Genomic DNA, 222,336 nt, shown 5'->3' on the forward strand with positions numbered 1-222,336 from the left:
GAGTAGGCCACGTCGAAGTCCGGACACATGCTCTCGACGTGGCTCACCCAGACGGCGTTGCGGTTGATATCCTCAAGTGGGACAACGTAGGTCGTCAGGTCGTACTCCGCGACGGCCTTTGTGATCATCATGATCCGCTCACCGGCCGTAAAGGGGTCGTGTGTGGTATGTGAATCGTCGGCGCTTCCGATACCCAAAACGAGTTCGTCGACCTCCTCCGAGATCCGCTCAACCATCGAGTGATGGCCGTTGTGGTAGGGCTGGAAGCGACCGATGTAGAACCCACGCATATTCCTCAGTGGGTGTGGTGGTTTGATAAACCCGACGACGCGGTACTGCCGGAATACAGCCCCGCCCAATTCGGGCGCTGTACTGCGTTTTCAGGGGTGTTGCAACAACCGACACGGGGAGAAAGTATATCAGTCGACAGGCCTTCCGTGAGTATGTTAGCAACGTTTGTATGAGCGACAACACCGACACCGACGCGACTCCCGACCCTGATCGGGAGGCATCCGACGCTGGGGAGGAAGAGGCGTCGACTAACGGGGCCAAACAGGACCCCGACGAACCTGCCTCTGACCCCTCAGCCGACGAGCCATCCGACCCGTCCGAGGACCGATGGGGCGGCGAGGGAGAAACGTCCGAAACGACACTCGGAAGCGATGTCCAAGTTGACGGCGAGTCCGATCTGGAGGGAGACGAGGAGAACCTCCTCGGCGGTCTCGACATCGAGTCGACCGCCGACATCGAAGTCCCGGACCGACTCGTCGACCAGGTCATCGGGCAGGACCACGCCCGTGACGTGATCAAGAAGGCGGCCAAACAGCGCCGCCACGTGATGATGATCGGCTCCCCCGGGACGGGGAAGTCGATGCTGGCAAAGGCGATGTCCCAACTGCTTCCGCGGGAGGAACTGCAGGACGTTCTTGTCTACCACAATCCCGACGACGGCAACGAGCCGAAAGTTCGCACCGTCCCCGGCGGCAAAGGGGAACAGATCGTCGAGGCCCACAAGGAGGAGGCCCGCAAGCGCAATCAGATGCGGACCTTCCTCATGTGGATCATCATCGCTATCGTCATCGGCTACGCCCTGATCCTCGTCCAGCAAGTCCTGCTGGGGATTCTCGCGGCCGGTGTCATCTATCTCGCGTTCCGCTACGGCTCGCGTGGCAGCGACGCGATGATTCCGAACCTGCTGGTCAACAACGCCAACCAGAAGACCGCGCCCTTCGAGGACGCGACCGGTGCCCACGCTGGCGCACTGCTTGGCGACGTGCGTCACGACCCGTTCCAGTCCGGTGGGATGGAGACGCCGAGCCACGACCGCGTCGAACCCGGCGCGATCCACCAGGCCAACAAAGGCGTGCTGTTCGTCGACGAGATCAACACGCTCGACATCCGCAGCCAGCAGAAGCTGATGACGGCCATTCAGGAGGGCGAGTTCTCCATCACGGGCCAGTCCGAGCGCTCCTCTGGCGCGATGGTCCAGACCGAACCCGTTCCCTGTGACTTCATCATGATCGCCGCGGGGAACCTCGACGCGATGGAGAACATGCACCCCGCGCTTCGCTCCCGTATCAAGGGATACGGGTACGAAGTGTACATGGACGACACCATCGAGGACGACCCCGAAATGCGACGGAAGTACGCACGCTTCGTCGCCCAGGAGGTCGAAAACGACGGGCGGCTCCCGCACTTCACCGAGGAGGCCGTTCAGGAGGTCATTCTGGAGGCTCGGCGTCGTGCCGGCCGTAAAGGCCACCTCAGTCTGAAGTTCCGTGATCTGGGCGGACTGGTCCGCGTCGCCGGCGACATCGCCCGTGCCGAGGACCGCGAACGCACCGAGCGTGCCGATGTCCTGCAGGCCAAACGACGCTCCCGGTCCATCGAGCAACAGCTCGCGGACAACTACATCGAGCGCCGCAAGGACTACGAACTCACCGTCAACCAGGGCGACGTTGTCGGGCGCGTCAACGGACTCGCCGTCATGGGCGAGGACAGCGGTATCGTCCTCCCCGTGATGGCCGAGGTCAGCCCGTCACAGGGCCCCGGCCAGGTCATCGCCACCGGACAGCTCAAGGAGATGGCCGAAGAGGCCGTCCAGAACGTCTCCGCGATTATCAAGAAGTTCTCCGACGAGGACATCTCCGAAAAGGACGTTCACATCCAGTTCGTGCAGGCCGGTGAAGGCGGCGTCGACGGCGACTCCGCATCTATCACCGTCGCAACCGCGGTTATCTCCGCGATAGAGGACGTTCCGATCAAGCAGAACCTCGCCATGACCGGCTCGCTGTCGGTCCGGGGCGACGTGCTCCCGGTCGGCGGTGTCACGCACAAGATCGAGGCGGCCGCGAAGTCCGGCCTCGATACGGTCATCATCCCCGAGGCGAACACGCAGGACGTGATGATCGAAGACGAGTACGAGGACATGATCGAAATCATCCCCGTCTCGCACATCTCCGAAGTGCTGGAGGTCGCGCTGGCCGGCGAAGCGGAGAAGGACTCGCTGGTCGACCGCCTCAAGTCCATCACGGGCAAGGCCCTCGATCACGAGGTCGGCCGGCAGAGCGGCAGTCCAAGTCCCCAATAAATGCCCGAGTGGGCCGCGTTCGTCGGCCTGACGGGGTTTCTTTTAACCGCACTGCTCGGTCTCGCACGACTCTCACAGGGAGCCGTACGGCCCGACGGCGGCGTCTCGTCCACAGTCGACAGCGTTTCGATGCCCGACGGAGATCCGACCATCCCACGCTTCGAAACCCAGCGGGCCGCGGCCCAGCGGCGGCAGATGCGCGACACGCTCGCGCCGAGTGACCTCTCGACCGGGGCGTTGCTCGCCAACGTCGCATTCACGCAGGGGCTGTTCGGTGTCCTGCTAGTCGCCGGGGCGTTCTACTTCGAAATCCCGGCCAGTGCGTTCGGTATTACTGCGGACGCGCTCTCGACTGGACTGCCGGCGCTAGCTGTCGGTATCGGCGCGGGAGTCGGGTTCTGGATGGGCAACGAACTCGCCGCCGCGCTCGCCGACGGCTTCGGGGTCGCCTTCGACGAGTCGCTGCGAGAACTGCTCGCCCCGGACTCGGCCGGCGGCTGGATTGTACTGCTGGGCGGTGTCCTGCCGGTCATCGCTATCGTCGAGGAACTGCTGTTCCGGGCGGCGGCTATCGGCGTCCCCGTAGCCGGCCTCAACGCACCGGCGTGGGCGATGGCTATCGTCGCCTCCGTCGCCTTCGCGCTGGGCCACGGCGCACAGGGTCGTGTGGGAATCGTCGTCACCGGCACGCTGGGGCTGGGACTCGCCGGCCTGTTTATCGCGACAAACAGCTTCCTCGCAGTCGTCCTCGCCCACTATCTCGTCAATGCCCTCGAACTGATTGTCCACGAGGGGCTTGGCGTCGACCGGCTCTGGGTCTAGAGCCCCTCGATAGCGCGGAGCTTCTGCTCGACGGGCGGCGGCGCGGCACTCGGCCCGTCGCGAACCCGATGGTCCGGAATCAGCAGTGGCACGGGGTTCGCGGCCAGTGCCTCCCGTACCTGTGTGAGGTCGGCCTCGTCGTCAGCGTCCAGATCCGGTGTCATGCGAGCGACCTGTGCGACGGAGGCGTCCTCGCCGTAAGGAATCTCTCGAACGGCTTCGAGCACTGTGCGCTGGTCCGTCGGGACCGTGAGGCCGACGGTGACATCTGCGAAGTCGTCTTCGGTCCCCTGAAGATACTCGTCGATACGGTCGAGCAGGGCGTGGTCCTTGCCAGCGTCGGCCTCCGGCTGCGACGGAAACGACAGCGAGATGATCCGGTCACCGGCTTCTCCGAGCTGGACGTACCGGTCGAGATACGACGACTCGCGGGCGTAGATTCCTGCGTCCCCGGTCGGTGCTTCCATACTAGCGATGTCGGCCGGTCGCCTCTTCAACATTCGGCATCGGCGTTCGTCAGTCCTGAACCGAGAGCACGCTGGGGTAGTCAGAGATGAGCCCGTCCACGCCGGCCCGCACCAGCTCCCGGGCCTGATACCACGTACTAACTGTCCAGACGTTCAGGTCCCGGTCTTCGTCGGCAGCGATGTCGACGAGGTCGATGTCGCCTAAGTCGGATTCGATGTAGCTGTCGTCGTTGAAGGAAGGCGTGCCCTGAACCATGTTCCGGGGGACGTTCATCGCGTCGCAGTCGTAGCGGCGGGTGACCTCAAGCCCCTCCTCGATGCTATCCCAGAACAGGAAGGCGACGGGGACCGAGTCATCGTAGTCGCGGACAGTCGCAACTGCGGCCTCGTAAAACGACGAGACGAGGATATCGTTGTCGTACTCGCTGGCGAGGTCAAGCGCGCGCTCGGTGTAGGGTCGCCACAGCTCTTTCTGTGTCGACAGCGTCTGGTCCGGCAACGACTCGGCAAAGCGGAGGTCACTGCTGCCGGGGTTCTTGAACTCCAGATTGACGGCAACACTCGGCGGAATCGAGTCCATGACGGTTTCGAGCGTCGGAACCGTCTCCCCAGTGCCGAGAACGGTCGCGCTGGTCACGGTATCGGTGTCGGTCTCGAAGACGAGTCCCTCAGTGTCTGTCAGACCGCGTTCGCCGCCGTCGCGTTCGGCAAGCCCGTTGTCGTGGAAGGTGACCAGCGTGCCGTCGGCCGTCGGCACGACATCAACCTCAATCATGTCGGCGCGCCGGTGGGCCGTCTGCGTTCCCGGCCCGCCGAACGAGGCCGCCTCGACCGCCAGTTTCGTGTTCTCCGGGTAAACACCGGCAAACCCGCGGTGGGCGATGAGAGTCGGCTCGTCAGTCATCGCTTCGTGCTCGCTGTCGTCCGCGTCACTGGTGGCTGTTTCAGTACCATCCGATTCCTGAGACGTTGCGCTCCCCACGAGCCCCGCGCTTGCCAGTGTCGCTGCTGTCCCGCCGACAAACGTCCGCCGACCGATGTACTGTGACATGGTACGTACGGCTGGCGACCGGTCGTGAAAGACCGTTTATATGAGATATATATGTCTCTCAGTAGACGTATCCAGCGGCAATCAGGGCTGTAGCCGCCCCCGTCATAGCGATCACGCGTCCGTACTGTGGCGCTCACGGGCCGCGGCCACGACCAGTGGAAGTGTAATCGTCGCGTCAGCATACACCGAGACATTCCGGGCGTCCTTTTCAAGTTTCCCCCACGAGCGGGCCTCATCGAGCGTGGCACCGGAGAGACCGCCGGTGTTCGAGGGGTCCATCGTCAGCTGGACGGCGTAGTCGTAAGCGTCGGGCGAGACGAGCATCGTCTGGAGGACGTAGTTCTTCGGGACACCGCCGCCGACGACCATCGCGCCGGCACTGTCAGCCTCGTACGCGATATCCGTAATCTGTGTCATGTCCGCGAGTGCGTCGACCGTGAACTCGCTGGTCTGGGAGTACATCCACGCTTGCAGGCCCAGCACTGAGTCCTGAAACGCCGGACAGTACACCGGCACGTCGTTCTCGTAGGCCGCCGCCAGCACGCCAGCGTCCTCGGGCACGTCCTCGCGCTCGTTGACCGCGGCGTTTGCCCGGCCGAGCTCCTCGGTCATGTGCTGGATCGAAACCGCACCTTCGTCTTCCAGCGTCGAGAACACCTCGTCCCGGAGGTGATTCTCGAACAGGGCGAAATGCTCCTGTGGGAGGTAGACGTTGTAGATGCGGTCGACACCTTCGTCCCGGAGCGTCTCGTCGTGTTCGCGCTCAGTTCGGCCCTCAGGCGTGACCTCGCCGTGATGGTGCTTGCCGCCGATGGCCTCGATGGTGTCGTGGGTGCAGTTTGCGCCCGTCGTGACCAGCACGTCGATGTGCCCGTCGCGGATGAGTTCGCTGACGATGGCCCGCATTCCGGTGGGGACCATCGCGCCGGCCAGTCCGAAAAAGGTCGTCACATCATCGTTGAGCATCTCGCTGTAGATGTCGACGGCCTCGTGGATGTCGCTCGCGCCGATGCCGGCTTCGCCGTAGCTGTCAGCCAGTTCGCCGACGGTCATTCCGGCCCGGGCCTCTGCGTGCCCGATGGGGTCGTGATGGAACGTCTCTCGATCGTCGGTGTGGTCGCTCATTGCTGTGCAGTCGAGTGCGGGTGGGTTTCAACGTCGTGGTTCGTCACGGTTAGTGCGGATTATGTGTTGATTTGTCGTCACATGCCGCAGCTGAAACGGAGGGCTTAGACACCCCTGTGTTGGATAGCACGCTATGGATACTGCTGCGTTCAGGCGCGGTGTTCGGGATGTTGCGCCGCTTCTACTGGGTATTATTCCGTTTGGTCTCGTTGCCGGCATCGCGACGGTCAACGCCGGACTCGGACTGCCAGCCGCAGTCGGGCTGTCGGTGGTCGTCTTTGCCGGCGCATCACAGCTCGCGGCGCTTGAACTGCTGGGACAGAACGCGCCGCTGACGGTTGTTGTCGCGACGGCCGTCGTTATCAACCTCCGATTGCTGATGTACTCGGCATCCATCGCGCCGTACTTTCGCGATTTCACCAGCCGGTGGAAAGCGGTGCTCGCCTACGTGCTGACCGACCAGGCGTACGCGCTGTCGGTTGCCAGCTACCGGTCCGACAGGGAGACGGACCGGAAGTGGTACTACCTCGGCGTCGCCGTGACGCTCTGGGCCGTATGGCAAGTCACGACCATTGCGGGGGCGCTGCTCGGCACTGGCGTCCCCGACGCCTGGGGCCTCGAATTCGCCATCCCGCTTGTCTTCCTTGCGATACTGGTTCCGGCAATCGAAGACGCGGCGACCGGCATCGCCGCTGTCGTCGGTGGCGTCGTCGCCGTCGTAGGCGCTGGGCTCCCACTCAATCTCGGACTGCTCGTCGCGTCCGGCGTTGGTATCACTGCTGGCGTACTCACAGAATCCGTCACGGGAGGAACCGATGGCGACTAACTACGGCCCGGTTGAGATCGCTGGCGTAATCGCCGTCATCGGCGTACTGACGTACGCCTGTCGGCTCTCCTTTATCGCGCTGTTCGGTCGGCTCGACGAGATTCCGCCAGCCGTCGAGCGAGTGTTACGGTTCGTCCCCGCTGCCGTTCTCGCGGCACTTGTCCTCCCGTCGTTCGTGACCCTCGATGCCAGCAGTTTCGCCGCGGACAAGTTCGTCGCCGGCGCGCTCGCGGCCGGTGTCGCCTGGCAGACCGAGGACGTGTTCGCGACAATGGTGACCGGAATGGGCGTTCTCTGGGCCATCAGGTTCCTGCTGTAATCAGCCCAATTTCAGCGAGGCACCACAGCAGTCAGAGCGGTACTGCTGGCGTTGCTCGACAAGCTTGCAGTCTTGATAGCGGCGGGCGACGAGGCCGCCACACGCCCCGCAGGAGAGGACGTACTTCGGGTCGGTGAAGACTGGACAGTGGACATCAGCAGCAAGCCGGTCAGCGCGCTCTCGAAAGGCTCGGCCGTGGTCAGTCGTCCCGTCGCGCTGGTACTGCTCGACGTGGATGAGTTCGTGGCGCAGCGTCATCTCCCAGGTGTCCCTGTCAAAGGTCGAGAACGCGTCCCGGGTCAGCGACACCGTACACCGGAGCGGGCGGCCGTCGCTCCCGTCGATACTGCTCCAGTCGTATCGCTCGCCAACGACGGCGTCGTCTAGCTTTGGCCGCTTGACCGCAGCGGCTCGGCGCTTGGCCCGGTGTGACACCTCCCAGTCAACGAGGTCGAACCGAACGGAAACACCATACTCACTGCGGACTCGCTGACAGTACCCCCGTGACCAGGCGATAAGGTCCGAATCGGATTTGATACCTTCGTACGAAACAGTCTCGGCCATCGCCTCAGAGGCCAGTCGGGCAGTCGATATAGGTTGTCTCAAGCCCCCAGTCCTCGGCGACAGTCTGGAGCGACTGGACGCCGAACGTCTCCGTCGCGTAATGGCCGGCGAGAATGACGTGGATTCCCTGCTCGCGCGCCTCGTGGAAGGCCTTCTGTTTCCCCTCGCCAGTGATGAGCACGTCAGCGTCCGTCTCGACTGCCTCCTGCAGCCAGTCGACGCCGCTGCCGGTGACGATGGCGACATCCTCGACAGTCGACGGCCCGAAGTCCAGTACCTGCACTGATTGCCCGCCGGTATCGACATTTCCTTCGAGGGTTTCGGCGAGTTCGGAGATCGTCTGTGGTTCTTGCAGGGAGCCACGCTGGCCGATGTGCTCGCCGCCCATCGACCCGAACGGCGCGCGGTTGTCGAGGTCCAGCAGGTCCGCGACGCCGGCGGCGTTGCCGAGCGACTGATGGCCGTCCAGCGGGAGATGCGCGACGTACAGCGCGAGGTCGTTGTCGACCAGCGGTGCGACCCGGCGGTAGTTGGTGTCCGTCACGCGCTCCATCCCGCCCCAGACGATGCCGTGGTGGGTCACGAGCAGGTCAGCACCCGCGTCGGCGGCGCGGTCGATGGTCTCGACGGCCGCATCGACTGCGAAGGCGACGTGCTCGACCGGCTGGCTCGCCGGCCCGACCTGCAGGCCGTTCGGACTGGCGTCGATGTCGGCGTAAGCCTCGGTGTCGAGTCGGTCGTCGAGACGCGTCGCGATGTTGCCTGCGTTCATACCGCCGGCTTCGAGATGGCCGGTGGTATGCTTTTCTCTACCGGTGTCTGGCTATCCGTCCGATTCGACCAACCGGCCCTTGTCCTGCCCGATGAGGTCCCGGTCAACCGCGGCATCGATGATGGCGTCGAACTGCTCACCGTCGATGTCGTAGGCGTTGACCGCGACTTCTCGGATTTCCCCTCTGTCGACCGGCATCTCACGGTTCTGGAGGAGGCGCATCACCTTGTTGTACTCCAGTTTCGTCAGCGAGGGGCTGTCGTCGCTGTCCGCATCGCGATCAGTGTCTCTGGTTTCAGTGGTAGCCGGTGCGTCATCGGTCTCAGCCGACTCCGCCGTTTGCGTGTCCGTGGTGTTCGGCGCGACCGTGTCCGTCGCATCCGACTTCGTCGCCGTGTCCGCCGTCTCAGCCGACTGCGCCGACTGTTCCTGCCCTGCCGGACTCGCGCTGTCGGCACCCAGCAGCGAGCCGTCATCGGTCGGCTCGACCACGCCGTCAGTGGGCTTCGGTTCGTCGGTCGTCGGTGTTCCAGACTCGTCCAGCAGTCCCGGCTGCTCGTCGGTCCCAGCATCGCCAGCCGGTTCCGCTGTCTCGCGGGCATCTGCCTTCGCTGCCTCGACGGCCGGTTCGACGATAGTTGCGAGCTTCTCCCGGCAAGTCGAACAGAGAACGACAGTGCCCTGCTCCTCAGTGCCCGGGTCCAGCGATTTCGGGATAATCGGATATTCGGAGAGCGAAACGTCGAGGGCACCGCCACAGAAGTAACACGACGATAGCTGGTCCATGCTCGCAAAAGAGATGGCCTGTTTACTAAAAGACTCCTTGGTGTATCGACACCCGGGCTACTAGAGACGGGCATGACAATCGAAACAGGACTGGGGCTGAGTTGTTGTATACATTGTGCTATTTTGCATACTCTTGTCCATCGAAGAACGCGCGAACCAGTTCTGCGACTTCGGAACCGGGCTCCAGCCACGGCGTATGGCCGTGTCCTGGAAGTTCGTGGAACGCGGCGTTTGCCATCTTTTCGGCGACGGGGCGACCGACATCTGGCGCATAGAAGGCGTCCTCCGTTCCCCAGACGAACTGCGTCGGACGGTCTATTTGCACGATTTCGTTCCGGATGTCAAAGAGGGGGTGGGCGTGGCCGTACGACCCCTGTACAGTCGCCAGCGACCGCTGGCTTTCCTGACGCCCGGGTAGGTCTTGGCCGACGGCAAGCAGTTCGTAGAACACGCCCGGTATCGCTGCGGTGTCGACGACGTTGACTCGCTTCATCGACTGCCTCGCGTTTTCCACCGGGTCGCCGCGGGTAAGCAGCCACAGCAGGACTCTGTTGAGACCGCGAACCGTCAGCAGTCGAAACAGGAGCGGAAAGGCCCGCGAGACGCCGCCCGGTGCGCCGACCAACTGCAGGCGGTCCACGCGGTCGTGGTCGATAGCCAGCAGGAACGCCTGGAGGCCGCCGTGGGAGTTGCCGACTACGTGTGGTCGGTCGATAGCGAGCGCATCGAGCAGTTCCAGCAGGTACGCCACAAGAAACGACCGGAGGTTCCGGTTCCGGTAGCTCGGAGCGGCCGAAAGGCCGAGCCCGGGTCGGTCGGGAGCGTACACGCGGTACTCGTCAGTGAGCGAAGGGAACAGCGGCAGCCACGTCGCCGCCGGCGTTCCGACGCCGTGAAGGAGCAGCACGGAATCGCCGTCCGGGTCCCCGTCGACGAGATAGTGAACGCGACCCGCCGCCTCCGTCTCGGTTATTCTGGACTCGACGCCGAGGTCGTAGTGGTCGGCGAGGCGGGCCTGGGCGTCCGCGTAGCGTCGCTCGGCCGGATGAGGCCAGTCGTCTGGCGACAGCGCACGGCCCTCGGGAACTGTGGTACCACCACTCATACTCGAACTGTCCGGCGCCGTCCGCATCAGTCTACCGCGGCCAGTGCTACATGGCAAGATTGCGCCTCCATGAGACACATATAGCTCCGCCACTTCGCTATCGCATGGAGCGAATCGAAGGCACCATCCTTACCGGGCGGTCGTTCGAACCGGTCCACGGCAGCGTTGTCGTCGAAGAAGGCTACATAACAGCCGTCGAGGAGACGCCGGCCCGCGAAAGCGACCACGACCGAATTGTCCTGCCAGCATTCGTAAACGCCCACACCCACGTTGGCGACTCCGTTGCGAAAGAGGCAGCTGTCGGTCTTGGACTGGAGGAGGCAGTAGTACCGCCCGACAGCCTGAAACACCAGCAGATCGCAGCGGCCGACGACGAGACGCTGATTGCCGCGATGCACCGCACCCTTCGGTTCATGCAGCGAACCGGCAGCGCGGCGTTTCTCGACTTCCGGGAGTTCGGCGTCGACGGGGCACGTGCGCTCCGCAAGGCCGCCGAGGGACTCGATATCGAGCCGTTCATCTTCGGGAGCGACGACTCCGCGGTGCTGGATTTGGCCGACGGATTCGGTGCCAGTGGCGCGAACGACGACGATTTCACCGCTCACCGGGCTGCTGCTTCGGAGCGGTCAGTCCCGTTCGCGATCCACGCCGGCGAACCGGACGCGACCGATATCCACCCGGCGCTAGACCTAGAGCCGGACCTGCTGGTCCACATGGTCCATGCCGAGACGGAGCACCTCGAACGTGTGGCCGACCAGAGCGTCCCCATCGCGGTCTGTCCCCGTGCGAACCGCGTCCTCGGAGTCGGCCGACCCCCGATTGAGACGCTGCTTGAGTACACAGACGTTGCGCTCGGGACGGATAATGTGATGCTGAATGCCCCATCCATGTTCCGTGAGATGGAGTACACCGCGAAGACGTTCGACCTCCCCTCGCAGACGGTGCTCCGGATGGCGACGACCGCCGGAGCCGAAGCAGTCGGCCTCGACTGCGGTGTCATCGAACCCGGCCGCCGGGCCGCGCTACTGGTCCTCGATGGCGACTCGGACAATCTCTCGGCCGTCGCCGACCCAGTCGACGCAGTTGTCCGGCGGGCGTCTCCGCTAGATATCGACCGAGTTATCTGCTGAATGGACAGCGGGCATGGAGCCGGGTACACTCCGGGTTAGCGCTGGTCCGCGTGAGCAAACACGAACGCCCGAAGGAGTTTCGCGGCCAGCGTCGCTGTCTGGCCGTCGTCGCGGTCGTTGACCTCAACCACGTCGAAGCCGACGGCCTGCGGTGCGACGGCCCGGACCACGTCGTGCATCTCGCGTGGTTCGAGGCCGAACGGCTCCGGCGTCCCGGTTCCGGGTGCGAACCCGGGGTCGGCGGCGTCGATGTCGACGGAGAGATACACCCGCTCGTCGTCGAATGCAGGCGACCAGTTGGCCACGTCTTCCGGCGGCACCACGGTCACATCGTCTTCGTTCGCGCGCTCCCATTCGGCTTCCGAGCCAGTTCGTGCGCCCAGCACAATTGCCTCGTCGGCCACCGAGAGCGCGTGGCGGGTCACCGTCGCGTGGGAGTGCTCGTCACCGGCGTAGGACTCGCGCAGGTCCAGATGCGCATCCAGACAGACGAACACGTCCGGATCGAGCGCACGCACACCGGCGACTGAGACGGTGTGTTCGCCGCCGATGACGAGCGGGACGTCCCCCTCGCTGTCGAAATCCGAGAGGGTTCCCTGGAGGAAGGTGAGGTACTCGGCGATGTCGGCCGTGGGACCGATGTCGCCGTGGTCGTAGACGGAACAGTCAGTGAAGTGTTGGTCGGTGTGGTGGTCGTAATCGTCGAACCCCTGGCAGAACTGGCGGACGCGGCGCGGGCCGAAGCGCGCCCCGGGGCGAAACGAGGTCGAGGCGTCGAGCGGCGCACCCACGAGCGCGTAGTCGGCCGCCTCGCGGTCGGCCCCCGCACCGGGTAGCATCGTTACGAGCGTGTGATCTTGCGCTGCTCTTCGTACTGGAGGTACTCGATTTCGTCGTCAGGCTGGAGGTCGATGTCTTCGGGGACGCGCATCGTGAACGTGTCGTAGGTGTCGAGGTCCATTACCTGCGCGTCGTTGCCGTCAGTCGAGACGACCTGGCCCTGCTTCCGGTTGACAATTGGGACCCAGACCTTCGCGTCGACGGGCTGAGACAGCGAGCGCTTCTTGCCGTCGAAGACGCCCTTGGCGTCGATTCGGGCCTTTGCGCTGCCGTGCTTGCCCGGCTTGGCCGTGCTGTAGGAGTTGATCTTACACGGCGTGTCCTCGATCATTACGTAGCTTCCTTCGTCGAGCTCTCGAACTTCGGTCTGCTCTCTTGCCATACCGCCGGATTACCCCTGTTTCGGTATAAACGGTTTGGAATGGCGCAAGCCAGACCGTCGCGGCTTCCGCGCTAGCTGGGTTCGCGTATCGCGTAGGTCACGGCCGGCCAGAACCCCCCGACAGCAACACTACGTCCTGTGACCGTTTCCATCCGACCCCACCGTTCAAGTGAGCTTGCACTAACCACACAAGTGTGGCACTCTCGTTCGACCTGTTCGGGACACTCGTTACGGCAGACCGGCCGTCGGAGCCGTGGGACGCCGTCTCCGCGGCGCTCTCCGCCCGGTCGGTTCGGGTGCCGGACGACTGGGAGGCGGCCTACCGCTCGGCCCACCGCGAGTACGACCGCGGCCGGGAAGCGCCGCTTGACGAGCACGTTCGGCTGGCGCTTGCCAGCCGCGGAATCGAGGTCACCGAGGAGACGGCGACGGCGGCCGTCCTCGACGCGTTCGACAGCCCGGTGACGGTCCGCGACGGGGCCATCGAGGCGATGGCCGCCGCCGCCCAGCGCGGGCCGGTCGCCGTCTGCTCGAACTGCAGCGTCCCGGGGCTGGTCGAGCGAACGCTCGCGCGGGCAGACATCGAACCGCGGAGCGGGCACTCGTTCGATGCTGTCGTCACCAGCGTCGGCTGTGGGTGGCGGAAACCGCATCAGCGAATCTTCGAGGCGACGGCCGACGCGCTCGGCGTGACGCTCGCGGCCCTCGTCCACGTCGGCGACGACGCCCGGACGGACGGCGGCGCGGACCGTGCGGGCGCGGAGTCGGTGCTGCTGGACGAACATCCGCTGCCGGCGATAGCCGAGCAACTCCGGGAGGGAGAGCTGTGCTGAGCGCGCTGGCCGTGGCCGTCGCCGGCGGGCTGGAACTCGCAATCGGCGAGCCGCCGACCCGGGTCCACCCCGTCGCGTGGTTCGGACGGGTCGTCGGGACCGTCGACCGCGAGTGGAACCACCCGCTCGCGGTCGGGGGGCTGGCCGCGGCGCTGTTGCCGCTCGGAGCCGCCGCGGTCGTCGGCGCTGCCGTCGCGCTCGCCGCGAGCATCGGGCCGCTGGCAGCCGTCGCGCTCGCCGGCCTCGCGCTGTTTCTGACCACGAGCCTCTGCAATCTGCTTTCGACCGCGCGGGTGATCGTCGCCGACAGCGAGGCAGACCTCCCGACCGCCAGGGACGGCCTGCTCGCGCTCGCTGGCCGGGACGCTTCCGGCCTCTCCGCGGGCGAGGTCCGCAGCGCCGCCGTCGAGAGCGCGTCCGAGAACCTCGCCGACGGGCTCGTCGCGTCGCTTGCCGCGTTCGTCCTGGGCGGGTTCGTCGCCGCGGGCCTCAGCCTGCCGGCGCTCCCGGTCGCCGCCGGCGCGGCGGCGTGGGTCAAGGCCGTCAACACGATGGACTCGATGCTGGGTTACCGCTCGAAACGCGTCGGTACGCCCGCGGCGCGCCTCGACGACGCCGTGATGTGGCTGCCGGCGCGGCTGAGCGCTCTCTTGCTCGCCGTCGCCTGCGGGTCGCCCCGGTCGGTGGCCCGCGCCCGGGCCTGGCTGGACGGCGTCCCCTCGCCGAACTCCGGGTGGCCGATGGGGACGGCCGCCGCGGCGCTCGACGTTCGACTCGAAAAGCCGGGCGTGTACGTGCTGAACCCCGCGGGGAAGCTCCCCGACGCGGCGACGGCCCAGCGGAGCGTGACCCGGGTCGGCGTCGCCGGGGCGGCGGCGTACCTGCTTTCCGGGCTGGGGGTGTACGCGTGGTTCTGACCGCGGTCCGGGGGGCGCTGGGGTTCCTCTCGCGGCTCCCGGTCGGGCACAGCGAGCGGGCCTGGGAGGCCTTCGTTGGGACGCCGGCAGCGTTCCCGCTGGCCGGCTACGTCGTCGGCGGCCTCGTCGCCGTTCCCTTCCTCGCTGCGGGTCTGCTTCCGGCCCCGGTCGTCGCCGCGGCGTACCTCGGGAGCGTCGTCCTCGTCACCGGCGTCAACCACGCCGACGGGCTCGCGGACCTGGGGGACGCCGCCGTCGTCCACGGCGACCCCGCCGAGCGCCGCGACGTGATGCGGGACACGACCGTCGGCGTCGGGGCCGTCCTCGCGCTGGGGACGGTCCTCGTCGCGCTGGCGCTGGCCGCGCTGGCAGTCGCCGGGCTCCCGCCGCTGGTCGCCGTCGCGCTGGTCCTCGCCGCCGAAGTGGGGGCGAAGCTCTCGATGGCGACGCTGGCCTGCGTCGGCCGCCCGAGCCACGAGGGGTTCGGGTCGACGGTCATCGACGGGAACGGCTCACGCCACCTCGTCGGCTCACTCGCCGTCGCGGTGCCGGCCGCCGTCGTCGCCGCTCCGGCGACCGCGGTCACGGTCCTCGCCGGCCCGCTGCTGGCGCTTGGCCTCTCGGGGTGGGCCGACCGCCGGCTGGGCGGCGTCGGCGGCGACGCCTTCGGCGCGACTAACGAACTCACGCGCGCCGTGGCGCTCCACGCTGGCGTCGCCGTGTGGTCGCTGTTCGGAACGCCGCTCGGCGGCTGGGAGGTGTTCGCGTGGACGCTCTCGTGATGTGTGGCGGGCGCGGGACGCGGCTGGCCACCGACGCCGAGAAGCCGCTCTTCCGCGTCGGCGGCGTCCCGATGGTCGACCGGGTCGTCGGCGCGCTCCGGGACAGCGCCGTCGACCGTATCGTCGCCGCGCCGTCGCCGAACGCGCCGAACACGCGGTCCCATCTGGACGTGCCCTGCATCGAGACGCCGGGCGAAGGGTACGTCGCGGACCTCGACGCGGCGCTGGCCGACGACCGGCTCTCGCGGCCGGTCCTGACCGTCGCCGCCGACCTGCCGCTGCTCAACGGCGAGGTCGTTGACCGCGTGCTCGACTCACACGAGGGGGGCTCGCTGACGGTCCTGGTCCCGGCCTCACTGAAACGCGGACTCGGCGTGAGCGACGACACGACGTTCGAAGACGGCGGCCGAGTAGTCGCGCCGACGGGCGTCAACGTCGTCGGCGACGGCCCCGACGACGCCTGGCTCACGCGGGACCGGCGCGTCGCGGTCAACGTCAACACGATCGCCGATGCCCGCGTCGCGGAACAGTGGCTGTGAATGGCGGCGAGATGGGCCACCCGCGGCGTCGTGTTGGCAAGCAAATATGACGGCGGGGAACATTGTGTGTGGTGATGGCCGACAACATCCGTGTACTCCACGTCGACGACGCACAGGGGTTCGCAGAGATGACGGCCGAGTATCTCGAACGGATCGCCGACGACCTGACGGTCGTGACGGCAACGAGCCCCGACGACGGTCTGGACCGTCTTGACGGGGGCATCGACTGCGTCGTCAGCGATTACGAGATGCCCGGACAGAACGGCCTAGAGCTTTTTGACGCCGTCCGGGACCGCTATCCCGACCTCCCGTTCATTCTCTTCACCGGGAAAGGGAACGAGGCCGTCGCCAGCGAGGCCATCACGGCGGGTGTCACGGACTACCTGCAGAAAGACGGGGGCACGGACCAGTACACGATTCTGGCGAACCGCGTCCGGACCGCCGTCGAGCGCCGACGCGCCCGCCGGGAGCGCGAGCGGAGCGAACGGCGGTTCGAGGCGGTCTTCGAGGACCCGCAGACGCTGGTCGGCGTCCTCAACCCCGACGGGACGGTCCGCAAGGCCAACCAGACAGCCCTAGAGGCGGTCGGCGCACCGCTTGAAGAGGTCGTCGGACAGCCCTTCTGGGAGCTGTCGTGGTGGCCCGAGGGCCACGCGGCCGAAGTCGAGGAGTGGGTCGAGCGCGCCGCCGACGGCGAATACGTCGAGGTCGACATCGACCACACCACCGCCGGGTCGGCGCAGTTCAGCTACCACGGCTACATCCGACCGGTCAGAGACGACGACGGCGACATCGTCTCACTCATCGCGTCCGGCCACGACGTGACGGAGAAACGAGAGCGCGCCGAAACCCTCGAACGGACGCGCGACCTGCTCGCACAGACCGAACAACTCGCGTCCGTCGGCGGCTGGGAAATCGACGTCTCCGACGGTCCGCCCTACGAGGGGAACCCGACCGAGGGGTTCTACCGCCTCCACGGCCTCGACCCCGACGAACACGTCCCCGTCGAGCAGACGGGGGAGTTGCTCCACCCGGCGGACCGCGAGCGCGTCGAGGATTCCCTGTCGACGCTGTTGACGGAGGGCGAGCCGTTCGACCTCGAAGCCAGAATCGTCACGCCGGATGGCGAGACGCGGTGGGTTCGCTCCATCGGCGTCCCCGTCGAGGAGGACGGCGAGTTCGACAAGTGCCACGGCGCAATAGTCGACATCACCGACCTGAAACGACAGGAAGCGGAGCTCGAACGGAAGGCGGACCTGCTCCGGCACGCCCAGCAGATCGCGGACGTGGGCGGGTGGGAACTCGACATCGCGGAGCCGCCCTACGAGGCGACGTGGACCGACCAGCTCTTCGAGATATTCGGGATACCGCCCCGGGACGCCGTGACGCCGGACGAGGTGCTCAGTTTCGTCCACCCGGACGACCACGACCGCGTCGCCGCCGAGACGGAACGGCTCATCGAGGAGGGCGAGGGCCTTACACAGGAGTACCGCATCGTGACCGGGGAGGGCGAGGAGCGCTGGCTCCGCGTCATTTCGGAACAGCCCGACGACCGAGCGGACATCATCCGTGGGGCGACGCTGGACATCACCGAGCAGAAGCAGACGACGCAGGCGCTCAGAGAGCGGGAGCGAACGCTCAGTCAGTACAAGGAGTTCACCGACGACATCTTCGACGCCGTCGACGACGTGTTCTTCCTGCTGGACGAGCACGGCCGGGTCCGGCGCTGGAACGAGTCGCTCGAACGGGTGACCGGCCACGACGGCGACGACCTGGCCTCGATGGACGGCGTCGCGTTCTTCAGGCCCGAGGACCGCGAGACCGTCAGGGAAGCGTGCCGGGCGGGCGACACCACGATAGAGCTGCCGCTGGTGGCCGACGACGGGGAGCCGGTCCCCTACGAGTTCGTCTTCGATCGGGTCGAAACGCCCGAAGGGGAGCGACGGACGGCCGCCATCGGCCGGGACATCTCCGCCCGCAAGGAGCGCGAGGAGGCTCTGGCGAGGACGAACCGACAGCTCCAGACGATTCTGGAGACCACGACCGCGCTCGTGTTCCTGAAAGACAGCGACGGTCGGTACCAGCGGATAAACGACCGGTTCCGCGAGGTGCTCGTCGACGGGCCGATGGACGTGGTCGGGAAGACCGACGCGGAGCTGTTTCCGGACGAAATCGCCCAGCAGATACGCGCCGACGACCGGCAGGTAATCGAGACCGGTGAGTCTATCGAGCGGGAGGAGGAGGTCCCGACGCCCCACGGGACACGGACCTTCCTCACGCTCAAGAACCCGATATACGACGCCGAGGGGAACGTCGCCGGCATCTGTGGCGTCGCCACCGACATCACCGAACGCGCCGAGTACAAGGCCCACGTCGAGCGCCAGAAGGAGCGCCTCGACGAGTTCGCCAGCATCGTCTCCCACGACCTCCGGAACCCACTCGACGTGGCGCGGGGGCGGCTACAGCTCGCGGAGGCGGACCCGTCGGCAGAGCACCTTGCGGCCATCGAGCGGTCGCTGGACCGCATGCAGGAGCTTATCGACGACCTCCTGGCGCTGGCCCGGCAGGGCGAGGCCGTTACCGACATCCAACCGGTCGCCGTCGAGAACGCGGTCGAGCAGGCCTGGCGGAGCGTCCGGACCGGGGCGGCGACGCTCGAAACCGACATCGAGGGGACGGTCATGGCGGACCCGACCCGCCTCCAGCAACTGTTCGAGAACCTCGTCCGGAACAGTGTGGAGCATGGCTCTGCGAGCAGTCGGACAGAGTCCGACACCAGCGTCGAGCGCGGGTCGACGGCCCCGCCGCCGGAGCCGGGGGACGGCGACGTGACGCCGGACTCGAACGGATCGATGGTCTCCGACACCTCCCAAACCGCCGCGGGTGGGATCACTGTAACGGTCGGGGCGCTCGACGACGGGACGGGGTTCTATGTCGAAGACGACGGGGAGGGAATCCCCGACGACGAGCGGGAGAAGGTGTTCCGGAGCGGCTACTCGACCTCCGAGAGCGGGACCGGGTTCGGCCTCGCTATCGTCCGGGAGATCGCCGAGGCCCACGACTGGGCGGTCGCCGTGGCCGAAAGCGCGAGCGGGGGCGCGCGGTTCGAGTTCCGCGGCGTCGACGGCCCGGACTGACCGGGGTGGCACCGCGAAACTTTCTCCACACCGCCTGCCGTAACCTCTGTCAATGGACCCTGACTCGGTTGAGGGCGTGCGGACGAGTGGCGGGGACGGACCCGAGGATGCCATCGGTCCGGACGGGCGCGTGCCACACGGCAGCAGCGACGACCCGGACGTGCTGGATTTCAGCGCGAACACGAACCCCCAGGTCCCACCGGGCGCAGAGAAGGCGTACCTGGCGGCGTTCGAGACGGCCCGCTCGTACCCAGCTGACGGCTACCCGGAGTTTCGCGAGGCCGCGGCGGCGTTCGTCGGCTGCGAACCGTCGCAGGTGATACCGACGGCCGGCGGCCTTGAGGCTATTCGCCTATCGATCCAGACGACGATTCAGACGGACGATAGCGTCCTGCTCCCGTATCCGAGCTTCGGCGAGTACGCCCGGGAAGTGCGGCTCCAGGGCGGAACTCCGGAGTTCATCCCGCACGACCAACTGCTTGCCGCCGACCCGGCGGGCCACGCGCTCGTCGTCGTCTGCAATCCGAACAATCCGACCGGCGAGACCGCCGAACCCGGGGCGCTCCGGGACTTCGCCGACCGCTGTCGAGCGGCCGGGACGACGCTGCTCGTCGACGAGGCGTTCCTCGGATTCACCGGCGAGCCGTCGCTGGCCGGTCGCGAAGGCGTCATCGTCGCGCGGTCGCTGACGAAACTGTTCGGCCTGCCCGGGATTCGGATGGGCTACGCCGTCGGGACCGGACAGGAGCGCGACCGCCTCGCGACGGCCCGGCGCGCCTGGTCGATGAGCGCTGCGGCAGCCGCGGTCGGGGCACACTGCTACGGACAAACGGGGTTCGTCACGGAGACGAAAGCCCGCGTCGCTGAGGAGCGAGCGCGGATGCGGGAGCGGCTCGTGACGCGGTTCGACGTGTTCCGTTCTGATGCGCCGTTCCTGCTGCTGTCGGTCAGTGACGCCGACACGTCCGTCGATGGTATCCTTGCCTCGGCCCGTGAGGCTGGCATCGCACTCCGGGACGCCCGGACGTTTCGCGGGCTGGACTCGCACATTCGGGTCGCTGTCAGAGCGCCCGAAGAAAACGACCGGCTGCTGGATGCGCTGGATGTTTGAAACGACCGTTCGGGATGGCGTCTGTCAGATTCGCCGCAAGGGTGCCCGCTGGCTTTCGACAGCGTGGGACGGCGGCTACCGGACCGCAGACGCCGTCTACAACGTCACCGTCCCCGAGGGGTTCGAGCGAACCGACCTCGCCGCCTACCGCGCCGAGCGGCTGTCGGGGGCCGGCTTCGCCATCGGCCCGACACTGCTCACCGGCGTCCACATGGAGCACGCCCGCTGTGCCCGGAGCGGGCCGGTGTCGGTGCTGGCGACAGCGGGCCTCTCGAACCCCGCCGCGTTGCCGATGTCGGCAGCGGGGCCAGCGGACGGCTTCGACGGGCGCGCGTCCGATCCGGCGGACCGCCCCGACTGGCGGCCCGGGACGGTGAATCTCGTCATCGGGGTTGAGCGCGAACTGGACGATGGCGCGCTGGCGACGCTGCTTGCCAGCGCTGTCGAGGCGAAGGCCGCGACGCTGCTGGACGCGGCGGATGCGCCCGGAACCACCTCGGACGCGGCCATCGTCGGCTGTGTCCCGGGCGCTGAGCGTGCGTCGTTCGCCGGGAGTGCGACCGAAATCGGGGCCGCGGCCCGCGTCTGTGTCCGCGACGCTATCAGGGCGAGTCTGGCCGCCCGCTACGGGGGCGACGCCCTGCCGACCGTCGACGGCGCGGAGTACGGCGTCGTTACCGACCGGGGCACCGAGGTCTTCGAGCCGTGAAAGCGGAGTGTATCACACGACGGTCCTTCATTCCAAACGGCTAAACAGAATCCCGTCGAACAGGCAGGCATGACCGACAACACGGCCGGCCCGACCGCCGAACCAATCGAGCCGAGCGCGCCCGAGGAGTTCGGGCTGGTGCAGGTCTGGTGGGGCGACGGCAAGGGCAAGACGACAGCGGCGCTGGGGATGGCGACCCGCGCCGTCGGTCACGGCTACCGCGTCCACCTCCTGCAGTTCATGAAAGGCGGGACCAGCACCGTCGAGGACGTGCGCGGCGAGTACAACGCCATTGCCGCGCTGCCGGGCTTCTCATACGAGAACGCGGGGCACTACGGCTGGCACGGCTTCCTCGACGGCAGCGAGGACGACGAGCACGAGGCCCGGGCGAAAGGCGCACTCGACCGGGCACGGGACCTCGTTCAGGCCAGCGCCGACACCGACCTCTCGGAGCCGCTGGACGCCGACGGGCCGCCAGAAGAGGGCGTCAACATGCTCGTCCTCGACGAAATACTATACGCCGCGAACCGCGCCCTCGTCGACCCCGAAGACGTGATTGGGCTCATCGAAGCCAAGCCGGACGACCTCGAACTTGTCCTCACAGGCGGCCACGAGCGGCCGGAGTTCCTGTCTGACCACGCGGACCTCGTTACCGAAGTCAGCAAGGAGAAACACCCAATCGACGCCGGTCAGGGCGCGCGGAAGGGCACGGAGTTCTGAGTACGTTCTCCTCGGACGGAGTTACAGTTCGTCCAGCATGGTATCGACGATCTCGCGAGCCGCGTCGACGTGGTCGTCGGCAACGGCATCGGCAGTGCTCTCGACGTGTGACAGAATGTGGTCGACGGTTATCAGCCGCTCAGCTAGCACGTCTTCGGAGAGTTCACCCGCAGCGATGTCGGCGGCGACGGCCTCCGCCTCTCCGAGCCAGCGGCTGGCCGTGCGTTCGACCGGCCGCTCCCCGGTTTCCGCGAGGTGTCTATGCAGCGCCTGAAGGCGTTCGTCAGTCATAGATAGAACTCGGCGGGTCGGGACAAAGAACCCCTGCCGAATCACTGATGTTCGCGGCGGCCTCAGCACTGCCCGATGGCTCACACGCTGCTGGTCGCCGGGACGGCCAGCCACGTCGGCAAGTCGACCGTCGCGGCCGGACTCTGTCGCTATCTGGCCGACCGTGCTGTTTCGGTCGCGCCGTTCAAGGCCCAGAACATGAGCAACAACGCCCGGGCGACACCGGGCGGCGAAGTCGGCGTCTCCCAGTACGTTCAGGCCCGCGCGGCCGGCGTCGCGCCGTCGACTGACCACAATCCGGTACTCCTGAAACCGCGAGGGGACGGCGAATCCCAGCTCATTCTGGACGGCGAGGTGGTCGGGCATTTCGAGGCCCGTGGATACTACGACGAGCACTGGGAGGACGCGCTGGACACCGCCCGCGCGGCCCACGACCGACTCGCCCGGTCCCACGACGTGATTGTCGCCGAAGGGGCGGGGTCGATTGCCGAAATCAATCTGCACGACCGCGACCTGGCGAACGTCGAGACGGCGCGCTTCGCCGACGCCGATATCCTGCTCGTCGCCGACATTGAGCGCGGCGGCGTCTTCGCCTCGCTCGTCGGGACGCTCGAACTCGTCCCCGAGGACGTTCGCGAACGGGTGGCCGGCGCGGTCATCACGAAGTTCCGCGGCGACCGCTCGCTGCTCGACCCGGGCATCGAAGAGTTCGAGGACCGGACCGGCGTCCCCGTCCTCGGCGTGGTTCCCTACGACGACCCGGGCCTCCCCGAGGAAGACAGCGTCGCGCTGCCGCCGGTCGGCGAGCGAGCCGTCGTCGGTGACGGTGACGGCGTTGCCGACGACGAGAGCGTTACCGTCGCGGTCCCGCGGCTCCCGCGTATCTCGAATTTCACCGACCTCCAGCCGCTCGCCCGCGAACCCGGCGTCAGAGTCGCGTACGTGCCACCCGGTGCCACCCTCGACGACGCCGACGCGGTGGTCCTGCCGGGGAGTAAGAACACGGTCGATGATCTGCGAGCGCTTACCGACGCTGGATTCGGGGACCGACTACGGGCGTTCGACGGCCCTGTCGTCGGCCTCTGTGGCGGCTACCAGATGCTCGGTGAGGCGATCACGAACGCCGCGGTTGAGGGGACTGGCGACGCGGACCACATCGAGGGGCTTGGGTTGCTCCCGGTGACGACAGCATTCAGCGAGGCGAAGACGGTCGAACACGTCGAGCGGACACTCAATGGTGTCGGCCCGCTCTCCGGAGCGAGCGGGACCGTCGAGGGTTACGAGATTCATATGGGCGACTCAAAACTGACAGGCGGGGCCGCCCGTCCCTTCGACAGTGACGGGGCGGCGACCGACAGTGTTCTGGGAACATACCTCCACGACCTCTTCGTCAACGACACTGCCAGAGATGCCTTTGTGCGAAACACCTTCGAAAGCGCTGGTATCGCCCTGCCAGAGGCACCCGAACGAGCCGACAGCGACCCGTACGAACGAGCGGCTGGGCTCATCCGTGACCACGTTGACCTAGGACCGCTCGGACTACCCGACCGATGAGTGTTTGATACTGCGCTAACTTCCGGAAATTTATATACAGCTAGCTCGCAATATTCCCTTAATGGTCGAAGTGTTCGCGGTCGCCAGTGGGAAGGGCGGGACTGGCAAGACGACGAGCACCGTCGCCCTCGGGATGGCGCTGTCCGACCGCTACGACGTGACGGTGGTCGACGCCGACACAGGAATGGCGAATCTCCTCTTTCACGCCGGGCTCTCCGACGCCGAGACGACGCTGCACGACGTACTAGCTGCTGACGCGCCGGTCGAGGCAGCCACCTACAACCGGTTCGGGCTGACGGTCGTTCCCTGCGGCACGAGCCTCGACGGCTTCAGGGACGCCGACCCGGCCCGGCTTCGAGACGTGGTTGCGACACTCGCAGCAGACACAGACATCATCCTGCTGGACTCGCCGCCGGCACTCGACAGTCGAACCGCCGTCCTTCCAGTCGTGCTGGCCGACCGTATCGTGGTCGTCCTCCAGCCGACGATTCCCGCTATTTCGGACGGGCTAAAGGTCCAGGAGTACGCGACGACCTACGACACGGACGTAGCGGGGCTCCTGTTCAACAAGGTTCGTGAGTCCGAGTCTATCGAGCAGGTCTCGGAGAAGACTGAGCGGTACTTCGACGGGCCGACGCTCGCATCGGTTCCCGAAAGCGAGCGAGCCCGCGAAGCACGTCGCGCTGGACGGCCGCTCCTTGCACACGCTCCCGAGTGCGAGGCCGCAACGGCCTATCGAGCGGCCGCCGAGGCGCTCACAGTACAGAACGGGACAGCCGCCGACGCCGCCGACCGGTTCCAGAGCGCCGTCATCCCTGAGTCGCTATGAAACTCCCCTGCGGCCGACTCGACAAGTCCCGCGTCGTCACGGACCCGCGAGACACGCTCGCTGACGTGCTCAACCGCGAACTGACCGGCTACGCCGTCTTTGAATCTCAGGAGACACTCTTGCTTGACGGCAAGGGGCGGGGTGTCATCACGTTTACCGACGGTGTCCCCGTGCTGGTCTACCACACCGGGACAGACCGCGGTGGCCCGCCGGCGCTTGCTGACCTCGCTATCCCCGGGCCGTACCACGTCTCGTTATACGCACTCGACGCCGCCGACCTCGAATCGGCCCACGAGGCGGCCGACCTCCGAGTCCCACCCGGGATGCCCGCCGAACGGTTGGGCGGCGACCCGGCGCTGGCCGACAGTACCCGACGGGCGGCCCCCGACGAGCGACTGTCGGTAACGGACGACGATGCGACAGCAGTCGAGGACGAAGTCGCCGAGCAGAGTGCCGTCGAAGCGTTCCTTGACGATACCGAGAAAATCGAGGCGATCAAGCAGCAGGCACGTTCAGAGGCCCGCGAGCGCGCCCAACAATGGGATTTCTGACAGTCTCGCGTAAATAGGCTCGCTACAGCACCGGCGCTATCGGTCTGTATCATGACAGGTCTGCAGTACGTACGTCGCGACGCGGCCCCGGCGTCACTCCGAAACCGAACCGGTATGACGGTCCTTCCCTTTCGTAGCCGGTGCACCGGTGCGTGTCGACTCCGAGGCCGATACTGTCCGGCCACAACCGACACCAGTCGATATCAGTCTGCCCGAACCGGGATCCACCACACTCGCGACCGTCCCCCGACTTTCTTGCTCGTGATATCCGTCTCTGATTCGAGGTCGTGGAGTTTGTTCAGTGCTGTCCGGCGCGAACAGCCGAGTCTGTCCGCTACCTCTGACGCCGTGAGTGGCTCCGCGTAATCGTTTCGGTGTTTGAACACCTCGATAACGTCCGATTCAGTGTACTGGATTTCCCGTCCAGGCGGAGACATATTTCTGTCAACGATTGCCACACACTTATACTGTCGGCTATTATTTCATTCTGCGTGAAAATATAGAAACGCAGGCGGTCGTTGTCGCAAAACGGTCCCGGGCGCCGGATCAGAACGGCATGAGCTTTCTCGGGTGTTACATACCCTGTAACATGTATTGGGTCCCAAAACAGTTACAGCGAATAAGTATAGACACCTACCGACCAAACTCTGTGTCGGGGGATATGCTATCCCGCCCTCCAGTGAGTGCTGGAACGCCGACCAGTGCTCCCTTCGGCCCTCATACAGCCCGTCACGGATTGTTTTCCTGTACAGGCAGGACTGCTGCGAGCGGCTGTGATCGCTCTTTATACTGGTCGAACACCGTCTCGGCCCAGCAATACACCGCTGTCGCGTCGGACTCCGCTATCGCCCGGACGTTGTTCCGGTCGTCGTAGGCCGCCAGACAGACTCGCGACCGGTCCAGCGCGAGGCCGATATCAAGCGCGGTGTCGTGGACATACGTGTTGATGTTCTCGTGTTCGAGGCCGCGCTCTAGTGCGTCTGAGAAATCGGACACGGACCGTTCGAGCACGCTGTGGTCGATGATGAACTCGATATGTGTCCCTGTTTCGAGGAGTTCCACTGCGGCGTCGTTGAACACTGACGTTACGATCGGTGAGATGGCCCGAACGTCACCCTCGACTTCGTGCATCCAGTCTGTGAACCGGTTGATAGCGGCGAGGGGGTTCTGCTCTGAGGTCGTCGTGAGACAGGCTGGGTCCAGCAGATCCGCCGGGAGTTCACCGGCGATGGAGCCGAGGTGTGCGGCCAGCGGCCCGGCCGCCCGCGCCCGCTCAACCTCGTCGACGAGCGCCCTGTACCGGTCGAACACCCGCTGTCCTGTCACAGTAAGTCGATACTCACCGTCCCGTTTGACGACCCATTGGCGCTCGGAGAAGCCCGCGAGTATCCGCTGAATCGTAGTCCGCGTCGCATCCACCGAGTCACACAGGTCAGTGGGCCGTGCCGGACGCTCCCGGAGCTGGGACAGCACCGCGAACCGCTGTGGTGACCCAGTAAGGTACCTGCAATCCTCGAAGACGGTGTCAGCCGGACCTTCCGCCATTGGCCATGTCTGAGTGGGCGACCATCTTAGCCTCTTTGGCCTTTGGCAACACTGGACAGGTCTGTAACCTATTCGTCACCGAACGAGTCGAGGCTTGTCTGGGTCCCGTCGTTTCCGGTGCCGTTCGATGCATCCGTTCCGTGTTCGGCGGCGATACGTGCAGCGGCCTCGCGGCCCCCGGAGAACGATGCGCGGCGTGCGATAGTCGAGTCGCTCAGGGCATCGGCCGCATCGGCACGTACTGCCTCGTATCGCCTTTGGAACGCCTGTCGGGCCGCGTCGTAGTCGACGACCGGGTGTGGGTAGTCCTCGCCGATATCGACGCCACAGGACGCCTGCACGTGGACCGGCGTTTGCTCGGGCCGGTCGAGATACTCGTCGGGGAGCGCGTCGAGTTCGGGCACCCACCGACGGATGAACTCGCCGTCCGGGTCCTGGTCGCGGACCTGCTTGCGCGGGTTATACAGCCGGAGGGCCGGCTTGCCAACCAGTCCGCACTGGGACTGCCACTGGGTGTAGTTGATGGCCGCCGAGGCGTCGACGAGATGGTGGTAGAACCAGTCCGCGCCGAGCCGCCAGGGCTGCTGGAGCAGATGGTAATACACCGATACACACATTGCCCGCATCCGGAAGTTGAGCCAGCCCGTCTGTTTGAGACACCGCATCGACGCGTCGACCATCGGGAACCCGGTCTGGCCGTGCTTCCAGGCGGCAACCAGCTCGGGATCGTACCGCTCCGCGTTGAACCCCACCAACACCGGATTCACCGCCGCATCGAGCCAGCCGGGCCAGTCTTCGAGCTTCTGCTCGTAGTGTTTGTTCCAGAACAGCCGCGAAATGAACATCTCTTTCCCGCGGCCGTCGGGCGCGTGTTCGTCGACGCACTGGAAGACCTGCCGCACGGAGAGACAGCCAAACGCGAGATACGGCGAGAGTCCGCTGGTCCCGTTTCGTGCGTCTGTCGGCGCAGAGATGTTCCCCGGATAGTCGTCGATCCGCTCGACGAACGCCGACAGCCGCTCACGCGCCGGGCCGGTCCCACCGCGAGGCACGTCGGATTTCGACGGTGTGACTGCGTAGTGTTCTTCGACCGCGTCGATGTCGATACCGCTGTCGAAGCTCCGTGAGGTGACCGTGCTCGGGTCCCAGTTGTACTGGTCGGCGGAGAACCACGCCGATACGTCGTCCTGCCATCCATCGCGAGTCTCCGCTCGGTCACGGACCAAGCCGTCGCCGTCAATGCATGTTACATCACACTGTTCCTGCACGCGGCGGTCCCGTTCCCGACCGTAGCGTCCGGTCGGAACGGCCATCGTCACGATGTCCCAGCCGGCCCCGCGGAACCGCCCCAGCACGTCCACCGGGTCCCCGTGGGCGTAGGTGAGTCCGCGACCAGTCGCGGTGTGGTACTGGTCCGAGAGGTCGGCCAGGCAGTCGTGCAGGAACCGAACCCGGCTGTCACAGGCGAGGCCGTCCGCACCGTAGAACGCCGGGTCGAACACGAACAGCGGGAGCACGTACTCGGACGTCCCAGCCCTCGCGACTGCAGCCTGGTCACGGATCCGAAGGTGTTCACGATGCCAGACGACTGTCCCTGATTCGTCGTCGGCGAGCGTCGGAATCGCGTCCCGCTCCGGCGTGTCCCCTGAGTCCAGTCTTGGCATCCCGTCGTTGGGTCATCGTTGGCCCGCAGCTACCACTGTCTTTCGACTCTCGAAGCTCCGGCCGAACCAGGAGTCCCCGGTGGCCGAGTGGTGTCCGCAGTCGTATCAGAAGGGTTACCCCTCGAGACCCGCGCTAGCCGACAATGGAATTCGAGTCCACGCGCCGCCGCTTCATGCAACTCGCCGGAACGAGCGCGACAGTCTCCCTCGCTGGCTGTAACGCCCTCCAGGGAGGCACCAGCGACGGAATGAACACGGGGACAGAGCCGCAAAACCAGAGCGCGGGCGGGGAGCCTGCAACGGTAACGGTCGGAGTCGAACCTGACCAGACGCAGTTGCGGGACCGACAGCAGGAGATCCAGTCGGAGCTTCAGGCGGGGAACCTCACACAGAGCGAGGCACAGGCAGAGTACCGCACCGCACAGGAGAACCTTGCAGAAGGCGCAATCAGTTCCTTCGAGGAGCGTGCCACATCTGAGCTTGGCCTCACTATCGACGATTCCGTTTCACAGGCGGGTGCGCTGCTGGTCACTGGCCCGCCGACCGGCCTCATCGCTACCCTCTCAGTCGACAGTGTTACTGGACTCTTCCCGCAATCGACGTTCGAACAGATCCGGTCGCAGGTTCGAACTGAAACGCCGGGCGCAGCGGAGTAACTCACACGCCACTGGCCGACTGCCGGCTCGCGCCGAGCGACGGTGTGTGATTTGCACTCACCGGGAGGACTTCCCACTGGTTTCCAGGACCACGGTGACGGTGGTTTCGCCACGCTCGGTTGTTGTCGTCACATCGAAGCTGACGGCGAGAACATGTGTGCGACCCACGCGGTCCTGCCCGACGACGCCGCGGTCGGCGGTACAGTCCCCGAACTGGCGGGCCGGTCCCGACGGACAGTTTTCGGCTTTCCACTGCTGTGCGGCAGTACCGTTGTAGGTTATATTGTAATGGACACCGTCCTCAATGCGGGATGTCTGGAGGCGGTCAAGCCGAGGACCCAGTCCGGTTCGAACGGCTGTCACCGCCGACTCGTTCGCGGTCCAGGCGTATTGGCTCGGGATGGACGTGCTCTCAGTTGCCACGGCTCGCTCAAGGACTCGAAGCGCGTCAGCAGACGGGTCGTCATCGTAGTCGGCCGTCGCCCGAACGTCATCGTGATAGCTCAGTTGGAGCGAGGCGAGCACAATTGGGACGAGCGCTACGGCGATGACCGTGGCCGCAACGAGCACGAGCTGTCCGCGCCGGGTCACGCGTACCACACGGTGATCCGGACACTCCCGTGTCCCGTCGGCACAGTTGCAGTCCCGGTGCTGACGCCCTGAGGCGTCGGTGTTCCGACCGCACCGTGCGGTGTTTCGACCCGGAAGAGGACGTTGTCGGGCAGGATGCGTGTGACCCGGTTCGAAAGCGCGCTCCGTTCGCGGTCGAACGCAGTCGGACTAGACACGACCTCCTGCAGTCGCGTCGCACCGCCGTGTCGCGGCGGGTCAGTAGCAAGAATGGCCGCCGTGTCCGAAGCGTAGGCATCAAGTTGCGGCCCCTGTCGGTCCGGCGCTGGCGTCCCCAGGGCGAACCCGAGCGCGACGCTGAGAATCAACACTGTGCCGAGGGCAACTTCCACGAGCGACAGCGGCAGTTGCGCTCTAGACATCGACGGTCACCACCAGCGTCTCTTTCGTCGACCGCGGGGCGTCGTACTCTATGGTCACGTTGCCTGGTTCGAGCTGGCCGGCCCGCTGGAAGCGCAGCGCCGTCGTCTCGTAGGGCACCAGCGGGACCGCGTAGCTGCCGTCCAGCCCGCTCCGGTTGTGCAGGACGACCCGGTCGTTAGCGCGGACCGTCCAGACAGTCGTGCCCGCCGGCGGGTCGATAGTTACGGTGGCCTGTGCGCTCCGGCGAGGGAGCGTCACCGCGTCGGTCGTCGCCAAGTCGGGTGAGAGTGTCCGTGGTTCCCGAGACTCGACCACGACGAGACGGGTGATTTGTGTCCCGCTGTAAACTGTGCCACTGCGTGCGATTTCCTCGTCAGCCAACTCGACGCTGACCGCATACTCACTGGCCGGCGGTGCGCTCCGCTCCAGCGCCGCCTGGTCGAAGTCGTCTACCCGAGATTGATTGAGGACGTTGCTCCGGGCGGCCAGCGGCCCGTCCACCGCGACGAGTCGGTCAGCAATTGCGGCAGCGACCCGTCGCTCGTCGGGGGTCCTATCCGCACCGGTAATCGCGGTATCGGCCATCGCGACACCCAGACCAGTGACAACAGTCAGGAGCACGAGCGCGATACCAAGCGCTGGGAGCGACGTCTGGGCACGCATGGTGGCGTCAGAACGATGGTTCGACACGGTCATCGCTCCGCCTCCAGTGTCACCGTCACGCTCCCCGTGGTTCCAGAGACAACGACCACAGTCGGACTGCCCGCCTGCCATTCACCTTCGAGGGTATCGACTCTGTCGGGCAACACCGGCTGTGCTCGGCCGCCGATTTCGGGGTTAGGATGGTCGAGGACGAGAGTATCTCCATCAGTCCGAATACTGTATCCTGCCCCATCGATAGTCTTCGGGAGCGATACCCGAACAGTCGCCGAGACGGCCCGGGCCTCCGGCGGAATGGCCTGCTCGACGCGGGCCGTCGCTTCGGCGAGCGTTCGATCGCCGAGTTCCGCCCCGACGGCGGATTGATACGCCGGGACAGTGCCGCCGTACAGCGTGGTCGTCACTACTCCGATGTACAGCAGCACAATCCCCATGCTCAGCAGTTTCTCGACGACCGTGCTGAGCGCGCGATTATCCATGGCTCACCTCCGTCCGCATATCGTGACGGACAAGATACAGCGTCCGGCGGCCTGGGAACGTCGCTACGACGCTCTGGACGCCATCGCCGTCGATGTCCCTGACTCGCGTGGTTGCACCGACACGCTGGAAGTAGTCGGTGAACGGCCGTGGAGTCGCCGTCTCGATAGCCACGCTGTAGTTGTCAGGCGGGAGTTGTTCGCGTTCGTGGCTGACGTTCTGGCGGATACCAGCGGACACACCGCCGGTGCCAGACACCGTGCCACCGCTGGCGTTGACAATCGGTGCGCCGACGATGACCGCTGTGTCGTCCCGCGTCGCCGTCACCGGCGGGTCCGTTTCGAGCCACGCGTTCCCCGCGGTCCCGCGAACAACACTCCCGGCGAGAAAACGGACACGGTCGTCGCCGGAATCGTAGATCACTGCGTCGACGGGGACCGTTCGCTGGACGCCGGAGTCGTTGCGGACTCGGAGCTCTCGTTCGACTGTAGTCAGCCGCCCTTCAGTAAACCGAACACGGGCCGTCTGGTGGCCCGTCTGCTCCACTGGTCGGAACGACGTTTCGAACATGTTAGCGACGCGGGCCTCGTTGGCGGTTGCGGTGTGGCCGTCGACGACAGTCCCGACGACGGCCGTCAGCCCACCGAGCGCGACGACGGTCAGCCCCAGCAGCAACACCACGCCGACAACGTGTGACTGGGCGTCGGTATCGCGCTTCAAATCAGACCAGCCCCCGCGAAGACAACGTATGCGACGAGAACCAGCCCCGAGGAGTGCAACAGCGCTTCGTAGGCGCCGCGGCTCGCCGTGCCGGCGAACCAACCACAGGCCAGCATCGTCGCCTGCGTGACGACGTAGAACCGGTGTTGCTCCCGGACGGGTTTGATCGCGCTCGGGTCGAAGGCGATGTTCGCACCGCCAGAGACCGACGACAGTTGTGCGAAGCTATCGAGGACGTAGACGTTGACAGCGACGGTAATGCCGATGACGAGCAGCGCCGTCGTCCAACCGACCGCAACGTAGACAAGCAGGGCTGATCGGATGGATTTCCGCAGATGGTAGAGTTGACCGATCTCTGTCTGGAGCGTCTCGAACACGTCCTCCGCATCGCTCCCCGTATCCAGCGCGCCGACCACAAGCCCGATGGTCTGTTCGGCCATCGGCGTACCGACGCGATCGACGAAGTGGTCCAGCGCCGCGGCCCGGCGGTCGGCCGCGGCGTCGCCGGGGCTATCACCCAGCGACAGTGTGAACGCGAGCGACTGGACATCGCTGGCGAGCGCGCCGAGTTCCACGTCGTCGGCGACACGTCGGACCGCCTCTGGGAACGGGCGGCCCAGCGCGACGTGGCCGGCGACGGCGTGAACAAAGTCCTGTATCTCCCGGTCCTTCGCGTCGTCCGCTCTGGCCCGACGGGCCGTTACCAAACCGACGGGGACGCCGACGGTGGTATACGAAAGGAGCGCGACGTTGACCGGACGGTAGCCCAGTGACCAGAGACCCGCGGCGACGACCACGCCCAACGGCACGCAGGCGAGGAGTGCACTTGCTGGGTTCGAGGGAATCGTCATGAGGATTGCGACAGGGCCATCCGGCAGGCCATAGCTCGGAGCGGCCGTGTTCCGCGGACGGAGCGTCGTAACGACAAACGCCGCCAGCAACCCGGCAGCCATCACGAACGCCGCGCTCCCGTAGACGACGATCGCGCGAACGGTCGTTTCGCCCAGCGGCGTCGCAACAGGCTCGGAGAGGCCGGGCGCGAGAATACCCATCACAGTGACGATGAGCACCACGAGCGCAGGCAACACCAGCAACACTACGAACAGTTCCGCGAGCAGTTCGAGATAACCAGTCGCCCGCTCGTGTTGTCGACTCTGCTCGTGCGAGAGCAAGCGCCCCTCCATCTCCAGATATCCCTCCAGCGCCTCGGCGCTCTGATTCGCATGTTCGCGGAATTTGAGCAGAAACGGGGCCAGCAGGTCTCGCGAAGGTGTCTCGCTGGCGACCCGCTCAATACCAGTGTCGAGACTCCCGGTGAGGATGCCTTGGTTAAGCGCACGTCGGAAGGCGACCGCTGTCTCGCCGTAGGCGTCCTGTTCGGCAACGGCGCGGAGCATCTCTCGCCGGTCGTGGGTTCCGGACGCGAGGACTCTGAGGTATCGGACGGCGCCGGGGAGCGTGGCTGCGATGTCCGCACGCCGCGCGTTTGCGACCCACGAGAGATACCGGTTGCCGGCGACGAACACGCCCCGTTTGAGCGTGAGGCCAGCGACCGCTCCGAGGATAGTGGCCACGAGAAGCCGAGGGACTTCTGGTAGCGCCAGCCGGTTGATGACCGGGAGGCTCTGCTGGAGCACCGCGACGAACGAATCGAAAGTCCCCGGCGGCACGAGCATCGCTACCGTGGCGGTGCCGATAACGCCCACAACGAGTGCCAGCCACGAGAGTCCGTACACCCTGGCAACGTAGACGCCGAAGCCAGCACTTGGATAGGCGGCCCGGTAGCGGTCACGCGTGCTTGCGTGGCTGTCATCCTCGGCGTGGTGGGCGAACAGGGCGTACAGACCCCGGTCGAGCAAACCGAGTGTCTCGCCGCCCTCAGTCGTCACCCGTACCGACCTCCAGGTGCGGATTGTTTGGGGTACCAGTCTGTCGCCGCAGTCGCTCGACGGTCGCTGCCTCGTTCGTCTCTAGGTCGGCTAGCACGCTGAACAGGTCGTCGAAGTCAGTCAGGCCCTCCTGAACGAGGTACTGGACGTACCGGTGACGACGGTGAAACGCGTCCTCGACGGCTGAGACCGGTTTGTCACGGAGGTCCGAGAGCCGGTCGAAGATACCAGTGTCGACCTGCCGCCGGTCATCGCCGAATTGCGGGTGGTCATAGCCGAATTCGAAGGTCCCGTCGGGCCGCCGCCAGCAGACGCTGTTCCAGTGGATTGTCGTCCCGTCCTTGTGTATCGTCCCACTCCGGTCGTTCCCACCTTCGGCGACGGACGGGTCGTCAACGAACTCGACGACGTCACCGACGTAGCGCTCCCCATCGACGTGCCGAGGGAATACGACGAGATCTATCTCTTCGAGCAGATAGGTCGGCACGCCCTTCTCGATAACGCGGTTGACCAGCGACTCAATGTCGTCAGCGTGGGTCGTCCCGATAACGCCGTGACCTGTGTTGAGCGTCTCAGCGAAGGTCTCGAACGACGCGGCCGTGTTGATTTCGGCGATGACCTCGACATCTGGGTTCAGATAATTGCACTGTGTCATCAGATCGGCCATCGTCACGCGGCGGTGGTCCCGCTCGTGGTCCCGAGTGGTGAGCGAAACGCCTGTCTCGTGGGGAATCCGGACCTCACGCGACCCTTCGTCGATACTGATGGGGCGGTCCCGATACGGGATAAAGGGCATATGGGCGTTCATGAGGGTCGTTTTGCCGGCCCCGGTTGGCCCCGAGAAGAGGACGACGCCGTGGGATTCATACAGGAGCCACAGCAGCGCGACCAGTTCCGTCGGCAGCGAATCACGCTGGACCAGATCGACCGGTGTCATCGCATCGCTCGACTGTTTTCGAATAGAGATGTGGGGCCCGCCTTCGCTGATAGTCGGTAGAGCAACGGCACAGCGGATGGTGTCGTCGGTGTCGTGGAGACCGTCCCCATCAGGGTCGATATTGACTTTCGCGCTCGGATTCGAGGCGTTGAGTTCAACACCGTCATCAGCGGCCAACTGCGTGACGACGTTGACGAAGGCCGCCTCGGAGTCGAAGGCGAGATTGGTCGGTACCCGGCCGTCGTGGCCGAGATCGGCGCGTGGGAGGACCTTCACGCGCTCGTCGACCCGGTTCGCCTCAATGTCTTCGAGCGTGTGGTCCCGAATCGGGACAGTGAGTTTCCCGTAGCCGACTAGATCCCGAAGTACGTAGTACAGCAGGTCGTCGAGGCGGTCGTCGGCGAACCGGTGGTCAACCGGCGGGACAGCCAGATCGAGTTCGGCCAGCGCCGACCGGAGTCGGTAGCGGGCGGCGTCGACCCACTCGGTCGTGTTACGGACGGTTAGCTGCCGAGCCAGTAACGAGCGAGCGCGTTCTCGGACGAACTCGACGCGGTCTTCGACGACGCCGTTGACGCCGGTCTCCCAGACACGCTCCTTGCATACCTCGATGAGTTGTTCGTCGCCGGGGAGCAGGTCCGGCTCTCGAACCGCGTACTTCGTCGTGAACGGGTCGGCACCGAGGAGATGCTCGCGGTAGACGACGACCGGAATCTCGAACCCCTGAAACCGGACAGTGTGGCGCTCGACACGCTCGCTCGCGAACCGATTGAGATACGCCGGGTCCGCTCCGAGGTCGGTCTCGGCCGGGGCGTAATCATCGGTATGGACGACGACACCGTCGTCAGTCACGTCAGCGACGTCGATACGGGAATCCAGCGCGTACGGAGTCAGCTCGTCGAAACACGCCAGCGACGAGAGCGCGTGGTACTCGATTCGGCGGCGGCTCGCCGGCGACGCGTCGATCAATCGGTCGATGACCCGGCGGTGTTTCGCATCGAACCCCCCGTTCATTCGCTCCACCGCCCCCTCACGCGTCCGTGGCCGCTCGATATTCGCACCTGCGAAGTGCGCCTCGACAGTCGACAGTGCGTTAGCTTCTGACGCTGAGAGCACGGGATCACGGACATCGTACCGGAACCTATTTGCACCTCGTCGAACGGTCACGACGACGCCCGGATACACCTCGTCTTGCTCACGAACGTCCGGCGCGTACCAGGCGTCGGCGTCATCCGGTGGCGTCGGTGCGGGGACCTCCGGCGCGGTCTCCGCGGCAGCCTGTGCGGTCATACGCAGTTTTAGCCCAGCTATTGTACTTAAACTTGTAGACTTGCTTTTTCGGAATTTAATTAAAATATAAAGGCTAGAAAAGAGTATATGAGGGGTAGCGGAGATCCGAGGAGAGTGGTTTCTCAACATTACATAATCTCGACAGGGTAGGGCCGTCTGATACTGTCGAATAATCGTTGGTGTTGGGTGATAGACGCAGTCTTGCAGGCGTGCTGTCGATTTGAATGTGTATTTTCGTGATATGCACCAGAATTATCATAACCGTGCCCACGGATCAGGTCATTTGTATGAAACAAACGCAGCCGGCACCGAACGGTGAGAGCACAGAGTCGACAACCGCCACACGACGACGGATACTCAAAGGCACACTTGGTGCGGGGGCGACCGCAGCAGCGGTTCCGAGCCTGAGCGGCGTCGCGGCGGCCCATTTTCCGGTCGAGATCGCAATCGAGATTCAGCCCGAGAACGCGGAGAGCTTCATCGACCTATCGGACCACGAAACCGTCACCGTCGCGGTCAAGCAGTCGGAGTTTATCAACAGCGATGGAGACAGTGAGACGTTCGATCCCACTGAGCGGGCTGTGCGCTATCGGTTCGGCTCGCGTCTCGCACTGGAAGACGGCGGGGGTGCTCGACCCATCGATGATGGCGAGATCACGGAACCAGAAGACGAGGCTACGGACGACCAGTCGTCGCTCGTTCTCACGTTCCCGGTCGATGAGATGGGGCTCGACGGCGGAGAGGAGACAGCGTGGTTGTACTGGGAGCGGGACGAATCCGGGCACCACGGCTACGCCGGCTTCGATTCCGTGCGGGTATACCGCGGATACTCCAGGGGCAGCGGCCTGATCGAACAGCTACGACAGTTGCTGGGAGGTGAGGCGGCATCCAGTTCTGACTGAGGGCCTGTGAACCCGGAGCAGTGCTGGCAGCGCGTGCCTGTACTCGCGATGCTGGCGACTATATACGTCGAATCCGATGGGACGCTATGGCTATCGTTGCTGAAATCCTCCTCGCCGACGAAACCCTTCCGCTGGTCGGCGTGGCGGACTCGGTTCCGAGCGGCGAACTTTCGATTTCGAACGCCGTCGGCCTCGAAGACGGAAAGCTGCTGCTGACGGTTAGCGTCGACGCTGACTCCCGCGACGCGTTTGAACGAGAACTGGACGCCCAGCCACAGATCACTGATGCGGCGGAGATTGGACAGACGGCCAACGGCTGGTTCTACAAGATTGTCGTCGACAACGCGTCGAGTCTTGTTGCATCTCACGACCCGGCGGAGTTCGAGGGCGTTGCGATGGACGCGACGGTCACCGGCGAGGGGATACGTGAACAGAAGGTGTTCTCCGACTACGACGCGTTCAGTGCGCTACAGGACCGGTGTGCGGTCAACGACATCCCGCTCGAACTGCTGAACATCGCTTCAGACCCCGAGAACCCCGGCGAGCGCGACCAGTTTGGACTCACTGACAGGCAGTATCGAGCGATATCCGTCGCCCTCTCTGCGGGGTATTACGATTCGCCACGTCGGTGCTCGACGGCGGAACTCGCCGACAAACTCGATGTGTCAGCCGCCGCGGCGTCTGATCTCTTGCGCCGAGCCGAAAAACAGCTCATCAGTTCGACGGTCGGCCCCGACCAGTTCCGGAACGCGCTCGCGCAGTAGCCGTTCCCCTGTTCGACCGCACCGTCCCTGTCGTCACATAAACGGGCTTATCAGTAAGCGAAGCACGCTCGTGGCCGTCGCACCTACGGGACGACGATGACAGATAAATCTGAGACAGACGACGACCAGAACACACAGCGACTTGCAGGCGACGTTGCGATTGTAACGGGCGCATCATCGGGAATCGGTGAGGCAACCGCCGAAGCGCTCGCTGATGCGGGCGCAAGTGTCACACTCGCAGCTCGGCGCGCTGACGAACTGGAAGCGCTCGCGGACCGGATCGAGTCATCTGGTGGGGAGGCGCTTGTTGTACCGACGGACGTTACCGAGGAAGACGACATCGACTCGCTGGTCGAGGCGACGACCGACGAGTACGGTCGCATCGACATCCTCGTCAACAACGCCGGCGTGATGCTGCTCGAACCGCTGGAACGGGCAGACCGGTCGAACCTCAGGCAGATGGTCGAGGTGAACCTGCTCGGGCTGATGAACCTCACCCACGCGGTGCTCCCGGTCATGCAAGAGCAGGAAAGCGGCCACATCGTCAACGTCTCCTCCGTCGCGGGACGCCGCGCGTCGGCCGATTCGAGCGGCTACAACGCGACGAAGTTCGGGGTGAACGCGTTCACTGAGGCAGTCCGGCAGGAAGTAACGACACAGGGCATCCGGACGACAGTTATTGAACCGGGTGCCGTCGATACGGAACTCGCGACACACGTCCCGGACGAGCAGGTGCTTGAGCGGTTCGCGGAGATGGATCTTCCGATGCTCCACCCCGACGATATCGCTCGCGGCATCGTGTACGCGACGAGCCAGCCCGCCCGCGTGGACGTGAACGAACTCCTGATCAGGCCGACCGGCCAGGATATCTGAGACGGCCACCGCACTTGTCGAACGATGTCGCGACGGTCGGATCGAAACGCCGCCTCCGGTGTAGTTGACACACGCAGTACTGGCCGCCGAAGCCAGCTGTCAGGTGCTAACTGACCGCACTACCACATCGCGTTCGTTGCCGTCGTCTGTGCGATTTCCGCGTGCTGAAACGGGACGTACAGTCGCCGAAACGCCCGGTGTCGGAGGAACCTTACGTCGCCCTCCCTAACCACACACATGGCAATTGAGACGGATGTCCTTGTCGTCGGTGGTGGCGCGACCGGCGCTGGCGTCGCTCGTGACCTCGCACTCCGTGGCGTCGACGTGACGCTCGTCGAGCGCAACGGGCTGACAAGCGGTACCTCCGGGCGCTCGCACGGACTGTTACACAGCGGAGCCCGCTACGCCGAGGCCGACCGGGTCGGTGCCGAGGAGTGCATCGCCGAAAACCGGATACTCAAGGAGATCGCCGGAGCCTGCATCCGTGACACCGGCGGGTTGTTCGTCCAGCTCGCCGCGGACGACCCCGACTACTTCGAGGCCAAGCGGGCGGCCTGTGCGGAGGTCGGTATCCCCGTCGAGACGCTGGACGCCGATGCGGCCCGCGAGCGAGTGCCTGACCTCGCGCCCGACGTTGAGCGCGCGTTCGAAGTCCCGGACGCCGTCATTTATCCGTCGCGGCTCGTCGCCGCAAACGCCGCAGACGCGCGCGACCACGGTGCAACGATACACCCACACGCACCCGTCGAAGACGTCCTCGTCGAGAACGGGCACGTGGTCGGCGTGCAGGTCGGCGGGACAGCCGACGACAGTATCGAGGCCGACTACGTCGTCAATGCGACCGGGGCCTGGGCTGGCGAGTTTGCCGCGATGGCCGGCCTCAACGTCGAGATGCAACCGACGCGAGGGGTGATGGTCTCAGTCGAGTACGACGCCCTCGGGCCGGTACTCAACCGCTGTCGGGACCCCGACGACGGCGACATCGTCGTGCCACACGAGAACGAGGCCGTCCTCGGAACGACGAGCGTGCCCGTCCGCGACCCGGACGAGTACGAGACGGAGCAGTGGGAGATCGAGGAGAGCATCGAGGAGTGTGCGGCGATGCTGCCGCCAGTTGCAGACGCACCCGAGGTCCGGACCTGGTGGGGCGTCCGACCGCTGTACGCGCCAGACGAGGCGGAGCGCGGCCGCGGTATCTCGCGGGGCTTCTTCCTGCTCGACCATGCCGACGACGGCGTCGACAACATGGCGAGTATCGTCGGCGGCAAGCTGACCACCTATCGGCAGATGGCCGAGGCGACCGCCGACCGCGTCTGTGACAACCTCGGCGTTGACGCTGCCTGTCGGACTGCGGACCAGACGCTCCCGGGCGTCGACGACCCGAAACAACTGGACGCGCTCGTGGCCGAGTTCGACGGTCAGGGCCCGACTGACCAAGACGTGGTCGGGTCGACGTAACCGTCCATCATGCCCTGATTCAAACCGGAAGCGAGGGGTGTCAGCCGACTGTACCGTTATAAGGGTGGCAGCCGCACGTGCACTCATGATAAACGAGACCGTGCGGCAGATCAAGGAGATGGAGACACAGAGCTCCTCGATTGCCGCCGTGAAAGCTGCCAACGCGCTCCGGGAACTGACAGACCGCGAGTGCCACACGGTCGAGGACTTTCTCCGTGTCGTCGAGCGCAACAGCAGCGCACTCCAGCGGGCGAACCGCTCGCATGCGCCGCTGTACACGACACAGCAACGCATCGTGACGGATCTGAAAGACGCCGACCTCGACTCGGTCCCGGCGGCCAAGGAACGACTGCGTGACACAATCGACGATGTCGTCACGGAAATCGAGACCAGCAAGGACCGTGCGGCAGAACGGGCGGCGACGCTCATCGACGACGGCGACGTGCTGGTGACACACGAGAACTCCTCGACAGTGATGGCGACGCTCATGACAGCGCTGGACGACGGCAAGGAGTTCCACCTGTACGCGGGCGAGTCCCGGCCGCATTTCCTGGGCCGTCGAACCGCCCGTCAGCTGGCCGACCGGGACGGGGCCGACGTGACGCTTATCGTCGACGGTGCGACGGGCCACTACCTCTCGGAGGCCGACCGCGTCTTCGTCGGCATGAACTGCCTCATCGACGACGTGGTGTACAACCGTATCGGGACGTTGCCGCTGGCCGCGACGGCCAACGAGCTTGACGTTCCCGTGACCGTCGTCGGGACATCGTCGAAGTTCATCGGGAGCGGCTTCAGCTTCCGGAACACGTTCCGGCAGGGGTCGGACGTGATGCTCGAACCGCCGGAGGGGTTCGATATCGGCAATCCGGGCTACGACGCGACGCCGACCCGCCTGCTCGATACGGTCGTCACTGAAGACGGTATCCTGCAGTTCTGAAGCTGTTCAACGGATCGTCCTGTCGGTGACCCTGCGAAGTCGCTCAGCAACATCAGCGTCGAGCGCCGCATCGGTCACCCGCCACTGCCAGTTCCCGGTTGCCGTGCCGGGGACGTTGAATCGGGCGTCACTACCGAGACCGAGCAGGTCCTGCATGGTCGTCATCGCGACAACCGCGTTCGAGTTCCACACCGCCTCGATGAGATCCCAGTTGATTTCGTCTCCATCAGTGCCGAGGTTGTAGTGGAGGCAGTCGCGCTGGCGGTCGGAAAGCCCGCGGTAGTAGCCGACGATAGTGTCGGTGTCGTGGGTCGACGTGTAGCCGACGGCCGACTCCGGGTAGTGCATCGGCTGGTACATATGCCCCTCCTCGCACCAGTCGGCGTACTGCGGCACGCGCATCCCGGGGAAGCCGAACTGGTCCCGGAGCGCGACGATGCTCTCGTCGAGAAAGCCCAGGTCCTCGACGAAAAACGGGAGTTCGCCGAGTCGGTCTCTGACTGTCTCGAAGAAGTGCGCCCCGGGGCCGTCGCGCCACTGGCCGGCGGCCGGGTCGTCCGCCTCGGCCGGAATCGACCAGAACTCGTCGAAGCCTTTGAAGTGGTCGATGCGGGCGATGTCGACAAGGTCGAACAGCCGCTCGAACCGGTCAACCCACCAGCCGTAGTCGTTCGCACGGAGTGTCTCCCAGTCGTACACCGGGTTCCCCCACCGCTGGCCGTCGTCGCCGGGATTGGGCGGGACACCGGCCACCTCCGCGGGGTAGTGGTCGTCGTCGAGTCGGAACACCTCGGGGTATGCCCAGACATCCGCCGAGTCGAGGCCCACGTAGATGGGGAGGTCGCCAACGAGACCGATGTCCCGCTCGGCCGCGTACTCGGCCAGCGCCTCCCATTGGCTGTCGAAGCACCACTGAACGAACTTGTGGTAGCGGATGTCATCGGCCAGTTCCTCCTGATATCGCTCCATGGCCGCTGGCTCGCGCGTTCTGATGTCGTCCGGCCAGTCCATCCAGCCGGCGTCATCGAACTCGGTTTTCAGCGCCGTAAACAGCGCATAGTCGTCGACCCAGCCGGCCTCGCGCTCACAGAACTCGGCGAAAGCGTTCCGGTCGGCTTCGGCCGCGCTCTCGTCGAAGTTCTCGTAGGCGGTCCGGAGCCGGCGCTCCGTAAACTCGGTCACGCGGTCGTAGTTGACCTGCTGTTGCGAGAAGTCACCCGGCGGTTCGACCTCGTCCGCGGTGAGATAGCCGCGGTCGACGAGGTCACGGAGGTCGATGAGCAGCGGGTTGCCGGCGAAGGCGGACGACGACTGGTACGGGGAGTTCCCGTGGATGCTCGCCGTGGGACCGAGGGGGCAGAACTGCCACAGCGACTGGTCCGCCCGGTCGAGGAAGTCGACGAACGCCCGCGCGCCGGAACCGAGGTCACCGATACCGTGTGGCCCCGGGAGCGACGTCAGATGGAGAAACACGCCACTCTGCCGTTCGAATTGCATACGCACCTGTTGCCCTGACAGGCATTTCAATGGGCGGGGTTGTTGACTGCCAGCGTGTCTGCTTACAGACGCGGAAACGGGGCGCACGCAAACATATATATTGTATCCATTTGATGCTATGACGAGAGAGTCAGTTACAGAGATGCCACCGAACGTTCTGATGCTTGGCTGGGGGTTCCCACCCAACATCACCGGCGGGCTTGATACCGCTATCGGGGAGCTGTTCGAACAGCTCGAACCGAGAGACGACATCGAGTTCGAGCTGGTGTTGCCCGCGGAGTACGCGCCGCCGGACCGCGACGGCATCCACGGCGTGCCGACAGGCAGCGGCGACATCATCACCCGTATTGGCCGGCTAGCTGGAGAGTTCGCCGACGAAGCGGCCGACGCGGACATCATCCACACGAACGACTGGTTCGGTTACAATCCCGGGTCGCGGGCCAAATCGGCCCACGATGTCGAGTGGATCTCGACGTTCCACTCGCTGTCAGCGGACCGTAACGTGACGCCGCCACAGCGGGAAGTCGAGACGGAACAGCGGGTCGCGAACCGAACGGACCACCTACTCGCGGTGAGTAAGTTCACGCAACGCCGGATCCGTGAGCAGTACGACGCCGACTCGACAGTCATCTACAACGGGTTCTCGTCGGTAGAGCCGACGGGCCGGGACATCAAGGCGGAACTCGGTATCGACGGGAAGATGCTGTTTTTCGTCGGGCGACACACCGACCAGAAGGGGCTGTCGTACCTGCTGTACGCGCTCTCGAAGCTCGGCCGGGACGACGTGAGCCTCGTACTCGGCGGCTCAGGGCACCTCACCGAACAGCTCGAACGGTTCGCGGAGCTACTGGGAATCGAAGACCGTGTCTACTTCCCGGGGTATCTCCCACAGTCAGAGCTCGGGGACTACTACAACAGCGCGGACCTGTTCGTCTCACCGTCACTTGCAGAGCCGTTCGGAATCACCATCGTCGAAGCGCTGTCGGTCGGGACGCGCGTCGTCGCCTGCGAGAGCGGAGCCGCAGAACTCCTCAACGAGGACTGTGTCATCGAGGTCGAACCCGATTCGGACTCCATCGCCGAGGGGATCGAACACGCCCTATCGCTGTCGACGCCCATCGAGTACGACGTCCGAACCTGGGGCGAAGTCGCTGACGAACACGTCGAGTTCTACCACGAGGTTCTAAACGAGGCCTGACCGGCCGCGCTCACCGGAGAAAGCGAACGTCCGTGACCGGTTCCGGGTGGACGATCAGGTAGCCGTCGGCGGTCGGCTCCAACCCTGTCACGGACGTTGTGTCCGTTTGCGTCCGGTACGGACTATCGGCGGTCCCGTCAGCCGACTGGTAGGGACTGTCGTACGGTGTCTGCCTGTCCTCCGGGGGGCGGTCGAAATCCTCCGGCGGCAGGTATATTTTTTCGCCCGATTTCGAGCGGACCACGACGGCCGTGTCGCGGTCGCCCGAGACGTCGATTCTGGTCCGGCCATCGTCGATTGTCATCTCAAACGAGACTGGCTCCGTTTCTGTTTGTGCCATGTTATCAGATATCTCGCCTACCGCGAGTAAATGATGCTCTGTCACTTAGTCCTTCGCCAGCGGTACAGTGACTGGCGGTGGCCCGTCGTGAGTCCTGCATTCGAACAGTGGACCCGTCGTCGCGAGCCATCAGCGGTTGATGATGAGCGACCCCGACATGTTGTACCCCTCAACGGTGACATCCTCACCGAGAATCGTCTCGTCGAGGTCGCAGTCGTTGACCTCGGCGTCGGGGAAGACGATGGTCCGGTCGAGGCTGCTGTCAGTCACTTCCGCCCCGGCCATCACGTGGACAGTGGTCCCAATCTCAGAGTTCTCGACGGTCGCGTCGGGGTGGATGAGCGACCCGCCGTCGAGTTTCCACTCGACGGTCTCGAAATACGACTCAGGTGTCCCGATGTCGAACCAGACATCGTCAAACGTGAACGCGGACACCGGTTCCTGCTGTTGCAGCCAGTCGATGTACCAGCCCGGTTCGTCGGGGTTGTTGTCGCCAGAGAGGTACTCCTCGAAGCGGAGCGAGTCGGCCGGGAAGGCGTAGCAGGCAATCGATACAAGCGTGCTCTTGGGGTTGTCAGGCTTCTCCTGGAAGTCGACGACGCGTTCGCCGTCGAGTTCGACGAGCCCGTATGACTTGGCTTTCTCCCGCGAACCCACGTCGTAGGCAGCGAGTGCCGGCCCGTCGCGGTCCTCGAAGAAGTCGAGGAACTCCGAGGGGTCGAAGCCGATGAGGTTGTCGCCGCCGATGATGAACAGGTCGTCGTCGATGCCCTCGCGCTCGATCAGTTGCGCGAGCGCGCCGACGACGCCGAACTTCTCGTCTTCGTCTTCCGTGCTCTCGACGGAGAGTTGGACCTTTTCGTAGCCCCTCTCGTCGATATGGGCTTCGAACTCGTCGGCGAAGGCCTCATTCGTACTCAGATACGTCGTCCCGATACGGTCGTCAGCTTCGAGCGACTGCAAGACACCGTCGATGACGGTCGTCTCACCAACCGGGAGTAGCATCTTCGGTCGACGCCGCGTGATCGGCCACAGCCGTGTGGCGTAGCCGCCAGCTAGAACAATCGCGTCCATATCCCACAGTCAGAGGCGAATTATAAAGTGGTTCTCACTTATGAGGGATTCTACAGGTTAAGCTGCCAGACAGTTGTCCCGGCAGTGACCAGGTCTTCGTCGTCTGCGGCGGCAACAATCACTTGATTCTCACCGGGGTCGACATCGACTGCAACCTCGAATTCGCGGTCATCGACGGAGATGTACGTGATGTCGGCGGGCGTTTTGACGACGACACAGACACCAGTGGTCTCGCCGGAGACGACCAGTTCGTTCCCGCGGAACTGCGTATCGACGCGGAGCGCGGGGCTGCGATCAGGAGTGTGGGCCCGTCGCTCCCGGTAGCGGTCGTCAACGAACGCGGGCGTCTCGACCGGTTTACCGGCGCTGATACCGTGGGCTAACCGCACGTACTGGGCCATCGACCACGCCAACGGCGTCGCCGAGCCGGTCCCTTCGGCGAACTCCCAGTCGTACTCGGTCGCGTGGCCACGGTCCCATATCTGCTCGGCGATCATCCGGCCCGAGTTCGCCACGTCCTGCATCATCCGAAGACAGTTCTCGGGCGGGATGTCCGGGTCGTCGCGGTGGAGTTCGTACTCGGCGCGCTCGCCGGTGAGCAGCGGCCAGAGGCGGCCCTTCCCCTTGTGTTCGACCGTCCACGGTGCGCCCTGGTCGTCCCGACCACGCTCGCCGTAGCCGTCGCCGTTGTACCGGTAGAACCCGGGTGCGTGCTCCGTGTCGACGCTGATGGTGTCGTCGACCTCGACGAGCGAGTTCCGGATGGTCTCGTCGTCGTCGGGCTTGATACCCAGCCGGACGAGTTCGAGGAAGCCACCGTCGATGATGTTGCGTTCGTCCAGCGTCGGACCGTCGTTGGCGAGCGTGCGGAGGTGCCCCATCTCGGGGTTGCCATCGAGCGTTATTCGCGTGTAGTAGGGCGTGTTGGTGTGGCGCTCGGTCCCGGTCTCGGTCGCGGTCCAGGCCTCGACGTTGTTCGCCCACTGGTCGGCCAGCGCCAGCCAGACGAGCGCGTCGGCCTCGTGGCCGGTGTCGAGCGCGAGCTTCGCCGCACACGCAAGCCCCGCGATTTCGGCCGCAATCGAGGACGGCGAGAAGCCGGCCTCCTCCTCCCAGCGCTCCTGTGCGGTCTCGGGGCCGTGGCGGACGACGTACTCAGCCGACCGCCGGACGTTCTCGTAGCTGTACTCAACGTCCTCGAAGTCGACGCCGCTCTCGGCGAGCCGATAGGCCATCACCTGCGGGAACGAGATGTTGTCCATCTGCTCGCCGCCCCAGCGGGTCGTCCCGTTGACGTAGGTGTTCTGCGGGATGAAGCCAGCCTCGTCCTGCTGGTACTCGTAGATGTACTCCAGTTGGTCGGTGGCGATGTCCAGCGACCCGATGGCGTCGAAGACGCTGAACACCTGATAGAGGTCCCGCGACCAGACGAAGTTGTAGCCGTAGCCCTTGGGCTCCTCGGCGTGGACGGCCTCGCCCCACGGCACGGACGGCGAGGCGATAGAGGCCCCGTGGTAGGTCTTGTCCTCGACGGCCAGCAGCGTCATCAGCGCGGTTCTGTACTGGTTCGCCAGCGCTTCGTCGTCAGCAACCGAGTCCGGGAGTTGCTTGTCCGAGAGGAAATCGGCCCAGCTGTCGGCATACTCGGCACGGACCGTCTCGTAGCCGCGGTCGAGCGCGCCGTCGGCTTCGCCCAGCGCGGCAGCGGTGTCAGCCTGTCGCGCGAAGCCGAGCGCGACCGTGTCGCTGACTCTCGTTCCCGAATCCAGCCGACCGATGAGGACGAGGTTCGTCCCGTCGATCGACTCGACCGGGTCCGGGAGGTCGCCGTCCGAGTACAGCCCGTCGAGACGGTCGCTGCCGGCCGCACCGACGGTGGCCCAGTCGAAGCGTCCGGCCGCAGCCATCGCCACGGCGATAGAGTAGGCGTCGCCGTTCTCGTCGACGAGCAAGTCGTTGTCCGTCTGATCGGTGTAGGCGCGAGGGTTCCGGCCCACGAGGTGGTAGCTCCCGGGCTGGCCGTATCTGATAGCGCGGTCCTCGGTGACCGTGCTGGTGAGCGCGATGTCCGCGACCGAGAACACGTCGTATGATTTGCCGTCCTCGGCGCTGAAGGACACGTCGGCGACGATGGCGTCGTGCTCGGGGTCAGTCGCGTAGTCGACGGTCAGCGTCCACTCGTGGCCCCGGCCGTCACCGGTCTCGGTGAAGACGTGGCGATAGAGGAGCGCCTCGTCGTCGACGGGCTCGACGCGCCGCCTGACGCTGTCGTCGGTCCGGCGGTTCTCCCGGTGGGTCCGGACGGCGTAGTCCGTCTCGTCCGTACACCGAACCAGGAAATCGAGCGTCCGCAGATTCATGAGGTCGACCTGCGGGTAGCGGGCCTCCGTCAGCGCGCCCTCGGTGAGCGTGAACCAGACGCGCGAGGGGTCCTGCTCGTCGTGGTCGGCGACGGTGCCGACGCCGTACTTCTCCCCGGTCGTCCAGGTCGGTCGCTCGCTCGGCCCCTCAGTTCCGGCTGAGGTCGTCGGGAGTGCGTTCAGTTCACCCAGGCGTGCAGTCGCGTGAAGCCGCAACGCATGCGACCAGCCAAGCGGCGTCGCGCTGTCGAGGTCGCCGTCGTCGAAGGCCTGCTCGGCGAGGTAGCCGGCGTCGGTCGTGAGCGGCCCGTCCTCTTCGAGTAGCTCGTACAGGTCGCTCGCGCGGTCGAGGTACGCGTCGCCACGCTCGTCGCGGTCGTTCAGCATATCGCCCACGCGAGCGGCAGCGAGTGCCCCCATCGCCGTCGTAACCGTCCAGATCTTCTCGCTGTCCTGATGGCCGGTCCGCCAGCGGTCACCCTCGTAGCGGGCCAGTCCCGCGACCCGGCTCTCGGTGGGGTTCCGGAAGAGCGTGTCGAGCGTCGTGCTCACGTGGTCCGCCAGACGGGTGAGGTGCTGGTCGGAGAGCGTCGTCGACTCGACGTTGTCGTACTCCTGCAGCGCGTCCGCGAGGTGGAGTCCCGCAGCGTCGATACGGTGGTCCGGGGTCCCGTTTGTCAGCCCGATCACGTACACACCCAGATCACTGTCCCAGAGCGTATCGAGCCCATCCAGCAGCCTGTCGGCTGCCGCCAAGCTCCGCTCGCAAACCGACTCGGGCATCGGAGCGCGGCCCACCGCGGCGAAGGCCTCGATGAACGTCGCAGTAGTATGTGTGAACTGGCCGATGGAGTCCTCCCAGACGTTCTGACACGGCTCGGGGAGGCCGTTGGCCGCGATGTCTTCGATGAGCGTGTCAACGGCCGCCTCGATAGTCCCTCGAACTGTCGCTGTCAACTCGGCGTCCATCTTGCTGCGATGCGTTCGCAGCAACGTCGCGAGGAAGGCGGTGACGGTCGCGGTCTGGTCGGCCTGATACTCCGGCGATTCGGCGTTGTGTTCGACCCGAGCGTTGGCCCAGCCCGGGGCGATATCCCCCGTGTCGGCCCAGACGCGGTGGGGCCACCGGCCGTCAGGGAGCTGGCTGTTACAGAGGAACTCAGCGCTCTCAAGCAACATCTCGACAGTGTCTATTTCGAGTCGGTCGCCGGCTTCGAGCAGATGCCGGGAGACAGAGGCGTCGTCGCGGAACCAGACGTAGCCGTAGCCGCCGGAGTTCGAGTAGAAGGGGTCGAACTCCGGGGCGGCGATGCGACCGCCGGTCGGCGAGGACAGCAGGTCGAGCACCCGCAGGTCCATGCGTATCGAGTCTGAGCGTGTCATTGATTCGGACACGTCGATGCGTGTTCGCTCCCGCCCGGCCTGCCGGAGGTCGTCGGAGGTCGTGTGCGCTGTCATGCAGTCGGCGAGGTCCAGAAGCGCCGTTTCCCGGTCGACCTCGTCGTGGTTCGAGAGCTGACTGACGAGCGTCGTGTCCTTGCTGCGCCCGGACCGGTCAAGCGGCGCGGTCACGAGGAAATCGCCGGTGAGCCGGGTCTGGTCGCGCCGTTCGACCGGCTCCGACCGCGGGAACTCGACCGGGCTATCCGAAAGTATCTCTGCGAGCCGTTCCGGTCGCTGTCCGGCGACGGCGTCTAGCCCGGTCGACGAAGCAAGGTAATCGTGCTCCCGCCGGTGGTACACTTCCAGTACCCGCGAGTTGTCGGGCCCGGCGTCTTCGTGAATCAGCGAGCCGACGCCGCTGTCGCTGTTTTCGGGGGCCAGTGTGACGAACGCCACGAGCTTGGCGTTCTGTGGAACCGCCCCGCGCATCGCGACGTGTGTGACGTGTGCCCGTCCAAGCGTCAGGTCGTACTGGTGGACGGTGAACGACCCCGCGTCGTACTCGGTCTCGACGAGCCGCGTCTCGCGGTAGTAGTGCTGTCTGATGGTCTCTAGGTCGCTGAACCACCGTGTTTCGTCTCCAAGCATAACCCCGAGTCGGGAGCGATCGATGCCGGAGAGCCCGGAGAGCGAATCGGAGTAGTCCTGCAGTGTTCCGTCTTCGCCGACGTGTACGAGTCGATCACCGTGCCCCGAGAAAGAGCCTGAAACAGTCCTGCGCTCCTCTGGAAAGCGCTCGTGACGAGTCCGCTTGTATTCGTTGAGCGCTGTCGAAAGCCGCATACACATCAAAGCAGACCAATCTCTATAAACTCCTGTGGTTCGGACAAATTAGTGATACTTCGAGGCCACGACCGCATATCCCGGGAGGGCGGAGCCGCTATCGTTGAACGGACCCGACCGCGCGAATTACTGGCGCAGGTCGCTCCCGGCGGCCGGGAACACACCCACGCTATCGACTGTAACGGTCGCGTTCCCGTCACCAGCACCGCCGCGGTGCTCCCCGGACACAAGGTCGGTGTTGGCGGTCACGGCCGGCAGCTCAACCGTCGTCGGCTCGCTGCTGAAGTTGAGTACCACAACGGCTGCGTCCTCGGCAGTCGCCCGTGCGTACGCGACGACACGGTCAGACGGCCCGTCTCGGACCTCGTACGGGATGCGGAGCAGGTCCGCGTCGGCCGACAGTGCTGGCTGGTCGTGTCTGGCTGCCGCAAGGTCGCTGACGAACGACTGGAGCGCCTCGTCGGCGTGGTCCCACGCGAGGTCGTCGCGACGGCCGCGCTGGCCGAACTCCTGACCGGCGTAGAGTAGCGGCGCGCCCGGAAGCGTGAACAGCGCGCCCGCGGCGGCCTCGGCGGCGTCGCGCCCGTAGTCGACGACGTAGCGCGTCTCGTCGTGGTTCTCAGCGTACAGCATGAACGACGCGTGCTCCGGGAAGCCGATCTCCGCCCGCCCCTCGATGGCACCGAGGACGGCCTCGGCGTCGCCGCCGCCCCCGACTTGCCGGAGCGCGGCGTATGTCGTCGAGTCGAAGTGCATATCGAACAGCCCGGCCTGGAAGTCGGGGATGTACGGGATTGTCTCGTCCAGTAGCAGGAACTCGCTGTCGCGGTCCTTGCAGTAGTCGTGGATCTCGCGCCAGAAGCTGTTCGGGACGGCCCAGGCCATGTCACAGCGGAACCCGTCGACCAGGTCGGCCCACTGGGCGACCGCATCGAGCAGGTGCCGGCGGACCGGCAGGTGATCGAAGTTGAAGTTCGCGATGTGTTCCCACTCGAAGTACGTCTCCGGTTCGGTGTCGGTGCGCCACTCGTACCAGTCGCGGTACTCGCTGTCTGGGTCGTCGCGGGCGGCCTCGAAGTAGGGGTGAGTCCGCGCCGAGTGGTTACAGACGAGGTCGAACAGTATCTTGAACCCGCGGTCATGGGCCGCCTCGACGAACCGCTCGTAGTCCGCGCGGGTGCCGAGGTCCGACGCGATAGCGAAGAAGTCCGTGATGTTGTAGCCGTGGGGCGCGTGGTCGTTCTGCAGGACCGGCGTGAGCCAGAGCACGTCGACGCCCAGGGAGTCGAGGTAGTCCAGTCGGTCGACGATGGCATCGAACGGCGAGTCGTCGCTGTCCCCGGCGAACGTGCGGACGTAAATCTCGTAGATGACCGCGTCCTCGGCCCACTCGGGCGCGTCGTACGGGCGGGTGGCGGCGACGCCGGCCCCGCTGGCCACCGTCTCGACGCCGTCAGCGGTGCGCGTAAATTCGACGGCGTCGGGCACGCTGTAGCCGTGGTCCCCGACCGCGACGGCGTGGATGCGGGCACGCTCCGGGAGCGCGTCCAGCGGGATCCGGAGGGCTGTCCCGTCCCGGGTCACCGCGTCGGCGTCGATGTCGTCGCGGTCGTCGAACAGATACTCGACGGCGAGGTCGGCGGCCGCCTCGCTCCCCTCCGGGTGGGGGCTTCGGTCCGCGCGGACGACGGCCTCGTCACCCTCGATGGCCGGCCGCAGGGTCAGGCGCGGGCGGCCGCCGCCACCGCCGCCGTCGCTACTGTCATCTGCCAGCGTGTACTCGTCGTCGCCGCCGGAGCCGCTTTGCCCGCCGGAGACGCCCCCGCGTTCCCCACCGGAACGACCGGAGCGCCCCGAAGTGTGTGACCCGCTGGATTCGAGCCCCCCCGGAAACGCGCGGACGGTGAGGTCGTGCTTGCCGTCCGGCGCGGTGAGGCGGACGGTGTACCTGCCCGGCGTGTCGGGGACGAAGTGTTCGACCGGGTCGTCGCCGAGGGTGGCAGTGGACTGTACCGGCGCACGCGCGACGTGCCAACTGTAGTCCGCCGTCGGGTCCGGGTCCCGGGGCGCGAGTTCGACCTCGTCGCCCGTCGACACGAACCGCGGCGGTCCAGGATGGTGCATAGGTGCACTGCGATTGTCAGTGTCTTTGTAGTTGGGGTCGCCGAGAAGTTCCCCGGCAGCAGCGCTTTCCGAGTGGGGCCTGTACCGCCCCTGTGCCCGAGTACCGACGCGACGCCGCGTTCGCCCTGCTCTGTGGGCTCGTGCTCCTCGCGTATCTGCGCTGGACCGCCGCGGTCGAGACACTCCAGTCCGGGGTCGCCGTCGTGGTCGGCGTGGCCGGTGCACTGGGCGTCGAGGCGCTGTTTCTTCTGGACACACCCGCCGCGTCGCTGTGGGAGCGCCGCGGCGTGCGGACGGCGTCGGCGGTCGCGCTCCTGGTGTGTGCCGCCGGCCTCGCGGTGCTGCTGGGTCCGGTCGTCGTCGCCGCGGCGTGCTGGGGACTGGCGACGTACTTCGTCGTTCTCGCGGTGAGTCTGCTCAAGCGGTAACAGTCGGCGCGCACCCCGGCCGTTCGACGGGCATATTCCCCATTCCGATAGAGGTTCTCTGGACGAATGACCCCATATCCTGCACTTTACTATATATATATAGAAGTAGATAGGGTGTTTTGAACCTAATAAATTCTATTTAAGAATGAATACAACCATATCCCCGAGTTATAGAATGGTATAGGCCAAGTATGCATAGAAATTGCCGCAAAAGAGATACTTATTCGACGAACGACGGGCGGTCGCCTGACTGTCCCGGCTTCGAGCGCCACCGCGGCTGTCCGGACCTGACCAGTGAATAACAACTGTACTGTTATTAGATTGCGCCGGTCGCCATCGAGACAGCCGGCGGCAGAACGAACGGCCGTTACCCGTGGGCCAGGTTGACCTCGATGACGTTGGCGGCCTGTTTCACCGTGTCGACGAGCTGGGCTTTGCGGCCCGGGGACTGCAGTCGGTTGATTGGGGCGGTGATGCTGATGGCGGCTTCCCGGCGGTCGCCGGTGTCGATTGGGACCCCGACACAGCCGGTGCCGTCGACCCGTTCCTCGGTGTCGTCGGCGACGCCGGTTTCGCGGATGGTTTCGAGTTCGGCGAACAGCGTCTCGCGGTCGGTGATGGTGTTGTCCGTCTCTGCGGGCAGCCCGCGGGTGTCGATGATTTCCGCGACGCGGTCGTCGTCGAAACTCGACAGAAGCGCTTTGCCGATAGCGGTCTTATGCAGGTGGATGCGCTTCCCGAGGCGCGTATCGAGCGCGACCGCCTGGTCGCCGCTGGTCGTGTGGATGTAGATGCCGTAGCCCTGCTCTTCTATCATCAGGTTCGCCAGTTCGCCGGTCTCGACGGCCATCCGTCTGACTTCGGGCTTTGCCACCTCGTAGATGCCGTCGTAACGCTGTGCGATGCCGCCAAACTCCAGCCACCGGAGCCCGATGCGGTACTCGCCGTCCCGTTCGACCACCAGGCCCTCGTCTTCCAGCGTCAGCAGGTGCTTGTATATCGTGCTCTTGGCCGACTCCAGCGAGTCGGCGAGTTCGGCTAGCGTGGCACTCCCACCGAGGTCTTTGATAGCCGAAAGTACCGCAAGCGAGGTCTGCGTCGCCCGGACCGAGTCCGTTTTTGCCCGTGTCATTAGTCACCAGTTCTTGGGCCGCTCGAATAAAATTGCCGTATCGGCTGTGACAACCGCTCTGCGCTAGCTTCCGGGGCGACATATCTGGCGAGAGAGGCTCACTGCGTGTTTCGACCGGCAGAGTGATTCGAAAAGACGAAACGGAAAGTCGGGCGCGATGGCGCGATTCCAGCGGCCGAAGTTGCCAGGACTCCGCGACGTGGAGACCGAACGGCCACGAGATACCGACAGATCAGTGTGTGCCGCCGACTGTTGTGTCGTCCGGGCAGACAGCGCACCAATAGTTACCAGAGAGACATATTTCGTAAATCCGAATACGGCGGAAGACGGTGGAATAACTGCGCTCGTTGATGTCTCGGTCGACAACGGACGGTAGATTTAACACGGTCCGTTTGGTTCTTTGAGACGAGTTATGAGTGTGACCCGACACTACGAGCGCGAGTTCGTCAGAACGTTCTTTACCTCGCCGACAGCGGTGGACGGCGAGAGCGATTCAGCCAAGATGCTCCGAAGCGCGGGCCAGCTCCGTGGCCTGCAGGCCCCGGACGTCTGGGTCCCGGACAACGAGGACGCGACGGCCCCGAACATGCGCGAGGAGGGCGTCCAGAACATCATCGACGTGGTCTCCGAACAGGGAGCCGACTTCCCCGGCGAGATACACCCGCGTGTCGTCTGGCACCGCGAGTCGCCGACGACCCGCTATCAGGGCTTCCAGCAGATGCTGGAGATAACAGACCCCGAAAACGGTGCCGTCGAGCACATCGACGGCTTCGTCATTCCGGAGGTCGGCGATATCGACGACTGGAAGAAGGCCGACGAGTTCTTCACCATCATCGAGAACGAGCACGGGCTCGAAGAGGGGAGTCTCTCGATGTCGGTCATCGTCGAGAGCGGCGAGGCCGAGTTGGCGATGGGCGACCTACGGGACGAGATGGGCAAGCCCTCGAACAACCTCGAACGCATGTTCCTGCTGGTCGACGGCGAGGTCGACTACACGAAGGACATGCGCGCGATGACGCCCACCGGCGAACTGCCGCCGTGGCCGGAACTGCGCCACAACACCTCCCGGGGTGCCAGTGCCGCGGGCCTCATCGCCGTCGACGGTCCCTATGACGACATCCGCGACGTCGAAGGCTACCGCGAGCGAATGAAGGACAACCGCGCGAAGGGGATGACCGGCATCTGGTCGCTGACGCCGGGTCAAGTCGTGGAGGCGAACACGGCCCCGCTCCCGCCCAAGACCGGCAGCTGGCTGCTCGAAGCCGGCGGTCAGGAGGTCGAACTCGAACATGAGGACGGCAGGCAGGTGTACGACGGCGACGACCTCTCGCTGGAGCCGGACGGCGACGGCGGCTACGTCCTTCGGGCAGGCGGTGAGCGGCTGGAACTGGACGAGGATGAACTCACCGAGGAACTGCTCGACCGGACCGCATACATCCCCAGCATGAACGACATCGTCGACTCTATGGAGGAGTTCGAGGCCGCAAAGGAAGCCGGCAAGGGGGCCATCGCGATGACACAGGCCGCGACACTGGTCATCGACGGCGTCGAAGTCGAGGTCAGCAAGGACCGGATGTGGGACGAAGCGACCTATCAGGCCGCCCAGACGCCCATCACGCTGTTTCAAGATGTCTACGAGCACCGGCCGGACCAACACGAAGAACTAGAGGAGATGTACGGAGCCGACGTGGTCGAGCGGGCGACCGCCGTCGGGAACTGACGGGGCCGTTCCGTTTCGCCATTCGAAACGCCGCGGGCGCGGTTCAGTCTTCTAGCGGTTCGATGAGTTCGACGTGATGGCCGTCGGGGTCGGCCACGAAGGCCGTGTACGCGCCGGCTTCCGGCTGTGGCCCCGGCTCCTTGACGACTCCGTGGTGGTCAATGCGCTCGACCGTCGCGTCGACGTCGTCGACGCCGAGCGCGAGGTGGTCCCAGCCGTCTCCCATCTCGAAGCTCGTCTCGCCGTCCGTCTCCGAGAGCTGTAGTTCGACGCCGCTGTCGTCGGCCACGTAGTAGTTCGTCGTCTCGCCGTCCGGCGTCGTGAACTGCCAAGACTCCTCGAAGCCGAACTGTTCGTAGAAGGCAATCGATTCCGCCGCGTCGGCGACGTTCAGGCACATATGGAGCACGCTTGCACTGACCATACACCGCATCCGACGCCCCGGGGCAAATAGCTGGCGGGCTCCCCAGAATGAATTGTGACCGCATGCCACAGACTTTAATGATTATTACCCCTGAATGCTCGTATGGCGATTGAAAACGTCGAGGACACCTGGTCAGCACAGGAACTGGACCTGGATAGACCGGATGTCGACGCGTATCGAGACCTTGCGGAAGCGCTCCGTTCGCGGGTCTCAGGTGGGGTTGAGTTCGACGAATACGCCCGGATTCTGTACGCAACGGACGGGAGCATCTACCGCGCCGAACCGGCCGGAGTCGTGTATCCGACGGGTATCGACGACGTGCGAGCGGCCGTCGACGTGGCGACGGCCCACGGCGTGCCGATACTCCCTCGCGGAACCGGGTCGTCGCTTGCCGGGCAAACCGTCGGCCCGGGCTGTGTCGTGCTGGACATGTCCCGGCACATGGACGAGATCATCGAGATTCGGCCTGGCGAGCAGACGGCGCGCATCCAGCCCGGTGTGGTGCAGGACGATCTGGACGACACGCTGGCCGAGTACGGCCTGAAGTTCGCCCCTGACCCGGCGTCGTCGAACCGGGCATCGGTCGGCGGCGGTATCGGGAACAACTCCACCGGCGCGCACTCCGTCAGATACGGCATCACCGACGCCTACACCGACGCGGTGAAGGCCGTTCTCTCGGACGGGTCGCTCATCCACGCCCGCGAGGTGGTCATCGACTCGCCGGAGTGGGACGACATCGTGAGCAAAGACGACCGTGAGGCCGACATCTACCGGACGGTCCGGAAAATCGTCGAAGAGAACACCGAGGAGATTGAAGAACGCTACCCAGATCTGAAACGGCGGGTGTCGGGCTACAACCTCGACCGCGTCATCTACGAGAACGACGACGGGGAGCTGGTCCTGAACCTCGCAAAGCTGTTCGTCGGGAGCGAGGGGACGCTGGGCGTCATCGTCGAGGCCGAACTCTCGCTGGTGACGGTCCCCGAGGAGACGGCGCTGGCGCTGTACTGCTTCGACACGCTCGGGGACGCGATGCGGGCCGTCCCGGTCGCGCTCGACTACGATGTCAGCGCGGTCGAGCTGATGGACGACGAGATGTTCAGGCTCGCAGCGGGGTCCGACGGCTACGCCGAGTACGTCGAGCCAATTCCCGACCGGGCGGCGGCCGCACTGATGCTCGAATACGACTCGGAACTGCACGACGACTTCGAGGCGGCCATCGCGCGGACCAACGAGCGGTTCCTCGATACCGGCGCGGCCTTCGACGTGGTCGAGGCCTACACCGACGAAGACCAGGCCGACCTCTGGAAGCTCCGGAAGGCGGCGATTCCGCTCCTGATGTCCATGGACGGCGACCCCAAGCCGTACCCGTTCATCGAGGACGCGACGGTCCCGCCAGCCGAACTGGCCGAGTACGTCGAGAAGTTCGAGGACGTGCTGGCCGACCACGACACCTCCGCCGCGTACTTCGCCCACGCCGGTTCCGGAACGCTCCATATCCGCCCGATTCTCAACCTGAAGGAGGAATCCGGCATCGAGGATATGCACTCTATCACCGACGACGTAACCGACCTCGTGCTGGAACACAAGGGGTCGTTCTCCGGCGAGCACGGCGACGGGATGGCCCGGACAGAGTTCACGCCGAAAATGTACGGCGAGACGCTCTGGGATGCGTTCAAGGAAGTCAAGACGGCGTTCGATCCACAGTGGTGGATGCACCCGGGTAACGTCGTCTACCGCGACGGGCCCGAAGACATCGGCCCCGACACCGACCGGGGCGTCGGCGCGGACATGCGCGAGAACCTCCGGTACGGCCCGGACTACCAGTCTCTGGAGCCACAGACGACGCTCGACTTCAAGGACGAGGGCGGTTTCTCACATCTGGTCGAACTGTGTAACGGCTGTGGCACCTGTCGACAGACCGACGGGGACGTGATGTGTCCCACCTACCGCGCCTCGGAGGAGGAGGTTCAGACGACGCGGGGCCGTGCGAACCTCCTCCGGTCGGCCATCAGCGGCGACCTTGACGAAGACGAGATTCACTCCGACCGGTTCCAGGAGGAAGTGCTCGACCTCTGTGTCGGCTGCAAGGGCTGCAAGAGCGACTGTCCGACCGGCGTCGACATGGCGAAACTCAAGACCGAACTGAAACACCAGCACCACCAAGAGGAGGGAACAAGCCTCCGGGAGCGCCTGTTCGCCAACATCGACACCGCCTCGAAGATCGGGTCGGCGCTGGCCCCGGTTTCGAACTGGGCGACAGACATCCCGGGGGCGCGAGTCGTCATGCAGAAACTGTTCGGCATCGCACCGGAGCGCGAACTCCCGACCTTCCGCCGGGAGACGCTGCAAGACTGGTTCGATGACCGCGGCGGCTCAACCGTCTCGCGGGCCGAGGCCGACCGGAAGGTCTTGCTGTTCCCCGACACGTACACGAACTACTCGTACCCGGCCGCCGGCAAGGCCGCCGTCGAAACCCTCGAAGCCGCGGGCGTCCACGTCACCATCCCGGACGACACCGCGCCGTCGGGACGGGCGGCGTACTCCTCCGGGATGCTGGACCTGACGCGGGAGCGCGCCGAGACGAACGCGAACCGGCTCGCGGAGCGCGTCGCCGATGGCTGGGACGTCGTGTTTGTTGAACCCTCTGACGCGGTGATGTTCCAGGACGAGTACCGCGACTTGCTCGACGGCCCCGAAGTCTCGCGGGTGGCCGAGAGCGCCTACGGCGTGCTGGAGTACCTCGATACGTTCCGACTCGACGACGCGCTGCCGGTCGAGGACCGGTCGCTCGGGGCCGCCGGCGCGGTCAGCTACCACGGCCACTGCAACCAGAAGGGGACCAACAAGGACCACCACGCCGTCGGCGTCATGCGCCGGGTCGGCTACGAGGTCGACCCGCTGGACTCGACGTGCTGTGGCATGGCCGGGAGCTTCGGCTACCACGACGAGCACTACGACCTCTCGAAGACTATCGGGCGACTGCTGTTCGACAAGGTCGAGGAAAGCGACGGTGACCGCGTCGTTGCCCCGGGCGGGTCCTGTCGGTCGCAACTGGGTGACCGCGACGGCGTCGACGAGATTCCACCCCATCCTATCGAAGTTGTCGCCGAGCGACTCCCAAACACGACGACAGCCGGACAGCCAGTGTGACAGGGTCAGCGACTGTTCGCGCCCTCTAAAAAAAGGCCTGCTTGGCAGTGTCCGTGGCTTTCTATACACTCCTGTGTCTGTCGATAATCAAGTTGCGTCTGTTGCGAAACTCCTTTTTATGCCGTTGTTTGTATTCAGATTTTTATTTCTGATACTACTTTCGGTCTTTTTAGTTATATATGTCGCCAAATCACCCATAGTTTGCTGTATAAAACTATATTAGTGGCATATATGTAGACAGCCACGCAAAGGAATCGGTTCTCTCTGGGTGGAAATCAGTGCTCGTGCTTCTGCTCGCTTCCGGTTCCTGCGTCAGCTCGGATTGGCTCGTATTCCGATACGTTCATCATCCTGATACGCGGGGCCAGAGAAACGAACGTACAGTTGTTAGAAATTGTTTCAGACGCACGGCGGGACTGTCGCTACCGAAGAGTTAGTCCCGGGTAAACGACGCAGTGCCGTCGGTGAACGCGAGCGACTCACGCTCGGTGACTTCGGCGGCGGGCGGCAAGTCCTCGACGAGCGGCTCGGAAACGTGGAGCACCGAGAGCTCCTGTGTGGACTGGATCCAGACGATGCGGACCGTGTCGGGGTCGTAGCCGCCGAGCGCAGACAGCGCCGTCCGGATAGCGAACTCGTCGTCCGGCGCGACGAGCGGGAGCTTTGCCTTCGCCGTCGACCCGCTGGTGAGTGCGTTCGCGTACGTTTTCTGCAGGTCCAGCTGGTCGACAGCGGCCCGGCGGGTGATGTCGGCCAGCCCGATGCCGTTGCCGTTGCCCTTCGTCGCCTTGGTGAGTCCACGGGCGTAGAGCAGCTTGATCGACGGCTCGTCGGGGTCCGGTGCGTTGAGAACGCGGTAGCGGCCGATGACGTTCGTGTCCATTCCCGCGCCGGAGACATCCTTGCCGAGTTCGTCGACGACGAGCAGGTCGATGTCGTCGACCGGGAGCGTCGCCATCTCGTCGTACGCCCGTTCCAGCAGGGCGGGCTCGCGGTCGGCGAACGAGCCCGCGGGAATCGCCTCGGCGTGGGCCGTCTCCTCGTGGAAGTTCTCGACCAGCGCGATGCCGCCGACAAGCGGCAGCGCCGACTCGACAACCGGGAGCGCGGCTTCCAGCGCCTCCACGTACCCTTCCTTGATAGCTGTCGAGTGGAACGCCTTCGCACCGTGTTGCTTGCCCAGCCCGACGACGGTCATCTTCGTCAGACCACTCTCGATGCGACCGCTGTAATTAGTGTGGGGTTTCACTCGGTTCACGACGACCACGGCATCCGCTTCCTGTGCCGCCGTCGAAACGTGGACTGGAAACTCGGTGTCACCGACGGTGACGGTGTCGACCTGCTCGGTGTCCATCCGGGCGTCGATGTCGGCGTCGAGGCGCGATTCGGTGATCCCCAGACTCTCCAGCACTTCGCGCTGGCCCTCCGGCGTCGCCCCGCCGTGGCTCCCCATCGCCGGGACGACGACCGGCTCGAAGCTCCGGTCACGAACAGCCGCGACGACAGCCTCGGCGATGTCGTCGATACGGTGGATGCCGCGGCTGCCGACGGCGACGGCGACAGTCGCACCCGGTGCCAGCCCATCAAAGTCGAGACGGCCGAGTTCGGCGCGCGTCGCAGCCGACGGGTCGTCGACGGCGGCCGTCTCTGGCTCGTACTGGATACGAGCGAAGTCCGGCAGCGGCTGTGGGGCAATGAGATGGTCCACGTCGCCTCGGTCTGGGAAGTTCATACCAGAGGGTTCGGGGCGAATCATACAAAAACCGCGGTCACACGGCGCTACCGTGGCTCGGAACACGATCCTCGTTCCAGAAGGTCAGAAGAAGCCTGCGACGAACCGCGGATGCCGCCGTTAGTCCTGTAACAACAGTCGGACAGCGTCGGAAAGCTGGCCGACGCGGGCGGCGTGTTCGAAGGACTCCTCGCGGATACCGTTCGTGACGAGCGCGAACCCGACGTTCAGTTCGGGGTCGCCCCAGCCGAACGAACTGCCGAGGCCGGCGTGGCCGAACATGCGCTCTTTGCTGGCGGCCCCGAACATATCGGCGGCCAGCCCGCCGGTCCAGACGCCGAGTCCGTAGCGAGCCGGACGCGACAGCGTGCCGTCGGACTCGGTTTCGGCGTGGGTCGTGGTCGCCTCGTCGACGGTCGCTTCGGTCAGCAGTTGCGTCCCGTCCAGCGACCCACCGTTTGCGAGACAGGCGTAGAACCGGGCCATGTCCCGGGCGGTGCCGATGCCGTTGGCTGCGGGAATCACCGCCCGGCGCATCGCCGCCTGATTGAACGCCGCCGCGTACTCCGCGGCAGGGTCTTCGAGCCCCTCGTCGACATCGTGACACCGCTCGAACGCCTCGTAGCCGGCCAGGGTCGCCACGTCGTCGGGCTCGTCATCCCGCAGACCGATTCCGGTATCGTCCATCCCCAGCGGCTCAAACACGTTTTCGGCGACGTAGTCTTCGACCGGCTGGCCGCTACAGCGACGGATGAGTTCGCCGACCAGCCAGCCGTAGTTGATGGCGTGATACGCTGGCGTCGTTCCGGGCTCGAACACAGGTTCGATGTCCTCCATCGCCGCGACGACAGCATCCCAGTCGCCCCAGCTTTCGTACTGTTCGTCGAACTCACCGAAGGGGAGGCCGGCGGTGTGGCTGAGTACCTGCCGGACTGTAATGGATGCTTTCTGCGTGCCGTCGTCGGCAAACTCCGGCCAGTGCTCGACGACCCGGTCGTCGTAGTCGAGCTTGCCCTGTTCGACGAGCTGGTGCAGGCCGACACCGGCGAACGGCTTCGTACAGGAGAACAGCATGTGGCGTGTCTCGGGCGTCGTTTCGTCGCCGTCGGGACCCGTGGAGCCGCCAGCGAAATCGACGACCAGGTCGCCGTCAACGTACACCGCCAGCTGTGCGCCGTGGTGGAGTCCGACATCGAGCTGTCGCTCGAACTGGGCCCGGAGCTGTTCGATATCGCTTGCGCCAAGCTGTGGCATGGTCTGTGTTGAATCCGGGCGCATACTACAAGTTAGGTTCGGTTCGACAGCGGAATCGAACGGCGGACAGCTACTCGTTGCATTCGAGCTGTCGGACCCCGGTGGTCGAGTATGCGAAACGTTGATGTCACTAAGCGGTCACGAGCCCGTATGCTCGGCAACAAGAACGGCACGTCAGAGGTGTCGACGACCCGGACGTCATTCGAGATTCTGGCGCTGATTCGGGACGCGGGAGGCGCGACAATCGCAGACATCCGGGCAGAGACGGACCTGGCCAAGAGCACGGTGTATCGACACCTCAAGACGCTGCACGACATGAACTATCTCGTCGAAGAGGGCGGGGAATACCGGCTCTCGCTGCGGTTTCTGCAACTCAGCGAACCGCCGCGGATACGGCGACCGGGCTATCTCGTCGCCAAGCAGAAAGTCATCGAGCTGGCGATAGAGACTGACGAACGGGCGCTGTTTCTGGTCGAGGAGGGTTTCGAGGGCGTGTATCTCCATCGGGCCGGCGGCCGGAACCCGCTCCAGAGCGACACGATGATCGGCAGACGCCGGCCACTACACGCGCTCGCCTCGGGGAAAGCCATTCTCGCGGAGTGGTCCGACGAACGCATCGAAGAGTTCGTCGAAACCGCAGGCCTCAACAGACTGACGGCGAACACGATTACCGACCGGGATGCACTGGTCGAGGAACTCGAACAGGTCCGCGAGCAGGGCTATGCGACCAACATGTCAGAACACATGGACGGCCTGCGCGCGGCGGGCGTGCCGGTGTACAACCACGAGGACGATCTCATCGGCGCGTTAAGCGTCTTCGGTCCGAGCGGCCGGGTACGCCGGGCAGATATCGAATCAACGTACCCCGACCTACTGGAACAGAAAGCCAGCGAGCTGAAGATCGACCTCACGTATGATTGAGAAGTGCAGATTCGTGTGGGCGTCGTCCCGCATTCCGGAATGTGTCGGACGGACCCTACTCGAAGGCCGGGATGCCGGTCAGGTCGTGGCCGATGATGAGCGAGTGGATGTCGTGCGTTCCCTCGTAGGTATAGACGGTTTCGAGGTTCGTCAGGTGCCGCATCGGGGAGTAATCAGCCGTGATGCCGTTGCCGCCGAGCATCTCGCGGGCCACCCGTGACTGCTCGCGGGCCATCCGTGCGTTGTTGCGCTTGGCCATCGACACCTGTTCCGGGCGGAGGTCGCCGCGTTCCTTCAGGTCGGCGAGCCGGTGGGCGAGCAACTGGCCCAGCGATATCTGGGTCGCCATCTCCGCGAGCTTCTCCTGCTGGAGCTGATAGCCGGCGATCGGCTTCCCGAACTGCTCGCGGTCGGTGGCGTACTCGTGGGCGGTCTCGAAACAGTCCATGGCGGCCCCCACCGTTCCCCAGGCGATACCGTAGCGGGCCTGTGTGAGACAGGACAGCGGTCCCTTCATCCCCTCGACGCCCGGCAGGACGTTCTCCTCGGGAACGCGGGCGTTCTGGAGGCTGATCTCACCCGTAATCGAAGCCCGCAGCGAGAGCTTCTCGTCGATCTTGTTCGTCGTCACGCCGTCGCGGTCCGTCTCGACGAGGAAGCCCCGCACTGGGTCGCCGTCGGCGGAGGTGACCTTCGCCCAGACCACTGCGAGGTCGCTAATGGGCGCGTTCGTGATCCACGTCTTCGAGCCGTTCAGGACGTAGCCGTCGGCGTCGCGCTCGGCCGTCGTCTCCATCGCCGACGGGTTCGACCCGTGTTCGGGCTCGGTCAGACCGAAACAGCCCACCCGCTCGCCGCTGCCGAGTGCCGGCAGCCATTCCTCCTTCTGTGCATCGCTGCCGTAGGCGTGAATCGGGTACATGACGAGGGCCCCCTGCACGCTGGCCATCGAGCGCAGGCCGCTGTCGCCGGCCTCCAGTTCCTGCAGGAGGAGGCCATACGCCGTCTCACTGAGTCCCGGCAGGCCGTAGCCATCGAGGTTCGGGGCGTAGAACCCGAGGTCGCCCATCTCGGTGATGAGATCCGTCGGGAACGTCCCGTCGATCCAGTGTTGCCCGACGTCCGGCTTGACTTCGTTCTCGACGAACTCTCGGGCCGTATCACGGACCATCCGCTCTTCCTCGCCGAGGTCGTCTTCGAGACCGAGGTAATCGATCATATAGGATCTGTGGCCGGGGTTCAATTAAGCGTTTGCCCGCTGCCAAAGGGATAAAAGTCCGTGGCGCTGTCGACACTATAGAATGTCACAACCAGATAGCCAGACGGCGTGGAACCAACTATACATTGACGGTGAGTGGCGCGACGCCGACGCATCTGAGACGATTCCGGTGACTAACCCCGCGACAGGCGAGAAACTCGCGGCAGTACCCGCCGGGACAGAGGGGGATGTCAACGACGCCTACCGGGCCGCCGACGCGGCCCAGTCCGACTGGGCGGCGCTGTCGCGCGAGGAGCGCAACGAGTACGTCCAGTCGATGATCGGAGTGATGCAGGACCGGCTCGACGAAATCGTCGAACTACTTGCGACGGAGTCAGGCAGTGTTCAGGCCAAAGCAACTGCCGAGGCCAACTTCGCCATGGCGGACTTCCAGAGCGCACTGGAGATGGTCCCGCCGGAAGAGGAGGTCCGCGATTCGATGTATCACGAGGACAAGGACCATCACATCGTCCGCGAGCCCGCTGGCGTCGTCGGGATTATCTCCCCGTGGAACTTCCCGCTACATCTCACGACGCGGGCGCTCGGCCCCGCGCTCGCGCTGGGGAACACCGTCGTTATCAAGCCAGCGACGGATACGCCGATAACTGGCGGCCTCCTGCTGGCCGACATCGCCGAGGAGGCTGGCCTCCCGGACGGCGTCGTCAACGTCGTGACGGGCCACGGCTCCGATATCGGCGACCGGATGGCCGGCCATCCGACCGCCCGTGTGATGTCGTTCACCGGGTCGACAGCAGTCGGCAGGTCCGTGGCCAGTCAGGCCGGAGACGCGCTCGCCCTCCCGGCGCTTGAACTCGGTGGCAACGGACCGTTCGTCGTCACCGAGGACGCCGACATCGAGGCAGCCGCCAAGGCCGGTTCTGTCGGTGCGTTCGGTCATCAGGGACAGGTGTGTATCTCGATCAACCGCCACCTCGTCCACGAGGCCGTCTACGACGAGTACGTCGAGAAGCTCGTCGAGCACGCGGAGTCGCTGACCATCGGGAACCCGCTCGACGAGGACGTGGAGTTCGGCCCGATCATCAACGAGAGTCAGGTCGACCAGCTCACCTCGTTCATCGAGCAGACCGTCGACGCCGGCGCGACGCTGGAAACGGGCGGCGAGGCCGAGGACCTGTTCCTCGAACCGACCGTCCTCTCGGGGTGTACCAACGATATGTCTGCGGCCTGTAACGAGCACTTCGGCCCCGTCGCTCCGGTCATCCCGTTCGAGTCCGACGAGGAAGCTGTCGAACTCGCCAACGACACCGAGTACGGCCTCGCCGCGGGCGTCTACAGCGGTGATGTCGAACACGGTCGGTCCATCGCCGACCAGATCGACGCCGGGATGGTCCATGTCAACGACCACCCGATTCAGGACGAACCCAACGCCCCGTTCGGCGGGATGAAGAACTCCGGAATCGGCCGGTACAACGGCGAGTGGATCATGGACGAACTGACCGAGACCAAGTGGATCTCCGTCCAGCACGAAGAGCGCGACTACCAACTGCTGTAACGTCCGAGCGAAGCGGCTGGTCCGCTCAAATCGATTGCGGAGGCCTATCCCACGCAGAGGCTGAACTGTCGGACAGCGCGTCGTCCATATGCTGGCCGCTGTCGCAGGCAGACAGAACTGGGATGCGGAGTCCGCACAGCACCTCTGAATCGCCGGTCAGACGGGCTATATCGTCATCACGTCGCCGGGGCGTTCTCGGCGACAGTTTCGATGACCGACTCGTCAACGTACTCGTCACGGAGCGTCTGTTTGGAGAACTTCCCGGTCGCGCCCTTGGGAATCTCGTCGACCAGACGGATGGCGTCGGGGACCCACCACGACGGGTACGACTCGGCGACGAGGTCTTTGATTTCTTGCCGGAGCGCGGCTTCGTCGGACACAGCATCGCGTGTGACGACGAACGCGGCGGGACGTTCGTCCCACCGCTCGTGGGGGACCGGGACGACAGCGGCTTCGACGACCTCGTCGTGACCCATAATCGCGTTTTCGACCTCGACGCTTGCTATCCACTCGCCGCCGCTCTTGACGAGGTCGTCCATCCGGTCGACCACGTCGACGTATCCCTCCGGACTCACCCGGACGATGTCACCGGTTTTGAGCCAACCGTCGTCGGTGACGGCCTGTTCGGTCGCGTCGGGGGCGTTGTAGTACTCCTGTGTGACCCACGGGCCACGCATCCAGAGTTCGCCCAGCGACTCGCCGTCCCAGGGCACTTCCTCGCCGTCGGTGTTGACGACTTTGAACTCCAGCCCGGCAAGCGGAAGCCCCGCGGAGTGGCTCCGCAGGTCGAACAGTTCCTCTTCCGGTAGGTCCGTCATTCCGGGCTTGGGCTCGTAGGCGTGCGTGACCGGTGACGTTTCGGTCATGCCGTACCCGGAGATGAGATCCACTCCGAACTCCGCTTTGTAGTCTTCCATCAGTGACCGCGGCGTCGCGGACCCGCCACTGGTGAAGTACCGAACCGAGGAGAAGTCCACGTCGGCCTCGCGGGCGTACTCCAACAGGTCCATGAAGACGGTCGGGACCGCCGCGGAGACGGTCACGTCCTCCTCCTGGATAAGCTTCGCCAGGTCCTCGGCCGACGGGTTCGGCCCGGGGAGGACCGTCTTGGCTCCTGCAGCGATAGTCGTGAACGGGCGACACCAGCCGCTGACGTGGAACATCGGGACGTACGTCAGCTCCACGTCGTCGGTCTTGATTCCGGCCTGGCTAGTCATCAGCGACATGACCTGTGTCCAGTACATTTTCTGGGTGTACTCGACACCTTTCGGCTTTCCTGTTGTCCCGGACGTGTAGCACATCCCCGCCGGCTGGTCCTCGGGCAGTTGCGGGAAGGAGTAGTCGGGGTCGCCGTCGGCGATGAACGATTCGTAGTCGACGACCGGCTCCAGCGACGTTTCGGGGACGGTGTCGCCCATCACGATGTACTGCTCGACGGAGGCAAACGCCGCCTCGTCGTACGCCGCTTCGAGCTTCTCCAGCATGACGGGGTCGACGATGAGAATCTCGTCCTCGGCGTCGGCCACGATGTGCTGGATGTGCTCGTCGGGCAGGAGGAGGTTAATCATGTGGACCTGTGCGCCCATGCAGGCGACGCCGTAGTAGGCCTCTTGATGCCAGTGGTTGTTCCAGGCGAACGTCCCGACTCTGTCCCCGCGTTCGATACCGGCCTGTTCGAGGGCAGAAGCTAGCTTCCGTACCCGTTCGGCGTACTCCGCTATCGTGTATCGGTGAATCCCCTGATGCGTCCGCGAAACGATCTCGCTGTCGGGGAACACGTTTTCGCCACGCCACAGGAACGACCGGAGGTTAAGTGGTGCACCGCCTGGCATACTCCATGCCAACACACACCGATATCTTAAAACTAGTCCTGCTGAGTGTGGTGGCTGTTGGTGCGCCGAATTCAGTGCGTAGCCAGTATTCGATAAAACTGTAAACTAGCGGTAAATTTATACCGGAACCCTGTGAAGTGGCCCCATGCAGCTACGACAGAGGTATATCCGATGAGCGAGTCCGTACTGCTCTCCATCGACGACGGAATCGCCACGCTGACGCTGAACGAACCGGAGACGCGGAACGCACTCACACAGCCCGTATACGACGCGCTGGAGCACCACCTCGATACCATCGAGACGGCGTCCGATGTCCGGTGTGTCGTCATCGAGGGGACCGGCGAGTCGTTCTCGGCCGGCGGTGACATCAAGGGGATGAGTGAGCGACTCTCGAACGATGACCCGGCCGATGACGCCGTCAGCGAACTGGCCCGCCGAACCCGGGACACCATCGCCAGAGTCGTCGCACTGCCGGTTCCGACCGTCGCGAAGGTCGACGGGTCGGCCGTTGGGGCCGGCGCGAACCTCGCTATCGCCTGTGACATCCAGTTGGCGAGCGAGTCGGCCAGTATCGGCTTCGTGTTCCGGCAGGTCGGACTCAGCGTCGACGCCGGCACGTCGTATCTGCTCCCCCGCATTGTCGGGACCAACGTCGCAAAGGGACTGGTGTTCACCGGGGAGATTCTGGATGCCGAGCGGGCCACGGAGCTGGGCCTGTTCAACCGCGTCTACGACGACGAGGCGTTCGAATCCGAAGTCGAGGCGACCGTCAGCCGCATTGCTAATGGACCGACCATCGCTCTCCGGCATTCCAAGCGGCTGCTTCAGGACGGGCTGGAGAAGTCCTTCGACCGCGCACAGCGCGACGAGGCGACGGCTCAGGGCATCGTCTTCGAGACCGCCGACCACGAGGAGGGTGTCGAAGCGTTTCTGACCGACCGCCGACCGGAGTTCGTCGGACGGTGACACGACCCGCAGCTTTTCATGACGCGGACCGCAATCAGCAATCATGACTGAACACAGCAGCGACTACTACCAGCGATTGGTCGACGAACGTGCGCTCAAAGAGTTTCTCGCAAAGGAGATAGGCCCGGCCGAGACGTTCGACGTTGCGCGCCACGAGCAGGGTCACTCCAACGAGACGCTGTTTGTCACCTGGGGCGACCGAGAACTGGTCGTCAGGCGGCCCCCGCCGGGCCAGACCGCTGAGACGGCTCACGACGTGTTGCGGGAGTATCGCGTCATCGACGCGCTGCAGGACACAGCCGTCCCGGTCCCACCGACGGTGACGGCCTGTGACGACCAGACGGTCATCGGGAGCGAGTTCTACGTCATGACCCGCGTCGAGGGGACCGTCATCCGAGACGAAGAACCGGAGCGCTTCGCGAACGACGACGCCCGAGAGGCCGTCGGCACCGAACTGGTGGACACCCTCGCAGCCATCCACGAGGTCGATCCGTCAGCTGTCGGCCTGTCCAACCTCGGCCGCGCAGGCGGGTATGCGAAGCGCCAGGTCACGCGCTGGGGGAAACAACTGGCGTGGGCGTTCGAACGGACGACCGAGTCCCGAACCGTCCCCGAGCTAGAGCGGGTCGGCTCGTGGTTACAGGACGAGTGCCCCGACGACCACCCGGAGACACTGGTCCACGGCGATTACAAGCTCGATAACGTGATGTTCGGCCCCAGCGACAGCCCCGAACTCGCCGCCGTCTTCGACTGGGAGATGGCGACGCTGGGCGATCCACGGGCCGACCTCGGCTGGCTGCTCTCGTACTGGCGCGACGCCAAGGACCCGGAGCCGGAGATCCCCGACCTCGCGATGGAGTTCATCGAAGCACCGGGCTACCTGACCCGTCAAGACTTGGTCGACCGCTGGGAAGCCCAGACCGGCCTGACGTTCGAACACGAGCGGTTCTATCGGACGCTCGCCGTGTACAAGCTCGCCGCCCTCGGCGAGATGTTCTACCGGCGCTATCTGGAAGGCAACGCCGACGACCCGTTCTACCCGCTGATGGAAAACCGCGTCCCGGCGCTGGCCGAGCGCGCGATTCGGATTATCGAGGGCGACGAACCGCTCTAAAGAGAGGGACGCCGAGGACCCTGCACATGTGGCGGCGCGGGGCTGGAACTCGCTCACGCCTGTGACATCTGGATTGCGACGACCGGCTCGGAGTGCGAGTAGCGACCGTTGCCGGTGACGGCGCTGGCTTACTCGCGGTAGCGCCGCACCGGTTTCAGTTCCTCGCTGTCCACGTCCTCGAAGGCCTCCCGGGCGATGGTCCGGAGGTGAACCTCGTCGGCCCCGTCGACGATGCGGAACGTCCTGACCAGTTCGTAGAAGTCCGCCAGCGGAAGGTCCCGGCCGATGCCGTTGCCGCCACAGAACTGGACGGCGGTGTCGATAGCGTCCTGCGTCGCCCGGGCAGCGAACACTTTGCTCATCGACACCTCGACGCGGGCTTCATTGCCGGCGGCGATGGCGTCCGCGGCGGCCCGGACCAGCGCCCGTGCGGCCTGAATCTGTGTCTCCTGTTCGGCGATTTCAAACCGGACGTGTTGCTTGTCGGCCACGGAGTCACCGAAGGCCTGCCGTTCGGTGGTGTAGGCCTTGGCGATGGACAGCGCCCGTTCGGCCATTCCAGAAAAGCGCATACAGTGGGTGAGCCGCGCCGGACCGAGCCGCTGCTGGACGTGCTGGAAGCCGTTGCCTTCCTCGCCGAGCAGGTGCTCCTCAGGGACGCGAACGCCGTTGAACTCGATCTCGGCGTGGCCCTTCGGGTCGCCCTGGCTGCCCATGTGCGGGACGTTTCGAACGATGTCCACGCCGTCGGCGTCCGTCGGGACGATGAACACTGAACACCCCTGATACGGATGGACGTCCTCGTCCGTTCGAGCGAAGACGAGCAGGATGTCGGCATCGACGCCGCCGGTCGTCCACCACTTGTGGCCGTCGATGACCCACTCGTCGCCGTCTTTCTCTGCGGTGGTTCGAATCATCTTCGGGTCGGAGCCCGCGCCCTGCATCGGTTCGGTCATCGCAAAGCCCGACTGTATCTCGCCCTCGACGAGCGGGTCGAGATACTCCGATTTCTGGAGCGCCGTCCCCTGCATCTCCAGCAGGTGCATATTGCCCTCGTCGGGCGCGTCGACGCGCATCGCAATCGGGCCAAGGAGGCTTCGGCCCGCTTCCTCGAACGTCGGCAACACGTCCCGGAAGTCATAGCCCATGCCGCCGTGTTCCTCGGGGATTTGCGGGGCGTACACGTCGTACTCCCGTGCAGCAGCGCGGAGGTCGCGAACTGTTGCGTCGGAGATCGCTGTCCCGCCCGCGAGTTCGCGCTCCCGCGGGATGACAACCTCGTCCATCAACGCTCTGGCGCGCTCGGCAAGCGCAGTCGCGGCCTCGGAATCGGTGAACGATATCATGGCACAGTCTCGTTCTCGCACGTCGTCATGATAAGTGTTGGAGCACAGCGAACGCGTGGTCGGTCGTTTATTCCACAGCGCGGTGCCCCGGCGCACCCGCCGCGACACAGCCACGGGACTCTGGGCGTCGGCGGTAGTTTCATACCCGGACCAGTCCAAGCCGCTACCGTGAACGAGAGGTCAGACATTGAGGCCGTCTTCTGGGATATCGGGGGCGTCATCCTTCGGATGGCGTCCGTCCGGGCGGCCCACCGCGAGTTTGTCGACCGCCTGTGTTCGGAGTACCCGGCGGCTGCGGATTCCGACGCGGCTCTCGACCGATGGCGGGATGTCCTCGGAACGTACTTCGGCGAGCGCGAGGGCACAGCGTTCCGACCGGCCCGCGAGGGGTACCGGCGGGCAATCGACGAGATTCTGACAGTCAGTCCCGAGGAAACTGAGTGGGAATCACTGTTCCATAGAATCCGCGACGAACAGGTCGAACCCAACCCCGACGCCATCGCAGCCATCGAGGCCTTGGCGGACGCGCCGCTCCATCAAGGCGTCGTCAGTGACGTGGACGACGACGAGGGCGAGCAACTGTTGCGGACCTTCGGGGTCTGGGACGCGATGGATTCGTACACCGCCTCAGAGGCCGTCGGTCGGACCAAACCGGACCCGGCGATGTTCGAAACGGCGCTCAGAAAGGCTTCGGTCGAACCGGCGCGGGCCGTGATGATCGGTGACCGCTACGAGCACGATATGCACGGCGGAACACGGGCCGGGCTGTGGACAGTCGCTTACGGGGCCGAAGACGGACCCGCTGTGGATATCACGCTCGACGACCTCCGCGAGCTGCCGGATTGGCTTGGCGTCTCGGAGTGAAGCCGGATTACGACCGCCGTTACTGGGACTCCCCGCTACTCAGATGTCGGGCGTCTCTTCGAGCCGTGGGACGCCAGCGGCGGTGATCGTCTGGCCGACGATGTACGACGATGCCGGGCTGGCGAGGAACAGCGCGATGTCGGCGATCTCCTCCGAGAGGCCGATGCGGCGCTCGACGGCCTCGCGGTCGATATTGTCGGCGCTGACACCCATCTGTGACTCGACGCCCGGCGTGGCGACGAAGCCCGGGGCGATGCAGTTGATGCGGATGTCACGGTCGGCCCACTCCGCCGACAGCGTGGATGTGAGATTGCTGACGCCGGCCTTTGCGGCCCCGTAGTGACTCATATACGGTGCGCCCTGTTCCCCGGCAACGCTGGAGAGGTTGATGACCGCCCCGCCGCCGTCCGCTGCCAGCGCTTCGCCGGCCGCCTGCGTGCAGTGGTAGGTCCCGTGGAGGTTGATGTCGACGATGGTTTTCCAGCCGTTCTCGCTGATGTCGTCGAACCCGGACATGAAGCTCGCGCCGGCGTTGTTCACGAGCACATCCAGCCCACCGAACTCGTCGACGGTCGCTTCCACCAGCGCCTCGACAGCCTCGCGGTCTGTCACGTCGCATTCGATAGCGACTGCGTCACCGGGCCGGTCGCTGTCGTTGATTTCGTCGGCCACCGGGCCGACGTTGTCCTGCTCGCGCGAGCAGACAACCACGTCGGCCCCGTCAGCCGCGAACTCCTCCGCGATTGCCCGGCCGATACCGCTCGATGCACCCGTGATAATCGCCCGCTGTCCCTCCAAGCGAAACCGCTCCGTGTGTGGCTTTGACATCGCATCGGACATCTCGGCCATCTGCAATAAAGCTACGTCCTGAGTTCTCTCTGCCGGATTCAGTTGAATATCGTTGAACAGTCAGATCAGACGAGTGGTGCCGCGTCTCCCTGTGGCAGCGTCGAGAGTAACGGACGAGCCCCGGTAGCATTAACACCGACGCGAGACACGGAGGGATGTGTATGTCCAGCAATAGTAACAAACCGGGGTCTAGGGACCAGCGGGTCCCAGCGGGGCAGTGGCAACTCGACCAGAAACCGGAGCGTCGTTTCACAGTCGCTTGCGAGGACCAGTAAGATGGCCGGCGAGTTCGACACAGTCGACGTTGGCGATAGCTTTACCACGTCGGGCCGGACCATCACCGAGGCCGACGTGGTCAACTTTGCGGGTGTCAGCGGGGATTTCAATCACCTCCATACGAACGCCGAACGGATGGCCGACTCGGGCTACGGCGAGCGCATCGCACACGGTGCGCTGGTGTTTTCAGTCGTCACTGGGTTGGTATGGCAGGCCCGCGACGAGGCCGAAAAGCGGCACATGGTCGCGTTCTACGGCATCGACCGGCTTCGGTTCATCAAACCAGTGTTTCTGGGCGATACGATTCACGCCGAAGCCGAGGTTGTCGACACAGAGCGCCGAGACCACCCGGTTGCGACAGGCGTCGTCCGGACTGAAGTCACTACGCTGAATCAGGCCGACGAAGCTGTGTTCTCGGCCGAGTTCCTCACGCTTCGGCGGTAGCCCGCGCCGCCGTACTGCTCGGAATTTCCGGTTTGGTCTCGTTTCCGTCGAATTCACGCACTGCTTCTCGGACTGTCGTCTGTTCGGCTGTCAGGCTAAACGCCACACCCAGTGTGTGACAGCTACCCGAATATATATTTGGCCGTGCACCATCTGGGCAAGTGTTTCTTGTGGACTTGGGTTTGACCGCCAAACGTCTCTGTAATAGTCAGTGCTACAGCAGTATCGCCACACGACCACTGTCGCGACCGTCGCTCTCCCGATGGCTGTCATCTGTGTGCAGACCGTTCTGCGGCGTGGCGTTCCGTATACTGGAATAATTCCCGTAGTACGCCACAGGCGGACGCTCACGGACACTTCGACCGGTTTCGTGAGAGGCAGGCGGAAAAGGATAATACCCGTACTTTTGTTATCCGGTCGCCAGTAGTACGGGCGGCAGTTAGCCCGATTGAACAGCCAGACTGGGCCGCTCAGTCGCTGTCCGGTCAAACTGATCCCTGTAGTGCCGCGTTCGATTTCGCGTGTCTGTTGGGATCACAGCGACGCTAGCGGTATCGTTCTGTATACTGAAACATTCAGGCGGTGAGCGACGCCCGCTGACACGGGGCAGACCGTTGTAGAATGTCATAAGTGGAAGTGCATCCGTCCATATATATTCAAATACTTACTCTTTCTACTCAGATAAGGCGGTTACAGTAACAGAATCCACAAACTCGTTTTGTATTGGGTTTTAAGTTACCATCGGGCGTGGTTCTCCCCCTACTCTTCCTAATGTAAAAACATATGGCGAAAGTAGATTTGCAGAGAAACAGACGAAAGATACACACGTTGTTCGGAATACAGAAACGTATTTCTATAAGTGTGCACATATCTGGTCCTATGGGAGACGAAGAAGACCTCGAAGACGAAACTGTGTCCGTATCGATGGAGATATCAGGAAATTACGACGAAGTCATGTCGAAACTGGCGACAGAGGACGATGGGTCGACGTCGCTCGTCTCGCTGCTCGACGACCTCGAACAGTTGCTTGACACAGTGGTCCGGATGGACGGTGGGACACGCAGTGCAATTGCACAGCAACTGCCCAAGGATATGACCGTCTCCTTCGATGCACAGGCGGTCGTCGATACACTCCAGGTGCTCGAACGCTACGACCTCGTTGTCCTCGAAGGCAACACCTGGAAGCCGGGTCCGAAACTCACGACCGAAGAATAAGAACCACCGCGCCGCATCCGTCGTGAGCCGACTTCTCCCACACCGGGGCGGTGTGGTTACCAACCGAAGTCCGACGGTAGCAAGCGGCTAGTTCGCTGCAACCGGTCAGTAATGGCCGAAGCCAACGCCTGTAACTCCTGCCGGAGCGTCAGCTACAGCGTTCAACGGCGATGTCGTTCCAGTTGGCGTGAGCGACGTTCGGTAGCGTCCGCCTGTCGCCCAGTCTGTCGACTGTCACCATGTAAAGAGCTGTATAACAAACATTGGATAGCACGGAGAGGTAAATGCGAGCACACTTGGTGCTCGTACTCTCCCGACGCCCACCGTTCCATGCTCCCCTGTACGGGACGGTTTCACGCCGGGTTTGGCCACCCGGCATCGGTTCCTAATACGTCTGCCGATAGCCGGGGTCAGTTGCTACTGCGAGGCGCGGCACACTCGATAGTTCGTCAGACTCATTACTGGATTTTGATATTAATACCGCCGATAACTGTCTGTATTCATATGTATATCGCCACCGGATTCGTCAGTTTTACTATAATAACTCAGACACTGCAGTGACCTCTTCGGTGGAATCTTGGGCCAAGTTTTGCTGCACCAATCGTGTTCTACCGCCCCGAAAGCACATATGTAATCATACAGATCGGCGGAACGGCGACTACCAGCGATGGTGGACATCGTCGAAGACGTACTCCTCGTAGATGTCACGCACCGCGCCGTGGACCTGATTCGAGAGCGGGTCCATCTCGCTCACCGCCGCGTTCGCGCGGACGTGGGCCGGCGAGGTAGAGCCGGGGATGACAGTCGACACCGCGTCATGGTCCAGAATCCAGCGCAACGCCATCTGGGCCATTGTCATCCGTTCGGGGACGTGTTCGCGGAGTTCCTCGACGGCGTCAAAGCCCGCGTCGACCGGGAGGCCGGCGAACGTCTCGCCGCGGTCGAAGGCCTCGCCCTCGATGTTGAAGTTCCGGTGGTCGTTCTCGGGGAACTCCGTGTCCCGGGAGAGTTTCCCGGTCAGGAGTCCGGAAGCCAGCGGAACGCGGACGATGACGCCGATATCGCGGCGCTTGGCTTCCTCGAAGAACCGCTCCGCAGGCCGCTGGCGGAACATATTGAAGATGATCTGGACCGTTTCGATTTCCGGGTACTCGATGGCTTTCAGCGCTTCCTCAACACGTTCGACGCTGACGCCGCAGTGAGCGACCTTCCCTTCGTCTTGCAGCCGCGAGAGGGCGTCGAACGTCTCGGGCTGATAGTAGGCGTCGGTCGGCGGACAGTGGAGTTGTAACAGTTCCAGCGTTTCGGTCCCGAGGTACTCACGCGAGCGGTCGACGTGCTCGGAGAGGTTGTCGTAGTTGTAGCGGTCGGCTGTATGTGGGTCGAGCCGGCGGCCGGCCTTCGTCGCGACGGTCACCTCGTCGCGGACCCCGCGTTCGTCCAGCACTTCTGCGATGCGCTGCTCGCTGAAGCCGTCACCGTACACGTCGGCGGTGTCGATGAAATCGACGCCGGCATCGAGCGCGGTCCGGATCGTTTCCCGGCCTTCCTCTGCCGAGACATCGCCCCAATCTCCACCGATGTTCCAGGTTCCAAGTCCGACGGCTGTCACGTCGTACCCTGCCGTCCCTAACTGTCGTCGGTTCACGTACGACTATACCGTCGACAGTCACTTGGTGGCTGTGATACGCGGCAACAACCTGAACAAAAAAGGGCAGTGTAGCCCGATAGCAGGCAGTCCGGTGGACGTGCCAACGTGGACGCCGGGGGCTACGTGAGCCACTTCGTCCGGCGGATGTCGTACGCACCGCAGTCCGGACACGAGTGGTACTGAACGTCGAACGACGCCCGGCACACCAGACAGGTGTACCGGCGGCTCGGTTCCTCCCCAGGGGACGCAACGTTATCGAACAATCCCATCGACGACCACACGCCACCTTAGCAATACGAGATTAAAAACGGAGTAGATCGTTCACACGTTTCATACCAGTCGCGTCTGGCGATTGCGATTATGGAGTAGGGTAGTGGCAGCCAGTGACTGGTGGCACAGATGTAATAATTATCCTATATTTCTACGGCGGTCGAATTAGCCTTCCGGTGGAGGCGTGAGACCGACCTTGTCCTGACCAGAGAGTTGCGACCACGGATTTTAATGCCCAGTCTCCAGGTAACGGACGGTATGGATGAGGCACCTGCTGTCGGTGAGTTGACACCGCCGGATCGAACACTGATGGGGCCCGGCCCGAGCGACGTCCATCCGCGCGTGCTCAAGGCGATGAGCACGCCGCTGGTCGGCCACCTCGACCCCTCGTTCATTGAGGTTATGGACGAGGTCCAGGACCTCCTCCGATACACGTTCCGGACGGACAATAAGTGGACGATTCCGGTCTCCGGGACCGGCTCCGCGGCGATGGAGGCAGCCATCGGCAACGTCGTCGAGCCGGGCGATACGATGCTTGTTCCGACGAACGGCTACTTCGGCGGCCGGATGGCAAGCATGGCCGAGCGTGCGGGCGGCGAGGTCGTCACCGTCGACGCGCCGTGGGGCCGGCCGCTCGACCCGGCGACGGTCGAAGCGGCCTTCGACGAGCACAGCCCGGACGTGTTCGGGTTCGTCCACGCCGAGACCAGCACTGGCGTTCTCCAGCCGTCCGTGCCCGAACTCACTGATATCGCCCACGCGAACGACGCGCTTGTCATCGCCGATAGCGTGACCTCGCTGGGCGGCGTCGAACTCCGCGTCGACGACTGGGACATCGACGTGGCCTACGCAGGCCCGCAGAAGTGCCTCTCCTGTCCACCGGGCGCGAGCCCGCTCACGCTCAACGACGACGCGATGGACAAGGTCCTCGCCCGGGAGGAGGACCCCCGGTCGTGGTATCTCGACCTCTCCCTGCTGGAGGGGTACTGGGGCGAGGAGCGCGCCTACCACCACACGGCTCCAATCACGAACGTGTACGCGCTCCGTGAGGCGCTTCGGCTCGTCGCCGAGGAGGGCATCGAAAAACGCTGGGACCGCCACCTGCACGTCGCTGGCGCGCTGAAAGCCGGCGTCGAAGGTATGGGACTGGAGATGAACGCCCCCGACGACTTCTGGCTCCCGAGCCTCAACACCGTCCGCGTGCCCGACGGCGTCGACGACGGCGCGGTCATCCAGCACCTGCTGGACGAGTACGACCTCGAGATCGCCAGCGGCCTGGGCGCGCTGGAGGGCGACATCTGGCGCATCGGCTGTATGGGCCATTCGGCCCGCCGGCAGAACGTCAGCTATCTGCTTGCTGCGTTGGGTAACGCGCTCGGTGAGCAGGGTTCGGCAGTGGACGTAGACGCTGGACTAGCGGCGATGAGCGAGCGGTTCTGACGCTCTCCAGAACCGGCCTCGGAGGGTTCGTTTTGCGGAACTGCTGGAACGAGATTGTCTCACGTAGCTCCGCTGTCCGAAGGCAAAGGACAACTCAACTGCTGTTCAGGTCCACTCGACACCGACTGAAAACCAAGTCCGCCCTCCCCGATTTGAACGGGGGACAAGTCGATCTACAGTCGACTGCTCTACCAGTCTGAGCTAAGGGCGGTCGACACCCGAAAATACCCCGCCGTCCGGACTTAAGGGTTGTTATTCGCGGAGGGTTCGCCGAACGGTCACACGACGCGGAGTGACACACTGATTGGTGTCAGACACGTCTGACCCACTTGCAGAGGTCTGGGAGACGGGGCAACAGAGTCTACGGACGGAATCTGAGCGGAGGGAACGGTATCGCGTCATGCCGGTAGCTGACGGGCGTCAGACAGCGCGGGAAGATTAAAATACCATCATGTACAACACACGTCCGAACTCGATGAGCAAAATAACGTTCCGCGCTGACGACGACCTCATCGACCAACTCGAGGCGTTCGACGCCTCGAAGAGCGAGGTCATGCGCGAGGCGCTTCGGGAGTATCTCGGAGACGCGTCGCCGTCAGCGTCGGAACCATCGTCGTCGTCAGAGTCTGTGACCGACGCCGAGACAATCGACGAGCTCATCGAAGAGCGTGTCGACAGTATCATCGCCGACCGACTGCGGATACGACGCCGCCCCTCGCAACCGCAGGATATCAACGTAAACATCTCGTTAGACGGCGTAAGCGCAGGGGCAGCGAACGCTGAAACCGAACGACGGCAGACCGCCGATCGGGGTGCAAGTGCCGAGGACGGGCGGTCTCACAGTGAAAATCAGTCGTCCGACACGAGCGGGCGTAAGACAGAGCCGGAAACGCGGGACAGGACCGACACGGAGGAACGTAAGACATGTGCGCAATGCGGTGATAATCTTGGACCGGACCACGTTTACTGCCCGAACTGTGGCGAGAAGGCGTCTCGGCGGGTGTTCTGTGATTGCGGCGATGAACTCCGGTCGGACTGGGGATTCTGCCCGGGCTGTGGGAGACGAACGCCCGCAGCGGATGTGCTCGATCAGACCTAATTCAGCGTTTACACTGGATAGAAGAGTCCAGACACCGTAAACGAGAAAATGTATGACACTGCCCGTAAGTTTTAATACATCAGGGTCAGTGGTTTATCCTGCGTAAGACGGTCGTCTTACACGGCGGCGAACGCGAGGGGATGCCGCCCTCGTACTGCGGTTTCGCTGTGTAAACACTCGTGCGGGGCGTAAACAGCCCTCGTCCGGGCCGTCTTACCCAAGGGGAACTACCAAACATGGAGCGTGTGACACTACGGATTCCGAAGCAGCAGATTGAAGAGGTCGAACAGATGGTCGAGACGGGCGAGTACCCCAATCGGAGCGAAGCGATTCGCTCGGCGGTTCGGGAGATGCTCGCCGAGGAAGGCTCCGAACAGGCCTCCGAAAAGAAGCGGTCCTGGGCCAAGGTGTAACGATGCAGGATATCGTTAACGAGGCCCTCGAACGCGACGAGCAGGAACAGAAGCGGATGTCCGACGAGGACGTCGACGGGTTCGGCGACCCGCGCATCGTCATCGTCGGCTGTGGTGGCGCCGGCAACAACACCGTCAACCGCCTGTACAACATCGGCGTCGAGGGCGCTGACACCGTGGCCATCAACACGGACAAACAGCACCTCAAGATGATCGAAGCCGACACGAAGATTCTGGTCGGCAAGTCCCTCACCAATGGCCTCGGGGCCGGCGGCGACCCGTCGATGGGCGAGCGCGCCACGGAGATGGCACAGGGCACTATCAAGGAAGTGCTAGGCGACGCAGACCTCGTGTTCGTCACCGCCGGCATGGGCGGCGGCACCGGGACCGGTGCGGCCCCAGTCGTCTCGAAGATCGCTAAAGAACAGGGCGCAATCGTCGTCGGCATGGTGTCGACGCCGTTCAACGTCGAGCGAGCGCGGACGGTCAAGGCCGAGGAAGGCCTGGAGAAGCTCCGCAACGAGGCGGACTCCATCATCGTGCTGGACAACAACCGCCTGCTCGACTACGTCCCGAACCTGCCGATCGGCAAGGCGTTCTCCGTGATGGACCAGATCATCGCCGAGACCGTCAAGGGCATCTCAGAGACCATCACCCAGCCGAGCCTCATCAACCTCGACTACGCCGACATGACCTCCATCATGAACCAGGGCGGCGTCGCGGTGATGCTGGTCGGCGAGACCCAGGACAAGAACAAGACCGAAGAGGTCGTCAAGGACGCGATGAACCACCCGCTGCTCGACGTGGACTACCGTGGCGCGAGCGGCGGGCTGGTCCACATCACCGGCGGCCCGGACCTCACGCTGAAGGAGGCCGAGGGCATCGCACAGAACATCACCGAGCGGCTTGAGGCCGACGCCAACGTCATCTGGGGCGCACGGATTCAGGAAGAGTACAAGGGCAAGGTGCGGGTCATGGCCATCATGACCGGCGTCCAGTCCGCCCAGGTGCTCGGCCCGACGACCCAGAAACAGGCCAACAAGTCCCGCGAGGCGATTCAGGAAGTCGGCGACGACACCTCATTCGATGCGTCCGACAACGTCGAGAGCTTCGACAGCCCCGCCCCGAACAGCGGGAGTCAGAACAGCGGCGGTCGGAACGCCGGCTACAGCGAGACCGACGGCGGACAGGACCAGCGCGAGAAGAACAACGGACTCGACGTCATCCGGACGAACAAGTAACACCGCGGTTCTTCTTTCCGTTCTCTACGGCCGCGAGCGACGCTTTTACTCAGCGGTGTCTGACAAACGAGACGTCGGTCAGACTGCTTCCAGCGCGTCCAGCAGATTACACTTCCGACAGAGGTCCCGCGCCGTCGGGGCGCCGCAGTTGTCACATTCGCCGTAGTCGGTGTCGCCGTTCTCGCCGCCGTAGGTGTCGGCGGCCAGCGCCGCGAGCTTCTCGTAGCCGGCCATAATCGAGTGGCGAGTCCCGGGATGGTTCTCTTCCAGTCCGAGCATGAGGTCCTGTATCTCGCCGCGGTAGGCCTCCTCGGCGTGGGGGCACTCGGTGATGTGTGCCGGGAGGTCTTGGAAGCGGGCGTACAGCGCGACTTCCTTCTCCGGGATGTCGCGGAGCGGCTTCGCCCGGGGGATGTGGTGGTCCTGCGCGTCGCGGGTGCGCTCGGTCGACGCGTCGCCGTCGTCCTCGAACGGACCGAGCGACGCCTCGAAGTGCTTGGCTATCTGTTCCACGTCGCCTTCGAGGAAGTTCATCAGCGCCGTCTCGGCTTCGTCGTCGAGGTTGTGGCCGGTCAGCAGTTTGTCCGCGTCGAGTTCCTCGGCGTACTTCGAGAGGAGGTCACGGCGGAACACGCCACAGTAGGCACAGGCAGCCATCCCTTCGGGGTCGTCTTCGACAACGTCGTCCATCTGGACGCCGAACTCCTCGGCGTAGGAGACGGTGATGTGTTCGATGCCGAGGTCGTCGGTCAGTTCCTCGCAGGCCTCCAGACTCGCGTCGCGGTAGCCCTCGATGCCCTCGTGGATAGAAAGCGCAACCAGTTCGATTCGGGGGTCTTCGGCGAACGTGTCGTGCAGAATCTGCGTGAGAACGACGCTGTCTTTGCCGCCCGAGAGGCCGATAACCCACGTCTCGGGGTCTTCGACAGTGGCGTCGTCGGACACGAGGCCGTCCTCGCGGATGCGACGACGAACCCGTTTCGTGACCGCTCGGCAGAGATGAGACTCACAGAGGTGCAGCCCGGAATAGGCCGCGTGTAACACCGCGTTCTCGCCGCATTTGTCGCACTCCATCGTGACGAGTAGTCGTGGCCGCAATGGTGAGAGGGTTTCGTCTCGGTTCCGGCACGGCAGTAGACAGCGATGTCGTTGGAGACGCCGTTCACAGCGCGCCGGGGCCGTGCTGTAACGCGTCGAGAACCGTCTTGACGGTCTGCTCGCGGCCGCTCGAGGAGAACAGTTCGTGGCCGCCGTCGTACAGCCGTATACGGTCGGCCGGCAGGCGCTCGCCGACGGCACGCGGGTCGACGACTGTGTCCGTGAGCGAGCAAAACGCCGCGGCGGCGTCCCGGGCCGGCGGAAGGGACCGCTGTGCCCGAAACACCGTCCGGAGGAACGCCGGCGAAACCGACGACGGAGCGTCCGCGAGCTGCTGGGCCGTCGCCAGGTCACCGATAGCGTCGGCGTCCAGCGTATCGACCGGGATGAACGGTTTCGTAATCGGGAGCGAGGCGAGAGCGTCGAGCACCGGCCCCGGAACCGGGAAGTCACTGTCCCACCATGGGCTCAGGTACACTCGGTTGCCGATACCGTCGGCGTCGAGGTGGGCCGCTGTCAGCCCGCCTGCACTGTGCCCGAGCAGGTCGAACCCGCCGAGGTCGGAAGCGTACTCCTGGACCGGACCGACCCACTCCCGCCGGTAGTCGGTGATATGTGTCGGCAGTTCGACGGCGTGGACACGGTATGTCGTGGCAAGCTGGTCGATGAGCCACTGGACGTTCCGGTGTCGGCAGCGGTTCCCCCACCCGAGGACGAACAGGCAGTCTTTCGCAGCCCCCTCGTCGTACACGCGAATCTGCATATCCGACATTCCCGTTGTGCAGACATAAGCCCGGGTGAACGCCTGACAACCACTCGTCGCGTTGTCGACGTGGAAGCCGTGCTGTGCTCAGGGCCGCTACGACAGCCACGCGCCGTGTGGCTCGTAGTCGACGAGGTGCGTGGTCTCGATGCCATCGTCGGTCTGGCGTTTCCAGTCCAGTTCCACTGACTCGCCGCCCGACAGGTCCCGCCGCCCGGTGAGCCAGTGCAGCGGGCGCTCGACCATTTGCGCTTCGAGCACCGTCGTCAGCGCCTCGTTCAGTTCCGCCGGGACCTGATACAGCACGAGCGTGTTGACGACACAGATCGGGACATCGGACGGGATCTCGTCGAATACCGCCGGCAGGTCATCGAGCATATCGCCCTCAACGAGTCGCGGTGGCTCCTCGTGGGCGACGGTGAGCGCCCCGTCGAGGACGGCCCGGCGCGCCTCGTGTTCGGGCCAGACGAGCGCGCGGAGCCAGTCCCTGTCGGCCTCGTCGGTCACGTCGAGCGGATTGCGGTCGAGACCGACCCGAGAGCGGATAGCGGGCGGCGTCTCCGAGAGCGGCGGGTCGCCGCGTCGGACGCTGCTCTCGATGGTAATCGGCGAGTCGCTGTTACCCACTACGAGACCGTCGTAATCGTAGCGGTAGCGGTCAAACAGCATGTTCAGGCCGGCACTCGGCCCGAGTTCCACCAGCGCGAGCGGTCCGTCGGTGGCGCGGGCCACCTGTGTGATAGCCGGGTAGAGGACCGCGCTGCGCCGTACTGCGTCCGTCTGCGTGCGCCGGGTCCGCAGGAGCGGCCGGATATCGTCGGCATGGTCGAGACAGAACTCGCGGAAGGCTGGAAAGCACCCGTCGTCGGGGTCGCGCGCCGGCTGGGTGATGCTCGGGTAGTACTCGGCCAGCCGATGGTCGGGCTGCCGGTCGAGCAGGTACTGCACCGCGGCCAGCAGGAGGTGCGGGGCCTGGCGACCCTCAGGAACGGCCGCTGCGATGTCGAGGATATCACTGTCTTGCGCTGCCTCGCGACAGAGGTGGCTGGACAGGGGAGAGGAGTCGTCGGTCCGTACAGCCAGGTCCCAAACTGCGTCTGAAGGTCTGACATATCGTCTCGGAGACAGCAAAGTGATATCGGTGTTCGCCTCCGGAGAGTCAGCGTTTAGGCTGCGCAAGCAGTAGGGCAGGCAATGAGTCTGGACCGTCCGGAGGCAGTCGAGCGGGTCGAAGAAATCGTCGCCACAGTCGAGGACGAGACGATGCCGGTCCCGGTCCGAGAGGTGTGGGTGTACGGCGACGTAGCGCTCGGGCTGGACCCGGTCGAGCGACTGGACGTCTACGTCACCAAGGATATCCTGTTCAAGGATGCCCCGGAGCGCGCCGAAGAGTTTCAGCGCAGTCACGGCGTCGACGGGGTCGGCAAGACCGTTCGCGCCGCGTGGGCCGACGAGCACCCCGAGTTCATCCGCGCGAACGCCAACGGCCACGCCGCGCCCGAGAAGTGCCTCGCCGCCCACCTCCTGAGCGACGACGAGCCGGTCCATCTGGAAGTGTGTAACGCCTCCTTCGAGGACAACGTCACCCAGCGGCTCAAGGGCGCGAAGATGCGAAACGACTACGAGCAGATTCTGGACCCCCGGGGAGCCTGCCTGTGGCTCGACGGCGAACGGTCGCCCGACGCGTTCCAGAAGCTCCGTGACAACGAGTTCGTCTTCCCGACGCTGACCCAGTCGCTGTCGATGCTCGGGATGGACGAGACGGAGGCCGGCGACGCCGCCGACGCGGTCAAAGAGTACCGGGCACAGCAGGAGGGCGCGACGGTTCGAGGCGACGTGGTGTAGCGCTCACCGTGCCGGCGCTGGACAGGGTGACTTACAGCAGCCAAGGCGCGTCGACCGTCGAGAACCGGTGTCCGCAGGCGGGACATTCGACGAGCCGCGAGCCGGTCCCGCCGTCCGAAACCGCGGTGAACCGGCGGCTCCAGGTCACATGACGGCACTCCGGACAGCGGCGGACGAGCGGTGGTATCATGGGGAGACGTGAGCCGGCACGTGTCGTCCGTAGCCGCTCACACAGCAAGGGCCTATCGACGGGCGACAGTACTCTGGGCGCGAACACAGGCCATGACAACTACAACGCGGTTTTGAGCGAACGGAAGGGATACACCCACACCACGGGAAGGGAATCGTATGCAACGGACGCGACGAGCGACCCTTGGACTGGTCGGTAGCGTGGCGATTGGTGCCCTGAGTGGCTGCCTCGCGCCGGGCGGGAACGGCAGTGGCGATGGCAGCACGGAAACACGCACGCATCCGTCGCCGGGAACTGATCCCGGCACCGAAACGGACGACGGAGGCACAGAGACGCCGACCGACGCTGGAGAGACGGAGACTCCCACCAACGAAACACCGACGGATGCGCTGGACGGGCTAGACAGAGTCGAGACACCGCCATACGAGGTCGAAGAGGTCGAGTGCAACGTTGCTGACTCCGGCGAGGGCGACCGCAATCCGCTGTATCTCTGTGCGAATATGCCGGCCAAGCCATCGTTGTCGTTCGAACAGGCGTCGACCCGAGGGGCGCTGTTTGCCGATGAAGGGCTAGCGCGCGCCCCGGACGACAACGGTGACCAGCTCTACGCGACGCTGTTGACAGACGCCGACGACATCGAGCGACTCGAAGACAACAGCGGTGACGCGTACAGTCTCGCCGCCGACACCGACTTCGAGAGTCACGCCGTGCTCGTCGTCCAGACCGGCTGGGGGTCCGGTTCGATCGTCCCCCATCTGAAACGCATCGAGGAGACAGCGGACGGCATCCACGCGTTCGGCTGTTACACGCAGCCCTGTGTGTACACCAGTGATTTCACTGCTCGGTCGACGGTCGTCAGGTTCGAGCGCCCGGACACCCTCGACAGCGGCGTCGTCAGCCTGACCGTCGACCCGTCGACGCGGTACAACGTGGCGACGGGTGAGGGCGTGGTGACAATCGACCCGTCGGGGTAACCCCGTGATTCTTTGCGACGTGCCGCTGAACCGACAGCTATGACAGCCCTCCCGATTCGAACCCTCCACGTCCTTGCGATGGCGGTCCTCGTCGGCGGCACAACCGTGCTCTGGTACAGCTATCGGTGCGGCACTATCGCCTCGCTCGCGCCCGCAAAGCAGTTCGAGTGGCTGTTCTGGGGCGGCGTCGGCGTACTCGTGGTCACCGGCGTCGGGAACCTCGGTTCGCTCGGACCGCCGGGTCCCGGAACCGACTGGGGACGAACCTTACTGGTGAAACTCGCCGTCGTCGTCGCCCTCCTCGGGGGTTCGGTCGTCCGGACGCTACTCCTCGTTCAGATCGGTGACCGCGTGAACACGTTCGACGACCTGCACCCAGTCCACCGGCGAACGCTCTCGCGAGCGTACGGCGCGACGGCGGCCGTCTTTCTCGGTATCGTCGTCCTCGCGGAGGTCCTCGCGCATGGCTGAGGACCAGCGTGAGCAGGAGAGTATGGCGGACAACGTGAGTGAGACTGAGCCAGCGCGCGACAGCAAACAGAGTTCCACGCGGCCGGTGTCACTCGTGACGTGGACGCTCGCGACGTTCGACACCGTCCTGTTCGTCCTGCTCGGCGTCCTCGCCGTCCACGCGAGCGGTGGTCTCGCCGACCTGCTCGCCGGGCTAAACACCCTCGTCGGCGTGGCCGTCTTCTGCTACCTCTGGGCGCTGTTCGTCCTAGCGGTTCGATGGGTTCACCGGAGGGTATCGCTCGATTCAGCCGGAGTCAGCACGCTCGTCCTCCACGGAGTTGCGGCCGGGAGTGTCACTGGTGTCGTGTTCCTGCTGGGACTGCTCGCGGTGGCACTCGTGTCGACGCTCCAGAGCGGCGGGGCCCGCCCCCAGTCGGTGCTGTTGGTCCTGCTCATCGGGGCCGGTGTCGCCGCTGTCGTCGGGGGCGTCGTCGGCCTGCTCGCCAGTCTGCTGGACATCGCAGTCTACGGACTGGCGGGCACTCTGCTCCCCGAACTCGGTAACGAGCGGGTCACGGAACCGCGCCGACGGTGACGAAGAACGGCACCGTCTCGCGGCGCTCGTAGGCCTCGTCTTGCATCTGCTCGATTACGTCCCGTCCCATCGACCGCCAGCGCTCCCGGAGTGCGTCGTACTCGGCGGGCGTCGCCTCGCCGTTGAGAATCGTCTCACGGTCGTGGGCCAGCCCCGTTCCGGTCGCCTTCCGGCGAGCGGCCTGCATCGCCGCATCGTCGTAGGGTGGTTCGATGCGCTGTTCTTGCTCGTATTTCGTCGTCGAGACGACGGACAGCCCCGCGTCGCGGAACACGTCGGCGGCATCACTCCCGAGGGTAACGTCTGTCCGCACCCCGTCGAGAAAGAGCCGGCGGGCGCGGCGGGCCAGCACCGGTTCGTCGTCGACGGTCGATTCGACAGTGACGGCGGCGTTGTTTGGCTCGATGGCGGCCACCCGGTCGGTGGCAACGCGGGCGAACTCCCGAACCGCGAGTTCTGGGTCAGGGAGGTTGATGAGCAGCGCCTGACATACCACCAGGTCGAAGGTGTCGTCGGGGAACGGAAGGCGCGTCGCGTCTCCGCAGACGGCCGGGTCGCCGGCGGCGGCCAGCAGGTCCGTGTCGGCGTCGAGGCCAACGACGGTCCCGTCTGTCTCCTCGCGAAGGACGCGGGTCAGTTCGCCGGTCCCACAGCCCACGTCGAGAACGCGCACACACTCGTCCAGTCGGAGGTCCAAGAGCGCATCGCGGGAGTCGGCCCACATTCCCCTGCGGGTGGTTTCGAGGTAGTCGGCAGAGAACCTGCGCACAGTTTCTCAGAGTCGAGTCGCCCTCAAAAGTACCGCGGTCGAAATCAGTCGCGGCGGAGTTCCTTGACGCGCTCGATGTTCCAGGCGAAGCTCTTGCCGTCCTCGGTCGGCGTCTCAAGCACCAGCGGCACGTCGCGGATGGCGTCGTGGTTGACGAACGCGCGCATTCCGTCCGCGCCGATGTGGCCCTCGCCGATGTGGGCGTGCTCGTCCTTGTTCGTCCCGCACTCGTGTTTTGAGTCGTTGAGGTGGACGCAGGCGAGGTCTTCGAACCCGACCACGTCGTCGAACTCCGCGAGCGTCTCGTCGACGGCCGCGGGCGTCGAGAGGTCGTAGCCCGCGGCGAACATATGGGCCGTGTCAAGACAGAACTCGATGTCCTGGTCCGTTCGCTCCCGGACCGTCGCCAGGTGCTCGAACTGGCCGCCGAGTTTCGTCCCGCTGCCGGCGTCGGACTCGACCAGCACGGTGACCTCATCGGGGACGTCGAGGTCGTCCAGCACGCTGGCGGCGTTGTCCAGCCCGCCGTCGACGCCCGCGCCGGTGTGGGCTCCGAGGTGGACGTTGACGTACTCGATGCCCAGTTTGGCGGCGGCGTCGACCTCCTTCTGCATCGAATCGAGGGACTTCTCGCGGAGGTCGTCTTTGGGCGTACAGAGGTTGACGAGGTACGACGAGTGGATGACCCACGGGCCGACGCCGTGGTCGGCCGCGAGGTCGCGGAACTGTTCGGCCTCGTCGTCGTCGATGTTCGGGTCCTGCCAGACCTGCGGCGAGTGCGAGAAAATCTGCCCGCAGTTGCCGCTGTACTCGACCTGTTCCTCGACGGCGTTGTAGACGCCGCCAGCGATGGAGGTGTGTGCCCCGACTCGTACCATGCACACCGGTCGGTGATGCCCGACAAAAGAGGTTCCGGAGTGCTACGGTCGGTTATAGCTCGTGTCAGGATTTCCTCGAAGCGGGACGACAGGCCGGTGAACAGAGATACCCGACCGGCTCAGATCCACTCACGGACGGGTGGGATCATGCGGAGGCTCGATAGCGCGAGGTATGCACCGAACAGGACGAGTACCACACCGATAGCCGCTGGAAGCGGCGTTGCTGACCGTAGTAACGCTGCGCCCCAGGCGGCCAGTACGATGCCGATACCGACCAACATGAGCGTGCCGAGCGCGCCAAGCACTGCGTCCTCGGTAGCCACCCGAACAATCGCATACAGTTCTTCCTCGGAGAGCGTTGCGACGCTGCCGTCGGTTGCCCGAGGGTGGGCAGGGGTGTCGGCAGAGTCATCATCAGCGGGGGACGGGACCATATTACCGCTTGACCGGGTTCCTACAAAACGGTGGTGTCGTTCCATTGTCGGGAGTGGGTGAATAGTCCATCCTCGTAGCCCGTCATCGCAGACGTGAGGTTCACGGCGAACCGGCTACCGCATCTTAATCAAAAGCCAACTAGATAAAGTGGAGTGGGGTTGGTGGTTCCAGTAATCGATTTATAACGACCGTTCCAAATTAGTACTAGCTAAATGAGCGACACACAGCCAGCAGTGGCGGACACACGCGAGTTCGAGTTCGTCCTACAGTTCGACGCGGGAGCCGATAGCCTGATGGACGTGTTCCGGCAGCATGAAAGCCTCTCCGTGTGGTCCTCTGCCATCTTCGTCGGCGACGACCATATGTGGCGGCTCGACCACGCGAAGGGGACACCCGAGGCCCTGCGTGCGTTCGACGAGGTCTTTCTGGACGAAAACCGCTGTAACGAGTGTTTCGACGTCGTGAGCTGTGAGACGGCGCGGACGTACCACGTGCTGGACCGCGGGGAGACGTCACGGACAGTGTACACGCTACGTCGTGAAATCAGCGGCTGTCAGTCGCTACCGAGTTTCCTCCATCGGCACGTTAGTGAGGGGACTATCTTCGAATCTCGGCGGACGGGCAACGAGTACCGCTGGCGCGTCCTCTATCCGGGGTCTGCCCCCATCGGCGAGGTCTACGACAAAATCGAGTCGAGCCTCCGCGAGGGCGTCACGCTCTCGGTCTCTCACATCACCAGCGCGGGGAACTGGAAGGCGACCGAACGGGTCGCGACGAACTTCTCGCCCCAGCAGTGGCGGGTACTCAAAGCCGCCGTGACCCACGGCTACTACGAGCGACCGCGGGAGGTCTCGGTCAAAGACCTCGCGTCGATACTGGACGAGCCGCGTTCGACCGTCCAGTACCAGCTCCGGACCGCCGAGGACCGCCTCGTCTCCCAGTTCGTCGAAGAGACCCTCTGAACGCGACCGCTACGCGGAGGCCTATTCGAGGTCGAAGCGGTCGAGCCGCATGACCTTGCTCCAGGCGTCGACGAAGTCGTCGACGAGTTCGGCCTCGGCGTCGTCGGCACCGTAGACTTCGGCGAGGGCGCGCAGGCGGGCGTGGGACCCGAACAGCAGGTCGACGCGGGACGCCGTCCACGTCTGCTCGCCCGTGTCGCGGTCGTACCCCTCGAAGACGTCTCTGGCTTCGGTGACGGGCTCCCACTCCGTGTCCATGCCGAGCACGACCTGGAAGAAGTCGTTGGTCAGCGTCCCCGGCTCGTCGGTGAACACGCCGAGGTCGGAGTCCTGATAGGTCGCGCCCAGCGAGCGCATCCCGCCGACCAGCGCGGTCATCTCGCCGGGCGTGAGGTCCAGCAGGTCGGCCTTGTCCACCAGCAGTTCCTCTGCCGGGGCCTCGACGTCGTCACGGACGTAGTTCCGGAAGCCGTCGGCCCTCGGCTTGAGCGCCTCGAACGACTCCACGTCGGTCTGGTCCGGCGTCGCGTCCGTCCGCCCCGGTTCGAACGGCACCGTCACGTCGTAGCCGGCGTCGGCCGCCGCCTGCTCGACGGCCGCGTTACCGCCGAGGACGATGAGGTCGGCCAGCGAGACGCGTGTGTCGTCGTCCCGAGCGCCGTTGAACTCCTCCTGAATGCCTTCGAGCGTGTCGAGGACCGTCTCCAACTGCTCTGGCTCGTTGACCTCCCAGCTCCTCTGGGGTTCGAGCCGGATGCGAGCGCCGTTGGCCCCGCCGCGCTTGTCGCTGTCGCGGTAGGTCGACGCCGAGGCCCAGGCAGTCTTGACGAGTTGGGTAACGGAGAGGTCCGAATCGAGGATTTCCGCTTTGAGGTCGGCGATTTCCTCGTCTCCGACGAGGTCGTAGTCGGCGTCGGGGACGGGGTCTTGCCAGATGAGTTCCTCGTCGGGGGCGTCCGGGCCGAGGAACCGCTCGGGCGGGCCCATGTCGCGGTGGATGAGCTTGTACCACGCCCGCGCGAAATTGATGCCGAACTCCATGGGGTTGTCCTGGAACCGCTCCATGATGTCCCGGTAGTCGGGGTCGCGCTTGAGCGCGATGTCCGTCGTGAGCATCATCGGCGTCCGCTTCTCGTCCGGGTCGTGGGCGTCCGGGACCGTGTTCTCGAGGGCCTCGTCCGTGGGCGTCCACTGCCAGGCCCCGCCGGGACCTTTCTCCGGCTCCCACTCGTAGTCGAGGAGGTTGTCGATGTACCCGCTGTCCCACTCCGTCGGGGCCTGTGTCCAGGGGCCTTCGATACCGCTGGTAATTGTGTCCCCGGCCTTCCCCGAGCCGTGGTCGTTCTCCCAGCCCAGCCCCATCTGCTCGATTGGCGCGTCCTCCGGGACCGCGCCGAGGTTCTCCTCGGGGTCGTCGGCACCGTGGACCTTCCCGAAGGTGTGGCCGCCGGCGATGAGCGCGGCCGTCTCCTCGTCGTTCATGGCCATCCGGCCGAACGACTCGCGGATGTTCTCGGCGGAGGCCAGCGGGTCCGGGTTGCCGTTTGGCCCCTCGGGGTCGACGTAGATGAGCCCCATCACCGCAGCGCCGAGGGGCTCTTTGAGCGTCCCGTCCTCGTTGCGGCGCTCGGACTGGTGGGCCTCCATCTCGTCTTCGGGGCCCCAGTCGACCGCCTCGTCGGGTTCGAAGGCGTCCTCGCGGCCGCCGGCCCAGCCGAACGTCTCGAACCCCATCGACTCGATGGCGTGGTTGCCGGCGAGGACGATGAGGTCGGCCCAGGAGAGCTTGCGGCCGTACTTCTTCTTGATGGGCCAGAGCAGTCGGCGAGCCTTGTCGAGGTTCGCGTTGTCGGGCCAGCTGTTCAGCGGCGCGAACCGCTGGCGGCCGCCGGACGCGCCGCCGCGGCCGTCCGTCGTTCGATACGTCCCGGCGCTGTGCCAGGCCATCCGGATGAAAAGCGGCCCGTAGTGGCCGTAGTCGGCCGGCCACCAGTCCTGGGAGGAAGTCATCATCTCTTCGAGGTCCGCCTTCACCGCGTCGAGGTCGAGCTTCTGGAACTCCTCGGCGTAGTCGAAGTCGTCTCCCCGCGGGTCGGCATCCCGGGCGTTCTGGTCGAGAACATCCAAACTCAACTGGTTAGGCGGCCGGTAGTGGTCTCGCTTAGCCATCACCGAACAGTTGCCGAGTAACGGTCTTAGCAGTACGTTTAGCAATAGGCGAATATTCGATAGTCAGCGGTGCGGTTCGGACGAGTGTTCTGGAGCGAATGATACCCGCAAGCCACAGCCGACGCGGCGACAGGAGCTACGATACGCCTGTTCTCAGCCGCTGTGAGTCGAAACCGAATGGCCGTTAGAGTGTTGTCAAATACTAGAGGCCGCGAATTCGAGAGGGCCGCCGGTAGGTCGCGGTGGCTGTCCCGTGGAGGCAAACCGTCGCTACCTCGGGTCAGGGCGACCGTCGAATCCACTCGTCAGTAGCGTACTTTCTCTCTGCGTGCTCGTGTGCGCGTGCGAGTTCATCGTCCGTCCACCCGCCAGCGTCGGCGTCGACCCACTCAGCCAGCGTCGAGCGGAGCGTCTCGACGGCTTCGGCGCGGTCGATATCGGTGTATTCGCCTATCGCCCCGACGCGTTCGGTGAACTGCTCCGAGTCGATGTCGGCGGTGAAACAGCCGGAGTGGCGGTCGGGACGCAGCGAGACAGACAGGGAGCCGTGCTGGATGACAGCGTCCTTCTGGCGGTACTGCGCGTTCCCGCTGAGTTTGCGGCCATCGGGGCCGACGATATCGTGGGCCGGATGGAGTTGCCGCAGGTAACAGGCCGGCTGATGGACCGCCGACCGCTCGTCGTCAGCAAACGACGCGTCGACGCCCATGCGCTCGAACGCATTCAAAACCGGCTCGCAGAACTGCTCGTAGCACGCCATCAGATCGCCCGGAACGGCGTCGGCCGGCGCGATAATCCCGTAGGAGATATCCGCCACGCTGTCGTGGTAGATCGCACCGCCGCCAGTGGGTCGTCGCGTTACCCCAACGGCCTGGCGCTCGCAGAACTCCCAGTCGATGGTGTCGGGGTCCTGTCCGTAGCCAAGCGACAGCGTATCGGGCCAAGTGTACACTCGCACCGTTGCCGGACCGCCCTCTGCGACGGTTTCAGCAGCGGCTGCTTCCAGCGCCATCGTCATCGGCCCGGGTCGTGTTTCCTCGCCGATGACGCGCCACTCTAGGTCGGCCAGTGACATACCCGGGCTTCGTGACGCGATGCGATATGAATTGCGGGCTATAGTAGCCATTGAAAATCAATGCACACCTGATCGCACGATGGCAGTGTGATCAGTGTGTAAATCGTTTCAATTGTTACTATAGCAGCGGGTGGAATGACCGACGGGGTCGTTGGTTATGCAAAGAGCCAGAACGCCCCCGCTCGCTCGACACCTGCGACTCGCTGCGCGCTTCCTCGCTCCTCAACGTTGCTCGTCAGTGCTTGCATCGCCTCGAACGTCGAGCGAGCGGCCCCTTTCAGTCCCACCCATAGCCGGTTGGACAAAGAATGCTGGGCGGGACTGAGAGGAGCGGCCGGCTGGACGAAGGCGGGCGATGTAAGCACCACAGGAACGACCGGAGGGAGTGACAAGGAGCGCAGCGAGCCCCCCGAGTACAGCCGGCCGGGGCTTTCTGGCTGTACAAACACCTGTTTCCAATCACGAGAGCGACAGAAGTAGGTCCTAGCCCTGAACGTTCCCGCACTCGGTACAGGTGAGTTCGAACCGACCCTCGGCGAGGGCGACGCTCTGGGTCGTCTCTTCGTCGCACTCTGGACAGTGCGCTCTCGATTCTAGCTCGTCCCAGTCGTGGGTCGCGCCGGGCGCGCCGAAGGCCCAGCCGACGACGCGCTCGTCGCCGGAGTTGTACCCCTGCTGGAACTCGCCGGGTTCGAAGCGAATCAGTTCCCCGCCCGACACGTCGACTTCCTCGCGGTCGAGGCCGACCTCGAAAGTGGTCTGTCCCCGCTCGATGTAGAACACCTCCTCCTGGTCGTGGTGGCGGTGGAGGCTCCCCGAGAAGGAGTCGCCGGGTTCGAGTTCGAAGTAGTTCGCCGCGAAATGCTCGGTCCCGAGTTTTCTGGAAACCGGCTTGCGGATGTCATGCACCTGCATCGGGTTCCGTTCGACCGGTACGTCGTCGATAGTTACTGTGTCCATGGTCAGTATCGTCCTGAGTTGGACCACCGCTGGCCCTGTAGTATATTCGCAACCCAGCACTAGATGACACTTATCCGGAGTTTATAGTTTTTCGGGGCGGTTGTCGGCCGCTCCAGCAGTTCCCGAACAGAGCGGACTACGCCGTCGATTCGGGGCGCTGTTCGAGTATGTCAGCCATTACATGGGCCTCAGCCTTCCTGAGGTGTTCGGCGGCAGTTCCGGGAGCACAGCCGAGTTCGGCGGCGACATCGTCCACGCTCCCCGCCCGAGGGCTACCGTAGTACCCGCAGTCGACGGCGGCGGCGACGGCCTCGAACTGCCGGTCGGTGAGCGCGGCCCCGGTATCGAGTCGCCGGCTGTCGTACTCCCCGACCTCCCGAACGTCGACGGAGACGCCGTCGGGAACCGTTTCGACTGCCTGCTGGACCGTCCCCCCTGGACCGACCAGTGTGAGTCCGACTGTGCCGTCGGCCCGGTATGCGACCGGAGAAACGATGACCAGACCGGCTCGGGTGAGCGCGTCGACGAGGTCGTGATCGGTCGCAGACGGCGAGTCCTGTACGTAGAGGTAGAACGTCTCGTCGGGGCACGTAGAGATGGCGTACTCCCGGACGGTGTCGGCCTGTTCCAGCGCCGCCCGATAGGGCTCCGGCGGAAAGCCGTCGACGTGAAACAGCAGCGTCTGGGGATCGGCCCCGATGTCGTTGCCCCGAAGGAGATAGCTCGCCTCGTAGCCGTCGTGATCGACGACGAACTGGTGCATCGGGTGCCGAACCTCCGGGGCCATCCACAGCGAAAGCGTGACGTACTTCATGCCTGACCGTTCCAGGAGGTATTTAAAATAACCTCGGGCATGAGGGGACAGCCCGAGGGCGGCAGCCGGCGAACGGGCGACCACGGAGATGGCCCAGACAGTCCACCGAGCCGACGACGTCCATCCGCTTATCGAGCCGATTGCCGACCACGTCCTCTCCACCGAACGCCACGAGAACGCCCCGGCCGTTGTCATCCGCGCGGACGAGGTGCAGACCGTCCTCTCGACGCTACGAGCCGAGGCCGGTCTGGACCACTGCGCCTGTGTTACGGCCCAGGAGTACGCCGACCGGTTCGAGACGATCTATCACCTGCGGCGCTACGACGACCCGACACAGGAACTTTCGGTCGTTGTGCCGACACCCAGGGAGTCGCCGAGCAGCGAGTCCGCCGCACCTGTGTATTCGACGGCGGCGTGGCACGAGCGGGAGGCCTACGACCTCGTCGGCATCGAGTACGAGGACCACCCAGACCTCCGGCGCATTCTCCTGCCCGAAACCTGGCAGGGCCACCCGCTGAGCCGGGACTACAATCAGTCTCAGCCACAGATCGTCTCCTTCCGCGAACACGAGCGCTTGCTCGAAGACCGCCGCGAAGGGCCGGAGACGATGCATCTCAACATGGGGCCACACCACCCCTCGACGCACGGCGTCCTCCACCTGAACGCCCAACTCGACGGCGAGCAGGTCGCGGCCGTCGACCCCGACATCGGCTACATCCACCGCTGTGAGGAACAGATGTGTCAGCAGGGCACCTACCGCCATCAGATCATGCCCTATCCGGACCGCTGGGACTGGGGCGGAGCTGGCCTGTTGAACGAGTGGGCTTACGCCCGGGCGGCCGAGGACCTCGCCGACATCGAGGTGCCGGCGTACGCCCAGGTCATCCGGACGATGGGCGGCGAACTGTCGCGCATCCTCTCGCACATGCTTGCAGTCGCGACCTACGCGCTTGACGTGGTCGGGGAGTTCACCGCTACCTTCCAGTGGGGTGTCCGGGACCGGGAACTCGTTCAGGACATTCTCGAAGACCTGACCGGCCAGCGGCTGATGTTCAACTACCTGCGGCTGGGCGGCGTCGCCTGGGACCTGCCCGAACCTCGGGAAGCGTTTTTCGAGAAGATACGCGCGTTCCTCGACGACCTGCCGCACAAGCTCACGGAGTACCACGATATGCTCACCAGCAACGAGATTCTCCAGCTTCGGACGATCGATACGGGTCACCTCTCGGCTGAGGCCGCGAAGGCCTACGGCTGTACCGGGCCGGTTGCCCGAGCCTCCGGCGTCGACTACGACCTTCGTCGGGACGACCCATACGGCTACTACGACGAACTTGACTGGTCGGTCGTCACCGAACAGGGCGGCGACAACTTCTCGCGCCTGCTCGTGCGCCTGCGCGAAGTAGAGGAATCGGCGAAGATTATCGGCCAGTGCGTCGACCTGCTGGAGGACTGGCCCGAGGACGACCGCGAGATACAGGCAAACGTCCCCCGCACGCTCCGGCCAGACCCTGACACCGAAATCTACCGCGCCGTCGAGGCCGCGAAAGGCGAACTTGGCATCTACATCCGTTCTGATGGGACGGAGACGCCGGCGCGGTTCAAGATTCGCGGCCCCTCCTTTTCACACGTGCAGGCACTGTCCGAGATGGCTCGCGGTGAATACGTGCCAGACCTCGTCGCGACAATCGGCAGTCTTGACACAATCATGGGCGAGGTCGACCGATAGGCCGGCACCCATCTGCGACGACCACAGCCAGTGAGTTTTGTACGCCGGGCACGTACGTCGGGTGATGACTGACCAAGCGACATTCGCGGGCGGTTGCTTCTGGTGTACGGAATCGGTGTTCAAACAGATCGACGGGGTGGTCGACGTTGTGTCGGGCTACGCCGGCGGGCACGTCGCCGACCCCAGCTACGAGGCGGTCTGTCGCGGGGAGACGGGCCACGCCGAGTGCGTCCAGATTACGTACGAGCCGGACGAGGTGAGCTACGAGGACCTGCTCGCGGTCCACTTCACGACCCATACCCCGACGACAAAAGACCGAGAAGGTAACGACGTTGGCACGCAGTATCGTTCGGCCGTGTTCTACCACGACGAGTCCCAGCGCGAGACCGTGGAAGCCTTTATCGAGGAAGTCCAGCCGGGCTACGATAGCGACATCGTCACCGAAGTCGAACCGCTGGAGACGTTCTATCCGGCCGAGGAGTATCACCAGGACTACTTCGAGAAGAATCCGGACCAGAGTTACTGCCAGCTGACCATCCCGCCGAAAATCGAGAAGCTCAAACAGAAACACGCGGAATTACTGGCATGACCTTCGAGTACACGACGGACGTCGAGGTCCGATACACGGACATCGACACGTATGGCCACGTCAACAACGCGACGTATGCGACCTACTTCGAGGAGGCTCGCATCGACTACCTGCACGACGTGGTCGACTGTGGCGAAGCGCTGCTCTCGGGCAGCGAGTCGGGCACTGGCATGGTCATCGCGAACCTCGAAGTCGACTACATCCAGCCCGTCCAAATCAGTGATGCAGTCGCCGTTGGCGTCCGGGTTCCACGTCTTGGGGAGAAGAGCTTCCCCTTCGAGTACGAGGTCCGGACCGAAGATGGTGTGGCTGCGACCGGAGAAACAACCGTCGTTACATACGACCGCGACACGGAATCCTCGCGCTCGATCCCCGAAGACTGGCGAGAGGCGATCACCCAGTTCGAAGGGCTGTAGTCACCTGCGTTACCCCGCTCACGTACAGCCACCGGGCCGACCGGTGGTTTTATTTTTTATCAAGATGTTGTACTGAAAACATATGGAATATAGTACCGACCTCGGACGGCGCGTTCTGCTTGCTATCGCGGGCGTAGCACTTTTTCTCGTGGTCGGACTCGTCCTGTCCCAGTTCCTCCCGACGCTCGTGTTTACCGTTTTTCTGTACTACGCCAGCCGACCGATTTATCGACGGCTCGGGTGGCTCCCGCTCCCCGAATCGTTCCTGGGTCGGGCTGTCCCGTACCAGAAACAGCTCCATGCGGCGGCCACGATTTTCTTCTTTCTGTTACCGTTCGTGCTTCTGGTCGGCTATACGATCGTCCTCATTGTCCCCGAGTTACAGTCGTTCTTCGGCGAAGGTGGCCTTGGCGCGGCGTACCTTTCGCAGTTTCAGGATCTTCAGGGTGGGTCGCTTCCGGGGCCGCTCGCCGACCTCGGATTCTCAGATGTGCTGGCGATGGGGCCGGACGAAGTGATTGACCTGTTGCGAAACGCGACAGTCCAGTCGTGGCTGGGACGTGTCTCTGATACGCTCATCGGCTCTGTGAGTATGCTTACGGCGCTACTGCTGCGCGTGTTCATCATGTTTGCCGGGACGTACTACCTGCTTACTGACGGACCGCGGCTTGTCGGCTGGTTTCTTGACACTTTCGACGGGGCAGGTGTCCTTCGCAACTACGCGGCGGCGGTCGACGAGGAACTGTCTTCGATTCTCTTCGGGAACATTTTGAACGCACTGGTGACGGGCGTTATCGGGATCTTCGTGTTCTCGCTGTACAATCTGGTCGCGCCAGGCTCAGTGCAGGTTCCGTTTGCACCACTCGTCGGCGCGCTCACCGGCATCGGCAGCCTCATTCCAGTAGTCGGAATGAAAATCGTCTATCTGCCCGTGGCTGGACTGCTTGCGGTCTCCGCGGTCGTCACAGGACAGACGGCAGCCCTGGCCTGGGTTGTCCTCTTTCTTGTGGTCACGCTGGTCGTCGTCGACACCATCCCGGATTTCCTGATTCGGCCATACGTCAGCGGTGATCTGACTCACGTCGGTCTGTTGATGTTCGCGTACATCCTCGGCCCCATCGCGTTTGGCTTCTACGGCATCTTTTTGGGTCCGATCCTGCTGGTGCTTGCCGCTCAGTTCTTCCGGATTATCGTCCCCTACATCATCACAGGTTCTGTCGAAACGACACAGACCTCGCTCTCTGACTACGACTCCACGGAGTCCTAGCCGCTTGCGAGCCTGGCTCTGGCGGTCCTCAAGCCGAGACAGCGGCTGTCTATCGACGAGTCGACTCTGTCGAGCCACCGCAACTCCATCACCGAGAGCCGGTAGTGACACGCCGACGGTTCAAGCTGCTGCCAATAGATGTACCGGACGTCGGGTACCGACTCGCTTTCCCCGTAGGTCTCTGGGAGACTGGTGGTTTCGAGGTCTGACATTGGCACCGGTCCCGGCGTTTCGACGGGTGTGAAGACGAGACCGACGCTACCGAGGACGGCGACGTTGACGACGAGAACCAGCGCGAGCGCCGCGGCGAGATACTGCTTCCGTCGGCGGTCACGGAGCGTCGTCGCGACTATCCCGACGCCGATTGCGACGAACGCCAGCCCCGGAATGAGGTCGGTGTAGCCGCCGGTCTCGAAGTCGACGAAGAATATCAGGAGCGCGAACCACGCCGCGCCGACCGGAATCCACCAGTCGGTGCGCCCGACCGCGCCGTCGTCGCCCCTGAACCAGCACCGAGCGGTGTGTCCGAGTCCGAAACCGCCCAGCACCACGAACGGCGACGACCACTTGAAATGGACGACACCGGCGACGAGTCGGGCGAGTACTGACGCCTGCTCCTCGGTCTGTAGCGGCACGAGCAACACCTGGACGACCATCTCCGAGACCGAGTGCCAGACGAGAAATACCGGTGCAAGCATGACCACAGTGAACCCGAGGCCGCCGGCGACAACACGTTTAAGCGCCCGCACGTCTCGTTGCTGGATTGCCAGCCCGACCACGACGAGCGGGAAGATGACCCCGGCCTGCCAGTACCCAACGCTGGCCGCCGCGGCCACACCGCTCAGTGCCGGGTATTCGCGCGTGTACAGGTATATCGCCAGGAGTCCACAGAGGACGAGGAGGTACTTCGCCTTGAAACCGTACGCGGGCCGGACGGCGAACCCCGGCAGCAGGAACATAGAGAGGCCGGCCAGCGGCGCAGCGACGTCGTCGCCGGTGATGTCGTAGACGAGTATCACGACGAGCCCGACGATTCCACACACCGCCGCGCTCATCAGCGCCACGCTGAGGAGGTGGAGCCGGTACATGTCGCCGCCGGCGAGCATCGCCAGAACGCCGGTCGTCTCGTAGGACAGCGGGAGCTTCGGCTCCCAGGCGTCGACGTACAGCCGACCGCCCCGCGTCAGATACCAGCCGAGATGCTGGAAGATGCCAGCGTCGGGAGCCATCGGGGGACGGGCAGAACCGAGTGTGATTGTCAGTACGAAATACAGTTCCGAACCGACGGCAAACAGCACCGGAAACGCGAGCCGACGGTCGTGAGAATTAAACGCGAGTGAGCGAAGCAGGTCCCTGAGCTGGTCTTTATGTTGTCTGCTCACACGGCACGCTTGCGTTTAGATGACCAAAAGTAGAGAGTAGCTTAACGGCCACACAGTCAGCGAACGCAGTCGCCGTTCGCCTTACATATACTGTCACGGCGATTAGGAACGTATTTTCGAGTTGATGCCTAACGTTTCGCTTCTATAGCTGATTATGTGTGAATAGCGCTTGCGACCAGCAAAGGCCCGTTTCCGAGCCACATCAGCCGCGTTTTGAGATACTGAAACGATAGTACAGTAGCGATAGCAGATGTATGATGCCAAGCTGAAAACGTGTGATTATGTAGGTTAATGAGGTCTTATTCGATGAGCAAGCGACTGAACTGCGGTTTCGGTCACGAAACGCCGACAGTAGCGGGTCGAGTCGGACAGATGAAAATATGAGCGTAGCTGTCTTGGGCAGACTGTCCGAACACTGCAGTCCGTCTAAGTTTGCGCCCAGCCGCCCCGGTCAGAGCGCTCGTCGTCCGCCGATACAGCAACCAGCCTGAGACCAGATGTGTATTTTGTATAGCGGCTACAGATTTATCACCTCTATCCGGCGAACGCGTCGGCCTTTTACCAGTCCATCGAGTAGAGAACGCTAATGGTCCAGAACGTGGCTTCAGTGATGGCGGAGCTGGAACCCGAGGACTTCCATCTGCTCTCCGGCGTCGAGCAGGGGATGCGGTTCTCGGAGTACGTCGCCCGCGAGAAGTTGACCGAGTTCTCACGGCTGACGTCGGAAGACGTCGACTACCGGCTCGACCGGTGTGCGGACCGGGGACTGGTCGAGCGCAAGACCATCCAGTACGAAGGGTTCAAACTCACTTTCGAGGGGTACGACACGCTTGCGCTGCATACATTCGCCGAGCGCGACACAATCGAAGGAGTCGGGTCTCCACTGGGTGTCGGCAAGGAAAGCGACGTGTACGAGGCTCAATCGTACAAGCCGGTGGCACTGAAATACCACCGCGAGGGGTACACCAATTTCCGTGAAGTGATGAAAGAGCGGGAGTATACCGCCGACCGCGACCACGTTTCTTGGCTCTACACCGCCCGGAAGGCCGCCGAACGGGAGTACGATGCCCTCGAAACGCTGTATCCGAACGTGGCGGTTCCCCAGCCAATCGACACGAACCGCCATGCGATTGTCATGGAAAAAATAGACGGCGTCGAACTCTCCCGAACGAAACTCGAAACGGAACAGGTACTGCCGATTCTGGATCTCGTCCTCGAAGAGATGCAGACGGCCTACCGCGAAGGGTACGTCCACGCGGACATGAGCGAGTACAACGTCTTCGTCACGAATGAAGGCGTGGTCGTTTTCGATTGGCCACAGGCTGTCCCGACCGACCACGAAAACGCCCGGGAACTGCTAACTCGCGATGTTGAGAACATCGTGAGCTACTTCGAACGAAAATACCCGCAGGAAATCAGTGACGTGGACAGAGACGCAGTCGCTGAACGGCTGGCGGTCGACACGTTCGATTCTATTACCGATTTTACTGAGTAGCGGTGTTTTAGCCGCTACTACCCGTATTTGCCTGTTCATCGACGAGCCGGAGGTGACCAGTGGTTTTCCCGATAAAGCATATAATGCGATATCAAATTCGGCAAACCAACTGATCGAGGCGATTCGGGAAGCGATTACGGCAGAGATAACGCCTCGATGGTGAGTGGAGTGCCACGCGATGGGTGAGAGTCTCGGACGGTAGGCTCGACTTCGCTGATTGAATTAGGCAGTCCTAAAAACCGCAGACGTTTTATATTATTAGGCAAGCCTAAAACATATGGCAGACGACGGTACTGAGTTCGGAGCACAAACGGGGGGAGACCAACGCAGGGATCGATGGCGGACCGTTTCATATCGTCGAGGGCGCTATCGACACCGTTCGCGTGGTCCCGACGTACGGTGTGGGCATCATGCTGAGCGTCCACCGACGAGCGGCCGCTCGGTCAGTGCTCTACCGACAGTACTGGGGGCGTCTGCCTGATGGGTGGGGACGGAAATATCGAGATGATGGGAATGGGTAAACGCCCGCAGCGGTCACATGCCCGACTGTGGGCGTGGGCATACGTGGTGGTCTTCGGAGCCGGTGAGCAGTCGACAGGGGAGTCGACGGCAGTAAGCGGGAATCGGACGGATCCGTCGGAGCGATGAACACAGCACCGGAGTATCTGCTGGCGATTTACATCGCCCAGCACCGGGACGAACCGCCAGTCGCCCCGGGAGAGTTGGGGGAGATGCTTGATCGGTCTCCGGCGGCGGTGACGGAGATGTGCCAGCGACTCGCAGAGGAGAATCTCGTCACATATGAGCCGTACGAGGGGGTGACGCTGACAGAGTCAGGGCATGAGGAGGCAGCGGAGTTACACGAGACGTATGTGACCGTCTCGTGGTTCTTTCGGGGGGTTCTCGATCTCGACGATCACGAGACGGAAGCGATGGAGCTGGCCGGTCTAGTCAGCCCGATGGTCGCGGAGCGACTGGCCGCCACACTGCCCTGCAACGCCGAGACGAAACAGGACGGTTCAGAGGCTGGTTCGACGGCGCCGGATGAGGATACCGCCTGAACGAGGACTCCACAGCAAGCTTGTTTTAGGCCGTGCGAAAATTAATAGAATTAGTATACTAATTGTTTGGGTGGCCAAAATTATTACTCCTGAAGCTCTAAGGAACGGTATTTTAGGTATGCCAAAAACGACATTTTTATGATAGGTTAGTGCGTATATACAATCGTCATGAGCGCTGAAGGACTCGAACGACAGGCGCGTAACTACTTGAGCAACAACGTCCCGCAAATCCAGCAACACGGCGGCAACTTCGAGGTCCGCGACATCGACGAGAGCGAAGGCACGGCCACCGTCGCCATCGGCGGTGCGTGTTCGGGGTGTGGCATCGCTCCGATGACGATGAAGGCAATCGAACGCCGACTCCCGGAGAGCGTCGACGGACTCGAAGACGTCGAAGTCGTGCGGTCCGGCGGGCCGCGCGCTGCGGTCATGCCCTCGAAGACCGACGACATGGAGGAGATGGACGAGTACGAGGATTACAGCCCGCCATTCTGAGCAGCCGCTCGAACTCGAATCGCAACTGTAGGTGTCGGCCCCAGCTTTGACCGGGGCGCAGTGTCGTTCGTACCGGGAGCGCCCGGCATCAGGACACCGTTGAACGACCAATCCTACGTGCCGTCTCCCCTAAACTCGGTCTCGACAGCGCGTCGTCAGAGGATGGCGTATCTCTGGCCGGAGGCTATACACCAGCGCAGTTCAGCCGAGAGGTGAAGCTCACCAGCGGGGTCTGTATCGGCGCCGTGTAGTATGCTCCCGGCCTGTCGCGTACCGATGCTGCCCGACTCCGAGCGCCGTTATGCTATAAGTGTGTGGGAGGGCAACATAACGCATAACTTTCGAGGTCAACGGGAATGTCTCATGACGCAGCTGCAGGCACGAGTACAGTGACGCGACGGCGCGTCCTCAAGACGGCGGGCGCGGCAACAGTAATGACACTCGCCGGTTGTAGCGCCGGCACTGACGGAGGTGGAGACGGCGAAAGCGAGGGTGGACAGAGCCTCGACCCGGTCCGGGAGCGGGCGGAGGTCGCCGTCGACGAGATTCAGGACGGCGGGACACTCAGGTTCGGCCTCGGCGCGGGTATCGATTCTTTCGACCCGTCATACAGCACCAGCGCGCCGGCCGGCAACGTCCACGGACTCATCTACGAGAGTCTCATCACGCAGGACGCCGCGGGGACTGTGTACCCGTGGCTCGCGAAGACGTGGGAACGGATAGACGTCAAAGAAGTCGAGGACGGGGCCTACGAGCCGTACATGGTGTCGGCGGAGACGGACGACGAGGGGAACCTCGTTGCCGACGACCAGATCATCATCAGGAACCCCGAGGCCGGCGAGGTCCTGACGGTCAATGAAGCGCCTGATGCCGTTGCAGACGGCACCTACGGGATCAAGTACCGGGCCGAACTCCACGAGGGGGTCACCTTCCACAACGGCGAGGAGATGACCGCAGAGCACGTCGCCCGGTCGTATGAGGTGCTTGAGAACTCCTCGATTTCGGCTCAGACCTTCGACTCCTTTCTCTACGCGGAGGCCGTCGACGACTACACCGTCGACATCTACGGACAGGAGCCCGACGCCGAGGCCGACAGCCAGCTCCCGACGACAGTGTACCCGATGGAGCACATCGAAGAGTATCCCGACACTGGCGCGGACCCGCGAAACGACCTGACGCCGATCGGGACCGGCCCCTTCGAGTTCGAGTCCTACGAGGCCGAACAGCGCGCCGAGTTCAGCACGTTCGACGACTACTGGCTGGACGACCTTGGCCTCGACGCGCTGGAGTGGTGGGACGGGCCAGAGGGGTTCCCGACGAGCCCGGTCGTCGACGCGGTCACGGTCGCTATCGTGCAAGACGACGCGACCCGGGCGGCCGCGCTCAACAACGGCGAGATAGACCTCACCTACGGGCTCACGAGCGACACCTACGGCGAGTACCGGAGCGCGGAGGACTACCGGCTCAGCGTGACCAACGCCGGGGCGTACAACTTCCTCCAGTACCCCGTCACCGTCTCGCCGTGGGACGACGAGCGGGTCCGCCGGGGCGTCAATCAGCTGATTCCGCGCGCCCAGATCGCCGAGAACATCTACAACGGCTACCGGAACCCGGCGTACACGCCGCTGCCGGAGCTGGCCGCCGACGAGGGGTCGGCGGATTACAACGCGCTGGTCGAGGAACTGCGCCCACAGACCGAACAGGACACCGAGGCCGCGACCGAACTCCTGCAGGAGGCCGTCGACGACCTCGGCGTCGAGACGCCCATCGAGGCGACCATCGAGACAAACACCTCCGACGACCGCGTGCGCGAGGCCGAACTCATCGCCCAGGTGATGAGCAACACGGAGTTTTTCGACATCAGCGTCGAGACCTTCGAGTTCACGACCTTCGTCCAGCGCATCCTCGGGCCGGAGTACTACCAGCAGGGCAACATCGTCCTCATCGGCCTCTCGGGCACGTTCAACCCCGGGAGCTTCTACGACGCCGTCAACTCCATCGACAACTTCGGGCAGTGCTGTAACTTCCAGCGGGTCGACACGCCGGACCTCGACGAGATAGCGACGGAGGCGCGGTTCTCGGTCGAGGCCGTCGAGGACCCGCAGTTCCGCGGCGAGCAGTACGACCAGGTGTGGCGGGGCCTCATCGAGCAGGCCCCGAACAGCTACACCGTCTTCGGGACGAACGTCTCGTCGCTGTCGACCGACTACGTCGGGCACAACACGTACACGTTCTCCAGCGGCATCCTGCCATACGGGCTGCACGACCCGACGGACCAGCAGGTCGCATATCTGGATCGGGAGTGACTCAGTACGATGAGCCTCAGACGATTCGTCGCGGTTCGCGTGGCGGCGACGGTGCCGATACTGTTCGGCGTCTCGGTGCTTACCTTCGCGCTGGTCCACCTGACGCCGGGGGACCCCATCGACCAGATGGTCGCCCTGAATCCGCAGATTTCGGCGGCCGAGGAGGCCGCGATACGCGCCAGGTACGGCCTCGACGGTCCGGTCTGGCAGCAGTACCTCACGTGGATGAGCAACGTCCTGCAGGGCGACCTCGGGACGGTCATCAGCGTCGACCAGCCGGTCCTGCCCTACATTCTTGCTCGGCTCCCCGAAACCGTCGCGCTGGGGCTGTTCGGCTGGGCCATCGCCCTGCTCATCGCCATCCCGACCGGCATCTACGCCGCGGTGAACAAGGACACGCTGGGCGACGACCTCTCGCGGGTGTTCGCCCTGTCGGGCATCTCCCTGCCGAACTTCTGGCTCGGCCTGATGCTCATCCTCGTGTTCGCGCTCTGGCTGGACCTGTGGCCGGTGCTGGCCCCGGACAAGCCGCTGCTCTCCCACGAGATGCTGTGGTATCTCGTCCTCCCGGGAGTCACCATCGGGACGGCGTCGTCGGCGACGCTGATGCGCGTGATGCGGTCGTCGATGGCAGAGGAACTGAACAAAGAGTACGTCACGGCGGCGCGGGCGAAGGGACTGCCCGAGCGAACGGTCGTGTTGAAACACGTCCTGCGGAACTCGCTCATCTCGGTGACGACCATCGCTGCGTTCCTGACCGCGAGCATCTTCGCCGGTGCCGTCGTCGTCGAGCAGGTGTTCGCCTGGCCCGGGCTGGGACGGGCCTTCGTCGGCGCGATCATCGGCCGCGAGGTCGACCTCATCATGGCCATCACGCTGTTTACCGGCGTGACGATCATCCTCGCGAACCTGCTTGCAGACATCATGTACGCTGTGCTTGACCCACGAATCCGCTATGATTGACCTATGAGTACGGACCGAGGACGCATCCGGATAACGGGGTTCGACGCCGACCGCGTCGAGTCCCGCGAACCGCTATCCGACTGGACAGAGACGAGAGACACGGGGACAGAGAGCCGGTGGGCGCGCGCCTGGCGCGAGTTCCGCCGGAACCGCAGCGCCATGCTCGGGCTGTACATCGTCACGGCGATGGCGCTGCTCGCGGTGTTCGCCCGTCCAATTACGGTCGCGGGCGTCACCGTCCAGCCGTTCTCGCTCGCGCCGTACGACCCGAGCGCCATCCTGTACGCACAGGGCCTCGACGTGAGCGCCTACGAGGCCCCGTCGCTGGCCCATCCCTTCGGCACCGACGGCTCCGCGCGGGACGTGTTCTCCCGCGTGCTGTACGGCGGCCGGTTCAGCCTCTCTATCGGCTTCATCGTCGTCCTCGTCACCGCCGTAATCGGGCTGGTGTACGGCGCGGTCGCCGGCTACTACGGCGGCCGGGTCGACGAGGTGATGATGCGGATACTCGACCTCATCTTCGCGTTCCCCGGCCTTCTGCTCGCGCTCATCATCGTCGCCGTGCTCGGCAAGGGGTACTGGGAGCTGGTGCTCGCCTTCACCGCTATCGGCTGGGCGGGCTACGCCCGACTGATACGCGGCGAGATTCTGAAAGTCAAAGAAAACGAGTACGTGCTGGCGGCGAAAGCGCTGGGAGCGCGGGACCGCCGTGTCATCTTCAGACACGTCGTCCCCAACGCCATCGCGCCGCTTGTCGTCCAGGCTTCCCTCTCCATCGGGACTGTCGTTATCGGCGTGGCGGCCCTTGGGTTCCTCGGGCTGGGTCTCCCACCCAGCTCCGCCGAGTGGGGCACGATGCTGGACCAGACCCGCGAGACCATCGTCCAAGGACCGGGCGGGTCGATTCCCTGGTGGGTCACCGTCTTCCCCGGCGGCGCAATCTTCCTGTTTGTCATGTCGATGAACCTCATCGGCGACGGCATCAACGACGCGCTGGACGCACAGGAGAGCGAAGACGTGGCCCGCGGGGGCGAGGTCTGATGGCGCTGCTGGAAGTCGAGGACCTCACGGTCAAGTTCTACACCGAGGAGGGCGTCGTCACCGCCGTCGACGACCTTTCCTTTCGCATTGAGCGCGGCGAGAAGTTCGGCGTCGTCGGCGAGAGCGGCGCGGGCAAGAGCGTCACCGCGCTATCGGTAATGCGACTCATCGAAGAGCCTGGCCGCATCGAGAGCGGGACCGTCCGTTTCGACGGTGAAGACCTCATGGAACTGTCCGAATCCGACGTTCGAGACGTGCGGGGCAACGACATCGCGATGATATTTCAGGACGCACAGACCGCACTCAATCCCGTCTACACCGTCGGCGAGCAGATCGCCGAGGCGATCCGCCACCACCTCGACTACGATGACACGGCCGCCCGCGAGCGGGCTATCCGCCTGCTCGACGACGTAGGCATCCCCGAACCGGCGGCCCGCTACGACGACTACCCCCACGAGTTCTCCGGCGGGATGCAACAGCGGGTCGTCATCGCCATGGCGCTGTCCTGTGACCCCGACCTGCTCATCGCCGACGAGCCGACGACGGCGCTCGACGTGACCATCGAGGCGAAGATTCTGGACCGGCTGGAACGGCTCGCCGAGGAGTACGACACGGCCATCCAGCTCATCACCCACGACCTCGGGGTCATCGCGGAGCTGTGCGACCGGGTGATGGTAATGTACGCCGGCCGCGCCGTCGAGACGGCGACCGTCGAAGAGCTGTACTACGACCCGAAACACCCCTACACCGTCGGGCTGATGAGCGCCATCCCCCGCATCGGCGACCGGCAGGACCGCCTCCAGACGATTCCGGGGACGATGCCGGACCTCGTAGAGGTGCCCTCCGGCTGTAGCTTCCACCCGCGGTGTCCCTTCGCCGAAGAGGTGTGTACGCGCAAACAGCCGCCGCTCGTCGACCCCGACACCGGGGACGGTGTCGGTCTGTCCGACCGGGCAGCAGCCTGTCTGGCCTACACCGGCGACCTCGACGGCGAACTGGATTACGAGGTCGAAGTGAAAGGCCGGGACGCGCCGCCCACCGAGCCACAGTCGAACGCCCGTCTCCACGCGTCGGACGCCGAGAAGCGCCGGGCCGACTCCGATCCGCTTCGCGCCGATTCCGACCCGGTTGGAGCCGATACCGACCTGCTTGACCAGAGCGACGACGTGGACGACGAGACTGGAGGCCGGCAAGATGGCTAGGACGGCGGACAACCCCGTTCTGGAGGTCGAGAACCTCACAAAGTACTACGAATCCGGGGGGAGCCTCATCGATACCCTGCTGGGCCGGAATCAGGAAGTGAAGGCGCTGGACGGCGTCGACCTCGAACTGTACCCCGGGGAGACACTCGGTATCGTCGGGGAGTCCGGCTGTGGCAAGACGACACTCGCCCAGAGCCTGCTGCGGCTCATCGAACCCACGGCCGGGACGGTCCGGTACAAGGGTGAGGACCTGACGGCAGCTTCTGACGACCGCCTCCGGGCGCTCCGAAAGGACATCCAGTACATCTTTCAGGACCCCTTTGCCAGCCTTAATCCGCGGCTGACGGTCGGCGACATCGTCGGTGAGCCACTGGACATCCACGACATCGCCGAGGGCGAGGCCCGGACCGAGCGCGTCAGCGATCTGCTGGAAACCGTGGGACTCAATCAGCGGCACGCCCACCGCTACCCCCACGAGTTTTCCGGCGGCCAGCGCCAGCGTATCGGCATCGCCCGGGCGCTCGCCGTCGACCCCGAGGTCATCGTCTGTGACGAACCCGTCTCGGCACTGGACGTGAGCGTGCAGGCCCAGATTCTGAACCTGCTCGCGGACCTGCAGTCGGAGTTCGGCCTCTCCTATATCGTCATCGCGCACGACCTCAGCGTCGTCGAACACATTGCCGACCGCGTTGGTGTCCTCTATCTCGGAGAGTTCGCCGAGGTCGGCCCGACCGAAGACGTGTTTCAGCCGCCGTATCACCCCTACGCCGAGGCGCTGCTGTCCGCCATTCCGGAGCCAGATCCCGGCTGGGAGGGCGACCGTATTTTCCTCTCTGGCGACGTTCCATCGCCGCTGAACCCGCCGTCTGGCTGTCGGTTCCACACCCGCTGTCCGAAGGTTATCCAGCCCGAGGGGACAGACATGGCACAGTCGGAGTGGCGGTCACTGATGGACCTGAAACAGCGGCTCCGCAAAGCCGACTCGCTGGAAGCGGTGACCGCAGTGCAGGAGGGCGTCGAGGACGAGGACCGCAGTCAGCTCTCACGGTCGGCCCTCGACACGCGGGTCCGAGCCGAGTTCGGCCTCCCGGACACGGTCGGCGACCGCGAGGCCGAGGACGTGCTCGCGACGACGCTAGACCACCTGCACAACGGGGCGTTCGAAGCCGCGCGGACGGTGCTGAACGACGCCTTCGAATCGCCCTGTGAGCGAACCGACCCAGCGCTGTTCGATGTCGGCGACGACCACCGTATCGCCTGCCTGCTGTACGACGACGCGTATCCGGATGCACCGACACGGACCGGATAGCCCGGAGCCACCGATGCGTGACGCGGTGTGACCCGGCCGCTATTCGAACTCGACGCCGGTAATCTCGAATCGTGCCCCGCCGTCGGCGCTTTCCGACACGTCGACCGACCAGCCGTGGGCCTCAGCGATGCGGTCGACAATCGCCAGTCCGAACCCGGTGCCATCGTCGTCGGTCGAGTATCCCGCCTCGAACAGTGTCCCACGCTTGGCTCCTGGGACGCCGGGGCCATCGTCTGCGACGTAGAAACCGTCTTCGGCGGTTCCGATAGTTATTGTCACGCACTTGCCGTTAGCTGTGTCCTCTGGCTTCGTCTGGCTGCTGGTAGCGCCGTGGTCCACATCCGTCTGGTCCTGTGACCGTGGCTCGACCGACCCGTGTTCCGCACTGTCATCGACTCCCGTCGAACAGCTCGTGGAACCGTGTTCCACACTGTTCCGGAGCAGGTTTTCGAGCAGTTGCAGCAGGCGCGGCCGGTCGGCGGTAATCGTCACGTCCCGCCCGACAGTGTCGGCGAAGCCGAGGGTCCCGTCCCCGGCGTCCTGAGAGACCATCTCCCAGGCATCCGCAACCGCGTCACGGAGCGAAACCGGCTCGGGCTCCTTGATGTCTCGCCCCTGGCGAGCCAGAAGCAACACGTCATCGATAATGCGCTCCATCCGGTCGAGCGCAGTCTCGATCCCCGCCAGATGGCTCTCATCACCGGTTGTTCGGGTGAGCTTCAATCGTCCCTGTGCGGCGCTCAGAGGACTGCGAAGGTCGTGGCTGACGACGCTGGCAAACTCGGCGAGCCGGTCGCGCTCACGCTGTAGCTCCCGTTCTTGCTCGCGAATGTCGGTAATATCGCTTGCGATGCCGAACACGGCGACCGGGGTATCGGGGTCGGACCGCTCCCCCGTGTCGTATATCGGGACCTTTGTCGAGAGATACTGCTGTGCCTCGCCGTCGATAACGATACGCTCCTCAACCTCCAGCGGTTCGCCAGTGTGTAGGACGGCACGGTCGTTTGTCCACGCCGTTTCGGCTGTTTCTTCCGGGAACAACTCGAAGTCGGTGCGGCCGACGATTTCCGCGTCAGTGAGCCCAGTCATCTCCCGATAGCCGTGGTTGACGAAGATGTACTGCCCGTCGTCGTCTTTCATGAACATCGGGGTCGTGGTGTTTTCCAGAATCGCTTCGAGCCGTCGCTCTGCTCTCCGCAGGTCACGCTCACGTTCTCTCTGCTCGGTGATGTCGTGGTGGACGCCGACCATCAGTGTCCTGTCGTCGTCTGATAGGGGCTGTCCCCGAACGGACCCCCATCGGACGTTCCCGTCCACGTCGATTACCCGGAACTCTCCGTCGTAGATGCTGTCCGTTTCGACTGCTCGCTCTATCTGCTCGCGGACTTCATGGGAGTCCTCGGGGTGAATCAGGTCGAACACGGCCGACAGCGTCCCGTCGAACCCACCGGGCTCGAAGCCCAAGAGCCGTTCGAGCGTGTCGCTCAACACAACCTTGTCTGTCTCGTAGTTCCATTCCCAGACTCCCGTTTCGCTGGCCTCTAGAGCCAGCTGGAGTCGGCGTTCGGTTTCCTGTAGGTCCCGCTTCTGGTCGCGCTTGTCGGTGATATCGGTCAGCGTACAGACCACGCTTTCGACAGCCCCGTCCTCGTCGAACAGCGGCGCACCGTTCACGGAGAGCACCTTCTCCGTGCCGTCCGGCCAGTGAATCGTGTGCCGAGCGTCGGCCAGGGGCTGGCCGGTTTCAAGCACCTGTCGAAACGGGAGCTCCGCGTCCGGTATCGGGTTCCCGTCGAAGTCCCGGATATCCCACTTCGGGTCGTTGTAGGCCCGGTCTTTCACCGCCGACTGCGACAGTCCGAGAACGTCGACGGCGCGCTGATTGGCGAACACGAACTGGCCGTCGCGGTCGAGTTGCACGACACACGACGGGACGGTCTTGAGTATCTGTTCGAGTCGGTGTCGCCGGCGCTTGGCCTCGGTTGCCGACTGTTTCGCCGCCACCACGTTCTGGACCCGATTAGCCAGCAATGTGTACTGGTCTGTGCCCCCTTCCTTCTGCATGTAATCGGTGACACCGGCCGAGATAGCGTCGCTCGCGACTTCCTCGCTTCCCTTTCCAGTAAACAGGATGAGCGGGAGGTCGGGGTACTCCTTGCGGACGGCTTCGAGGAACTCGATACCGTCGCGTCCGGGCATGTCGTAGTCCGACACGATACAATCAACCGGTGACTCCGCAAGCCGCTCCAGCGCGTCTTCCGCGTTCGGCGCCGTCTCGACGCGGAACCGGTCGTTCTCACGCTCAAGAAACGCAGCAGCCGTTGCCGCGAAATCCGGCTCGTCGTCGACGTACAACAGCCGAACCGTGTCACTTGGTGATAGCATCAGAACAAGAGGCTTGCTGACACCTGAGAGGGCAGGCCACTTAGTGTGTTTGGCTATTTGTCACATACGTGGCGTGGTGACAGTCCTGCGAACTGTCTGCTCGTCTCCTGCTTCGCAGATGGACGCGGCCGGACACGGCCGAACAGCCCCGCTGACCGACGAACACTTTTGCGCACGCCGACCCATGTGCAGACGATGCGTCGCATCTACGACTCGGGGGCACTCCACCGCGACGACGAGGAGCCACAGGCACCTACCGAGCGCGGAGGGCGGCCACAGGCCGCACGCAGTATCAACGGCCGGGCTTGGAGCGACCTGCTGCTCCCGACGTGGCTCCGCTATCGTGCAGTGTCGGTCGATATCGAGGTCCCACAGGCGTCGTATCCGGCGGGAACGAAGGTGCCGTTCGTCGTGACGATTCGGAACGGGCTTCCGGTGCCGATAACGCTCCCGACGGACTCGCCGCGGCCGTGGACGTGGTACGTCGATGGAGTGCCCGAGGCGTCCCACGTCGATAGCGTGCCCAGCGAGGCCGGCAGCCTCCGGTTTGACCGCGGCGAGCGAAAGCAGTTCAGGCGACAGTGGGACCGGATGTTCCGGGTGAGCGACGACGAGTGGGAACCCGCGCCAGCCGGAGAGTACACCATTAGCGCCGGACTGAGCGTTGCCAACGCCGGCGAGCATGGCTTGTACAGCGAGACGACGATCAGCATCACCAATCAGTGAAGGCGCGGGCGATCGCGTTCCGAGCAGCCCGAATCAGGACCCACTTGGGGTGGGTGCGGGCGTCGGAGTCGGGCTGGGGGTCGACTCCGCTGGTGTTCCGGCCGGGGTGGAAGTGTCACCACCAGCCCCGAATCCGGGATCCGTGCTCGCGGCACCGCCGGGATCGGGTGCTTCACCGTCAAGCAGGAAGGAAAGCAGGTTTCCGATGAACACCTCGTTGTCGGCGTCGTATATTTCGGAACTGCGTATGAACGTCGAGTCAGTGACGAACACCATGTTGTCGTTGCGGACGACTGTCGCGTACGTTCCGGTACGCCGCGTCTCCAGCGTTCGGGTGCCATCGGCAGCGGTGAACTTCGTCTCGGCATCGCCGTTTACCACCGCGTAGCCGGCGGTGTCGAAGGTGATCGTCTCGACACCGTCGGTCAGTTCGCCGTCACCACTCGGTGACGCGTAGATGGCCTTGAAATTGTTGTCGTTGGCCGCGTCGTCGACGTTGTAGAGCTGTTCGGACCCCATCCGAACGCCGTAGCGCTCGGTGGCGTTGTTGGCTCCGAACGACACCGTCGTCGTCGACTGGGTGAAGCCAGTTGAGAGCCGCGTCTGCGTCGGTTCAGCCAAGACAACGACACGCCCGCCGTCGTCCGTGTACTCCTGGAGCGCATCGCGCTCTTCTTCGGAGTAGCTTCCAAGCGGCTGGACGATGAGCACACCGTCGTACTGGCCCAGCGAATCGGCGAACGAAGCAGTGCCGGCGGTGCCGTACTCAACGGTGTGGCCCGCTTCGAACACGGCCTCGATAATCGGCTCGAGTTCGGATTCAGACACCTGATTGCCGTGGCTCGTGTCGACGAGTATTCGCTGCCCACGTGCCTCAGCGTCGACCGATATCTGTCCCTCTTCTGGGTCGACAGGCGCATTGACAGCGTCGGGCTGGTACTGTGACGGGGACTGACCGTCGATAGATTGGCCGTCGGGCGGCCCCGATGACCCCGGGTTGACGACTGCGAGGAGGAACGTCCCACCCAGTATCGCCACGAGAACGACGATAAACACGGCGAGCGGCTTGACGATACGGCCCTCAGTCATTGCGGATCACCGTTGCGTTGTTGTCGTCGGCAGGGATTCCCCAGACGGCGTAGTACTTCACCGGTTCGCGGAACGTCGTCTCGCTGTCGTCGGGGTGGACGAGATAGGTCACGTTGTTTGCGCCCTGGACGGTTTCAGCGCCGGCAGGGACGATGATGACGTTGAATTCGGCACCACCACTGCCCTGATACACCACGTCGTACCCGTCGCCCTCGATATCATCCGAGAGCGCGGCGGCCCGCTCGATTGCTAGCTCAGTGTCGCCGATGCGGTCGGCGAAGCCGTTCTGCGTCGCCTGGGCTCCGAGGTACGTGTTCCCGTTGGCGACTTCCTCGCGGGAGAGCGTCAGTTGCTCGCCCCGGTGGCGCATGACCGTCCCGACGAAGGACCGCTGGAGGACCTCGATGTCCTCACGGAGCCCGTCCTTGCTTATCTGAGCCTTATCCGGCCCCGAGCGGACGAACGTCTCGCCCTGCTGTTCGACCTGCTCGATGAGGCTCAGCGGGGCCTGAACGATGACGCCGATGCTACCGACGTTCGAACTCGGTTTGACGACGATCTCGTCGGCCGGGACGATACCGTAGTAGCCGCCCGAAGCGGCCGTGCCTTCGACATAGGCGACAACGGGCATCTCGCTGGCGGTCCTGTTCACCGCGAGGTAGAACTCCTCGCTCGAATCGACCGGACCGCCGGGGCTGTCGACCCGGAGGACGACCGCCTCGATTGACTCGTTGGTCCGTGCCTCGCGGAGGTCTTGCTTGACGGCGTTGACGTTCGCGTCGGTTGTGCCGCCGCGAAGAGTGATGACGGCGACGCTCGGGTCGTCGTCACCACCGCTTGGCACGCCGTTCCAGATGACCGGCGCGAATATCGCGGCGATGACGAGGGCGAGCGTGACCGCGATTACGTACGACGCCGTCATCGCCGAGAACAGTTGTTCTCTCCTAAACATCCATACATCCTGTTCGGACTGCGGAAGTAATAAACCCCGGTCGGGGAATCGCGCCGCAGTCCGGCATCCAGACTGGCTGAGACGCCAGCAACCAACGGGTATCGGTTCCGGGCCGTGGCACCGGTGAGACCCGAGCACTGGCCGACACTTGACGGGAGAGGTGAGATGCTTGGTTGTCCCGTGAAGGTGTTTGAACAGCCAGAAAGCCCCCGATACGTTCCGGTCCCGCGGCTCGCTGTCGGTCGAAAGACGCTCTGCGTCTTTCGTGATGTCGAGAGAGCTTCGGTCTCTTGAACCACGCTCCTCGGTCGTGTCACCTTCTGCGGTGGTTATGTCGTCGGGATTCCCGGAGCGCATCGGCTGGCTACACGGCTACGAGGCGTTTCTGGTTGTTCACTCACGCAATCACACGGCGACAGATTTCCCAGCAGCCGAACGGCTAAGGCGACGCCGGCCCACGTGCCGGTATGTCACTCGACAGATTGGCAGCGTTCGATACCGAACCAGCAGCAGACGAAGTCATCGACGGAGAGCTAGCGGTGACCGACGACGTGCTGGTGAAAGCGTTCGCGCTGGGGCCGGACGCGACCATCGACCCGCACGAACACGGTGACGCGACGAACGTGTTCCACGTCGTCCGCGGCGAGGTGACGGTCCAGCAGGACGACTCCGAGGAGACAATCGCCGCGCCGGGCGTCGTGCTGAACGAGCGCGGGCAAGCCCACGGGGCGCACAACCACACTGACGACATCGTCGTCCTGACAGCGAGCCTCTGTCCGCTCCCGGGTCAATAGACTATCTAGACAGGGGAACAGCAGAAAGGGTTCGGAAAGGGACGGGACTAAGAAGCAGCGCGCCGTGGTTAGGCACTCGCGCCGGGTTCGGCGCTGCCGGCCGCGTCGACAGCGCTGTCGTCGAGCTCTGCTTCGGCTTCCAGCAGTTCGCGGTAGCGCTCGCGGATGGTGACGGTGCTGATGTCGGTGGCCTCGCTGACCGTCTCCTGTGTCATCTCCTCGCCGAGCAGCAGGCCGGCGGCGTAGATGGCCGCGGCGGCGAGGCCGACGGGGCTCTTGCCGCTGTGGACGTTCGCTTCCTTCCCCGCTTCGATGAGGGCGCGGGCCTGGCGTTCGAGGGCGTCATCGGCGTTAAGTTCGGAGACGAACTTGCTGAGGTAGGTTGCTGGGTCCGGCGGGCCGACCTGCAGGGAGAGTTCGCGGTTGAGATAGCGGTACGCGCGGGTGAACTCCATCTCGTCGACGCGGCTGACGACGGCCATGTCGTCGAGCGTCTGTGGGAGGTTCGCCTGCCTGACCGCGGCGTACAGCGCGGCGGTCGCCATCCCTTCGATAGAGCGGCCGGGCAGCATGCCCTCGTCGAGGGCGCGCCGATAGATGACGCTGGCCGTCTCGCGGGCGCTCTCGGGGACGCCAAGCGCGCTACCCATCCGGTCGATTTCGCCCAGCGCCTGCTTGAGGTTGCGCTCGGCGTGGTCGCGGGTGCGGAACCGCTCGTCCCAGGTGCGCAGGCGCTGCATCTTCTCGCGCTGGCGCGTCGACAGGGAGTTGCCGTAGGCGTCCTTGTCCTGCCAGCCGATGTTGGTCGAGAGGCCCCTGTCGTGTTTCATCTCAGTCGTCGGCGCGCCGACCCGGCGCTTGTTGTCGCGTTCCTGACTGTCGAAGGCGCGCCACTCCGGCCCGTGGTCAATCTCGTCCTCGTCGACGACGAGTCCACACGACTCGCAGACGGTCTCGCCGCGACTGTCGTCGGTGACGAGGCTCCCGCCACAGTCCGGGCAGGCGTGGCCGGTAGTCGCCTCGGACTCGGCCTGTTCGTCCACACTCTCGCCGCGTTCGTCGGGGGAATAGATGCTGCGTGTCGTCATGGTGTGTCTCTGCGAGCGCGTGGGACGCCCGCGGTCGTACCCAATTATAGGGGTGCATCCCCCATGACGACTCGCTTGGCATATGCCGAACTCAGGAGAAGTGATAGCTAGCTGTGACGGTCGCGTGCCACAGCGCACGACACCCCATCCGCTGTCATCCCGTGCTGACCTGCGACACGGCAGGTCTCAGGTAGTGCAGTTCGTCCCGATTCCAGATGCGATATCGCCGTTTAGACACCCGAGCGGCCGATACGAAGGCGTCCACCCTCGGCGACATCTTCGTCGGCCTGAACCGGCCCCATCGACCGCGTGACGAACGACCGGACGATCCACGCCTCGGCCCGCTGGAGGCGGTACTGGAGCGTCGACCGCGACACGTCGAGCGTCTCGGCGAGGTCGGTAAGCGACGTGTCTCGGGGTGTCCGGTAGTAGCCGTGTTCGACAGCGGCCTCGACGGCGGCCTGTTGCTCAGGCGGCAGCTCCGCCAGCGTCACGGCCTCATCAACCCAGTACGAGGGCGAACTGAGCTGGCGGAACTCGACGGTCAGTCCCTCCCGGAGTTCGGCTTTCATCTCCTCAAACAGGCCGTCGACACCGGCGTCGCTACACAGGAGCAGCCGCCACTCACACCGACTCCCGCGGCGTTCAGTCTCGACGAGAACGCCACGACCGACGTGGTCGATAGCCAGCCGCGGAATCGAGTGACAGTCACCGGCTTCTGACCGGTAGCTGTACACCGTCCGGACGCCGGGGTCCGAGCCGATGACCTCGTACGTCCAGTCGGTCTCGCAGTTGCGGGTTCCGATGCATTCGGTACACTGGACGGGGTCGTCGTACACGTCGTCCAGTTGTTCGAGCGCAGTCTCCGGACCGGCAACGCGTTCGAGCCGCCACATCCCGTCCCGCGTGACGTTGCACGCGATCGTCCGGGAGTGCATCTCCGGATGGTCGATGAACACGTCCATCACAGGGTCGACGTTCCGCTCGTAGTCGATAGTGAAAATGAACTCTCGCATATACCTCCCGTTGCGTGCCGAGCCGTTTATACGCACTGTCTCGTTCGGCGTATGCCAAACCAGCCGTCATTATCGAAGCAGGCTTTGCACAGAGTATGTCGTGTCCTCTCTCTCCGTCTACTGGCGAGTCGCCCGGTGGGCCAGTTCCCGGCAACACGTCGGGCGACTCTTCGTCGCGTGTTCGTGGATATGAGCTGCCGACGCACAACTGGCGGCACACCCTCATCTACGGGGTAGTGTTCTGGGCGGTCGTGGCCGCTGCGTGGCTCGCTGTCCCGACTGGTCACCCGTTCCAGTTGGGCGTCACACTTTCCGGACTGTTTGCGGCCCCGCTGTTACCGGTCGCGCTCTTGTGTGATTACCGTCAGGCCCGGGAATTCGGGACCTGTGAGCCCGGGCTTCGCGCGTATCTCTCGAATCTCGCTCGGGATATCAAAACGGCAGGGACCGGTCAGAGCGCTCTCGGGGACGAGCGTCGGGAATTCCTCAGCTGCTGAGGCCTGTCGCGCCGCTCACGTGCTCGCGTTCGACTGCTGGGCCCGCGCGTCAACAAGCCAGTCCGGGTCCGGAACGTCAGTCGACCCGACGCCGGTGACCTCGTAGCGCCACTCAACGGCGACCGTTTCGCCGTCGTCAGTTTCGCCGGTCAGCGTCCACGCTGTCTGGCGCGCCAGCCCGTCTCCGTCGACCAGTATCACGACGGTGAAGTCGGTCACAGTCACGTTCCCACCGGACCCGAACGCGCCGGCACCGATCTGTCGCCAGGTCGAGAGGTCAGAGTACTCGTAGCGGTCCACCGTGACGCCATCGAACGTTTCCGTCCCAACCAGCCGGGCGTCGTCGACTGACTCGGAGCTGAGCCTCCCGCGGTCGATGGCGGACTGGAACGCCGTGTCGTCTTGGGGCCTGACCTGATAGAACGCCTCGCCGTCGGTCTCGTACCGGGTGTATGCCGAGCCGTCGGCGACGAAGGTCTCGAAATCGGTTCTGGCGTCCGGCCCGGACATCGTGAATGTCTCCAGCGAGCGGTTCGCCCGCAGGTCCACCCGGTAGTCGTTCGTCATCGTGGCCGTCTCGCCGCCCTCGGTCGTCGAGTACGACCACGTCGCGGTGAAACTGCCCGCGTCTCGGAGGAGGCGGTCCGTCGCTTCGACCGAGAGGTCGTCCCGGTCTGCCGGTGCGGCCCCACCGTCGTCTGCGTCGGTCCCGTCGCCCGCCGCCGGACCGCCGCCGAGACAGCCGGCAAGGACGATTAGCGACACCACCAGCACAGTAAGTAGTCTTGTTGTCATGTCTGGTGGAAGGCTGTCACAGGAGATAAGCTAGTACGGTTGCTACGACGCGGGGACTGGCGGCCGCCGCTACAGCCAGTCGGTCTCCGGGTCGATGCGGTCCGGCGGCGTCTCGCCGGCCAGCGCGGCCCCGACGTTCGCGGCGACGGCGTCGTTCAGGTCGTCGCGGGCCTCCTCGGAGTACCACGCCGCGTGGGGCGTGACGATGCAGTTGTCCAGGCCGACAAGCGGGTGGTCCGCCGCCGGCGGTTCCTCGGCCAGCACGTCGAGGCCGGCGGCCGCGATTTCGCCGTCCTCAAGCGCCGTCCGGAGCGCCGCTTCGTCGACGAGGCCGCCGCGACCGGTGTTGACGAGGATTGCCTGGTCACGCATCGCCGCGAGAGCGTCGGCGTCTATCATCGCTTCCGTCTCATCGGTCAGCGGCGCGTGGAGAGAGACGTAGTCAGCCCGGTCGTACAGCGTCTCAAGCGTGACTTTCTCGACATCGGCTTCGGCCATCTCCTCGGCGTCGACGTACGGGTCGTACGCAACGACGTCGAGGTCGAAGCCCCGCAGTTGGTCGCGCACCCGCCGTGCGATGGGACCGAAGGAGACGAGACCCAACGTCTGGCCCCGGACACGATGTACCGGCCGGGTTCGCTCCCAGCCCCACCCGCCGTCGCGAACGTCGCGGTCGTACGCCGTGAGCGTTCGAACGCAATCCAGCAGCAGCGTCACCGTGTGGGTGGCGACCTCATCGGTACAGTACTCGGGGACGTTCGTGACGGTCACGCCGTTGTCTGCCGCCGCGGACACGTCGATGTTGTCGATACCGACGCCCGCCCTCGCTACGACCTGTAGCTCGTCCAGTGCGTCGAGCACCGCGGCGGTGACCGGCGTGTTCACGTCGACGACCAGCGCCGCCGCCCCGGCGGCGGCGTCCCGGAGCGAGTCCTCGTCGCCGGTCTCCGCCGCGACGACGTCGGCGTCGAGGTCCGCCCGCAGTCGGTCGACATCTATCATCGGGTCATCGCTTGCGACCACACGTTCCATATGCGGAGTCATGGACTGGGACGCTAAAACGGGTCGAAGTCGTTCCCATCGAATAGGAATTCGAGGTCCATGATCGATTGAATACAACGAGTAAATCCGTTGCTCGTTCGAAGCACGCGGTCCGAGCGCTGTGATTTAAGCCACTCGACCGCCAACCCAGCGGTATGCAAATCGAGCTGCGGTTTTTCGCCAACTTCCGGGAAGCCGTCGGACAGAAAACGGTTCACCGCGAGTACGAAAGCGACCTGCAGGCCGGCGACGTGCTCCGGCAGCTCTCCGAGGAGTTCACAGAGATGGACCTGTTCGAGGACGGCGAACTCCGGGAGTACCTGACAATCCTCCTGAACGGAACGGACATCACGCATCTCGACGGACTAGAGACCGCACTGGAAGACGGGGACGAACTCAGTGTGTTTCCGCCAGTCGCCGGGGGCTAGGTCCTGCTGCAGTCGGGTCCCGAATCAACAACAGAAGATGAACGGGAACATCAATCCGACGCGGTCGCCGGCTTCTAATTCTGTGTCCAGTCCGTCGAGATGTTCGTTGAACTCACCGTTGACCGCCACTCGCGCGTAGCATCTGGTCTGCTCGCCTTCGGGGTTTTTCGCCCAGTCGCCCGGCAGGTCCGCCATCTCCGGGGCCCAGCCCTCGGTGGTGGCGTCGGCTTCGGTTTCCGCAATGAGCATCTCGCTCACGTCGTACTCCCGGAAGAACGCGTCAAGGAAGTCACGTAGCGTGTTCCCTTCGAATGTGTATGATAGCGACGGTTCACCGACGACCCGACGAACGTGGCCGGTACACCTGACCTCAACGGTGGTCAGATCCGGGTCCGACATCTCCCGTTCCAGTGTCTCACTGCTCATACGTGCGCTACACCCCGCTCCTACAAATCAGTGAAGTCGAACATGTTCGCCCATCGATGGGGTTTATTTGCGGCGAACTCTGTGTGGCGATATGGACGATATCGAACTGGGGATTCCGTCCGGGATTGTTGAGTCGCTGCCGCCGGACAGCGAGGACACGAAACGCGATATGGAACAGGCTGTCGGTGGCTGGGAGCGGGAACTCAACGCCGCGCTCAACTCCGAAGAGCCGGCTAGTGCCGTCGTCGACCACATCGAACAGTTCGAGAGTCGGTGGGAGGCCTACGACGAGTACGTCGTCGAACTCCGGGCCTGGGGCCAGTCGCCTATCTACGCGATGGCCTGGCGCGACCTCCACGCCGCCGTCATCGCCCAGATCTACGACCACGAGAACTTAGACGAACGCATCAACCGCGAGCGCAACGCCCGCATCGTCGACGACGGTATCCGTCCGGGGTAGGCCGTATCCACCCGAGAGCGGTGGCCCCCAGCCGAGATAGCGCGGGTGTGTTACAACAGCACAGGGACGCCGATAGGTTTAGACGACCGCACCCGTAACGACCACACGATGGAGCGTGAACGGAGTTTTCGCGGCATCTCGGTTCGAGCCGCTATCGGGTATCTGGAGAACCTCGGCGGCGAGCAACGCGGTGAAGCGACCGTCGAAGGCGACGGCTGGGCGGCGACACTCTCGGAGGAGAAAGTCGCTATCGGCCCGAGCCTGCAGCTCAACGAGGTGACGATCGAGTTCGATGGCGAGCCGGAGACACTGGAGCCGCTCATCGAGAAGTTCGCACAGAAAGCGATGCGAGCGGGCGGCTGACCGGGCAGCGATGGCTGACTCGTCGTACCCAATCGAGGGGCAGATCGTCCTGCTGGCTGGCACGCGTGCGAGCATTCCACTCGACCAGCTCCCCGACCTATTGGAACGGGTCCAGACGTATCTCCGGGAGCACCGCGCGACCTATGACAGGGAGTACGAACGCATCAGCGGCCCCAGAGAAGCCGATTACGTCTGCGCCGAGTCGGGCCACTGGGACAGTATCGGCACAGAGCTCGGACTGGGCGACCGCGAACAGGACGCGGTTCGGCGGGCCCACACCGCCCAGTTCGAGCGCGACGGCCGGCGACTGGACAGAAGCGAGGAGTTCGAGACGACACTTGAAATCAGGGACGTGCTGGCAGTTACTGCCGAACCGTAATCGTCTCCAAGACCCGCTGGGAGAAATCCGTCTCCGAGAGGTCGCCGTTTTCGAGGTCGTCGATCCACTCGCTGTCGACCGCCCACTCGCCGAGTTCGGTGTCGTCGAGGTCTGTCACGGTCGCCTCGATGTCGACCCCGGACCAGTCGTCAGCGTGGAGGTCCCGGAAGACGTTGATGACCCGGCCAATCTCCCGATGTGGAATGACGGCCGCCTCGTCGGCCGAAATCGACTCGTAGGTGAGCCGATACGTGTCGCCCTCGTCGGCGAACTCGGTGACGTAAACGCCGTGGCTGGTCAGTCGAGACTCTACCTGGAATTCGAAGTCGTCGATATCTTCCTTGCGCATTCGGGGACTGAAATGTGTTCGGGAGCCGGTACCGCCTCAGTCGTCGCTCGGTGCCGCTGCGCCGCCGGAACTGACGCCGGTTCCGGGACCGATGTCGATTCCCAGTTCGTCGAGTTTCTCGTCGGGAACGACACCGTTCTCCCAGTCACGCACCTCGTAGTACTCGTCTTTCATCTTCGAGAGCTCCGCGAGCTCGCCTTCGGAACCGCCCTGTGCCGGCATCGCGTGCTCGTCGCCTTCGACAAACCGGTTTGGCAGGTCGTCGTCGGAGCCGTCGAAGCCCGCGAGGTTGTTGTAGTACCGTTCGAGGTTGTAGATGCGCTCTCCGGCCTCCATCAGTTCCTCCTCGCTCACGTCCAGTCCGGTCATGCCGTTGTACTGCAGAACGTACTCCTCGATGCCCTCCGCGAAGGCGTTGAACTTGCAGATGTCGAAGGAGTCGCTGATGGCGTGGAGGTCCTGGAAGGTGGCACACAGCTCGCCCTTGCCCTCCCACTCTCGCGGGTCGACCTTCTCCGGGATGCCCAGAATCTCCGCCGCCGGCGTGTACCCGCGCAGGTGACACGCGCCACGGTTCGAGGTCGCGTACCCGATTGCCATTCCCTTCATACAGCGCGGGTCGTAGGCGGCCATCGTCTGGCCCTTGACCGCGAGGGAGTTGGTGTGGGCGTCGAACTCCTCGGCGAGGTGGTCCGGCCCCTCGGCGAGGTGGTCCGCGAGTTCCGTCTCGCGGTGGGCGATCATGTCAATCATGTCGATCATCGTGTCAGCGTCGCCCCAATCAATCCCGTCGCCGAGGTCGTCGAACTTGCCTTCCTCGGTCATCTCCATCGCCATCGCCATGGTGTTGCCCACGTCGATGGTGTCGACTCCCACGTCGTTACACCGTTCGAGCATCACCGCAATCTTGTCGCGCTCGACGTGGCCGGAGTTGGGTCCGAGCGCCCACGCGGACTCGTACTCGTAGGATTCGGTGCGGACGTTCATCTCCTCGCCCTTGTGCATCGCCTGCACCTCGACTTCCTTCTTGCAGGCGACGGGACAGGAGTGACAGGTCGGCTCGTCGACAAGGATGTTCTCCCGGACGTTCTCGCCAGAGACGTTCTCCGAGTCGATGATGCGCTCGCCGTCGCCCTCGGCGTCCGAGTACGACCGCGTCGATGAGTATTTCGCGTTTTTCGTCGGGAGGCCGTCCATCTCCTCGGTGAGATTCATCAGGACGTTCGTTCCGTACATCGACAGGCCGCCCTCGTTGGGCGCGGTCACGTCGGATTCCTGAATGACCTGCATCGCCTGCTTGTGGCCCTCCTGGAACGTCTCCTGATCTTTCGGCTTGGGCATCCGGGTGCTGGACTTGACGACGACGGCTTTGAGCTTCTTGTTGCCCATCACACAGCCGGTGCCACCGCGGCCCGACGCGCGGTCGTCCTCGTTGACGATGCAGGCGTATTTGACTTCATTCTCACCGCCTTGACCGATTGCCATCACAGAGAGGTTCTTGCCCAGCGAGCCGCCCTCGATTTCGCCTTCGAGGTCGTCGATAGTATCGTGGATGCCTTGGCCCCAGAGGTGTGAGGCGTCGCGCAGTTCCACCTCGCCGTCTTCGACGAGCGCGTACACCGGTTCGTCGGCCTGCCCTTCGAACAGCAGTCCGTCGAATCCCGACCACTTCAGCCGCGCGCCTGACCAGCCGCCGTGGTGGGAATCAGTGACGGTCCCCGTCAGCGGCGACTTCGTACAGATGGCGATCCGACCGCTCATCGTCACCTGTGTCCCCGTCAGCGGCCCGTTCATGAACGCCAGCAGGTTGTCCGGCCCCAGCGGGTCCACATCTGGCCCCTGGTCGAAGACGTATTTCACGCCGAGCCCTCGCGCACCGATATACTTTTTCGCGTCTTCCTCGTCAATACCTTCGTAGGCTACGTCCCCGTCCCCAAGGTCGATTCGCGCCACGTGGTCCTGAAAGCCACCAAGGTCTGTCATGGTAATACATGACTCTCTGGCTGGGAACAACTTAACGATTTGTGTTGCTAACTCACAGATATCCGACGCTTTCAGCGATCGCGTCCCTGCGTGACCAGCTCACATCCGTTGGTCAGGTCCGAACCGTTTAAGAGTCCGAACGGCAAACTCCGGAGTAACTCGCTGGACGACGGGCACCAGCGGGCACCTGCGTGTGCAGGTCGGGATGTGAGTCGCGAAACGCGACTTGAACCACGCAACGCCCGTGGTGAATACACATGGCACGAAGCGCATATTCGTACATTCGAGACGCCTGGAAGAACCCAGGTGACGGACAGCTCGCGGAACTACAGTGGCAGCGCCAGCAGGAGTGGCGCGATCAAGGGGCCGTCGAACGCATCGAGCGCCCGACCCGCCTCGACAAGGCTCGCTCGCAGGGCTACAAGGCGAAACAGGGCGTTATCGTCGCTCGCGTCTCCGTCCGGAAGGGTAGTGCACGCAAACAGCGACACAAGGCCGGCCGTCGCTCCAAGCGCCAGGGTGTCACGCGCATCACCCGCCGGAAGGACATCCAGCGCGTCGCCGAGGAACGCGCCTCCCGCACCTTCCCGAACCTGCGCGTGCTCAACAGCTACTCCGTCGGCCAGGACGGCCGCCAGAAGTGGCACGAAGTCATCCTCATCGACCCGAACCACCCGGCCATCCAGAACGACGACGACCTGTCGTGGATCTGTGCCGACGACCAGGCCGACCGCGTCTTCCGCGGTCTGACCGGTGCCGGCCGCCGCAACCGCGGTCTCAGTGGTAAGGGCAAAGGGAGCGAGAAGACCCGCCCGTCGCTGCGCAGCAACCGCGGCAAGGGCAAGTAACCCACCTTTTTCCGCATCGGGTGCGCGAAGCGCACCACTCGGCGCAAAACCGTGGGCGAAAAAGGCCGAACGCTCGCTCCACTCGCGTTCGGTGAACCGCGCTTGCTTCGCTCGCGCGGATGCCCCTCCGTGATTTTCGAGTTCAATTCTTCCAGACATCCGGCCCTAGCGCCATCTATAGAGGTAGCCGACTACACCCAGACGCCCTGTTCGCGGTCCATGATACTGACAACGACGACGTGGGGCAACGTGACGACCGCGATGAACACCAGATACAGCGCGACCCACTCCGGGACGGACCCCGGCGGGTTCGGGACCAGGAAGTACAGCCCGCCGAGCAGGGCGAGCGAGGCGACGGTCAGGGGTGCGGCGTCGCGGGCGAACCGCGCCAGCGCGGCTGTCGGGTCGCGGTTTTCGAGCGCGGCAGTGGCGTCGTCGTCGACCAGCAGCAGGCGGGCGACGTGGCGCAGCGAGTGCCACAGACAGAAGTACACGCCGATGGCGAGCACCGGCGGAACGAGGGCGAAGTACGCGAGCAGGCCCAGCGTCTCACCGGCGTCAAGCAGCCACGGCTGGCGGGCGTCGGCGCGAGCGAACCCGACGGCCAGCGTCGCCACGACGAGCGCGCCGTAGGCGAGGGCGAGCGCGGTCCGCACGTCGGTCCGGAACGCCCAAGCGATGGCGGCCGCGGCGTCGGGCGCGAACAGCGACACCAGGTCCGTGGCGACGCGGCGATACCACTCGGGGAACGCGAGCAGCGGGACCAGCATCGGCAGGCCGCCCCGGACGAGGACGGCCCCGACTCGCTGGGGGAGCGACCGGAGGTGGTCGGCGTCGGCCAGCGCGACCAGCGCGTACAGGTCGCCCTGGCCCCAGTGAAACCACGTCACCGCGATGAACAGGACAAAGGCCGCGGCGGGTGCGAGGAACCAGACGAGGGCGTAGGCACCGCCGACGACGCCGTAGAGCGCGAACACGCGGGCGATAGCCCGCCAGTCCGGGCGCTCGCCGCGGGTGCGTGCGACCGCGAGGTGGTCGACCGCGCCGTGGGGAAGGCCGAGCAGGACGGCACTGACGACCAGCGGAACATACTGGAGCGCGGGCGGTATCGAGACTCCGGCGAGGAACGGCGCGACGACGGCAAGGCTGGCAACCCAGCCGGGAATCAGGGCGATCCGGTAGCGAACAGACGGCTCGACGGCGTTGCGGTAGGTCACTTCCATCTGTCGATGAGCCAGACGTAGAGCACGACCCCTTGCACGACGAACAGCGACGTCAGGAAGAAAAACACCGCCTCCTCAATCGGCAGGTCAAGCAGGGGAATCGCGTACCCGGTTGTGTACTGTTTCGAGATGGTCCAGATCCCGAGTCGGATGGCAATGCTGTCGATACCACAGAGGTAGGCTGCCGGTACCAGTGTCCCACCGGCCACCGTCCGCCACTCACCGGCGAGGAAGTGCCACCCGAACAACCACTGGATGGCGAGAATCGGCCCGCTCCAGACCAGTAGAGAGCCGAGATACAGCCCCGAGTCGGAGCGCAGAAGCGCGAGGCCGGACAGAACGACGACAAGCGCAGCGGCGAACCCGACAAGCCGCGTCCGTACCGGCGTGGCCAGCGAGCGAGCTGTGTCCACCCGAAACCGGGCTACCCACAGCCCCACCATCGCGGTCTGCAGAACGAAAAAGAGGTACTCGCCGAGGGGAATCGACCAGAACCGCACCAGTACGGCGCCGTCGCCGTACCACCAGACGCCGCGTCGGATGAGCTCGCCGTCCCACGGCGTCGTGTAGACGAGCGCCAAGCCTGTGAGGATAGCCGTTGCTGTGAGTACGTCCCGGCGGCTGCCGAGGCGGTAGGTGGCCGTCAGCACCAGTGCGGCCACGACCGGGACCACGAACAGGGCGTGGAACTGGAGATACGTGGGCGTGGGCAACATTAGTTCAGGTGCGACACTGGGTCAGCGACGACGCCCGACGCGCGGGTGTCATCCACGCCACGTAGGCTGCCCGTGGCTGTGAGCGTCTGTCGGCGTCTCACCGGGGCCGCGCTCGGACACCGCGCTCACGGTGTAAAACGTCGCTTCGGGGTCACCGTTGCGCCGCCAGTGCCACCACGTGCGGGCGAGGAGCCAGAGCCGGCGGCGGCGGGTGAGATCCGGCGTCTCCGTCAGCACGTCGTAGCCGCGGTCGCGAATGAGCCGGTGGTGGTCAGCGTACAGGACTGCGGCCAGCAACACGCCGAACTGGCAGTCTTCCGGCAGGTACCGAATACCGGCGACGCCCTCGCGATACAGTTCGTCGGTCCGGGCCAGTTCCTCCTGCATCACAGCGCGGAAGGCGTCGTCGACTTCGGCGTCGGCCAGTTGCTCTTCGGTGACGCCGTGGCGGTCAAGCGTCTCCTGTGGGAGGTACACACGCCCGTAGTCGTGGATGTCCTCGCGGACATCCCGCAGGAAGTTTGAGAGCTGAAACGCCTCTGCCAGCGCCGTTGCGTGGGGCAACGCCTCTTCCTTCTGTGGCGGATCCATCACCTCCGTCATCATGTGCCCCACCGCGACGGCAGAGCCACGCATGTACTCGCGAAGATCCTCGAACGTCTCGTAGCGGGCCTGTGCGATGTCCATCTCCATCGCATCAATGAAGACATTGATCGTCTCCTCGGAGATGTCGTGACGCTCGGCGAGGTCCTGAAACGCCGCCATGACCGCCTCGTGGTCTGTTTCAGCCGGGTCAATGTTCCCGAGCGCGGCCTCGCGAATTACCTCCAGTTGCTCGTGCTGGACGGTCGGTGGCGGGCCGTCCGGCTGGTCGACGACTTCGTCCGCGACCCGGAAGAACGCGTACATGACGTACGTCGGGTGGCGGATGCGTTCCGGAAGCAGACGCGTCGCGAGGTGGAACGTCCGTCCGGTTTCCTGCTGTATCGATTTGCTCGTTTGAATGTTATCGGAGTGCATTGAAAGCTATCGGGAAGTCATTCGGCGGACGATTCGTCGCGCGCTTGTCTGGAGGCTGTACGTACTGGTCCGGTCGACCCGTGGTTGCACCGCTATCACTGGGTCGTGTGTCCTGTCCGTTCGCTGACGACAGAGAGGACACTGGTTCGATATCACTACATGTATATACGGTTGTTATCCGTATAAGTAGACTACCAAACTGCTTCGGGAACCACGTCAGGAGTCCGCTGTCGAGAGAGGGGTTCAAAAGCACGGGTTACCAGTTTTCGAACACTTCTTCCAGTAACTTTCGCTCACCAGCACGGAGGTGCTGGTGAAATGTCGATGGGCAGATGTCCATCGACTCGGCCAGTTGCTCGCCGGACACGTCCCGCGGCCAGTCGAAGAAGCCGCCCAGGAACCCCTTCCGGAGCGCCGTTAGCTGGCGATTAGTCAGTCGGTCCTCGACGTTTGCGATGAACGCCTGCCGGGAGACCGGTGGTTCGTCCCGTTCCCGCACGGAAAGTAGTTCTGTCTCCGGATACCGGCTGCGGACCTGCTCGACCACGCTCCGAGTTTCCATCGATGCCGGAAGCGCGACAGTGACCGTCGCCTGCCCGGGTTCGACCAAGATGTCGCCCGTCTGGGCCCCGCGGTCGGCGACAACGGAGACGACCGGCGGGTCCGAGACAGTGAACTCGAACAGTGCCGATGAGTCGGCCGTCGAAACGTGCGAGACACCCGAGACGTGTGGGTGGTCAGCGGCGACGGCGCAGACCGCTGAGGGGTCGTCCGTCTCGACGAGGAAGAACATCACCGTCTCCTCGCCGTCGGGAACGCTCCCGCCGTACTCCATCGAGCAGCCGAGTTCGCTCGCCACGTCGATGTAGAAGACGTCCGGGTCGGTGACCTGCAGTTCGAGTTCGGTAACGTTGTCGGCGGTCAGCAGTCGGCTGGTCTCGCGGGCGTCGATAGCCGCAGCAGTCGCCCGGCCGATGGTCCCCAGTACGGCCTGCTCTCGGGGGTCGAACACGTCGTCGCTGTCGGCGTAGACAGTGAGGACGCCGTACAGCGACTCGCCGGAGACGAGCGGGACTGCCGCGACCGATGCCACATCGGAGTCGGCGAGCCGGCTGTGTTGCTCGTCGATGTCGCCGGTCACCACCTGCATCTCCTCGGTTCGGGCCGCCTCCGCGACCGGGTCGTCGGCGTCCAGCGGGATGGACAGCGTTGTCGGGTGGTCGGCGGAGAGCGCCGTCGACGACAGCGTCTCATCGCGCAGGTCGAGTTCGGACACCCAGGCGAACTGGTAGGAGTCGACTTCGGCCAGCCGGTCACAGACGGTCTGCTGGATCGCCTCGCGCGAATCAACGGTCAGTACGTCGCCCATCACCGCTTTCAACAGCCCGTCGACCCGGTCGACGAGCTGTTTGAGGTTCTGTCGTTCGGCTTTGAGCTCCTCGCTCCGTCGCTCGGCCGCCAGTTCGGCGAGCTTCCGCTGGGTGATGTCGATGTGTGCGACGACGGCGCTCCCGGCTTCGTCGTCGGGTAACGGTGCGACCCGCATCAGAAACCACTGTTTCTCTTCCGGAGAATGACATGGGTACTCCATCGTGAACAGGTCCTGCTCACCGTCGATAACCGATTCGATGCCGCCGACTGCCTGTCCGGCGTATTCGTCCGCGTCGACATCAGTTGTCGTGAAGTAGTTCGTCCCCTCCATCTCCCCGTCCTCGTCGCCCGCGAACTCCCGCCAGGCGCGGTTGGTGAACAGGATCGTTCCCTCGTCGTCGAGGACAGCGATATTGATGGGTAGCGTGTCCAACGTCGAGTGAGCGAGTGTCTCTGGTGGCTTCATTCAGTGTCCCTGGCTCGGAATAGCCGATACCCTGTGTAATAGCGGCTGGTGAATAAACGTGTGGCCCGAAAACGGGGGACTGTTGCCTGTGCGAAAACCTCTAAACGCTATCGCCCGAAACCCGTAGGTATGTTCGGGTCCCGGAATTCCCGGGGAGAGTCAGTCACCTGCATCGCGTGTGGGGAGTCCATCTTACGATCCGAGGCCCGCGAGTACGACAAACACGGCGACCGGTGGGACCGCCGGGACAAGACGTTCGAACACCTCTGTAAAGCCTGTTTTGCCGAGCTGTGCCAGCAACCACGGGATGGCCTCGAAACGACGCTTGATGCCGCCGGAGCGGGCGAGGCCGATCAAGAGACGTTCCTGAAACGGTTCCGGGAACTCTCCGAGGGCGACGCTCGCAGGGAATGAGACGGGGGAGTTGCGGTCTAGTCCCACCCCGACAGCCCTAACTACGCCCTGTTCGTACCGGGTGACATGACTACAGAGGACGCGCAGGCGGCCGCCGGGACCGCCGAAGGGCAAGGCCCCGTCGAAATCGACCCGGAGATGGCCCGACACTTAGAAAACAAGCGCGAAGAACTGTTCGAGAAGTTCGGCATCCCCGACGAGTTTCCGCCCGAGGTACTTGAGGAGGCCAAAGAGCGAACGCAGGACGTGCAGGCCGAAATCGAGGACGAGGTCGACGAGCGCCGGGACCTCCGAGAGATGACGACCTGGACGACAGACCCCATTGACGCCCAGGACTTCGACGACGCCATCTCCATCGAGGAGCGCGAGGACGAGATCGTCCTCTGGGTCCACATCGCCGACGTGACTCACTACGTCAACCCCGACACGAAGATGTGGGAGCAGGCCGTCGAGCGCGGGAACACCGTCTACCTCCCGGCCTATACCGTCCACATGCTGCCGCCCGTCCTCGCCGAGACCGTCTGTTCGCTGGTCCCCAACGAGGACCGCCTGGCTCACACCGTCGAGATGCACCTCGACAAGGAGAACCTCGGCTACGAGGAGATAAACATCTACAAGTCCGTCATCCGCTCGGACGCTCGCCTGACCTACACCGAGGCCGAGCGCCTGCTGGACGAGCCCGAGACCGCAGACGACGTGCTGGAGGACAAGAGCGTCGACCTCGCGGAGAAAACCGAGCGCGTCTGGGAACTGGCCGACCGGATGCACGAACAGCGCAAAGAGGAAGGGTCGCTTGTCCTCAACCCCGCCCGCGACCGCGCCCACACTATCATCGAGGAGTGCATGCTGAAGGCCAACAAGGCTGTCACCCACGAACTGATGTGGAACCGCGGCGTCGAGGCGATGTATCGGGTCCATCCCCAGCCCAGCCCCGACGAGTGGGACGAGGCACTGGTCGAGATACAGGAACTCGACGGCGTCTCCATCCCCGGCGACGCTTGGGACGACCCACGGAAGGCCGTCAACGCCACGCTCGAACAGGCTCCCGGTCGCCAGCTCGATAAGATCCAATGGGCCGTGATGAAGGTGATGCCCCGGGCGAAGTACATGAACGACCCCTTCGGCGGCCACCACGCCCTGAACTTCGAGATTTACGGCCACTTCACCTCGCCGATTCGACGCCTCTCGGACCTCATCAACCACTGGATCGTCTACACCAACGACGTGCCCGAGGACCTCGTCGCGCTGTGTGACCGCGCCAGCGACCGCCAGAAGGACGCCGAACAGTGCGAGCGCGAGTACAAGAACTTTCTACAGGAGGTCGGTCTCGATCCGTCTGCTGTCAACAACCGCGGTATCGAAGTGGTCGAGAATCCCGACGCGGGTGACGAAGACGATGCCGACGCGGATGCCGCCGACGCAACGGTCGAAGAGTAACGCCGGCACACTCGCGGGGCGTCCTCGACAACAGGAAGACCTTTTCACAGTCGGTGCGGCACTGCCCGTATGTGCCCTCCAGCACCCGCAATCGTTACCGAGGGGTTGACGAAGCGCTACAGCGGGGTCTCGGCGATAGAAGACCTCGACCTCACAGTCCCGCGCGGGAGCGTCTTCGGCTTTCTCGGCCCCAACGGCGCGGGCAAGACCTCGACGATTCGCATCCTGACGACGTTGACGAACCCGACAAACGGCACTGCCCGAGTCGCGGGCGAGTCAGTCGCCGACCGCGCCGCGGTGGTCGAACACATCGGCTTCCTCCCCGAAGAGCCGCCGCTGTACGACGAACTCACCGGCCGCGAGCAGTTGGAGTACGTCGCCGGCTTGCGCGGGCACGAGGACTGGGACCGCGTGGAGTCACTGCTCGACCGGTTCGACCTCGACGCGGACGCCGACCGGCGCGTCGAGACGTACTCGAAGGGGATGAAACAGAAACTCGGCCTCATTCAGGCACTGTTGCACGATCCCGATGTGCTCTTTCTCGACGAACCCACTTCGGGACTGGACCCGCGGGCGGCCCGGACAGTGCGTGATACCATCGGCGAGGTCGCGGCCGCGGAGACGACAGTGTTCCTCTCGACACACATTCTCCCTGTCGTTGAGGAGTTAGCCGACACCGTTGGCGTCCTGTACGACGGCGACCTTGTCGCAGAGGGGTCGCCCGAGGAACTGACCGGCAGCGTCGCGTCCGGAAGCACGCTCGAAGACGTGTTCCTCGACGTGACCAGCGAGCACCCGGGTGACCGATGAGACGCCCGAACGGGCGGCGGATACGGCTGGTCGCGCGGACGGAACTGCGGCGTACCTGGCGCAAGCTCGTGGGCACGACACGCGGGACGCTCTTGCTGCTCGGCGGGGGAGTGGGTATCATCATCTACAGTCTCGTTATCGGCGTGGGAGCGTTCTTTCTCGGCGGTTTTCTCACCGACAGCAACCCCCAGACGGTCAGGCTTGCAACGACAGCTGGTATCGTCGGGCTGCTCGGACTCGTCGGCTTCTTCACGCTTCAGCATACGGTGAAATCGGCCGGCAAACCGGACGCTGCCGACGGTCTGCTGACGACAGTCCCCTACGAGGACGCGGCGGCCGGGCTGCTCGCTGCCGAGGCTAGTCGAGTAGTGGGCGCACTCACTATCCCGATTCTGGCGCTGGTAGGCGGGCTTGTAGTCGGTGATGGCGGTGTACTCGTCGCTATCGTAGCCCTCGTCGGGTCGGTCGCGGTTACCCTGCTTGGCACGGTCCTCGGCTTCGGTCTGGGGCTAGTAACGAAACTGGTCGCGAACCGTTCGGCCTTCATCGCAAGTCATCGCGCGAGTGTCGGAGCCGCCGTCTCGCTGATCCTGCCGCTTGGCTGGGTCGCGATGACAGCCGTTCCGACGATACAGCTCCGCGTGCTCCGGTTAGCGACCCACTCCCCGCTCTCGTGGCCCGCCGACGTGATCCTGCTCGTGCTGGGGACCGGCGGGAATCCGGTCACTGCCGCCGTCGCCACGGCAGGGATTCTCAGCGCGCTCCCGGCCGGTGCAGTTGCGTGTCTGTGGCTAGCTGCGCAGACCTGGTATGTCGATCCGGTCCAGCCCGACCACGAGTTCGACGCCGACAAGCGAACACTCTCTGACCGACTGCTGAGAGGACGGATCTCGACGGCAACCCGCGTGGTCGCCCAAAAATCGTGGCTCCGTGCCAGGCGAGCGCCCATCACTGTGCAGTTCGCGATCATGCCGTTTTTCTTCCTGGTGTATCACCTCCAGATCGTCATTCTGGAGCGAGTGGTCCCGCCGACGCTCCCGCTCAGCGCCGGGCTGGCCAGCGCGGCGGCGTTCGGGGCCGCGTTTTCGCTCAATCCACTCGGCGGCGAGGAGGGGGTCCTGCCGCTAACACTGACCGCCAACGTCTCCGGTCGGGCGTTCGTCACCGGACTTGTCCTCGCAGGCGCACTCCCCGGCGTCGTAGTGACGACGCTACTGGTTGTCGGCCTCGGCGTCGCCGCCGGAACACCGCCAGTCACGCTCGCCGTCGGACTCACAGTCGCACTCGTCGCAACCCTGGCCGCACCGGCTATCGCCGTTGGGGCCGGCGTCGTGTTCCCGAAGTTCGAGTCGTCGTCTGTGCAGGGCCACGAAGTAGTGGTTCCGAGCGGCTGGGCGTTCGGGCTGTACTTCCTCGTCCTCGGCGTGGCCGTTGCGCCGGGTAGCGTGACGTACCTGCTCGCCGTCCGTGACCTGTTCTCACTCCCGTTCGACAAAATGTGGCTCCTCGGCGGAGGCGGTATAACGAGCGTCGGAATCGCCGTCGCCGGCGCTGTCGCCGGCTTCCTCTATGCCGCCAACCGCGTCGCGACCTACCGGCTCGACTAGCAGATCGGCTTCGGGTCCAGTCCCATCCCCTCCAGCGTTTCTGCGTAGTCGGCGTACGCCGCTCCGATAGCATCCGTCGCGGCCGCCGCTGCCGTCTCGCGTTCGGCTTCCGAGAGGTGTGCGAGAGCGGTCACCCCGTCGTCAAGTGCTGACGCCTCGTCTCGAATCCCACGAAACATATCGGCTCGCCCCTCGTCCGCCTCGTTGATGAAGAAGCTCACCACCTGCAGGTAGAACCGGTCGGCGACCAGCGGCGCGGCGACGAGGCCGGCCCCAACGCGCCGTGCAGTGCCGCTCACCGTTTCCAGATGGTCGACGAACCCGTCCGGGTCACCGGCGTCTGCGTCGATGCGGTTCGCCCGCTCCATCGCGGCCTCGGCAGCTGCCTCGAACTGCGCCGCCACGTCACTGTCTGTCTCGGCTGCCCACCGGCCGAAGATATCTGCACTCCCTGATTCACGGGTCGCTGCCACCGTGAGGACTGCCTCCGTCTCCAGTGTCGCATCTGTTGCTGCGATAAGCACCTTGTCCGAGCCCAGTCTGTCTCGCTCCGTCTCGGTCTGGTCACGGACAGCGTCGATAGTGGCTTCGGCGTCCATACGTCCGCTGGGCGCGGCAGGGGCTTGAAATCCCCGCCCGATTTATCCACGGGGGAGCGCTACAGTCAGTATGGCCGAAGACTACCCTGACCCGCCGACGGACCCGCCGTCACTATCCGCAACAGCGTTGCAGACGAAACTCGACACCGGCGAATCAGTCCGGTTACTCGACGTTCGTGACCGCGACGAGTACGAGCAGTGGCGGGTTCGCGGCGAGACGGTGACAGCAACACAGCTGCCCTTTGCGAAGTTCCTCCAAGCGAAGGTGACCGGCGAAGTGAACGATATCGTCGACGAGGTAGCCGGCAGCGGCCCGATAACGGTCGTCTGTGGCCGCGGCGAGGCCAGCGCCTTCGTTGCCGGATTGCTCACTGAACACGACATTGAGGCGCAGAACCTCAGCGACGGCATGGAGGGCTGGGCACGGCTCTACGAAGCCCGCGAGATCCCCTGCGACGACGCAACCGTCCTCCAGTACCGTCGTCCGTCGTCGGGCTGTCTCGGCTACATGGTCGTCAGCGACGATTCGGCCGCTGTCATCGACCCGTTGCGGGCGTTCACCGACCGGTATATCGCCGATGCTACTGACCGCGACGCCTCGCTCACCCACGCTATCGACACGCACGTCCACGCTGACCACGTCAGCGGTGTCCGGCGTCTCGCCGAAGAAACCGATGCCAAACCAATGCTTTCCGAACGGGCGGTTGCTCGCGGTGTCGACGACATGACTGCACTGGCCGATGACGAATCGCTTCAGGTCGGGTCAGCCACGCTGGAGCCTCGTCCCCTGCCCGGTCACACGACCGGCATGACTGGCTTCACTATCGGTGACGTGCTTCTGGCCGGCGACAGCATCTTCCTCAACAGTGTCGCCCGCCCGGACCTCGAAGCCGGGGCCGACGGCGCTCGTGACCTCGCCCGCGATCTCCATCGGACGCTGACTGACCGGCTATCGGTACTACCCGATGAAACGCTCGTCGCCCCAGGCCACTACAGCGAGTCGACGATGTCGGCTAACGGTGGCACGTTCACAGCCTCGCTGGGCACGCTCCGAAGCCGACTCACAGGATTCGAGATGGACCGTGAGGCGTTCGTCGAGTACGTCTGTGACGACATACCGGCGCGACCCGCCAACTTCGAGCGGATTATCGCGATCAATCTCGGAGCGGAGACGGCCGACGACGACACGGCGTTCGAACTCGAACTCGGCCCGAACAACTGCGCGGCCGCGCCGTTGGACGCGGTGTGATTCACCGTGTGGCAGCAGCGGTTACAGTGGAAGCCGCTTCCGAATCTGGTCGAGGAGCGACTCGTCTTCGTCCGGCAGCGATTCACCCACCACGTCCTCCCCCGGGAGAATGACAGTCCGCTCCCCGTTGTCCTCGACCTCGATGAGGTCGTCCGCCTTGAGAGCGGCGAGCGCGTCCTCAATACGATCGATATTCTCTTCCGTCCGCGACCGAAGCTCGAAGACAGTCATCCCCTCGTCGCGGCGGTCAGCGAGCGCATCGAGCACCGCAACCTCAGTGTCGTCCCGGTCGCGATACTCCGGCTTCGCTCTCATATGCCCTACTAAAACCGGCTGGGTCTAATCTTTGTCCCTCGGAATTGTGATATACTATCCTGTGCAGTGAACCATCCACCAACAGAACAGACGATATGACTCGCTGCTTCGCGTGCTCGGCGCTGAATTCCGTGCTCGCCGCTTTCGTCTCTACCGGTGACAGTGTGGCTAACTGTCTACCTGTCTGGGTGTCGATGGCATGCGAGCAAAAAACCAAACATACTCCACCATTGTTAATCAGTCAACAATTGAAGCCCCTCACTCGTTTGAACTCTCTCGTGTTGTTTCGACGAACGACCGTCGGGGCCCCTGAGAAGCGCGGTCGTCACTGACAGACACTCTGTGACTCACACTACAGATGTGAGAGTGTCGCTACCTGCCATTCTCGTGGTACGCTGGTCCCTCTTCGGTGGTAGAGCCATACTTTGCCATGAGAACCCGAATCGACCATTCATCGGTATAGTACTTGTACGCCCAATTGTACTTGATATACGTCGTCTCGAACACTCCACCATCTTCCGTAACGAACGTTACATTGACCGTATCTGGGATATACGTGTGGTCTCGTTCTGAGTAGCTATCATCGTTGTCATTGTAGTCTTCAACGATAACATAGTAGTTCCAAAGTGGGTCAAGCCGGTCATCTACTGTTTTAGAACGGTTTGTTGTGTCTCTCATTTGAATTGTCATATGATATGAATTGTTTTCTGGGAAAGTTTCTGTCTTGGCAGACCGGTTATAGTCGAGTTCGCGGTATATTCGCTGCATATTCTGGTCAAATTTCTTAAACTTCTCTGCCTTACTGAGTTCATCCCTACTGGGGGATTCAGTTTCCACTTTTGATTTCTCAGTAGCCACGGGTGTACTGTTGATTTCCGTAGTCACGGACGTGGTAGTCTCGGTAGTTTTCGTTATCCGTTCTGGTGTTTGTGTCGGTGATGCTGTCTCCTGAGTTGGTCCACTCCCTCCTACAAATGTGGAACAGCCGGCAGACATAATCAAGAGAGCGAGCACAATACCGCTGAATATAGTTTTGATGTCAGTCATAGTTTTTGAGTATAGTTACCGGGGTTCCCTGTTTGCTTCTTTAGCGAAATAATTGGAGTTTCAGTCGAGTTTGAAATTGCTCTTGATGTCCTGCTATTTATCGATCCATCCTCCGCTGAAAGTGAGTTAAATACGACCTGATAACCAGAAATAAAAAATACAATCTCACGCACAGGAGAAGCAAAGCTACACATATAGGGGAACGCGGTCAGACCACTGCAGAATCTCCCAATAGAATGTATGCTAGTCAGCCATGAGCAGACATGTATTGACTTGAGGCTGTTCACCGATATAATAGCCATAGCGATAACTGAGAATATGAGATTTTCTAGAACGGTCATTAACCGATTTGCTGCTCTCAATCTAGCTCTCAATTTTTGTCCCATCTCGTCGTAAAATTGCTTTTTTATTCTTTATAAATTCTACCTTTATGCGAGAGAATAGAAGTTGTCACCAAAAACTCCACCCTCCGTTATTGTCGCCGTCGTTGTCTTCGTTGCCACCGCCCCCAAACCAACCACCGCCTTCGCCATCTTCATCATCGTTACTGCTGCCATCATCCTCGCCACCAAGTAGGCCGTCAAAGAACCCTTCATCATCCTCATTGGCATTGTTACCACCATCACCACTACTGCTGTCCTGACCATTGCCGGTACTATCACTGCTGCTACCACCGTCATGGTAACTCCAGTCATATCCACCACCATTCTCGTTATCATCTTCTTCATTATTTGGATTCATTAGATTGTTCGGCACACTAGAGTCTGGACGGGTACTACTGCTGTCATCGTGAGTGTCGTCGCTTGAGTCGACGGTATTCGGATTTTCAGGCTCTTCAGCAGCGACATTCCTTTCTTTTATTTTCTCCTTTTGCTCGTCAATAGTCTCTTTACTGAATGTCCCTCCGTAACCGTCTTCGGAGTACTTGTTCATGTTCTCTTCCTCGATTATCTTGGTGAGTTCATTGTCCACGTACAGCCATAGACCATCCCGGCCGTCAGTATCGACAATGGTATCCTCGATGGTCATGGCGGCACTCGTACAGCCCATGTTTTCGCCGTCAACGTAGTAGTTCCCGCTGCCGCCCGGACAGTTGTTGCCACCAGCGCTGCTACCGGTACCGGACGAGCCGGCCACCTGAATCGACCGGTTAGCGACGCCACGCCCTCCGGCAGCATCGTAGGCGACCGCACGGACGGAGACAGAGCCGGATTCGTTGAATGTATGCGTGATGGTCGAGCTCCCGTTCTCGCCGGCGAGTCGCGTCTGGTTCTGAGCGGTGCCGTTGACGACCCAGGCGAGCGTTCGGAGGTCAGCGTCGCCGGCAGTCACATTGGCAGTCAGGTTCCGCTGGAGGCCAACGGGAACGGCAGATGGGGCCGAAACCGAGACTGACGGCCCGCCGGCGGCCACCACGTCGACATGGAGCGTGTCCGAACGCGACGCCCCGTCGTCATCAGTGACGGTGACAGTGACGTTGTATTGGCCGGTTTCAGCCGGTGAGAACGTCGTCTTGGCACAGGTCAGGCAGTCGGGTGTGCGTGCTGTGCCGTCCGGCGCTTCGATGGTCCACTCGAATGATTCAACTGTGCCATCGGGGTCGCGCGAGCCGTTGGCGTCCAACTGGACCGACGTCCCTCGCTCGACGGACTGGTCCAGTCCGGCGTCAGCAAGCGGTGGCTGGTTCTCGGTCGCCATCGCTGTTCCACAGAGAAGTGCTGAGAGGGCGAGGACCGACACCACGAGCGTCGTCATCCGCTGCATTGGCGTAACGTAGTTCCGCTTCCAGTTATAAAATTTCACAAGCCGTGATGAAATTAATGTAGCAGCGTCGCGAAACGGGGTAGCGTTCTGTCACGAGCGGTGGAGCCAACGGGCAGGGTTTAAGTACGCCACGGTGGGAAGTTCTGGCAATGGGTCTCAAATGTTCCGTCCTCGGGCACAAGTACGGTGAGACCACCGTCGAGCGCGAGCGCGAAGAGCAGGGTAGCGAAGTCGTCATCACCATCCAGGAACGGGAGACCTGTGAGCGGTGTGGAAATACGCGAATTGTCTCGGAAAACAAGGAGGTAACGGCTATCGAGACACCGTCGGACATCGCCAGCGACCTCGTCGAAGAAGAGTCCGGATCCGAAAGGCCGGAGACCGAGTCACAGCCGGAAGACGACCCGGCTGAGAGCACAGTCAGTCCCGATGACGAGGAAAGGGAGCGGTCGGACGGCTGGGACAGCGTCGACGACCCGGTCGAAGCGCCGGGGGACGCGGGACTCGACGACGCGGACGACGGGGAGTCGGTCGACCCGTCCGCCGACGACGCCGAGATTATCGACGACGGGGACGACGGCGAGGAGGAGAGCGGCGACGTGGAACTGGACGAGCCGACGACGACGGTCGACGTGCCGGACGCGGAAGGCGAGGAGCCGGTACCCGAAGACGAGACCGACCCCGAGAAAGACGACGGACTCATTCTCGGCGAGGAAGAGGAATCAGAGCCGGCTGGCGACGACCGACAGCCCGGTGAGTGGCCCGATGAGCCGGGAGATGACGGGGACGGCTGGTCGCCGGAGACAATGCCGGTCGACACCGGAACGGACGACGATTCGAGCGTCGAACCGACCAGCGACAGCGCCGTGACGGTTCCGGAGGGCGAGTTTGCCTGTCCAGAGTGTGGCTTCACCACCGAAGTGGAGTCGACATCGTTGCGTGCCGGGGACTTCTGTCCGGAATGTCACAAGGGGTCACTTATCACCCGTGACGAGGAGTGAACGCAAAGGGTAAGACAGCCCCTCGCAAAAACTCGCCCATGCGAGAGTACAAGATGCGACGGGGCGAGCATCTCGAAGACCGCGTCCCTGACATGGAAGCGTTCGTCGAGGAGTACTTCGGCGAAGTGACCGATACGGAAGAGTACGAAGGCAACGACCTGCTGGTCGTCGACGACCCGGACAACCCCGTGTTCGAGCGGGTCGTCGCGGGCCGCGTCGAGTACGGCTCGAAGAAGGACAAACTCGCGCTGCACATCGATGAGCGGCCTGCGGAGGAGGTCATAGCCGAAGGCAACGTCGATGCGGCCGAAGACGCCGTCGCCATCAAGAACGACTTCCTTGAGGAAGCGACCGACCGCGACGCGAAGGCGCGCCGCGATTCGCTGAAGCGCTCGGTCGAGGACGACGCCGACGCCCCGGACAACGTCTGAGGCCGGTCGTCGGGCGCGAGTCGTGAGTGCCGGCGATACGTGGCTCGTAGCTGCTGGTTCTTCCGGACCGAGTACCGCCATTATCACACAGCGTCAGACGGGCGTCACATCTAAATACGCTTGTGGCATACATTCACATACGCCTCACCCGGAGGCGCTCACAAGTATCCGGGGCACGAGACACCCCTCGTGTTGCCACGGACGCGGATTCCGGGGCAGCCTGTCATAGTTTGTCCGCCCGCCGGAGCGGACCCAATCCGGCATTCGCGGCCAGGTCAGGCATCGAGCCCGCAGCCCAGTTTTACCGGCCATGGAGGGACCCGAGCGACGGCGCTATTCGGCGAGCCCGTAGCCGCGCTTGAACAGCAGGAAGTCGATGGACAACACGACGACGGTCGTCCCGGTCAGGACGGCCAGCGACGTGTTCGGATCGATTTCGGTGACACCGATCATCCCGTAGCGGACGCCGTTCACCATGTATACCATCGGGTTGAGCAACGAGACGCTGCGCCAGAACGCCGGGAGGACTTCCAGCGAGTAAAACACCGCGCCGAAAAACACCAGCGGCCGGAGGATAAACTGGTTCATCACCGTCAGGTAGTCGAAGTCGCTCGCCCAGAGGCCGCCGATAACACCGAGCCCGCCGAACAGCGTGGTAATCACCAGCAGGAACGAGACGAGATACAGGGGGTTGGCGACGGGGACGGACGTGAATATCAGCCCGACGCCGACGATGAGCAAGGACGTGACGATACCACGGAGCGCACTGGCCGAGACGTAGGCGGCCACCATGCTCCGGTTCGACATCGGGGACGTGAGCACGGCCTGGATGTAGTCGTTCCAGCGCCCGTGGAAGATAGTAAAGGAGGCGTTCTCGAAACTGTCCGAAATGGCTCCGAGCACGACCAGTCCCGGCAGGACGAACTGGAGGTAGCTCACGCCCGCGATTTCGCCGATTCGGCTCCCCAGAATCACGCCGAACACAGAGAAATACAGCGCGTTCGTGATAATCGGCGGGAGGAAGGTGTTGTACGGCCGGCGGACGAACCGCAGCACTTCCCGCCGGGCCAGTGTCAGGAACTGCGTCGCGTTCGGGTTCATGCCGACACCTCCGCGTACTCGCGGTCGTCGCGGGTCATGTCGACGAACACCTCTTCGAGCGACGCGCGGCGGATCTCCAGCGAGGTGACGGTGTGGCCCTGCGATTCGAGTTCACGCATTATCGCGGGCGCAGTCTGGCTCCCGCCCATCGCGGTGACAGCCAGCCCTTCGTCGGTCAGTTCGATGTCGGTGATTCCCTCAACGTCGAGTCGCGGGGCCGTTCGCGGCATCTCGGCGAGCTCGAGGACGATAGTGTCCGTCCCGCGGGCCATCAGGTCGTCGGGGGTCGCCACCTCGACTTTCCGCCCGTCGTCCATGATGGCCACCCGGTCACAGAGCCGCTCGGCCTCCTCGATGTAGTGAGTCGTCAGCAAAATTGTGGTCCCGGCGTCGTTCATCCGGTTGATAATCTCCCAGAGGTCGTGGCGGAGCTGGACGTCGACCCCCGCCGTCGGCTCGTCGAGGATGAGCAGGTCCGGGTTCGAGACGAGCGCGCGGGCGAGGACGAACCGCCGTTTCATCCCGCCGGAGAGCCAGTCGAAGCGCGTGTCGCGCTTGTCCCAGATGCCGACGGTCTTCAGCGCGTCCTCGGCCCGCTCTCTGGCCTCGGCCCGGCTGATACCGTGGTAGCCCGCCTTGTGTTCCAGCACCTCGATGATGGGAAAAAAGCGGTCGACGTTGAACTCCTGTGGTGCGACGCCGATACGGTCGCGGACCTCGCGGTAGTCGTCCTCCACGTCGAAGCCGAACACCTCCGCGGTTCCCCCGTCCTTGTGGACGAGGCCGACCAGCGTGTTGATGAACGTCGTCTTGCCGGCCCCGTTCGGGCCGAGCAGGCCGAAGAACTCGCCTTGCTCGACTGTCAGTTCCAGGTCGTCGAGTGCCTGGACATCGCCGTAGCGCTTCTGTAACCCGCTAGCGCGTATCGCCGGTTCAGTCATTGCCGCCCTTAGCGTGGCGACACCGAAAAACGCATTGAAGCCCCCGAAAACCGGCAGTTAGACTGAGATAAGCTGACAAGGTCGACCGAACAGCGAGGTCCCGCCGACCCGACTAGCACACGCCTATCGGCCGAGTCGTTCCCGAGAGATGCCGACGCCAGCCGGCGTGATGATGAGCTGGTCGTCGTCCTTCTGGACGATGTCGCCGCCGACCTCGTTGGCGACCTGCTTGAGCTCGTCGCTGATGTGTTCCATCGTGCGGTCCTGTGTGGAGTGGCGCGTGATATCCGCGACGACCACGTCGCCGTCGTAGACGGCGTCTTTGATCTCGATGACGTCCTGCTTGTCACTGATGCGGGCGATACGGACCTGACGTTCGAGTTCCGTCCCGGTCATCTCGAATTCGTTCGCGTTCAGTTCGACGTAATCCTCGGTGTTCCGAGAGGACCCAGACTCCCCGAGGATCTTGCTCATCAGTCCCATGTCACTCACGGCGTTCGCTACCCGTTTCAACTTTTCGTCCATCGAACGTATCGCCACAGCACACCCTGATCGGCCGTGGTGACGACCGAGAACGACGTGGGCTGCACAAAACGTTATTTAGGTGATGGAACGAACACTGACACCGATGCGCCTGCCCTCCATCAGGTCAACGCCCAGTACCGTCGCAGCCGTCGGTGGCATCCTCTATGCCATCGGCGTACTGTCGTGGCTGTTTGCGAACGGCGTCCACTTTTCATCACACGACACGGCGACCCTTGCGTTCGGGGCCAGCTATGCCGCCGTCGGGATGTTCCTCACGGGTGCCGTCCCGCTGTATCTCTGTAGTCGTCTTTCGCTCGTCACGCCGGTGCTTGTGACGTTCTGGCTACTCGGCAACACGGTGGTTGAATGGCTCTACGGGACGCATCTCCACCCGCTGTCGTCGTATCTCACCGTCTGGCCCCTGTTGCTCGGCGTTGCCGTGGGCGCTGGCGTGGCCGAAGCGCTCCTCAGAGTTACGTTAGACCGTGGCTTCGACCGGTTCGGGCTCCGGCCGCTGGTGTGACTGAAGCGAGTACAGAACTGCCCTACACCGAAAACTCGAACAGATCGTCGCCGACGTGGTGGAGCGACTTGACGACTTTCCCGCTGTCGCCGACCATATCGTCGCCGTCGGTCTGCGCGCGGCCGACAGCGAGGAACTTCCCGTGGGACTCCTCGTTGATGACGACCAAATCGCCCTCACTGATGTCGTCGTCGGCCTCGGTGATGCCCGGCCGCATGATGTCCGCGCCGTCTGAGACAAAGGAGACGGCCCCGGCGTCGACGGTGACGACGTGTTTCTCGGGCGGGTGCTGGTTGGCGCCCTGTACTGTGAGGAACGGCTCTTTCTCGGCGGCTTCGCCGCCTCCATCCGAGGGACGGGGTCCCTCGCGATCTAGGTAGAGGACGAGCGGGTCGCCGTCGACGAGGACGACGTCCCAGTCGCTGTCGTCGAACTCGACCTTCTCGAAGCTATCCGCGTCGAGTTCGACACCGAGATTCTCCGACAGCGCCGTCGTGATGGTGTCAACCTCGTCCGAACGGAGGTGGTGTCGCGACTTGACTTCCATACCCGCGTCTCGTCGGCGACAGAGGGTAAGCGTAACGAAGCGTGCGAGGCGGCGGACGCAGGTTTTTGTCCGCGCGGACCAAGGTCGGAGTATGCGAGTCGTCACGCTCCTGCCCTCGGCGACGGAGATCGTCTACGCGCTCGGTGTCGAGCCGGTCGGTGTCTCACATGAGTGCGACCATCCGCCAGCGGCCCGCGAGAAGCCGTCGGTCAACCGCTCGCGCGTCGACCCGACAGCATCGAGCGGCGAGATAAACGAGCAGGTCGCGGCCGCCGAGGAGAGCGACGGCGTCTACGCCATCGACCACGAGACACTGGCGGAACTGGAACCCGACCTCATCGTCACTCAGGGCGTCTGTGACGTGTGTGCCGTCGATCACGTGCTGGTCGCCGAGGCCGTCGAGGAACTGGGACTGGACGCCGACGTACTGACACTCGATGTCCACAGCCTCGACGACCTGTTCGACTCCATCCACCGGGTCGGTGCAGCGGTCGGGCGTGACGACCGCGCCGCCGAACTCGTCGCCGACCTCAGGGACCGGGTCGCGGCCGTCGAGACGACGGCAGCACGGGCCAAGACGACACCTCGCGTGGCGGTGCTGGACTGGCTGGACCCGGTGATGGTCGCCGGCCACTGGGTCCCGGAAATGATCGAGACGGCCGGCGGCACTTACGGAATGGAAGAGTCCGGCGCGCACTCCCGGCCGCGTGAGTGGACGGCGGTCCGCGAGTACGACCCCGAGGTGCTGGTGGCTGCGCCCTGTGGTTTCGACGTGGCACAGACTCGCGAGAACCGCGCCGACCTGACCGACCGCCCCGGCTTCGACGACCTGACGGCCGTCCGCGAGGGCCGGGCGTACGTGATGGACGGCCACCACTACGTCAACCGGTCGGGGCCGCGGCTCGTAGACACGCTTGAGTTCCTGGCGGCACTCGTCCATCCGGACCTGTTCGAGACGCCGCCGCGGGACGCCGTCGTCGAACTCGGGACCGTCCGGGCCTAGGCGGCGGCCGCGGCCAAGCCGACGTAGGTGTTGCCGAGGACGACGACCGCGCCGACGGCGACGACGCCGAGGAGCCAGGCCCGCCACAGCGGGACTCGCTCGACCACGTCGCGACACTCCAGCAGAACGACGCCGACGTAGAGGACGACAGCCATCTTCAGGGCAATCACGAGCAGCGGTTCGTGGATGAGGAGGGTCCGTATCCACGGGTTAGCCTCCAGTCCCGGCCCGGCAAACTGCGCGGCGAACAGCGTCGACAGCGCATCGCCGAAGCCCCAGACGAGCACCAGCGAGAACACCAGTTCGACGTAGCCGGGCTTCTGGAGGCGGACGGAAAAGGGGTGGGGCGCGTGGTCGGGGCGGGACATGTGGGACGTTGTCCCGACTCGTGGCTATCGTGACATAAACCTCGGTTCCGCAGTATCAGCTGTGAGAACGGTACCGGAGCGCGGGCCGGTCAGTCCTCAGCGAGCGAACAGCGGCCCTCGTAGCTGGCGTCGGCGACGCTGGCGATGGCCGGGTCGTCGCCACACACCGGGCAGTCGGGGTTGGCCGCGACGGGGATTTCCTCGAAGGACATCTCGGCGGCGTCGTAGGCGATGAGCCGGCCCTCCAGGGTCTCGCCGTAGTCCATGGCGAGCTTGACGACTTCGGTCGCCTGCATGCAGCCGATAGTGCCCGGTAGGACGCCCAGCACGCCTGCGGTCGCGCAGTCGGGGACGGTCCCCTCCGGCGGCGCTTCGGGGAACAGACAGCGGTAACACGGGCTGTCGCCGGAGAACGTCGTCACCTGCCCCTCGAACTGGAAGATAGCGCCGTGGGAGAACGGCGTGTTCGAGAGCGTGCAGGCGTCGTTGACCAGAAAGCGCGTGGCGAAGTTGTCGGAGGCGTCGACGACGATGTCGTAGTCGGCCACCAAGTCGGCAGCGTTCTCCCGGGCCAGCCGCAGTTCGTGGCGGTCGACGCTCACGTCGGGGTTGAGGCCCGTGACGAACTCCGCGGCGCTGTCGACTTTCGGCCGCCCCACATCGTCGTCGCCGTGAATGACCTGCCGCTGGAGGTTCGACCGCTCGACGGTGTCGTCGTCGACGATACCGAGCCGACCGATACCCGCAGCCGCGAGGTACTGGAGCACCGGCGCGCCGAGGCCGCCGGCCCCGACGACCAGCACGTCGGTGTCGAGCAGTGCGGCCTGGCCCTCTGGCCCGACGTCGTTCATGATGATGTGCCGGGAGTAGCGGTCGAGCTGTTCTGGGTCCAGATCCGGTCGCATACCGGCCGTACGCCACCCGGACGAATAAACGACTGGTTCGACTCGGGTGCTTCGAACTGTATGGCCGAAGTGTGCAGGCTGTTCAGTTGTTGCGCTGGAGGTCCGCGACGAGGTCGTCCATCGCCTGATTGATGTCGGTGAGAAGGTCTGTTTGCTCGTCGGATTCCTCGGCGATATCGGCCGTACTGTCGGCGATATCTTTGGCTGCGCCCGTGGACTGGTCGATCATACTGGCCACTTCCTCAGTCGAGGCGGCCTGCTGGTCCGTGGCTGTCGCGACCTCCTCGATACCGTTGTTGACCTCGCGGACGGTGTCGTCGATCTCTTCGAGGATTTCGGTCGATTCTTCGACCGTGTCGATTCCCGCGTCAATCTCTTCGTTGCTCTCTTCGAGGCTCTCGACGGCGTTCTCGGTATCGTCTTGGATGCCGTCGATCATCTGCTCGATAGTCGTCGCTTGCTCCTGTGACTCCTCGGCGAGGCTTTTGACTTCGTTTGCGACGACGGCGAACCCTTCGCCCGCCTCACCGGCGCGAGCGGCCTCGATAGACGCGTTCAGCGCCAGCATGTTGGTCTGGTCGGCGATGTCGTTGATGACGTCGACGATTTCGTCGATCTCCTGAACGCTTTGCTGTATCGTCTTGACATCCTCGGCGACGCTGTCGGCCGCCTGCTGAATGTTCTCCATCGCCTCGTGAACGTCGTCGGCGTTGCCCTGCCCGCGCTCGGCGAGTTCCTTCGCTTCGCGGGAAGCCGCGGACACCTCCTCGGAGGAGGACGCTATCTGTTCGACCGACGCAGAGAGGTTCGACACCTCGTTTGCGATGTCTGTCAGGCTCTCGTACTGTTCGGCGGCCTGTTCGCGGATGTCGGCCGTTTCCTCCGCGATTCCGACCGACGACCCCTCCACCTCGGCCAGCATCGTCTGGATTTCGCTCGCAGCGGTGTGGCTGTAGCCGGCCTCTGTATCGATGTTCTCCGCGACCTCGTCTTCGATGTCCGTTTCGATCCCCGCACCCGTTTGACCCCGTACGTTTTCCGTCGGTCTCTCAGCCATAGTAGTCGCCACAATGGGCGGGGAATATAAAACGAATAGCCCAATAGTATCAGAGTCGATATCTGGAACGACGTTTGTCGACCGTCGTGTCAGCAGTCGTACAGCGAACGGTACTTCTCCTCGGCGTAGTCGAGGAAGTGGTCGGCGGTGAAGGATTCACCAGTCGCTTCTTCGACGAGGTCGTCGGTCCGGTAGCGAGCACCGTGCTGGTGGATGTTCTCGGTGAGCCAGTCGTGGATGGGGTCGAACTCACCGGCCCGGACGTGGTCGTCGAAGCCGTCGATGTCCCCGCGGGCGTGGTGGTCCAGTTGCGCGGCCAGCACCGACCCGAGCGTGTAGGTCGGGAAGTAGCCGAAGGCCCCGTTCGTCCAGTGGATGTCCTGCAGACAGCCCTCGGCGTCGGTGTCGGGCCGGACGCCGAGGTACTCCTCCATCTTGTCGTTCCAGACCTGGGGCACTTCGGACACCTCGAGGTCCCCGCGGATGAGGTCCCGCTCGATTTCGAAGCGGACGATGATGTGCATGTGGTAGGTCAGTTCGTCCGCTTCGACCCGAATGAGGTTGTCGTCGTACACCTCGTTTGCGGCCTCGTAGAACTGGCGGGGCGTGGCGTCGGTCCCGAGGTGGTCGTTGGCGGTGTCGGCGAAGAAGTCCCAGAACGGCTCCGAGCGGCCGACGTGGTTCTCCCAAAAGCGCGACTGGGACTCGTGGACCGAGAGGTCGCGGTTGTCGCCGAGCGGCGTGCCGTACGCTTCCTGTGGCAGACCGAGCGTGTAGGTGGCGTGGCCGAACTCGTGGATGGTCGACCCGAGCGCGTCCAGCGGGTCCTCGGGGGTGAAACGGGTGGTGACGCGGGCGTCGAACTGCGTCCCCATCGAGAAGGGGTGGGGCGCGGTGTCCAGTCGGCCGCGGTCCCAGTCGTAGCCCAGCGTGTCCAGCGCGGTCTCGACGAGGCCGTGCTGGGTGTCGTCGTCGTAGGTCCCCTCGAACGGGTCCGCGAGGGTCACGTCGCTGTCGGCGATGTCGTCGATGAGCGGGACGAGCGCGTCCCGGAGGTCCGTCAGCACTTCCTCGGCGGTGTCGATGCCGAGGTAGGGCTCGTACTCCTCGAAGAGGACCTCGTAGGGGTCGCGGTCGGGGTCGATGGCCGCGGCGTACTCCCGGCGGAGTTCGACCAGTTCTTCGAGCGTGTCGGCGAAGGCATCGAAGTCGTCCTCGGCCTTGGCCTCCTTCCAGACCGGCAGGGCGTTCGAAGAGGCCTCAGAGAGGCGCTCGACGAGGTCGGCGGGGACCTTCGTCGCCCGCTCGTGGTCCCGGCGGACCTCCCGGACGACGGCTTCCTGTTCGGCGTCGAGGTCGGCGTCGTCGAGTTCGTCCAGCCACTCGGCCAGGTCGTCGTCGGTCAGCAGTTCGTGATGGAGCGTCGAGATGGCGGAGGTCTGTTTCGCGCGGGCCGGCGTCCCGGCGTCGGGCATCATCACCTGCTGGTCCCAGTTCAGAACGCCGCCGGCGTCCTGGACGTAGTGGAGGCGGCGGACGTGATCCAGAAACTGCTCGTACGTGGACTCGGTGTCCTCGCTCGCTGTTGCCATACGGCGGGGTTAGGCCGGCGACGGTAAAGACCCGATGCCGCCGGTAAGGGGTGCACGAGCGAATAGGGCCTATCAGGGCGACACGGCACAGTCGGCAGTCACTCGGACGGCCACGACTCGGCGACGCGCTCGTAGACCTCGCGGCACCGCTGTAGGACGGCCAGCGACACGCTCTCGTCGGCGGTGTGGGCCTCGCCGGGTTCGGCCGCACCGACGATTACACAGTCCGTTCCGGCCTGGGCGAGCCAGCCGGCGTCGGTCGCGTGCGGTTTGACGACGTGCTCGGGCGTGCTGTCCTGCGCATCAGCGGCGGCGTCCAGCACCCTATCCGCGAAGTCGGCGTCGCCGCAGGCCATCGGCGGGAGGTCCTGGTCGACGCGCCAGGTCACGCCGTCGACGGCCTCGGCGCGGTCGAGCGGCGCGCGCTCGCCGGGGACCGTCCGCTCGTCGACGGTGACCTCGCATCGCTCGGGGATGACGTTCCACGCGGAGCCACCGTCGATCTCCGTGACGGCGACGCTCCCGCTCAGCTCGTGGCCCAGCACGGTTGTCTCGGGAAAGTCGAGGTCCCGGACCACGTCGACGGCGTCGGTCGCGCGGTAGATGGCGTTTGCGCCGGCGTCGGGTTCGCTCGCGTGGGCCGCCGCGCCCTCGGCGACCAGCGTCGACCCGCGCCGACCTTTGTGCGCGACGGCCACATCCGTGGTGCCAGGGGCGGAGTAGCCGGTCGACCCCTCGCCGACGACGGCGTAGTCGGGCGCGAAGCCATCCTCGATGGCGGCCTGGCAGCCGACCCCGCCCTGTTCCTCGCCGACGAAGGAGGCAAAGACCAGTTCGCCGGCGGGGTCGGCGTCCCGGAAGGCCAGCATCGCCGCGGCGACACACCCTTTCATGTCCGCCGTGCCCCGACCGTAGAGGCGACCGTCGCGCTGTTCGACGACGTACTCGCCGTCGGCGTCGACCTGCGAGTCGTCCGGCGGGACCACGTCGTGGTGGCCGACGAGGGCGAGCGTGTCGTCGCCCTGCCCCTTGCAGGCGATGACGTTGCCGTGGCTGTCGCGGTTTACCGCGCCGGTCGTGTGCTCGCGGAGCCACTCAGCGATGAACGCCCCTGCCGTGGACTCGTCCGCATGGCTGGGAATCGCGACAAGGTCTTCGGTGAGGTCGATGACGCTCATACCAGCGGGAGTGTGTGGTGGGTCAAGAGTCCCCCGAACCCGGCAGGTATCGAACCGGTAAGTTTCTAGTTTGATAACGGGGGAGGAAGATACACGGGATTCGATCGACAATTGAGGTGTAATGCGGCTTACGCCCGTCTTGCTCGTCGCCGCTGTGCTGTCCGGGGGTGGCCTCGCCGGACTCGGTATCGGCTACTTCGCTCGCCGGCATCGTGACCACCCCGCCTCGCATGCGCTATCGATGATGGCGATTCCACCGGGGCTGGCCGGCCTCTGTGCGGCCGGGACTGTCGTCGCTCCACGGTCACCGATTTCAGGCGTCCTGCTGGCCGCGTCTGCCGGACTGCTCTTCCTCGCACCAGCGTATTTCCTGCTTTTCACTCTTGTCTATACCGGTCACGGTGCGGTGCTCACCCGCCGACGGCGACGAGCACTCGTAGCCGTCTACGCAGTCGTCGGCGGGGTAGCGGTGCTGGAGACAGTGACTTTCAGTGGGATCCCAGTTCGGACGGTCAACGGCCTCACATTACCGGTCGTCGCGTCACAGGGACCGTCCGCCATCTGGCCGCTCCTCTTCGCGTACCCACCTATCCTCGTCTCTCTGGGCCTGCTCGCTCGGTTTCTCATCTCCTCGCGGAACATCTTTCGGCGCCAGACCGCGGTGATACTGCTGGCGGTGTTGGTTACCCTCGTCGGGAACATCGCTTTCCAAGCCGGGTTCAGTCCACACCCGGGGCTGAATCTGACCTCGGTGTTTTTTTCAGTTGAGGCCGGTCTCATCGCACTTGCGCTCTTTCGGTATGACTTCCTCAGCGTCGAACCGCTCGCGCCAGACATCGTCCTCGAAGAGATGGACGACCCCGTCATGATACTCGATGAGTCGGCACGGCTCATCGACGCGAACCCGGCCGGGCTCCGGCTTCTCGACGGCGAATCGCCGGTCGGAACGCCGATACGCCGTGTTCTTCCCGGGTTGTTGGATGCCGTGCGGGACGGGGAAGAGCACGTATTGGAGGACGGGACAGTCAGCACGGACGGCGGCGAAGCCAAGATGTACGACCTCAACAAGACACCGATCCGTGACCAGTACGACCGCGAACAGGGGTACGTCCTGGTGTTACGGGATATCAAGCTCCAGAAGCAGCGCGAGCGAACGCTCGCGAGCCTTCAGTCAGTCTCCCAGCGGTTCCTCAGCGCCGAGACGCCCGAGGAAGTGCTGGAGATTGCGGTGAATACCGTCGACGAATTACTCGAGTATCCATACGCGGGCACGATGATGTACGACGAGGGCGCGAACGCCCTTCAGTCAGCGGTGTTCACCGACGCGCTCGCCGACGCATACAGACGCGGGGACGTGCCTGAAAATCCTGTCGTTGAGCCGGGAGACAGCGATGTCTGGCAGGTATTCGAATCGGGCGAACCGAGATGCGGCGCACCGATAGAAGCGTCGGACACCCAACTGCCAGTCGACATCGGCGGGTCGTTACTGTACCCGCTTGGAGACCATGGCGTGTTGGGGATCAGTGCAGGCCCGGACCACGATGGGTTCACTGAGGACGACTGTCGTTTCGCCGATACGCTTGCGACGACGACCGAAAACGCGCTTGACCGGGTCGAAAAGGAGCGTGCGCTCCGGGAGAGCCGTGAACTACTGGAGATGCGCTCCGAGCAACTCCGGTTTTTCAACAGTGCTCTACGACACGACCTGCTCAACGGGCTGATGGTCGTCCAGGGTCACGTCGACCGACTCGACGGACTCGTCGAGGGGGAGGCTGCCGACCGCGTGGCGACCATCGACGAGTGGACGGATGACCTCGCACGGATGGCCCAGGAAGTCCGATCGGTGACACGAACCGTGGCGGGCGAGGACGACAGCGGCCTCGGAGCGGTCGACCTCGAATCGATCCTCGCCGAGAAGGCCGCGAAATTCCGGCAGGGTCACGACAACCTGACCGTCACCGTCAAGACCGACTCGCTGCCGGCCGTCCGTGCCGATAATCTGCTCGGGTCGGTCGTCGAGAACCTGTTCCAGAATGCCGTCGAGCACAACGACAGCGAGGCACCGACAGTCACAGCCTCCGCTAGCGTGGACTCGGGGGCCGTTACTCTCCGTATCGCCGACAACGGTCCCGGCATCGATGACGACCAGAAAACCGCTATCTTCGAGGAAGCGGTCACGTCCGAAAGCTCCGGGTCTGTCGGGTTCGGCCTCTACTTCGTCCGCGTGATGCTCGACCGATACGGCGGCGACGTCTGGTTCGAGGACCGTGCGGACGGGAACCGGGGTGCCGTCGCCGTCGTCGAACTCCCGACCGCCGACGAGGCTGCGTGATGCAGGAACGGCTCCGCTGTGTCGCACAACAGATGTCCGTGATGCTGTTGGCGACGTGCCACAGCGAATCGCGGGACGCGATTCGGGACCAGCGAGTGCGTCGACGCTCGACTCAGGGCCGGGGACCCGCGAACGGAGCCTGTAGCGGTGCAGACTCCACACCCTTATCAACGGCAGTCTCCAACGTTCGCGTATGGAAATTGTACCGGACACGAGCGTGGTCATCGACGGCCGCGTGTCCGACCAAGTGAAGGCTGATGCCGACCCCGACACGGATGTCGATGGCATGGGCTTTGCCGGCGCGACGGTCGTCGTTCCCGAGGCCGTCGTCGGCGAACTCGAAGCACAGGCGAACGACGGCCGCGAGACGGGCTGGGAGGGACTGGAAGAACTCCAGACGCTCGTCGACCTGGCCGAAGACGGCCTCATCGACGTGGAGTACGTCGGTCGGCGGCCCGACGCCATCGAGAAACGGGAGGCCGGAGAAGGGCAGATTGACGCGCTCATCCGGGACATCGCCGGTGACCGCGACGCCACACTCGTGACCAGCGACGACGTACAGGCCGAGGTCGCCCGCGCGAAAGGGCTCGCCGTGAAGTTCGTCGAGCCGGTAAAGCGGACGGTCGACCGGCTCCAGATTGAGAACTTCTTCGACGAGGGGACGATGAGCGTCCACCTCAAAGTCGGCGTCCAGCCCTACGCCAAGAAGGGGTCTATCGGCGATATGCAGTACACACCAATCCGCGACGACCCCGCGACAGAGAGCGAACTTCGGGAGTACGCCGCCGACATCGAGGAAAGCGCGCGCGCCTCGCCGGACGGCTTCCTCGAACTCGACGAGCCCGGCATGACAATCACGCAGTTCCGGGACTACCGCATCGCCATCGCGCGACCGCCCTTCTCGGACGCGCTCGAAATCACGGCTGTCCGGCCCATCGTCAAGACCGAACTCGACGACTACGAGTACGCCGACGAACTCCGTGACCGCTTCACCGAGCACCAGCGCGGCGTCCTCATCTCCGGGTCGCCCGGGGCGGGGAAGTCCACCTTCGCACAGGCGGTCGGCGAGTTCCTCGTCGACGCCGACTACGCGGTCAAGACGATGGAGAAACCGCGGGACCTCCAGGTCGGCCCGAACATCACCCAGTACACCGAACTCGGCGGGTCCATGGAGAAGACCGCCGACTCCCTGCTGATGGTCCGGCCGGACTACACCATCTACGACGAGGTCCGCAAGACCGACGACTTCGAGGTGTTCGCGGACATGCGACTGGCCGGCGTCGGCATGGTCGGGGTCGTCCACGCCACCCGTGCCATCGACGCGCTCCAGCGGCTCATCGGCCGCGTCGAACTCGGGCTCATCCCGCAAATCGTCGACACCGTCGTCTACATCGAGGCCGGCGAGGTCCACACCGTCTACGACGTCTCGACCGAGGTCAAGGTCCCGCAGGGCCTGATGGAGGAGGACCTCGCGCGGCCGGTCATCATGGTCAAGGACTTCGAGACCGGTCGCCCCGAGTACGAGATATACACGTTCAACCGCCAGGTCGTCACGGTCCCGCTGAACGACGACGAGGACCAGCAGGACTCCGGCGTCGACCGCCTCGCCAAGCAGGAGGTCGAACGCGAGATACGCTCCATCGCGCGGGGCCACGTCGAGGTCGAACTGCGCGGGCCCAACACCGCCGTCGTCTGGGTCGAGGACGACGACATCTCGCAGGTCATCGGCAAGGGCGGCGGCCGCATCTCCGACGTGGAGAATCGCCTCGGCATCGACATCGACGTGCGAACCTTCGAGGAACGACCGTCCGGCCCCTCGGGCGGCCCACAGACCGAGTCCGGCGGCAAGCAGGGCGAAATCGTCCAGCCGGAAGTCACGTCCCGGCACGTCATCGTCCCGCTCGACGGCCACGCCGGCGACACGGTCGAACTGCAGGCCGACGGCGAGTACCTCTTCACCGCGACGGTCTCCCGCAGCGGCGAGATTCAGGTCTCTCGCGGGTCGGGCATCGCCGAGGAACTAGAGCGAGCGATCGACCGCGGCAGCACGATTACCGTCGTGCCGTCGTAGAGGTCGGCGAGCGGACAGCATTCAACGGCGGGCCGAACCGCCGAAAACGACAGCTAAATTCCGCTGTAGCACCACAGTCAGTGTATGACCGACACAGTCGTCGGCAGGCTCGTAGACCAGGCGACGCTGGCCGACCGGGTCGAGCGCGGGGCCGCGCCCGACTGGGTCGCCGACCACTGGCGGACCTTCAGCGAGGGGCTGACCGGCGAGCGAAACGGCACGCCGTTCCCCTGTTTCTTCGGCGCGGAGTCGGTCCGGGACGGCGAGCCGCTGTACACGGCCGTCCCGTCGATGAGCGACCCCGACGCGCTGTTCGACCTCGGCCGGACGGTCCTGGAATATCTGGACACCTATCAGGACCACAGCGAGCGGGCCTCGCTGGTGACGTTCTTCCGACCGCCCGAGCGGCCACTGACGGAGGCCGAGTACCACGACCGCCTCTGGCATATCCTCCAGTTCCTGCACGTCCACGACCCGGAGCCCTGGCCTGAGGACATTCCGACCGACACCGACGACCCCTACTGGGAGTTTTGCTTCGGCGGCGAACCGATGTTCCCGACCTGCCGCGCGCCGTTTTACGACACGCGGAAGAGCCGCTACTGTCCGGTCGGCCTGGAGATTACGTTCCAGCCCCGGGCGCTGTTCGAGGACCTGAACGTCACCGCCGACACCGAGGCCGGCCAGCACGCCCGCGAGGTCATCCAGGGTCGCCTCGAAGAGTACGACGGCGTTTGCCCCCACGCCGACATCGGCGACTGGGGTGTCGAGGGCGACCGCGAGTGGCCCCAGTACATGCTGTCCTCGGACGAGGCCCAGGCCCCCGACGAATGTCCGATGACTGTGACGCGCGAGCATCCGAAATCGGAGTGGCTCGTCGAGACGCCCGCGCCGGAGCCGGCCGACTGATGGCACCGCTCTCGCTTCCTTCGGCCCCGGTGCTCGTGCTGGTGGACTTCCAGCAGGGGTTCGACGAGTCGCGGTGGGGGACCCGGAACAACTCCGACGCCGAGGCGAACGCGGCGCGCCTGCTCGCGGCGTGGCGCGAGCGCGACCTCCCCGTGGTCCACGTCCGGCACGACTCGACGGAGCCGGACTCGCCGCTCCGGCGGGGAGAGCCGGGCTTTGCGTTCAAATCGGAACTGGAACCAGAACCGGGCGAAGCGACGTTCGTGAAGCGCGTCAACGGCGCGTTCGTCGACACCGGGCTGGAGGCCTGGCTCCGCGAGCGCGGCCATGGGACCGTCGTCGTCTGCGGGCTGACGACCGACCACTGCGTCTCGACGACGGCGCGGATGGCCGAGAACCGCGGGTTCGACGTGGTCGTCGCGAGCGACGCGACGGCGACGTTCGACCGCGCGCTCGACGGCGAGCGGTTCGACGCGCCGCTGGTCCACCGGACGGCGCTGGCGCAACTACGCGGTGAGTTCGCGGCCATTGCGACGACGGGCGACGTGGTCGCATCGCTGTAACTATAGTAGCCATTGAAAGTCAATGCACACCCGCACGACTGCAGTGCGATCGGTGTGTAAATCGGTTCAACTATAGCGCGTGGTCGCGTCGCGAAACAGCCAAGCGAGAAAGCGGTCAGTCCGAGACAGCGGCGTCCGCTTCCGCCGGTTGATCGGTGATTTCGTAGAGGTTCTGCCGCGCGTCAGCGAAGTACACGTCTTCTTCGATAACACCGACTTCGTCGAGTCGTTCCAGAGCGTAACGGACGGTCCGTGCCGAAAGCATCGACTCCTCGACGATGCCTTTCTGTGTCAGCGGGCCGTCGTACTCCAGAACCTTGTACACGAGCTTTGCGCTCGGCGGAAGGTCTGCGATGGCTTCCCCATCAGAGTCCGTCATTACCCGTAATCACAAGCGCCGGGCGCATAAAGATTGAGGAGTCAGTCTCGACGGCGCACGCATTCGCGGCCGCGTCACAGCCCTGAACCGCGCACCTTTTGGTTGCGGGTAGTGGAACGTGTGGTATGGCTACGGAAACGGCGGACGGAATGAGTTCCCATATGCGGGGGCTCACTGTCACGACGCTGACAGCCGTCGCTGGCATCGCCGCCGCGTTCGGTTCCAACGCATTAGCGACCGCGCCGAACGACCCACAAGGCGTGCTCGTCCTCGCGGTCGCTATCGCAGCACAGTTCCCGATTCTGCGGGTGATCGGCATCGACACGGACGACCTCTCGACGAAGGACGTGCTCTATATCGGCTTCATGACCTTCTCGCTGTGGTTCGTCTCGTGGGGCATTCTGCTGACGACGGGAGCGTAACGATGGCCGAGGACAGTATCGCCGTCGTCGACCTAGAGCGGTGCCAGCCCGACCGCTGTAACTACGAGTGCATGAACTACTGCCCGCCCAACCGCAGCGGGAAAGAGTGCATCGTCAAGCGCGAAGACGAGTACGAGGAGGACGAGCCCTTCGAGGGCCAGCCCGACCAGGTCCGCATCTCCGAGGAGATCTGTCTGGGCGAGTCCTGCGGTATCTGCGTGAACAAGTGTCCGTTCGACGCAATCGAGATCATCAATCTCCCACAGGAGCTGACCGACGACCCGGTCCACCGCTACGGGGAGAACGCCTTCGCACTGTACGGGCTCCCGAGCCCCGCCGAGGGACAGGTGACCGGGATTCTCGGCCCGAACGGCATCGGGAAGACCACCGCTGTGCGCATCCTCGCCGACGAGATGCAGCCCAACCTGGGCCGCTACGGCGAGGAGCCAAACTGGGACGAAATTCTCGACGAGTACCGCGGGACCGCGCTGCAGGAGTACCTCGAGCAGATGCGCGACGGCGACGTGACCGTCGCTCGCAAGCCCCAGTACGTCGACCGGATTCCGGACCAGTTCGACGGCAAGGCGCGGCAGCTACTCGACCAGACCGACGAGCGCGGCGAACTGGACTACCTCATCGAGCGGACCGGCATCGGGCCGGTCGTCGACAACCACATCGACGACCTCTCGGGTGGGGAACTTCAGCGCGTCGCGCTCGTCGCCACACTGGCGCGGGACGCCGACTTCTACTTCCTCGACGAGATCACGCCGTATCTGGACATCGGCCAGCGCATGACTGCCGCACGGCTCATCCGCGAACTCGCCGAGGAGGAGGACCGTTCGATGCTCGTCGTCGAGCACGACCTCGCCATCCTCGACCTGCTCGCGGACAACATCAACGTCGCCTACGGGACTCCCGGCGCGTTCGGTATCATCACACCGCCCAAATCGACGAAGAAGGGTATCAACGAGTACCTCTCGGGCTACCTCGAAAACGAGAATATGCGCGTCCGCCAGACGGAAATCGAGTTCGAGGAGCACGCGCCCCGGACGGCCTCGACCGGCGACGTGGTCATCGAGTACCCCGACCTCCAGAAGAGCTACGGCGACGGCGAGTTCTCGCTGGACGTAGAGGCCGGCACCATCCGCGAGAGCGAAGTCCTGGGCGTCGTCGGCCCGAACGGCATCGGGAAGTCGACGTTCGCCAAGATGCTCGCCGGCCGGCTGGAACCGACCGCGGGCGAAGTCGACACCAGCCTCGACATCGCCTACAAGCCCCAGTACATCGAAATTGACCAGCCGATGCGGGTCGACGCCTTCCTCGCGTCGATTACCGACGACTTCGGGAGCTCCTACTGGAACACCGAAATCGCACAACCGCTCCAGCTCGAGTCGGTGATGGAACAGCAACTCACCGACCTCTCGGGCGGGGAGCGCCAGCGGGTCGCCATCGCGGCCTGCCTCTCGAAGGACGCCGACCTCTACCTGCTGGACGAACCCTCGGCGCACCTGGACGTGGAACAGCGGGTCATGGCGACCTCCGCCATCCGCCGGTACGCCGAGAACCACGACGCGACGGCAATGGTCATCGACCACGACATATACATGATAGACCTGCTGGCCGACCGCCTGCTCGTCTTCGACGGGGAGCCGGCGAAAAGCGGCCACGCCGCGCCGCCACAGGGCATGCGCGAGGGGATGAACGAGTTCCTGCAGAACCTCGACATTACCTTCCGCCGGGACGAGCGGACCTCACGGCCCCGCATCAACAAGCCCGACTCGCAACTGGACCGGGAACAGAAAAACGCCGGCGAGTACTACTACGCGCCGTAGACTCGCGCAGTGGCGGCGTCAGGCCGCCGGGTCGCTGCCGCCGTCCGCCTCCGCCCCCGCGACTGCATCGTCTAGGCCGTCGGCGACCTCGTCCGGGTCGAACTCCTCATCCGGGTCGAGTTCGCGGTCGGATTGCTCGTCTGTCTGGGACTCAGTAACCGCTTCATCACCGGTGACCGCCACGAAGACCTCTCGCAGTTCTGCGACGCGCTCGGGGGACTGACTCTTGCTCATCGTGCATGTGTACAAGTACCACAGAAATGTAGCCGCTATACCGAATCAGTTTGGTATCCGTTCCCAGACTACAGGACGTTCCGCTGGCAGGAGCCACACAGCGAGACTTCCTTCACGTCGACCTGACGGACGGTGGGGGAGAAGTTCATCACGCAGCGCTTGTTATCGCAATGTTCCAGTCCGAGGGTGTGACCGACCTCGTGGACGACCTCTTTTCGAACCCGCTGTGAGAAGATTTCGCCGGCTGAGCGGTTCGAGAAGCCGCCGTCGGAGGAGGTCTGGAGCCGATACGTGGAGATGACGCTGCCGGAGCCACCGAGGTAAGCGAGTCCAAAAACGTAGTTTCGACGGCGGTAGAAGAGGTCTTTCGGCGTGATCGCGATGTTTTTGCCCCCGGAGCCGACCCGGCGGGCGAGGTCGATAAACTCCTCTGCGCGGTACTGGTCGCGGTCCCCATCGTACGCGCCGGCGGGAATGGACTGTGGCTCGTGCATCGAGACCTCACAGTCGTAGACGGAGCGGAGTCCGTCCGAGGCCTCGCGTTTGACTTGGGCCGAGACCTCACCCACCGGCACGATGTCGACGTGCATGGGAACGCATATGCGCCCGCATCTCATAAATTGTACGACGTGCCCGACACTACCGGCTCGCTCGTTGACCGACTGGCGTCCGTCGATTCGGTCGTCGAGGTCGGCGTCGGAAACCACCCTGACATAGCTGGCCGACTGGTCGAGCGAGGCATCGACGTGACGGCGACGGATATCGTCGAGCGGGAGGTCCCCGACGGGGTCGCGTTTGTCGTCGACGACGTGCTTGACCCCGACCACGCGGTGTACGCAGGATGTGACATCGTCTTCGCCCGGAACCTCCCGCCGGAACTGCACCGGCCGACGCTGACGGTTGCCAACGCCGTCGGGGCGGCGTTCTGGTTCACGACGCTGGGCGGGGACCAGCCGACGGTTGCCGTCGAGCGCGAGCAACTCCCCGGCGGGGAGACGCTGTACCGGGCGAGAGATAGCAAGGCGCTTGAGTGAGGCCCGCTTTCGCTCGCTCATGCAAGTCGACGCGGTCGTCCTCGACATCGACGGCGTACTGGTGGACGTGGCCGACTCCTATCGGCGAGCCATCGTCGAATCCATCGACCGGGTGTACGGCGACACTATCGAGAAGTCCGCGGTCCAGCAGTTCAAAGACGCCGGCGGATTCAACAACGACTGGGAGCTGACCTATGCAGCCGCGCTGTTCGTTCTCGCCGGCCGCGAGTCTGCTGTCGCCGACATAGCAGCATTCACTGACGCTATCGCCGAGCGTGGCGGCGGCCTCGACGCGGCCGAAGCGGTGGTTCGTGACCTGCTGGATGACGCCGCAGAAGACCGGGTTTTCGATACTTGGGACCCCGAACAGCTCCGGGACGTGTTCCAGACGCTGTATCTCGGCACCGACCGCTACCGGGATATCGAGGGCGGCGAGCCGCCGTTCGACGCGCCGGGGTACATCCACGACGAACCGCTGCTGGTGGACGATGAGACGCTGTCGGCCCTGCAGGACCGCTTCGCCGTCGGCGTCGTCACCGGCCGGCCAGCCGCCGAAGCCGACATCGCGCTCGAACGGGTCGGCCTCGACCTGCCCGACGAGCACCGCTTCACCATGGACGACTGGGAGGAGGGCAAGCCCCACCCGGCCGCCCTGCGGACGCTCGCCGAGCGGTTCGACGCCGAACGGGTCGCTTTCGCCGGGGACACCCTCGACGACGTGGCGACGGCAGTCAACGCCGACGAAGCCGACGACGACCGCGTCTACTACGGTATCGGCGTCCTGACCGGAGGGCTGACCGGCGACGCCGGCCGCCAGACGTTCGCCAACAACGGCGCGAGCGCCGTCGTCGAGTCAGTCACCGACCTGCCCGAGCTTCTCGACGCGGCATAATCGAGAGGCGGGTCGCCAGCTATTACCCGACCAGCAGCAAACGGCAACGGTTTCACTGCCGGGACAGAGACCCCGGGTATGCGACGACTGCCGACGTTCGGCTGGGCGTTTCTGGTGAGCATCTGGGCCGGGCTCGTCGGGGGTGCAGTCATCCGCGAGCCGTCGGTCGACCTGGTGCCGCTGTACGCCGTTATCTGCCAGTTACTCGGTCTCGTTGCGGCCTACTGGACGATGCGTGAACACAGTCACATCCTCAAATCTGTGCATCGACCGGGCCGTGTCGGGATGTTCATCATCGTCCTGTTTTTCGTGATGGTCCCGCTCTCGACAGTCTTTGCCCTCGCGCTCGGTGACACGTCAGTTGCTGGCGTCGCGACTCAGTGGCTCAGCTATCTGGTTGGTCTCGGGAGCGCGCTGTATATTGCCTTCGCCGGGGGGTTCGATTGGGCCTGGGAGACCTACACCTGAGTGAACCTGTCACACAACGTTTATTCAGTGGTCGGCCTACGCCGTAGGTATGGACATCGCGTTGCTTGGCGGTACTGGAGACATCGGCCAAGGCCTCGCCCTCCGCTGGGCTGACGACACCAACCACACAATCATCATCGGCTCCCGGAAAGCACAGAAGGCAGCGAACAAGGCCGAGGAGTACGAGGCAGAGCTGGCCAGCCGCGGCCACGACGACCCGTCAATCGCCGGTCTGGTGAACGAGGAGGCCGCCGCCCGCGCCGACGTGGTCGTTGCCGCCGTCCCTGCATACCACCTTACGGATACCATCGACGCCGTCGCCGACGAACTCGACGACGCCACGCTCGTCGCCCCCGCGGTCGGGATGCAACGCGACGAGGACGGCTTCCACTACAACCGCCCCGGGGCCGGCAGCGTCACACAACTGGCCGAAAACGCCGCCCCCGACGACACCGCCGTCGTCGGCGCGTTCCACAACCTCGCGGCCGGCCGGCTGGCCAACCTCGACGCCGACCTCGACTGGGACACCATCGTCGTCGGCGACGACACCGACGCCAAGGACACCGTCTGTGAACTCGCCGAGGGCATCGAGGGGATTCGCGCGCTGGACGGCGGCCCGCTCGCCAACGCCGCCGAGATCGAGGGACTGACGCCGCTTCTGATCAACGTTGCCCGCCACAACGACGGCCTGCACGACCTCGGCGTGCGGTTCCAATAGTACCTTTTTATGTCACCCCCTCTCCTCGCGCGCTCACAGAGCGCGCTGCGGGGAGCGGGTTCGCAAAAATCTACGCTAAAAACGACCTTCTCGCTCCCGCTGGTCGCGAGAAGTGAAACCGCGCGCCGCCGGCGCGCGGTATACTTTACTCCACTCGCTCAGCTACCGCACCGGCGGCGCTACTACTAGTCCCGCTTCGGCGGCAGCCCTGCCCTTCCCCGACGCCAGCGATGAGACGCTGGCGCGGCCGCTATCGGGCGTGACGAACCGCAAAAACGACTGAATTACGCCGAAGCCTGCTGCAGCGCGTCGTCGATGTCGTCGGCCTGCGTGACGCCGACGAAGCGCTCGACGATGCCGTCCTCGTTCTCGATGATGAGCGTCGGCAGAGAGCGTACCTGGTACTCGTTGGCGACGTCCTGTTCCTCGTCGACGTTTATTTTCTCGAACTCGACGTCGGTCCACTCCTCTTCGAGGTCTTCGAGAATCGGGTCCTGGGTCTTGCACGGGCCGCACCAGTCCGCGTAGAAGTCCTTCAGTGTAACCGTCATAGTACTCTGTTTTCGTTAGTCCGCGGTATCTGATAAGGGTTATCCATATGTACCGGCGGCGTGCACTCGCGGGCGACCCGAAAGGCTTAGTGTCGGTCACACACCACCGTGAAGTATGAGTGGCAGCGACGGCGGCGGACTGATGTCCAGCGCAGGACTGGTCCGATATTTCGACGCCGAAGACCAGAACACCATCCGTATCGATCCCCGAACCATCGTCGCGACCGGCGTCATGTTCGGGCTGTTGATGCTCGTGTTGAACGCGATGGTCGTGTAGGCGATTCCGCACTGTTTTCCTCCCTCCGCCACTGACTCGCGGGTATGCACTTCACGCAACGCGAACAGCAGGCGCTCCGCGAGGCCGGCGTCGACCAGGACACCATCGAAGCCGCCTCCGAGGCCGTCGTGGAAGCGACCGACGACGCGGCCGCGGCGCTGGAAGCCTTCTTCGACGGCCGCGAGACGGTGTACTCCGACATGGACCTCGCCCACAGCGCCAGCGAGGTGCAGGAACACGCCGTCGAGTACTGCGACCTGTTCACCCACGCCGACGACATCCGGGGCTACCTACGTTTTGACACCTGGGGCGTCCCGGTCGAGGGCGGGCGCGTCCTCAGCCACGAGAAGGTAGAGCTCTCGCTGGGGCCGACGGTCCACGACCGGGTCCGCTTTGCCGCCGACGAGGACGCGCTATGACCGTCAGGGTCAGGGGCATCTACGCGACGGCGCTGACCCGGGTCCTCCGCGACGACGGCCACGACATCGTCCAGGCCTCGGGCCCCATCGAGGAGCGCTTCGACGGCGAGTTCGCTGACGCGCGGGCGGCCGTGACCGTGACGACGACGGGCGACCAGCAGGGCGTCGGCGTCGTCGGCGACCGCGACGCCGCCGCGAGCGTCACCGACCGCCTGACTGCGGTGGGCCGGGACACCCTCCACTGGGACGCCCCGACGCCGGAGGGCGCGGTCTACGCTGGCACCGTGACCGAGACGCTCGGGAGCGGCGCTGTCGTCGACCTCGGCGACGGCGAGGGGTTTCTCCCGTACTCGTCTTCGGACGAGCGCGTCGAGACGGGCGATGCGCTCCGCGTGCAGGTCGTCGAAGCGAGCGCGCCCTGGACGGATGGTCGGCCGGTACTCGACACGACCGTCGCCGTTCGCGGCGACCTCCTCTCGCTCGTCCGGGGCGGGAGCGGCCCGTCGTCGGGGACCGGCGGCCCGGCGATGCTTGACGTAATCGCCGCGGACCCACGGGACGGCTGGGGCGTCTCCTGGGAAGCCGCGAGCGAGGACGCGAGCTTCGACGCGCTGGCCGACGCGCTCGACGCCGCCAACGACCGCGCGGCGGCCATCGACGCATCGCTCGACGGGGCCGACCCGCCCGCGGACTGCGCGCCGGCCCGGTACGACGGGGGGCTGGCGACGACGTGGCTGTGGTTCGGCCGCGAGAGCCGCTTCGCACTCGATGAGGCCCGCCGCGAGGTGACGGCGACGATGCCCGGCCACCACCGCGTGAAGGCCGGTGACCGCGCCGCCAGCGCCGCCGTCGACTACGTCGAGGCGCTGTGTGACGACCCCGAGACCGGCGAGACGGACTTCCCCTTTGCCGTGACGGCCCGGCAGTTCGGCCCGCAGGTCGGCGGCTCGCTCTCGCTGGGCCACGGCAAGCCCGACGGCCGGCTCATCACGCTGGGCAACGGCGAGGTACAGGCCGTCGACGACGACGGGACGGTGACCATCGAGCGGGAGATGAGCCCCGGCGGCACCTACGACGCGCTGGGCGTCCCGAAAGAGGCCGGAGACATCGCCGAGACGAAAGTCAAGGAAGGGCGGTGGTGGTACCCGACGGTGTACCGCGACAGCGACGGCGAAAAGAAGGGGACCTACGTCAACGTCTGTACGCCCGTCGAGGTATTCCCCGACACCGCCCGGTACGTCGACCTCCACGTCGACGTGGTGAAACACGCCGACGGGACCGTCGAGCGGGTCGACGACGACGAACTCGACGCGGCGGTCGAGCGCGGCCAGGTCCCCGAAGAACTGGCCGAGCGCGCCCGGAGCGTCGCCGCCGCTGTCAAGAGCGCGCTGGAGTGAGTGAAGTCAGTCAGCGGCGCGGCGTCAGTCTTGCCGGCTGGCGCGCCAGGCCGCCAGCGCGAGCGCCGTGACCGCCGACCCGACGCCGAAGCCGGGGCCGCCAACGCCGAGGGAGGTGCCATCAGTGCTGTTAGCGCTGCCGCCCTCATCGCCCGTGGCCGACGGGTCCGCTGTCGGCGTCCGTATCCGCGGGTCCGGGAACGTGTACAGCCCGGGCTGGACCTCCGTCCCCTGGCTCGCGTTCGTGCTCCCGGCGACGAAACAGCCGGCGGCCCGCTGGGTGGTCCAGAACGAGGTCGTATCGGTGTCGCGCCACTCGAAGGCGAGTTCGGGCGCGGTCGGGTCCGTCAGGTCGTGGACCCGGACCCCGCCGTTGTACCACGCGGAGTAACAGCGGTCGGCGGTCAACTCGAAGTTGTGAGCGGTGGTCAAAATCCCGCCGGGCGAGGGGTCCGATGTGGGCGGCGGGTCGAGCGTCGACAGCAGTTCGGCGTCGGCCGGGTCGCTGATGTCGTACAGTTCGATGCCGCTGGGACCGCCGCTGTCGTCGTCACCGAGGTCCCATGATTCGCCGCCGACGCCAAGCAGCGACGCGTCCTCGTCGACCGTCACGAAGTGGTCGTTGCCCGGCGGCTCGCTCCGCTCGGTGCCGGGGTCCTCGATGGCAGCGAGATCTTCTGGGTCGCGCCCGCGAACTTTCGCCACCAGCGAGATGTCGCTCGGGTCAGACACGTCGACGACCCACGTCCCGCTGTCCCAGTAGGCCAGATAGGCCCGCTCATCCTGCACCCACACGTCGTGGAGCGGCCAGAGGCTCGTCGGTACGTCGTGCCAGGCGTCGCCGGCGTCTAACAGCGACCACTCGCCGACTTCCTGCTCGGTTTCGGCGTCGACGACGAGCAGGGGGTTGCCGTCGCGGTCGTTCGCGGTCAGGTAGGCGTACCGGCCGTCGAAGTCGCAGTTGTGGATGCGCGTGTCCAGTTCCAGCCCCGCCATTCGTGTCGGCTTCTGCCGGTCGCTCACGTCGAAGACGACGAACCCGTGGGCTCCGTCCGCGGGGTGGGCCGGCCCGGCGGCCAGCAGCCGCGAACCGCTGACGGCGAGGTCCTGCACCCGCTGTATCGGGCCGTCGTCGCTCTCTGCCAGCAGGCCCGTCTGCCGACCGAGCAGTCTGGGGCTGGTCGGCGTGACGAGGTCGGCGAGCGCGATACCGTCCCCGGTCGCGACGTAGGCCGTGTGCCCGTCAGGGCTGGTGACGACCTCGTACACCGTCTCCATCTCCAGCACGCCCAGCGGGTCCCCGCCGGTCGGGGTGTCGGCGGCCGCTGGCTCGGCCGTCCCGTCGCCGGTCGGCGTCGGATGTGCGCGGGTCGTTCCCGTCGCCAGCCCGACGCCTGTTCCTGCGAGAGCGAGTCGTCGGAGGACCGTCCGGCGGCGCATAGCCGTCCCTCGGAGAGCCAGGGCAAGAAGGATTCCGGTGGGGCGTCAGTTCCCCTGAATCGCGTCGATAACCATCGCTGCGGCTATTATCGGCTCCTTTGGAACCGTACTGGCGTCGTCGATGGTAATCTCGTAGCGGTCTTTCAGCGAAAATTGCCCGTCGATGTTGCCGACGTGGTTGCCGTCCTGATCGGTGATCTCGTACTTGTGGGGAATCCAACCGCCGAACGGGACGACGTTGCGGGCGATAGTCACGAGCGCACCCTGGGAGTTGATTTCGGCGAGTTTCGCCTCGGTGCTGGCGTCCCGAATCTTCCACGTATCCTGAAAAATCGAGTAGTCGTTGTCGAGGATGACAATGTCCTCGCCGGTCCTGGAGTCAGTGAGGACGTAGTTTCCGGCCACGTCGATGATGCCGCCAGCCTTGATTTGGAACACCTCGTCGCCGTTCGCGTCGACGAACGGGAACTGCTCTTTCATCTTCAGCATCTTCTGTTTCCCGCGGAGGACGACGTTCCCGGCGGCGTCCATGGCTTTGTACTTGTTTCGGACCAGACTCTGTTCAACTGTGTAGCTGTCGTCGGAGAGGTCAATCCCCGCGATGTCGTAGTCGCTCGTTCCCATACCAATCTCATATTCGATATTCGTGGTGAATCTTTCGCCACACTGTCCAAAATAAAATCAGGCAGGTGCGAAGCGTCGTCTGTCGGCACCCGAACCGACAGGGTTTCCCTCCTGCCGGCCAACGAAGATGCAAAGATGAGCAAGGATATAATCGAGGTCCGAGGGGCCGAGGAACACAACCTCAAGGACGTCGACGTGGAGATTCCCCGCGAGGAACTGACAGTCGTCACCGGGCTGTCGGGGTCGGGCAAATCCTCGCTCGCATTTGAGACGGTGTACGCCGAGGGCCAGCGCCGGTACATCGAGTCGCTGTCGGCGTACGCGCGGAACTTCCTGGGCCAGATGGACAAGCCCCAGGTCGAGAACGTCGAGGGGCTGTCGCCGGCCATCTCCATCGACCAGAAGAACGCTGCCAACAACCCCCGCTCGACGGTCGGGACCGTCACCGAGCTACACGACTACCTCCGCCTGCTGTACGCCCGCGTCGGGACGCCGCACTGCCCCGAGTGTGGCCGCGAAGTGGGCGAGCAGTCCGCCCAGAACATGGTCTCGCGCATCCTCGAACTCCCCGAGGGCACCCGCGCGAAACTGTGTGCACCGGTCGTTCGCGACCAGAAGGGGGCCTTCGAGGACCTGTTCGACGACCTCGTCGGCGAGGGGTACAGCCGCGTCGAGGTCGACGGCGAGGAGTTCGACCTCACGCTGGACCGGCCGGAACTGGACGAGAACTACGACCACACGGTCGACGTGGTCGTCGACCGCGTGAAGATTTCGCCGGACGCCCGCTCGCGCATCACGGATTCCGTCGAGACGGCGCTGACCGAGGCCGACGGGACGCTGAAGGTCATCCTCCCGGACCCGCCGGAAGGCGCGGCCGAGACCCTCGGCGGGTCGGATGCCAGAGCCACGGGCGACCTGGCCGACGGCGACGAGGGCGACGCGGACGAACGCACCCGCCTCGTCGTCGAACTCTCCGAGGACCTCGCCTGCACGCACTGCGGTATCGACATCTCCGAAATCGAGACGCGGTCGTTCTCGTTCAACTCCCCGCACGGGGCCTGCCCGGAGTGTGAGGGGCTGGGCGAGACCAAGGAGGTCAGCGAGGACCTCGTGGTCACCGACCCCTCGAAGCCGCTCAAGCACGTCTTCGAACCCTGGAGCTACGACCGGACGTACTACTCGCGGCAACTGGACAACGTCGCCGAGCACTTCGGCGTGGACCTCTCGACGCCCTTCGAGGAACTGGACGAGTCCATTCGGCGGCAGTTCCTCTATGGTACCGACGACATCGTCGACTTCCAGTGGCGGACCAAGAACGGCACCCGCGAGAAGAGCGAGCGCTTCGAGGGCGTCATCCCCAACCTGGAGCGCCGCCACGTCGAGACGGACTCCGACCGCGCCCGCGAGCACATCGAGGAGTTCATGGCGACGACGACGTGCCCGGCCTGTGAGGGGACCCGACTCAAGGCTGAGTCCCGGGCGGTGCTCGTCGACGGCACCGCCATCACCGAGGTCAACGAGATGTCCATCAGCGACGCGCTGGAACACTTCGAGGGCCTGGGGGCGACCCTCTCTACCCGTGACCGGAAAATCGCCGAGGAGATTCTGAAGGAGATTCGGGCCCGGCTTGGCTTCATGACCGAGGTGGGACTGGACTACCTGACGCTGGACCGCGAAGCATCGACGCTGTCGGGCGGCGAGAGCCAGCGCATCCGGCTGGCAACGCAGATCGGCAGCGGCCTCGTCGGCGTCCTCTACGTCCTTGACGAACCCTCTATCGGCCTCCACCAGCGGGACAACGACCGCCTGCTGAACACGCTGGAGGAACTGCGGGACCTCGGTAACACCCTGCTCGTCGTCGAACACGACACCGAGACGATGCGCCGGGCCGACCAGATAATCGACATGGGGCCGGGTCCGGGCAAGCGCGGCGGCGAAGTCGTCGTCAACGGCCCGATGGACGAGGTCATCGAAACCGAGGAATCGGTGACCGGGGAGTACCTCTCGGGCGAACGGACGATTCCGGTGCCCGAGAGCCGCCGCGAGGCCGACGGCGAACTCACGGTCCGGGGCGCGCGCCAGCACAACCTCGCGGACCTCGACGTGTCCGTCCCGTTGGGAACGTTCACGGCCATCACCGGCGTCTCCGGCTCCGGCAAGTCGACGCTGATGCACGACGTGCTGTACAAGGGGCTGGTCCGGCGGATGAACGACACCGACGTGAACCCCGGCGAGCACGACGCCATCGAGGGCCTCGACGACATCGAGACGGTGCGGCTTATCGACCAGTCGCCCATCGGCCGCACGCCCCGATCCAACCCGGCGACCTACACCAACGTCTTCGACCACATCCGCGAACTGTTCGCCGAGACCAGCCTCGCGAAACAGCGGGGCTACGAGAAGGGGCGTTTCTCGTTCAACGTCAAGGGTGGTCGCTGTGAGGGCTGTGGCGGTCAGGGCACGGTCACCATCGACATGAACTTCCTCTCCGACGTAACCGTCCCCTGTGAGGAGTGCGGCGGCGCGCGCTACAACGACGAAACGCTGGACGTGACCTACAAGGGCGCGACCATCGCCGACGTGCTGGAGATGACCGTCGAGGAGGCCTACGACTTCTTCGAGAGCCACTCGGGGATTCGCCGCCGCCTCGAACTCCTGAAAGACGTGGGGCTGGGTTACATGCGGCTGGGCCAGCCCTCGACGACCCTTTCTGGTGGGGAGGCCCAGCGCGTCAAACTCGCCGAAGAACTCGGCAAGAAGGATTCGGGCGAGACGCTGTACCTGCTCGACGAGCCGACGACCGGCCTCCACCCCGAGGACGAACGGAAGCTCATCGACGTGCTCCACCGGCTCACCGACGACGGCAACACCGTGGTCGTCATCGAGCACGAACTCGACCTGGTGAAAAACGCCGACCACATCATCGACCTCGGGCCGGAGGGCGGCGAGAACGGCGGCGAACTCGTCGCCGAGGGGACCCCGGAGGAGGTGGCCCGGACCGAAGCCTCCTACACCGGGCAGTACCTCCGGGACCTCCTGCCGAACGTCGACCTGGAGGGGCCACGCGCCGACCGCGACGTGGCTCAGCCGGCGGCTGACGACGACTAATCGGCCGCGTCGTCGATGAGCCGCTCCGCTTTTCTAACGAGGCTCGCGCTGAACCGCGCGCCGACCTCGTCCATCGCGTAGAGCGTCTCGGTCGCGTCGTCGGGCTCGATGTCGCCCCGTTCGACGGCCCGTACGAGGACGCCAATCGACCCGGCGACCGGTATCGACAGCGCCTTGCAGGTCTGTCGGCGCGGCTTGTCGTCGGTGACAACAACGGGGTCGGCGGCGACCAGCGCGTGAGCCAGCAGTACGGCATCGCCTCGCGGGTCCCCGTCAGAGCGACCGAGGTGGCTGGCTGCCTCCTCGACGGCCGCCGTGGAGACGGACTGCGGACAGGTGACCCAGCCGTCGTCGATGGCGTCGGACAGGGCTTTCGCTGCCGGGTCGCTGGTAACCTCCCGGCGGACGGGATCCGGGACGACGACCGAGCCGTCGAGTCCGGCGAGCAGGGCAGCGCTCCCGGTATCGGCCAGCGTGATGAGGACGCTCGCGTCGACCAGGACCGTTCGCTCGCCGCCGGTCATCGAAGCGCGTCTACGTCGTCGGCCAGGTCGGCCTCGTCGTAGTTCGTCATGACGCCGCGGTCGTTGGCCTCGGCCATCATCTCCGCGATGGTGAGCCCTGCCAACTCCGCCGCACCGCGCATCCCGACCTCTCCGTCCTGATACCGCTGGAGGGCGACCCGAATCAGTTCCTCTCTGGCCCCCCGCTGGATGGCCTGTCGAATGGCGTCGCTGCGGCTCGCGTCGGTGGCGTCGGCGAGTCGCGCCACCAGGTCGAGTTCCTCGTCGCTCATACGGGTGGTGACGTTCTCCATGCGTAATACGACGCAACGCATTGCATTAAACGTGCGGTCGGTCGGTTCGGTCAGCAGTGTTGCGGCGATATCCGAAGCGGCCACCAACGTTTTAGTCGCCGGCGGAACCTGATAGAGCCAGCCATGGCACAGTCGACAGCGGACGGCGTCGAGCGGAAACGGGGTATCGGTGGGCTGGCGAGGCAGGCGAACCCGGCCTTCGCCGCGGGGGCGGTGGCCGTCCCGCTGCTGGCTTTCGTGGGCGCGCTCGCCAGCGGGAACATCCGGGCGCTGACCTACGTGCACGTGATGGCCGGCGTGCTGTGGACCGGCATCGACCTGTTCATGGGGCTGGTGCTGGGCCCGGTCCTGGGGGGCCAGGAGCCGGAGGCCCGGGCTGACTTCTTCGCGTCGTTCACGCCGAAGATGACGTTCCTGATGCCGACGCTGGCGACAGTGACCATCAGCGGCGGCATCCTGCTCGCGCTCCGGCTCGGGAAGTTCCCCAACGCCGACCCGTGGCTGGCGATTCTGACCGCGGCGACGCTCATCCCCGTCGTCCTCCTCATCGGCTACCAGTTCGACGCGCTGACCGACCCGAAGACGCTGGGGATACTCGGCGTGGCCGTCCTCGGCTCCGGGGCGTATCTGGCGACCGCGCTCCCGCAGTTCGCGATGACCTCGTGGTGGATAGTCGCCACGCTGGCCATCGTGACGCTGCTGTCCGTGCAGGGCTTCGGCGTCATCCTGCCCGGCGAGGTCCGCATCTACCGGCAGGTCGTCTCCGAGAACCCGGACGTCGACCTCGTCTCCGAAATCGGGATGCGAAACGCCAAGCTCGGGGGACTTCAGGGCCTGATGCAGCTGGCAATCGTCTTCGTGATGGTTGGGCTGCGCTGGTGGACGCCGTAGGCACGGCCGCGGCTACAGACGGGCCGGACGGGTGTGGAAGCGCTTATGCCTGCCTGCAGACAGTTCCTGGCAACGATGGCCTGGTCGGGGCGCGCCGGGAGTCGCTGTACGTACACCGACGACCGCACGGAGTCCGACGGCGAGACTCAGGAGTGGGAGTGGCCACACGGCGCAATCGACGGTCGGGCGCTCGCCCGTTGGGGAATGAACGCGTTCCTGTTCGTGACCACTGGCTACGGCGAGCGGGCGTCGTACACGCTCGCGGCGTCCGTGGCGCTCATCGCCGCCTACGCGGGGCTGTACGTCGCTATCGCGCCGGACCTGTTCGGGAGCGTCGGCCAGTACGCACAGCTCAGCCTCGGGTCGTTCATCGCCTTCTTCCTCGGCGGCGTCGGCGAGGTCAGCAATCCCACCGTGAGCCTCCTCGCCCAGTCAGAAGCGTTCCTCGGCGGCTTCTTCGTGGCGCTGTACGTCTTCGCGCTGACGCGGTCGGCGAGTCGCTGACCACCACCAGCTTTCTTCGCTCGGGCATCGTACAGTCGTCTATGGACACCGTCTACGCCGCGCTCGGCGACCGCGTCCTCGTCGGAGGCAGCGGGACCGGCTGGGACGACTGCCTGCTCGGCCACGACATCGAGTGTGTCGCCGCGGGCGCGGCCGAGCCGGCCCGGGCCTTCGTCGGCACCGCCGACGCCGGCCTCCAGCGGACGACCGGCGGTGGCGCGACGTGGGAATCGGTCCTCGACGCCGGCGACCGCGTGACGAGCGCCACAGTCAGCTCACAGGACCCTGACATGGTGTGGGCCGGGACGGAACCGAGCGCCGTCTACCGCTCGACCGACGGCGGCGAGACGTGGACGGAGCGGCCGGGGCTGACCGACCTCGATACGGCGTCGCGGTGGTCGTTTCCGCCGCGGCCACACACCCACCACGTCCGCTGGCTCGCGCTCGCCCCAGACGACCCGGCGCAGGTGTACGCCGCTATCGAGGCCGGCGCGTTCATCCGCAGTCCGGACGGCGGCGAAACGTGGGTCGACCATCCCGACGGTGCTCGGCGGGACAACCACACGCTGTCGACCCATCCAGACGCCCCGGACCGGGTGTACACCGCCGCCGGCGACGGCTTCGCGCTGTCGGCCGACCGGGGAGCGACGTGGACCCACCCGCAGGACGGGCTGGCCCATCGGTACGTATGGGGGCTGGCTGTCCACCCCGACGACCCGGACCGCGTCGTCGTCTCGGCTGCCAGCGGCCCACAGTCCGCGCACAGCACACACGGAGAGAGCTACGTGTATCGGTGGGACGGTGAGCGGTGGACACAATCGATGGACGGCCTGCCGGGTCCGGGTGGGCTGGCCCGCCCGGTCCTCGCCACCGACCCGGACGGCAGCTTCCTCGTACTGACGAACCACGGGCTGTTCCAGTCGAACCGCGGGGACGCGTGGACGCGACACGACCTCGACGGCGGGGACTGGCCGAGCGACTACGAGCAAGTCCCGAGCGGGCTGGCCGTCATCTGATACCGCCACCGCCTGAGCGGCTCTGGTGACAAACAGAACACACAGCGGACAGAAGCCCTACACGGCGGTAACAGCCACGGACCCGATGCCGGCTGTCACGACCGTCGCAACAGCCGAGAGCAGGATGATTTTCGCCGCTTTTCGCCGATCAGCGCGAACGGCCTCGCTCGTGCCGACGCGTCCGCTTTCCCCACCGGACCCCGAGAGGTCGTAGCGGGCCAGCGCTCCGAAAGCGACACAGAACTGGAAGTAATCCTGAAACGCGCCGAGGAACCCGCCAAAAATGAAGGGGACAGTCGCCCACAGCGACAGTCGAGGGACTGCGCCGACCCCGACGGCGACTGCGATGCCAGCAGCGACGGCGAACGACCCGACGGCCGACAGCCGCCGGGCGCGGCGCTGGTTCGCTCCGATGTTACACACCCCGGGCTGGTACTCTGCCATAGCCGACGACAGGGGCTACACCGACAAATACGCCCTGCTTCGACCGGCGACGTGGCGGTGTCAGCTATCTCGCATACCGCTCGGTCACGGGCAGTGCATCGCGGTGGCGCTTGGCCCGCTCCTGCTCGCCGTCGTCGCGTTCGCCGGTGCTCCGGTGAGCGGCGTCCCGCAGACAGCCACACGGCCGCCGTTCGCAACGATTCCATGACATATCAGCGGAGAACACTGATGCACCTGGCCGTCGTACCGTGCCGTGATGTCCCTCCAACTCGACCGCTCGGATACGTGGACGTGCGCCCTGCTCGGCGGGCTGCTGGCCGCCCCCTTCACCGCGTTGCAGGTGATTCAGTCCCCGGACAGCATCATGTTCAACATGGTTGTGGTCGGCGGCGCGCTCGCCGGCTACCTCGTCAAGCGCCGCGGCGGAAACGGCACTGCGACCGGACTGCGAGCCGGTTTCGTCGGCGGCCTTCCGGCGCTGTGGGGGGTGGCCGAGTTCGTGTGGTCCATCCCTTCCGTGGCGAACCCGCTGTGGTTCCAGGCCGTCGGCGTCGCGATGGGGCTGTCGGTCGGAGCGCTCGCCATGCTCATTCCGGCGCTCGGCGGCGCGCTCGCCGGCCGCTTCGGCGGCTGGCTGGCCGAGCGGCAGGGCCATCCGCGGGTCCCCGCCGCGGGCGGCTGACCGGGAGCGAGCGAATCGAGAAGGTATTTGGTTCGTGACACCGAGAGAACGTGTATGTATGACGTTGTGGTCGTCGGGGCGGGACCGGCCGGGTCGCGGTACGCGCGTCGGGCGGCCGAGCGGGGGCTTGACGTGGTCGTCTTCGAACAGGGGGAGGTCGGGAAGCCCCTTGCCTGCTCGGGTCACGTCAGCACGGATATCTGGGAGTTCACCGAAGACGCCCGCGACGACCTGTTCCAGAACGAGATTTCGGGCGCTCGGTTTCACACTGGCGGTCCCAGCAGTCAGGACCATCCCTTCTACAAGGACGAGGTCATATCGAACGTTATCGACCGCGTCGGTCTGGACAGGCATCTCGCCGAAGTGGCCCGTGGCGCCGGTGCCGAGGTCCGCGAGGAGCACTCGGTCGTCGGCGTCACTGAGGACAAAGATGGCGTCACCGTCGAAGTCCGCGGACCCGACGGCATCGAGACCCACCGCGCGAAGATGGTCGCCGGCTGTGACGGCCCGAAGAGCCGCGTCCGGCGGGAACTGGACTTGCCCGAACCCGACGAACTACTGCACGGCGTCCTCGGGTTCAGCGACGAGGTCGACCACAGCGATTTCGTCGACGTGCACCTTACCGTCCCGCGCTTTTTCGCCTGGCGCATTCCACGAGGCGAAGCCGGCGTCGAGTACGGACTGGCGGTACCACCGGGTGCTGACGCTCGCGGCCGTTTCGAGGAGTTCGTCGACGGCTACGGCGTCGAAACCGACCACCGCTGTTCTGGACTTATCCCGATCGGCCCGCCGAGGCGAGTCACCGGTCGACGGTCGTTTCTCATCGGTGACGCCGCAGCCCAGACCAAGCCCTTCACCGGCGGTGGCATCCGATACGGCATGACTGCCGCCGACCACGCGGCCCGAGAAATCGACCCCGACGACCCGGCGACGCTGGGCGAGTACGAGCGCGCGTGGCGCGACGACCTTCGACAGGAGATCCGCCTCGGCCACGCCGTTCGGGCGGGCTACTCCGCACCGGAACCGATACAGAAAGTCGGGATGAAAGCCTTCGAAGGCGAGATCGGCGTCCACATGGACCGGCCGACAACGCTGTTCTCCAGAGAACAGCTAGCGGCGCTGTTCTCACGGTCCTGACAGACGTGTTACCCTGCTGGCGTTTGCGGGTAACGTTTTTACCGGCCGATGGAAAAAGACGGGCGTGGTAACACGCCGACGTACCTACGTCCTCGCGGGCCTGCTTGTCCTCACCGGCTGTCTGACAGGAGTTCTGCTCGCGCGGGTGCTAGCGACGATTTTCTTCGCAATCACGGTCGCATACGTGCTTTTCCCCGTCTCGGAATGGCTTGGACGCCACGGACTCAACAGGCGACTGTCGGCGGCTGTGACAACAGGTATCGCCTTCATCAGCGGCACACTCATCATCGTCCCGCTCGGGGCCGTGCTGTATCTCCGCCGCCGCGACCTGTTTTCTTTCTTCCAGCAGCTCCCGTCGATGGTGACCCTCGAATTCGGCGAGTTCAGCTACCCGATCGAGATAGATCCGACGTTAGTAGCCGCCCGAGAGACGCTCACGGCCGTCGCGGTGGATTTAGCCGCTGAATCGCCCGTGCTGGCGCTGAAGGCCGTCCTGTTTGCGATCCTCGTCTACGCGATGCTCTGGCAGCCGCAGGCTCCGAAAACGGCCGTCTATCGGACGGTCCCGGCGTCGTATCACGAGGTCGTCAACCGACTCCATCAGCGACTCCGGGGGACGCTGTACGCGATTTACGTGCTTCAGGCGGCGACGGCGTTCGGGACCTTCGTCGTGGCGTGGGTCGTGTTCTGGCTGCTGGGCTATCAGGGCGCGTTCGCACTGGCAGTGGTCGCCGGTATTCTGCAGTTCGTTCCCGTCATCGGCCCCAGCGTCGTCGTCCTCACCATCGCTGTCGCGGATGTTATCAACGGCAACATCACCGGGGCAGTTCTGGTGACCGTGTTCGGCCTCGTTTTTGTCGGTTTCCTCCCCGATGCGGTAATCAGACCGAAGCTCGCCCGCTACACGACGGGTCTCCCGGCCAGCCTCTACTTCGTCGGATTCACTGGCGGCGTGTTGACGCTTGGCGTCATCGGCTTCATCGCCGGCCCGGTCGTCATCGCGCTGCTGGTCGAACTGTCGTCGCTACTGACCAGCGAGCGGCAGGGCGACCAGCAGAAACTGACGTAATGTAGAGTATGCCAGCGCGACGACGTCTCAGTTCGTCTCCAGCGGCCGCCCCTGTGCTTCCCACTCAGTGAGGCTCCCTTCGTAGAAATCCACCCGCTCGAAGCCCAGATGCCGGAGGACGACGTACGTGTGGCTGATGCGCCGGGCGGTGTTGCAGTAGAGAACGACACGTTTCTCGGGGGCGACGCCGGCACTTTCGAGAACGGACAGCGCCTCCTCGCGCGCGAGCAGGCCTCGCGTCTCGTCGTCGACGAGGTCCCGCCAGTCCAGCAGGACCGCACCGGGGATGTGGCCCGCGTCGTACTCCTCGTCCTCGCGGGTGTCGACCAGCACCGTGTCGGAGTCGTTCGCCGCCTCAGCGACCGTATCCGGGCCGACCAGCGGCGTCGACGCCGGCCGCTGAACGGCGTAGTCGGTCGGTGTGACATCGGGCGTCTCGCTCGAGGTCTCCCGTTCGAGTTGCCAACTGGAGAAGTCGCCGTCAAGGAGGTGGAGTCGGTCGGGGTCGTGGCCGAACAGTTCTGCGGTGACCAGAAACCGCGCGGCGAAGACGCCGTGGTGGTCGTCGTACGCCACGATTTCGCTCTCCGGCGAGATGCCGGCCTCCGAGAGCAACCGTGCCCACTCGTCTTCGGCGGGCAGCATTCCCTCGCCAGCATCGGACTCCGCGCCGTGTTCGTCCGCCCGGAACGAATCGAAGGGTACGTTCACCGCACCCGGGAGGTGTCCGAGGCCGTCGTACTCCCACGCGTCTCGCACGTCGACCACCCGGAGGTCGTCGCCCCGACTCGACACCCACTCCGCAGAGACGAAATCAGTCATCGTCCACGCGTAACCGCTCCGTCCGCTTGAAAACTCTCATCATGTGCGGTCGAAGGTGGGTGCAAATGCTGCCGCATTTCGCGCACGCACAGCAGGGCTCACATCCGGACATGGAACGCCATGGCTCCTGTCCGCTGGGCGGCGGACGTGTTGAATAGCGACAGTGCTCAGTAGAGGCAACGTCTGCCGACACGGTGGACGAGTGGCCGAACATGCCGAAAGTCGTAGTAATATATGTCTGGTAGACTTACGCTTCGATGCACTATGACTGACTACGCTAACGACGTGCTCGTCTCGGCCGACTGGGTCAGCGAGCATCTGGACGAGTTCCAGAGCGACGACCCCGCCCACCGACTGGTAGAAGTGGACGTCGACACGGAACTGTACGACGAGAGCCACGCCCCCGGGGCGATCGGCTTCAACTGGGAGACACAGCTTCAGGACCAGACCACACGCGACATCCTCGACAAGGAAGATTTCGAGGACCTGCTTGGCAGTCACGGCATCAGCGAGGACTCGACGGTCGTTCTCTACGGAGACAACTCCAACTGGTTCGCCGCCTACACGTATTGGCAGTTCAAGTACTACGGCCACGACGACGTGAAGCTGCTCGACGGCGGCCGCGAGTACTGGGTCGAGAACGACTACGAACTCACCGACGAGGTCCCCGAGTTCTCCGAAGTCGACTACGAGGCCTCCGGCCCGCGCGAGTCCATCCGCGCCTACCGAGAGGACGTCGAGAACGCCATCGAGCGCGAACTGCCGCTGGTCGACGTTCGCTCGCCCGAGGAATACTCCGGCGAAATCCTCGCACCCCCGGGACTCCAGGAGACCGCCCAGCGCGGCGGCCACATCCCCGGCGCACAGAACATCTCCTGGGCGGCCGTCACCAACGACGACGGGACGTTCAAGGACTACGACGAACTCGAAGAACTCTACGCCGAGTACGGCATCGACGGCGACTCCACGACGGTCGCCTACTGCCGCATCGGTGAGCGCTCCTCGGTCGCCTGGTTCGCCCTGCACGAACTGCTGGGCTACGACGACACCATCAACTACGACGGCTCCTGGACTGAATGGGGCAATCTGGTTGGTGCGCCTATCGAGAAAGGCGAAGCGGACGACTGAGCATAGCGAAGGCGTTCGCTTCGTAGCGGAGCGGGGAGCCCGCAGGGCGACCCGTGGAGCAGGGCGAGGCTGAGTAAGCGCAAGCGTGCGGGGCCTCGAATCGGAACGGCGACCACCGGGAACCGTGAAGCAGGACGAAGCTGAGTAAGCGGCAGCATACGACGCGTCAAATCGGAGCGGTAACGGCTTACTTTCGGATTTTTGTGGCGCTGTTCGAGAGCGATGGCGTCCCTGAGACAGTGACATCTGTTCCGGGCGGCACGGCTCGAAAAGCCAGTCGCGTTCCCAACCGTACATTCAAGTCAGATGCGCATCCTACACGCGGGTGTGGACCGAACGGAACTCGAACGGGAACTCCGCGACGCCTTCGACGCCGACCCGGATATCGTTACGGTCGTCGCCAGACAGGCGCGGGACCTCTCGGAATCAGACCAGTTCGTGACCGACTTCGGGGCGGAACTGACCGTTGAAGATGTCATCGACAACCTCGCGGACGCGCCCGAGGAGTATCAACTCGCCGAGCGATGGAACTGGTGGCTGGGTGCACTTGACCTCTCACACGGCGGCTACGCGCGGTTCAGCGTTCGGCAGGACATCGACAAAACGTCCTGACCTGTTGCTGTCGGGATTCCTGTGTGCGAAAAGCGGCGCGACGCCAGTTAGTGTACGCTAAGCCCGTGTGCCTCTCGTGCGTGTTCGAGGAGTTCCTCCGTCGTGTCGAACTCCTCACCGCAACTGCACGTGTGGTACGTCGTCGGGGATTGCTGGCGTGTCGCCATGACAAGTGAACAATGTGCCCCGAGTATAATAATTGTTTATGCTAGGGTGGTAACACTGCCCACCAGATATGTTAGCCACACACAATACGGTACCGAAAAATAGCTCCTTGAGCTTTCATAGCCACTAAGCGTCGATATATCGTCGTGTTCTGGTTCATAGATATTACGCTGCCCCGGCGGCTAACGACACGAGCCGGCCAGAACCGACGAACGGAAACGGACGCGATGCGTCTGTCCCCATAATGGATGTGCAGTTTCTCGGCGGGGCGGGTGAAATCGGTCGGAGCGCCATCCTCATTGACGAGTCGTTACTGCTAGATTTCGGGATGTTGACCGACTCGCCGCCACAGTTTCCGGTTCGGACGCCGTCGCCGGACGCCGTCGTCGTCTCCCACGGCCACCTCGACCACGTCGGGACCATCCCGGCGCTGGTATCGGGCGACGCGCGACCACCGATTCACTGGACGCCGCCGACGTACGAACTGGCGATGACGCTCGCCCGTGACACGCTCAAGCTCCACGGCGGGACGGTCAACTGTCCGTTCACCGAGACCAACGTCAGGCGGGTGACGCAGGTGTCTGAGACCCACGGCTACCGGGAGACGTTCGAGGCCGCCGGCTACGAGGTCACCTTCTACAACGCCGGCCACATCCCGGGAAGCGCACACGTTCTCGTTGACGACGGCGACACCCGACTGCTGTACACGGGCGATTTCCACACCGACGACCAGCGCCTCGTCTCAGGGACGACGGCCCGTCCGGACGCGGACACGGTCATCTGTGAGAGCACCTATTCCGATGTCGACCACGAACTCCGAGAAACGGTCGAGGGTCGATTCGTCGAAAGCGTCGAAACGACGCTCTGGGAGGGCGGCACCGTCGTCGTCCCCGCCTTCGCCATCGGACGAACACAGGAGATGTTGCTCGTCTGCGAGGCCCACGACATCCCCTGCTACGTCGACGGGATGGGTAAGGAGGTGACCGAGATGCTCGCCCAGTACCCCGAGTTCCTCCGGGACGCCGACGCGTTCCGGCGGGCGAAATCGCACGCACGGTTTGTGACTGGCAAGGACGGCCAGCGCAAACGTATCACCGACCAGAAGGCGGCAATCGTCACCACCAGCGGGATGCTCTCGGGCGGCCCGGCGATGACGTATATCCCGGAGGTCCGTGGAAATCCGATGAACAAGGTCACGATGACCGGGTATCAGGTCGAGGGAACGCCGGGCCGGGACCTGCTAGAGACCGGTAGTGCCGAGATAGACGGGCGGATTATGCCTGTCAGCGCGCGCGTCGAGCAGTACGACTTTTCGGCACACGCCGACCGCGGTGGGCTGTTGGCGTACCTCGGTGACTATCGTGACACGCCGGTGCTCGTGAACCACGGCGACCGCTGCGAGGCGTTTGCAACCACACTCCGCGAAGACGGCTACGACGCGACCGCGCCCGAATTAGGCGAGACCGTCACCCTCCAGTAGGCTGTCACGCAGGCGACCTCGGCCTCGCTCAGTCACGCTCGTTCGCGTCTTCGGTGGCGCGCTGTTTCAGCCACTCATCGAGCAGGTCGCGAATCGCGGCGTCCCGGTTGTCGCGGTGGTCGGCGAACGCCTTGTCGTCAATCGCATCGAGCAACTCCTCGTCCAGTTCGACCTCGATCGATTCGAGGTCCAGAAACGCTTCGTCCATTGATTACGGGGAGTTGAACGGCCAGAGAAATATATCCTCGTCAGACAGCCGTCGGTCAGTCGCGTGACAGGGGCCATAGAGGCGATGAACTCCAGAAGCCTGTCAGGAAACCGCCGTGCTTTGATTACGACTCGTGTCGTATTCACGTCGTGATGGGCTCGCTACAGTCTCTTATCGGTCCCCACCGGCTCGACGCGCTCGGCGCGTGGACGGTAACGGGAATTCTCATCGGCGGCGTCGGACGGTTCCTGGCCGGTGGCGAATTCGAGTGGGCAGTGCTCACGGCACTCCTCGTCGGTATCGCGGTCACGGTTCCGTTCGCCACGCGGAATCTCGAAACGACGGTGCCTGCGGAGTTGCTCGGACTGGTCGCGGTCCCGGTACTCGTCCGGACGGTCGGCGGTTTCCCGCAGGTCACCCCGTTCCTCGTAATCGCCGGGGTCGCACTGCTGTTGGCCGTTGTCCTCGATGCGTGTACCTCACTGACGATGACGCCGCGGTTCGCAACGGTGTTCGTCGTCATCGTGACGATGGCCGTCGCGGGCGTCTGGGCGGTCGGTATCTATGCGACCGACACGCTACTGGGAACCGCGTTCCTCGACGGGCAGACGGAGCTGATGTGGGACCTCGTCACTGCAGCGACCGCCGGTATCATCGCCGGTGTCGTGTTCGAACTGTACTTCGAACGGTCGGCGCGCATCGCCCGACTGCGCGTCTCGGGCGCAGACCCATCCGAACGTGACCAGTCGGGTACGTCCCTTCCCGGAGACGGCAAGCACCACCGCATCGCGGTCCGGACGCTACAGGCGGTCCTCGGGGTAATATCCGCCTTCGCGCTCGTCCGGGGCAACGTGACGCTGTTCGTCAACAGCGCCGGCCCGCTGGCGATAACGTTCCTGCCGGCGCTGTTCCGCCGGGAATACGACTACGCGATGGACACCGGTCTTGTGCTGTGGATCACGGTGGCGTCGACGCTGCACGGGGCCGGCGCGCTCGAACTGTACCAGGCGTTTGGCTGGTACGACAGCCTGGCCCACGCCGTCTCGGCGTCGCTGGTCGCCGGCGTGGGGTACGCGGTCGCGCGGGCGGTCGAACGCCACTCCCGGGCGGTCGATTTCAACCGCGGGTTCCGCGCCACCTTCGTCGTCCTGTTCGTCCTCGCGGTGGGCGTCGGCTGGGAGATACTTGAGTTCGCAAGCGGCGGCCTCGCGTCGGTAGTCGGCGGCGAGGCGGTCCTGGCACAGTACGGCACGGGGGACATCGTGAACGACCTCGTGTTCAACACGGTCGGCGCGCTCGTCGTCGCGGGCTGGAGCACCGCCCACTTCGAGGGCATCGCGGCCCGGCTCACCGGCCGGGTCGGGCGGCTCGCGGGCGGGGACTGAGCGTCCCGAGAGTGGGGCTGCGGTACGACAGACCGGCGCGTATGGAGCGAACGCGACTCGACTTCGACCGCTACTTCGAAGTGGTCATGGAGGCCGGCAAACGCCACAGCATAGAGAACGACGGAGACGCCCCTAGAGACGGTCAACGTCTACACGCCGCCGCGGTAGCCGTCAGGCCTCAGTGCCGTCGACCGGTAGTACTTTCAGCGTCACTCGACGCCGGCTTCGGCGTCCATCGGGTCCTGGATGTCGCCGACGACCTCCTCCAGCAGGTCCGTGACCGTCACCAGCCCGACGACTTCGCCGTCTTCGAGCACGAAGGCCAGTTCTTGGCGCTCGGCCTGGAACTGGTCGATGGCGTCACTGACGGTGGTGTCGGGCGACATCGTCATCGGCGGCGAGGCGACGGCTTCGAGGTCGATGCCGTCGAGCAGGCCGCCCGCCCCGTCCTGTTCCTCGCGCTCGTCGACCAGCGCCGGGATGTAGACGATGCCGAGGAAGTCTTCGAGCGTCTCGCCGACGAGCGGGTAGCGGGTGTGGGGCGTCTCGGCGATGCGCTCGGCGTTGGTCACGTCGTCGTCGGTCGGCGACAGCGCGACGATGTCCTCGCGGGGCACCATCACGTCGCCGACTTCACGGTCGCCAACGCGGAACGCAGAAATAATCTCCTCACGACGCTCGTCGGGCACGTCGCCGCGGTCCAGAACGGAACCGAGTTCGTTGCGTAGTTCGGCCCGGGACTCGATGCTGTCGACCTCCGCTTCGAGCCACGCGCCGGACATCTCGACACCGAACAGCCCCAGCGTCCACTTGGCGACGCCGTCGCCGACCTTGATAATCGGCGAGATGACCCACGCGAAGTAGTACAGCGGCGTCGCGCCGTACCGGCAGACGAACTTCGCGCGCTCGACGCCGAGGTACGTCGGCGTCTGCTCGCCGTGGGTCAGGTGGACGAGGTTGATGATGAGGAAGGCGATGGCCGCGCCGGCCCCGACGCCGGCCAGCGCAGAAGACTGGAAATACGGCTCGAAGATGGCAGCGAGCGCCGGCTCGGCGACGATACCGACCGCAATGCTGGAAGCGGTGATGCCGACCTGACAGCTCGTCAGGTAGATTTCGAGGTCGTCGGTCATCTCCCAGGCCCGACGGAGGCCGGGTTCGTCGAACTCCGACTCCGAGTACTGTCTGGCCCGGGTCAGGGCAAACTCGATGGCGACGAAGAAGCCGTTTGCGAGGATCAGGGCGACCCCTGCAAGCAGCCTGAGCGCGATTTCGACTGGTTGCATGTATCGGCGGGATTCACCAGCCGGACAGGAAAGCGTGGTGACATCGGGTCAGTCGCCGGCCCCCCGACGGCGGGCGAGCCAGCGACCGACGACCAGCGCGGCAGCGCCCGCGACCGCGGCGAGCGCGAGGCGAAGAGGCGGAGGAACGGCCCGGAGCTGGCATAGCACGTCCGCACCCGAGAAATAACCGTTTACGCGCGCTCGAAGTCGTACTCGACGCCGGTGAGGTCGGTCGAGACCGCCCAGAGCCGTTCGGCGGTCGCCTCGTCGCGCGAGGCCGCGTTGGACTGCTGGAACTCGGGCGGGCCGCGCATGTCGAGCAGGCCGCCGGGGCCGACGTACTCGCCGCCGATGACGTCGTCGGCGGTGGCAGCGTACAGCATCGGGAGCGCGCCCTGCTCGGCGGACTGGGCGAGCACAGCGTTGGCGAGGCCCATAGCCGCGGTTCGCAGCGTCGACCCCATCTCCCGGGGTCCGCGGAACTGGAGGTCGGTGTCGGCGTAGCCGGGGTGGCAGGCGACGCTTATCACGTCGTCCCAGCCGTGGTTGCCCAGCCGGCGCTGGAGTTCGTAGGCAAAGAGGAGGTTGGCGAGCTTGCTCTGGCCGTAGGCCGACCACTTCCCGTAGGAGCGCTCGCCCTGCAGGTCGTCGAAGTCAATCTCGCCCATCTCGTGTGCACCGCTGGACTGCGTGACGATTCGGGACTCGCCGTCGGCGGCCCCGAGGAGGTCAAGGAGGTGCCCGGTCAGGGCAAAGTGACCCAGATGGTTGACGCCGAACTGCGTCTCGAAACCGTCGGCCGTCTCGCTCCGGGGAATCGCCATGACGCCGGCGTTGTTACAGAGAATGTCGACGGCGTCGTAGTCGTCTTGGAGGCCGTCGGCGAAGGATTCGACGTTCGAGAGGTCCGCGAGGTCACACTTACGGATATCGAGCGTCGCGTTCGGCACGGCTTCGCGGATCTCCGCTGCGGCCGATTCACCGCGGTCGACGCTCCGGCAGGCCATCACAACCGTCGCGCCTCTGCGAGCGAACGCCTTCGAGCCTTCAAGTCCCAGCCCGCTGTTCGCGCCGGTTACGACCACGGTTCGGTCCGTCAGCGGGGGCATGTCTTCGATAGTCCAGCCTGTCATTGAGGGAGCTACGGGCGCGAAGCACTGAAACCCATCGCCGACGGGAGAGTGAGAGTCTTATGCTGTCGCCCCCGTGTTCCAGTGATGAGCGACGTGTCGATCACCGTCTACACGCGCGAGGACTGCCATCTCTGTGAGAAGGCCATCGAGACAATCGAGCAAGTCGCCGACGACGAGGAAGTCGCTATCGCGCTAGACCTCGTCGACGTTGACGAAGATCCCGAGCTTCAGGCGGAGTACGGCGAGCGCGTTCCCTACGTCTTCGTGGACGAGTCGCCGGCGTTCAAGTACCACGTCGACGAGCGACAGTTACGCGAGAAGCTGCAGCAGTCGGCGTAGCGGTCTGGACACGACAGACCCTCTGTCGCGGCTACCACCGCAATTTATTAATTCTGGGGCGCATCTCACCGCTGATGCCCTCCAGTATCAGCAACGCTGTGTTCAGCGAACCGTCCGGGCCACGGATCGCTCTCGTCCACTTCGCTGGGTCACTTGTCTTCGCCGGTCTCTACGTGTCCGCCTGGGTTACCGAGGGTGCTGTCCCGGACAGCTGGTTACTCGCGATGGTCGTCGGAACCGGATTAGCGGGCGTTGCGGAGGTGTTGCCAAAGCGCAGACGACAGACAGCCGGCGTCCTCCGCTCGGTCGCGATTCTCGTGTTTCTCTGTCTCGTCGTCGCCCTCGTCGCGCCCGACCTTCTCGGTATCTGAGCGCCGCCCGCAAACCGGGCTGTCTCGGCGGTACCGCGAACAAGCCAGTGCTATCGCCCCTGCTCGACGGCACTGTGTAACGCGTCCGTCGCCGCTGTCGGGTCGTCGGCCTGCGTGATTGCTGTGATGACAGCGACCCCGTCCGCACCCGCTCTGACGACCTCAACGGCGTTATCGGCCGTGATGCCGCCGATAGCGACAAACGGGATGTCTACTGCTTCTGCGATAGCAGCGACTCGCTCGGTGCCGATGGCGTACTCGTCGTCATCGATGTCGTCTTTCGAGCCGGTAGCAAACACTGCACCAACGCCAAGATAGTCCGCGCCGGCCGCCGCCGCTTCCCGGGCGTCTTCGACAGTCGAGACCGAGCGCCCGATGAGTGCGTCCTCGCCCAGCAAGTCCCGCGCGACCGGAACAGGAAGGTCGTCGTCGCCGAGGTGGACCCCGTCAGCGTCGAGTGCCTGTGCGATGTCTACGCGGTCGTTGACGACGAACGCGACGTCGGCCTCGCGGGTCAGGTCCCGCAGTTCCCGACCGAGTTCGTAGCGTTCGCGCGCGGTCCGGTCCTTCTCGCGGAGTTGGACGACGCCGACGCCACCGTCAATCGCGTCTGCGACGATTTCGTCGGTTGTCCGGCCCGCCGAGAGCGACGCCTGCGTGACGAGATACACGTCCCAGTCGACCATAGCCAGTCTCGGAACCGATGACTCTTGTGTGCTGTGCGTTGGTCAGGACTCTGTTTCAGCTGTCGAACTCGACGCGTTTGCCTCGTCGGTGTCAGTTGCCGGGTCCGAGAGCGCGCCGTCGCGAACAGCCATCCGGAGCCCGAACTCGGCGATATTACCGCCGTGTTCCGCCGTTCTAGCGAGGCTGTCGAGGGCGCGCGTGAGCCGGTAGTCGGCGTCACCGGACTCGAACAGCTGTCGGTCGAGACTGGTTATCCGCTCTCGAACGTCCCGGCGCGTGGCCAGTGTCTGTCGGGCGGTGTCGACACAGGCGTCGCCAATGATCACTCGGACAGCGTCCTCGACGACGGCGTGGACATCCTGTGCAATGCTGTCGAGGGCTGTGATGATACGCTCGTCGGGTTGGCCGTCGAGTCGGTCGGCGACGGTCCCGATGCGCTCGGCGTGATCGGCCACGCGTTCGAGTTCGTTCGCGGTCCCCCAGAGGGTGAACAGTTCGGGACGGGTCAGCCCGAGCGCGTCTATCTCGTCGAGGCGGGCCAGCCCGCGCTCGAAGTAGCGGTCTATCATGGCGTACAGCCGGTCGGCCTGCTCGTCGCGGTCGGCCCACCGGTCGCCGGTCGTCCCGGTCGTGAGCGCGGCCATCGCGTCCCGGTGCATCGACAGGGCGACGAACTGGAGCTGGCGGACCGACTGGCTGACGGACACCTCGCCAGCATCGAGCATCGTCCGGACCGTGACCTGTGACTCGGTCGCCTCAGCGACGGTCACACCTGTCAGGTTCCGGGTGACGCGTTCGATGGCCCGGTGTTGTTCGTCGCTGTAGCCATCGGGGACTTCAAGGACGACAGATTCGACGCCAGCGGCGTAGGCCGCCCGCAACAGCTGCTCTATTTCCGCCGGGTCGTCGTTGCCGACTTCCAGTCTGAGGCGGTTCCGCGCCGTCGTCTGTGACTCAGGGGTCTGGATTACCAGGAGCCCGTCGATGTGCGTGTGGAGGTTCACCGTCGTTCCGGCCGTACAGTTCTCCGATTCGGCCCACTCTTTTGGGAGCGAAACGGTGTACGTGCCGCCGCCGACGGTCTGTATCTTTCGGGTTTCCATAGCTAGTAAATGAGTTCTGAGTCGGTTTCGACCATGTACAGCGTGCGTGCCGCGATGTTGACCGCGTGGTCGCCGACGCGTTCGAGGTCCCGAACCGTCAACAGGAGCCGGGACACGTCGTCGAGGAGTTGCTCGACCGCCCAGCCGTCGTCGCCGTCGGCCTCCCGTTCGATGAGGTCCCGGGCGACGGTCTCGCTGGCCCGCTGGCAGAGCGCATCGAGCGCGTCGTCATCAGCCGCGATAGCGCGACAGTCCTCGACGGCTTCCAGTCGATAGGCGTCGATACTACGCTCGACCATGTCGGTGGCCTCGCGGCCGATAGTGTCGACGTCGACCTCGGGGGCAAGTCGACGGTCGGCCGACTGTGCGTAGGCCGCGAGGTTCGTGGCGAGGTCTCCCACGCGTTCAAGATCGGTGATTATCTTGAACGAGGCGGCGATAAAGCGGAGGTCGGTCGCGACCGGCTGCTGGAGAGCAAAGAGGTCGATACAGTCGGCTTCAAGGGCCAGATACAGCTCGTTTATTTCGTTGTCACCGTCGATGACAGACTGCGCCATCTCCCGGTCGACGGTCCGGAGCGCAGTGAGCGCCGATTCGAGTCGCTCGACGACCAGATCGCCCATCCCGACCACGCCGTCCCGGAGTTCGTCCAGTTGTTGCTGGTACGACTCGCGCGACATGGGTCACCCGAACTTGCCGGTGATGTAGTCCTCGACGCGCTGGCTCTCGGGGTTCTCGAATATCTTGTCGGTGTCGTCGTACTCGACGAGTTCGCCGCCGGTGAGGAACACGGCCGTCTGGTCGGAAATGCGGGCCGCCTGCTGCATGTTGTGGGTGACGATGACGACCGTGTAGTCCTTCGACAGCTCCTCGACGAGGTCCTCGATTTTCGAGGTGGCGATGGGGTCCAGCGCCGAGGCCGGCTCGTCCATCAGGATGACCTCGGGGTCAACGGCCAGACAGCGCGCGATACAGAGGCGCTGTTGTTGCCCGCCCGAGAGGCCGAGCGCGTTGTCGTCCAGTCGGTCGCTAACCTCGTCCCACAGCGCGGCCTGCTTCAGCGAGCGCTCGACGAGTTCAGCCTCTGCCTCGGTGTCGTCGCGACCGAACAGGCGCGCGAGCAGGCCCTTGTTGATGTCGCCGTGCTTGCGCGGGCCATACGAGATGTTCTCCCGAATGGACTTCGGGAAGGGGTTGGGCGACTGAAAGACCATCCCGATACGCTTGCGCAGTTCGACGAGGTTGGCGTTGGGGTCGTAGATCTCGGTCCCTTCGAGTTCGACCGAGCCGTCGATGCGGGCGGCCTTGATGCGGTCGTTCATGCGGTTGAGACAGCGAAGGTACGTCGACTTGCCACAGCCGGATGGCCCGATAAGCGCCGTGACGCTGTTCTCGGGGATCTCCATCGAGACATCCTTCAGCGCGTGGTCATCACCGTACCACACGTCGAGGTTCTCGACCGAGAGCTTCGATTTGCCGTCGAAGTCGTACTGCCGCCACGCCTCGCGGATCCGCTCGTCGCTCTCGCCGGCCGTCGTCTCGGCGCTTGGCGAGGTGGTGTCGACTGTCTGTCCGCTGTTCGTTTGCGTGTCCGTGCTCGGCTCCGTGTTGATGCTATCACTCATAGTTGAGTTTCCTCCGGAAGTATGTCCGCGCCGTGATACCGACTGCGTAGAACGTCAGCACGACGATCAGCAGAATAAACGCTGTTGCCCATCCCATCTGTGGCGACCCCGACACCCCGGCCGCGATGACGGCCCACACCTGCGTCGGCAGCGACGCCGAGGCCGAAAGCAAGGCGTCATTGACGATGAACGGTGGCCCCGAGACGAAGCGGAAGCCGTCGATGACGTCGACGGCGGCCGTCGCGTTCAGCGTCGAGCCGAGGACAAGGATGAGCGGGGCAGTCTCGCCAGCGATGCGGCCGACGCCGAGGATGACGCCGGTGATGACGCCCGGCATCGCCGCCGGAAGGACGACGCTTTTGATGGTCTCCCACTGGGTCACACCCAGTGCCGCGCTGGCGTCGCGGTACTCGTCGGGGACCGACTTGATTGACTCCCGCGAGGTGATGAGCACCAGCGGCAGGAGCATGAAGCCAAGCACCAGCATCCCGGCAAGCAGCGACTCGTCGCCGCCAAGCCGGGGAATCAGGAATGCTGCTCCGAACAGACCGAAGACGATGCTCGGCGTGGACCACAGCGCGTTTGTCGCGATTTCGACCACCGAAGTGAATCGGCCCTGCTCGGCGTACTCGGTGAGGAACACTGCCGCACCAACACCCAGCGGGACGGCGAACAGCGTTGCGCCGATCACCAGCCACACCGTGCCGATGATCGCAGGCACGATACCGCCGGGCTCGGCTCCCAGCGGAATGTAGGCCTGCATCACCATCGGCCACGAGAGGCTCCCCTCGTTGGCAATGGAGACGCCGAGAACGTTGAACGATGTACCGGTAGCGGCTACGTGCAGGCCCACTAGCGCGGTGAAGCCGGCCGCACCGACGAGGCCGAGTCGCGTCTCCTCAGTCAGCAGGCGGCGGGTAATCGTCTCTTCGCTGGACCGCTTTGCAGCCGTGGTGAGCGTCGCCAGCGCGAGCGAGGCCACAGCGGCCCCGAGCGCGACCGCAGGCACGAGATTTACCGGACCAACTCGCGGATTGATGCCGGCAACTGGCTGGAGCAGCAGCGTCGCCAGCAACAGCCCGAGTCCGCCGAACACCCCCAGCGTGAACAGCGGGGCCTCCCGCTGTGCGCTCTCCGCCAGCGTCGGCCCGTCGCTTGCGAGCACGCCGACGAGTGGGGAGACTGCGAGACCGCCCGCGGCGACCGATCCGGCGACGACAGCGGCGAATGCAACCGTCTCGTTGAGTGGGAGGCCGAACGGAGTCGGGCCGAAGGCGAGGAAAAAGCCGATGAGGACGACCATCGCGAGAACTGCCGTCGGGACGGCCTGTCGGATCGAGCCGGCTCGGTCAGACTGGGTCCCGACGTTGCGGAGCGAGCCGAACGACCGGAAGAACGTGACCGCGAGCAATAGTGCCGGGAGGACAAGCAGCAGCGTCCCGACCGTCGTGCTGGGCGTCACTGCGAGCGCTGTATCGAGCGCACGTCCCTGTCGGTTGACCTGGACAGTGTAGGTGTAGGCGTACCGCAGCGGGGTGCCGGTGACGAGCACGCTCGCAAACACCGCAGCGAGCGAACCAACCGCCGCCAGTGGGAGGATCCGGAATAGCTGTCGCGCGCCAGTGTTCCAGTCAGTCGTGCCCGCAGGCGAACGAGCGAACTGGATTGTAGCCAGAAGAGCTGGCGACAGGAGGACCAGTGCCGTCAGCGCACCGATCGACAGTCCGTGGACGGCGTAGCCGATGCCCTTGATGGTCACGAACACGACGATTGTCGCCATCACAGCCACCATCAGGAAGGCGTTGAGGTTGATGACGAGGAAGGCCCCGTACTCGCGTCCCCGGGCACCGAACCCGGCGCGGCACTTCGCGGCCGACCAAGCCGACAGCAGCGTCCCGACCAGGAGGAACACGGGGATGACCGCGCCGCCGGTGAAGCCACCGGAGAGCGTCTGCGGGCTCCACTGCCAGCCCACGCCGATGGTTCCGGTCACGATTGTCAGCCCGAGTGCGCCGACGACGATAGCCGTCGGGAGCGTCGAACCAAGGTCCTCACGAGGGAGGATCGCCAGCAGGAACAGGCCGACGCCGGCGACGGCGGCGGTGACAAGCCACAGGAGCGAGCCGAATCCGGCAAGGGAACCCCCGACGACGGCCCCCATTGCGAGGCCGAGCGCGCCGAGCGCGCCGCCAGAGAGCAGGCCGGCACTCATGTTCGGTTCCGTGTCCACGAGTTCGAGCCGGGAGGAGACACCGGCGGCAGTGATCGCCAGTGCCTCGACTAGCAACACGGTGCCCAGCAGTGTCGCCATCGTCACCGGAAGGGTCGCGGCAAGAGCAGTCAGCGCCACCGTCGAGATAACGAGGCCCAGCCCGATGCCGCGGACTCGCTGTGAAGTGACCGGGACGACGTTGAGGAAAGAGGCAAGGCCAGTGATGCCGACGGCTCCGACGACGACGGCCAGCAGCGTTCCGAGGGCCGTGGTGAGGGCACTGCCGCTGGTCCCGGGCGGGACGAGGTTCACGAGCGTGACGAGCCCGAGCGTGAAGCCGACGACGCTGAGCGCTATCGCCGCATCGAGTCCGCGGTCGTAAATGTTCGAATCCGCACTGACGAGCTGATCCGTTGTCGCGTAAGCGTCACTCATTGTTGCCCCTTCAGTTTCCGTTGCATACGTCGCTCGATGTACTGCGAGACGATGCTCATGCCGGCGACGATGACGAACAGCATGACACCGGCGACGAACAGCACGTCGACGGTGCTCTCCGAGGCGCTGCCGTACTGGGTCGCAATCAGGCTCGTCAGCGTCGCGTTGGCGTCGAAGATATCGAACAGCGGGTCGGCGAACTGTGTCCCCGAGGCCATGATGGCGGCGACGGCCATCGTCTCGCCGATAGCCCGGCCCAGCCCGAGGATGACGGCTGCGGAGATGCCCGAGAAGGCCGCCGGGATGGAGATGCTCTTCATCGTCTGCCACTCGGTCGCGCCCATCGCGACGGAGCCGTCACCCATCGACTGCGGGACGCTGGAGAGGGCGTCCTCGCCGACGGAGACGACCGTCGGCAGCGCCATCACGCCAACGACAACCCCGGCGATGAGGAAGCTTGCCCCGTCGTCGAGGAAGTTCGTCTGGATGAAGCCGTTGAGTACCTGGAAACCGATGAATCCGTAGACGATGGAGGGGATGCCAGCCAGAATCTCCACGCCGGGCTTGATGAGTTCCCGCAGGCGGTCGCTGGCGACCTCGGCGATAAATAGCGCGCCGAACAGACCCAGCGGGCCGGCGACTGCGCCCGCGATGAGAGTGACGACTACCGTCGCCCAGATCATCGGGATCAGCGAGTACGCCCCGCTGAGTGGGTTCCAGTACGTCGAATCCGACGGCAGGACGGCGTCGAGCCAGAAGAACCAGCGAGCCGACCCGCCCTGTTCTGGAATCAGTAGCAGTCCAAGCCCGTGTTCGAGAAACGCTGGTAATGCGCTCGCGAACAGGAAGAACGTAATAAACGCGACGGTCAGCACCGTCAAAATCGTCGCGACCAGCGTGAGCAGGCGTGCAACCTCGGCCTGATAGGTGACCCACCCGACCGCCGTGACGAACACGAACGCGAGTAGCATCGGCAGCGCTATCGCCGGCCGAAACAGGAACACGAGAATCGTCGCCGCCAGCGTCGTCGCTATCGCGCCGACCGCAAGCGCTGCGCCGTCGATTCTGCCCCCGCCCGACACCGACTCACTCTCCGTCGTTGGTATGTCTTCTGTCATATTATTGAAAATCGACCGAGACGGTCGAAATCGTCAGACTGCGTCCGGCCGGTTACACCTGGTCGGGGAGCTTGGCGCGCTGTTCTTCCTGACGGCGCGCACCGAGCTTGAAGTAGTTGTTCGGCGCGACGAAGGTGTCCTGACCGAAGTCGGACAGGATCATGTTGATGACCGCGGCTTCCTTCTTCGAGGTGCCTTCCCACGTGTACATGTGGAGGTCACGCGAGAGGGGATAGGCCTTCGAGTCCAGACCGTTCTGGTCGTCCTGATAGCTGTAGGTCGTCCCTTCCCACTCCAGGGCGACGGGGGCCAGGCCGTCGGTGTCGATGAACGCCAGCGCGAGGTAGCTGATGGCGTTGTCGGCCTGTGCGATGGCCTGTGCGAGGCGCTGGTTCTGGCCGTAGCGGTTGGCGACAGAGGTGTCCTCCTCGGGGTTGCCGAAGACGTTGGAGACGAAAGAGGTCCGGGTACCCGAGCCTTTGACACGGCCGAGGACCTGAATCTCGCGGTCCGGACCGCCGAGTTCGCTCCAGTTGGTGAGTTCACCTTTGTAGAGGGCTTTGAGCTGGTCCCCGGTAATCTTCTCGACGCCGGCGTCGGCGATTTCCTGGGAGACCACGAGCGGCTGGCCGTCGACCCCGACGACGTGGTCGACGAACTGCTCGTAGGAGTCACGGTCCGGGAGTTCGTCCTCGACGTTCCCGGAGGAATTACCGATGTCGTTCTGGCCGTTCATGACCTTCTCGACGCCGGTCCCGGAGTGGGAGAGGCCGACGGTGAACTGGAACGGCGGCCCCTCCTCGCCGCCGGCTTCGAAGCCGTAGAGGCCGGCCCAGTAATCGGCGAGGTTCTGGTCCGTGTCGATGTCGTACTCGCCGTGGGGCCAGTACTCGCTGTCGCTGGCCGGGCGGTTGGCGTTCCAGTAGGACGCCGCCGTGTTGGCGATGGGGTACACCGTCGAGGAGCCGCCCGATTCGAGCGGGCCGACGCTCTCCTGGCTGGAGCTTTCGGTCGCTTCCGTCTCCGCCGAGTCCATCTCCGTCGACGCCGCCTCGGTGTCCGCGCTCCCGCCGGAGCTTCCGTCGGAATCGGATCCGTCGCTGCCGCTGGAACAGCCGGCGATTGCAGCGATACTGGTCGCACCCGTTGTTGCGATGAATTTCCGCCGCGATACGAGGTCTGACAGCCCGTCTGGATCGTGCGCCATCACCAGAACCCAGCGGGACAGGTAATAAGTAACCTGCTAAGATAGCTATATCTATTGGTGTATTACTATATAGATATGGTATGGCAAAAACTCACAAACAGGTAGACATATAGCAGCGAATATGCCGCTATCATGCCGTCAGAGCCCCGAATATGACCGATACTGATGAGCCGCTAGATATAGCATTTTCACCGGTTTGAATTACCTATACCGGCGAATATCGTCGTATCATCGGCGTGTAGCCGGACAATATGTCCTCAAATATTAGAGCTCCGATACAGTATATAGATATGAGTGGATTTATACCATCCCGTGAACGAGTGCCAGTCACATGGAGACACGCAAGGTCCAGGTGACAGGCGGGTCGACGTACACCGTCTCCCTCCCCAAAGAGTGGGCAACAGAGAACGACGTGAGCGCTGGCAGCGTCGTCGAATTCCACGCTGAACGGGACCTACTGTTGCTCGCTCCGCAGCGGGACAACGGCCGCGTAGAAGGGAGTCTCGACGTGGAAGGGCTCGAAAACAGGCACGAACTCACGCGGGCGGTAATGACGATGTACGTCAGCGGCTTCGACATCATCCAACTCGAAGCGACCCGGATCACGGCCGAGCAGCGACGCATCATCCGCGATGCGACCCAGGGACTGGTCGGTCTGGAGATGATCGAGGAGACGACGGACCGGGTCGTCCTGCAGGACCTGCTCGATTCATCGGAACTGTCGGTCCACAACGCGATCACACGAATGCGACTGGTCTCGTTGACGATGCTCTCCGATGCTGTCGAGGCGCTCATCGAGGACGACGACAACCTCGCAGCGGACGTGATGCAACGCGACGACGACGTGGACCGGCTCTGGTACATGGTTTCGCGCGTGTTCCGAACCGTCCTCCGGAACCCGACGGCGGCTAACGAGATCGGCTTCCCGCGCGAGACCGTCTTCGACTTCCAGTCCAGCGCCCGCCAATTAGAGCGTATCGCTGACCACGCGACCAAGATCGCTAGCCTCTCCCAAGAGATTGGGGAGATAACTGGCGAAACCGCCGACCTGCTCGATCAGCTGGAAACCGAAGCCATTGCCGTCCCCGAAACAGCGATGGACGCACTGTTGACCGAAGACTCCGACGAGGCCGTCGAACTGGCAAACGAGGCCCGGAGTCAGATCCCTGACGTCGACGAGACCGCTCGCGAAGTCGACGGCCAGATCCGCGAGTTCGACCCACAGAGCGCGCAGGTGCTCGGGCTCGTCGTCGACTCACTGTCCCGGACCGCCGACTACGGCGGCAACATCGCCGAGAGCGCGCTCCAGAAAGCCGCACCGCGGCCACAATCCTGACCACTCGACAGTATACAAATCAGGCGCAGCCACCCTGCGGCCTTAGCGTGTCGAAACGATGCAGTGGCGACGATGCCGCCTGAGCGTTTCGAGGCACGCGACGGTGTCAGCGAGTGCCGGACACGTCACCGGACAGTCGTCGTAGAGATACCGAACGAGACTGGTTCCGTCGACACCGGAGAGAGCGGCGGTCGACCGACCGTGAAGCTGTTGCTGGCGGGTCGCTGCCACTGCCTCGCACTCGCTTTCGATCTCGGCGAGCTGATTGTCGATGCTGTCGAGTCGGGCCGGGTCAGTCGTTCTGCGTGCGTTCGCACCGAGTGCGGCCCCGCGGCGTTCACAGTTGTCAAGCGTTGCTCGCACTGACTGTAACGACTCCCGCTCGCGTTCGAGCGCCGGGAGCAGCGTCTCGCGCTCGTCGCGTGCTCTCTCACTTGCGGTTAGCAGCGCCTCGTACAATTGTGGAGTCAGGCGCGTTCCCGTGGCGATCTGCGTGCCGAGTTCCGGGCCGAACTCCATCGACATGTTGGCTTCCAGCGAGTCATCGTACTCGGCTTCGAAATGTGGCACAGCCATAACCGTCTCTCGGTAGGCTTCCCTGACGGCACGCAGGTTCGTATCGGGTTTCGGCTGCCGGGCACTGAGCGCCGACATCCCTCCCCCAGATGTGTCGACAGTGCCTGCGGCTCGTGCCGGCGGCTCGATAGATACAAGCTGGGTCCGAAAGCGCCGGAACGCCGTCAGTTCAGCCTCGACACAGTCGATTTCTCGTTGAACGACAGCGAGCGCCTGCTCGGTTCGCGGCTGGCTTGTCTCGGTGTTAGACACGGAACACTCAGCCGGAGTGTTTGCTCTCGTCGTATAGGTATTTTATATGTTCGCTATATAGACGACCGTATCCCTACCGGTGAAGTCGGCAGTGGTCCGCTACGATCAGCGCGACACTTCGCTGCCAGCAACAGGTGCCGGCAGTCCGTCGACTCACGCCGTCCGCAACGGATGCACTTTTCCCGAGTGGGAGACTACGACCTGCTGGTGGCGATGACGAGATGTTACCCCCGCTGAGCCCCTTGTGACGATGCACTATTCCTGAGCCACCATTTCACCCCGAACAACAGCTAAAACGGTGCAGCAGGGCCTTCGTCGGGATCTCCGTCAACAGCCGCAGTGTCTGCCGTCGCCTCCCCGTCAGCGGTTGCACGTTCCAGCGGCCCGTCCCAGCCGTTCAGGCCCGGTTCAAAACTTACAACATCGCCATCAAAGCCTTCATACGACGCGATAAGCCGGGCAGCCTGGACGCTAGACTTCCCCTTCGGACAGACTGTCACGACCTCGTCGTCGCCTTCGAACCGTTCGACTTCGTCAACGAGCGACGGGAACGGGACGTTCTCGCTTCCGGGAATGTGGCCTCGCTCGAACGCGCCGGGCGAGCGGATATCGACCACCCGGACCGTCTCTTCGTCGAGTTTCGACCGGAGCTCGTCGGCGTCGATTTCGCCGTCCATACCCAGCCGCTAGCGGGCGATGCCTAAACCTTCACCGGCTACAGCAAACCGTCGGCCTGTGCCAGCAGGATGCCTTCGATGGTTGCGTCGTTGGCCGGTTCGCGGCGGGCGACCTGCAGCGCTTCGTCGATGGGAACGGTCGTCACTGAAAGGAATTCGTTCTCGTCGAGTTCCCGGTCGACCGGTTCCAGTCCCTCAGCGAAGACGATGCCGCGGCGGTGCCGGAGCACGCCGGTCGAACACGAGAACTCCTCGATGAGTGAGACGCCGGCGGCTTCGAACCCAGTTTCCTCACGGAGTTCGCGCGCGCCCGCAGTCGTGTAGGACTCGTCGTCCTCGACGATGCCGGCGGGGAGTTCGAGACACTGCTCGCGGATGGTCGGGCGGTACTGGTCGACCATGACGAGTTCATCGCCGGTCGTGGCCACCACGACGGCCGCGTCGGGCAGTTCAGCCCAGTAGTAGTCTTTCTCGGACCCGTCGGGCTGGCGAACTCGGTCGTAGCCGCCGGTGTACCAGCCGGTCTCGTACTCACGTTTGCTCTCGACGATGGGCCACTCGTGGGCCGACTCGCGGGTCATACGTCCTGTCGGACCGCGACGTGGTAAAACGTGCCGTTGTGCCGGACGACGACGCCGTCGTCGGTCACAGCCCCGTCGTACTGCTGTCGCAAGGCGTCGCGTTCGTCAAAGGGCGAGTGGGTGAACGCGCCCTTGAGTCCGAACGGGCCGCGCCAGTACGGCTCGGACTGCCCGGCCGCCGACGCGGATGCCTCGGCCAGCGCCGCGCTCGTGTACGGGAAGCGTCGCTCGGACTGGGTGCTCCAGTTGATGGCAGTGCCGTTGTCGACGCTGTACTCGCCGTCGCTCGGCGTAGCGACAGTGTAGTACGGGTCGCCGCTCTTGAGGAGGCCCGGGAGCGCACCCAGCGCCAGCAACAGCACAACGACGGCGATGATTCCGAGCAATGTGTTCCGTGTGACCGGACGCATCAGACGACCTCGCGGTAGATGCGGCCGAAGGCCTGCCGACGGAGCGTCCCGACGGCGGCCCGGCGTTCATCTTGAAACGTCGCCGCGACGGCCTGCTCTGCGAACTGGGCGGCGTGCCAGGCGACGTGGTCGACGTTCTCCGCGCCGACCAGCGTCACCTCACAGTCCGTGTCTTCGCGCCACTCCTCGAACTCCGCCATCGAACCGACCTGAACTGCGAGCGACTCTGCGAACAGTACGTCGCGGGCGGTCTCAATGACCTCACTGGTGACCCGCTCCTCGTAGGTCTCCGGGTCGAGACCCATCGCCTTCGCGACTTCCTTGACGACCACCTGCGCCGTCGGCCCGAACGCGTCGTAGCGCTCACTGGCCTCGGCTGCCGATGCCGGCGCGAACTGCCCCTCAGTGTCCATACGTCCCCTTGCCGCCGGCGGGACTATTCGGTTTCGTCTTCGTTCGTGGCAGTGTCGTCGCCGTCGACCGACGTATCGCCGTCGGTGGCGTCGCCATCGCTCTCGCGTAGCATCTCCCGCGTCAGGTCGCGCGCCTCGGCCAGCACCTCGCTGTCGTGGTCGCTGAGCGCGTTCGACCCACGGTGGCGGTCCGCCCCCTGCGGCAGGTCGGTGTGGCCGTGGTCGTGTTCATGGCTGTGGCCCCCGTCGCTGCGGTCGACGGTGTCTTCAAACACCTGTGGGAACTCCGTCTCCTCGGCGTACTCGACGACCTCGGTGGACAGTTCGTCCTCACCGAGCTGGCCCCAGTCGGGGACGCGCTCGTCGAGCCACGCTTCGTGGTCGTCGCCGCCGGTCATCGCCGTAAACGCGAGATGATTCGCCAGATGCACGTCGTCGGCTTGCGGGTCGTCACACACTGGACAGGCGTATCCCATCAGTGTGCGAACCGTGGACGCGGAGCCGTATATGCAGTCGGGGTCTCGGAGCGGTGGGTACTGCGAGAGGACTGGCTGCGAAGGGGCGTCCGGCAGTAGACGACGGGAGTGCGACCACAGCGCTCAGACAATGCCAGACGTAGCCGACACAGTCATAATAGTCGGACCATCACAAGCGCATCTTCGCCGTTGCTGTAGTAGTTCGGAATAGTCTTGCGGTGCTCGAACCCGAACCGCCGGTACAGCTTTCGTGCGCCGTCATTGTCGGCCCGGACCTCCAGCTTGACTGAGCCGGCCCCCGTCTCGCCGATAACCTCGAGTGCGCGCGTCAACAGCGCGCTCGCAACCCCCTGCCGACGGTACGCTGGCCGAACCGCGAGGTCCTTGATGTGGCCGAGCGGGGTACCGTGGTTCGGCACCGTGTCCGCGATGACGTAGCCCGCGACGGCGGGCGGGTCGCCATCGTCGTTGCCGGTTTCGGCGACGAGAAACCCCGGTTCGCCGAGATAGCTCTCCAGTGCAGAAAACGGCCACGGCTGTGGAAACGACGCCTGCTCGACGCGGTGGACCTCGATGAGGTCCGCACGGACAGCGCGCCGAACCGCCGGGGTACCCGGCGTCTCCGGCCCGTCTGGAGCGACCGTTGTCACGTACGCATTTCGGTGTGGACCTACATATGTGTTACCGCCGACCGAAGATACCCGAGTTCTGACTGTTTGTCGATAGGTACTGATAATTCATGCATCGATACGACCCTGCCATGGTTAGAAATGCGGAAGGTTCTTTACTCTGACGAGTGTATCTATGCATGCACCCATTTGGGTGCCACCACCCCCACCCCCACCCCTCTTTCCAAACTTTTCCATCGCCACCTGGGTCTGTCTTGGGGACCGCTATGCCGTAACCGGGACACTCATTCCCGTGAAACAGCGTCGGCTACGAGTATGGAGAACGAAAAAGACAGTCTCGCGCTGTCGCTAACCGGTCGTCCTGTGCCGGTACCCGAACCACATCTCTCTGTGCGTGTGTTTCCCGATAGACCGAGGAATGTGTCGCTCGACCGGAGCGGATGCCGCGCTGTTTGTGGCTTCACTGCTCGAAAAGCGATCTGCTGTCTCACGGCGCGAAGCGCTGTTCGACTTCGAAAGGATTCCTCGCTACGCTCGGAATCGCTCTGCTCGCAGGACCTGCGGTCCCGTTCCCAATACGAGGTTTCTGCAAAACCTCGCTCTAGTCGTCTGCGGGTGCAGCGCCGCCTTCGTCGTGTTGCTGCTTCGTGTGCGAGAGTTTGCCACCGGCGGCGAGGATCTCGCGTTCACGCTCGGAGGCGTCGAGCTGACCGGTTGCTTCCCAGTCGTCGTTCACGCGGATGGTGAACTCCGTCTGGCCGGATTTGACGGCCTCGGCCGCGTCGTCGACGATCTCGATGTCGTCGCCTTCCTCGATTTTCTCGTAGGTCTCCTCGTCGATGGTGAGCGGGACGATACCGAAGTTGAACAGGTTCGCCTTGTGGATGCGGGCGAAGCTCTGTGCGAGGACGGTCTCGATACCCAGGTACATCGGGCACAGGGCCGCGTGTTCACGCGAGGAGCCCTGACCGTAGTTCTCGCCAGCGACGAGCACGCCGCCGTCAGCTTCGAGTGCGCGCTCCGCGAACGTGTCGTCGACGCGCGAGAGCGTGAACTCGGAGAGCTTCGGGACGTTCGACCGGTACATCAGGATGTCCTGCGTGGCCGGGATGATGTGGTCCGTCGTGATGTTGTCCTCCATCTTGAGGAGGGCTTCACCACCGACTTCGGTCTCCAGCGGGTCCTTCAGCGGCACGTCGCCGATGTTCGGGCCCTTGATGAGTTCGTCGTCGACGGCGTTCTCCGGCGCGATGAGGTCCGATTCGGAGTTGCCGATGTACTGGTCGGGCATCTCCAGCCCGGGTGCCTCGAGGTCGCCGAGTTCGTCGGCGAGGTCCCGCGGGTCGACGATTTCGCCTTTGATGGCCGCCGCGGTGGCGACTTCCGGCGAACAGAGGTAGACGTTGTCGTCCTCGATACCCGAGCGACCTTCGAAGTTGCGGTTGAACGTCCGCAGCGAGACTGAATCTGAGGCCGGGACGTGCCCGATGCCGATACAGGCACCACACGTCGCCTCGGAGAAGTTGACGCCAGCGGCCATCATCTCCGCGGTCCAGCCCTCGCGGGCCAGCATCTCGGAGGCCTGCTTGGATCCGGGGGCGACGATCATCTCGGTCTTCTTGTCGATGTTGCGCCCTTCCAGCATCTTCGCGGCCGGGAGGATGTCCTCGTAGGCACCGTTCGTACAGGAGCCGATCATGACCTGCTCGACGTCGACGCCCTCGACCTCGGAGACGGGCACGACGTTGTCAGGCATCGACGGCTCGGCGATGAGCGGTTCGAGGTCCGAGAGGTCGACGACGATTTCGTCGGCGTACTCGGCGTCCTCGTCGGGGCCGATGTCCTCGAAGACGTCCTCGCGGCCGAGGCGTTCGAGGTAGTCCTTGGTCTGGTCGTCCGTCGGGAAGATCGAGGAGGTGGCACCGAGCTCGGTCCCCATGTTGGTGATAGTCGTCCGCTCGGGGACGGTCAGCGTCTCGACGCCAGGCCCGGTGTATTCCAGCACCTTGCCGACGCCGCCCTTGACCGAAAGCCGGCGGAGCAGCTCCAAGATGACGTCCTTGGCGGTTGCCCAGTCGGGCAGTTCGCCTTCGAGGCGGACGTTGACGACTTCCGGCATCTCGATGTAGTACGCGCCGCCACCCATCGCGACGGCGACGTCGAGGCCACCGGACCCGATGGCGAGTTCGCCGAGGCCGCCGGGCGTCGGCGTGTGCGAGTCGGACCCGAGCATCGTCTTGCCGGGTGCGGCGAAGTTCTCCTTGTGGACGTTGTGACAGATACCGTTGCCGGGGCGCGAGAAGTGTGCCCCGAACGTACCCGCCGCAGAACGGAGGAAGCGGTGGTCGTCGGTATTCTTAAAGTCAAACTGATAGGTCTGATGGTCACAGTACTGTGCGGCCAGCTCCGTCTGTACCTCTTCGAGGCCCAGCGCTTCGAACTGCAGCCAGACGAGCGTCCCGGTCGTGTCCTGTGTCAGCACCTGGTCGATCTCGATCCCTATCTCTTCTCCGGGTGTAAGTTCCCCTTCGACGAGATGGTCGTCGAGAATTTTTTCCGTAAGCGTCTGTCCCATAACGTGCGTCAATGGATGGCGCGGCGGTATAAATCCCGCGTATTCCGTCGTATTTTTCATATAAAAACCCGTGCCGTCCGTCACTCGGAAGCGAGTCAACGAGACAGAACAGCGGTTGGCCAGACCGGCAGGCCTTTCCACGATACTCGCACAGAACCGGGTATGTTCAAAAGTGGGCGATTCGTCGCCGATGCCCTCGGCGACCTGAGAGAACCACAAGTGCAACCGAACGGCGTCGACCTCACGCTCGGGGCAATCTACGAACAGGTCGAACCGGGGCGCATTGAGCGCGACGGCAAGACCGTCGGTGACCGACGGGAAGTCGAACCCAGCGACGGTGTCTATCAGCTCGACCGTGGCGGGTACATCGTCGAGTACGCCGACCGCGTTGTCATTCCAGATGGACACATCGGTTTTCTCCTTCCCCGGTCGTCGTTGCTTCGCAACTCCTGCATGCTCGATACAGCCGTCTGGGACGCCGGCTACGAGGGGCGGGGCGAGGGCTTGCTTGAAGTCCACCACCCGATAGAACTCGAACAGGGCGCGCGGATCGCACAGCTCGTGCTCGCCGACGCCGCTCACGAGGGGACGTACGAGGGGTCGTATCAGGGCGAGAACCTGTAGTTGCGACGGGCCGCTTACGGCGTCACAGTGAACGTGAGTTCGCTCCCGTCGCTGAATCCGAGCGTAACCGTGATTTCGTCCCCGGCCATGTCGACGGGCTTCCCGGAGTTACCCTTTCCTGAGGTCAGGAATTCATACATTGTGACCTCAGCCGTCGAATTTCCGGAAACCATTGCGGCGTCAGATAGCACCGCCGTGCTCCCGATCTGGTAGCCGTCTTTCCCGGCGTTGCGTTCCTTGTTCGTGTCCCAGACCCCCGTCGATGCGCCGACGACACGGATTTCGTGGTCAGTCCGGGTGCTACCGGACCCGCTCTCGAACAGCGTGCTGGCAGCGTCCGTACTGACAGTGACGTTCCTGACGCTGACTGCCGTCGAAGCCGTGTTTTCAATGGACAGCGCGACACCAGAGCCGTCACCACCGAACGTCTCTGCGTCGCCGGTGTACCTGACAAAGTCAGCCGCGTCGCCCAGCGCCACGGTCGCGGTCTGGCCGGTCGCGCCGTCGTTACCGTACGCGTCCGTCAGCTCCGACAGCGTGACCGTGTATTCGCCGGGCTGGCTCACGGTGTACTTGACTCTGTAGGTAAACGACGAGCCGCTGTTGTCGAGGTTCAACTGCTCGACGTTTTCGACAGTGCCGGGTCCGGACACGCCCAGTGTCACGTCACTCGCTTGAATCGAGGTCTGCTCTGTCGCTTCGAGTGTCACAGTGAACGTTCGGCTGCCGGTCTCGGTCGCGGTGAAGGAATCGACCGCCGGAGCGGTCGTGTCCTTCGGCGTCTGGTCGTTTGTGACTGAATCGCCGCGGTTCCCCACGTCGTCTTCGACGACCGCCGTTGGCGTGACTGTCCCGTCGGCGAGTGAACTCGTGTCGAACGTCAGCGTCGTCTCGTCAGTCGCCGGGTCGATAGTCGCCGACCGCGTGATGTCAGTCCCGGTCTGGTCGGTCAGTGTGACGCGTGCCGTCTCGTCACCGTCCAGCGAATCCGGGTTTGTGATAGTCACGTCGACGGCGTTCTGGTTCGCCTGGGTGATGGCGTCGGGTTCGACAACGACGTTGTTCACGTCGCCTGGCGAGCGACTGTCGAGCACGAAGGATAGGGCAGTCTGTGGCGACATTTCGGTTCCGTCGGCGTCTTGCGCTTCCGATACCGTCACGTCGATAGTCTTGTCCACGTCGTTGTCGGCGAAGCGGATCGGGACCTCGTACGTTTTCGCCGTCGTCCAGGTCCCGTCCGCGGTCACTACTGTCGCCGAGCTTTCGGTGACGCCGTCGAGTTCGATGCTCGGCGCGATAGTCCGGTCCATCTCCGTATCGAAAGTCAGCGTCAGCGTGCGTTCGACGTTGTTGTTAGCTTCTGTGTCATCTATCGGTGTTCCGGGGAGTGTCGCCGAATCGATAGCCGGTGGCTCCGGAGCTGGCGTCGCAGTCTCCGTAGCCGGTGTCTCAGTCTCCGGAGTCGGCGTCGCGGTGTCTGTGGTCGGCGTCGGATCAGTAGCCACCGTCCGGCTCTCCCGACCGAGGACCGTACTGCTGTCGACAGCAACGGCGAGGACGGTGACGGTGCCGGTGTAGGAATGAGACAGTCGCACGGTATCGGTCGGTTCGAACGGGCCGGTGACGGCTGACTCATAGCGCTGACTCGCAGTTTCGTTTCGGATGATAACGTCGAATGACCTGCCGTCGACAGTGTCACCGCCGTTGTGTGTGATCGAGACGGTAGTGCTCGTGATATCTATGTCGAGGTCCACCAGCGGCTCCGCGGTCGATTGTGGTCCGGACGAGAGAACACCGGCACCCAGCACCGAGACCAGCACGACGATAACAGCCGTCAGTAACACGATGCCGACCGTCTCCGATTGACCGCGGGATGAGTCAGTCATGTCAAGTCCGACCGCAGCGCCTTGTGTGGAACCGTCGACACATGGTGTCAGCAGGCGTCGGCAGAGCGGATAGTGTACTAGTACTCGTTCGCAGTCAAAAGGGTGCTGATGGTTGAGACATGGTAGGCCATGCTGTGAATTTAAGTGGATTTCCCGAGTGCTATCCATTGGTGCTTGAATCGACTATACCCCGGTCCATACCGCCGTCAGCCTTCAGTACCCGGAAATTACACAAGCACCGTTTTCAGGTACGACAACTGTCTGACCGGGGTTTATCATCGTTGCTGCGTGACAGTGAGACATGATAGTAGAATTTCACATCGACGCCCCCCTCTTGCAGCGAACAGCTGAAACGCTGAGTAAAGCAGCGATACGGATACAGCGACTGCACTGCGAGAGCGGCGACTGTCGTGCCGTCGCCTGGATTGGCCCCGTTGAGCGGCCCGCCATTGAAGCGAATCTGGCCCAGGACGAGAGTATCACCGACTATGCCCACGTAGCGGCAGAAGGAGATGGTCACTGGTACATCCTACATACGACTGATACGACAATCGACACGATCGGAGAAGCGTTGTTGAACGCGGACGGGTTCCTGCTCGGCGCCGCACAGACCGGCGAAGACTGGGTCTTCCGGGCCCGGTTCCCCGAGAAGAGTTCGGTGCTGTCGTTCCGTGACGCGCTCGTGTCCAGTGATATCACCATCGACATTCAGACCATCACTGACGACACGGAAGCCTCCCCGCAGTTCGGCGTGACGGACCCACAGAGAGAAGTGCTGTTGCTCGCGCTCAATCGTGGCTACTTCACCGTCCCGCGGGAGTCCTCTCTCTCGGACCTCGCCGCCGAACTCGGTATCTCCAGCCAAGCCGCTTCAGAGCGGCTCCGGCGGGGAACCCGGACGTTGGTCCAGAACACGCTGGCGGCCCCTGAGCGACCGCTTGTCGGCTCACCGCCAGAGTGACCGGAAGAGAGTAACTTCCGGGTGGGAGAACGCGGTGGTGGTGGGACGCCGACCAGCTGTGAGCAACAGGTCTGTGGCGACACAGTGGTAAGTAGCCGCGTGTGAGCTGACAGTGCCGAAGAGTGGTCCGTCATCGGCACGTCGGTTACTTCAGACAGTGAAATAGCTCATCCGCTGTTATAAGAGAAGGGAGCGTATGATGGCGTATGAGCTCGAACGAGGGGACTGTGTATATGCTGCGGAACCGGGCCACGGAGGGGTCCGACGACTGGGTGAGCCCCGAGCCCGCAGAAGATGTTATTGCCGATGCGGTGCTTGAAGCGACAGATCTGGCTGCGGATGATATTGACAGGCTTGATACGTACGTCGACAGCGAGTCTCTCCGTGCAGTCGTCGGCGAGGGGACGACGGAGTCGCTAACGTTCGCTGTCGAAGGACACGACGTGACAATAACCGCTGACGGAGCGATTTCTGTCGACGGGTAACCGGCGCTGACACGCCCCCGTCCAAATGAGATAAGTCGATGGCCCGAGAGCCCCAAGTATGACTCGCGTCGCGCTCATCGCACACGACGACGAGAAACCCGAGATGATAGACCTGGCACAGAGCTACGAGGACACGCTGTCGGCGTTCGACCTCGTCGGGACCGGCACGACGAGCAAGCGCATCATGGCCGAGACCGACCTCACGGTCGAGCGCAAGGAGAGCGGGCCGATGGGCGGGGACACGCAGATCGGCGCGGAAGTCGCCGAGGGCCGGATGGACGGCATCGTCTTCCTTCGGGACCCGCTGACAGCACAGCCTCACGAGCCGGACATCTCGGCGCTCCTGCGTATCTGTGATGTCCATGACGTGCCGCTGGCGACGACGCGAACCTCGGCGGAGTACGTGCTGGACGGACTGGCTCGGGACCAAGCTGACGACTAATTCCTCGGTGGACGACCGCCCGTAATCTGCTTATTCGGCGTACGTCGGTCGTTCGGCGTATTCGATTGGGTCCCGTTCGCCGATGCGCTGGAAAGCTTCGAGTCGGAACGCACAGGCGTCACACGTCCCACAGGCCGGTTCGTCGTCCCGGTAGCAACTCCATGTGTCCTCGTAGGGGACGCCGAGTTCGACGCCGCGCTCGGCGATGTCTGTCTTGGACCACTCGACGAACGGCGCGACGAGGTCGATGTCCGTCTCGGGCTTCGTGCCGGCGTCGATGACGCCCTGGAAGGCGTCGAAGAAGGCGGGCCGGCAGTCCGGGTACCCCGAGAAGTCCTCGCTGTGTGCGCCGATGAAGACAGCCCCGCAGTCGTTGGCTTCGGCGTAGGAGACCGCCATCGACAGCAGGTTCGCGTTACGGAACGGGACGTAGGAACTCGGAATCTCGTCGCTGTCGGTGTCGGCGTCGGCCACGGCCATCGAGTCGTCGGTCAGCGACGACGCGCCGATCTGGGTGAGGTGCTCGGTCTCGACGTGGAGGAAGTCCGCCGCGTCGACGTGGTCGGCCAGCGCGCTGGCGCACTCGTACTCCCGGTCTTCGGTGTTTTGCCCGTAGCTGGTGTGCAGCAGGTACAGGTCGTCGTAGCCGCGGGTCTGTGCTTCGTACGCCGCCGTGGCGCTGTCCATGCCGCCGGAGGCGAGCACGACAGCGCGGGTGTCGTTAGTCATGCTAAGTGGTATCGCAGGCAGTTACGTTCCCGGTGCGTCGTTCCAGAGGTCGACGTGGAGCCGCGGCGTGTACCGATAGCCGTACTCCAGTGCGAGGTCCGCGACTGTCTCCCGGGTCGATTCGAGCTGGTCGCGCGTCTGTCCTTCCGGCATCAGCAACACGTCGTCGTCATCCACGCGTGCGGACGCGGCGTCGCGGAGTCGGTCGATGAGGCGCTCGATCTCGGCCATGTCCTCGCGGCCGGTGACGACGAACTTCAGTTGCGTGTCGTAGCTTTCGACGAGTTCGGCCAGCGTCGGCACGTCGAGTCGCCGGTCCTCGTGGCGGTCCGCCCACTCGCCGTCGCCGTCGGGGTCGCGGTCGGCCGTCGGCGTACTGGAGGCCAGTTTCGGGCTGACGCTGGCAAGGTCGATAGGGGCGTCCGGGACGACGGTTCCGTTAGTCTCGACCGTCGTGTGATACCCGCGGTCGGCCAGCCGCGCCAGCAGGGTCTCGCTCGAATCGTGAATCAGCGGCTCGCCGCCGGTGAGGACGACGTGGTCGGCGTCGTACTCGTCGATAGCCGCGACCACGTCGCCGACGGTGAACCAGTCGTGGGTCGGCTCCCAGGAGGTGTGATAGGAGTCACAGAACCAGCACCGCAGATTACAGCCGCTGGTTCGAACGAACACGCTCGGGACGCCGGCCAGTCGGCCCTCGCCCTGAAGCGACTGGAACAGTTCGTTGATAGGGAGGTCGCCCGTCTCCGCGTCGGCGTCGGTCCCCTCGATGTCGACCCCGGGCGTGTCGTTTGCGACCGGCATCAGCGGATACAGAGTTCGCTGGTCTCCCGGACGGAGACGGCGACGTCCGACACCGTCTCCGGGAGGCGGTCGGCGAGGCGCTGTTCCAGTATCGCGGCCATGACCTCGGCCGTCGGCGGGTGGTCGAGGACGACCACGGCATCGCCATCGCCGCTGGCGTCGAAGGCTTCGACCAGCGGGTCACCGGCCTCGAGCAGGAAGCGGTGGTCCCACTCGTCGACCACGTCCGTGATGTCTCCCTTATCCACGACCCACCCTTCGTCGGTGAGTTCACCGGTGACACGGACCGTTATTTCGTAGTTGTGTCCGTGCGGGCGCGAGCATTTCCCGTCGTGATGTAGCAATCGATGGCCCGCAGAGATACGGAGCGGCCGATCACCGCCGACGACGAGGTTCCGTTCGCCAGCGTCGGCGAGCGTGTCATCGGCCTTCGATAGTCCCTGAGACATACCACGGTATTATCGGTCGGTGGCTTAACTCTCACGGGAGCTGGCTAGCCAGTGCCTCGGTAACACAGAACTGAGACGAGCGGGGGCGAGTCGTCACTGTCCGACAGTAGGTGCGCAGTGGAGACACCCCTCGGGAACGAACGGACAGCGTTCACCGTGGGACGGCGCTCGACGACCATCGAAGACCGCGCTACGTGTTAGTGGGAGTGGCAAGTCACTCGGAGAGTGAATCGTCGGCGACGGCCGCAAGTCGTCGGTTCATCGCTCGGAGATACTCGGCGGCAGCGTCGGGATGGCCGTCATCTAGCGCCGTGTGTACCTGCTCGCAGCCGTGGAGCAACTGCGAGCGCAACTCACACTCCGGGAGCTTGTGCTGGCTGACCGTCTCGGCTGTCGCAACTGCCTGTCGAGCCGTATCGAACTCCGCGCCGCTGATCGCCGTCTCGCCCTCTTCAGCGAGTTGTGTCAGCACCGCGTGTACGTCGCTGGGCAGGTCACTGGACACAAACGCTGTTAGGCACGCACAGTGATAACGGCCGTGTTAGATGTCCAGCGGGGACCCGAGGCGCAAGCCCGGACAGCACCTGTGGTACCCTCGCCGTGCGGACGCCTGTGGGTGGGCGGGCTGTGGCCGGCAGTGATCTCGGAACACAGCGGTCGAAAGCGATGGACGGGAGTCCCATCTCACAGGCGACTATCGTTCGCGGATATCGGCGTAAGGGATAGGTCACTGCAGCCCACAGGGTTGGGTGTGACACGACGTGCCGTCGAACGGGAGTTCGAGCGTTACCTCTCGCAGTTCGTCGACGAGACGTACGCGGCGTTCGATGTGGCAGCCGTGCTTCGCGGGTCAAACGGGAGCGGCGGCCGCGTTGCGGGCAAACTGCTGAACAACAGCCGCCCGCTGGAACGACACGTTATCCGGCCGAAACTCCAGTCCTACCAGCAGCAGATACTCGACCAGCTGGAGCCGGTGCTGGATTACGCTGCCACCGACGCGGCGTTCGACGCCTACGCTGACGACGTGCTGGCCCGCGATATCTACTGGAACGCGCTCCGTGACACTGTCCGTGGCGACCGACGAGACCAGATTCGGGAGCGGCTGCTGGCCCGCCAGCAGTCGTTTGGAGACGACCTCGCGCCGCTGGTCGCCGCCGACAGCGACGACTTCTGGACGGCTGTCACTGATACATATGACCAGGAGACGGCGACGGATATCGTTCAGACGCACTTCGAGTTTTCCGTTCCGCTGCGGGAGGACCAGAACGCCTTCGCCTTCGAACTCAGCATCGACCCCGGCGAGGTGCTGGGCGGTCTCGCACGGGCCCTGCCCACGCTCAACGTCGAATTCACCGACGAGGCGTTGCGGTCGATGCGCCACGCTGAACAGCAGGTCATTCCGTCGGCGAAGGCTGACGTAGCGCAGGCGTACGACTCATAGAGTGGCCCTGCCGCTACGTGCCGCTTTGCTCAGTCTGCGTTACCAGTCGGTGTTTGGAGTAGTATGTCCGAAAGTGGACACAGCGGCCGTCTTGGCACGTGGACGGCCGTTGTGTCAGGTATTGGTGTTGGTGTTGACTGACGACGGCAGGTGTGGTTACTCACGTCGACTCGGCCTCGGACTCCGCGAGGCCGATAGAGCATGGGAGCTTGGCAGCGAACGCCGGTAACGGCGTTCACATACGGGCTACAGTACGTAGACCAATCAACCTGCCATCGGTTTCCATGTCCCCATATGGTAAATAACCTACGGAATATGTTACTTCTATACCGAGTAAATCATTATAATCCATCGTCAGACACCAGGACTGCCGAACACGAGAGGGGTCCGATATACTAGAAATCTGGTATGTATCCGCCGCCAGTCGCGGAGACCACCGCGGCAGTGGGTCTCAGTCGTCGAAGGGCCAGTCGCCCGTAATCCGCATCCCCTCGGCGAGGTCCTGCGATTCGAGGGCGGCAGCTATCTCCGCGGGGTCCTTGCGGTCGGCGCGCACCGAGCCGTCGGCGAGCGTCACGGCGAGTTCGGTCAGCAGGACGGCCTGCTCGCGGAACGTCCGGGATTCCAGTTTGTCCAGCGTGTCGGCGTGGGTGTGGCCCCAGCCGCGGCCCTCGCCGCCGGTTTCGCTGGTCACGTGGTAGCCGGGGACGCCGCGCCGGACAAACGGCCAGTGGTCGCTGTGGGGACCCTGCTCCGGCGTGAGCGAGATGGGGTGGTCGAAACGGTCGGCCACGTCCTCGGCGGCGGCCGCGAGCGCGTCGAACCCGTGGGTGAAACACTTCAGCGTCCGGCCCTGGACGACGCCGTCCAGATTGAGCACGGCCGTCACGTCGTCGGGGGCCACGTGGGCGGCCAGCCGGTTCGAGCCGACGAGTCCGACCTCCTCCGCGCCGAAGGTGACGAACTCCACGCGCGTCGCCAGTTCGTGCTCGCGGCCGGCCAGCGCCCGCGCGAGTTCGACGACCATCGCCGTCCCCGCGCCGTTGTCCATCGCGCCCTCCGCGATGTCGTGGGCGTCGACATGACTGGTCACCAGCAGTCGTTCGTCCGTGTCCGGTCCGAGTTCGGCGTGAACGTTCTGACTCGTCGCAGCGGGCGTCTCGCAGTCGACGCTAAGGGCGACATCATCACCGGCGTAGCGGCGACCCAGTCGCGCGCCCGTCTCGCTGGCGACGCCGACTGCCGGAATCTCGCCGATGGGGGTCTCAGCCGTGCCGACGCTCCCGGTCGGTGGCAGCACGCCTTCGACGTGGTTGCGGTAGATGAACCCCGCCGCCCCGGCCTCGACGGCGAGGTAGTACTTCTCCCGCCGGTGGATATACCGGTCGTACCAGTCGGGCACGTCAGAGCGGGCCAGCACTATCTGGCCCTCACAGTCAGCGTCCTCGAAATCCTCCGGGAGGCCGTGGCCGACGTCGACCAGTTCGCCGGTCACTTCGCTGGACGGCGACCGCGGGAGGGCGATGCATTCGTGCGCCTGTGTCGCGACCGGTGACCCATCGACGTGGACGGCGCTGTCGCCCCGCTCCCAGCCCTGTATCTCGAACTCGGAGAGTCGAGCGTCGCGGGCGTACGCCGCCAGCGCGTCTCGGGTCGCTTCGGCAGCCCTCCGTTCGCCGTCACTGCCGGCCATCCGGTTCCCGATGTCGACCAGCCTCTCCAGGTGGTCCCACCCGACCGTGCTGGTGAAGGTCTCGCCTATCCAGTCAGTGTCGTCCATACCTCTCGGTGGGGTCGTGCCGGGTTTGAAGGTAGGGGTCGGCGGCCGGCGCGGCGATTACCGGGGCGCGAGCGGACCGAACCGGCTGGCGACTCCGTACCCCAGGACAGCCAGCGCGGTGCCGACGAGGCCGAACAGGAGCAGGGAGAGGAGAAACTCCAGCGGCGTGACGGCGACCGCCGGCTGGTCCAGCAGGCGGCGGTACGCCGAAAGGAGCCCGCTCCCGAAGACGGCGGCGGCGAGGAACCCGCCGAAACTGGCGACGCCGACGGTCGCGGCGGCGACCGCGCGATACCGGCTGGACAGGTCGCGTCGCCCGGCGTCGGCATACACCAGCGCGACCGCGACCGGTGACACGAACAGGGCAGCGAGCACCGGGAGGAGGGTCATGTCCGGATATCGCTGGTCCGAGTCATAAAGTCACTCCCGAGCGACGGCGGCCTCCGGTATTTTGTCCGGAGCGCGCGAAGCAGACCTATGCGCGCCGCAGTGCTTGAGGCGTACGACGAACCGCTGGCAGTCCGGGACCGCGATCCGCCGACCCCGGACCCGGACGGGGCCGTCGTCGCGGTCGAGGCGTGTGGCATCTGTCGGAGCGACTGGCACGCCTGGCAGGGCCACGGCGACTGGGCCGACGACGACGTGCCGATAGGACAGGTGCTGGGCCACGAACCGGCGGGCCGCGTCGTCGAGACGGGCGACCGGGTGACGACAGTGTCGGCCGGCGACCGCGTCGTCGTGCCGTTCAACCTCGGCGACGGGACCTGTGGCTACTGCCGAAACGGTCACGGCAACGTCTGTACGGGCGGGTGGGCGCTGGGCTTCGAGTCCGACGTTCCGGGCGCGTTCGCCGAGCGAGTCGCCGTCCCGCAGGCCGACTACAACCTCGTGGGGCTGCCCGACAGCGTTGATTTCGACGCCGCGGCAGCGCTGGGCTGTCGGTACGTCACGGCCTTTCACGCGCTGGCACATCGGGCTGACATCGCCGCCGGGGACCGCGTCGCGGTGCATGGCTGTGGCGGCCTCGGGCTGGCGGCCGTCCAGATCGCGTCGGCGCTGGGTGCGAGCGTCATCGCCGTCGACATCCGCGAGGACCCGCTGGCGATGGCCCGTGATGTGGGTGCGACCGCTGTCGTTGACGCCAGCGCTGTGGCAGACGTGCCAGCGGCCATCGAGGCCGAAACCGACGGCGGCGCGGAGGTGTCCGTCGACGCGCTGGGCCGGGCCGAGACCTGTCGGAACAGCGTTCGATGCCTCCGACCACGAGGAACGCACGTTCAGGTCGGGCTGACGACCGATGCTGAACGCGGCGAGGTGGCGCTGCCGACCGACTGGATCACCCGCTGGGATATCGACGTGCTCGGCTCACGCGGGATGCCGCCGTCGCGGTACGACGAACTCCTCCGTCTGGTCGCTGACGGGACGCTCAATCCCGGCGCACTCGTCACCCGCCGGGTGGCACTAGAGGAAGTTTCGGAGCGGCTGGCCGCGATGACAGACTACGGGACCGACGGTATCGAACTGGTAACGGAGTTCGGCCGGTAGCGGGTACGCTTTTAGCGCTTCAGCTTGACACCCCAAGCATGTCCAACATACTGCGTGACGCTGTCGTCGACCCAGCCCGGGACGCGCTCCCGTTTCTGGTCATCACCGTCCTGTGGGTTATCGTGATGCTCGTCCTCTACGGCCTCTTTCTGGTCACCAAGCCGAGCGATATCACGTACGACGCCTGGGTCCACGCGACGGTGTTCGTCGTCCCGGCCATCGGGTTCTTGGGACAGGTACTCCAGCAAGCGCTGTCGGGTCACCACCGGACCTGACCGGCTCCCCGTCACTTCCAGGGGTTCGGGACCAGTTCGGCCTGCACCGTCGCGCCGACGGCGAGATGCGTGTCGGTTGTCGGCTCGGCGATACAGAGCAGGACGTAGCCGTCCGCAAGCTGTCGGTCCTTGAGTGCCCGCGGCGAGCGGTGATGCACCACGTCACCGGACAGCAGCCGAGCGGTACAGGTCCCGCACGCACCGGTTCGACAGCCGAACGGCAGTCCGATATCCGCGGCCGCCGCGGCATCGAGTATCGTCTTGCCGTCCGGGACGAAAATCGTCTCCGTCCGGTCGCTGTCCCGCCAGTCCAGCTGGACCTCGGACATCAGCTGCCCACCCGCACCGCCGTCATTGCCACACGTCGCTGGTACAGTCTCCGTCGGGCCACCGAATCTCGTGGGCACGAGCAGGGCCTTCGGGCAGGTCGCCGAAGTCCACGAGGAAGTCCCGGTCCAGCGACATTGTCCCCGTCCGCGGATCCACATCGGCTTTGAGCATTACCGAGCCGGTCTCGGCCTCCTCGGGGAAGAACTGGTTATCCCACGACGAAAACAGCGAGGTCGTCCAGTACAGCCGCTCGCCGTCGAGTGAGAGCTGAAGCATCTGCGGACCCGCGACGATGTCACGGCCCTGTACCTGCTGAATGTCGCCGAAGTAGCCACCGATAGAGATCGAATCGGCCTTCCGGGGGTTCGACGGGTCCGAGATGTCGTACATCCACACCTCGCCGTGGAGCCAGTTCGACCCGAAGAGGTAGCGGTCGTCCATCGAGATGAGGATGTCCGTTACCAGTGCTGGCACCGGCATGTCCCACCCCTCGTGTTCACGGTCGTCGAACTCGATGACTGGTTCGGCATGATACTCACCGTTCGATTCGTGGAAGTGGATGATATTCGAGGATAGCGCCGCGCCGACGTAGCCGTGCGTGCTCTCGGGTGTGTGGAGAAAGCGGGCTTCGAGCGGAATCAGACCGTCCTCGCCGAGGTCGATGGTCTGTTCGACGGTGCCAGCCTCCCAGTCCCAGAAATTGAGATGCTGGCCGTATTTGCCGTCCTCAACGTCCTCTAAGTCGAACCCAGGGTAGTAGGTTTTCGGGGCCGCCCACTCCGTCGACAGCATCACGTTCTGGCGGGGCTGATACCAGTAGTCGTAGTTCATCTCTATCTCGCCGGGCGGGTCCCACCGACCCTGCACCTCGAAGTCGTCGTTCAGTTCCAGAAAGCCGCCGGGGAGGTCGCCGTCGGCGTCGCCCAGCATGGAGATAAGGATCTCACCGTCGGGGATGCAGTGGACGGTGTGGGGCGCGGAGAGGTCGTGGTCGTACACCGTTTCCGGTTCAATGACTTTCGTCAGTTCAGGGTCGCGTCGCTCCTTGGTGTCGACGATGTGAATTCGAGATGACCGCTGGCCGGGAATGACGAGATGCCGGCGCTCCAGTCCGTCCATGTGGCACGATGAGGAGCAGGCGTTCCACCCGAAATGGTGGAGTTCGTCGCCCTTGTTCGGCATTTTGACTCGATTGATTATTTCGCTGTAGGTGTCCGAGTCAGGGTCGACATCGACGACAGCCAGAAAGTCCGGCGCGTCGACGTCCTGACCCACGTGCAGCCCCATCACGTAGGCGGTCCGTTCGCGCTCGGCCTCCTCAATGGCCGCCTGCGGAGTGGCATAGCCCGGCCCCTCGTGGTCGTGATGCTCGTGATGGTCGTGTGTCTCGCTCTCTGACGGCTGTTCGGCGTCACTCATGCTTGTTAGTTACATACACATTACATTTTAGCAACGTGTTCCGGATGAAACGGCCGCTACATGCGGCGTGGTAATGGCAGCGTCCGGCGCGATGCACGGGCCACCGTCGGCTTCACGCCAGTTGTCGCCAGCTCCACGTCGGTTCCCAGTCGAGCAGCTGCTGGGCTTTCGAGGTGTCGATGAGCGCCGCATACGGGTCGCTGTCCTCGCCCGTCTGTCTTCGGTAGTCGGCCTCGGGATACAGTTCCGCTGCGAGTTCGGCGCTCGGTGTCTCAGCACTCGTGTCCGGGGCCGACACCCAGAACCGCTCGTGGCCATCGAACGACGCCTCGATGGCTGCCTCGACGAGCGTGACAGCATCGGTAGCGTGGACATATCCACAGAGCGTGTTACGCTGGGTATGGAAATGCGCCGAGTTCCGGAGTCCAGCGAGGGTACGGTCGGCCTCGACAAACGTCTCGTGGGCCAAGTCATCGTCGACCACCCACGGGAACCGAAGCGACGTAATGGTCTGGGGTGCGTCCGCGCTCCGGCGGGCGAACCCGTCGGCAGCGATCTCCAGTGCCTGTTTCCCCATTGCGTACGGGTTCGACGGCGTGAGGCGGTGGTCCTCGTCAACCGGGAGGAAGTTAATCGTGATGGCGTCCGGTTCGAACCCGCCGCCGATGGCGCTGAAACTCGACGCCAGAGCGACCGTGTCGATACCCAGTTCGCCGGCTGCTTCCAGTAGGTGATAGCTGGACATGACGTTACTTTCATAGGTCCGGTATCCCGGCGTCTGGTCGGGCGTGGGAACCATTCCGAGGTGGACGACAGCGTCGGCATCGCTCTTTGCGAGTGCACCGTACACCTCGCCCGCATCGAGCAGGTCAGTCTCGATGTATACGTCCGAGTGTGTCTCGTCGCGCCGACCGCGGGAGAGATTGACCGTCCGGTATCCCGCTGCATCCAGATATTCGAGGACGTGCGTGCCGACACGGCCGTTACCGCCAGTGACGGCGACCGATTCGGGCATGCAAGGATATGCACCAGACAGACTCAAAGGGGTTCCGCCGGGACACGTCGATGGCCGTCCTCACGCCGCAGCGAGCGCCTTCCGGACAGCGTCCTTGATTGGCGTCTGGTCGATTGGCACGACATCTTGCAGGTCCATTGCCGGGTCAACCGTGACCGGGTTCCGCATACTCTCGGCCAGCGGCCGGGCGATGGCGTACTGTACGTCTGTCGTGAATCGAAGCCAGTGCGAGGACAGGCCCGGCGTCATCACCGGCACGGGGATGATAAACAGTCGCTTGCCCTTCTCTGCCGCGGTGAGTTTCAGCAGCGACTCGTAGGACCACACTGACGGCCCGCCGATGTCGTAGGTCTCGCCACGGGTCTCGTCGGCATCGAGCAACGCCACGAGGTAGCTAATCGCGTCGTCGACACCGATGGGCTGACACGGCGTTCTGACCCACTTGGGGACGAGCATCAGCGGCAGCCGGTCGGTCAGGTCGTTGACGATCCGGAAGCTCGCGCTCTCCGGGCCGATGATGACCGCCGCACGGAGTACCGTCAGGTCGAACGACCCCTCCGCCAGCACCGACTCGACTTCGCGCCGCGACGCCAGATGGGGCGAGAGGTTCTCCTCGTCACCGCTGATACCGCTGAGATAGACAACCCTGTCGACGCCCGCGGCCGACGCCGAGTCCGCGAACCGACGGGCGTAGCGACGGTCCAGCTCAGCGAAGTTCTCGGAAGTGAGCGAGTGGATGAGGTAGTACGCAACGTCGATGTCGTCGCAGAGTCCATCGAGGGAGTCTGGGTCGCCGAGGTCACCCTCGAACGGCTCGACCCCGTCGGGAAACGATTCTTCGCTCGCACTCCGGGAGAACGCCACCACATCGTGGCCTGCGTCGTTCAGGGCACGGACCAGTCGCTGTCCGATGAATCCGGTCGCACCCACGACGAGCACACGCATGTGTTCGTACCTTGTGTCGGAACCTCAAGGACGTTGCGGCGATTCCCGTGCCGTGACAGTCACCGGGGCCGTGAGAGACAGGGACGGGCGTTGCGACTCCCCGGGTTCAAACCGCTCTGATACTGCTATTCGCTCGTCACGTCCGCTCCTCGCAGAATAGCGGGCAGCGAGGGATTTGAACCACAGTCGTTTCGCACCGCTACACTCCCTGATTCAAATCCTCGCTTCCGGTTCGCTCACCGCTCGTAAAACTCGGGTTCGCTGCACGGGCGGCGAGGGATTTGAACCCCCGACCATCTGGTCCGGAACCAGGCGTTCTGTCCGCTGAACTAGCCGCCCACAAGAAGCGCTATCGGACTGCGCGTCTTAACGATTGTGAACCCGTCAGGGCGACTCGCCGGTCTCGATAGTGAACTCGCTGGTCGGGTACGCGACACAGGTCAGACAGTACCCCTCTTCCATGTCGTCGTCCATCAGCGAGTCGTTGTTGCTGTGACGGATGTAGTCCGTCGCTGGGCCGTCCTCGATATGGCCGGCACAGGAGATACACTGGCCCTCACGGCAGGCGTAGGGGAGGTCCCAGCCTTCCTCTTCGCCAGCATCGAGAATCGTCTCGTTGTTGGCGACCTCGATTGTCTCGCCTTCCTTGGCGAATTCGATTTCGTAGTACTCGACCTCGTCGTCGGCGATGTCGTCGGGGTCGAAGCCGTCGTCCTCCTCTTCGACCTCTTCGCCTTCGCCGAGTTCGCCTTCGGCCTCACCGGCCGGAATCGCTGTGGCACCGCCACCGCCGATAGAGCGGTTGTACGGCTCCGGGAAGTCCGTCTCGGGGACTGTCGCGGCCCGCTGCTCAAGGACCTCCTGAGAGATATCTTCCGGTGCCTCCCAACCGGTCCCTTTGGCGTAGTGGAGCGCGACCACTATCAGGGTAAGCGTGGCCCCGGCGGCGAGTCCAACGAGTTCTACCATGTGCACGGCTATGGAATACTGGTTTAATTAGCTGTTGTTTCACCCGCAGCCACCCGCGAACGGCCCGGCCATATTAGCTGTTGTTTCACCCGCAGCCACCCGCGAACGGCCCGGCCATCAGACAACAGTGTGCCCGATGGAGGCGATTAATTTCCATACTGTTTAGTTCTATCAATTAATGGGGAGTGACATGAGAGTAAAAGAGTCGTGGAACAATCTCGGTACCGCTGGAAAGGTACTCGTCGGAATCGGTGTCAGTATGGCTGTTCTGGTCATCCTCATTCCGATTATCATCGTCGTCTCGGCGGTAATTGCGTCTTTCGTGCTGGGAATGGGTAGCGGTGGGGGCGACGTATCTGTGGCCCCACAGGCCTCGTTCTCGTTCGAGCACGAGCAGACACCAGACGGTGTGGTTACTGTTGTAACCCACGACGGTGGTGAGACGATCAGCGCGGAGCAACTCACTATCGAAGTGACGGACGGACAAACAGTGGGGTGGGACGATGACGACGGCAGAGTGACTGTCGGCGATCAGTCGAGCGTTAACGTCGAGGGCGGAACCGAAGTCAGCCTCGTCTGGCACGGAGACGACCAGACAACAGTGCTCGCAAGAAGCACTGCTCCAGCAAACGAATCCTGAAGCGACACGGTAGCACACTCACTCCCGTCGTGGGACGTCGTGGCGACCGAAGCCGTACCTGAGCCGGCTTGCGAGGCGGCGCGAGAAGCGGCCGTCGTCGGCCCGCGAACCGAACCGCTCGGCCAGCGCTTGGTAGATGAGCGGCACCGGGACTTCCTGTTCGAGCGCCTCTTGGACGGTCCAGGTCCCCGTCGACCCGCCCTCGACGCGGTCGGCCACGTCACCGAGGTCGTTGCCCTCCTCGCGGAACGCCTCCTCGCAGAGTTCCAGCAGCCACGACCGGATGACCGCGCCGTTGTTCCAGGTGTTGGCGACCGATTCGAGATCAAGGTCATAACGGCCGTTGGCCAGCAGTTCGAAGCCCTCGCCGTAGGTCTGCATCAGTGCGTACTCGACACCGTTGTGGACCATCTTGACATAGTGGCCCGAGCCGGCCGGTCCCATCCGGTCGTGGCCGTCGGGGCCGGTCGAGACGGCGTCGAAGACGGGAACCAGTTCGTCGTAGGCCCACTGCGGGCCGCCGACCATCAGTGAGAACCCCAGTTCTGCACCCGCCGGACCGCCGGACGTTCCACAGTCGAGATAGGCCGCCTCGGTCGACTCGGCGCGGCGAACCGAGTCCTCGAAGTAGGAATTGCCGCCGTCGACTACGATGTCGTCGCCGTCGAGTGTCGGAGCCAACTCGTCCAGCGCAGCGTCGACTGGGTCTCCGGCCGGAACCATCAGCCAGATGCGTTTCTCCGAGCCGAGTTTCTCCGCGAGGTCCGCGATGGACGACGCCGGCCGAGCGCCGGCGTCCGCCGCGTCGGCGACGCTCTCCTCGTCGATATCGAAGACGACGACTTCGTGGCCGGCTTCGAGTACGCGGTCGACGACGATTCGGCCCATGCGTCCGAGTCCGATGACGCCAAGTTCCATACCGAGGAGTCGCCGACCGAACAGGTAGGGGTTGCGGTTCGACAGAAAACCGTGGCACGAACACCACCCGTGCCGTCGTCAGTCATAGCGCCATCGCCACCCAACTGCCTCGGAAGCGGCCGTGGGAAGCCAGCAATTGCCACGTAGCGCTGTCCCGTACTGCACCGAATACTCCGGCTCTGGAATCCAAAAAAATCTACGGAATACAATCACATCATACGTGATATTCCGAGGACCACCGCCGTTTTGTTCCGGCCACTCTTGGTGAGGGCATGGACGACCGCATACGCGAACACGCTCGGATTCTCGTCGACTGGAGCGCTCGCATCGACGCGGGTGACGACGTGGTCGTGGCCGTTGAAGACGGAGCCCACGACCTCGCAGTCGCCGTGGCAGAGCAGCTTGGCGACCGCGGCGCGAATCTCCTGTCGACGTACCAGTCAGACGAACTCACACGGGCCTATCTGCAGGCTCACGACAGGCCGTTCACCGAGGACCCCGAGTACGAACTGGCGCTGTACGAGCGAGCCGACAGCGTGCTGTTCCTGAAGGGGTCGCGGAATACCACCGAGACGGCCGACGTGGACAGCGACCGGCGGCAGGCGTACTCGACGGCCCGGCAAGGAATCAGGGAGGCCCGCCTGGACACCGACTGGGTGTCGACCCAGCACCCGACGCGGGCGATGGCCCAGCAGGCCGGGATGGCCTACGCCGACTACAAGGACTTCGTCTACGACGCGACGCTACGGGACTGGGAAGCGCTGGCCGAAGAACAGGCCCGGTTAAAAGACATTCTTGACGAGGGCGAGACGGTCCGTCTCGTCGCTGACGGCACGGACATCACGCTGTACATCGACGGCCGTCTCGCCGTCAACTCCGCTGCCAGCGTGGCCTACGACTCGCACAACCTCCCCTCCGGCGAGGTGTTCACCGCACCCTACGACACCGCCGGCGTCGTCACCTTCGACGTGCCGATGACGATACAGGGCCGCCGGGTGAAAAACGTCGAGCTGACGTTCAAAGACGGCGTCGTCGTCGACTGGTCGGCCGAGCAGGGCGAGGCAGTCATCGAGGAAATCATCGGCACCGACGGCGGCTCCCGCCAGCTTGGCGAACTCGGTATCGGGATGAACCGCGGCGTCGACCGCGTCACCGACAACATCCTCTTCGACGAGAAGATGGGCGGGACCGTCCACCTCGCGCTCGGGCGCGCGTACGACGCCTGCCTGCCCGAAGGCGAGTCCGGCAACGACAGCGCCGTCCACGAGGACCTCATCACGACGATGGGCGAGGGGTCGCGTCTTGAAGTCGACGGCGAGGTCGTCCAGCGAGACGGGCTGTTCCGGTGGGAAGACGGCTTCGAGGGGTAGCGTCGCGGGACTGCGGTGCTGTGGGCCGGGAATAGATGTCATGATTCTGTGGGCCGGGAGCGCCCTGCGTGGCGCGACCCGGGGAAGGGCAGGTTTGCCGGCGGTTGTAGCGCTGTTACTGTACCGCGAGCGGAGCGAGCGGTTTCACTCCGAGCGCGGCCGCAGGCCGCGACTCGGAGGTTGTTTTTAGCGTAGATTTTTACAAAGGGGGTTCCCGCAGCGCCGCAGGCGCGAGGAAACCCCCTGCAGTAAAAAGGTACTTCAGATTGCGAGGAACTGCGACACCAGCCACTTCGTGAACGTCCCGGTAATAGCGCCGATCCACGTGAGCATCACGAAGTGCATGTACGTATTGGCGTTGTGACCGCCGTCGACAGTCCGGATCATCAGCGACGATAGCATCGCGCCGAACATGATGATGATGATGAGGAGGAACTCGATGAGCGGGATGTTGTAGACGCTCGTGTTGATAAGCGAGGCGGCGTCAAGACGGCTCCCGGTACTCAGGTCGAGAGACATGCCCGCGAGGATGTTGACGACCTGCAGGCCGATGAAGAACGCGAACGTCGACGCGGCAGTCATCCCGTACAGGAGGCCGACGAGCGTCGTCGTCGCTTGCTTGCGCTTCTGGCGGAGCTGCAGCACCTGATTCATGTTCTCGGAGATGAGTTCGCCCAGTTGCTTTGGCGACCCACCCATCTCGCGGCCGATAAGATACATCTCGGAGAAGGTCTGGATGAGATAGGACCGACAGTCAGCGGTGAAAAAGCGCCAGGCGGATGTCGGCTCAATCCGCATATTCAGCCGCTTGTAGAGGTTATCGATGTTCGGTGAGAGCGCGCCGAAGTCTTTCTTGCGGAGCGTGCGAAGCACCGCCCCAGTGGTCGACTGCTTCGCGCCCTCGGTCGCACCGAGCGCGCGGATGAAGTTTGGAAACTCCGAGTCCCGGTCCTTGATGCGCTGTTCTTCCTGCCGGAAGACGAGACCAGGGATGAGCATCGGCGTGATCGGCGCGGCGGCATACAGCGGCAACGGCACTTCGTCGAACATGAAAAAGAGGTCGTTCAGCGTGACCGGCGAGATGCCGAGCATCCCGCCCAGCGTGATGAACACGAGCAGCATCGACAGCCCCACGCCGGCGGCCATCGACTTGTTGAGCTTTGACTCAATCGGCGACGGGTAGTCGACCGGGTGGAACCACACTGGATCGTAGGGGGCCATCGAGCGGATGGCGAGGTAGAAGCCGGTCTGGACGAACACGAACATCACGATGACGGCGCTGACGGTCATCGTCGGGTTCGTCCCAGTCAGCACCGGGAGAACGACGGCGAACACCAGCGCGAACGTCATCGACAGAATCATCGACAGGTAGAGGTCTTTCATCACTTCCAGGCTGTCGAGCGAGCTCTTGTACACCGTCGAGTAGTGCTGGATGATCTGCTCCTGTTCAGTCAGGAGATAGTCGTCGAGTCCCTGTCCGGCCCCGAGGGTGTACGCGAGACGGTCGAAGAAGTCCGACACGGCGCGACTCGGGACCTGCTTGGCGCGGCGGCGGCAGGCGTCGTCGAGGCTCAGGTTCCAGGTGTCGACGAGCTGGACGATGCGGTGCATCTCCATCGCGAGTTCACCGTACTCGTCCTCTTCGGCCAGCGTTCGGAACACCTCCATCCGGTCGATCTTCGTCGTTGCCAGCACAGTCATGTGCGTGATGAGCAGGTGAAACCGGTTGTTGAGTTCGCGCTTGCGCTGGCTCAGGAGGATTTTCGGGTAGAAAATCGCCGACGCCATCACGAGGAAGCCGAGCAGGGGGATCGGTGCTCTGACTGCGAAGGGCTGCTCCAGCAGTAGGGCAACGACCGTCGAGATAATGAAGAAGGCGACGGCTGGCA

General features: G+C 64.4%; 221 protein-coding genes, 2 tRNA genes and 1 pseudogene (2 of these 224 only partly in view). 107 read left to right on the forward strand and 117 right to left on the reverse strand.

Features of this window, described 5'->3' with window-relative positions; translation table 11 throughout:
- Positions 1 to 290, reverse strand: partial view of a nicotinamide-nucleotide adenylyltransferase gene (locus tag BVU17_11790; protein ID AUG48170.1) — the 5' portion only. It extends 277 nt beyond the left edge of the window; 290 of the gene's 567 nt are visible here — the first part of the coding sequence; the start codon lies at positions 288 to 290; the stop codon falls past the left edge of the window.
- 170 nt (positions 291 to 460) lie between these two features.
- Between BVU17_11790 and BVU17_11795 the strand changes: the two genes are divergently transcribed.
- Positions 461 to 2,590, forward strand: coding sequence for an ATP-dependent protease LonB (locus tag BVU17_11795; GenBank protein AUG48171.1), 2,130 nt, complete (start codon positions 461 to 463; stop codon positions 2,588 to 2,590).
- Positions 2,591 to 3,412 (forward strand): protease, encoded by an 822-nt coding sequence (locus BVU17_11800; protein AUG48172.1) that lies wholly within the window; start codon positions 2,591 to 2,593, stop codon positions 3,410 to 3,412.
- Here the strand turns inward: BVU17_11800 and BVU17_11805 are convergent.
- The 3 genes from BVU17_11805 to BVU17_11815 form a co-directional block, all read right to left on the reverse strand.
- Positions 3,409 to 3,879: a cysteine methyltransferase gene (locus tag BVU17_11805; GenBank protein AUG48173.1), complete on the reverse strand. Its 471-nt coding sequence runs from the start codon at positions 3,877 to 3,879 to the stop codon at positions 3,409 to 3,411. The genes BVU17_11800 and BVU17_11805 overlap by 4 nt on opposite strands.
- Before the next feature lie 49 nt (positions 3,880 to 3,928).
- Positions 3,929 to 4,930: a glycerophosphodiester phosphodiesterase gene (locus BVU17_11810; protein AUG48174.1), complete on the reverse strand. Its 1,002-nt coding sequence runs from the start codon at positions 4,928 to 4,930 to the stop codon at positions 3,929 to 3,931.
- Positions 4,931 to 5,041: 111 nt separating this feature from the next.
- Entirely contained in the window at positions 5,042 to 6,055 is a 1,014-nt protein-coding gene (locus BVU17_11815) for a deoxyhypusine synthase (GenBank protein AUG48175.1), read from the reverse strand.
- Positions 6,056 to 6,188: 133 nt separating this feature from the next.
- On the opposite strand from BVU17_11815, the gene BVU17_11820 reads away from it, so the two are divergent.
- Together BVU17_11820 and BVU17_11825 are read left to right on the forward strand one after the other, a co-directional pair.
- Positions 6,189 to 6,881: a branched-chain amino acid ABC transporter permease gene (locus tag BVU17_11820; GenBank protein ID AUG48176.1), complete on the forward strand. Its 693-nt coding sequence runs from the start codon at positions 6,189 to 6,191 to the stop codon at positions 6,879 to 6,881.
- Complete coding sequence (locus BVU17_11825; protein ID AUG48177.1) at positions 6,871 to 7,200, forward strand: branched-chain amino acid ABC transporter permease; 330 nt, start codon at positions 6,871 to 6,873, stop codon at positions 7,198 to 7,200. The genes BVU17_11820 and BVU17_11825 overlap by 11 nt, the downstream gene beginning before the upstream one ends.
- Here the strand turns inward: BVU17_11825 and BVU17_11830 are convergent, their stop codons facing one another.
- The 4 genes from BVU17_11830 to BVU17_11845 all read right to left on the reverse strand — a co-directional run bounded on the left by BVU17_11830 (position 7,201) and on the right by BVU17_11845 (position 10,427).
- On the reverse strand, positions 7,201 to 7,764 hold the full coding sequence (locus BVU17_11830) for a transcription elongation protein SprT (GenBank protein AUG48178.1): 564 nt from the start codon (positions 7,762 to 7,764) through the stop codon (positions 7,201 to 7,203).
- Between the two features lie 4 nt (positions 7,765 to 7,768).
- Positions 7,769 to 8,536, reverse strand: a complete 768-nt coding sequence (locus tag BVU17_11835) for a Nif3-like dinuclear metal center hexameric protein (protein ID AUG48179.1) — start codon at positions 8,534 to 8,536, stop codon at positions 7,769 to 7,771.
- A 51-nt stretch (positions 8,537 to 8,587) separates the two neighbouring features.
- The gene (locus BVU17_11840) at positions 8,588 to 9,322 is read right to left on the reverse strand and encodes a hypothetical protein (GenBank protein ID AUG48180.1); all 735 of its coding nucleotides are present in this window, start codon (positions 9,320 to 9,322) and stop codon (positions 8,588 to 8,590) included.
- Between the two features lie 118 nt (positions 9,323 to 9,440).
- Positions 9,441 to 10,427, reverse strand: a complete 987-nt coding sequence (locus BVU17_11845; protein AUG48181.1) for a 2-hydroxy-6-ketonona-2,4-dienedioic acid hydrolase — start codon at positions 10,425 to 10,427, stop codon at positions 9,441 to 9,443.
- 104 nt (positions 10,428 to 10,531) lie between these two features.
- On the opposite strand from BVU17_11845, the gene BVU17_11850 reads away from it, so the two are divergent.
- Entirely contained in the window at positions 10,532 to 11,557 is a 1,026-nt protein-coding gene (locus tag BVU17_11850) for a nucleoside deaminase (GenBank protein AUG48182.1), read from the forward strand.
- 35 nt (positions 11,558 to 11,592) lie between these two features.
- Here BVU17_11850 and BVU17_11855 read toward each other — a convergent pair whose 3' ends face one another.
- Together BVU17_11855 and BVU17_11860 are read right to left on the reverse strand one after the other, a co-directional pair.
- Positions 11,593 to 12,396 carry an agmatinase gene (locus BVU17_11855; protein AUG48183.1) on the reverse strand — a complete coding sequence of 268 codons (804 nt, stop codon included), beginning with the start codon at positions 12,394 to 12,396 and terminating at the stop codon, positions 11,593 to 11,595.
- 2 nt (positions 12,397 to 12,398) lie between these two features.
- Positions 12,399 to 12,779, reverse strand: coding sequence for a translation initiation factor IF-5A (locus BVU17_11860; GenBank protein ID AUG48184.1), 381 nt, complete (start codon positions 12,777 to 12,779; stop codon positions 12,399 to 12,401).
- A gap of 194 nt (positions 12,780 to 12,973) precedes the next feature.
- Here BVU17_11860 and BVU17_11865 point away from each other — a divergent pair, with 194 nt between their 5' ends.
- The 8 genes from BVU17_11865 to BVU17_11900 all read left to right on the forward strand — a co-directional run bounded on the left by BVU17_11865 (position 12,974) and on the right by BVU17_11900 (position 21,527).
- Positions 12,974 to 13,612, forward strand: a complete 639-nt coding sequence (locus tag BVU17_11865) for an HAD family hydrolase (protein AUG48185.1) — start codon at positions 12,974 to 12,976, stop codon at positions 13,610 to 13,612.
- Entirely contained in the window at positions 13,606 to 14,529 is a 924-nt protein-coding gene (locus BVU17_11870) for a CobD/CbiB family cobalamin biosynthesis protein (protein AUG48186.1), read from the forward strand. The genes BVU17_11865 and BVU17_11870 overlap by 7 nt, the downstream gene beginning before the upstream one ends.
- Complete coding sequence (locus BVU17_11875; GenBank protein ID AUG48187.1) at positions 14,520 to 15,311, forward strand: adenosylcobinamide-GDP ribazoletransferase; 792 nt, start codon at positions 14,520 to 14,522, stop codon at positions 15,309 to 15,311. Before BVU17_11870 ends, BVU17_11875 begins: the two co-directional genes overlap by 10 nt.
- Positions 15,311 to 15,850: a cobalamin biosynthesis protein CobY gene (locus BVU17_11880; protein AUG48188.1), complete on the forward strand. Its 540-nt coding sequence runs from the start codon at positions 15,311 to 15,313 to the stop codon at positions 15,848 to 15,850. The genes BVU17_11875 and BVU17_11880 overlap by 1 nt, the downstream gene beginning before the upstream one ends.
- Before the next feature lie 74 nt (positions 15,851 to 15,924).
- Positions 15,925 to 18,987, forward strand: a complete 3,063-nt coding sequence (locus tag BVU17_11885; protein AUG48189.1) for a hypothetical protein — start codon at positions 15,925 to 15,927, stop codon at positions 18,985 to 18,987.
- Between the two features lie 52 nt (positions 18,988 to 19,039).
- Positions 19,040 to 20,098: a threonine-phosphate decarboxylase gene (locus BVU17_11890; GenBank protein AUG48190.1), complete on the forward strand. Its 1,059-nt coding sequence runs from the start codon at positions 19,040 to 19,042 to the stop codon at positions 20,096 to 20,098.
- Positions 20,091 to 20,807 (forward strand): adenosylcobinamide amidohydrolase, encoded by a 717-nt coding sequence (locus tag BVU17_11895; GenBank protein AUG48903.1) that lies wholly within the window; start codon positions 20,091 to 20,093, stop codon positions 20,805 to 20,807. The genes BVU17_11890 and BVU17_11895 overlap by 8 nt, the downstream gene beginning before the upstream one ends.
- A gap of 69 nt (positions 20,808 to 20,876) precedes the next feature.
- Entirely contained in the window at positions 20,877 to 21,527 is a 651-nt protein-coding gene (locus tag BVU17_11900; GenBank protein AUG48191.1) for a cobalamin adenosyltransferase, read from the forward strand.
- A gap of 21 nt (positions 21,528 to 21,548) precedes the next feature.
- On the opposite strand, the gene BVU17_11905 is transcribed toward BVU17_11900, so the two are convergent.
- Positions 21,549 to 21,818, reverse strand: coding sequence for a hypothetical protein (locus BVU17_11905; protein ID AUG48192.1), 270 nt, complete (start codon positions 21,816 to 21,818; stop codon positions 21,549 to 21,551).
- Between the two features lie 75 nt (positions 21,819 to 21,893).
- Between BVU17_11905 and BVU17_11910 the strand changes: the two genes are divergently transcribed.
- The 3 genes from BVU17_11910 to BVU17_11920 all read left to right on the forward strand — a co-directional run bounded on the left by BVU17_11910 (position 21,894) and on the right by BVU17_11920 (position 24,752).
- Positions 21,894 to 23,372, forward strand: coding sequence for a cobyric acid synthase CobQ (locus tag BVU17_11910; protein ID AUG48193.1), 1,479 nt, complete (start codon positions 21,894 to 21,896; stop codon positions 23,370 to 23,372).
- 61 nt (positions 23,373 to 23,433) lie between these two features.
- Complete coding sequence (locus BVU17_11915) at positions 23,434 to 24,201, forward strand: chromosome partitioning protein ParA (protein ID AUG48194.1); 768 nt, start codon at positions 23,434 to 23,436, stop codon at positions 24,199 to 24,201.
- Complete coding sequence (locus BVU17_11920; protein AUG48195.1) at positions 24,198 to 24,752, forward strand: hypothetical protein; 555 nt, start codon at positions 24,198 to 24,200, stop codon at positions 24,750 to 24,752. The genes BVU17_11915 and BVU17_11920 overlap by 4 nt, the downstream gene beginning before the upstream one ends.
- A 203-nt stretch (positions 24,753 to 24,955) precedes the next feature.
- Here the strand turns inward: BVU17_11920 and BVU17_11925 are convergent, their stop codons facing one another.
- From BVU17_11925 to BVU17_11935, 3 genes are all read right to left on the reverse strand, one after another.
- Complete coding sequence (locus BVU17_11925) at positions 24,956 to 25,189, reverse strand: hypothetical protein (GenBank protein ID AUG48196.1); 234 nt, start codon at positions 25,187 to 25,189, stop codon at positions 24,956 to 24,958.
- Positions 25,190 to 25,481: 292 nt separating this feature from the next.
- On the reverse strand, positions 25,482 to 26,297 hold the full coding sequence (locus BVU17_11930) for a MarR family transcriptional regulator (protein ID AUG48197.1): 816 nt from the start codon (positions 26,295 to 26,297) through the stop codon (positions 25,482 to 25,484).
- A 68-nt stretch (positions 26,298 to 26,365) separates the two neighbouring features.
- Positions 26,366 to 27,961 carry a deoxyribodipyrimidine photolyase gene (locus BVU17_11935; protein AUG48198.1) on the reverse strand — a complete coding sequence of 532 codons (1,596 nt, stop codon included), beginning with the start codon at positions 27,959 to 27,961 and terminating at the stop codon, positions 26,366 to 26,368.
- A 143-nt stretch (positions 27,962 to 28,104) separates the two neighbouring features.
- On the opposite strand from BVU17_11935, the gene BVU17_11940 reads away from it, so the two are divergent.
- Positions 28,105 to 28,617, forward strand: a complete 513-nt coding sequence (locus tag BVU17_11940) for a hypothetical protein (protein AUG48199.1) — start codon at positions 28,105 to 28,107, stop codon at positions 28,615 to 28,617.
- Positions 28,618 to 28,674: 57 nt separating this feature from the next.
- On the opposite strand, the gene BVU17_11945 is transcribed toward BVU17_11940, so the two are convergent.
- From BVU17_11945 to BVU17_11975, 7 genes are read right to left on the reverse strand one after another with little or no spacing between them, the layout of a single operon-like run.
- On the reverse strand, positions 28,675 to 29,208 hold the full coding sequence (locus BVU17_11945; protein ID AUG48200.1) for a hypothetical protein: 534 nt from the start codon (positions 29,206 to 29,208) through the stop codon (positions 28,675 to 28,677).
- On the reverse strand, positions 29,205 to 29,609 hold the full coding sequence (locus BVU17_11950; GenBank protein ID AUG48201.1) for a hypothetical protein: 405 nt from the start codon (positions 29,607 to 29,609) through the stop codon (positions 29,205 to 29,207). Before BVU17_11950 ends, BVU17_11945 begins: the two co-directional genes overlap by 4 nt.
- Positions 29,602 to 30,306 (reverse strand): hypothetical protein, encoded by a 705-nt coding sequence (locus BVU17_11955; GenBank protein AUG48202.1) that lies wholly within the window; start codon positions 30,304 to 30,306, stop codon positions 29,602 to 29,604. The genes BVU17_11950 and BVU17_11955 overlap by 8 nt, the downstream gene beginning before the upstream one ends.
- Complete coding sequence (locus BVU17_11960) at positions 30,303 to 30,749, reverse strand: hypothetical protein (GenBank protein ID AUG48203.1); 447 nt, start codon at positions 30,747 to 30,749, stop codon at positions 30,303 to 30,305. Before BVU17_11960 ends, BVU17_11955 begins: the two co-directional genes overlap by 4 nt.
- Positions 30,742 to 31,467, reverse strand: a complete 726-nt coding sequence (locus BVU17_11965) for a type IV pilin (protein ID AUG48204.1) — start codon at positions 31,465 to 31,467, stop codon at positions 30,742 to 30,744. Before BVU17_11965 ends, BVU17_11960 begins: the two co-directional genes overlap by 8 nt.
- Positions 31,464 to 33,356, reverse strand: a complete 1,893-nt coding sequence (locus tag BVU17_11970) for a hypothetical protein (GenBank protein AUG48205.1) — start codon at positions 33,354 to 33,356, stop codon at positions 31,464 to 31,466. The genes BVU17_11965 and BVU17_11970 overlap by 4 nt, the downstream gene beginning before the upstream one ends.
- Entirely contained in the window at positions 33,346 to 35,583 is a 2,238-nt protein-coding gene (locus BVU17_11975) for a secretion system protein (protein AUG48206.1), read from the reverse strand. Before BVU17_11975 ends, BVU17_11970 begins: the two co-directional genes overlap by 11 nt.
- Positions 35,584 to 35,936: 353 nt before the next feature.
- On the opposite strand from BVU17_11975, the gene BVU17_11980 reads away from it, so the two are divergent.
- The 5 genes from BVU17_11980 (at position 35,937) to BVU17_12000 (ending at position 40,517) form a co-directional block, all read left to right on the forward strand.
- A complete protein-coding gene (locus BVU17_11980) occupies positions 35,937 to 36,485 on the forward strand; it encodes a hypothetical protein (protein AUG48904.1) in 549 nt (182 codons plus the stop codon).
- Positions 36,486 to 36,571: 86 nt separating this feature from the next.
- Entirely contained in the window at positions 36,572 to 37,249 is a 678-nt protein-coding gene (locus tag BVU17_11985; GenBank protein AUG48207.1) for a helix-turn-helix domain-containing protein, read from the forward strand.
- Between the two features lie 96 nt (positions 37,250 to 37,345).
- Positions 37,346 to 38,122, forward strand: coding sequence for an oxidoreductase (locus tag BVU17_11990; protein ID AUG48208.1), 777 nt, complete (start codon positions 37,346 to 37,348; stop codon positions 38,120 to 38,122).
- Between the two features lie 237 nt (positions 38,123 to 38,359).
- Complete coding sequence (locus BVU17_11995; protein ID AUG48209.1) at positions 38,360 to 39,580, forward strand: glycerol-3-phosphate dehydrogenase; 1,221 nt, start codon at positions 38,360 to 38,362, stop codon at positions 39,578 to 39,580.
- An 85-nt stretch (positions 39,581 to 39,665) separates the two neighbouring features.
- Positions 39,666 to 40,517, forward strand: a complete 852-nt coding sequence (locus BVU17_12000; protein ID AUG48210.1) for an initiation factor 2B — start codon at positions 39,666 to 39,668, stop codon at positions 40,515 to 40,517.
- A 6-nt stretch (positions 40,518 to 40,523) separates the two neighbouring features.
- Here BVU17_12000 and BVU17_12005 read toward each other — a convergent pair whose 3' ends face one another.
- Positions 40,524 to 42,014, reverse strand: a complete 1,491-nt coding sequence (locus BVU17_12005; GenBank protein ID AUG48211.1) for a 4-alpha-glucanotransferase — start codon at positions 42,012 to 42,014, stop codon at positions 40,524 to 40,526.
- Between the two features lie 142 nt (positions 42,015 to 42,156).
- Between BVU17_12005 and BVU17_12010 the strand changes: the two genes are divergently transcribed.
- Positions 42,157 to 43,212, forward strand: coding sequence for a glycosyl transferase family 1 (locus BVU17_12010; GenBank protein AUG48212.1), 1,056 nt, complete (start codon positions 42,157 to 42,159; stop codon positions 43,210 to 43,212).
- A 10-nt stretch (positions 43,213 to 43,222) separates the two neighbouring features.
- On the opposite strand, the gene BVU17_12015 is transcribed toward BVU17_12010, so the two are convergent.
- The 4 genes from BVU17_12015 to BVU17_12030 all read right to left on the reverse strand — a co-directional run bounded on the left by BVU17_12015 (position 43,223) and on the right by BVU17_12030 (position 51,336).
- A complete protein-coding gene (locus BVU17_12015) occupies positions 43,223 to 43,552 on the reverse strand; it encodes a hypothetical protein (GenBank protein ID AUG48213.1) in 330 nt (109 codons plus the stop codon).
- Between the two features lie 129 nt (positions 43,553 to 43,681).
- Entirely contained in the window at positions 43,682 to 44,626 is a 945-nt protein-coding gene (locus BVU17_12020; protein AUG48214.1) for a glucose-1-phosphate thymidylyltransferase, read from the reverse strand.
- A 50-nt stretch (positions 44,627 to 44,676) separates the two neighbouring features.
- Positions 44,677 to 49,212, reverse strand: coding sequence for a glucoamylase (locus tag BVU17_12025; GenBank protein ID AUG48215.1), 4,536 nt, complete (start codon positions 49,210 to 49,212; stop codon positions 44,677 to 44,679).
- 126 nt (positions 49,213 to 49,338) lie between these two features.
- Positions 49,339 to 51,336, reverse strand: coding sequence for an alpha-amylase (locus BVU17_12030; protein AUG48216.1), 1,998 nt, complete (start codon positions 51,334 to 51,336; stop codon positions 49,339 to 49,341).
- Between the two features lie 92 nt (positions 51,337 to 51,428).
- On the opposite strand from BVU17_12030, the gene BVU17_12035 reads away from it, so the two are divergent.
- Entirely contained in the window at positions 51,429 to 51,764 is a 336-nt protein-coding gene (locus tag BVU17_12035) for a hypothetical protein (GenBank protein AUG48217.1), read from the forward strand.
- A 367-nt stretch (positions 51,765 to 52,131) separates the two neighbouring features.
- Here BVU17_12035 and BVU17_12040 read toward each other — a convergent pair whose 3' ends face one another.
- On the reverse strand, positions 52,132 to 52,896 hold the full coding sequence (locus tag BVU17_12040) for an IclR family transcriptional regulator (protein ID AUG48218.1): 765 nt from the start codon (positions 52,894 to 52,896) through the stop codon (positions 52,132 to 52,134).
- Between the two features lie 412 nt (positions 52,897 to 53,308).
- On the opposite strand from BVU17_12040, the gene BVU17_12045 reads away from it, so the two are divergent.
- Positions 53,309 to 54,616: a malate synthase gene (locus BVU17_12045; GenBank protein AUG48219.1), complete on the forward strand. Its 1,308-nt coding sequence runs from the start codon at positions 53,309 to 53,311 to the stop codon at positions 54,614 to 54,616.
- A gap of 43 nt (positions 54,617 to 54,659) precedes the next feature.
- Here BVU17_12045 and BVU17_12050 read toward each other — a convergent pair whose 3' ends face one another.
- Positions 54,660 to 55,040, reverse strand: coding sequence for a lactoylglutathione lyase (locus tag BVU17_12050; protein AUG48220.1), 381 nt, complete (start codon positions 55,038 to 55,040; stop codon positions 54,660 to 54,662).
- Positions 55,041 to 55,142: 102 nt separating this feature from the next.
- Between BVU17_12050 and BVU17_12055 the strand changes: the two genes are divergently transcribed.
- Positions 55,143 to 58,193, forward strand: a complete 3,051-nt coding sequence (locus tag BVU17_12055) for an FAD-binding oxidoreductase (GenBank protein ID AUG48221.1) — start codon at positions 55,143 to 55,145, stop codon at positions 58,191 to 58,193.
- A 433-nt stretch (positions 58,194 to 58,626) separates the two neighbouring features.
- On the opposite strand, the gene BVU17_12060 is transcribed toward BVU17_12055, so the two are convergent.
- A complete protein-coding gene (locus BVU17_12060; protein AUG48222.1) occupies positions 58,627 to 59,925 on the reverse strand; it encodes a DUF362 domain-containing protein in 1,299 nt (432 codons plus the stop codon).
- Between the two features lie 120 nt (positions 59,926 to 60,045).
- The gene (locus BVU17_12065; protein ID AUG48905.1) at positions 60,046 to 61,179 is read right to left on the reverse strand and encodes a serine hydrolase; all 1,134 of its coding nucleotides are present in this window, start codon (positions 61,177 to 61,179) and stop codon (positions 60,046 to 60,048) included.
- Between the two features lie 150 nt (positions 61,180 to 61,329).
- Here BVU17_12065 and BVU17_12070 point away from each other — a divergent pair, with 150 nt between their 5' ends.
- The gene (locus tag BVU17_12070) at positions 61,330 to 62,100 is read left to right on the forward strand and encodes a transcriptional regulator (GenBank protein AUG48223.1); all 771 of its coding nucleotides are present in this window, start codon (positions 61,330 to 61,332) and stop codon (positions 62,098 to 62,100) included.
- A 55-nt stretch (positions 62,101 to 62,155) separates the two neighbouring features.
- Here the strand turns inward: BVU17_12070 and BVU17_12075 are convergent, their stop codons facing one another.
- Positions 62,156 to 63,319 (reverse strand): acyl-CoA dehydrogenase, encoded by a 1,164-nt coding sequence (locus BVU17_12075; protein AUG48224.1) that lies wholly within the window; start codon positions 63,317 to 63,319, stop codon positions 62,156 to 62,158.
- 82 nt (positions 63,320 to 63,401) lie between these two features.
- On the opposite strand from BVU17_12075, the gene BVU17_12080 reads away from it, so the two are divergent.
- Positions 63,402 to 64,871 carry an aldehyde dehydrogenase gene (locus BVU17_12080; GenBank protein AUG48225.1) on the forward strand — a complete coding sequence of 490 codons (1,470 nt, stop codon included), beginning with the start codon at positions 63,402 to 63,404 and terminating at the stop codon, positions 64,869 to 64,871.
- Positions 64,872 to 65,047: 176 nt separating this feature from the next.
- Here the strand turns inward: BVU17_12080 and BVU17_12085 are convergent, their stop codons facing one another.
- Complete coding sequence (locus tag BVU17_12085) at positions 65,048 to 66,703, reverse strand: fatty-acid--CoA ligase (protein ID AUG48226.1); 1,656 nt, start codon at positions 66,701 to 66,703, stop codon at positions 65,048 to 65,050.
- A gap of 171 nt (positions 66,704 to 66,874) precedes the next feature.
- On the opposite strand from BVU17_12085, the gene BVU17_12090 reads away from it, so the two are divergent.
- Both BVU17_12090 and BVU17_12095 read left to right on the forward strand, forming a co-directional pair.
- Positions 66,875 to 67,669, forward strand: coding sequence for an enoyl-CoA hydratase (locus BVU17_12090; GenBank protein AUG48227.1), 795 nt, complete (start codon positions 66,875 to 66,877; stop codon positions 67,667 to 67,669).
- Between the two features lie 43 nt (positions 67,670 to 67,712).
- Positions 67,713 to 68,783: a phosphotransferase family protein gene (locus BVU17_12095; GenBank protein AUG48228.1), complete on the forward strand. Its 1,071-nt coding sequence runs from the start codon at positions 67,713 to 67,715 to the stop codon at positions 68,781 to 68,783.
- A 128-nt stretch (positions 68,784 to 68,911) separates the two neighbouring features.
- Here the strand turns inward: BVU17_12095 and BVU17_12100 are convergent, their stop codons facing one another.
- Positions 68,912 to 70,129 (reverse strand): acyl-CoA dehydrogenase, encoded by a 1,218-nt coding sequence (locus BVU17_12100; protein AUG48229.1) that lies wholly within the window; start codon positions 70,127 to 70,129, stop codon positions 68,912 to 68,914.
- A gap of 168 nt (positions 70,130 to 70,297) precedes the next feature.
- On the opposite strand from BVU17_12100, the gene BVU17_12105 reads away from it, so the two are divergent.
- Complete coding sequence (locus tag BVU17_12105; GenBank protein ID AUG48230.1) at positions 70,298 to 70,993, forward strand: haloacid dehalogenase; 696 nt, start codon at positions 70,298 to 70,300, stop codon at positions 70,991 to 70,993.
- 39 nt (positions 70,994 to 71,032) lie between these two features.
- Here BVU17_12105 and BVU17_12110 read toward each other — a convergent pair whose 3' ends face one another.
- Complete coding sequence (locus BVU17_12110; protein AUG48231.1) at positions 71,033 to 71,842, reverse strand: 3-oxoacyl-ACP reductase; 810 nt, start codon at positions 71,840 to 71,842, stop codon at positions 71,033 to 71,035.
- Positions 71,843 to 72,118: 276 nt separating this feature from the next.
- Here BVU17_12110 and BVU17_12115 point away from each other — a divergent pair, with 276 nt between their 5' ends.
- Together BVU17_12115 and BVU17_12120 are read left to right on the forward strand one after the other, a co-directional pair.
- The gene (locus BVU17_12115) at positions 72,119 to 72,562 is read left to right on the forward strand and encodes a monoamine oxidase (protein ID AUG48232.1); all 444 of its coding nucleotides are present in this window, start codon (positions 72,119 to 72,121) and stop codon (positions 72,560 to 72,562) included.
- Positions 72,563 to 73,441: 879 nt separating this feature from the next.
- Entirely contained in the window at positions 73,442 to 73,777 is a 336-nt protein-coding gene (locus BVU17_12120; protein AUG48233.1) for a hypothetical protein, read from the forward strand.
- A gap of 658 nt (positions 73,778 to 74,435) precedes the next feature.
- On the opposite strand, the gene BVU17_12125 is transcribed toward BVU17_12120, so the two are convergent.
- On the reverse strand, positions 74,436 to 75,425 hold the full coding sequence (locus tag BVU17_12125) for an aldo/keto reductase (GenBank protein ID AUG48234.1): 990 nt from the start codon (positions 75,423 to 75,425) through the stop codon (positions 74,436 to 74,438).
- A 531-nt stretch (positions 75,426 to 75,956) separates the two neighbouring features.
- Here BVU17_12125 and BVU17_12130 point away from each other — a divergent pair.
- Positions 75,957 to 77,138, forward strand: a complete 1,182-nt coding sequence (locus BVU17_12130) for an alanine--glyoxylate aminotransferase (GenBank protein AUG48235.1) — start codon at positions 75,957 to 75,959, stop codon at positions 77,136 to 77,138.
- A gap of 137 nt (positions 77,139 to 77,275) precedes the next feature.
- Here the strand turns inward: BVU17_12130 and BVU17_12135 are convergent.
- A tRNA-Tyr gene (locus BVU17_12135) sits at positions 77,276 to 77,349 on the reverse strand.
- 264 nt (positions 77,350 to 77,613) lie between these two features.
- Here BVU17_12135 and BVU17_12140 point away from each other — a divergent pair.
- The 3 genes from BVU17_12140 (at position 77,614) to BVU17_12150 (ending at position 79,891) form a co-directional block, all read left to right on the forward strand.
- A complete protein-coding gene (locus tag BVU17_12140; protein ID AUG48906.1) occupies positions 77,614 to 78,237 on the forward strand; it encodes a CopG family transcriptional regulator in 624 nt (207 codons plus the stop codon).
- A gap of 236 nt (positions 78,238 to 78,473) precedes the next feature.
- The gene (locus BVU17_12145) at positions 78,474 to 78,650 is read left to right on the forward strand and encodes a ribbon-helix-helix protein, CopG family (protein ID AUG48236.1); all 177 of its coding nucleotides are present in this window, start codon (positions 78,474 to 78,476) and stop codon (positions 78,648 to 78,650) included.
- Between the two features lie 2 nt (positions 78,651 to 78,652).
- Positions 78,653 to 79,891, forward strand: coding sequence for a cell division protein FtsZ (locus BVU17_12150; GenBank protein AUG48237.1), 1,239 nt, complete (start codon positions 78,653 to 78,655; stop codon positions 79,889 to 79,891).
- Between the two features lie 78 nt (positions 79,892 to 79,969).
- On the opposite strand, the gene BVU17_12155 is transcribed toward BVU17_12150, so the two are convergent.
- The 3 genes from BVU17_12155 to BVU17_12165 form a co-directional block, all read right to left on the reverse strand.
- Positions 79,970 to 80,965: a TIGR00269 family protein gene (locus BVU17_12155; protein ID AUG48238.1), complete on the reverse strand. Its 996-nt coding sequence runs from the start codon at positions 80,963 to 80,965 to the stop codon at positions 79,970 to 79,972.
- An 88-nt stretch (positions 80,966 to 81,053) separates the two neighbouring features.
- Positions 81,054 to 81,752, reverse strand: coding sequence for an alpha/beta hydrolase (locus tag BVU17_12160; protein AUG48907.1), 699 nt, complete (start codon positions 81,750 to 81,752; stop codon positions 81,054 to 81,056).
- 96 nt (positions 81,753 to 81,848) lie between these two features.
- On the reverse strand, positions 81,849 to 82,880 hold the full coding sequence (locus tag BVU17_12165) for a hypothetical protein (GenBank protein ID AUG48908.1): 1,032 nt from the start codon (positions 82,878 to 82,880) through the stop codon (positions 81,849 to 81,851).
- Positions 82,881 to 82,946: 66 nt separating this feature from the next.
- Between BVU17_12165 and BVU17_12170 the strand changes: the two genes are divergently transcribed.
- The 4 genes from BVU17_12170 (at position 82,947) to BVU17_12185 (ending at position 85,809) form a co-directional block, all read left to right on the forward strand.
- Entirely contained in the window at positions 82,947 to 83,597 is a 651-nt protein-coding gene (locus tag BVU17_12170; GenBank protein ID AUG48239.1) for a hypothetical protein, read from the forward strand.
- Between the two features lie 348 nt (positions 83,598 to 83,945).
- Positions 83,946 to 84,761: a hypothetical protein gene (locus tag BVU17_12175; protein AUG48240.1), complete on the forward strand. Its 816-nt coding sequence runs from the start codon at positions 83,946 to 83,948 to the stop codon at positions 84,759 to 84,761.
- A gap of 39 nt (positions 84,762 to 84,800) precedes the next feature.
- The gene (locus tag BVU17_12180; protein AUG48241.1) at positions 84,801 to 85,232 is read left to right on the forward strand and encodes a hypothetical protein; all 432 of its coding nucleotides are present in this window, start codon (positions 84,801 to 84,803) and stop codon (positions 85,230 to 85,232) included.
- Positions 85,225 to 85,809 carry a hypothetical protein gene (locus BVU17_12185; GenBank protein AUG48242.1) on the forward strand — a complete coding sequence of 195 codons (585 nt, stop codon included), beginning with the start codon at positions 85,225 to 85,227 and terminating at the stop codon, positions 85,807 to 85,809. The genes BVU17_12180 and BVU17_12185 overlap by 8 nt, the downstream gene beginning before the upstream one ends.
- Here BVU17_12185 and BVU17_12190 read toward each other — a convergent pair.
- The 3 genes from BVU17_12190 to BVU17_12200 form a co-directional block, all read right to left on the reverse strand.
- The gene (locus BVU17_12190) at positions 85,787 to 86,533 is read right to left on the reverse strand and encodes an SAM-dependent methyltransferase (protein AUG48243.1); all 747 of its coding nucleotides are present in this window, start codon (positions 86,531 to 86,533) and stop codon (positions 85,787 to 85,789) included. The two genes, BVU17_12185 and BVU17_12190, sit on opposite strands and share 23 nt — an antisense overlap.
- A gap of 89 nt (positions 86,534 to 86,622) precedes the next feature.
- Positions 86,623 to 87,456 carry an endonuclease IV gene (locus BVU17_12195; protein AUG48244.1) on the reverse strand — a complete coding sequence of 278 codons (834 nt, stop codon included), beginning with the start codon at positions 87,454 to 87,456 and terminating at the stop codon, positions 86,623 to 86,625.
- A 119-nt stretch (positions 87,457 to 87,575) separates the two neighbouring features.
- A complete protein-coding gene (locus BVU17_12200; GenBank protein AUG48245.1) occupies positions 87,576 to 87,890 on the reverse strand; it encodes a hypothetical protein in 315 nt (104 codons plus the stop codon).
- A 213-nt stretch (positions 87,891 to 88,103) separates the two neighbouring features.
- Here BVU17_12200 and BVU17_12205 point away from each other — a divergent pair, with 213 nt between their 5' ends.
- Positions 88,104 to 88,853 carry a transcriptional regulator gene (locus tag BVU17_12205; GenBank protein ID AUG48246.1) on the forward strand — a complete coding sequence of 250 codons (750 nt, stop codon included), beginning with the start codon at positions 88,104 to 88,106 and terminating at the stop codon, positions 88,851 to 88,853.
- A gap of 21 nt (positions 88,854 to 88,874) precedes the next feature.
- Here the strand turns inward: BVU17_12205 and BVU17_12210 are convergent, their stop codons facing one another.
- The 4 genes from BVU17_12210 to BVU17_12225 all read right to left on the reverse strand — a co-directional run bounded on the left by BVU17_12210 (position 88,875) and on the right by BVU17_12225 (position 93,871).
- Positions 88,875 to 91,022, reverse strand: coding sequence for a catalase/peroxidase HPI (locus BVU17_12210; protein ID AUG48247.1), 2,148 nt, complete (start codon positions 91,020 to 91,022; stop codon positions 88,875 to 88,877).
- A gap of 280 nt (positions 91,023 to 91,302) precedes the next feature.
- Entirely contained in the window at positions 91,303 to 92,097 is a 795-nt protein-coding gene (locus tag BVU17_12215) for a lipase (protein AUG48248.1), read from the reverse strand.
- A gap of 483 nt (positions 92,098 to 92,580) precedes the next feature.
- Positions 92,581 to 93,057, reverse strand: coding sequence for a cupin (locus BVU17_12220; protein AUG48249.1), 477 nt, complete (start codon positions 93,055 to 93,057; stop codon positions 92,581 to 92,583).
- 136 nt (positions 93,058 to 93,193) lie between these two features.
- Positions 93,194 to 93,871 (reverse strand): bacterio-opsin activator, encoded by a 678-nt coding sequence (locus BVU17_12225; GenBank protein ID AUG48250.1) that lies wholly within the window; start codon positions 93,869 to 93,871, stop codon positions 93,194 to 93,196.
- Between the two features lie 88 nt (positions 93,872 to 93,959).
- Here BVU17_12225 and BVU17_12230 point away from each other — a divergent pair, with 88 nt between their 5' ends.
- From BVU17_12230 to BVU17_12245, 4 genes are all read left to right on the forward strand, one after another.
- Positions 93,960 to 95,597 (forward strand): NADH dehydrogenase subunit D, encoded by a 1,638-nt coding sequence (locus BVU17_12230; GenBank protein ID AUG48251.1) that lies wholly within the window; start codon positions 93,960 to 93,962, stop codon positions 95,595 to 95,597.
- A 64-nt stretch (positions 95,598 to 95,661) separates the two neighbouring features.
- The gene (locus tag BVU17_12235) at positions 95,662 to 96,186 is read left to right on the forward strand and encodes a peptide-methionine (S)-S-oxide reductase (protein AUG48252.1); all 525 of its coding nucleotides are present in this window, start codon (positions 95,662 to 95,664) and stop codon (positions 96,184 to 96,186) included.
- The gene (locus tag BVU17_12240) at positions 96,183 to 96,602 is read left to right on the forward strand and encodes a thioesterase (protein AUG48253.1); all 420 of its coding nucleotides are present in this window, start codon (positions 96,183 to 96,185) and stop codon (positions 96,600 to 96,602) included. The genes BVU17_12235 and BVU17_12240 overlap by 4 nt, the downstream gene beginning before the upstream one ends.
- A gap of 82 nt (positions 96,603 to 96,684) precedes the next feature.
- Complete coding sequence (locus tag BVU17_12245; protein AUG48254.1) at positions 96,685 to 97,869, forward strand: AI-2E family transporter; 1,185 nt, start codon at positions 96,685 to 96,687, stop codon at positions 97,867 to 97,869.
- Here BVU17_12245 and BVU17_12250 read toward each other — a convergent pair.
- Positions 97,866 to 99,098 carry a hypothetical protein gene (locus BVU17_12250; protein AUG48909.1) on the reverse strand — a complete coding sequence of 411 codons (1,233 nt, stop codon included), beginning with the start codon at positions 99,096 to 99,098 and terminating at the stop codon, positions 97,866 to 97,868. The two genes, BVU17_12245 and BVU17_12250, sit on opposite strands and share 4 nt — an antisense overlap.
- 739 nt (positions 99,099 to 99,837) lie before the next feature.
- Here BVU17_12250 and BVU17_12255 point away from each other — a divergent pair.
- The 8 genes from BVU17_12255 (at position 99,838) to BVU17_12290 (ending at position 109,123) form a co-directional block, all read left to right on the forward strand.
- Positions 99,838 to 100,746, forward strand: a complete 909-nt coding sequence (locus BVU17_12255; protein ID AUG48255.1) for a serine/threonine protein phosphatase — start codon at positions 99,838 to 99,840, stop codon at positions 100,744 to 100,746.
- Between the two features lie 644 nt (positions 100,747 to 101,390).
- Entirely contained in the window at positions 101,391 to 101,807 is a 417-nt protein-coding gene (locus tag BVU17_12260; protein AUG48256.1) for an iron-dependent repressor, read from the forward strand.
- 168 nt (positions 101,808 to 101,975) lie between these two features.
- A complete protein-coding gene (locus BVU17_12265; protein AUG48257.1) occupies positions 101,976 to 102,302 on the forward strand; it encodes a hypothetical protein in 327 nt (108 codons plus the stop codon).
- A 356-nt stretch (positions 102,303 to 102,658) separates the two neighbouring features.
- On the forward strand, positions 102,659 to 104,608 hold the full coding sequence (locus BVU17_12270) for a peptide ABC transporter substrate-binding protein (GenBank protein AUG48258.1): 1,950 nt from the start codon (positions 102,659 to 102,661) through the stop codon (positions 104,606 to 104,608).
- 9 nt (positions 104,609 to 104,617) lie between these two features.
- A complete protein-coding gene (locus BVU17_12275) occupies positions 104,618 to 105,571 on the forward strand; it encodes a peptide ABC transporter permease (GenBank protein ID AUG48259.1) in 954 nt (317 codons plus the stop codon).
- 3 nt (positions 105,572 to 105,574) lie between these two features.
- On the forward strand, positions 105,575 to 106,612 hold the full coding sequence (locus BVU17_12280; GenBank protein ID AUG48260.1) for a peptide ABC transporter permease: 1,038 nt from the start codon (positions 105,575 to 105,577) through the stop codon (positions 106,610 to 106,612).
- Positions 106,612 to 107,814, forward strand: coding sequence for an ABC transporter ATP-binding protein (locus BVU17_12285; GenBank protein AUG48261.1), 1,203 nt, complete (start codon positions 106,612 to 106,614; stop codon positions 107,812 to 107,814). The genes BVU17_12280 and BVU17_12285 overlap by 1 nt, the downstream gene beginning before the upstream one ends.
- Complete coding sequence (locus tag BVU17_12290) at positions 107,807 to 109,123, forward strand: peptide ABC transporter ATP-binding protein (GenBank protein ID AUG48262.1); 1,317 nt, start codon at positions 107,807 to 107,809, stop codon at positions 109,121 to 109,123. The genes BVU17_12285 and BVU17_12290 overlap by 8 nt, the downstream gene beginning before the upstream one ends.
- A gap of 39 nt (positions 109,124 to 109,162) precedes the next feature.
- Here the strand turns inward: BVU17_12290 and BVU17_12295 are convergent, their stop codons facing one another.
- A complete protein-coding gene (locus BVU17_12295; GenBank protein ID AUG48263.1) occupies positions 109,163 to 111,508 on the reverse strand; it encodes a hybrid sensor histidine kinase/response regulator in 2,346 nt (781 codons plus the stop codon).
- 195 nt (positions 111,509 to 111,703) lie between these two features.
- Between BVU17_12295 and BVU17_12300 the strand changes: the two genes are divergently transcribed.
- Positions 111,704 to 112,234 (forward strand): hypothetical protein, encoded by a 531-nt coding sequence (locus BVU17_12300; protein AUG48264.1) that lies wholly within the window; start codon positions 111,704 to 111,706, stop codon positions 112,232 to 112,234.
- Between the two features lie 33 nt (positions 112,235 to 112,267).
- Here the strand turns inward: BVU17_12300 and BVU17_12305 are convergent, their stop codons facing one another.
- Positions 112,268 to 113,323, reverse strand: coding sequence for a hypothetical protein (locus BVU17_12305; protein ID AUG48265.1), 1,056 nt, complete (start codon positions 113,321 to 113,323; stop codon positions 112,268 to 112,270).
- Complete coding sequence (locus BVU17_12310) at positions 113,316 to 114,245, reverse strand: signal peptide peptidase SppA (GenBank protein ID AUG48266.1); 930 nt, start codon at positions 114,243 to 114,245, stop codon at positions 113,316 to 113,318. The genes BVU17_12305 and BVU17_12310 overlap by 8 nt, the downstream gene beginning before the upstream one ends.
- A 497-nt stretch (positions 114,246 to 114,742) precedes the next feature.
- Here BVU17_12310 and BVU17_12315 point away from each other — a divergent pair, with 497 nt between their 5' ends.
- Positions 114,743 to 115,069: a cupin gene (locus tag BVU17_12315; GenBank protein ID AUG48267.1), complete on the forward strand. Its 327-nt coding sequence runs from the start codon at positions 114,743 to 114,745 to the stop codon at positions 115,067 to 115,069.
- A gap of 68 nt (positions 115,070 to 115,137) precedes the next feature.
- Here the strand turns inward: BVU17_12315 and BVU17_12320 are convergent, their stop codons facing one another.
- On the reverse strand, positions 115,138 to 116,157 hold the full coding sequence (locus BVU17_12320) for a transcription initiation factor IIB 2 (GenBank protein ID AUG48268.1): 1,020 nt from the start codon (positions 116,155 to 116,157) through the stop codon (positions 115,138 to 115,140).
- A 230-nt stretch (positions 116,158 to 116,387) separates the two neighbouring features.
- Positions 116,388 to 117,173: a transcriptional regulator gene (locus tag BVU17_12325; protein ID AUG48269.1), complete on the reverse strand. Its 786-nt coding sequence runs from the start codon at positions 117,171 to 117,173 to the stop codon at positions 116,388 to 116,390.
- Positions 117,174 to 117,268: 95 nt separating this feature from the next.
- Between BVU17_12325 and BVU17_12330 the strand changes: the two genes are divergently transcribed.
- Entirely contained in the window at positions 117,269 to 117,670 is a 402-nt protein-coding gene (locus BVU17_12330) for a hypothetical protein (GenBank protein AUG48270.1), read from the forward strand.
- A gap of 15 nt (positions 117,671 to 117,685) precedes the next feature.
- On the opposite strand, the gene BVU17_12335 is transcribed toward BVU17_12330, so the two are convergent.
- Together BVU17_12335 and BVU17_12340 are read right to left on the reverse strand one after the other, a co-directional pair.
- On the reverse strand, positions 117,686 to 118,465 hold the full coding sequence (locus tag BVU17_12335; GenBank protein AUG48271.1) for a hypothetical protein: 780 nt from the start codon (positions 118,463 to 118,465) through the stop codon (positions 117,686 to 117,688).
- A gap of 69 nt (positions 118,466 to 118,534) precedes the next feature.
- A complete protein-coding gene (locus tag BVU17_12340) occupies positions 118,535 to 119,497 on the reverse strand; it encodes a 3-phosphoglycerate dehydrogenase (GenBank protein AUG48272.1) in 963 nt (320 codons plus the stop codon).
- Positions 119,498 to 119,661: 164 nt separating this feature from the next.
- Here BVU17_12340 and BVU17_12345 point away from each other — a divergent pair, with 164 nt between their 5' ends.
- The gene (locus BVU17_12345; protein ID AUG48273.1) at positions 119,662 to 119,934 is read left to right on the forward strand and encodes a molybdopterin synthase sulfur carrier subunit; all 273 of its coding nucleotides are present in this window, start codon (positions 119,662 to 119,664) and stop codon (positions 119,932 to 119,934) included.
- 24 nt (positions 119,935 to 119,958) lie between these two features.
- On the opposite strand, the gene BVU17_12350 is transcribed toward BVU17_12345, so the two are convergent.
- Positions 119,959 to 120,360 (reverse strand): pterin cluster protein, encoded by a 402-nt coding sequence (locus tag BVU17_12350; GenBank protein ID AUG48274.1) that lies wholly within the window; start codon positions 120,358 to 120,360, stop codon positions 119,959 to 119,961.
- Positions 120,361 to 120,451: 91 nt separating this feature from the next.
- Between BVU17_12350 and BVU17_12355 the strand changes: the two genes are divergently transcribed.
- The 3 genes from BVU17_12355 to BVU17_12365 all read left to right on the forward strand — a co-directional run bounded on the left by BVU17_12355 (position 120,452) and on the right by BVU17_12365 (position 121,562).
- A complete protein-coding gene (locus tag BVU17_12355; protein AUG48275.1) occupies positions 120,452 to 120,820 on the forward strand; it encodes a hypothetical protein in 369 nt (122 codons plus the stop codon).
- 108 nt (positions 120,821 to 120,928) lie between these two features.
- Positions 120,929 to 121,183 (forward strand): hypothetical protein, encoded by a 255-nt coding sequence (locus BVU17_12360; GenBank protein ID AUG48276.1) that lies wholly within the window; start codon positions 120,929 to 120,931, stop codon positions 121,181 to 121,183.
- Positions 121,184 to 121,193: 10 nt separating this feature from the next.
- Positions 121,194 to 121,562, forward strand: coding sequence for a hypothetical protein (locus tag BVU17_12365; protein AUG48277.1), 369 nt, complete (start codon positions 121,194 to 121,196; stop codon positions 121,560 to 121,562).
- Here BVU17_12365 and BVU17_12370 read toward each other — a convergent pair.
- Both BVU17_12370 and BVU17_12375 read right to left on the reverse strand, forming a co-directional pair.
- Positions 121,546 to 121,911: a hypothetical protein gene (locus BVU17_12370; GenBank protein ID AUG48278.1), complete on the reverse strand. Its 366-nt coding sequence runs from the start codon at positions 121,909 to 121,911 to the stop codon at positions 121,546 to 121,548. The genes BVU17_12365 and BVU17_12370 overlap by 17 nt on opposite strands.
- Before the next feature lie 36 nt (positions 121,912 to 121,947).
- Entirely contained in the window at positions 121,948 to 123,894 is a 1,947-nt protein-coding gene (locus BVU17_12375) for an aldehyde ferredoxin oxidoreductase (protein AUG48279.1), read from the reverse strand.
- 257 nt (positions 123,895 to 124,151) lie between these two features.
- Here BVU17_12375 and BVU17_12380 point away from each other — a divergent pair, with 257 nt between their 5' ends.
- Positions 124,152 to 124,742, forward strand: a complete 591-nt coding sequence (locus BVU17_12380) for a 50S ribosomal protein L15e (protein AUG48280.1) — start codon at positions 124,152 to 124,154, stop codon at positions 124,740 to 124,742.
- A gap of 191 nt (positions 124,743 to 124,933) precedes the next feature.
- Here BVU17_12380 and BVU17_12385 read toward each other — a convergent pair whose 3' ends face one another.
- From BVU17_12385 to BVU17_12400, 4 genes are all read right to left on the reverse strand, one after another.
- Positions 124,934 to 125,965, reverse strand: a complete 1,032-nt coding sequence (locus BVU17_12385) for a beta-carotene 15,15'-monooxygenase (GenBank protein ID AUG48281.1) — start codon at positions 125,963 to 125,965, stop codon at positions 124,934 to 124,936.
- On the reverse strand, positions 125,956 to 126,681 hold the full coding sequence (locus BVU17_12390; GenBank protein ID AUG48282.1) for a lycopene cyclase: 726 nt from the start codon (positions 126,679 to 126,681) through the stop codon (positions 125,956 to 125,958). The genes BVU17_12385 and BVU17_12390 overlap by 10 nt, the downstream gene beginning before the upstream one ends.
- A gap of 48 nt (positions 126,682 to 126,729) precedes the next feature.
- A complete protein-coding gene (locus BVU17_12395) occupies positions 126,730 to 127,701 on the reverse strand; it encodes a geranylgeranyl-diphosphate geranylgeranyltransferase (GenBank protein ID AUG48283.1) in 972 nt (323 codons plus the stop codon).
- 256 nt (positions 127,702 to 127,957) lie between these two features.
- The gene (locus BVU17_12400) at positions 127,958 to 129,538 is read right to left on the reverse strand and encodes a transcriptional regulator (protein AUG48284.1); all 1,581 of its coding nucleotides are present in this window, start codon (positions 129,536 to 129,538) and stop codon (positions 127,958 to 127,960) included.
- 129 nt (positions 129,539 to 129,667) lie between these two features.
- On the opposite strand from BVU17_12400, the gene BVU17_12405 reads away from it, so the two are divergent.
- From BVU17_12405 to BVU17_12420, 4 genes are all read left to right on the forward strand, one after another.
- On the forward strand, positions 129,668 to 129,952 hold the full coding sequence (locus tag BVU17_12405) for a hypothetical protein (protein AUG48285.1): 285 nt from the start codon (positions 129,668 to 129,670) through the stop codon (positions 129,950 to 129,952).
- A gap of 66 nt (positions 129,953 to 130,018) precedes the next feature.
- Positions 130,019 to 131,389, forward strand: coding sequence for a ribonuclease R (locus tag BVU17_12410; protein AUG48286.1), 1,371 nt, complete (start codon positions 130,019 to 130,021; stop codon positions 131,387 to 131,389).
- A gap of 69 nt (positions 131,390 to 131,458) precedes the next feature.
- The gene (locus BVU17_12415) at positions 131,459 to 132,199 is read left to right on the forward strand and encodes a multidrug ABC transporter ATP-binding protein (GenBank protein AUG48287.1); all 741 of its coding nucleotides are present in this window, start codon (positions 131,459 to 131,461) and stop codon (positions 132,197 to 132,199) included.
- A gap of 68 nt (positions 132,200 to 132,267) precedes the next feature.
- Positions 132,268 to 133,806 (forward strand): hypothetical protein, encoded by a 1,539-nt coding sequence (locus tag BVU17_12420; GenBank protein ID AUG48910.1) that lies wholly within the window; start codon positions 132,268 to 132,270, stop codon positions 133,804 to 133,806.
- On the opposite strand, the gene BVU17_12425 is transcribed toward BVU17_12420, so the two are convergent.
- Positions 133,803 to 134,405 carry a transcription antitermination protein gene (locus BVU17_12425; GenBank protein AUG48288.1) on the reverse strand — a complete coding sequence of 201 codons (603 nt, stop codon included), beginning with the start codon at positions 134,403 to 134,405 and terminating at the stop codon, positions 133,803 to 133,805. The two genes, BVU17_12420 and BVU17_12425, sit on opposite strands and share 4 nt — an antisense overlap.
- Positions 134,406 to 134,475: 70 nt before the next feature.
- Between BVU17_12425 and BVU17_12430 the strand changes: the two genes are divergently transcribed.
- Positions 134,476 to 135,654, forward strand: a complete 1,179-nt coding sequence (locus BVU17_12430) for an MBL fold metallo-hydrolase (protein AUG48289.1) — start codon at positions 134,476 to 134,478, stop codon at positions 135,652 to 135,654.
- A 21-nt stretch (positions 135,655 to 135,675) separates the two neighbouring features.
- On the opposite strand, the gene BVU17_12435 is transcribed toward BVU17_12430, so the two are convergent.
- From BVU17_12435 to BVU17_12445, 3 genes are all read right to left on the reverse strand, one after another.
- Positions 135,676 to 135,969, reverse strand: coding sequence for a MarR family transcriptional regulator (locus BVU17_12435; protein ID AUG48290.1), 294 nt, complete (start codon positions 135,967 to 135,969; stop codon positions 135,676 to 135,678).
- A gap of 372 nt (positions 135,970 to 136,341) precedes the next feature.
- A complete protein-coding gene (locus tag BVU17_12440; protein AUG48291.1) occupies positions 136,342 to 137,016 on the reverse strand; it encodes a hypothetical protein in 675 nt (224 codons plus the stop codon).
- A 450-nt stretch (positions 137,017 to 137,466) separates the two neighbouring features.
- The gene (locus BVU17_12445) at positions 137,467 to 138,780 is read right to left on the reverse strand and encodes a hypothetical protein (GenBank protein AUG48292.1); all 1,314 of its coding nucleotides are present in this window, start codon (positions 138,778 to 138,780) and stop codon (positions 137,467 to 137,469) included.
- A gap of 149 nt (positions 138,781 to 138,929) precedes the next feature.
- On the opposite strand from BVU17_12445, the gene BVU17_12450 reads away from it, so the two are divergent.
- A complete protein-coding gene (locus BVU17_12450) occupies positions 138,930 to 139,781 on the forward strand; it encodes a hypothetical protein (protein AUG48293.1) in 852 nt (283 codons plus the stop codon).
- 38 nt (positions 139,782 to 139,819) lie between these two features.
- A complete protein-coding gene (locus BVU17_12455) occupies positions 139,820 to 140,212 on the forward strand; it encodes a hypothetical protein (protein AUG48294.1) in 393 nt (130 codons plus the stop codon).
- A 333-nt stretch (positions 140,213 to 140,545) separates the two neighbouring features.
- Here the strand turns inward: BVU17_12455 and BVU17_12460 are convergent, their stop codons facing one another.
- The 3 genes from BVU17_12460 to BVU17_12470 form a co-directional block, all read right to left on the reverse strand.
- Positions 140,546 to 141,313: an ABC transporter gene (locus BVU17_12460; protein AUG48295.1), complete on the reverse strand. Its 768-nt coding sequence runs from the start codon at positions 141,311 to 141,313 to the stop codon at positions 140,546 to 140,548.
- Positions 141,310 to 142,254 carry an ABC transporter ATP-binding protein gene (locus BVU17_12465; GenBank protein ID AUG48296.1) on the reverse strand — a complete coding sequence of 315 codons (945 nt, stop codon included), beginning with the start codon at positions 142,252 to 142,254 and terminating at the stop codon, positions 141,310 to 141,312. The genes BVU17_12460 and BVU17_12465 overlap by 4 nt, the downstream gene beginning before the upstream one ends.
- 123 nt (positions 142,255 to 142,377) lie before the next feature.
- Complete coding sequence (locus tag BVU17_12470) at positions 142,378 to 142,737, reverse strand: hypothetical protein (protein ID AUG48911.1); 360 nt, start codon at positions 142,735 to 142,737, stop codon at positions 142,378 to 142,380.
- A 145-nt stretch (positions 142,738 to 142,882) separates the two neighbouring features.
- Between BVU17_12470 and BVU17_12475 the strand changes: the two genes are divergently transcribed.
- Positions 142,883 to 143,302 (forward strand): hypothetical protein, encoded by a 420-nt coding sequence (locus BVU17_12475; protein ID AUG48912.1) that lies wholly within the window; start codon positions 142,883 to 142,885, stop codon positions 143,300 to 143,302.
- A gap of 22 nt (positions 143,303 to 143,324) precedes the next feature.
- Here the strand turns inward: BVU17_12475 and BVU17_12480 are convergent, their stop codons facing one another.
- A complete protein-coding gene (locus BVU17_12480) occupies positions 143,325 to 143,849 on the reverse strand; it encodes an RNA-binding protein (protein AUG48297.1) in 525 nt (174 codons plus the stop codon).
- A gap of 91 nt (positions 143,850 to 143,940) precedes the next feature.
- Between BVU17_12480 and BVU17_12485 the strand changes: the two genes are divergently transcribed.
- On the forward strand, positions 143,941 to 144,852 hold the full coding sequence (locus BVU17_12485) for a cobalamin-binding protein (protein AUG48298.1): 912 nt from the start codon (positions 143,941 to 143,943) through the stop codon (positions 144,850 to 144,852).
- Here BVU17_12485 and BVU17_12490 read toward each other — a convergent pair.
- The 5 genes from BVU17_12490 to BVU17_12510 all read right to left on the reverse strand — a co-directional run bounded on the left by BVU17_12490 (position 144,849) and on the right by BVU17_12510 (position 149,952).
- Complete coding sequence (locus tag BVU17_12490; GenBank protein ID AUG48299.1) at positions 144,849 to 145,220, reverse strand: hypothetical protein; 372 nt, start codon at positions 145,218 to 145,220, stop codon at positions 144,849 to 144,851. The genes BVU17_12485 and BVU17_12490 overlap by 4 nt on opposite strands.
- Before the next feature lie 89 nt (positions 145,221 to 145,309).
- On the reverse strand, positions 145,310 to 146,125 hold the full coding sequence (locus BVU17_12495) for an adenylyltransferase (protein AUG48300.1): 816 nt from the start codon (positions 146,123 to 146,125) through the stop codon (positions 145,310 to 145,312).
- 82 nt (positions 146,126 to 146,207) lie between these two features.
- On the reverse strand, positions 146,208 to 147,182 hold the full coding sequence (locus BVU17_12500; protein ID AUG48301.1) for a histidine kinase: 975 nt from the start codon (positions 147,180 to 147,182) through the stop codon (positions 146,208 to 146,210).
- An 89-nt stretch (positions 147,183 to 147,271) separates the two neighbouring features.
- Positions 147,272 to 148,774: a carboxypeptidase gene (locus BVU17_12505; GenBank protein AUG48302.1), complete on the reverse strand. Its 1,503-nt coding sequence runs from the start codon at positions 148,772 to 148,774 to the stop codon at positions 147,272 to 147,274.
- A 98-nt stretch (positions 148,775 to 148,872) separates the two neighbouring features.
- Complete coding sequence (locus BVU17_12510; protein ID AUG48303.1) at positions 148,873 to 149,952, reverse strand: peptidase M20; 1,080 nt, start codon at positions 149,950 to 149,952, stop codon at positions 148,873 to 148,875.
- Between the two features lie 121 nt (positions 149,953 to 150,073).
- Between BVU17_12510 and BVU17_12515 the strand changes: the two genes are divergently transcribed.
- From BVU17_12515 to BVU17_12530, 4 genes are all read left to right on the forward strand, one after another.
- Positions 150,074 to 152,284: a hypothetical protein gene (locus tag BVU17_12515; protein ID AUG48304.1), complete on the forward strand. Its 2,211-nt coding sequence runs from the start codon at positions 150,074 to 150,076 to the stop codon at positions 152,282 to 152,284.
- Positions 152,285 to 152,477: 193 nt separating this feature from the next.
- Positions 152,478 to 154,355, forward strand: coding sequence for an ATPase (locus BVU17_12520; GenBank protein AUG48305.1), 1,878 nt, complete (start codon positions 152,478 to 152,480; stop codon positions 154,353 to 154,355).
- An 84-nt stretch (positions 154,356 to 154,439) separates the two neighbouring features.
- The gene (locus tag BVU17_12525) at positions 154,440 to 155,261 is read left to right on the forward strand and encodes a hypothetical protein (protein AUG48306.1); all 822 of its coding nucleotides are present in this window, start codon (positions 154,440 to 154,442) and stop codon (positions 155,259 to 155,261) included.
- Positions 155,261 to 155,824 carry a cysteine hydrolase gene (locus BVU17_12530; protein AUG48307.1) on the forward strand — a complete coding sequence of 188 codons (564 nt, stop codon included), beginning with the start codon at positions 155,261 to 155,263 and terminating at the stop codon, positions 155,822 to 155,824. Before BVU17_12525 ends, BVU17_12530 begins: the two co-directional genes overlap by 1 nt.
- A gap of 115 nt (positions 155,825 to 155,939) precedes the next feature.
- Here the strand turns inward: BVU17_12530 and BVU17_12535 are convergent, their stop codons facing one another.
- A complete protein-coding gene (locus tag BVU17_12535) occupies positions 155,940 to 156,203 on the reverse strand; it encodes an ArsR family transcriptional regulator (GenBank protein ID AUG48308.1) in 264 nt (87 codons plus the stop codon).
- A gap of 125 nt (positions 156,204 to 156,328) precedes the next feature.
- Here BVU17_12535 and BVU17_12540 point away from each other — a divergent pair, with 125 nt between their 5' ends.
- Both BVU17_12540 and BVU17_12545 read left to right on the forward strand, forming a co-directional pair.
- Positions 156,329 to 156,625, forward strand: a complete 297-nt coding sequence (locus tag BVU17_12540; GenBank protein AUG48309.1) for a hypothetical protein — start codon at positions 156,329 to 156,331, stop codon at positions 156,623 to 156,625.
- A gap of 2 nt (positions 156,626 to 156,627) precedes the next feature.
- Complete coding sequence (locus BVU17_12545; protein ID AUG48310.1) at positions 156,628 to 158,457, forward strand: ribosome biogenesis/translation initiation ATPase RLI; 1,830 nt, start codon at positions 156,628 to 156,630, stop codon at positions 158,455 to 158,457.
- Positions 158,458 to 158,475: 18 nt separating this feature from the next.
- On the opposite strand, the gene BVU17_12550 is transcribed toward BVU17_12545, so the two are convergent.
- The gene (locus tag BVU17_12550) at positions 158,476 to 158,691 is read right to left on the reverse strand and encodes a hypothetical protein (protein ID AUG48311.1); all 216 of its coding nucleotides are present in this window, start codon (positions 158,689 to 158,691) and stop codon (positions 158,476 to 158,478) included.
- 68 nt (positions 158,692 to 158,759) lie between these two features.
- Positions 158,760 to 159,281 carry an archemetzincin gene (locus BVU17_12555; GenBank protein ID AUG48312.1) on the reverse strand — a complete coding sequence of 174 codons (522 nt, stop codon included), beginning with the start codon at positions 159,279 to 159,281 and terminating at the stop codon, positions 158,760 to 158,762.
- Between the two features lie 30 nt (positions 159,282 to 159,311).
- Here BVU17_12555 and BVU17_12560 point away from each other — a divergent pair, with 30 nt between their 5' ends.
- From BVU17_12560 to BVU17_12575, 4 genes are all read left to right on the forward strand, one after another.
- Complete coding sequence (locus BVU17_12560) at positions 159,312 to 159,725, forward strand: hypothetical protein (protein AUG48313.1); 414 nt, start codon at positions 159,312 to 159,314, stop codon at positions 159,723 to 159,725.
- 19 nt (positions 159,726 to 159,744) lie between these two features.
- Positions 159,745 to 160,617, forward strand: a complete 873-nt coding sequence (locus tag BVU17_12565; protein ID AUG48314.1) for an HAD family hydrolase — start codon at positions 159,745 to 159,747, stop codon at positions 160,615 to 160,617.
- Between the two features lie 78 nt (positions 160,618 to 160,695).
- Positions 160,696 to 161,085 (forward strand): hypothetical protein, encoded by a 390-nt coding sequence (locus tag BVU17_12570; GenBank protein AUG48315.1) that lies wholly within the window; start codon positions 160,696 to 160,698, stop codon positions 161,083 to 161,085.
- Positions 161,086 to 161,134: 49 nt separating this feature from the next.
- The gene (locus BVU17_12575; protein AUG48316.1) at positions 161,135 to 161,803 is read left to right on the forward strand and encodes an NADPH-dependent F420 reductase; all 669 of its coding nucleotides are present in this window, start codon (positions 161,135 to 161,137) and stop codon (positions 161,801 to 161,803) included.
- Between the two features lie 284 nt (positions 161,804 to 162,087).
- On the opposite strand, the gene BVU17_12580 is transcribed toward BVU17_12575, so the two are convergent.
- Entirely contained in the window at positions 162,088 to 162,354 is a 267-nt protein-coding gene (locus tag BVU17_12580; GenBank protein AUG48317.1) for a thiol reductase thioredoxin, read from the reverse strand.
- A 115-nt stretch (positions 162,355 to 162,469) separates the two neighbouring features.
- On the opposite strand from BVU17_12580, the gene BVU17_12585 reads away from it, so the two are divergent.
- Genes BVU17_12585 through BVU17_12595 form a run of 3 tightly spaced genes read left to right on the forward strand, consistent with a single transcriptional unit; the run spans position 162,470 to position 164,447 of the window.
- Positions 162,470 to 162,631, forward strand: coding sequence for a preprotein translocase subunit SecG (locus BVU17_12585; protein AUG48318.1), 162 nt, complete (start codon positions 162,470 to 162,472; stop codon positions 162,629 to 162,631).
- Positions 162,632 to 162,675: 44 nt separating this feature from the next.
- Positions 162,676 to 163,050: a hypothetical protein gene (locus BVU17_12590; protein AUG48319.1), complete on the forward strand. Its 375-nt coding sequence runs from the start codon at positions 162,676 to 162,678 to the stop codon at positions 163,048 to 163,050.
- Complete coding sequence (locus tag BVU17_12595; protein ID AUG48320.1) at positions 163,047 to 164,447, forward strand: RNA-binding protein; 1,401 nt, start codon at positions 163,047 to 163,049, stop codon at positions 164,445 to 164,447. Before BVU17_12590 ends, BVU17_12595 begins: the two co-directional genes overlap by 4 nt.
- Positions 164,448 to 164,471: 24 nt before the next feature.
- On the opposite strand, the gene BVU17_12600 is transcribed toward BVU17_12595, so the two are convergent.
- Complete coding sequence (locus BVU17_12600) at positions 164,472 to 165,887, reverse strand: hypothetical protein (GenBank protein ID AUG48321.1); 1,416 nt, start codon at positions 165,885 to 165,887, stop codon at positions 164,472 to 164,474.
- 45 nt (positions 165,888 to 165,932) lie between these two features.
- Entirely contained in the window at positions 165,933 to 166,511 is a 579-nt protein-coding gene (locus tag BVU17_12605; protein AUG48322.1) for a hypothetical protein, read from the reverse strand.
- Between the two features lie 135 nt (positions 166,512 to 166,646).
- Here BVU17_12605 and BVU17_12610 point away from each other — a divergent pair, with 135 nt between their 5' ends.
- Positions 166,647 to 169,619, forward strand: coding sequence for an excinuclease ABC subunit A (locus tag BVU17_12610; GenBank protein ID AUG48323.1), 2,973 nt, complete (start codon positions 166,647 to 166,649; stop codon positions 169,617 to 169,619).
- Here BVU17_12610 and BVU17_12615 read toward each other — a convergent pair.
- Both BVU17_12615 and BVU17_12620 read right to left on the reverse strand, forming a co-directional pair.
- Positions 169,616 to 170,143 (reverse strand): hypothetical protein, encoded by a 528-nt coding sequence (locus BVU17_12615; GenBank protein AUG48324.1) that lies wholly within the window; start codon positions 170,141 to 170,143, stop codon positions 169,616 to 169,618. The two genes, BVU17_12610 and BVU17_12615, sit on opposite strands and share 4 nt — an antisense overlap.
- Positions 170,140 to 170,436 (reverse strand): hypothetical protein, encoded by a 297-nt coding sequence (locus BVU17_12620; protein ID AUG48325.1) that lies wholly within the window; start codon positions 170,434 to 170,436, stop codon positions 170,140 to 170,142. Before BVU17_12620 ends, BVU17_12615 begins: the two co-directional genes overlap by 4 nt.
- A gap of 123 nt (positions 170,437 to 170,559) precedes the next feature.
- Here BVU17_12620 and BVU17_12625 point away from each other — a divergent pair, with 123 nt between their 5' ends.
- The 3 genes and pseudogenes from BVU17_12625 to BVU17_12635 all read left to right on the forward strand — a co-directional run bounded on the left by BVU17_12625 (position 170,560) and on the right by BVU17_12635 (position 172,847).
- The gene (locus BVU17_12625) at positions 170,560 to 171,327 is read left to right on the forward strand and encodes a hypothetical protein (GenBank protein AUG48326.1); all 768 of its coding nucleotides are present in this window, start codon (positions 170,560 to 170,562) and stop codon (positions 171,325 to 171,327) included.
- Positions 171,328 to 171,390: 63 nt separating this feature from the next.
- Positions 171,391 to 171,831, forward strand: a pseudogene (locus tag BVU17_12630) (hypothetical protein).
- Positions 171,832 to 171,872: 41 nt separating this feature from the next.
- Positions 171,873 to 172,847 (forward strand): hypothetical protein, encoded by a 975-nt coding sequence (locus tag BVU17_12635; protein AUG48327.1) that lies wholly within the window; start codon positions 171,873 to 171,875, stop codon positions 172,845 to 172,847.
- 57 nt (positions 172,848 to 172,904) lie between these two features.
- Here BVU17_12635 and BVU17_12640 read toward each other — a convergent pair whose 3' ends face one another.
- Positions 172,905 to 173,291, reverse strand: coding sequence for a hypothetical protein (locus tag BVU17_12640; GenBank protein ID AUG48328.1), 387 nt, complete (start codon positions 173,289 to 173,291; stop codon positions 172,905 to 172,907).
- A 256-nt stretch (positions 173,292 to 173,547) separates the two neighbouring features.
- Here BVU17_12640 and BVU17_12645 point away from each other — a divergent pair, with 256 nt between their 5' ends.
- From BVU17_12645 to BVU17_12655, 3 genes are all read left to right on the forward strand, one after another.
- Positions 173,548 to 173,973, forward strand: coding sequence for a hypothetical protein (locus tag BVU17_12645; GenBank protein ID AUG48329.1), 426 nt, complete (start codon positions 173,548 to 173,550; stop codon positions 173,971 to 173,973).
- A gap of 54 nt (positions 173,974 to 174,027) precedes the next feature.
- Positions 174,028 to 175,110, forward strand: coding sequence for an electron transfer flavoprotein (locus BVU17_12650; GenBank protein ID AUG48330.1), 1,083 nt, complete (start codon positions 174,028 to 174,030; stop codon positions 175,108 to 175,110).
- 64 nt (positions 175,111 to 175,174) lie between these two features.
- Positions 175,175 to 176,179: a hypothetical protein gene (locus BVU17_12655; GenBank protein ID AUG48331.1), complete on the forward strand. Its 1,005-nt coding sequence runs from the start codon at positions 175,175 to 175,177 to the stop codon at positions 176,177 to 176,179.
- 27 nt (positions 176,180 to 176,206) lie between these two features.
- On the opposite strand, the gene BVU17_12660 is transcribed toward BVU17_12655, so the two are convergent.
- Positions 176,207 to 177,001 (reverse strand): sulfurtransferase, encoded by a 795-nt coding sequence (locus tag BVU17_12660; GenBank protein AUG48332.1) that lies wholly within the window; start codon positions 176,999 to 177,001, stop codon positions 176,207 to 176,209.
- Positions 177,002 to 177,265: 264 nt separating this feature from the next.
- On the opposite strand from BVU17_12660, the gene BVU17_12665 reads away from it, so the two are divergent.
- From BVU17_12665 to BVU17_12675, 3 genes are all read left to right on the forward strand, one after another.
- Positions 177,266 to 178,129 (forward strand): sulfurtransferase, encoded by an 864-nt coding sequence (locus tag BVU17_12665; protein AUG48333.1) that lies wholly within the window; start codon positions 177,266 to 177,268, stop codon positions 178,127 to 178,129.
- Positions 178,130 to 178,435: 306 nt separating this feature from the next.
- Complete coding sequence (locus BVU17_12670) at positions 178,436 to 178,741, forward strand: hypothetical protein (GenBank protein AUG48334.1); 306 nt, start codon at positions 178,436 to 178,438, stop codon at positions 178,739 to 178,741.
- A 409-nt stretch (positions 178,742 to 179,150) separates the two neighbouring features.
- The gene (locus BVU17_12675; protein ID AUG48335.1) at positions 179,151 to 180,386 is read left to right on the forward strand and encodes an MBL fold metallo-hydrolase; all 1,236 of its coding nucleotides are present in this window, start codon (positions 179,151 to 179,153) and stop codon (positions 180,384 to 180,386) included.
- Between the two features lie 28 nt (positions 180,387 to 180,414).
- Here BVU17_12675 and BVU17_12680 read toward each other — a convergent pair whose 3' ends face one another.
- Positions 180,415 to 180,594 (reverse strand): ribbon-helix-helix protein, CopG family, encoded by a 180-nt coding sequence (locus BVU17_12680; protein AUG48336.1) that lies wholly within the window; start codon positions 180,592 to 180,594, stop codon positions 180,415 to 180,417.
- Positions 180,595 to 180,746: 152 nt separating this feature from the next.
- On the opposite strand from BVU17_12680, the gene BVU17_12685 reads away from it, so the two are divergent.
- A complete protein-coding gene (locus tag BVU17_12685) occupies positions 180,747 to 181,979 on the forward strand; it encodes a hypothetical protein (protein AUG48337.1) in 1,233 nt (410 codons plus the stop codon).
- A gap of 209 nt (positions 181,980 to 182,188) precedes the next feature.
- Here the strand turns inward: BVU17_12685 and BVU17_12690 are convergent, their stop codons facing one another.
- Together BVU17_12690 and BVU17_12695 are read right to left on the reverse strand one after the other, a co-directional pair.
- Entirely contained in the window at positions 182,189 to 183,265 is a 1,077-nt protein-coding gene (locus tag BVU17_12690) for a hypothetical protein (protein AUG48338.1), read from the reverse strand.
- A gap of 191 nt (positions 183,266 to 183,456) precedes the next feature.
- Positions 183,457 to 184,398 carry a short-chain dehydrogenase gene (locus BVU17_12695; GenBank protein ID AUG48339.1) on the reverse strand — a complete coding sequence of 314 codons (942 nt, stop codon included), beginning with the start codon at positions 184,396 to 184,398 and terminating at the stop codon, positions 183,457 to 183,459.
- Positions 184,399 to 184,482: 84 nt separating this feature from the next.
- Here BVU17_12695 and BVU17_12700 point away from each other — a divergent pair, with 84 nt between their 5' ends.
- Positions 184,483 to 184,737 carry a thioredoxin family protein gene (locus tag BVU17_12700; protein AUG48340.1) on the forward strand — a complete coding sequence of 85 codons (255 nt, stop codon included), beginning with the start codon at positions 184,483 to 184,485 and terminating at the stop codon, positions 184,735 to 184,737.
- A 74-nt stretch (positions 184,738 to 184,811) separates the two neighbouring features.
- Positions 184,812 to 185,108 (forward strand): hypothetical protein, encoded by a 297-nt coding sequence (locus BVU17_12705; GenBank protein AUG48341.1) that lies wholly within the window; start codon positions 184,812 to 184,814, stop codon positions 185,106 to 185,108.
- 50 nt (positions 185,109 to 185,158) lie between these two features.
- Here BVU17_12705 and BVU17_12710 read toward each other — a convergent pair whose 3' ends face one another.
- From BVU17_12710 to BVU17_12740, 7 genes are read right to left on the reverse strand one after another with little or no spacing between them, the layout of a single operon-like run.
- Entirely contained in the window at positions 185,159 to 185,794 is a 636-nt protein-coding gene (locus BVU17_12710; GenBank protein ID AUG48342.1) for a thiamine-phosphate diphosphorylase, read from the reverse strand.
- Between the two features lie 42 nt (positions 185,795 to 185,836).
- A complete protein-coding gene (locus BVU17_12715) occupies positions 185,837 to 186,898 on the reverse strand; it encodes a transcriptional regulator (GenBank protein ID AUG48343.1) in 1,062 nt (353 codons plus the stop codon).
- Positions 186,899 to 186,900: 2 nt separating this feature from the next.
- On the reverse strand, positions 186,901 to 187,578 hold the full coding sequence (locus tag BVU17_12720) for a phosphate transport system regulatory protein PhoU (protein AUG48344.1): 678 nt from the start codon (positions 187,576 to 187,578) through the stop codon (positions 186,901 to 186,903).
- Between the two features lie 3 nt (positions 187,579 to 187,581).
- Positions 187,582 to 188,523, reverse strand: coding sequence for a phosphate ABC transporter ATP-binding protein (locus tag BVU17_12725; GenBank protein AUG48345.1), 942 nt, complete (start codon positions 188,521 to 188,523; stop codon positions 187,582 to 187,584).
- Positions 188,516 to 191,170 carry a phosphate ABC transporter, permease protein PstA gene (locus tag BVU17_12730; protein ID AUG48346.1) on the reverse strand — a complete coding sequence of 885 codons (2,655 nt, stop codon included), beginning with the start codon at positions 191,168 to 191,170 and terminating at the stop codon, positions 188,516 to 188,518. The genes BVU17_12725 and BVU17_12730 overlap by 8 nt, the downstream gene beginning before the upstream one ends.
- Positions 191,167 to 192,288, reverse strand: a complete 1,122-nt coding sequence (locus tag BVU17_12735; protein AUG48347.1) for a phosphate ABC transporter permease subunit PstC — start codon at positions 192,286 to 192,288, stop codon at positions 191,167 to 191,169. The genes BVU17_12730 and BVU17_12735 overlap by 4 nt, the downstream gene beginning before the upstream one ends.
- A gap of 52 nt (positions 192,289 to 192,340) precedes the next feature.
- Positions 192,341 to 193,495, reverse strand: coding sequence for a phosphate ABC transporter substrate-binding protein (locus tag BVU17_12740; protein ID AUG48348.1), 1,155 nt, complete (start codon positions 193,493 to 193,495; stop codon positions 192,341 to 192,343).
- 331 nt (positions 193,496 to 193,826) lie between these two features.
- Here BVU17_12740 and BVU17_12745 point away from each other — a divergent pair, with 331 nt between their 5' ends.
- Positions 193,827 to 194,831 carry a histidine kinase gene (locus BVU17_12745; protein AUG48349.1) on the forward strand — a complete coding sequence of 335 codons (1,005 nt, stop codon included), beginning with the start codon at positions 193,827 to 193,829 and terminating at the stop codon, positions 194,829 to 194,831.
- Positions 194,832 to 194,873: 42 nt separating this feature from the next.
- Here BVU17_12745 and BVU17_12750 read toward each other — a convergent pair whose 3' ends face one another.
- The 8 genes from BVU17_12750 to BVU17_12785 form a co-directional block, all read right to left on the reverse strand.
- The gene (locus tag BVU17_12750) at positions 194,874 to 195,659 is read right to left on the reverse strand and encodes a hypothetical protein (protein ID AUG48350.1); all 786 of its coding nucleotides are present in this window, start codon (positions 195,657 to 195,659) and stop codon (positions 194,874 to 194,876) included.
- A gap of 290 nt (positions 195,660 to 195,949) precedes the next feature.
- Positions 195,950 to 196,336, reverse strand: a complete 387-nt coding sequence (locus BVU17_12755) for a rhodanese (protein ID AUG48351.1) — start codon at positions 196,334 to 196,336, stop codon at positions 195,950 to 195,952.
- A gap of 38 nt (positions 196,337 to 196,374) precedes the next feature.
- Complete coding sequence (locus BVU17_12760) at positions 196,375 to 196,917, reverse strand: NUDIX hydrolase (GenBank protein AUG48352.1); 543 nt, start codon at positions 196,915 to 196,917, stop codon at positions 196,375 to 196,377.
- Positions 196,914 to 197,327 (reverse strand): hypothetical protein, encoded by a 414-nt coding sequence (locus tag BVU17_12765; protein AUG48353.1) that lies wholly within the window; start codon positions 197,325 to 197,327, stop codon positions 196,914 to 196,916. Before BVU17_12765 ends, BVU17_12760 begins: the two co-directional genes overlap by 4 nt.
- Entirely contained in the window at positions 197,327 to 197,740 is a 414-nt protein-coding gene (locus tag BVU17_12770; protein ID AUG48354.1) for a hypothetical protein, read from the reverse strand. The genes BVU17_12765 and BVU17_12770 overlap by 1 nt, the downstream gene beginning before the upstream one ends.
- A gap of 23 nt (positions 197,741 to 197,763) precedes the next feature.
- Positions 197,764 to 198,216 carry a hypothetical protein gene (locus tag BVU17_12775; GenBank protein AUG48355.1) on the reverse strand — a complete coding sequence of 151 codons (453 nt, stop codon included), beginning with the start codon at positions 198,214 to 198,216 and terminating at the stop codon, positions 197,764 to 197,766.
- A 152-nt stretch (positions 198,217 to 198,368) separates the two neighbouring features.
- The gene (locus BVU17_12780; GenBank protein ID AUG48356.1) at positions 198,369 to 198,866 is read right to left on the reverse strand and encodes a ribosomal-protein-alanine N-acetyltransferase; all 498 of its coding nucleotides are present in this window, start codon (positions 198,864 to 198,866) and stop codon (positions 198,369 to 198,371) included.
- Positions 198,867 to 199,446: 580 nt separating this feature from the next.
- On the reverse strand, positions 199,447 to 201,420 hold the full coding sequence (locus tag BVU17_12785; protein ID AUG48357.1) for an aconitate hydratase: 1,974 nt from the start codon (positions 201,418 to 201,420) through the stop codon (positions 199,447 to 199,449).
- A gap of 15 nt (positions 201,421 to 201,435) precedes the next feature.
- On the opposite strand from BVU17_12785, the gene BVU17_12790 reads away from it, so the two are divergent.
- On the forward strand, positions 201,436 to 202,044 hold the full coding sequence (locus BVU17_12790) for a deoxyuridine 5'-triphosphate nucleotidohydrolase (GenBank protein AUG48358.1): 609 nt from the start codon (positions 201,436 to 201,438) through the stop codon (positions 202,042 to 202,044).
- 14 nt (positions 202,045 to 202,058) lie between these two features.
- Here BVU17_12790 and BVU17_12795 read toward each other — a convergent pair whose 3' ends face one another.
- Positions 202,059 to 203,930 (reverse strand): hypothetical protein, encoded by a 1,872-nt coding sequence (locus tag BVU17_12795; protein AUG48359.1) that lies wholly within the window; start codon positions 203,928 to 203,930, stop codon positions 202,059 to 202,061.
- 301 nt (positions 203,931 to 204,231) lie between these two features.
- On the opposite strand from BVU17_12795, the gene BVU17_12800 reads away from it, so the two are divergent.
- The 3 genes from BVU17_12800 to BVU17_12810 all read left to right on the forward strand — a co-directional run bounded on the left by BVU17_12800 (position 204,232) and on the right by BVU17_12810 (position 205,818).
- Entirely contained in the window at positions 204,232 to 204,891 is a 660-nt protein-coding gene (locus BVU17_12800) for a DNA-binding protein (protein AUG48360.1), read from the forward strand.
- A gap of 206 nt (positions 204,892 to 205,097) precedes the next feature.
- Positions 205,098 to 205,376 carry a hypothetical protein gene (locus tag BVU17_12805; protein ID AUG48361.1) on the forward strand — a complete coding sequence of 93 codons (279 nt, stop codon included), beginning with the start codon at positions 205,098 to 205,100 and terminating at the stop codon, positions 205,374 to 205,376.
- A gap of 58 nt (positions 205,377 to 205,434) precedes the next feature.
- The gene (locus BVU17_12810) at positions 205,435 to 205,818 is read left to right on the forward strand and encodes a methylglyoxal synthase (protein ID AUG48362.1); all 384 of its coding nucleotides are present in this window, start codon (positions 205,435 to 205,437) and stop codon (positions 205,816 to 205,818) included.
- Positions 205,819 to 205,848: 30 nt separating this feature from the next.
- On the opposite strand, the gene BVU17_12815 is transcribed toward BVU17_12810, so the two are convergent.
- The 4 genes from BVU17_12815 to BVU17_12830 all read right to left on the reverse strand — a co-directional run bounded on the left by BVU17_12815 (position 205,849) and on the right by BVU17_12830 (position 208,305).
- Positions 205,849 to 206,547, reverse strand: coding sequence for a 7-cyano-7-deazaguanine synthase QueC (locus BVU17_12815; GenBank protein ID AUG48363.1), 699 nt, complete (start codon positions 206,545 to 206,547; stop codon positions 205,849 to 205,851).
- A 21-nt stretch (positions 206,548 to 206,568) separates the two neighbouring features.
- Positions 206,569 to 207,351: a radical SAM protein gene (locus BVU17_12820; protein ID AUG48364.1), complete on the reverse strand. Its 783-nt coding sequence runs from the start codon at positions 207,349 to 207,351 to the stop codon at positions 206,569 to 206,571.
- Complete coding sequence (locus tag BVU17_12825) at positions 207,351 to 207,800, reverse strand: 6-carboxy-5,6,7,8-tetrahydropterin synthase (GenBank protein ID AUG48365.1); 450 nt, start codon at positions 207,798 to 207,800, stop codon at positions 207,351 to 207,353. Before BVU17_12825 ends, BVU17_12820 begins: the two co-directional genes overlap by 1 nt.
- Before the next feature lie 214 nt (positions 207,801 to 208,014).
- Positions 208,015 to 208,305, reverse strand: a complete 291-nt coding sequence (locus tag BVU17_12830) for a hypothetical protein (protein AUG48366.1) — start codon at positions 208,303 to 208,305, stop codon at positions 208,015 to 208,017.
- Between the two features lie 246 nt (positions 208,306 to 208,551).
- On the opposite strand from BVU17_12830, the gene BVU17_12835 reads away from it, so the two are divergent.
- A complete protein-coding gene (locus tag BVU17_12835; GenBank protein AUG48367.1) occupies positions 208,552 to 209,241 on the forward strand; it encodes a hypothetical protein in 690 nt (229 codons plus the stop codon).
- A gap of 451 nt (positions 209,242 to 209,692) precedes the next feature.
- Here the strand turns inward: BVU17_12835 and BVU17_12840 are convergent, their stop codons facing one another.
- Positions 209,693 to 211,021, reverse strand: a complete 1,329-nt coding sequence (locus BVU17_12840) for a peptidase M28 (GenBank protein AUG48368.1) — start codon at positions 211,019 to 211,021, stop codon at positions 209,693 to 209,695.
- A gap of 57 nt (positions 211,022 to 211,078) precedes the next feature.
- Complete coding sequence (locus tag BVU17_12845) at positions 211,079 to 211,411, reverse strand: hypothetical protein (GenBank protein AUG48369.1); 333 nt, start codon at positions 211,409 to 211,411, stop codon at positions 211,079 to 211,081.
- An 87-nt stretch (positions 211,412 to 211,498) separates the two neighbouring features.
- On the opposite strand from BVU17_12845, the gene BVU17_12850 reads away from it, so the two are divergent.
- Positions 211,499 to 212,566 carry an alcohol dehydrogenase gene (locus tag BVU17_12850; protein AUG48370.1) on the forward strand — a complete coding sequence of 356 codons (1,068 nt, stop codon included), beginning with the start codon at positions 211,499 to 211,501 and terminating at the stop codon, positions 212,564 to 212,566.
- 38 nt (positions 212,567 to 212,604) lie between these two features.
- Positions 212,605 to 212,841: a hypothetical protein gene (locus tag BVU17_12855; protein ID AUG48371.1), complete on the forward strand. Its 237-nt coding sequence runs from the start codon at positions 212,605 to 212,607 to the stop codon at positions 212,839 to 212,841.
- Positions 212,842 to 212,852: 11 nt separating this feature from the next.
- On the opposite strand, the gene BVU17_12860 is transcribed toward BVU17_12855, so the two are convergent.
- The 6 genes from BVU17_12860 to BVU17_12885 form a co-directional block, all read right to left on the reverse strand.
- Positions 212,853 to 213,170, reverse strand: coding sequence for a ferredoxin (locus tag BVU17_12860; GenBank protein AUG48372.1), 318 nt, complete (start codon positions 213,168 to 213,170; stop codon positions 212,853 to 212,855).
- Between the two features lie 22 nt (positions 213,171 to 213,192).
- Positions 213,193 to 214,590, reverse strand: coding sequence for a selenium-binding protein (locus tag BVU17_12865; GenBank protein AUG48373.1), 1,398 nt, complete (start codon positions 214,588 to 214,590; stop codon positions 213,193 to 213,195).
- Between the two features lie 112 nt (positions 214,591 to 214,702).
- Positions 214,703 to 215,605, reverse strand: coding sequence for a UDP-glucose 4-epimerase (locus BVU17_12870; protein AUG48374.1), 903 nt, complete (start codon positions 215,603 to 215,605; stop codon positions 214,703 to 214,705).
- Positions 215,606 to 215,665: 60 nt separating this feature from the next.
- Entirely contained in the window at positions 215,666 to 216,550 is an 885-nt protein-coding gene (locus BVU17_12875) for an NADH-binding protein (GenBank protein AUG48375.1), read from the reverse strand.
- 266 nt (positions 216,551 to 216,816) lie between these two features.
- Positions 216,817 to 216,889, reverse strand: a tRNA-Arg gene (locus BVU17_12880).
- Between the two features lie 45 nt (positions 216,890 to 216,934).
- Complete coding sequence (locus BVU17_12885) at positions 216,935 to 217,519, reverse strand: (2Fe-2S)-binding protein (protein AUG48376.1); 585 nt, start codon at positions 217,517 to 217,519, stop codon at positions 216,935 to 216,937.
- A gap of 190 nt (positions 217,520 to 217,709) precedes the next feature.
- On the opposite strand from BVU17_12885, the gene BVU17_12890 reads away from it, so the two are divergent.
- Positions 217,710 to 218,159, forward strand: a complete 450-nt coding sequence (locus tag BVU17_12890; GenBank protein ID AUG48377.1) for a type IV pilin — start codon at positions 217,710 to 217,712, stop codon at positions 218,157 to 218,159.
- 18 nt (positions 218,160 to 218,177) lie between these two features.
- Here BVU17_12890 and BVU17_12895 read toward each other — a convergent pair whose 3' ends face one another.
- Complete coding sequence (locus tag BVU17_12895; GenBank protein ID AUG48378.1) at positions 218,178 to 219,077, reverse strand: 6-phosphogluconate dehydrogenase (decarboxylating); 900 nt, start codon at positions 219,075 to 219,077, stop codon at positions 218,178 to 218,180.
- 272 nt (positions 219,078 to 219,349) lie between these two features.
- Here BVU17_12895 and BVU17_12900 point away from each other — a divergent pair, with 272 nt between their 5' ends.
- A complete protein-coding gene (locus BVU17_12900) occupies positions 219,350 to 220,447 on the forward strand; it encodes an aminopeptidase (GenBank protein AUG48379.1) in 1,098 nt (365 codons plus the stop codon).
- Between the two features lie 261 nt (positions 220,448 to 220,708).
- Here the strand turns inward: BVU17_12900 and BVU17_12905 are convergent, their stop codons facing one another.
- Positions 220,709 to 222,336 carry the 3' portion of a flagellar assembly protein FlaJ gene (locus tag BVU17_12905; protein ID AUG48380.1) on the reverse strand. Its footprint extends 121 nt past the window's final position, so only the last 1,628 of its 1,749 coding nucleotides appear in the window; its start codon lies off the right edge, out of view; it ends in the stop codon at positions 220,709 to 220,711.

The organism is Haloarcula taiwanensis (genome assembly GCA_002844335.1).
Classification (GTDB): domain Archaea; phylum Halobacteriota; class Halobacteria; order Halobacteriales; family Haloarculaceae; genus Haloarcula; species Haloarcula taiwanensis.

What these genes read in the sequence shown, in the direction of transcription:
- BVU17_12515 (AUG48304.1), top strand. Translation starts at nt 150,074, where the DNA reads ATGCGGCTTACGCCCGTCTTGCTCGTCGCCGCTGTGCTGTCCGGGGGT.
- BVU17_12800 (AUG48360.1), top strand. Translation starts at nt 204,232, where the DNA reads ATGATAGTAGAATTTCACATCGACGCCCCCCTCTTGCAGCGAACAGCT.
- BVU17_12240 (AUG48253.1), top strand. Translation starts at nt 96,183, where the DNA reads ATGACCTTCGAGTACACGACGGACGTCGAGGTCCGATACACGGACATC.
- BVU17_12270 (AUG48258.1), top strand. Translation starts at nt 102,659, where the DNA reads ATGTCTCATGACGCAGCTGCAGGCACGAGTACAGTGACGCGACGGCGC.
- BVU17_12890 (AUG48377.1), top strand. Translation starts at nt 217,710, where the DNA reads ATGAGAGTAAAAGAGTCGTGGAACAATCTCGGTACCGCTGGAAAGGTA.
- BVU17_12280 (AUG48260.1), top strand. Translation starts at nt 105,575, where the DNA reads ATGAGTACGGACCGAGGACGCATCCGGATAACGGGGTTCGACGCCGAC.
- BVU17_12290 (AUG48262.1), top strand. Translation starts at nt 107,807, where the DNA reads ATGGCTAGGACGGCGGACAACCCCGTTCTGGAGGTCGAGAACCTCACA.
- BVU17_12225 (AUG48250.1), bottom strand. Translation starts at nt 93,871, where the DNA reads ATGAAGTACGTCACGCTTTCGCTGTGGATGGCCCCGGAGGTTCGGCAC.
- BVU17_12395 (AUG48283.1), bottom strand. Translation starts at nt 127,701, where the DNA reads ATGCACTCCGATAACATTCAAACGAGCAAATCGATACAGCAGGAAACC.
- BVU17_11845 (AUG48181.1), bottom strand. Translation starts at nt 10,427, where the DNA reads ATGAGTGGTGGTACCACAGTTCCCGAGGGCCGTGCGCTGTCGCCAGAC.
- BVU17_12230 (AUG48251.1), top strand. Translation starts at nt 93,960, where the DNA reads ATGGCCCAGACAGTCCACCGAGCCGACGACGTCCATCCGCTTATCGAG.
- BVU17_12465 (AUG48296.1), bottom strand. Translation starts at nt 142,254, where the DNA reads ATGACTGAACCGGCGATACGCGCTAGCGGGTTACAGAAGCGCTACGGC.
- BVU17_11925 (AUG48196.1), bottom strand. Translation starts at nt 25,189, where the DNA reads ATGTCTCCGCCTGGACGGGAAATCCAGTACACTGAATCGGACGTTATC.
- BVU17_11900 (AUG48191.1), top strand. Translation starts at nt 20,877, where the DNA reads ATGACCGACAACACGGCCGGCCCGACCGCCGAACCAATCGAGCCGAGC.
- BVU17_12425 (AUG48288.1), bottom strand. Translation starts at nt 134,405, where the DNA reads ATGGACGCCGAAGCCACTATCGACGCTGTCCGTGACCAGACCGAGACG.
- BVU17_11915 (AUG48194.1), top strand. Translation starts at nt 23,434, where the DNA reads ATGGTCGAAGTGTTCGCGGTCGCCAGTGGGAAGGGCGGGACTGGCAAG.
- BVU17_12300 (AUG48264.1), top strand. Translation starts at nt 111,704, where the DNA reads ATGCGTCGCATCTACGACTCGGGGGCACTCCACCGCGACGACGAGGAG.
- BVU17_12365 (AUG48277.1), top strand. Translation starts at nt 121,194, where the DNA reads ATGGCTGACTCGTCGTACCCAATCGAGGGGCAGATCGTCCTGCTGGCT.
- BVU17_11840 (AUG48180.1), bottom strand. Translation starts at nt 9,322, where the DNA reads ATGGACCAGCTATCGTCGTGTTACTTCTGTGGCGGTGCCCTCGACGTT.
- BVU17_12195 (AUG48244.1), bottom strand. Translation starts at nt 87,456, where the DNA reads ATGGTACGAGTCGGGGCACACACCTCCATCGCTGGCGGCGTCTACAAC.
- BVU17_12745 (AUG48349.1), top strand. Translation starts at nt 193,827, where the DNA reads ATGGAGACACGCAAGGTCCAGGTGACAGGCGGGTCGACGTACACCGTC.
- BVU17_12255 (AUG48255.1), top strand. Translation starts at nt 99,838, where the DNA reads ATGGTCCAGAACGTGGCTTCAGTGATGGCGGAGCTGGAACCCGAGGAC.
- BVU17_12095 (AUG48228.1), top strand. Translation starts at nt 67,713, where the DNA reads ATGACTGAACACAGCAGCGACTACTACCAGCGATTGGTCGACGAACGT.
- BVU17_12045 (AUG48219.1), top strand. Translation starts at nt 53,309, where the DNA reads ATGAGTGTGACCCGACACTACGAGCGCGAGTTCGTCAGAACGTTCTTT.
- BVU17_12435 (AUG48290.1), bottom strand. Translation starts at nt 135,969, where the DNA reads ATGAGAGCGAAGCCGGAGTATCGCGACCGGGACGACACTGAGGTTGCG.
- BVU17_11860 (AUG48184.1), bottom strand. Translation starts at nt 12,779, where the DNA reads ATGGCAAGAGAGCAGACCGAAGTTCGAGAGCTCGACGAAGGAAGCTAC.
- BVU17_12610 (AUG48323.1), top strand. Translation starts at nt 166,647, where the DNA reads ATGAGCAAGGATATAATCGAGGTCCGAGGGGCCGAGGAACACAACCTC.
- BVU17_11905 (AUG48192.1), bottom strand. Translation starts at nt 21,818, where the DNA reads ATGACTGACGAACGCCTTCAGGCGCTGCATAGACACCTCGCGGAAACC.
- BVU17_12730 (AUG48346.1), bottom strand. Translation starts at nt 191,170, where the DNA reads ATGAGTGACGCTTACGCGACAACGGATCAGCTCGTCAGTGCGGATTCG.
- BVU17_12720 (AUG48344.1), bottom strand. Translation starts at nt 187,578, where the DNA reads ATGTCGCGCGAGTCGTACCAGCAACAACTGGACGAACTCCGGGACGGC.
- BVU17_12510 (AUG48303.1), bottom strand. Translation starts at nt 149,952, where the DNA reads ATGAGCGTCATCGACCTCACCGAAGACCTTGTCGCGATTCCCAGCCAT.
- BVU17_12695 (AUG48339.1), bottom strand. Translation starts at nt 184,398, where the DNA reads ATGACAGGCTGGACTATCGAAGACATGCCCCCGCTGACGGACCGAACC.
- BVU17_12580 (AUG48317.1), bottom strand. Translation starts at nt 162,354, where the DNA reads ATGACGGTTACACTGAAGGACTTCTACGCGGACTGGTGCGGCCCGTGC.
- BVU17_12660 (AUG48332.1), bottom strand. Translation starts at nt 177,001, where the DNA reads ATGACTGATTTCGTCTCTGCGGAGTGGGTGTCGAGTCGGGGCGACGAC.
- BVU17_12755 (AUG48351.1), bottom strand. Translation starts at nt 196,336, where the DNA reads ATGGACGGCGAAATCGACGCCGACGAGCTCCGGTCGAAACTCGACGAA.
- BVU17_11930 (AUG48197.1), bottom strand. Translation starts at nt 26,297, where the DNA reads ATGGCGGAAGGTCCGGCTGACACCGTCTTCGAGGATTGCAGGTACCTT.
- BVU17_12350 (AUG48274.1), bottom strand. Translation starts at nt 120,360, where the DNA reads ATGAGCAGTGAGACACTGGAACGGGAGATGTCGGACCCGGATCTGACC.
- BVU17_12775 (AUG48355.1), bottom strand. Translation starts at nt 198,216, where the DNA reads ATGGGATACGCCTGTCCAGTGTGTGACGACCCGCAAGCCGACGACGTG.
- BVU17_12700 (AUG48340.1), top strand. Translation starts at nt 184,483, where the DNA reads ATGAGCGACGTGTCGATCACCGTCTACACGCGCGAGGACTGCCATCTC.
- BVU17_11885 (AUG48189.1), top strand. Translation starts at nt 15,925, where the DNA reads ATGGCCGACAACATCCGTGTACTCCACGTCGACGACGCACAGGGGTTC.
- BVU17_12870 (AUG48374.1), bottom strand. Translation starts at nt 215,605, where the DNA reads ATGCCCGAATCGGTCGCCGTCACTGGCGGTAACGGCCGTGTCGGCACG.
- BVU17_12575 (AUG48316.1), top strand. Translation starts at nt 161,135, where the DNA reads ATGGACATCGCGTTGCTTGGCGGTACTGGAGACATCGGCCAAGGCCTC.
- BVU17_12805 (AUG48361.1), top strand. Translation starts at nt 205,098, where the DNA reads ATGAGCTCGAACGAGGGGACTGTGTATATGCTGCGGAACCGGGCCACG.
- BVU17_12770 (AUG48354.1), bottom strand. Translation starts at nt 197,740, where the DNA reads ATGGACACTGAGGGGCAGTTCGCGCCGGCATCGGCAGCCGAGGCCAGT.
- BVU17_12305 (AUG48265.1), bottom strand. Translation starts at nt 113,323, where the DNA reads ATGACTGAGGGCCGTATCGTCAAGCCGCTCGCCGTGTTTATCGTCGTT.
- BVU17_12120 (AUG48233.1), top strand. Translation starts at nt 73,442, where the DNA reads ATGGGAGACGAAGAAGACCTCGAAGACGAAACTGTGTCCGTATCGATG.
- BVU17_12005 (AUG48211.1), bottom strand. Translation starts at nt 42,014, where the DNA reads ATGCAATTCGAACGGCAGAGTGGCGTGTTTCTCCATCTGACGTCGCTC.
- BVU17_12645 (AUG48329.1), top strand. Translation starts at nt 173,548, where the DNA reads ATGTCCCTCCAACTCGACCGCTCGGATACGTGGACGTGCGCCCTGCTC.
- BVU17_12765 (AUG48353.1), bottom strand. Translation starts at nt 197,327, where the DNA reads ATGCGTCCGGTCACACGGAACACATTGCTCGGAATCATCGCCGTCGTT.
- BVU17_12540 (AUG48309.1), top strand. Translation starts at nt 156,329, where the DNA reads ATGGCTACGGAAACGGCGGACGGAATGAGTTCCCATATGCGGGGGCTC.
- BVU17_12785 (AUG48357.1), bottom strand. Translation starts at nt 201,420, where the DNA reads ATGGGACAGACGCTTACGGAAAAAATTCTCGACGACCATCTCGTCGAA.
- BVU17_11955 (AUG48202.1), bottom strand. Translation starts at nt 30,306, where the DNA reads ATGACCGTGTCGAACCATCGTTCTGACGCCACCATGCGTGCCCAGACG.
- BVU17_12495 (AUG48300.1), bottom strand. Translation starts at nt 146,125, where the DNA reads ATGCGACCGGATCTGGACCCAGAACAGCTCGACCGCTACTCCCGGCAC.
- BVU17_12090 (AUG48227.1), top strand. Translation starts at nt 66,875, where the DNA reads ATGAGCGAGTCCGTACTGCTCTCCATCGACGACGGAATCGCCACGCTG.
- BVU17_12075 (AUG48224.1), bottom strand. Translation starts at nt 63,319, where the DNA reads ATGATCGATTACCTCGGTCTCGAAGACGACCTCGGCGAGGAAGAGCGG.
- BVU17_12370 (AUG48278.1), bottom strand. Translation starts at nt 121,911, where the DNA reads ATGCGCAAGGAAGATATCGACGACTTCGAATTCCAGGTAGAGTCTCGA.
- BVU17_11985 (AUG48207.1), top strand. Translation starts at nt 36,572, where the DNA reads ATGGCTATCGTTGCTGAAATCCTCCTCGCCGACGAAACCCTTCCGCTG.
- BVU17_12390 (AUG48282.1), bottom strand. Translation starts at nt 126,681, where the DNA reads ATGTTGCCCACGCCCACGTATCTCCAGTTCCACGCCCTGTTCGTGGTC.
- BVU17_12450 (AUG48293.1), top strand. Translation starts at nt 138,930, where the DNA reads ATGGGTCTCAAATGTTCCGTCCTCGGGCACAAGTACGGTGAGACCACC.
- BVU17_11800 (AUG48172.1), top strand. Translation starts at nt 2,591, where the DNA reads ATGCCCGAGTGGGCCGCGTTCGTCGGCCTGACGGGGTTTCTTTTAACC.
- BVU17_12210 (AUG48247.1), bottom strand. Translation starts at nt 91,022, where the DNA reads ATGGCTAAGCGAGACCACTACCGGCCGCCTAACCAGTTGAGTTTGGAT.
- BVU17_12310 (AUG48266.1), bottom strand. Translation starts at nt 114,245, where the DNA reads ATGACGGCGTCGTACGTAATCGCGGTCACGCTCGCCCTCGTCATCGCC.
- BVU17_12245 (AUG48254.1), top strand. Translation starts at nt 96,685, where the DNA reads ATGGAATATAGTACCGACCTCGGACGGCGCGTTCTGCTTGCTATCGCG.
- BVU17_12680 (AUG48336.1), bottom strand. Translation starts at nt 180,594, where the DNA reads ATGGACGAAGCGTTTCTGGACCTCGAATCGATCGAGGTCGAACTGGAC.
- BVU17_11855 (AUG48183.1), bottom strand. Translation starts at nt 12,396, where the DNA reads ATGCTACCCGGTGCGGGGGCCGACCGCGAGGCGGCCGACTACGCGCTC.
- BVU17_12875 (AUG48375.1), bottom strand. Translation starts at nt 216,550, where the DNA reads ATGCGTGTGCTCGTCGTGGGTGCGACCGGATTCATCGGACAGCGACTG.
- BVU17_12220 (AUG48249.1), bottom strand. Translation starts at nt 93,057, where the DNA reads ATGGACACAGTAACTATCGACGACGTACCGGTCGAACGGAACCCGATG.
- BVU17_12855 (AUG48371.1), top strand. Translation starts at nt 212,605, where the DNA reads ATGTCCAACATACTGCGTGACGCTGTCGTCGACCCAGCCCGGGACGCG.
- BVU17_12100 (AUG48229.1), bottom strand. Translation starts at nt 70,129, where the DNA reads ATGATATCGTTCACCGATTCCGAGGCCGCGACTGCGCTTGCCGAGCGC.
- BVU17_12110 (AUG48231.1), bottom strand. Translation starts at nt 71,842, where the DNA reads ATGGCCGAGATGTCCGATGCGATGTCAAAGCCACACACGGAGCGGTTT.
- BVU17_12150 (AUG48237.1), top strand. Translation starts at nt 78,653, where the DNA reads ATGCAGGATATCGTTAACGAGGCCCTCGAACGCGACGAGCAGGAACAG.
- BVU17_12530 (AUG48307.1), top strand. Translation starts at nt 155,261, where the DNA reads ATGGCACCGCTCTCGCTTCCTTCGGCCCCGGTGCTCGTGCTGGTGGAC.
- BVU17_12790 (AUG48358.1), top strand. Translation starts at nt 201,436, where the DNA reads ATGGCGCGGCGGTATAAATCCCGCGTATTCCGTCGTATTTTTCATATA.
- BVU17_12505 (AUG48302.1), bottom strand. Translation starts at nt 148,774, where the DNA reads ATGGCAACAGCGAGCGAGGACACCGAGTCCACGTACGAGCAGTTTCTG.
- BVU17_12235 (AUG48252.1), top strand. Translation starts at nt 95,662, where the DNA reads ATGACTGACCAAGCGACATTCGCGGGCGGTTGCTTCTGGTGTACGGAA.
- BVU17_12000 (AUG48210.1), top strand. Translation starts at nt 39,666, where the DNA reads ATGATAAACGAGACCGTGCGGCAGATCAAGGAGATGGAGACACAGAGC.
- BVU17_12815 (AUG48363.1), bottom strand. Translation starts at nt 206,547, where the DNA reads ATGACTAACGACACCCGCGCTGTCGTGCTCGCCTCCGGCGGCATGGAC.
- BVU17_12020 (AUG48214.1), bottom strand. Translation starts at nt 44,626, where the DNA reads ATGGACGCGATTGTTCTAGCTGGCGGCTACGCCACACGGCTGTGGCCG.
- BVU17_12460 (AUG48295.1), bottom strand. Translation starts at nt 141,313, where the DNA reads ATGAACCCGAACGCGACGCAGTTCCTGACACTGGCCCGGCGGGAAGTG.
- BVU17_12705 (AUG48341.1), top strand. Translation starts at nt 184,812, where the DNA reads ATGCCCTCCAGTATCAGCAACGCTGTGTTCAGCGAACCGTCCGGGCCA.
- BVU17_12050 (AUG48220.1), bottom strand. Translation starts at nt 55,040, where the DNA reads ATGGTCAGTGCAAGCGTGCTCCATATGTGCCTGAACGTCGCCGACGCG.
- BVU17_12410 (AUG48286.1), top strand. Translation starts at nt 130,019, where the DNA reads ATGACTACAGAGGACGCGCAGGCGGCCGCCGGGACCGCCGAAGGGCAA.
- BVU17_12145 (AUG48236.1), top strand. Translation starts at nt 78,474, where the DNA reads ATGGAGCGTGTGACACTACGGATTCCGAAGCAGCAGATTGAAGAGGTC.
- BVU17_12795 (AUG48359.1), bottom strand. Translation starts at nt 203,930, where the DNA reads ATGACTGACTCATCCCGCGGTCAATCGGAGACGGTCGGCATCGTGTTA.
- BVU17_12040 (AUG48218.1), bottom strand. Translation starts at nt 52,896, where the DNA reads ATGACACGGGCAAAAACGGACTCGGTCCGGGCGACGCAGACCTCGCTT.
- BVU17_12740 (AUG48348.1), bottom strand. Translation starts at nt 193,495, where the DNA reads ATGGCGCACGATCCAGACGGGCTGTCAGACCTCGTATCGCGGCGGAAA.
- BVU17_11810 (AUG48174.1), bottom strand. Translation starts at nt 4,930, where the DNA reads ATGTCACAGTACATCGGTCGGCGGACGTTTGTCGGCGGGACAGCAGCG.
- BVU17_11805 (AUG48173.1), bottom strand. Translation starts at nt 3,879, where the DNA reads ATGGAAGCACCGACCGGGGACGCAGGAATCTACGCCCGCGAGTCGTCG.
- BVU17_12665 (AUG48333.1), top strand. Translation starts at nt 177,266, where the DNA reads ATGACTGACTACGCTAACGACGTGCTCGTCTCGGCCGACTGGGTCAGC.
- BVU17_12275 (AUG48259.1), top strand. Translation starts at nt 104,618, where the DNA reads ATGAGCCTCAGACGATTCGTCGCGGTTCGCGTGGCGGCGACGGTGCCG.
- BVU17_12400 (AUG48284.1), bottom strand. Translation starts at nt 129,538, where the DNA reads ATGAAGCCACCAGAGACACTCGCTCACTCGACGTTGGACACGCTACCC.
- BVU17_12360 (AUG48276.1), top strand. Translation starts at nt 120,929, where the DNA reads ATGGAGCGTGAACGGAGTTTTCGCGGCATCTCGGTTCGAGCCGCTATC.
- BVU17_12205 (AUG48246.1), top strand. Translation starts at nt 88,104, where the DNA reads ATGAGCGACACACAGCCAGCAGTGGCGGACACACGCGAGTTCGAGTTC.
- BVU17_12475 (AUG48912.1), top strand. Translation starts at nt 142,883, where the DNA reads ATGCGCCTGCCCTCCATCAGGTCAACGCCCAGTACCGTCGCAGCCGTC.
- BVU17_12115 (AUG48232.1), top strand. Translation starts at nt 72,119, where the DNA reads ATGGCCGGCGAGTTCGACACAGTCGACGTTGGCGATAGCTTTACCACG.
- BVU17_12215 (AUG48248.1), bottom strand. Translation starts at nt 92,097, where the DNA reads ATGTCACTGGCCGACCTAGAGTGGCGCGTCATCGGCGAGGAAACACGA.
- BVU17_12030 (AUG48216.1), bottom strand. Translation starts at nt 51,336, where the DNA reads ATGCACCATCCTGGACCGCCGCGGTTCGTGTCGACGGGCGACGAGGTC.
- BVU17_12080 (AUG48225.1), top strand. Translation starts at nt 63,402, where the DNA reads ATGTCACAACCAGATAGCCAGACGGCGTGGAACCAACTATACATTGAC.
- BVU17_12480 (AUG48297.1), bottom strand. Translation starts at nt 143,849, where the DNA reads ATGGAAGTCAAGTCGCGACACCACCTCCGTTCGGACGAGGTTGACACC.
- BVU17_12735 (AUG48347.1), bottom strand. Translation starts at nt 192,288, where the DNA reads ATGACAGAAGACATACCAACGACGGAGAGTGAGTCGGTGTCGGGCGGG.
- BVU17_12285 (AUG48261.1), top strand. Translation starts at nt 106,612, where the DNA reads ATGGCGCTGCTGGAAGTCGAGGACCTCACGGTCAAGTTCTACACCGAG.
- BVU17_12525 (AUG48306.1), top strand. Translation starts at nt 154,440, where the DNA reads ATGACCGACACAGTCGTCGGCAGGCTCGTAGACCAGGCGACGCTGGCC.
- BVU17_11975 (AUG48206.1), bottom strand. Translation starts at nt 35,583, where the DNA reads ATGACCGCACAGGCTGCCGCGGAGACCGCGCCGGAGGTCCCCGCACCG.
- BVU17_11815 (AUG48175.1), bottom strand. Translation starts at nt 6,055, where the DNA reads ATGAGCGACCACACCGACGATCGAGAGACGTTCCATCACGACCCCATC.
- BVU17_12155 (AUG48238.1), bottom strand. Translation starts at nt 80,965, where the DNA reads ATGGAGTGCGACAAATGCGGCGAGAACGCGGTGTTACACGCGGCCTAT.
- BVU17_12320 (AUG48268.1), bottom strand. Translation starts at nt 116,157, where the DNA reads ATGACGACACGCAGCATCTATTCCCCCGACGAACGCGGCGAGAGTGTG.
- BVU17_12640 (AUG48328.1), bottom strand. Translation starts at nt 173,291, where the DNA reads ATGGCAGAGTACCAGCCCGGGGTGTGTAACATCGGAGCGAACCAGCGC.
- BVU17_12015 (AUG48213.1), bottom strand. Translation starts at nt 43,552, where the DNA reads ATGGCACAAACAGAAACGGAGCCAGTCTCGTTTGAGATGACAATCGAC.
- BVU17_12010 (AUG48212.1), top strand. Translation starts at nt 42,157, where the DNA reads ATGCCACCGAACGTTCTGATGCTTGGCTGGGGGTTCCCACCCAACATC.
- BVU17_12865 (AUG48373.1), bottom strand. Translation starts at nt 214,590, where the DNA reads ATGAGTGACGCCGAACAGCCGTCAGAGAGCGAGACACACGACCATCAC.
- BVU17_12605 (AUG48322.1), bottom strand. Translation starts at nt 166,511, where the DNA reads ATGGGAACGAGCGACTACGACATCGCGGGGATTGACCTCTCCGACGAC.
- BVU17_12470 (AUG48911.1), bottom strand. Translation starts at nt 142,737, where the DNA reads ATGGGACTGATGAGCAAGATCCTCGGGGAGTCTGGGTCCTCTCGGAAC.
- BVU17_12585 (AUG48318.1), top strand. Translation starts at nt 162,470, where the DNA reads ATGAGTGGCAGCGACGGCGGCGGACTGATGTCCAGCGCAGGACTGGTC.
- BVU17_12065 (AUG48905.1), bottom strand. Translation starts at nt 61,179, where the DNA reads ATGCCACAGCTTGGCGCAAGCGATATCGAACAGCTCCGGGCCCAGTTC.
- BVU17_12485 (AUG48298.1), top strand. Translation starts at nt 143,941, where the DNA reads ATGCGAGTCGTCACGCTCCTGCCCTCGGCGACGGAGATCGTCTACGCG.
- BVU17_11825 (AUG48177.1), top strand. Translation starts at nt 6,871, where the DNA reads ATGGCGACTAACTACGGCCCGGTTGAGATCGCTGGCGTAATCGCCGTC.
- BVU17_11880 (AUG48188.1), top strand. Translation starts at nt 15,311, where the DNA reads ATGTGTGGCGGGCGCGGGACGCGGCTGGCCACCGACGCCGAGAAGCCG.
- BVU17_12685 (AUG48337.1), top strand. Translation starts at nt 180,747, where the DNA reads ATGGGCTCGCTACAGTCTCTTATCGGTCCCCACCGGCTCGACGCGCTC.
- BVU17_12715 (AUG48343.1), bottom strand. Translation starts at nt 186,898, where the DNA reads ATGGAAACCCGAAAGATACAGACCGTCGGCGGCGGCACGTACACCGTT.
- BVU17_12555 (AUG48312.1), bottom strand. Translation starts at nt 159,281, where the DNA reads ATGCACGTCGACATCGTGCCGGTGGGTGAGGTCTCGGCCCAAGTCAAA.
- BVU17_11935 (AUG48198.1), bottom strand. Translation starts at nt 27,961, where the DNA reads ATGCCAAGACTGGACTCAGGGGACACGCCGGAGCGGGACGCGATTCCG.
- BVU17_12330 (AUG48270.1), top strand. Translation starts at nt 117,269, where the DNA reads ATGTCGTGTCCTCTCTCTCCGTCTACTGGCGAGTCGCCCGGTGGGCCA.
- BVU17_12590 (AUG48319.1), top strand. Translation starts at nt 162,676, where the DNA reads ATGCACTTCACGCAACGCGAACAGCAGGCGCTCCGCGAGGCCGGCGTC.
- BVU17_12895 (AUG48378.1), bottom strand. Translation starts at nt 219,077, where the DNA reads ATGGAACTTGGCGTCATCGGACTCGGACGCATGGGCCGAATCGTCGTC.
- BVU17_12055 (AUG48221.1), top strand. Translation starts at nt 55,143, where the DNA reads ATGGCGATTGAAAACGTCGAGGACACCTGGTCAGCACAGGAACTGGAC.
- BVU17_12355 (AUG48275.1), top strand. Translation starts at nt 120,452, where the DNA reads ATGGACGATATCGAACTGGGGATTCCGTCCGGGATTGTTGAGTCGCTG.
- BVU17_11960 (AUG48203.1), bottom strand. Translation starts at nt 30,749, where the DNA reads ATGGATAATCGCGCGCTCAGCACGGTCGTCGAGAAACTGCTGAGCATG.
- BVU17_12440 (AUG48291.1), bottom strand. Translation starts at nt 137,016, where the DNA reads ATGACTGACATCAAAACTATATTCAGCGGTATTGTGCTCGCTCTCTTG.
- BVU17_12265 (AUG48257.1), top strand. Translation starts at nt 101,976, where the DNA reads ATGAGCGCTGAAGGACTCGAACGACAGGCGCGTAACTACTTGAGCAAC.
- BVU17_12650 (AUG48330.1), top strand. Translation starts at nt 174,028, where the DNA reads ATGTATGACGTTGTGGTCGTCGGGGCGGGACCGGCCGGGTCGCGGTAC.
- BVU17_11890 (AUG48190.1), top strand. Translation starts at nt 19,040, where the DNA reads ATGGACCCTGACTCGGTTGAGGGCGTGCGGACGAGTGGCGGGGACGGA.
- BVU17_12820 (AUG48364.1), bottom strand. Translation starts at nt 207,351, where the DNA reads ATGCCGGTCGCAAACGACACGCCCGGGGTCGACATCGAGGGGACCGAC.
- BVU17_12345 (AUG48273.1), top strand. Translation starts at nt 119,662, where the DNA reads ATGCAAATCGAGCTGCGGTTTTTCGCCAACTTCCGGGAAGCCGTCGGA.
- BVU17_12550 (AUG48311.1), bottom strand. Translation starts at nt 158,691, where the DNA reads ATGAGCAAGAGTCAGTCCCCCGAGCGCGTCGCAGAACTGCGAGAGGTC.
- BVU17_12430 (AUG48289.1), top strand. Translation starts at nt 134,476, where the DNA reads ATGGCCGAAGACTACCCTGACCCGCCGACGGACCCGCCGTCACTATCC.
- BVU17_12535 (AUG48308.1), bottom strand. Translation starts at nt 156,203, where the DNA reads ATGACGGACTCTGATGGGGAAGCCATCGCAGACCTTCCGCCGAGCGCA.
- BVU17_12565 (AUG48314.1), top strand. Translation starts at nt 159,745, where the DNA reads ATGCAAGTCGACGCGGTCGTCCTCGACATCGACGGCGTACTGGTGGAC.
- BVU17_11990 (AUG48208.1), top strand. Translation starts at nt 37,346, where the DNA reads ATGACAGATAAATCTGAGACAGACGACGACCAGAACACACAGCGACTT.
- BVU17_12760 (AUG48352.1), bottom strand. Translation starts at nt 196,917, where the DNA reads ATGACCCGCGAGTCGGCCCACGAGTGGCCCATCGTCGAGAGCAAACGT.
- BVU17_12670 (AUG48334.1), top strand. Translation starts at nt 178,436, where the DNA reads ATGCGCATCCTACACGCGGGTGTGGACCGAACGGAACTCGAACGGGAA.
- BVU17_12520 (AUG48305.1), top strand. Translation starts at nt 152,478, where the DNA reads ATGGAAATTGTACCGGACACGAGCGTGGTCATCGACGGCCGCGTGTCC.
- BVU17_12315 (AUG48267.1), top strand. Translation starts at nt 114,743, where the DNA reads ATGTCACTCGACAGATTGGCAGCGTTCGATACCGAACCAGCAGCAGAC.
- BVU17_12860 (AUG48372.1), bottom strand. Translation starts at nt 213,170, where the DNA reads ATGTCCGAGGTCCAGCTGGACTGGCGGGACAGCGACCGGACGGAGACG.
- BVU17_12690 (AUG48338.1), bottom strand. Translation starts at nt 183,265, where the DNA reads ATGCAACCAGTCGAAATCGCGCTCAGGCTGCTTGCAGGGGTCGCCCTG.
- BVU17_11830 (AUG48178.1), bottom strand. Translation starts at nt 7,764, where the DNA reads ATGGCCGAGACTGTTTCGTACGAAGGTATCAAATCCGATTCGGACCTT.
- BVU17_12335 (AUG48271.1), bottom strand. Translation starts at nt 118,465, where the DNA reads ATGACAACAAGACTACTTACTGTGCTGGTGGTGTCGCTAATCGTCCTT.
- BVU17_11895 (AUG48903.1), top strand. Translation starts at nt 20,091, where the DNA reads ATGTTTGAAACGACCGTTCGGGATGGCGTCTGTCAGATTCGCCGCAAG.
- BVU17_12845 (AUG48369.1), bottom strand. Translation starts at nt 211,411, where the DNA reads ATGACCCTCCTCCCGGTGCTCGCTGCCCTGTTCGTGTCACCGGTCGCG.
- BVU17_12885 (AUG48376.1), bottom strand. Translation starts at nt 217,519, where the DNA reads ATGGTAGAACTCGTTGGACTCGCCGCCGGGGCCACGCTTACCCTGATA.
- BVU17_12295 (AUG48263.1), bottom strand. Translation starts at nt 111,508, where the DNA reads ATGCTATCACCAAGTGACACGGTTCGGCTGTTGTACGTCGACGACGAG.
- BVU17_11920 (AUG48195.1), top strand. Translation starts at nt 24,198, where the DNA reads ATGAAACTCCCCTGCGGCCGACTCGACAAGTCCCGCGTCGTCACGGAC.
- BVU17_12175 (AUG48240.1), top strand. Translation starts at nt 83,946, where the DNA reads ATGCAACGGACGCGACGAGCGACCCTTGGACTGGTCGGTAGCGTGGCG.
- BVU17_12260 (AUG48256.1), top strand. Translation starts at nt 101,391, where the DNA reads ATGAACACAGCACCGGAGTATCTGCTGGCGATTTACATCGCCCAGCAC.
- BVU17_12545 (AUG48310.1), top strand. Translation starts at nt 156,628, where the DNA reads ATGGCCGAGGACAGTATCGCCGTCGTCGACCTAGAGCGGTGCCAGCCC.
- BVU17_12445 (AUG48292.1), bottom strand. Translation starts at nt 138,780, where the DNA reads ATGCAGCGGATGACGACGCTCGTGGTGTCGGTCCTCGCCCTCTCAGCA.
- BVU17_12625 (AUG48326.1), top strand. Translation starts at nt 170,560, where the DNA reads ATGGCACAGTCGACAGCGGACGGCGTCGAGCGGAAACGGGGTATCGGT.
- BVU17_12385 (AUG48281.1), bottom strand. Translation starts at nt 125,965, where the DNA reads ATGGAAGTGACCTACCGCAACGCCGTCGAGCCGTCTGTTCGCTACCGG.
- BVU17_11950 (AUG48201.1), bottom strand. Translation starts at nt 29,609, where the DNA reads ATGTCTAGAGCGCAACTGCCGCTGTCGCTCGTGGAAGTTGCCCTCGGC.
- BVU17_12840 (AUG48368.1), bottom strand. Translation starts at nt 211,021, where the DNA reads ATGGACGACACTGACTGGATAGGCGAGACCTTCACCAGCACGGTCGGG.
- BVU17_11940 (AUG48199.1), top strand. Translation starts at nt 28,105, where the DNA reads ATGGAATTCGAGTCCACGCGCCGCCGCTTCATGCAACTCGCCGGAACG.
- BVU17_12620 (AUG48325.1), bottom strand. Translation starts at nt 170,436, where the DNA reads ATGGAGAACGTCACCACCCGTATGAGCGACGAGGAACTCGACCTGGTG.
- BVU17_12060 (AUG48222.1), bottom strand. Translation starts at nt 59,925, where the DNA reads ATGAACTTCCCAGACCGAGGCGACGTGGACCATCTCATTGCCCCACAG.
- BVU17_12340 (AUG48272.1), bottom strand. Translation starts at nt 119,497, where the DNA reads ATGGAACGTGTGGTCGCAAGCGATGACCCGATGATAGATGTCGACCGA.
- BVU17_12190 (AUG48243.1), bottom strand. Translation starts at nt 86,533, where the DNA reads ATGTGGGCCGACTCCCGCGATGCGCTCTTGGACCTCCGACTGGACGAG.
- BVU17_12490 (AUG48299.1), bottom strand. Translation starts at nt 145,220, where the DNA reads ATGTCCCGCCCCGACCACGCGCCCCACCCCTTTTCCGTCCGCCTCCAG.
- BVU17_12180 (AUG48241.1), top strand. Translation starts at nt 84,801, where the DNA reads ATGACAGCCCTCCCGATTCGAACCCTCCACGTCCTTGCGATGGCGGTC.
- BVU17_12160 (AUG48907.1), bottom strand. Translation starts at nt 81,752, where the DNA reads ATGCAGATTCGCGTGTACGACGAGGGGGCTGCGAAAGACTGCCTGTTC.
- BVU17_12200 (AUG48245.1), bottom strand. Translation starts at nt 87,890, where the DNA reads ATGGTCCCGTCCCCCGCTGATGATGACTCTGCCGACACCCCTGCCCAC.
- BVU17_12810 (AUG48362.1), top strand. Translation starts at nt 205,435, where the DNA reads ATGACTCGCGTCGCGCTCATCGCACACGACGACGAGAAACCCGAGATG.
- BVU17_12710 (AUG48342.1), bottom strand. Translation starts at nt 185,794, where the DNA reads ATGGTCGACTGGGACGTGTATCTCGTCACGCAGGCGTCGCTCTCGGCG.
- BVU17_12615 (AUG48324.1), bottom strand. Translation starts at nt 170,143, where the DNA reads ATGACCGGCGGCGAGCGAACGGTCCTGGTCGACGCGAGCGTCCTCATC.
- BVU17_12170 (AUG48239.1), top strand. Translation starts at nt 82,947, where the DNA reads ATGAGTCTGGACCGTCCGGAGGCAGTCGAGCGGGTCGAAGAAATCGTC.
- BVU17_11820 (AUG48176.1), top strand. Translation starts at nt 6,189, where the DNA reads ATGGATACTGCTGCGTTCAGGCGCGGTGTTCGGGATGTTGCGCCGCTT.
- BVU17_12325 (AUG48269.1), bottom strand. Translation starts at nt 117,173, where the DNA reads ATGCGAGAGTTCATTTTCACTATCGACTACGAGCGGAACGTCGACCCT.
- BVU17_12415 (AUG48287.1), top strand. Translation starts at nt 131,459, where the DNA reads ATGTGCCCTCCAGCACCCGCAATCGTTACCGAGGGGTTGACGAAGCGC.
- BVU17_12500 (AUG48301.1), bottom strand. Translation starts at nt 147,182, where the DNA reads ATGGCTGAGAGACCGACGGAAAACGTACGGGGTCAAACGGGTGCGGGG.
- BVU17_12070 (AUG48223.1), top strand. Translation starts at nt 61,330, where the DNA reads ATGCTCGGCAACAAGAACGGCACGTCAGAGGTGTCGACGACCCGGACG.
- BVU17_12635 (AUG48327.1), top strand. Translation starts at nt 171,873, where the DNA reads ATGGACACCGTCTACGCCGCGCTCGGCGACCGCGTCCTCGTCGGAGGC.
- BVU17_12380 (AUG48280.1), top strand. Translation starts at nt 124,152, where the DNA reads ATGGCACGAAGCGCATATTCGTACATTCGAGACGCCTGGAAGAACCCA.
- BVU17_12850 (AUG48370.1), top strand. Translation starts at nt 211,499, where the DNA reads ATGCGCGCCGCAGTGCTTGAGGCGTACGACGAACCGCTGGCAGTCCGG.
- BVU17_12250 (AUG48909.1), bottom strand. Translation starts at nt 99,098, where the DNA reads ATGGCTCCCGACGCTGGCATCTTCCAGCATCTCGGCTGGTATCTGACG.
- BVU17_11850 (AUG48182.1), top strand. Translation starts at nt 10,532, where the DNA reads ATGGAGCGAATCGAAGGCACCATCCTTACCGGGCGGTCGTTCGAACCG.
- BVU17_12675 (AUG48335.1), top strand. Translation starts at nt 179,151, where the DNA reads ATGGATGTGCAGTTTCTCGGCGGGGCGGGTGAAATCGGTCGGAGCGCC.
- BVU17_12600 (AUG48321.1), bottom strand. Translation starts at nt 165,887, where the DNA reads ATGCGCCGCCGGACGGTCCTCCGACGACTCGCTCTCGCAGGAACAGGC.
- BVU17_12140 (AUG48906.1), top strand. Translation starts at nt 77,614, where the DNA reads ATGAGCAAAATAACGTTCCGCGCTGACGACGACCTCATCGACCAACTC.
- BVU17_12025 (AUG48215.1), bottom strand. Translation starts at nt 49,212, where the DNA reads ATGCGGCTTTCGACAGCGCTCAACGAATACAAGCGGACTCGTCACGAG.
- BVU17_11835 (AUG48179.1), bottom strand. Translation starts at nt 8,536, where the DNA reads ATGAACGCAGGCAACATCGCGACGCGTCTCGACGACCGACTCGACACC.
- BVU17_11910 (AUG48193.1), top strand. Translation starts at nt 21,894, where the DNA reads ATGGCTCACACGCTGCTGGTCGCCGGGACGGCCAGCCACGTCGGCAAG.
- BVU17_12725 (AUG48345.1), bottom strand. Translation starts at nt 188,523, where the DNA reads ATGAGTGATAGCATCAACACGGAGCCGAGCACGGACACGCAAACGAAC.
- BVU17_12825 (AUG48365.1), bottom strand. Translation starts at nt 207,800, where the DNA reads ATGTCTCAGGGACTATCGAAGGCCGATGACACGCTCGCCGACGCTGGC.
- BVU17_12595 (AUG48320.1), top strand. Translation starts at nt 163,047, where the DNA reads ATGACCGTCAGGGTCAGGGGCATCTACGCGACGGCGCTGACCCGGGTC.
- BVU17_12130 (AUG48235.1), top strand. Translation starts at nt 75,957, where the DNA reads ATGGATGAGGCACCTGCTGTCGGTGAGTTGACACCGCCGGATCGAACA.
- BVU17_12375 (AUG48279.1), bottom strand. Translation starts at nt 123,894, where the DNA reads ATGACAGACCTTGGTGGCTTTCAGGACCACGTGGCGCGAATCGACCTT.
- BVU17_12405 (AUG48285.1), top strand. Translation starts at nt 129,668, where the DNA reads ATGTTCGGGTCCCGGAATTCCCGGGGAGAGTCAGTCACCTGCATCGCG.
- BVU17_12185 (AUG48242.1), top strand. Translation starts at nt 85,225, where the DNA reads ATGGCTGAGGACCAGCGTGAGCAGGAGAGTATGGCGGACAACGTGAGT.
- BVU17_12085 (AUG48226.1), bottom strand. Translation starts at nt 66,703, where the DNA reads ATGCCAGGCGGTGCACCACTTAACCTCCGGTCGTTCCTGTGGCGTGGC.
- BVU17_11995 (AUG48209.1), top strand. Translation starts at nt 38,360, where the DNA reads ATGGCAATTGAGACGGATGTCCTTGTCGTCGGTGGTGGCGCGACCGGC.
- BVU17_12570 (AUG48315.1), top strand. Translation starts at nt 160,696, where the DNA reads ATGCGACGACTGCCGACGTTCGGCTGGGCGTTTCTGGTGAGCATCTGG.
- BVU17_12900 (AUG48379.1), top strand. Translation starts at nt 219,350, where the DNA reads ATGGACGACCGCATACGCGAACACGCTCGGATTCTCGTCGACTGGAGC.
- BVU17_11795 (AUG48171.1), top strand. Translation starts at nt 461, where the DNA reads ATGAGCGACAACACCGACACCGACGCGACTCCCGACCCTGATCGGGAG.
- BVU17_12455 (AUG48294.1), top strand. Translation starts at nt 139,820, where the DNA reads ATGCGAGAGTACAAGATGCGACGGGGCGAGCATCTCGAAGACCGCGTC.